We start from the raw sequence: 229,478 nt of genomic DNA, 5'->3' as shown, positions 1-229,478 counted from the left end.
AAGCTTGGCAACCACGTCCCGCGCCTTCACGCGTGCGACCTCCAGGCCAAGGGTGTGGGTGCGTTCAACGTTGATGTGCGCCATGGCGGTTCTCCTCATAAATAAGCCGCTCACTATACTTACATTGACCCTCGCCAAGACAAAGTCGGCCACCGGGATTAGAATGGCCAGCATTCTCTTTTGGTGACAGCGATATGACTGATCAGCGCAAAGGCAGCGATGCCGAACCCACCACGCACTTCGGCTTCAAAAACGTTCCGGAAAGCCAGAAAGCGGAAAAAGTCGCCGAGGTGTTCCATTCCGTCGCGGGCAAATATGACCTGATGAACGACGTTCTGTCGGGCGGCATGCACCGCCTGTGGAAGCGTTTCACCATCGAGCTGTCGGGCGTTCGCCCAGGCAATAAAGTGCTGGATATCGCCGGTGGTACGGGCGATCTGGCGCGCAAGTTCTCGCATCTGGTCGGCCCGACCGGGCAAGTGGTACTGGCCGACATCAACGCCTCGATGCTCAAGGTCGGCCGTGACCGCCTGCTGGACAAAGGCGTGGCGGGCAATATCGAATTTGTTCAAGCCGACGCTGAAAAGCTGCCGTTCCCGGACAACTACTTTGATTGCGTGACCATCGCTTTCGGCTTGCGCAATGTGACCCACAAAGAGGACGCCCTGCGTTCGATGCTGCGCGTGCTCAAGCCGGGGGGTCGTCTGCTGGTGCTGGAGTTCTCCAAACCGACCAATGCCCTGATGTCGAAGGTTTACGACGCCTATTCGTTCGCCTTTATGCCGATGGTTGGCAAACTCATCCTCAACGACCCGGAAAGCTACCGCTACCTGGCCGAATCGATCCGCATGCACCCGAATCAGGAAACCCTGAAATCGATGATGGTCGAAGCCGGTTTTGACCGCGTGACGTACCACAACATGACCTCGGGCATTGTTGCCCTGCATCGCGGCATCAAGCCCTGATGTTGCTCAGCGGCCTTCTCGCCAGCGTCGAGAGCGGTGTTAACCGTGTCTTGCGCCTGGACAGCACTGCACTGGCGCGCATGCGGCCTTTGACCGGCAAGGTCATCGCGGTCGAATGCGCGAGCCCCGCATTGCACCTGTTTATCCTGCCCAGCGATGAAGGTTTGCTGCTGGCTGCCCAATGGGCGGCCGATGCCGATTGCACCCTGCGCGCCCCGGCGTCCAGCTTGCTGCACCTGGCCTTGAGCAAAGACAAAACCGCTGTGTTACATGGCCCGCAGGTCGACCTCGAAGGCGACAGCCATGTGCTGATGGAACTGGCGGCCATCCTTCAAGATCTGGAGCTGGACTGGGAGTTCGAGCTTTCGCGCTGGATTGGCCCGGTCGCGACCGCCCTGATTGCCGGTCATGTGCGCAGCCGTGCCAACTGGTATCAACACGGGTTCGCCAGCCTGAATCAGAATCTGGCCGAATACCTGAGCGAAGAAGCCCGCACTTTGGTCGGAGAACGTGAAGCGCAAGCGCGCTTTGACGAACTGGATCAACTCAAACTCGACCTGGACCGACTCGAAGCGCGTGTTGAACGCCTTTCTCGATCCCTCAATACCAGCGATCCCGCATGAAGCTGCTTGCCATTCGTCGCCTGTTTCGCATCCAGCGCGTTGTCATTCGTTACCGACTCGATGACCTGCTATTCGCCCTGCCATTGCCCTGGTGGATGCTGTCGTTGCGCTATGTGTTGCCGTGGCGTTGGTTCCCGCGCAAAAAGCTTGAGCTGAGCCGCGGCGCTGCGTTGCGTCTGGCGTTGCAGGATCTGGGGCCGATTTTCATCAAATTCGGGCAGATCCTCTCCACCCGCCGCGATTTGCTGCCGCCCGACATCGCCGACGAGTTGATGCTGCTGCAAGACCGCGTACCGCCGTTCGACCCGCAAGTGGCGGTGAAGCTGATCGAAGAGCAGTTGGGGGCCACCATCAGCGACGTGTTCAGCCGCTTCGATATCGAACCGCTGGCCTCGGCATCCGTCGCGCAGGTTCACGCCGCCAAGCTCAAGACCGGCGAAGAAGTGGTGGTCAAGGTGGTTCGCCCGGGCCTGAAGCCGATCATCGGTTCGGATCTGGCCTGGCTGTTCATTCTGGCCAAGACCGCCGAACGCCTGAGCGCCGATGCGCGTCTGTTGCACCCGGTGGATGTGGTCAGCGATTACGAAAAGACCATTTACGACGAACTCGATCTGTTGCGCGAAGCGGCCAATGCCAGCCAGCTCAAGCGCAATTTCGACGGTTCGCCGCTGCTGTATGTACCGCAGATTTACTGGGACTGGTGCCGCCCGAAAGTCTTGGTCATGGAGCGCATTTACGGGATTCAGGTCACGGACCTGGCCGCCCTCGCTGACCAGCGCACTGACATGAAGCTGCTGGCTGAACGCGGTGTCGAGATTTTCTTCACCCAGGTGTTTCGCGACAGCTTCTTCCACGCAGACATGCACCCCGGCAATATTTTCGTCAGCACCGTGAGCCCCTGGAGTCCGCAGTACATCGCGATCGACTGCGGCATTGTCGGCAGCCTCACGCCTGAAGATCAGGACTATCTGGCGCGCAACCTGTTTGCGTTCTTCAAGCGCGACTACCGCCGTGTGGCGCAGTTGCACATTGATTCGGGCTGGGTGCCGGCGCACACCAAACTCAACGAGTTCGAAGCTGCTATCCGTACCGTGTGCGAGCCGATCTTCGAGAAGCCGCTGAAAGAGATTTCCTTTGGCCAGGTGCTGATGCGCCTGTTCCAGACCGCGCGGCGCTTCAACATGGAAGTCCAGCCGCAATTGGTATTGCTGCAAAAAACCCTGCTTAACATCGAAGGCCTCGGGCGTCAGCTTTACCCCGACCTCGACCTCTGGAGCACGGCGCAACCCTTCCTCGAGCGCTGGATGCGCGAACGCGTCAGCCCGAAAACCCTGCTGCGCAACTTGCACAGCCAGGTCGAGCAGATTCCGCACCTGGCAGGCATGACCCGCGACCTGCTCGAGCGCCTCTCGCAGCCCCATGCGAAAAACCAGAAGTTGGTCGTGACCGAGCCGCGGGACAGCTGGTTCTTGCGTTTGCTCGGGGCGGGACATTTGGCCGCAGGTGCCTTGTTGGCCTCCGTTGGCCCGCTGCACACCCTGGGCTATTGGCCGGCTGGCATCATGCTGGCCGTGGGCTTGTATCTGATCGTGCGCCGATAGCCAGCCCCAGGCGAGGCTGGCAAACTGTGCATTCGCCGGTCCGGACCATCAGGTGCGGGCCCGTTGTCGGAGTCATACATGAAAGACTGGCTGGACGAGATCAAATGGGACAACGACGGCCTGGTGCCAGCGATTGCCCAGGACCATAAAACCGGGCGCGTCTTGATGATGGCCTGGATGAACCGCGAGGCCTTGAGCCTGACTGCCGCCGAGAACCGTGCCATTTACTGGTCACGTTCGCGTGGCAAGCTGTGGCGCAAGGGCGAGGAATCGGGCCATGTGCAAAAACTGCACGAGATGCGCCTGGACTGCGACGCCGACGTCATCATCCTGATGGTCGAGCAGATCGGCGACATCGCCTGCCATACCGGACGTCAGAGCTGCTTCTACCGCGTGTACGAAAACGCCGAGTGGAAAACCGTTGATCCGGTCCTGAAAGACCCGCACGCCATTTACCAAGCAGGGCACACCCATGACTGACACCTTGAGCCGCGTTGCCCAAGTCATCGAAGCGCGCAAGAATGCCGAACCGGGCAGCTCTTACGTCGCCAGCCTGTACCACAAGGGCTTGAACAAGATTCTGGAGAAGGTCGGTGAAGAATCGGTCGAGACCATCATCGCCGCCAAGGACGCTGCCATCAGCGGCGATTGCAGCGATGTGATCTACGAAACCGCCGACTTGTGGTTCCACAGCATGATCATGCTCGCCCAACTGGGGCAGCATCCGCAGGCTGTACTCGATGAACTGGAGCGTCGCATCGGCACCTCCGGCCACGTGGAAAAAGCCTCACGGCCGTCCGCCTAACCTCTTTTGCAAAGGAACAGATCATGGGCATTTTTGACTGGAAACACTGGATCGTCATTCTGGTAGTCGTGGTACTGGTCTTCGGCACCAAAAAACTGAAAAACCTCGGCACTGATGTCGGCGAATCGATCAAGGGCTTTCGCAAGGCCATGAACGACGACGAAAAACCGGCCGAGCCTGTGGTGCCACCTGCGCAGCCAACGGCCGCGCCGCAGCCGCACACCACCTCGACCCTGAACGAGCCGCACACCATCGACGTGCAGGCCCAAAAAGTCGAAGAGCCAACCCGTAAAGACGTGTGAGCCAAAACCCATGTTCGGTATCAGCTTCAGTGAACTGCTGCTCGTCGGCCTCGTGGCCCTGCTGGTGCTCGGCCCCGAGCGCCTGCCGGGGGCCGCACGCACGGCAGGGCTGTGGGTCGGGCGCCTGAAACGCAGTTTCAACGCGATCAAACAGGAAGTTGAACGTGAAATCGGTGCCGACGAAATCCGTCGACAACTGCACAACGAACACATCCTGTCGATGGAAGAGGAAGCCAAGAAGATCATGGCCCCCCTGCAGGACGCCATGAAGCCGATCACGCCGGTCGAGCCGCCTGCGCCGCCCGCCGCCGTGCCTGCCGAACCCGCCAGCCCCGCGCCTGTGAGCCTGAGCAAAACCGCGTCCGAACCTGCGCCTGAACCGGCAGCGCCACACGACCCAACCCTGCCACCGCGAGCCCCTTAAGCGCATGAGCGACATTCCTGAAAATGACCAGCCAATGCCGCTGGTCTCGCACTTGACCGAGCTGCGCACCCGCTTGTTGCGTTGCATCGCGGCGATTTTCATCATCTTCGCCGGCTTGTTCGCCTTCACGCAGCAGATCTACACACTGGTCTCCACCCCGCTGCGTGAATACCTGCCGGTGGGCGCCACGATGATCGCCACCGACGTGGCGTCGCCCTTCCTGACGCCGCTCAAGCTGACCATGATGGTCTCGCTGTTCATTGCCATCCCGGTGATCCTGCACCAGATCTGGGGCTTCATTGCGCCCGGCCTGTACAAGCACGAAAAACGCATCGCCGTGCCGCTGCTGATCTCCAGCATCTTTCTGTTCTACGCCGGGATGGCTTTTGCCTACTTCCTGGTGTTCCCGCTGGTGTTCAAGTTCTTCGCCGCCGCCACCCCGGAAGGCGTGGCCATGATGACCGACATCAGCAGCTACCTCGATTTCGTCATGACCCTGTTCTTCGCCTTTGGCGTGGCCTTTGAAATCCCGGTGGCCGTGGTGTTGCTGGTCTGGATCGGCATTGTCGACGTCAAATACCTGCGCAAGATCCGTCCGTACGTGATCATCGGCTGTTTTGTGGTCGGTATGATCCTGACCCCGCCGGACATCTTCTCCCAGACCCTGCTGGCGATCCCGATGTGGATGCTGTTTGAAATCGGCATTCTGTTCGGCAGCCTGGTCAGCAAAAACAAACGCGGCAATGACGCAGACGAGCAACCGGCTGACCAAAACGCCCAACCGCCAGCGCCGCACGCGTGAACCTTCTGCTCCTCGAAGAGGCTGACTTCATTGCCGCCGACCGCGTGATCCTGCGTGATCGGCGCCTGACGCACATGCAGGAAGTTCACCGTGCCGCTGTCGGTGACAGCCTGCGCGTGGGTCGGATTGGCGGCTTGATGGGCAGCGCCGAGCTGGTGCGCCTGGAGCCCAAAGAGGCTGAGCTGGTGATACACAGCCTCGACCAGCCGCCACCGGCCAAACTGCCCCTGACCCTGCTGCTGGCCCTGCCGCGACCAAAAATGTTGCGCCGTGTGCTGCAAACCGTGGCCTCGATGGGCGTGCCCAAGGTGGTACTGGTGAACAGTTACCGGGTCGAAAAAAGCTTTTGGCAGACCCCGTTCCTGGAGCCTGAGGCGATTCGCGAGCAACTGATCCTCGGGCTGGAGCAGGCCCGCGACAGCGTGTTGCCTGAGATCATTATCGAAAAGCGCTTCAAACCGTTTGTCGAGGATCGCCTGCCTGCCCTGGTGCAAGGCACGCGCGGACTGGTGGGCCATCCCGGCGATTACCCGCCCTGCCCGCGCGGGCTGGATGAAGCCGTGACCCTGGCCATCGGCCCGGAAGGCGGCTGGATCCCTTACGAAATCGACCTGTTGGCCAACGCCGGGTTGCAACCGGTGCAACTGGGCGCTCGCATCTTGCGGGTCGAAACCGCCGTCACCGCCCTGCTTGCCCGTCTTTTTTGAGGCTGTAACCGCCCACAGCCTCGCGCCTCCACAGCCTCTGCAACGACAGCAGTCAAATTTTGTAATATTTTTCATTTAATACATTCTGTACATATCCCTCAAGTTCACCGCTTGAGGGCCGATAGCCAAGCTCCGCAAAAGATACTCAGTGGCCATGGACGGCTTATATCGATGTGAATCGATCAGATAAGGAGCATCACCATGAATACTTGGTTGACCACCACGCTTGGCAACATCAGCGTCCATCGCAAACTCAGCCTGGGCTTCGGCCTGGTGCTGATGCTGACGCTGTTAATCACACTCACAGGCTGGATAGGGCTGGCGTCGATCATCGATCGGAGCAACAAGCTCAGTACCATTTCCGACACCGTGGCGCTGGCCAAAGACCTGCGCATCGCCCGCGTATCCTATGATCGCGACAACGGCGTAAACGGCCCCGCCGAGGTCAACAACCTGTTGAACCGGATCGAAGACAACCTCAAGCAAGCCCGCACGCAGTTGGTCTTGTCGCAAGACCTGGCCCTGATCAATCAGGAACTACAGGCCATCGCGCAGTACACAACTATCTTCAGGCAGATCGATGAAGCCACCCAGGCCCGCGAGGTAAGCCGAACGCAACTGGGCGCCAGTGCAGACAGCGCTGTGGCCCGCATCGAAGCCATTGAGCAGGATGTGCTCAAAGGCAATGACCTGGCCCTGCTCAATCGGGTCGATCAACTGGCGCGCCACATACAAAATGCGCGCTTTCAAGTACGCGGTTACACCTACAGTGGCGCGGCCGAAACCGCGCAACCGGCGCTGGACGCGATCAACCAGGCGCAGGCCCAACTCACCCGCCTGTCGGCCACCCTGCCTGCTGAATACGCCCTCCCGTTGCAACACATCAAAGAAGCACTCACGCGCTACGGCGATACCTTTGTGCAGTTTCGCGACTCGCAAATGCTCAGCGATCAGCAACAGAGCACCCTCAAAACCCTGGGCGACAGCCTGGTGGACGTCAGCCATCAATTGGCTGACCTGCAAACCGAGAAACGCGACAGCGATGCGCAACAAGCCAAGACCGCACTGACCCTGTGCGCCACGCTGGCACTGGTGTTGGGCACATTGGCGGCCTGGCTGATTACCCGCCAAATCGTCAACCCGCTGCAACACACCCTGCGCATCGTGCAAGCCGTGGCCGCCGGCGACCTGACGCAGGATCACCCCACGCAACGCCGTGATGAACTGGGTCAGGTGCAGAACGCCATTGCCCGCATGACCGGCGAGCTGCGGGAGCTGATCGGCGGTATCTGCGACAGCGTGACCCAGATCGCCAGCGCCGCCGAACAGCTGTCCGCCGTGACCGAGCAGACCAGCGCCGGGGTCAACAGCCAAAAAGACGAGACCGATCAAGTCGCCTCTGCAATGCATGAAATGGCCGCCACCGTGCAGGAGGTGGCACGCAACGCTGAAGATGCATCGGTGGCCGCCGTCACCGCCGACCAGCAAGCGCGCGAAGGTGACACAGTCGTGGCTCAGGCCATCGAGCAGATCGAGCATCTGGCCGCCGAAGTCGAAAACTCCACTCACGCGATGACGCACCTGCGACTGGAAAGCAGCAAGATCGGCAGCGTGCTCGATGTCATCAAGTCGGTGTCACAACAAACCAATCTGCTGGCCCTCAACGCGGCCATCGAAGCGGCCCGCGCAGGCGAAGCGGGACGCGGCTTTGCCGTCGTGGCCGATGAAGTACGCAGCCTGGCGCAACGCACTCAGGCGTCCACCGAAGAAATCGAAGAGCTGATTGTCGGCCTGCAAACCGGCACTCAACGGGTCTCCGCGAGCATGGACAACAGCCGCGTGCTGACCGACAGCAGTGTCGAACTGACGCGCCGCGCCGGTGCCTCGTTGAGCACCATCACCCGCACGGTGTCGACCATTCAGGGCATGAACCAGCAAATCGCAGCCGCCGCCGAACAGCAAAGCAGTGTGGCGCAAGAAATCAATCGCAGCGTGCTCAACGTGCGCGATGTGTCCGAGCAAACGGCGTCCGCCAGCGAAGAAACCGCGGCCTCCAGCATTGAGCTGGCCAGGTTGGGCACTCACCTGCAAGCGCTGGTCGGTCGATTCAAGGTGTAACGCCTTAGCGCGAAGTTGCGTGGGCCACCCCCTGCAGCTTCGCGTTGCCCAACAGCGCCTACACGCGTGATGGCATAAAGCCTGCGATGTCCGTCACAGTCTGACCATCGGTGCTTACAGTTCTGCGCGGGCGCGCCGATGACCTGAGAACTAATAAAAGACCGCGATGCACTGGACAGCCTGCCATGGAGTCGATTCGGTCAAAAAGGAGCACCGCCATGTACCGTTGGTTGGCCCACACGCTAGGCAATATCAGTGTCAATCGTAAACTCAGCCTGGGCTTTGGCCTGATATTGCTATTGACCCTGCTGATTACCGCTACCGGCTGGAATGGCCTGGTGTCTGTGATCGATCGTGGCGACAAACTGGCGAATATCTCCAAAATCATCGCCCTGACCAAAGACTTACGCATCGCCCGTATGACTTACGAAATGGACAGGGGCGAACACGGCCCCGCCGACCTCAACGGCCGCTTGACCGAGCTGGACGAGGTGCTGGAAAAGGCCCGCCACCAACTCACACAACCTGCGGACATCGCGCTGGTGCAACAACAATTGACGGCTGTCGCTGACTATCGCCGCGCCGTCACTGAAATAACTCAAGCCAGCCAGACACGCGAGAACAGCCGCACCCAATTGGGTGCGACCGCTGACAACGCGGTGGCCAAGGTCGCGGACATCGAAAAATCTCTGCTACAAGGCGACAACCTGGCGCAGTTCAACAGCGTGATCGAACTGAGCAAATTGCTGCAACAAGCCCGTTTCCAGGTGCGAGGCTACACCTACAGCGGCAAACCCGCAGCCGAACAGCCGGCGATGGACGCCATCGACAACGCCATCAAATACGCCACTCAGCTGGCTGGCAAACTGCCCGTTGAGTACACCGTCAACTTGCAGCAAGCCAACCAATCGCTGCAAGACTACCGCGCCGCGGTTACCAGCTTTCGTGACGCGCAAATTGCCAACGCGCAGACCTTAACGCGCATGCAGGCACTGGGTAATACGCTGATCGACCTGAGTAAACAACTCTCGGGCATGCAAACTGCCAAGCGTGATATCGACAGCCAGCACGCGAAAAACCTGTTGTTCGGCTGCACCGTGCTGGCGCTGCTGCTGGGCGTCATCGCGGCGTGGAGCATCACACGCCAGATTGTGATCCCGTTGCGTCAAACCCTGATCACCGTCGAGCGCGTGGCTGGAGGCGACCTGACGCACAACTACGACACCCCGCGCCGCGATGAAATGGGCCAGTTGCAACGCGCCGTACAGCGCATGACTGTGGGCCTTCGCGAGTTGATTGGTGGCATCTGCGAGGGCGTGACGCAGATCGCCAGTGCAGCCGAAGAGCTGTCAGCCGTGACGGAGCAGACCAGCGCCGGGGTCAACAGCCAAAAGGTCGAAACTGACCAGGTGGCCACCGCGATGCATGAAATGGCCGCCACCGTGCAGGAAGTGGCGCGCAATGCCGAAGAAGCGTCCGAAGCGGCGGTCGCCGCCGACCAACAGGCGCGTGAAGGCGACAAGGTCGTGGGGGAAGCCATCGCCCAGATCGAGAAATTGGCGATGGAAGTCGGCAATTCCACCGAGGCCATGAGCCATCTCAAACGCGAAAGCGACAAAATCGGTAGCGTGCTGGACGTGATCAAGTCCGTGGCCCAGCAAACTAACTTGCTGGCGCTCAACGCAGCCATTGAAGCGGCACGGGCGGGCGAAGCGGGACGCGGCTTTGCCGTCGTGGCCGATGAAGTGCGCAGCCTGGCGCAACGTACTCAGCAATCGACTGAAGAAATCGAAGAGCTGATTGCGGGCCTGCAAAGCGGCACGTTGCAAGTGGCCAGCAGCATGGACAGCAGCCGCAGCCTGACCGACAGCAGCGTCGAGCTGACCCGTCGCGCGGGTGAGTCGCTGGGCAACATCAAACGCACGGTCTCAACCATTCAGGGGATGAACCAGCAGATCGCGGCGGCTGCCGAACAGCAAAGTGCGGTGGCTGATGAGATCAACCGCAGCGTATTGAACGTGCGCGATGTGTCAGAGCAGACCTCCGCCGCCAGTGAAGAAACGGCTGCATCGAGCATCGAATTGGCGCGGCTGGGCACGCATTTGCAAGGGTTGGTGGGACGCTTCAAAGTGTAGACAGGCCGCTGCCCTCACCCCAGCCCTCCCTCAAAGGGAGGGGGCCAAGGTGAGGGCGACGTTTACAGCACCTGCCGCAAAAACGCCTGGGCACGCAGGTCTTTGGGCGAGTTGAAGAAGTCCTCCGGAGCAGAGTCTTCAAGCAATTTGCCGTGATCAAAGAACAACACGCGGTTGGCCACTTCCCGGGCAAACCCCATTTCGTGGGTCACGCAAACCATGGTCATGCCTTCAAGCGCCAGGGTTTTCATCACGTCCAGCACTTCACCGACCATCTCCGGGTCAAGCGCGGAGGTCGGCTCGTCGAACAGCATGACCTTGGGCTCCATCGCCAGCGCGCGGGCAATGGCCACCCGTTGCTGCTGTCCACCCGAGAGGCGCGACGGATATTCATTGGCTTTCTGCCCGATACCGACCTTTTCCAGCAGGGCACGGGCCTTGGCTTCGCGCTCGGCCTTGCCCCGTTTGCGCACGACTTTCTGCGCCAGGCACAGGTTCTCAAGCACGGTCATGTGGGGGAACAAGTTGAAATGCTGGAACACCATGCCGACTTCACGACGGTAGGCGTTCACGTCCGTTTTCGGGTTGGCGAGGTCGACCCCGTCGATGCTGACCGAGCCCGAATCGAAATCTTCCAGGCCATTCAAACACCGCAAAAACGTCGACTTGCCCGACCCGGACGGGCCAATTACCACCAGCACTTCGCCCTTGGCGACCGTGGTGCTGACGTTATCCACCGCGCGAACAACCTGCCCGCGGGTGTCGAAGACTTTTACCAGTTCGCGGACTTCAATCACTTTGCGCGAGCCTCCGCTCAAGACGGCTGGCCAGGTTGGACAGCGGCAGGTTGATCAACAGGTACAGGCCCGCCACGCAGAACAAAATCTCGAACGGCGAGAACGAGGTGGTAATGACTTCGCGCCCGCTCTTGAGCAGCTCGGTAATGGCAATCACCGACACCAGCGAGGTGTCTTTGACCAGGCTGATGAACTGCCCGGCCAGCGGGGGCAGCACGCGTTTGAAGGCTTGCGGCAACACCACGTAACGCATCGACTGGGTGGCATTGAGCCCCAGCGAACGCGCCGCTTCGTTTTGCCCACGAGCAATGGACTGCACGCCCGAACGGACGATTTCAGCCACGTACGCCCCCGTGAACAACGACAGCGCGGCAATGCCGGCAAACTCGCGGGACAGGTTGAGTACGGTGCCAATGAAGAAGTAGAAGATGAAAATCTGCACCAGCAGGGGCGTGCCCCGTACCAGCTCGACGTACAGGGTCGACAGGTCGCGCAGGGTCGGGTTATTCGACAGCCTGCACAGGCCGGTGGTCAGGCCAATCATCAGGCCCAGCACCCCCGACACCAACGACAACCACACGGTGGTCCACAACCCCAGCAACAACGGGCCAGCGGCCCAGTGCCGGGTCACGCCAATCACATCGCCTTCGGCAACGTCGTCGCCTTCAGCCAGTTGCACACTGTTGTCGGCCACTGTCAGGCGTTGCTCGGTGCCATCATCGGCGCGCAACACCACTTCAGCCTGATCGCCTTTGCGCACCAGCTCGATCACGGTCGAGGTTTCAGCGGCTCGCTGAGCTTCCTCCGCCTGATAGACGAAGTACTGCGGAACTCGGTTCCAGCGCCACTCGTAGGACATCAGCGAGGTGGCGTAATACAGCGCGCCCGCCAGACCGATGAGCACCAGCACGGTCAACACGTGCCAGGGCCACTGTGCTTTTTTTTGTTTGATCACGTTGCAATATTTCCGTCGAGGTCAGCGCGGCAGACTGTGTGGGGTCGCTGCCGCAGGCTGCAATGGGCTGCGTGACAGCCCTGATAGCAGAAGGCCTTCGGGCCTTGGCGCAGCCTTGGGCAGCGACTACAGGAGACCGCGTTTATTCCATGTCTTTGAGCCAAGTGGTGTCTTTGAACCACTTGTCATGGATGCGATCGTAGGTGCCGTCTTCGTGGATCTGGTGCAGGAAGTTATTGATGAAGTTAAGGCTGTCGTAGTCGCCCTTCTTCAGACCGAAGGCCAATGGCTCGTAGGTGAACGGCTGATCGAGGAACACCAGTTTGCCGTCGCCGAACTTGTTAACGGCCACCACGTTGTAAGGCGCGTCGTAAACAAAGGCATCGGCCTTGCCGTTCACCACGTCGAGTACGCCTTCAGGCTCGTTGTCATAGCCGTGGTACTGGGCCTTGGACATCAGCTTTTTGGCGATCATTTCGCCTGTGGTGCCCAGCTTCGAGGTCAGGCGGTATTGCGGGTCGTTGAGGTCTTTGTAGCTTTTGACCTTGTCAGCCAGTTCCTTGCGGATCAGCAGGGTCTGACCGACCACGATGAACGGTTCGCTGAAGTTCAGGCGCAGGTTGCGTTCCTGGGTCAGGGTCATGCCGCTGCCGATCATGTCGAATTTGTTGGTCATCAACGCCGGGATAATGCCGTCATAGCCGGTGGAAACCAGCTCCAGCTTGACGCCCATGGACTTGGCCATGGCTTTGAGCAAGTCCACTTCGAAACCAATGATCTGGCCACGCTTATTGGTCATTTCGAACGGCATGTAGGTGGGGTCCATGCCCACCTTTAACGTGCCGCGTTTGACCGCATCATCAATCGCGCCTGCGTGGGCTGCGCTGACCGCCAGTAGTGCAGTGACACCGAACAACAGTTTCGACAGAAACTTCTTCATCATCAACTCCCCGGAACCTACTCAATAAAGGCGTTGGCCAACGGTGGGCCCGATACTCAAAGCCAACACAGCCGGGCATTCGCCCACTCGGAGACGGATGCTAACTCAGAGCAGAGAGAGCACAAAGGTTTTGCGTAAGAAAAGCGCAGCGCACGCCGGGATATGTACCCGCCATTGCTGACGAAGGGTGCGCTAACGCCTGTGGGCCTTTGTGATAACGGCTGGTGGTATCTCGCCTCGCCGGCGCCGGTGGCGACTTCAGACGCACCGTAAAAAGCCCAAAAAAAACCCCACCGAAGTGGGGTTTTGTCTGCATCAAGCGGCCGGTTGCAACGGCAACAACGGCGCGTGAGGATCAGCGGCGATCGACTCACGCCACGCGTTGAGCCAGTCTTCATGGCCTTCGTCCCACACCAACGCGTGCAAGCGTGCCAGGGCGACAGGGTCGCTCAGCAGCGCCATGCGCTCGTTGTTGTTCAGACCGCCAGGTCCGACTTTCAGGGCGTGACGCACCCGCTCGGCACGCAACCATTCAATCGGTTCGGCCTGACGGTGACGCGACGTGGCCAATGCACAGGCCAGCGCGTTCTGCTGCGGGTCCACCACTGAACGGATAAACCCGTCATGCAAAGCGTGGTAACGATTTTCGTGGGTGTATTCGGCGGTGGCCGACAACTCACGGGGCGGCGCGTATTCCTCAGGGATCAGGAACAGGCTGGCGTCACGGGACTTGAGGCCCAGCTTCACACGGCTGGAAATCACCGACACCGGGATCGACAACATCAACGAACCCACAATCGGCACCAACCACCACAGGAAGCTCGGGTTCAACCACAACACCAAGGCCGCCCAGGCTGCACCCAGCAGGGTTTGCGGCCCATGGCGACGTACCGCTTCGCTCCACGGCGTGGAGTCATCGTCACGTTGTGGCGAGTTCCACGTCGCGGCCCAGCCCAAAAATGCAGCCAGTACGAAACGGGTGTGGAAGATCATGCGCACCGGCGCCAGCAGCATGGAGAACAGCATCTCCAGCAGCATCGACAGCGTGACCTTGAACTTGCCGCCAAACTGTTTCGCGCCTTTGGCCCAGATCAGAATGATGCTCAGCAACTTGGGCAAAAACAGCAGCACGATGGTGGTCGAGAACAACGCCACGGCTTTTTCCGGGTGCCACTGCGGCCACAGCGGGTAGAGCTGACGCGGTTCCATAAAGTACTGCGGCTCCATCAGCGTGTTGACCGCCAGCAGCGCCGTCGACAGCAGCAAGAAGAAGAACCACAACGGCGCCGACAGGTAGGACATCACGCCCGTCAGGAACACGGCACGGTGAACCGGGTGCATGCCCTTGACCAGGAACAGGCGGAAGTTCATCAGGTTACCGTGGCACCAGCGACGGTCGCGCTTGAGTTCGTCCAGCAAGTTGGGCGGCAATTCTTCATAGCTGCCCGGCAAGTCGTAGGCAATCCACACGCCCCAGCCCGCACGGCGCATCAACGCCGCTTCAACGAAGTCGTGGGACAGAATCGCACCCGCGAACGCCCCTTTGCCCGGCAACGGCGCGAGGGCGCAGTGCTCGATAAAAGGCTTCATGCGGATGATGGCGTTGTGGCCCCAGTAGTGGGATTCACCCAACTGCCAGAAGTGCAGACCGGCCGTAAACAGTGGGCCGTAAACCCGCGTGGCGAACTGCTGCATGCGCGCATACAGCGTGTCCATGCCCGACGCCCGTGGCGCGGTCTGAATGATGCCCGCGTCCGGTGTGGCTTCCATCAAGCGCACCAGGCTGGTCAGGCATTCGCCGCTCATCACGCTGTCGGCGTCAAGCACCACCATGTACTTGTAATCGCCGCCCCAGCGACGGCAGAAGTCGTCGAGGTTGCCGCTTTTACGTTTCACACGGCGACGGCGACGGCGATAGAAAATCCGCCCGAAGCCTCCGGTCTCGCGGCACACATCCAGCCATGCCTGCTGTTCAGCCACGCAGATGTCCGGATCGTTACTGTCACTGAGGACGAAGAAGTCGAAACGGTCCAGGTCGCCGGTGGCAGCCACCGATTCGTACGTTGCACGCAAGCCCGCAAACACGCGGGTCACGTCTTCGTTACAGATCGGCATGACCAACGCTGTGCGAGCGTCTTGCGGGATCGGCTCATTACCGGCGCTGGCGCCCGAGATGCGGTACTTGTCGTGACCGGTCAGCAGTTCCAGAAACCCCATCAGGGCGGTCCAGAAACCCGCCGATACCCAGCAGAACAGAATCCCGAACAGAATCAGAATGCTGGTTTGCAGCGCATACGGCAGTACTTGCTGCGCGGTTTGCAGCAGCGGCTGATGGATCACTTCGTCCAGATCGACGAACGACCAGCCCTGATACGGCATGATGCCTTTCATGTACCAGCCGGCAACGATGGTCTGGCCGAGCATCAGAATCAGCAAGATGTAACGGCGGATCGAACCCACCGTGCGCCAACGCGCCTTGGGCAACACGCGTTCATCTTTGGGCGGTGCCGGCGGATTGCTGCGTCCGGTCAGGCGCCGCCAGCCACGCACCAGGATATTGGTGCGCCACGGCTCGGGCACCACTTTGGTGCGACGAATCGGCGGCGTGGCCTTGAGCATCACTCGGCCGCTGGCATCGACGCCGAGCATTTCGGCGTCTTCCAGCGCTTGCGCCGAACTGAGTTTAAGGCGCGAGCCCACCGACGCCTGAGCGGCCTCGGCGGTGCTCACGTCGTGATGGGCCGACAGGCGCTCGTGCAACGCCTCGAACGATGTGCAACTGGCCAGCTCGGCGCGCTGCTCATCGCTCAAGGGTAGGTGCGCCAGGTACTCGCTGAGCGAGACTGACTCTGCGTGAGCATTACTCATCGGCTGGCAACTGGTAGCTCCAGGTCTCGGTCAGGACTTTTTCAGTCTTGACTGGCGCTGGTGTGGCTGGGGCAGCTTCGGCCGCAGGCGCTTTGGCGTCCTTGGCTTTGTGCTGTTCTTTCTTTTCCTGAGCCTTGGCCGCCGCTTTCTCGGCCTTGGTCAGCGGGGCGGCAGGGGCCGGTTCTTCATCGGCGACCAGCGCGGCACGCAGCTCGGTGGACTTGCTCGGGTCTTTGACCTTCAAGCGCAACGTCAAACGCCAGCCCTTGGTTTCCGGGTTGTGGCGCAGGTTGTTTTCCACCAGCTCGGCGTTATCGCCCACGCTGACCTGGCTGCGCACGGCGGCGTCTGCTGGCAACTTCTCAAGCGACGGGCCTTCGAAGTCGATCAGGTAAGCCACGCTGCCGTCCGGTTGACGGATCAGGTTGGACTGCTTGACGTCACCGGTCGAGCGCAGTGTTTGCTGGGCCCAGGCGCTGTCTTTAGGGTGCAGGGCGGCTTCGTCCATCGTCCAGTGCAGGCGATAAGCGAAGTCGAAAGGCTTGAGCGGCTCAGGCTGAGTTTCCGGGCTCCAGAACGCAACGATGTTGTCGTTGGTCTCGTCAGCAGTCGGGATTTCGACCAGATCCACCGTCCCCTTGCCCCAGTCGCCTTGTGGCTCGATCCAGGCACTTGGACGCTTGTGGTAGTTGTCGTCGAGGTCTTCGTAGTGGCTGAAATCACGGCCGCGTTGCAACAGGCCAAAGCCCAGCGGATTTTCAACCGAGAAGTTGCTCACCGACAAATGTTTGGGGTTGTTCAGCGGACGCCAGATCCACTCACCGTTGCCGGCGTGAATCGCCAGGCCCGACGAATCGTGCAGTTCGCGGCGGTAGTTGAGGACTTTGGACGGCTGGTTGGCGCCGAACAGGTACATGCTGGTCAGCGGGGCGATGCCCAGCTTGCCGACTTTGTCACGCAGGAACATTTGCGCCTTGACGTCGACCACCGTGTCGACACCCGGGCGCAGCGTGAAGCGGTAAGCGCCGGTAGCACGGGGCGAATCCAGCAGGGCGAAAATCACCAGATGCTTGTCACCGGCTTTCGGACGTTCAATCCAGAACTCGGTGAAACGCGGGAATTCTTCGCCGGACGGCAAAGCGGTGTCGATGGCCAGACCACGAGCCGACAGGCCGTAGGTTTGGTCCTTACCGACAACGCGGAAATAACTGGCGCCTAGCATGGTCATGACTTCGTCCTGCTTATCGGCTTTGTTCAGCGGATAAAGGACGCGGAAGCCCGCCCAACCGAGGTTCTCGGTGGCTTTCGGGTCAAATTGCACATCACCGAAATCGAAACGACTGGCGTCGTACTTGATCTCTTCCACCTTGGTGGCGGTGACTTCGTTGATTTTCACCGGCGTGTCGAAATGCATGCCCTGGTGATAGAACGACAATTTGAAAGGCGTTTTGTCGTCAGCCCACTGCGCTTTCTCGTTGCGGAAACGAATCTTCTGGTAGTCCGCGAACTTCATGTCGCGAAATTCGTTAGGCAGATTGCTGCGCGGAGCTTGGTACTTCTGCTCGGCGAGGGTTTTAGCCTCCGCCGCCACGTCATCCAGACTGAATGCCCACAGTTGACCCGCACCGAACAAGCAAAAGAGCGCAGAGCCCGTCACCAGTGCGTTGCGTAACCGCTTGGCAGACTTTTTTGGTGCATTAAATGGACTAACAATCACGAGCAAACCTCGCCGAATACAGATGATGAAACCAACCGCCAGCGATTGAATGCCGGGTTGGCGAGCACTGTTCCGACCTTCAAAGGAATGAATGATTCCCCCAACGCGCCGGATTAGTCTCTGTGTAGCGCGCGATTATCTAGTAGCCCGCGTTACAACGCATCTAGTGACAGCAAGTATTTGTGCTTAAAAAACCCTGTTTTCTGACGAAATTACGGTTTTTCAGGGTTTTAGGTTTGTAACAAAAATGTCACGGGGCCATCATTGACCAAATGCACCTGCATATCGGCACCAAAACGGCCTGCTGCCACGTTCGGATGCAGCCGTTTTGCCTCGCTCAACAGGTGGTCAAACAACGATTCGGCCAGAGCCGGTGGCGCAGCCGTAGAGAAACTCGGCCGCAGGCCACTTTGGGTGTCGGCGGCCAGCGTGAACTGCGACACCAGCAGCAAACCGCCGCCGATATCCGCCAGTGACAGGTTCATTTTGCCTTCAGCATCGCTGAACACCCGGTAATTGAGCAGCTTGTGCAGCAGCTTCGCGGCATTGGCCCCGGTGTCGCCGGGTTCGACAGCCACCAGCACCATCAACCCTTGATCAATCGAACCGACGATCTCCCCCGCCACTTCAACCCGCGCGCCGGTCACCCGTTGTAAAAGTCCCTTCATGCTTCATCCGGTTGCAGGTTGAGCAGACGACGCGCCATCTCTTCGGTGGCCCTGACCAGTGCGTCGGTGATCCCGGGCTCAGTGGCGGAGTGGCCTGCTTCGCGAATGATCTGCAGCTCGCTGTCCGGCCAGGCCTGATGCAACGCCCATGCGTTATCCAGCGGGCAAATCACGTCATAGCGCCCATGCACGATCACGCCCGGCAAATGCGCAATCTTGGACATGTCACGGATCAGCTGGTTGGGCTCAAGGAACGCGTTATGGGTGAAGTAATGGCATTCAATGCGCGCAATCGACAACGCACGCTGGGCCTCGCAAAAGCGTTCCACCACTTGCGCATTGGGCCGCAGCGTGGCGGTGCGCCCTTCCCACGTTGACCAGGCTTTGGCGCAATGCATTTGCGCGATCTGATCATTGCCGGTCAGGCGCTTGTAGTAGGCCGTGAGCAAATCATGGCGTTCGTCTTCAGCGATAGGCGCCAGGTAGTCTTCCCAATAGTCGGGAAACAGGCGGCTGGCCCCGGCCTGGTAGAACCATTCAATTTCTTGCGGGCGGGCCAAAAAGATCCCGCGCAGAATCAGACCATGCACGCTTTCCGGGTGGCTTTGCGCGTAGGCAAGCGCCAGCGTCGAGCCCCACGAGCCACCGAACAGCACCCATTTCTCGATCCCCAGATACGAGCGGATCCGCTCCATGTCGGCGACCAGATCCCAGGTGGTGTTGTTTTCAAGGCTGGCGTGGGGGGTGGAGCGCCCACACCCGCGCTGGTCGAACGTAATGATGCGGTACTTGCTGGGGTCGAAATAGCAGCGACTGTTGGCATCACAGCCCGAGCCCGGCCCCCCGTGAATGAAGACCACCGGCAGGCCATCGGGCGAACCGCTTTCATCGACATAAAGAACATGCGGCCCATCGACAGCCAGATCGTGCCGGGCGTAGGGTTTGATCTGCGGGAACAAGGTCTGCATTGCGCGCTCCATGGGGTTGAGGTCATCCCTGTGGGGGACTTCAAAAAATGTGCCGTCTGGCATCATAAACCCGATTCGCAGGAATGAGCATGCCCTTATAGAAGCCAGGGTTGAAGAGCCACACGATGCCCTGGCCCTCACCCCTGCGCACGAGGGTCCAGCTGACGGCCTGTCACTTCAGGCACGCCCATAGCGCTCATGTCCCCACGCGATAAACCGCTCCAGCAATTGCCTGAGCACCACCTGCGTGGGCTTTGCCAGATCCTCGCGGTAATCAAACGGTTCAAACTCCTCCATATAGGTGCTCTGCGCCAACTCCAGTTGCACGGCATGAATGTTGTCCGTCGGGTTGCCGTAATGACGAGTGATATGCCCTCCCTTGAAACGGCCGTTCAGCACATGGCTGTAGGCCCGGTGTTCGGCGCAAATCCCTTGCAGCTCAGTCGCCACGTGCGGATCGCAGCTGGCGCCATTGAACGTCCCCAGGTTGAAGTCCGGCAGTTTGCCGTCAAACAGGTGCGGGATGTACGAACGGATCGAATGCGCATCAAACAGCAATGCATAGCCGAACTCGGCTTTAAGTCGCGCCAGTTCTTGCTGCAAGGTCTGGTGATAGGGCTTCCAGATCTGCTCAAGGTACGTCGCGCGCTCTGCCTTCGAAGGCGCCAACCCCTCGCGAAACAAGGGCACCCCGGTGAACAGCGTGTCCGGGAACAACCCGGTGGTCGCGCCCACGTACATCGGCGCATCGTCCTGCGGGCGGTTGAGGTCAATCACAAAACGCGAATACTCGGCCGCCAGTGTGCTGGCCCCCAACTCGCTCGCGAACGCATAGAGCCTGGGAATGTGCCAGTCCGTGTCGGGCAGGCTTTGCGCCTCGGGAATCAGCCCGGCCTTGACCTCTGGCGTCAGGCGCAGTCCCGCGTGGGGCATGCTAATCAGCAATGGCACACGGCCTTGTTTGAATGTCAGAACCTTTTCCACACGCGTTTCTCCTAAAGCACTACGTCGGCGCCGTTGCGCACGACGCGTTTATCCAGATCACCGCCCAACCAGTACGCCAGGTCCGCCGGGCGATCTATATTCCAGGCCACGAAATCCGCCACTTTGCCCGGCTCCAGCGAGCCATGGGTCTCGCCCATCCCCAACGCCGTGGCCGCGTGCAGGGTCACGCCTGCCAGCGCTTCTTCAGGCGTCATGCGAAACAGGGTGCAGGCCATATTCATCATCAAACGCAATGACAACGCAGGCGAAGTACCCGGATTGAGGTCGCTGGCGATGGCGATTTTCACACCGTGCTTGCGCAGGGCCTGCATCGGCGGCAACTGGGTCTCACGCAGGAAATAAAACGCGCCCGGCAACAGCACCGCGACAGTGCCCGCCGCCGCCATGGCCATGGCGTCTTCTTCGGTCATGAACTCCAGATGGTCCGCCGACAACGCGTGATAGCGCGCCGCAAGGCTGGAGCCGTGCAGCGACGACAGTTGCTCGGCGTGCAGCTTGACCGGCAACCCCAAGCCCTGCGCCACCTTGAACACCCGCTCCACCTGCGCCGGGGAGAACGCCAGGTATTCGCAGAAGGCATCCACGGCGTCGACCAACCCTTCGGCTGCCAGCGCGGGGAGCATTTCGTTGCAAATCAGATCGATGTAGTCGTCTGCACGGTCCTTGTACTCGGGCGGTAATGCGTGGGCCGCCAGACAGGTACTGCGCACCGTGACCGGCAGCGTGTCGCCCAGACGGCGAATCACGCGCAAGATTTTGCGCTCGCTTTCAAGGCTCAAACCGTAGCCGGATTTGATCTCGACGCTGGTCACACCATCGCGCAGTAGACACATCAAGCGCTGACGCGCGCTAGCAAACAATTCCTCCTCGCTGGCAGCACGGGTCGCACGCACGGTGCTGGCAATTCCGCCCCCGGCGGCCGCAATGTCGGCATAGCTGACGCCTTGCAGACGCTGCTCGAACTCACCGCTGCGGTTGCCGCCGAACACCGTGTGCGTGTGGCAATCGATCAGGCCCGGCGTCACCCACGCGCCTTCCAGGCCATGGGTCTGGCTGTACTCACCGTGAGGCACGTGCAGCCTCGGGCCGATCCACTCAATGAAGCCTTCACACGTCACAATGGCGGCGTCCTCGATGATCGAGTACGCACCCTCGGCCATGGTTGCGACATTGCAGTGTTGCCAAAGCGTTTTCATTCACTCACTCCGCCGTTAAACGTTGGGATCAGGACAACTCGGGCTGGGCTTTGACCACATGCCCGGCCAACGGTTTTACCCACAACCGATACGCCACGATCAGCAATACAATCCAGACGGCGCCCACAATCAATGCCGCACGGGTGTCAGGGAAGTAGCCCAGCACGCCGAAGATAAACACCATGAACACCGTGGCCGCTATCGGAGCATACGGCCAGAATGGCACCGGAAACTTGAGCTGCGCCACTTCTTCGGCCGTCATCGAGCGGCGCATGGCGATTTGCGTGACCAGAATCATCAGCCACACCCACACCGTGGCGAAGGTCGCAATCGAGGCAATGATGAGGAAGATGTCTTCCGGGATCAGGTAGTTGAGTACCACACCGGCCAGCAACGTCACGCCCATCACCAGCACGGTCATCCACGGCACGCCATGGCGCGAAATCTGTGCGAAGCCTTTTGGCGCATGGCCTTGCTGGGCCAGGCCATACATCATGCGACCCGCCCCGAAGATGTCGCTGTTGATCGCCGACACCGCCGCAGTAATCACCACGATATTGAGCAGGGTCGCCGCCGAGCTGATGCCCAGGCTGTCGAAAATTTGTACAAACGGACTGCCCTGGCTACCGATCTGCGTCCAAGGGTAAATGGCCATCAGTACAAACAGGGTCAGCACGTAGAACAGCAAGATACGCAACGGCACGGCGTTGATCGCTTTGGGGATCACACGTTGCGGGTCTTTGGCCTCACCGGCCGTGATGCCAATGATTTCAATGCCGCCGAACGCGAACATCACCACCGCAAACGAGGCAATCAACCCGCCCACGCCATTGGGCATAAAGCCGCCAAACGACCACAAATTGCTGATCCCGGTCGCGGCGGCGTCTGCACTGCCCGCGCTGCCGATGCCAAACAGCATGATGCCGAAACCGGCCAGAATCATCGCCACGATGGCGGCGACTTTGAGCAGCGACAGCCAGAATTCCATCTCGCCAAAGACTTTGACGCTGCACAGGTTCAGGCCGCCAATCAGCAGCACGATGCCCAGTACCCAGATCCAGCGCGCCACGTCGGGGAACCAGAACCCCATGTAAATGCCGAATGCCGTGATGTCGGCCAGGCACACGATGATCATTTCAAACGCGTAGGTCCAACCGAGGATGAACCCCGACATCGGGCCCAAATAGGTGCTGGCGTAATGGCCAAACGACCCGGACACCGGATCGCGCACGGCCATTTCGCCCAGTGCGCGCATGACCATGAATACGGCGGCGCCACCTATCAGGTACGCCAGCAAGACCGCGGGGCCAGCCATCTGGATGGCCGCAGCCGAACCGTAAAACAACCCCGTCCCGATCGCTGAACCCAGCGCCATGAAACGGATGTGGCGAGCCGTCAGCCCGCGCTTCAAACCTTGAGCTTGCTTGTGCATTTCGCGCGTCCTTAATTATTTTTGTCGGCGCACACCACCGCACAGAGGGCTCAAGGCCCTCTGCGGCGACGTGATTACAGGCTTGGCAGCATCCGCGCAGGCACCAGCGCGTTCAGGCAACGCGAGGCCAGCAGTTGCATGGCCGCATCGATGTCCGGGGCGAAGAAACGGTCTTTTTCATAGAACGCCACTTTTTCACGCAGCGTGGTGCGCGCAATTTCCAGCTTCGGCGAGGTTTTCAGGCCATCGCGCAAGTCGAGCCCCTGACAAGCTGCCAGCCACTCGACAGCCAATACACCGCGCACGTTTTCAGCCATTTCCCACAAGCGCTTGCCCGCAGCAGGCGCCATGGACACGTGGTCTTCCTGGTTCGCCGACGTCGGAATGCTATCGACACTGTGGGGGTGGGACAACGCTTTGTTCTCGCTGGCCAAAGCTGCGGCGGTCACTTGAGCAATCATGAAACCGGAGTTGACGCCGCCATTGCCCACCAGAAACGGCGGCAGTTGCGACATGTGTTTGTCCATCATCAGCGAGATGCGACGCTCGCTCAGCGAGCCGATTTCAGCGATGGCCAGCGCCATGTTGTCGGCTGCCATGGCCACGGGCTCGGCGTGGAAGTTACCGCCGGAAATCACGTCGCCCTGCTCGGCGAACACCAGCGGGTTATCCGACACAGCGTTGGCCTCAATACCGAGCACCTCGGCCGCCTGACGGAACTGGGTCAGGCAGGCGCCCATCACCTGTGGCTGACAACGCAGGGAGTACGGGTCCTGCACCTTGTCGCAGTGCTTGTGGGACAGCGACACTTCACTGCTGTCGCCCAGCAGGTCGCGATAAATGGCAGCAGCGTCGATTTGCCCACGCTGGCCACGCGCGGCGTGAATGCGCGGGTCGAACGGCGAGCGCGAACCCAACACCGCCTCAACAGTCAGGCCGCCACACGCCATGGCCGCGGCAAACAGGTCTTCGCCTTCAAACAAGCCGCGCAGCGCAAAGGCGGTGGACACTTGCGTGCCATTGAGCAACGCCAGGCCTTCTTTGGCGGCCAGGGTCAACGGCTCCAGACCGGCCTGTTTCAAGGCAGCACGTGCGTCGAGCCATTCACCTTTGTAGCGCGCTTTGCCTTCGCCCAGCAGCACCAGCGACATGTGCGCCAAGGGCGCCAGGTCACCCGATGCGCCGACCGAACCTTTGAGCGGAATATGCGGATAGACCTCGGCATTGATCAGCGCGATCAAGGCATTGATCACCACCCGGCGGATACCGGAGAAACCGCGGCTCAGGCTGTTGACCTTGAGCACCATGATCAGGCGCACCAGCGCATCACTGATCGGCTCACCAATCCCCGCTGCGTGGGACAACACCAACGAACGCTGAAGGTTTTCGAGGTCATCGCTGGCGATTTTGGTCGACGCCAACAGTCCGAAACCGGTGTTGATGCCGTAAGTTGTGCGGTTTTCGGCAAGAATCTGTTCAACACACGCGACACTGGCATCGATCTGCGCCGATGCACGTTCATCCAGCGTGAGGACCACTGGCTGCTGATAAATGTCTCGCAGTTGGGCAAGGCTCAGCTGGCCGGGAATCAGGTTTAACTCAAGCACGTTAATACTCCTTCACGCGTGTTGATAAATGATGTTTTTGTTGTGGGCTGAGGTGCTCGCAGGGGGACGGATCCACGCCTGCGCACGCGCGTCAGCAAAATACAGCTCAGCCGTTGATCATCGGCAGGTTCAGGCCCTGTTCGTTGGCGCAGTCGATGGCGATTTCATACCCGGCGTCGGCATGGCGCATCACGCCGGTGGCCGGGTCGTTGTGCAGCACGCGGGCGATGCGTTCGGCCGCTTCGTCGGTGCCATCACACACAATCACCATGCCCGAATGCTGCGAGAAGCCCATGCCCACGCCACCGCCGTGGTGCAGCGAAACCCAGGTCGCGCCGCTGGCGGTGTTGAGCAAAGCATTGAGCAGCGGCCAGTCGGACACCGCGTCCGAGCCATCCTGCATGGCTTCGGTTTCGCGGTTGGGGCTGGCCACGGAGCCGGAGTCCAGATGGTCGCGGCCAATCACGATCGGCGCTTTCAGCTCGCCGCTGCGCACCATTTCGTTGAACGCCAGGCCCAACTTCGCACGCTGGCCCAAGCCAACCCAGCAAATACGCGCCGGCAAACCCTGGAAGCTGATGCGCTCGCGGGCCATGTCCAGCCAGTTGTGCAGGTGTGCGTCGTCGGCGATCAGTTCTTTAACCTTGGCGTCGGTCTTGTAGATGTCCTCGGCGTCCCCCGACAGCGCGACCCAACGGAACGGGCCTACGCCACGGCAGAACAGCGGGCGGATGTAGGCCGGTACAAATCCGGGGAAGTCGAAGGCGTTTTCGACGCCGACTTCTTTGGCCATCTGACGAATGTTGTTGCCGTAGTCGAAGGTCGGGATGCCCTGTTTCTGAAAGGCGAGCATGGCTTCGACGTGTTCGCCCATCGACGCCTTGGCGGCGCTGACCACGGCCGCCGGATCGGTCACGGCGCGGTCGCGGTACTGCTCCCAGGTCCAGCCTTTGGGCAGGTAGCCGTTGAGCGGGTCGTGGGCGCTGGTCTGGTCGGTGACCATGTCCGGGCGTACACCACGGCGAACCATTTCAGGCAGCAGCTCGGCAGCATTCCCACACAGTGCAATGGAAATGGCTTTGCCTTCGGCGGTGTAGCGGGCGATCCGCGCCAGCGCGTCATCCAGATTGGTGGCCTGTTCGTCAACATACCGGGTGGCCAGACGGAAATCGATGCGGCTCTGCTGGCATTCGATGTTCAGCGAGCACGCGCCCGCCAGGGTGGCGGCCAGGGGCTGCGCACCGCCCATGCCGCCCAGACCCGCTGTCAGGACCCACTTGCCCTTGAGGCTGCCGTTGTAATGCTGGCGACCGGCTTCGACGAAGGTTTCGTACGTGCCTTGCACAATCCCCTGACTGCCGATGTAGATCCAGCTCCCGGCTGTCATCTGGCCATACATGGCCAGGCCCTTGGCATCCAGTTCGTTAAAGTGTTCCCAGGTCGCCCAGTGCGGCACCAGATTGGAGTTGGCGATCAGCACGCGCGGCGCATTGCTGTGGGTTTTGAACACGCCCACCGGCTTGCCGGATTGCACCAGCAAGGTCTCGTCGTCATTGAGGTGAGTGAGGCTTTCGACAATTTTGTCGTAGCAGTCCCAGTTGCGCGCTGCCCGGCCAATGCCGCCATACACCACCAGCTCGGTCGGGTTCTCGGCCACTTGCGGGTCGAGGTTGTTCATCAACATCCGCAGCGGGGCTTCGGTCATCCAGCTTTTAGCCGTAAGACGGGTGCCACGGGCGGCGCGGATTTCACCGTCGCGGTGACGGGTGAACTCGGCTGGCGATTTAGGGGTAGTTGAAGTCACGGGTCACTCCTCAGCGATGGGCAGACGCACACTTATGTACTTGTACATACAAGCATATGCAAGTAAGCGGCCAATCTTTGAATTTTCAACCTGAAAATGACGAGAGCCCCGCAAACATGGGCTTTGAACAACGTGAAAGGTGTCTTACAAAAAAAGAGAGAACGCAGGGAGGTGTTACGAGGGGGCGTTTTTGCGCTGTTTTGAGGCATTCGGTAACAAATCGGCCTCAGGGTCAGTGCGTAGCAGCGGCCGAGGGCTGCTACGCGATGTGGGTCAGACAGCACGTAACTCAATCACGCAGCAGCGGCCTGTTACGGTGATTTCCAGCAAACGGTCGGCATTGCTCAGTTGCAGGCAATCGTAACGACCCAAATGTTCATGGTGCGTTTGACCGACCCCCACATGCACTTGCTCGCTGGCACTGAACACCAGCACGGTAGTGGCCGAGCTGAAAAAGCGTTGTGGCGTGGTAGCCGCCAGCCATTGCAGCCGGGCGCGGTAACGATCCGGGGCATAAATCAGGTTGAAATCGCGGATCGGTCCATCCAACAGCGTGCAACTCACTGCGCTTTCACCCCTGAAGGCAAACGCATCGAACGGTAACAAGGCACGCGTGTGCGCACCGTCCACCTGCAAATTCATGCCCGCGCCTTGCAGCACGCTGATGATGCGCTGGTAGCCCTCAAACTGCGAAAAACCGCCCGACTCGCCAATGTCAGCAATCGACAGGCGCCAGCCAAAGCCTTCAAGCCCCTCGCCTGCATCACGGGTGATTTCTTCGGTGCTGCCGCCGCCGTTTTTCCACGGCATGCGCGGGTAATCAGCGGCGCGTAAAACGGTCAATGGGTTCATTTACTGAAACGTCCTTCAAGGCGATGACGGGAACCGGGATGAATCAGGCGAGCCGCCGTCACCGGCTGACGGCCCGACCAGGTACGACGACGAACCAGCAGGCAGGGCTCGCCGGGTTCGATTTGCAGCAGCTTGCACTCTTTCGGATCAGCCAGAATCGCTTCGACGACGTGTTCGCCCTCGGTCAGGGGGGCGACTTGAGACAGATAGGCGTAGGGCGTTTGCAGCGTGAAGTCCTGCTTGAGGTAATCCGGTGCCACCAGGGCATTCACAAAACGGTCCTCAATTTGCACGGGAATTCCATTCTCGTAATGCACGATCAACGAATGAAACACCTTTTGCCCTTCGCGCATGTCCAGCACCGCCGCGCGCTCGGAACCGGCGGCCTCTTCACCCAGGCTGATGACCTTGCAACTATGTGCATGGCCACGGGCGGCAATCTCGTCGGCAATGTTGTGGACTTCAAACAGTGCGGACTGGGTTTTGGGTTCGGCCACAAAGGTGCCGACCCCTTGCATGCGCACAAGCAGGCCGTCGGCGGTCATTTCACGCAGGGCGCGGTTAATGGTCATACGGCTGAAGCCCAATTGGCTGACCAGCTCACTTTCGGAGGGAACGCGATAATGCGGCGGCCAGTTACCACTCTTGATTTGCTGAGTGATCATCTGTTTGACGCGGGCGTACAGGGGCGCCGGACTTTCGCCCATTTGGGCAGCCAGCGGGTTCACGGCAGGCGGAGTCGGCACGGGCATTCCTTGTTTATGAGTAAAGACGCGTAGCTTGCCGGAGTTTACCGAGCAGGCAAACGTCTGTATATGTATATACAAATAACAAACGATAGGGTACGAAACCGATGTCCGTTTTCTTTGCCGAACGTGCGCTGTTACCCACAGGCTGGGCGACCAATGTCCGAATAGAGGTCGGCGACGATGGCCGGCTCACGTCCATCCAGCCCGATGCCCACGCACAAGGTGCCGAACGCGTGAATGGCCCGTTGTTGCCGGGCATGCCCAACCTGCATTCCCACGCGTTTCAGCGCGCCATGGCCGGTTTGGCGGAAGTGGCTGGCAACCCCAATGACAGTTTCTGGACATGGCGCGATTTGATGTATCGCCTTGTGGGAAAAATCACCCCGGAACAACTGGGGATCATCGCCCGACAGTTGTACATCGAGATGCTCAAGGCCGGTTACACCTCAGTGGCTGAATTTCACTACGTTCACCACGATCTATCCGGCAAGCCCTACGCAAATCCGGCTGAATTGGCATTAAGAATCAGCGAAGCCGCACGCTCTACGGGCATAGGTCTGACCCTTCTGCCGGTGCTTTACACACACGCCGGATTCGGTGGACAAGCCCCGAATGACGGCCAGCGGCGCTTCATCAACAGCACCGAGCATTACCTGAAAATGCAGCAACAGTTAGCGCCGCTGTTGGCCAGACAACCGGCCCAAGCCCTGGGCGTGTGCTTTCACTCATTGCGCGCCGTCACCCCGGAACAAATCCATGACGTCATGGGGGCCAGCGACACCACGTGCCCGGTACACATTCACATCGCAGAACAGCGCAAGGAAGTGGATGACTGCCTGAGCTGGAGTGGCAAGCGCCCGATTGAGTGGTTGTATGACAACGTTGAAGTCGACGCGCGCTGGTGCCTGGTGCATGCCACCCATGCCAATGCCGACGAAGTGGCACGCATGGCCACTAGCCAGGCCGTGGCAGGGCTGTGCCTGACCACCGAAGCCAATCTGGGCGATGGTATTTTCCCGGCAGTGGAGTATCTGGCACAGGGCGGGCGCTTGGGGATTGGTTCCGACAGTCATGTGTCCCTGAGTGTGGTGGAAGAACTGCGCTGGCTGGAATACGGCCAGCGCTTGCGCGATCAGCGACGCAACCGGTTACACCGCCCCGATCAGCCCATGGTCGGGCGCACGCTGTTTGACGCCGCACTGGCTGGCGGCGCGCAAGCCATGGGGCAGCCTGTTGCCGGGCTGGCGGTGGGCCAGCGCGCCGATTGGATCGTGCTGGACGGCAACGACCCGTATCTGGCCACGGCGCACGAAGATGCCATTCTCAACCGCTGGCTGTTTGCGGGCGGTGATCGTCAGGTGCGTGATGTGCTGGTCAATGGCAAGTGGGTGGTGCGCGAAGGTCGCCATGCTGACGAAATCGAAAGCAGCCACGCCTTCACCCGCGTGCTTAAAGCGCTCGTGGGGTAAGCCGCAACACTGACTTCAAACGGCTAAGGAAAGCATTCCCATAGCGGCCAAATCTCCTTCTGATGCAGGAACTGTCCGATAGTTACCTTGCGTTCTCTCCAATGAACGCAAGGATTTATCGTGACTACAGTAACTGTTTACTTCTGCGGCACCGGCTCCACCAAGTTCGACGCCACCCACGAGAACTATTGGAATGGCGAGCTGATTTCGACGCTGGCGGCCCACAGCACAGGCCGTGAGTTTGCTGAATGGATCGTCGTGGATGGGCCCGGCAGCGGCAACTTGCAGGCCGATGAAATGTTCGTGCAGAACAAGGAATACGGCATGACCGGCAGCCTGTTCGGCAAAGGCTGGGAAGAGAACGTGAAGCACGCGCTGAGCATTCTCAAAGGCAAGTGCGAATGGCAACGCGAGAAGCTCACCGAAGCGGAATATAACCGCCTCAAAGCGGCCGGAATTCCGATCGAAGACGTGACCGTGACCGGTTCGTGGATGTGGCGCAAATACGATTACGGCAACCGCAGCGTGACCCAGCAACAACTGCAAGAACAACTGATCAAAACCTTCCGCAAGGACGGCGTGATCCCGACCCGGGTCAACCTGGTGGGCTGGAGTCGCGGCGCCGTCAGCTGCCACATGCTGGCCAACGCCATGCTCAACGACAGTGAGCTGAAACATATTCCGGTCAATATTTTCGCCGTGGACCCGGTGCCGGGCCCGCTGAACTTCCAAAGCGCGCGGGTTGAGCTGGGTAAAAACGTTGAGGAATACGTGGGCTTCTTCGCTCGTGATGAACGCTCTAAAGGGTTTTCTTGCGTCGTTCCGGAAACCGCCTCCAACACGCGTGTCCACATTTACCCAATGGCCGGGCGCCATGCCACGCTAGTGGGCAACGCGGCGCCTGATGGTGACAAAGGCGACAAGGTGCTGGTCGCACCAGGGATGGTGGTGCGCCATTTCGCAGAAACCTGCCTGACCCGCTGGGGCGTGGCGCTGGATAAACGCTTGAACCTGTCCGCTGCGGATCTGGAAGCACGGCACAAGACCCTCGTCAGTGACGAAGCGAAATACGCGGCCATGCATAAGTACTCCTACACCAAGATCACCGAGTCGGAGAAGAACGAGCGTTACGCGTCACTGGGCAGCAAAGGTGTCGCGTTCAGCGCCATTAAAGGGGCGCCCTACCAGCCAGCCGCAGGGTTATCGCAAAGCCTTGCGTATAGCCCGAGCACCTACAAAGACATCCTGTGATGTGACGCGTTAAAGCCAACCCTCAGGCAGGGGGGGTTGGCTTTTTTGTGTGCCGGAGTTCGGCTCAGGCGCCTTGCACATGCAGCGCGGCCCACTCACGAACCTGCGCGTAGGGATAAAGCTCAAGGGCGGCAAACCCCGGAATGGCGCGGGCTTTGATTTTGGTAAAGATCGGCACGCTGATGCCGCACAAGAAGCGGGTCAGGCGTTCCGGCGGGGGATAACTGCCTGTGTATTCCTGATGCCTGTGGATAAACGGGCCGCACAGGCCTTCAAAGTTTTTATCCACAAGCGGCGCAAGCGCAGGCGGCTCGGGCAATTGCGCCACCTGTCCGGCGCACACCGAACAATGCCCGCAGCGTTGCGGTGCGTTGTCGTCGCCAAAATACTGCGCCAGGCGATGGCTCAAGCACGTGTCACTGGCAAACAGCGCCAACATGGCGTGAATCCGCACGATTTCGGCATTTTCATGGGCGCTGAAGTAGCGATGCAGCTCCAGGCTTAACGCATCGACGTCCACCTCGTTCACCCGCACGCTGTAGACCTCGGTCATCTGCTTGCTTTCCAGCTCGATCCAGCCTTTCTCCTGAAAATAGTCGAGCGCCTTGACCACGCGATTACGCTCGGCCTGATGCTGTTCATACAGCGCATCGAAATTCACCGTCCACCAGGTTCGGGCGCGGCTGGACGTCTGGATGATGCCCGCGACAAAGTCCCGGCGTTCGCCTTCGAACCTGGCCAATAACGCGTCGGGATCGATCAGGCACTTGAAACGGTACTCGGCGAAGTAGGCATAGCGCGGCGCAATCAGCCCACGCAGCTCCAATTGAACCAGCAGGGTTTTGAGCGGCAACTGACGGATATTGCTCTGATCGGACAAAGGCAACAGCATGAATTCCCACTGACCTTCAGCGATGGCCGCACGCAGGTCTTCCAGCACCGTGCGAATCCCCTGCAACTCGGGCGTGTCGCCATAAACGAAGTTTTCCAGCACGTTGAGGCTGTCTCGGTTGGCCAGCACCAGGCAGTCCGACGCCTGCCCGTCGCGCCCCGCCCGGCCGATCTCCTGGCTGTAATTTTCGATCGACTTGGGCAAATCAAAATGCACCACATTGCGAATGTCGCTTTTGTCGATGCCCATGCCGAAAGCAATGGTGGCGACGATGCAGTTCAACTGCCCGCCCATGAACTCACGCTGGATGCTTTCGCGCTGATCGTGGGGCAAACCGGCGTGATAGGCGCTGGCACTGATCCCGTGCTGATTCAAGTGCTGGGCGATGTGCTCGGCCGTCTTCTGCAAGGTGACGTAGACAATACTCGGTTGGCCCTGACGCTCACCCATCCACTGCACCAACCGCTGACGCTTGGCAGCGCCGGTAACAGGTTCGACCCACAGATTGAGATTGGCGCGATAAAAACCGGTGGTGACGACATCGGATTCAGCAATCGCGAACTTGGTTTGCATGTCCACAATGACCGCGGGCGTGGCGGTGGCCGTGAGCAACAACACTTGTGGGATATTGAACTGACGCTGGTAGTCCGGAAGCTTCAAATAGTCCGGACGGAAGTTATGGCCCCACTCCGAAATACAGTGCGCCTCGTCCACCACCAACAAAGAAATCGGGACTTGCTGCAGAAAATGTCGGAAGCGCTCATTTTTCAGGCGCTCGACCGAAATCATCAAAATTTTCAACTCCCCCGACTTGGCCCGCGCCATCACCGAACTGGCTTCATCGCGGCCTTGTGCCGAGTCAATACTGGCCGCCGGAATGCCGTGGCGCTGGAGAAAGGCCAGTTGATCCTGCATCAGCGCCAGCAGCGGCGAAACCACCAGCGTCAGGTGTGGCAACAGCAAAGCCGGCAACTGATAGCACAGCGACTTCCCGGAACCCGTAGGGAAAATCGCAGCCGCTGAGCGCCCAGCCAACACCGCGCTGATGGCCGCCTCTTGGCCGGGACGAAATTGTGGATAACCGAAAACCTGTTCCAGGGTGTTGTGCATTACTGTCACTCCATTGACCGTTGCAACGGCCGCCAGGCTAACGCCCGCTGCGCAACGGATCGAGAAAAGGTCAGGGGAAATTGAAAGGGAATGATACAGGGTCGAGTTCAACTGTTCGGTGTTGATCGATCAAGGCAGACCTTCAGCCGGGAATACGCCCTGCCCTGCTGTGCTGACGAATTCACCGCTCGCAACCTTTCGCAACTTCTTGCCTCGACCAGCCCCCTCAAGCGCATAAGCCCGGTCACCGTAGAGCCGCTATTGCTGTACCCATCCTTCAACTCTTGAACACCTTCCCAAGCACTGATAACGCCCTCACTTACGTCCCGGATAACAGCATTCACATAATTGGCAATCACTGCGCTGAATTTGATTTGCAAGACACTGTCAGGCAGATACGTACCGCTTGAAGTACAGCCGAAAAACATCAGATCTGTTGCCGATTTAGTCACATCATGAATGTCATATTGTGGGTCGCTCATAGTTGGACTTCCTAGGTACTGTATGAACGGGCACCGGCTTGTACGTGTGTCCACGTCATATCGCGATAACGGACAGCAATAATTTCTTGTGGCTGACCGTCTGCCATATTGATGCTGTGAGGGACATGGGCGTTCATAGAGGCAATCCGAGCGCCGGACAAACGAACCGTAAAATACTTTTCCTGACTGCCTACCGAAGACGTACGGTAAAAATCAATGGAGCATTCGATTTCTTCCCCATCATGCAATGCGCCGGCAATCAATGGCGAAGATTTGTCGATGTTCTTGGTAATGACAACTGGCTTGTGTTGCCCGCGTCCGCCAGTGACGCTCCCATCACTACCTGCCACCCTGTCATGGGAATACGCTAACACCATGATTTCATCAAAGTGACCCACTTGGCATTTGTTACCGATTGAATCTTGGCTGGAGCAGCCGGAAGAGATGAGCCCTTGTTTTTTCCAATGATTGACATGTAACCATGATGAGCCATTTTTACCCTCCCCCGAGTTGGCTAATCACTGTATGGCAGGAAGTAGCAATCGGTTGTAGGAATATCCTTAAGTTCAACCAAAGACACAAAACCGAGGTTTGCATTCCGTTCTGAAGCTTGAGCGGTTAAACGGCAGCCAATGTGAGCACGCGCAAATCGAATGCAGGCCGACGAGGCTGAAGGTAAGCTCGCCCGCAATGACGGTGAGCCGAACACTGCGCTTATGGCGAGCACGGCCATTTTCGATTGCAAGCCGATACAACTGGGTAACGGCGTTGTACTTCATCAACCTTGGGTTTACGGACACACCACATGAAACTCGCCACCGACCTCCCCGACACGCCCGTCTTGCGTGAGCTGATGCAATTGCTACACGAAGAAATCGGTCTGCCGGAGCACAAAACCGTCAGTTTGAAGACGGCGATCAATCTGGACCTGGGCTGCAATGGCCGTGACGCCCAACAGCTGATGGAGGCGCTGGAAGAGCGCTTCGGGTTGACGCTGGATGATTACGACGCCTATCGCTACTTTCAGCCCGCAGGCCATGACCCTCACCTCAAGCGCAGCGCCAAGGGCCGGGAAAGCAAAGTGCCCTTGACGATTGGCATGCTTTACGCAGCCATCGTGGCGCAACACTGGGACACCGACAGCCTTGAAGGCTGATTCGCAGGTATAAAAAAGCCGCCCTCTCAGGCGGCTTTTCGTGAATCAGCGTTCGGTGCGAAGGGTTATGCCTTCGGGCCAGCCGCCTTGATTGCATCGCTCACGTCAAACTTCTTGAAGTTTTCGGTGAACAGGCCAGCCAATGCCTTGGCGGCTTCGTCGTACGCAGCTGGGTCAGCCCAGGTGTTGCGCGGGTTGAGCAGAGCCGTGTCGACGCCCGGTACGGTTTTTGGCACGTCCAGGTTGATGATGTCCAGGTGTTCGGTTTCAGCACCGATCAGCGCGCCGCTCTGGATCGCAGCGATCACGGCACGGGTGGTCGGAATGTTGAAACGCTTGCCCACGCCGTAACCACCGCCGGTCCAGCCGGTGTTGACCAGGTAAACCTTGGAGCCGAAACCGCGGATGCGCTTGATCAGCAGCTCAGCGTATTCACCGGCAGGACGTGGGAAGAATGGCGCGCCGAAGCACGTCGAGAAGGTCGACTTGATGCCGCTGCCCGAACCCATTTCAGTCGAGCCCACCAGTGCGGTGTAGCCAGACAGGAAGTGGTAAGCCGCTTGTTCTTCGCTGAGGATCGACACCGGCGGCAATACGCCAGTCAGGTCGCAGGTCAGGAAGATCACGGCGTTAGGCTCGCCGCCCAGGTTCTTCGGAGCGCGTTTTTCGATCAGTTCACGCGGGTAAGCGGCGCGGCTGTTCTGCGTCAGGCTGTCATCCGAGTAGTCAGGCTTTTTGTTGGCATCCAGTACCACGTTTTCCAGAACGGCGCCGTGCTGGATGGCCTTCCAGATGACCGGCTCATTCTTCTCCGACAGGTCGATGCACTTGGCATAGCAACCGCCTTCGATGTTGAACACCACGCCCACGCCCCAGCCGTGTTCGTCGTCACCGATCAGGTAACGGCTTTCATCAGCCGACAACGTGGTCTTACCGGTGCCGGACAGGCCGAAGAACAGGGTCACGTCGCCGTCTTCACCCATGTTGGCGGCGCAGTGCATCGGCAGGACGTCAACGGCTGGCAACAGGAAGTTTTGAACGGAGAACAGGGCTTTTTTCATTTCGCCGGCGTAACGCATGCCTGCGATCAGGACTTTTTTGGCCGCGAAGTTGATGATTACGCAACCGTCGGAATGGGTGCCATCACGCTCAGGCACGCACTCGAAGTTCGGTGCGTTGATCACTTGCCACTCATCTTTGCCAGCCGGGTTGTACTGTTCAGGGTTGATGAACAGGCAACGGCCAAACAGGTTGTGCCAAGCGGTTTCGGTGGTCATTTTCACGGGCAGGTAGTGCGCCGGGTCAGAACCTACATGAACGTGGGAAACGAAGCGCTCGCGCTCACCGAGGTAGGCCGCAACACGGTCCCACAGTGCGTCGAACTTGTCGGCCGGGAACTTGCGGTTGATCGCGCCCCAGGCAATGGCGTCCTGAGTCGTAGGCTCTTCAACGATAAAGCGGTCAGCTGGCGAACGGCCGGTACGGTGGCCCGTTTTAACAACCAGTGCGCCATTGTCGGCAAGCTCACCTTCACCACGGTTCAGGGCTTCTTTGACCAGATCGTCGATGCTCAGATCGGTGTACACGGCGTTATTAGCTTGCGTCATGAGGTTCCCCGTCGGCCATTGGCCGATTGCGCCAAACGTTTTGTAGTAGAAAATTTTGCACTACTACCGCGAAAAAAGTGGGCCGGATTATGCCAGAAACGCCCAAAAAAAGTAGGGCCCACCTGTCAGAACCGCGTTATACCGGGCTTTGACAGGGGTTTTACCTGCGCTGAAACGTTTTAGTGGTGAGTGCCTGAAGGCGTCTCTACACCTGCGCCCGCGAACAATTGATCGACATCGGCGGCATCGAACAAGTAGCGCTCGTTGCAAAATTGGCAGTCGATTTCAATATGGCCGCCGTGCTCTTTGACCAGCGTAAGCGCATCGTCATGGCCCAGGCTGGACAACGCATTGCCGGAGCGTTCGCGCGAGCAGCTGCATTTGAATTCGATGCCATCCTTATCAAAAAGACGCACTACATCCTCGTGGAACAAGCGATGCAGAATTGTTTCGTTATCCAGCCCCAGCAGTTCTTCGACCTTGAGGGTATCGCCCAACGCATTCAGGCGGTTCCAGCTCTCGGCACGTTCTTCTTCGTCTTTGATCACTTCGGCCGGCAGTTGCTGCAAGAGCATGCCGCGCGCGCGTTTGCCATCCGCCGCGAGCCAGAAACGCGTAGGCACCTGGTGCGACATTACGAAGTAATTGGTGAAACAGGCCGACAGATCATTGCCGTCCAGGTCCACGATGCCCTGGTAGCGCTTACCGACAGTCGGGTCGATGGTCAGGGCCAGGACGCCGTTGGGCATCAGGTCGCTCAGGGTCGCGGCGGGGGTGATCTGGTCCGCGTCAAATCGGGCCAGGCCGCGAATTTCATGTTCGCTGGTGATTTCAATCATCAGCAGCGGAACCGCGCCTTCGGAACGGGCTTGCAGGCTCATCAGGCCGTCGAATTTCAGGGTGCTGACCAGCAACGCCGCGGCGGCCATCAGCTCGCCCAGCAACTGTTGAACCGGCTCAGGGTAAGCGTGCTTGGCCAGTACCTCAGCGTAGCTGTGATCCAGCGACACCAGCTCGCCGCGGGTATCGCTGTTATCGAAAATGAAGCGCTGCGTAAAGTCGGTTTTGCGTAAATCGGACATAGGAATAGGGTTCTAAATTGGTGACAAAATGTTTATGAGTCTTTATAAAGGCGCGTTTTTAGCACCTATCGAGTGCAAAGACCCAGCCAAGGGGGCATGTCATGAACAATCCCACTCTGTTCCAAACAAGGTGGAACCTCAGAGCCCTAGCGGGGTGTAATTTACTCGCTCTGGGGCTTTTGTGTTTCTGGTTATGGCCATTCGGCCAAATTCTCTGCCTGACTTTCGACGACTGGCTGTTCCATCTGCTCAATCGTCCATTGGCTGATAACCCTATATGGCTCCACATATGGGCAGTTGCAAGCCTTCGACCTTTCGATGTGGTAGTCGGGGTCATCATGCTGGCCTTGCTGATCAAAGGTAACTGGGTATTTGAGGCCACTCAGGTGCGTCGCGCGCTGTTTGGTTTTCTGGCGATCCTGTTGCTGTTGGTGGTGATCCGCGCGCTGTTTTCCAAACTCACGGCCGCGATGGGTTGGCAGCACAATAGCCCGTCGATGGTGTTTGAAGATGCCATTCACCTGAGCGACTTCTTTCCGGGCCTTGAAAAAACCTGGGAACTGAAAGACCGCTCAAGCCAGAGCTTTCCGGGCGATCACGCGTCGGTGCTGCTGATCTGGGGCATGTTCATGAGCGTGTTCAGCCGCACCATTGGCCAGAAGGTGGTGATCTGGGGCCTGACGCTGCTGTTCATGATGCCGCGACTGGTAGCTGGCGCCCATTGGGGCCAGGACGACTACATCGGCGGCTTGTTGCTGGCATTCCTGGCGTTGGGCTGGGGCTATTACACCCCGTTCGCGGCCAAGGTTTCAGGTGCGCTGATGCGCGTGACGGCACCGATTTTTTCGCTGTTGCAGCGTCTGCCGCTGGTGTCACGCATGAGCGTGGTACGCGGTTAAGCAACGCGCGTCATACACCGTTTAAACCTCCGCTCTACTCGGCGCCACTGGCATCCTGAAACTGATGCAGTTGGCGCCGTTGTTTTTTGGTCGGTTTACCGTCCGTCGTGATGCCCATTGCTCCGGATTTGCGCATGGCGGCAGCGTGTTCACGCTTGGCAATACTGTGCTCAGTTTCGGCGTACAACAATTGCGCCTCGGGCGCGCCACGACGCACGACTGACAGCGCTTTGACTTCGACCGTGCGCTCTTCCAGGCCCACGCGTATTTGCAGCTCATCGCCCAGTCGAGGCTCTTTACTCGGTTTGCAACGCTCACCGCGACAATGCACTTTGCCACTTTCAATAGCGGCCTTGGCCAGCGCCCGGGTTTTGAAAAACCGCGCCGCCCACAACCATTTGTCCAAACGGACCTTTTCATCTTCTTCTTGCTTCTGAGCCATTGGAATTCCTCTTCTTTGACAGAGTCAGAACTGTACTACCGTTTCTAATGAATAGATGAATCTGGCATCCGGCTAGAATGCCGTTCCTCTCAGCGCCTTTGGCGAGGTTATGTCCCATGACGTTTTTTCCCGATTCCCTGACGGGCGCCAAAAGCCGTTGCGACGCTTGTCGACAAGCCACGCCGCTGGGGTTCGATTTCCAATTTGCGTACCAACCGATCGTGGACTTGCGCGATCAATCGGTGTTTGCCCACGAAGCACTGGTCAGAGGGCCTGCCGGTGAAGGCGCACTGGATGTTTTACGGCAGGTAAATGACACCAATCGTTACCGCTTCGACCAGGAGTGTCGCACGCGTGCAATCAAGGGCGCGGCCGCGCTGGGCATGCAGCAACACCTGTCCATCAACTTCATGCCCAACGCGGTGTATCGGCCGGAACTGTGCATTCGCAGCACCCTGGAAGCCGCCAAAGCCCACGATTTCCCGCTCGACAAGCTGATTTTCGAAACGCTGGAAAGCGAACACATAGATAACTATCGCCATTTGACCCATATTCTGCGTGAATACCGCGAATTCGGTTTCAAGACAGCCATCGATGACTTCGGAGCAGGTTATTCGGGGCTCAATTTATTGGCGGATTTTCAACCTGACCTGATCAAGCTCGACATGGCACTCATCCGCGATGTCGATCAGGATCGTGCGCGTCAGGCTATCGTGCGCGGCGTTGTCATGATGTGTTCTGAATTGAACGTTACAGTCATAGCCGAAGGCATCGAAAGCGCTGGCGAACGGGATTTCCTGGCCGATTGTGGAATATTTCTGATGCAGGGTTACTGGTTCGCCAGACCGGCATTTCAAGCGTTGGCCGAGGTTCGACCTGCGGCCTGGATACGTTAATCGCGGTTACTCATATTGAAGACATTTGATCATCTGACCGTTGTCGGTCTGCGCGAGTGGGTGGCGCTCCCCGATTTGGGCGTCGCAGGCTTGCGCGCCAAAATCGACACCGGCGCCAGTACGTCCAGCTTGCACGCCACTGAAATCGAGCCTTTTGTGCGCGATGGTGCCGAGTGGGTGCGTTTCAACGCTCATTTGGGCACCCTGGTGCAACTGCGTCATCGCCGTTGCGAAGCCCCCCTGGTGGCGATAAAAACCATTAAAAGTTCTAACGGTCATGCGCAGGTTCGCTATGTGATCCGCACCCGCCTCGCACTGGGTGATCGGGTCTGGTCGGTGGAGTTCACCCTCGCCTGCCGCCAGTCCATGCGTTACCGTTTACTGCTCGGTTCAAAAGCCCTGATCGATGGCCAACTGGTGGTCAATCCGGGGCTCAAATACGTTCAAGACAAGCCGGTTTTCCCGGTCTCTACCCTTTCTGCCACAGGTGCTGCATGAAGATCGCTGTGCTGTCGCGTAACCCGCGTCTGTATTCCACTCGTCGCCTGGTCGAAGCCGGGACGGAACGAGGCCACGAAATGGTAGTGATCGATACCCTGCGTGCCTATATGAACATCGCCAGCCACAAGCCGCAGATCCACTACCGGGGCAAGCCGCTGGAAGGCTTCGATGCCGTGATTCCGCGCATTGGTGCCTCGGTCACGTTTTACGGCTGTGCGGTGTTGCGCCAGTTCGAAATGATGGGGGTTTTCCCGCTGAACGAATCGGTGGCCATCGCACGTTCGCGGGACAAACTGCGCTCCCTGCAATTGCTGTCGCGGCGTGGGCTGGGGTTGCCGGTGACGGGCTTTGCGCACTCGCCGGATGACATCCCCGACCTGATCGAAATGGTCAATGGCGCACCGTTGGTGATCAAGGTGCTGGAAGGCACTCAGGGCATCGGCGTTGTGCTGTGCGAAACCGCGACGGCGGCAGAATCCGTGATCGAAGCCTTCATGGGCCTCAAGCAAAACATCATGGTGCAGGAATACATCAAGGAAGCCGGCGGCGCCGATATTCGCTGCTTCGTGGTGGGTGACAAGGTGATTGCGGCGATGAAACGCCAGGCCAAGCCGGGTGAGTTCCGTTCCAACCTGCACCGTGGCGGCAGCGCCAGCCTGATCAAGATCACCCCGGAAGAACGCATGACCGCCATTCGGGCCGCCAAGGTGATGGGGTTGAGCGTGGCAGGCGTGGACATCCTGCGCTCCAATCACGGCCCGTTGGTGCTGGAGGTCAACTCCTCACCGGGTCTGGAAGGGATCGAAACCACCACGGGTAAAAACGTGGCCGGAATCATCATTGAACATCTGGAGAAAAACAGCGGGCCGAACCTGACAAGAACCAAAGGCAAAGGCTGACGCCCGCCGCCACGACCAAAAAAAACGCGAGGCTGCCTCCATCGGCAACCTCGCGTGTGGTTAGCTCAGGTCATTACACCGCGCCACGGGGCAACATCAGCCCCAATGGCAACCTGACCCGCGCTTCAAGCCCACCGCCGGAACGGTTGCGTAACTCGACATTGCCGCCATGCATCGACGCGATGCGCTTGACGATGGCCAACCCGAGCCCGGTCCCCTTTCCGCCGCGGGCACGATCGCCGCGAATGAACGGGTTGAAGATGTCTTCAAGCTCGGAAGGGTCGATGCCTGCACCACGGTCCATCACGCTGAGCACCACATACGGCGCGCTCACATCGCCTGACACATAGGCGGCCACTTCCACATCCTCACCCGCATGATGCAACGCGTTGCCGATCAGGTTGTTGAGCAAGCGCTTCATCGATACCCGGCGCAGCGGAAACGGCTGAATCGGTTGCAGGCGCAAACGCACCCGCTCTTCGTTCTGGTTGTAAGGTGCCACGACCTCACGCACCAGCTCGCACAAGTCCACCTCTTCGACCAACTCGTCGCGGCCATCGCGAATAAAGGCCAGGAACTGATCGAGGATCGCGTCCATGTCTTCGATATCGCGCACCATGTCGTCCGTCAGGTCGTTGTGGTTGCCCATCAATTCCAGCGACAAACGCAGACGCGTCAACGGCGTACGCAAATCGTGGGAAACCCCCGCCAGCATCAACTCTCGCTCGCGACCCGCTTGCTCCACGTCTTCGGCCATTTGGTTGAACGCGCTGTAAACCTCCGTCATCTCACTCGGCGTATCACTGATCGGCAACCGCACGCTGCGGCCCTGACCCAGTTGACGCGCGGCATACACCAGGCGCTTGAGCGGCTGGTTAAGTTGACTGACGAAAATCCACGCCGACGCCGTTGAGAGCAAGCCAATGGCCAAGAACCAGCCCAGCACGCTCCATATTTTTTGCCCGCGCAGCGGGTGCGGGTACAGCGGCACTTTCAGCCAGCCATCCCCCAGACTCGGCGCCCGAACCCACAAGGCGGGTGGCGAATGCACGCGCAAGCGAACCTCGGTATCAGCGCCCAGCTCGGCCTGCATCTGACGTTGGTAAGCACCGCTGTAAGGCCAATGTTGCTCACCCTCGGGCACGCCGCCACCCACCACCCGGATCAACCCGGCGGCATCGGCAATTTTTTCGCGGTTTTCCTCATCGGCCGCCCAGTAGGCACGCAGCGTAAGCGCAACGCCGTGGCTATACTGACGATCAACCAGGACATCTTCATTCATCAGCAAGTACACCAACGTCAGTGCCTTGGAGAACAGAACGACGATCAATACCAGCCAGAGGGTGCGCGAGAAGAAACTTTGGGGGAACCAGAGAGGGGTTTTCATAGATTGATGCTTTTGCAGTTTGCAGGAGCGCGTAGGGATACCCGCAGAAATGAAATTGCGGGCCACTCAGGTGTTGAACACCCTGCGTGGCCCGCTCCTACAAATGATCCATCACTTGGTGGCGTTGCCGTCCGGCACAAATACATAACCCACGCCCCAGACTGTCTGGATGTAACGCGGTTTGGACGGATCCGGCTCAATCATGCGGCGCAGGCGGGAGATCTGAACGTCGATCGAACGCTCCAGCGCATCCCATTCACGGCCACGGGCCAGATTCATCAGCTTGTCACGCGTCAACGGCTCGCGGGCATGCATGACCAGCGCTTTAAGCACCGCAAACTCACCAGTAGTCAGCATGTGAACTTCATCACCGCGTTTGAGTTCGCGGGTGGCCAGTGACAACTCGTAATCACCGAACGTGACGCTTTCGTCTTCGCTGCCCGGCGCACCCGGTACGGGCGCGGACTGGCGGCGCAACACGGCTTTGACTCGCGCCATCAGCTCATCGGGGTTGAAGGGTTTGGCCAGATAGTCGTCGGCCCCCAGTTCAAGGCCCTTGATCCGGCTCAGCTCATCGCCTTTGGCAGTGAGCATGATGATCGGCACGCCATTGTTCGCAGCGCGCAAACGGCGGCAGGCGGACAGACCGTCTTCGCCCGGCAGCATCAAGTCCAATACCACAAGGTTAAACACCTCGCGGGCCAGCAAGCGGTCCATTTGCTCGACGTTGGGGACCGCGCGCGCGCGATAGCCCTTGCTGGTGAAAAAACGTTCCAACAGGCTGCTCAGGCCCGGGTCGTCGTCCACGATAAGAATTTTTTCGCCTTCAGCAGTGTGTGCAGTGCTGCTCATTAGATGCTCCTGTGATCTCGGCGCGCATTATGGCGTAGCTGCTGTTATACGCATCGTGTGCATTGTTAGCAGATTTTTCCTTCACAGCCAGTACACAGATCATGGCGCGCGCTGCACGCAGTGCCCTGAAGACAGGAACGCTGGTTATAATGCGCCGCCTTTTGTGTCAGGCAACCTCGGATTTTCAATACGTGCGGCGCGATTATTTTTTTCAGCACGTGCCGTATTTTGCAGACTTCACGGGTCAACAGGCTGCCCTTTTGGCCCCGGTAGCGGTTTTTTTTCAAGCCGCTCAACCCGCCTCGCAAGCCTTCAAGCTCGGGCCTGCGAGCCTGCATCACAATTTGTCAGGTGGTTTTATGGACAGCATCAACAGCCGCATCGCCGAAGAACTTGGCGTGCGCCCGCAGCAGGTCGAAGCGGCCGTCGCACTTCTGGATGAAGGCTCCACCGTACCCTTCATCTCCCGTTACCGTAAGGAAGTGACCGGCAGCCTGGATGACACCCAACTTCGTCATCTGGAAGAACGCCTGCGCTACCTGCGAGAACTCGACGAACGGCGCATCAGCATCCTCGCCAGCATCGAAGAGCAAGGCAAGTTGACGCCAGAACTGGCGCGCGACATCAAACTGGCCGACACCAAAACCCGCCTTGAAGACTTGTACCTGCCCTACAAGCAAAAGCGCCGCACCAAGGGCCAGATCGCCCTTGAAGCCGGCCTCGGCGAACTGGCTGACGGCCTGTTCAATGATCCGAACCTGAACCCCGAAACTGAAGCCGCCCGTTTCGTCGACGCCGAAAAAGGCGTGGCCGACGTCAAGGCAGCCCTCGACGGCGCCAAATACATCCTCATGGAGCGTTTCGCCGAAGACGCCACCCTGCTGGACAAACTGCGCAGTTTTCTCAAGCAGGAAGCCACCCTCAGCGCTCGCGTCATCGCCGGCAAAGAAGAGGAAGGCGCCAAATTCCGCGATTACTTCGAACACGACGAGCCGCTCAAAAGCATGCCGTCGCACCGGGCGCTGGCGATTTTCCGCGGGCGCAATGAAGGCATTCTCAGCTCGTCGCTCAAAGTGGGCGAAGAATTGCCCGGCACGATGCACCCCGGCGAACTGATGATTGCCGAGCGTTTCGGCCTGCAAAACCAGAACCGTGCGGCCGACAAATGGCTGGGCGAAGTGGTGCGCTGGACGTGGAAGGTCAAGCTGTACACCCACCTTGAAACCGATCTGCTGGGTGAGCTGCGCGACGCCGCAGAAACCGAAGCCATCAACGTGTTTGCGCACAACCTGCATGACTTGCTGCTGGCCGCGCCAGCGGGCCCGCGCGCGACACTCGGCCTGGACCCGGGCCTGCGCACCGGTTGCAAAATTGCCGTGGTCGATGCCACCGGCAAACTGCTCGAACACGCCACCGTGTACCCGCACGTACCGCACAACAAGTGGGACCAAACCATCTCGATCATGGCGGCCCTGTGCGCCAAACATTCGGTCGAATTGATCGCTATCGGCAACGGCACGGCGAGCCGCGAGAGCGACAAGCTGGTCATCGACCTGATCAAAAAATACCCGGCACTGAAAGTCACCAAAGTCATGGTGTCCGAAGCCGGGGCCTCGGTGTACTCGGCGTCGGAACTGGCTGCCAAGGAATTCCCCGACCTGGACGTGTCGATCCGTGGCGCGGTCTCGATTGCCCGCCGCCTGCAAGACCCGCTCGCCGAACTGGTCAAAATCGACCCCAAATCCATCGGTGTCGGCCAATACCAGCACGACGTGTCGCAGCTCAAGCTGGCACGGGGCCTGGACGCGGTGGTGGAAGACTGCGTAAACGCCGTGGGGGTGGACGTAAACACCGCCTCGGTGGCGCTGCTGGCCCGGATCTCCGGCCTCAACGCCACACTGGCGCAAAACATCGTGAACCATCGCGATGAAAACGGTGCGTTCAAAACCCGCGCCGCGCTGAAAAAAGTCAGCCGTCTGGGTGAAAAAACCTTCGAACAGGCCGCCGGTTTCTTGCGCGTCATGAACGGCGACAACCCGCTGGACGGCTCGGCGGTTCACCCCGAAGCCTACCCGCTGGTCAAGCGCATCGCCTCCGACACCGAGCGCGACATCCGCTCGCTGATTGGCGATGCCAGTTTCCTCAAGCGTCTGGACCCTAAGCAGTTCACCGATGAAACGTTCGGCCTGCCCACCGTCACCGACATCCTGCAAGAGCTGGAAAAACCCGGCCGCGATCCGCGTCCGGAGTTCAAGACCGCCGAGTTCCAGGAAGGCGTCGAAGACCTCAAAGACTTGCAGCTGGGGATGATTCTGGAAGGCGTCGTCACCAACGTGACCAACTTTGGTGCATTCGTCGATATCGGTGTCCATCAGGACGGTCTGGTGCACATTTCGGCGCTGTCCGAGAAATTCATCAAAGACCCGCGTGAAGCCGTCAAAGCCGGTGACGTGGTCAAGGTCAAGGTGATGGAAGTCGACATCCCCCGCAAACGTGTGGGCCTGTCGATGCGCATGAGCGACACCCCCGGCGAGAAAATCGACGGGGCCCGCGGCGCACGTCCCGGCGCTTCGGGGCGCCAGCAAAATACCGCGCCGCGCAAAGAAACCGTGGCCGCGGCCCCTGCCAACAACGCCATGGCCTCGCTGTTCGCCAATGCCAAGCAGTTGAAGAAGCGCTGATGGAAATCCCCGCCGGGCTGACCCAAAGCGCGTTCAGTGAGCTGATCGGCTGTCGCGTGGTGCAACTGGATGAAGGCGCGGCCCATGTCGCCCTGAGCCTGGAGCCGCACCTGCGCAACCGTGGCGGCAAACTGCATGGCGGGGTGTTGTTCAGCCTGGTCGACATCAGCATGGGGCTGGCCTGTTCCAGCACCCATGGCTTCGATCAGCAAAGCGTCACGCTGGAATGCAAGATCAACTACATCCGGGCAGTGTCCGAAGGCGATGTGCTGTGCATCGCCAGGGTCATCCACCCCGGTCGCCGCACGCTGGTCGTCGAAGCTGACGTCTGGCAGGGCGACAAGCTGGTCGCAAAAGCGCAAGGCACCTTCGCTGTCCTGTAGCGGTTACCCGTCGATTTAGGTTAATTTCGGCACTGCATACGCGGTGCCGAAATGCGCCCGGAGCGCCCGGGGCCGATACAGGGACGGGGCTGAGCACTCCTTTTAAAAGTCAGGCGACCACGCCGGCTTCAACTTCACCCTTGTAGACCGTCCTGACCACCCCCATATTGGGGCGACTGACGCGTGAAGGAATCCAACTTGAGCCAACTTCTCAACCGCCGCCTGGCTCTGCTCAGCGAGCGCGCTAACCTCACTCTGCTGGAGCAGTGCCTGCACGGGATCGAGCGCGAATGCTTGCGCGTCACCGGCGAGGCCCGCCTGGCCCAGACGCCGCACCCCGAAGCACTGGGGTCGGCCCTGACCAACGATCAAATCACCACCGACTATTCCGAGTCGCTGCTGGAGTTCATCACCCCGGCCCTGCCCGACCCGGCAGAGACGCTGGCCAGCCTCGACAAGATCCACCGTTTTGCCTACAGCAAGCTCGGCAACGAGTACCTGTGGAGCCCTTCGATGCCGTGCCCGTTGCCGGCCGAAGCGGACATTCCAATTGCCTACTACGGCACGTCCAATATCGGACAGCTCAAGTACGTTTATCGCAAGGGCCTGGCCCTGCGTTACGGCAAAACCATGCAGTGCATTGCCGGCATTCACTACAACTTCTCGTTGCCTGAGGCCCTTTGGCCTGTGCTCAAAGCGGCAGACGGCTTTGTGGGCACCGACCGCGATTACCAGTCGAGCGCCTACATCGCGCTGATCCGTAACTTTCGCCGTTACAGCTGGCTGCTGATGTACCTGTTTGGTGCTTCGCCTGCACTGGACGCGGGTTTTCTGCGTGGCCGGGCTCACCAGCTCGAACAACTGGACCCCGACACGCTCTACCTGCCGTATGCCACCAGCCTGCGCATGAGCGACCTCGGCTACCAGAGCAACGCCCAGGCGGGCCTGACGCCGTGCTACAACGACCTCAACAGTTACACCGACAGCCTGCGCAAAGCCGTGGCAACGCCCTACGCGCCGTATGTCGAAATCGGCACGCACCAGGACGGCGAGTGGGTGCAACTGAACACCAACATCCTGCAAATCGAAAACGAGTACTACTCCAACATTCGCCCCAAGCGCGTGACCTACAGCGGCGAGCGCCCGATTCAGGCGCTCATGTCCCGTGGCGTGCAATACGTTGAAGTGCGTTTGCTGGACATCAACCCGTTCCTGCCGGTGGGCATTGACCTGCCCGAAGCCCGCTTTCTGGATGCTTTCCTGCTGTACTGCGCGCTGCAGGAAAGCCCGCAGTTCGACAGTTCGGAATGCGGCAGCTGCACCTCCAACTTCCTCAGCGTCGTCAAGGAAGGTCGCCGTCCGGGCCTGCAATTGCAGCGTGACGGTCAGCCGGTCGACATGAAGGCATGGGCAGCCGAACTGCTGGAACAGATCGCACCGTTGGCCGCGCTGCTGGACCAAAGCCACGGCGGCGATGCCCACAGCAAGGCGGTGGACGAGCAACTGGCGAAAATCAGGGACGTGTCCCTGACCCCGTCGGCCAAAGTGCTGGCCAGCATGGCCGATCACAAAGAAAGCTTCGCCCAATTCTCCCTGCGCCAAAGCATGGCCCACGCCGAATACTTCCGCAGCCAGCCACTCAGCCCTGAAGATCAGGCGGCTTTCGAAGAAAAAGCCCGCAAATCGATCAACGACCAACTAGACATTGAAGACACCGAAGAAGGTGATTTCGACCTGTTTGTGGCGTCGTATCAGGCGAGCATTTTGGCGATCAGTAACTGAGTGATGGCGGGCGGGCAGCCCGCCAGCCAACCCCCGAAGACGTTCAGGTCTCGCCGTGTCAGGGGGCGCGCACGCAAAGGTGCCGCCTCCTACACGAACTGCGGCAACGGATGGCTTCGGGGAGTTGAGTGCAGGCGTACCGTACACCGCCGCTGAAATAAACAGTGGCCGGGCCTGGAAACCCGAGTAACAATTACGCGCCTTAGCGCCATGTACCCTTCGGGGAGTTGGCGTTTTTTGTGCGTCAGTCTTCATCTTATGACGGCTGTGCGCGGGAGGTCTTCGGACCTGCCGGGTTTGCCTAATTGTCCCGGTTTCCAGCCTGCGTACAGCTGTCACCTTCGCCTGGACACGAACCTGACAGCTCTTAAACATATTAGGAGCACACTCAATGACCACCCCTTCCCCGATCAACACCCTCGGCGTCGTAACCTTCGGCCCGTGCGGCGAAAATGACCAACCTCTGTTTTGCGTTAACCCCGGTATACCTTTGCGTCAGGCGCTGGAGCACGTCTCGGCGTTGTTGTTTTGCGCCAAAAAGCTGGCCCTGGATGCCGCCCTGGAGAAAGACGGGGAACGCCATCCCTGGGCGTCGCACGACTTGTGCGACATGGGCAAGGCCGTTATTGATGATGTGTGTTTGCAGGCGTTTTAACGACGCACCGAAGCCGCCGCTCGACGCAGGTGTGCGTTGAACGGCGGCTTCAGTCGGCCGTGCAGGCGTTACAGGGCTTTTTCGAAGATTTTCGAATTGCGTTGAAAGTTGTACAACGAGGCGCGGGCTACCGGCAGGCGTTCCACACTGCTGGGCTCGAAGCCGCGCTCGCGGAACCAGTGAGCAGTGCGGGTGGTTAAGACGAACAGGGTTTTGAGCCCCAGCGCCCGCGCACGGTTTTCGATGCGTTCGAGCAGTTCGTCGCCGCGGCGGCCATGGCGGTATTCCGGGTTCACGGCCAGGCAGGCCAGTTCGCCCGCCTCGGAATCGGCAATCGGGTACAACGCCGCGCAGGCGATGATCATGCCTTCGCGCTCGACCACGCTGAATTGCTCGATTTCGCGCTCCAGCACTTCGCGGGAACGACGCACCAGAATGCCCTGCTCTTCCAGCGGGCTGATGAGGTCCAGCAAACCGCCGACGTCTTCAATCGCGGCTTCGCGGATTTTTTCGAACTGCTCCTGCGCCACCAGCGTGCCGCCGCCGTTACGGGTGAACAGCTCGGTCAGCAACGCGCCGTCTTCGGCGTAGCTGACGATATGGCTGCGGGCCACGCCGCCCCGGCAGGCCTCGGCGGCCGCTTCCAGCAGTTCAGCCTGATAATCGCTGCCCAGGCGCTTCATGTGGGCGGGCACTTGTTGCGGCCGCAGCTCGCGCACCAGACGCCCGTCTTCATCGAGCAAGCCCGGCTCGGCGCCAAACAGCAGCAATTTGTCGGCCTCCAGATCGATGGCGGCACGGGTGGCGACGTCTTCGCAGGCCAGGTTGAAGATTTCGCCAGTCGGCGAATACCCCAGCGGCGACAACAGCACGATGGAGCGCTCGTCGAGCAAGCGGTTAATGCCCTTGCGGTCCACCCGCCGCACTTCGCCGGTGTGGTGGTAGTCCACGCCATCGAGCACGCCAATCGGGCGCGCCGTCACCAGATTGCCGCTCGCCACGCGCAAGCGCGAACCCTGCATCGGTGAGGACGCCATGTCCATCGACAGCCGCGCTTCAATCGCAATGCGCAGCTGGCCCACGGCGTCGATCACGCATTCCAGCGTCGGGGCATCGGTGATGCGCATGCCTTCGTGGTAATGCGGCGTCAGCCCGCGAGCTTGCAGGCGGCTTTCGATTTGCGGACGCGAGCCATGCACCAGCACCAGCCGAACGCCCAAACTGTGCAGCAGCACCAGGTCGTGAACGATGTTGCCGAAATTGGGGTGCGCCACGCCATCGCCGGGGAGCATGACGACGAAGGTGCAATCGCGGTGGGCATTGATGTAAGGGGACGCGTGACGTAGCCAGTTAACGTAATCGGGCATAACCGGAGCCTGTAAAAAAGTGAGTCGCCTAAAAAGGGCACAAACAGCAAACGCACAACGGGCTGGTAGTTATCGTCGAAACTGACTTGGCGACACGCGTGCTCTCCTTGTGTGGACGGGTTGGACCTGCGGCGATTTACGGCGCCGGGGTCAGGCAATAGTGTTCGATCAACTGACTGAGTAGACGCACGGTCGGCTGCAAACGTGACATTTCGAGGTGTTCGCCCGGCTGATGTGCGCAGCTGATGTCACCGGGGCCGAGCACCAGCGTCTCACAGCCAAGGCGCTGAAGATAAGGCGCTTCGGTGCCAAACGCTACTGCTTCGGCACGATGCCCGGTCAGGCGCTCGGCCACGCGCACCAGTTCGCTGTCGGCCGCCTGCTCAAAGGGGGCAACGCCTGCCGCGAGCGGGGCGAAGTCAATCTGCACCTGATGGTGCTCAGCCAGTGGCTGGAGCTTGCTGCGGATGATGGCACGCAGCGCATGGGGGTCCATGCCCGGCAAGGGGCGCAGGTCGAATTCCAGCGAACACTGGCCGCAGATGCGGTTCGGGTTATCGCCCCCATGGATGCAGCCAAAGTTGAGGGTCGGCTGCGGCACGCTGAATTGCGGGTTGCGGTATTCGTGCAGCCATTGTTGGCGCAAGTCCTTGAGCGCGCTGATGACGTCGTGCATGGCCTCCAGTGCGCTGTGGCCCAGGCGTGGGTCCGAGGAATGGCCACTGCGCCCCAGAATGTCGATGCGCTCCATCATCACGCCCTTGTGCAGGCGGATCGGCTTGAGCCCCGTCGGCTCACCGATCACCGCCGCACGGCCCAGCGGGCGCCCGGCTTCAGCAAGCGCACGGGCGCCCGCCATGGAAGTTTCTTCGTCGCAAGTGGCCAGAATCAGCAAGGGTTGCCGGAACGGCTGATCCAGCAGAGGCCGGACGGCTTCGATGATTAAGGCGAAAAAGCCTTTCATGTCACAGCTGCCCAATCCGACCCAGCGGTTATCCACTTCTGTCAGTTTGAGCGGATCGGTCTGCCACAGCGCTTCGTCGTACGGCACCGTGTCGCTGTGGCCTGCCAGTACCAGTCCGCCGGGGCCGCTGCCATAACTGGCGAGCAGGTTGAATTTGCCGGGGCTGACAGGCTGGATCTCGCAGGCGAAGCCCAGATCACCCAGCCACGTGGCCAGCAGGTCGATAACCGGGCGATTGGTTTGATCCAGATGCGGTTGGGTGCAACTGACGGACGGTGCGCTGATCAAGGCAGCGAATTGCTCTTTGAGCGTGGGTAAAGGCATGCGCTGACTTCCTGTTGGCGGGGCGAGGCCCATCATAGGGCCATCTGAGCGGCAGAATAAACCCATGCGGGGCGCCGGGGCGGCGAGTCCTGTACACTGCACGGCCTTGGCAGCCACACCTTTCCCCGGCTGCGCACCGTTCCTGGATTTTCCGGCCATGCAGAAAGAAACCGAAATCAAACTCCGCGTCAGCCGCGAAACCCTCGCCGCCTTGCGCGAGCACCCTTTGCTGAAAAAGCGCAACAAAAGTGGCTGGGAAAGCCGTGAGTTGCTCAATCAATATTTCGACACCCCGGAGCGCGACCTGGCCAAGGCCAAGGTTGCCCTGCGCTTGCGCCGTGATGGCGAAGACGTGATCCAGACCCTCAAGACCCGTGGCGAAAGCGTTGCTGGCCTGTCTGTGCGCAATGAATACGACTGGCACCTGCCCAAAGCCAAACTGGACGTCAAAAAACTCGACGGCGAGTGCTGGCCCGAGGCGTTGGCCGAACTGGACAAAAAAACCCTCAAGCCCATTTTCACCACCGATTTCGTGCGCGAACGCGCCGAGATCTCGTGGGGCCGTGGCAAAGCCAAAGTGGTGATCGAAGCCGCGCTGGACGTGGGGCACGTGATTGCCGGCAAGCAGAAAGAAGAAATCTGCGAGCTGGAGCTTGAACTGCGCGAAGGCGAACCGGCTGCCTTGCTGGAACTGGCCGCCGAGCTGGCTGAAAAACTGGCCTTGATGCCGTGCGACATCAGCAAGGCTGAGCGCGGTTATCGCCTGTTCGACGCCAATAGTTATTCGGTGAGCCTGCCAGCCCCTGAGCTGACGCCGGAAACCCCGCTCGATGACGCGTTTGCCGCGCTGGCGTGGCATTTGCTGGCCAGCAGCCAGCGGTTGGCCGAGCAATACCGTTTCAATGGCCACTGGCGCCTGTTGCAAGACTGGGTGCAGCAACTGATTGACCTGCGCGCGCTGGTCAGCAGCCTGGGTCAGGCCGCGCCACGCCAATCCACCAGCACCTTGCGCGCCTCGCTCGACGCACTCCTGGAAGACTGGCGCCCGCTGGTGCAGATCGGTCAGGACGACGAAGACGTGCGCAAAGCCGCGCCCGAGCAGTTCCTTGAAGAGCTGGAAGACCCACGCTGGGGCCAGTTCTCGCTGAACACCTCGCGCTGGTTGATGGACCGCAGCTGGACCGTGGATCGCGGCACCACCCGTGGCAATCGTCAGGGCGCTGCACAACTGAGCAGCTGGCTGCCGCGTTTGCTGTCGGATGAAGCCATCGCGCTGCGTCTGAACCGTTACCAGCAGCAACCGGAAGACTTGGCAGAGCAACTGCCGCGCATCGAGCGCATTCAAGCGTGGCTGCGTTTGGCCCGTGGCGTGCTGGAGATTGCGGAAGTGGATCGCTTGTTTGGCGAGATGAACAAGCTGCAAGAGCTGGCGAATCAGCCGCTCACCGACGATGTTGAACACAACGAAGCATTGCTCGATGCCCGCAAGCATCAGGCGATCGCGGTGTATCAGAACCGCGCCTGGAAGACCTTGCTGCGCGCCTGAGCGTGAAGCAAAAGGCCCTCAGCGCTCGCTGAGGGCCTTCGGCCCTTTATTTCGTGGTCTTGGGCATGTCCGCGTCGGGCGTGCGCCAGATCAGACGTGTGGTGTCGTAGCCTTGCTGTTGAGCCTTGCTCAGCAACTCGTCACGGGTTTGCTGGTCGATGGTCGGTTTGCGCGACAGCAACCACAGGTAGCGACGGTCCGGGTTGCCTACCAGCGCCGTGCTGTAGTTGTCCCCCAGATACAGCACCCAGTAATCGCCTTTGGTCACACCCGGCAACAGTGTCGAGACCCAGTTATCAAACTCAACCCACAATTTGTCGGTCTTGCCCGGGACTTGCGGGGTGGCGGTGCCTTTGGCTTCCTGCCACTCACCGTCCTCGGTCAGGCAGCGGTTGAGCACGGCCACGTTACCGTCGGGCTTGAGGGTGTATTGCGCCTGGGACTGGGCGCAATTGCGCTGGAAGAACATCGGCAATCGCGCCTGTTCATACCAGGTGCCCTGGTAGCGCTTGAGATCGACGTTATCGACGGTTTTGGGGGCCAGTGCATCGCTGCCGGAGCTGGAACACCCGGCCAATACCAATGCAGTGCCCAGACACGCTAAAAGTCGCTTCATGGTTAACGCTCCTGTTCAGTCTTATTTCAAGCCCTGACCCGAGAACATCAGCACTTTGTCGCCTGCATATTGCACGCTGATAAAGCTGTTTTTATCGCCCCAGGTGCAGCTCGACATACCGAGTGCGCCCGAGCAGTCGGTCGGGCTGCCCAGCAGTTTCTCCACCTCGGCCTTGGGCATGCCGGCCGACAGCTTGGAGTAGTTTTCCTGATTGACCTTGCTGCAGGCCGCCAGTAATACACAGAACGACAACAACGCCAAAGAACGCAACTTCATGGAAAAGCTCCTGAATGGGAAGGTTGGCATTGCTGCCTCGGTGAGAGCTTAGAAGAGAAAAGCGCAGGGTGGTTCCCGCAGGGCACGGGTTTAGTTGCAGGCAGGACACGTTGAGGGGAGGCAATGAGGGGGTGTCGCCGCCGGGGAATGGCTAAACGTCAGAAGAACGGGGGGCGTTGGCCCCCCTTCGCAGCCTGCGGCGGCGAGTGCGCGCTTAGGCTTTGTGGTAAGCGGTGATGCGCGCGACTTCTTCTTTGGAGCCCAGGAATACCGCAACACGCTGGTGCAGGCCTTCAGGCTGGATGTCGAGGATGCGCTGGTGGCCGTCAGTGGACGCGCCGCCTGCCTGCTCCACCAGGAACGACATCGGGTTGGCTTCGTACATCAAGCGCAGCTTGCCTGGCTTGGACGGCTCACGGCTGTCACGCGGGTACATGAACACGCCACCACGGGTCAGGATGCGGTGCACGTCAGCCACCATCGCCGCCACCCAACGCATGTTGTAGTTCTTGTTCAACGGCCCTTCTTCGCCCGCCAGCAGCTCGTCGACGTAGCGCTGTACCGGGGCTTCCCAGTGGCGCTGGTTGGACATGTTGATGGCGAACTCCTGAGTGGACTCAGGAATGCTGATGTCTTCGTGGGTGAGCACGAAGCTGCCCATTTCGCGGTCCAGGGTGAACCCTTTCACGCCGTCACCCAGGGTCAGCACCAGCATGGTTTGCGGGCCGTAGATCGCATAACCGGCCGCCACTTGGGTGGAGCCCGGTTGCAGGAATGCTTTTTCGCCCAGGTCGCCGTTCTCGGCCAGGTGGCCTTCAGGGCAACGCAGCACGGAGAAAATCGTACCGACGGGCGCGTTGATGTCGATGTTGGACGAACCGTCCAGCGGGTCGAATACCAACAAGTAGGCGCCTTTCGGGTATTTGCCCGGGATCTGGTAGGCGTTGTCCATTTCTTCGGATGCCATACCGGCCAGGTGACCGCCCCATTCGTTGGCTTCGAGCAGGATTTCGTTGGAAATCACGTCGAGCTTCTTCTGGACTTCGCCTTGCACGTTTTCGGTGCCCATGCTGCCCAGAACACCACCCAGGGCGCCTTTGGACACGGCGTGGCTGATCTCTTTGCAAGCACGCGCCACCACTTCGATGAGGAAACGCAAATCAGCAGGCGTGTTGTTGCTGCGGGTCTGCTCGATCAAATAGCGACTCAGGGTAACGCGGGACATGTAAGGCTCCGAACTAGGGGGAGGGGGCAAAAAACCCGCGCAGTTTAACGCGTGTTGCCGTGCAAATCTTCTAATCAGACTCAGATCCGGCCGAGCGGGTTCAGTTGACGGCCAAAAACAGCCAAAACCCGTGGCCACCGCCCCGTGACGAGGCTGCGTGCGCTCGCAGCCTCGGGGGTTGGACAGCCGCTATAAGGCGGTTACAGCGCCTTCCAGATCTCGGTCGCGTATTCACGAATGGTGCGGTCGGAGGAGAACCACCCCATACGTGCCGTATTGAGCACCGCCGCGCGCCACCACGCGTCCGTGTCGTGCCACAGATGTTCGACGCGCATTTGCGCATCCCAATACGCGTCGAAGTCGGCGCAGACGTGAAAGCGGTCGTACTCAGTCAACGCGTCAATCAGACCGGTGTAACGCGCCGGGTCATCGTGGGAGAACACCCCGCCGCGAATCGCCTGCAAGACGTCGTTGAGTCGGTGGGACGCGGCGATCTCCGGCCCTGCGTTGAACTCGCCATTGCGCTTGCGCGCTTCGACCTGTTGCGCGGTCAGACCGAAGATAAACATGTTTTCTGCGCCCACCCGCTCGCACATTTCGACGTTGGCGCCGTCCAGCGTGCCAATGGTCAACGCCCCGTTGAGCCCGAATTTCATGTTGCTGGTGCCGGACGCCTCATACCCGGCAGTGGAGATTTGCTCGGACAAATCGGCCGCCGGGATGATGTTCTCCGCCAGGCTGACGTTGTAGTTGGGCAGGAACACCACTTTGAGCAGACCGCGCACAGTGGGGTCGTGGTTGATGGTGCGCGCAATGTCGTTGGTCAGCTTGATGATGAGTTTGGCCTGTTGATAACTGGCCGCCGCTTTGCCGGCAAAGATCTTCACCCGCGGCACCCAGCGGTTGCCCGGCTCGGCGCGTATGGCCTGATACAGCGCCACGGTGTGCAGCAGGTTCAGCAACTGGCGTTTGTACTCGTGGATGCGTTTGACCTGCACATCGAACATGGCTTCGGGGTTGACCACGATGCCCAGGCGCTCATAAATCAACGCCGCCAGGGTGCATTTGCTTTGCAGGCGCTGTTCAGCGAACTGCTTGCGGAAGTCCGCGCGCCCGGCGAACGGTTCCAGTTGAATCAGGTTGTGCTCGGGATCGTCCTGAAACTGCGGGCCCAGCGCATCGACCAACAGCGCCGTCAGCGGCGGGTTGGACTGGTAAAGCCAGCGTCGGAAGGTCACGCCGTTGGTTTTGTTGTTGATACGGTCCGGGTACAGCTTGTGCATGTGCGAGAACACGGTGCTGCGCATCAATTGCGTGTGCAGCCCTGACACGCCGTTGACGCTGTGGCACCCCAAAAACGCCAGATTGCCCATGCGCACGCGGCGGCCGTTGTCTTCCTCGATCAAGGACACGGCGCGCAGCACGTCAAAGTCATGCACGCCCTGTTCGCGCAGCGAATCGATGTGCAGCCCGTTAATCAGGTAAATGATCTGCATATGCCGGGGCAGCAAGCGCTCCATCAGCCCCACCGGCCAGGTTTCAAGCGCTTCGGGGAGCAAGGTGTGGTTGGTGTAGGCCAGGGTTTGGACCGTGACCTTCCAGGCGGCGCCCCACTCCACCTCGTGCTCATCGACCAGCAGGCGCATCAGCTCCGCGACAGCGATGGACGGATGGGTGTCATTGAGCTGAATGGCCACGTGGTCGCCGAGGTCAAGCAAGGCGAAGCCCTGATCGAGATGGCGCCGGATCAAGTCCCTCAACGACGCCGCCACGAAGAAGTATTCCTGACGCAGGCGCAGTTCCTGCCCGGCTTCATTGCTGTCCGCCGGGTACAGCACCCGCGAAATGCTTTCAGCACGCACCACTTCCGCGACCGCGCCCAAGTGGTCACCGGCATTGAAGCGTTCGAGGTGCATCTCATGCACGGCCCTGGACCGCCATAAGCGCAACGTGTTGACGCTGGCACCGCGCCAGCCCACGACCGGGGTGTCGTAAGCAATCGCACGCACGGTTTCGCCCGGCCACCAGACCTGCCGCGGATGCCCCTGTTCGTCGATTTTGGTTTCGACCGCCCCGCCGAAGCCAATGAGGTACACCACCTCCGGCCGCTCAAACTCCCATGGGTTGCCGAAGTCCAGCCAGTTTTCGGTCTGCTCCTGTTGCCAGCCGTCGACGATGCTCTGGCGGAACAACCCGTGCTCATAGCGAATACCGTAGCCGTGGGCTGCGACGCCCAGGGTGGCCATGCTTTCCATGAAACACGCCGCCAGACGGCCCAGCCCGCCATTGCCCAGCGCGGCATCGGGTTCGAGCAGGCGGATCTGCTCCAGGTCGACCCCCAGCTCGGTCAGCGCTTGGCGAGCGATATCCAGCAAGCCCAGGTTGCTGAGGCTGTCGTACAGCAAACGGCCGATCAAAAATTCCAGCGACAGGTAATACACCCGCTTTTGGCCTTTGCGGTAAATCTGCCGCGTGTTGTCCATCCAGTGCTCGACCATATGGTCGCGGGCGGCCAGCGCAATGGCCTCGAACCAGTCATGGTCGAACGCGTGTTCCGGGTCCTTGCCCACCGCGTAGGTCAGTTTGGCCAGTACGGCGGCGCGGAAGGCCGCCACTTGTGCATCACAAACAAGCGGTTCCTGGGACATCGATGCAACCTCAAGCGAGATGAAGCGATTTTAAGAACGAATGGTGTCAGCCTAGACGCTCTGACAGAAGGTGGCGGGTTGTGTTCGAGATTTTTGCGCGCGCCTGCGGCTAAAACGGGCGAGGAAATGGCGCACCGGATTGGGGCGACAAGCGGCACTGCCGGGGATTGAGCAAAAAACCGGCAAATGGTTGTTCAATTCTTGTTCAACCCCGGTATGATCGCGCGCCCTGTTACACGCTGGAATATAAGCCTGATGAAGTCCAACCTGATCGCCGCCGCGGAAATCGACCGTCTCGATACGTGGGCCAAATACACCGCGCCCATGTGCGGCTCCTGCATTTCCAGCTGCTGCACCCTGCCGGTCGAGGTCAAGGTCAAAGACTTGATCCGCATCGGGCTGGTGGATGAATTCGAACTGGGCGACCCGCCGAAGAACATCGCCAAGCGTCTGCAAAAAGAAGGGATTGTGGAACGTTTCAACCAGAAGTCGGGCATCTTCACGTTGCAGCGCATGAGCAACAACGACTGCCTGTACCTGGACCGCAAATCGCGCATGTGCACCATCTATGACAAGCGCCCCGACACCTGCCGCAACCACCCGCGCATCGGGCCGCGCCCAGGCTACTGCGCCTATATCCCCAAAGCGGTTGAGCGCAAGAACAGCAGCGTTAAATTGATGGATTTTTAAGCCGCACAGCCCCTCACCCTGGCCCTCTCCCAATGGGAGAGAACGGGGGGGATGAGGCAACAATGCCCCCAAACGACGAACATAAAAAAACGCCCCCGACCGCAAGGTCGGGGGCGTTTTTGTAACCGCTAACTAATTAACTTAGTTTTTGGCTTTTTTGGCAGCGCGGGTACGCTCGCCTTCGTCCAGGATCTTCTTACGAAGACGGATGGACTTAGGCGTCACTTCGCACAGCTCGTCGTCCTGGATGAATTCCAGAGCCTGTTCCAGGGTGAAGCGAACAGGTGGAACCAGAGCGATGGTTTCGTCTTTACCCGAAGCACGCATGTTGTCGAGCTTCTTGCCCTTGGTAGGGTTAACGCCCATGTCGGTGTCACGGCTGTTCAGGCCCACGATCTGACCGTTGTAGATCTCTTGACCGTGCTCAACGAACAGCTTGCCACGCGCCTGCAGGGTTTCCAGGGAGTAGGTCAGCGCCTTGCCTGTTTCAACCGATACCAGAACGCCGTTCTGACGGCCGGACATGTGGCCGGACTTCATCACGTCGTAACGATCGAAGATCGAGGTCAGGATGCCAGCACCGTTGGTCAGGGTCAGGAACTGGTTACGGAAACCGATCAGACCGCGAGCAGGGATGTTGTATTCCAGACGTACACGGCCCTTGCCATCCGGCACCATGTTGGTCAGGTCGCCCTTACGCAGGCCCATCTCTTCCATCACCTTGCCCTGAGATTCTTCTGGCAGGTCGATGGTGACGTTTTCGAACGGTTCGTGCTTAACGCCGTCAACCATGCGGATGATCACTTCTGGACGGCCAACGCCCATTTCGAAGCCTTCGCGACGCATGGTTTCGATCAGAACCGACAGGTGCAATTCACCACGGCCCGATACTTTGAACTTGTCAGCCGAGTCGCCTTCTTCAACGCGCAGAGCAACGTTGTACAGCAGCTCTTTGTCCAGACGTTCCTTGATGTTACGGGACGTCACGAACTTGCCTTCTTTACCGCAGAATGGCGAGTCGTTTACCTGGAAGGTCATGGAAACGGTTGGCTCGTCAACGGTCAACGGCTTCATCGCTTCAACGTTCATCGGGTCGCACAGGGTGTCGGAGATGAACAACGAGTCCATACCGCTGATACAAACGATGTCGCCGGCAGCCGCTTCTTCAACGTCTACACGGTGCAGACCGTGGTGACCCATCAGCTTCAGGATACGACCGTTGCGGCGCTTGCCGTCAGCGTCGATGGCCACAACCGGGGTGTTCGGCTTGACGCGACCACGTGCAATACGGCCAACGCCGATAATGCCCAGGAAGCTGTTGTAGTCCAGTGCCGAGATTTGCATCTGGAACGGACCGTCACGGTCAACAGACGGCGCAGGTACGTTGTCGACGATCGACTGGTACAGCGGGGTCATGTCTTCAGCCATGTCGGTGTGGTCAAGACCAGCAATACCGTTCAGGGCAGAGGCGTAAACCACTTTGAAGTCCAGCTGTTCTTCAGTAGCGCCCAAGTTGTCGAACAGATCGAAGATCTGGTCCAGAACCCAATCAGGACGCGCGCCCGGACGGTCAACCTTGTTGATAACCACGATTGGACGCAGGCCGGCTTCGAACGCCTTCTTGGTCACGAAACGGGTTTGCGGCATAGGGCCGTCTTGAGCGTCAACCAGCAGCAGAACGGAGTCAACCATCGACATTACGCGTTCTACTTCACCGCCGAAGTCGGCGTGGCCCGGGGTGTCCACGATGTTGATGTGGTAGCCGTTCCAGTTGATGGCGGTGTTTTTCGCCAGAATGGTAATACCGCGCTCTTTCTCCTGGTCGTTGGAGTCCATCACGCGCTCGTCGTTGAGCTCGCCGCGCTCCAGAGTGCCGGATTGACGCAAGAGTTTGTCTACCAGAGTGGTTTTACCGTGGTCAACGTGAGCAATGATGGCGATGTTGCGTAGATTTTCGATCACTTGTGTATCTCGATCAGAGGATTCGGTGTGCTGACAGGTCGTGGCAGCGATTAACAATAGAGTCAGGCCTTGCCGTTACAACTTGACGGCGGCGTCGGGGGGCCGGTGACGCAGGCCACAGGCATACAGCCCCGGGCTCTTAGCTCGGTCGATAAACGCGCACATTGGCATGTCCCTCACTGAGCAAATGGTGAGCATGCAGGCGACTCATCACGCCTTTGTCGCAATACAACAGGTACTGACGGGTGTCATCCAGTTCCTTGAAGCGGCTGTTCAGAGCATAGAACGGCAACGCTTGTACTTCGATGCCAGCCAGTTCCAGCGGCTGATCTTCCTGGGCATCCGGGTGACGGATGTCGAGGACGATCTGTCCCGCCAGCACTTCGCTGACCTCTTCGACTTGCAAGTCCTGGCCCAATTCATCGATGACCCGATCAATCGGCACCAGTTTGGCCCGCTCAAGCGCACGCTCAAGCACGGCCATATCAAACTGTTGTTCTTCGTACTCCACGCGCGGACGTTTGGCGTGGGTCTTGGGGTTGACCGAAATCACCCCGCAATATTCAGGCATATGTTTGGCGAAGTCGGCCGTGCCGATCTCGGTCGCCAGATCGATGATGTCCTGTTTGTGGCTGGCGATCAGCGGGCGCAAGACCAGTTTGTCGGTCACGCAGTCGATCACGGACAGGTTGGGCAGCGTCTGGCTGGACACCTGCGAGATCGCTTCGCCCGTCACCAGTGCGTCGATATCGAGCCGGTCCGCAATACGGGACGCAGCGCGCAACATCATACGCTTCAAAATGACGCCCATATGACTGTTATCGACTTTGCCGAGAATTTCGCCCAGCACTTCTTCGAACGGCACGCTGACAAACAGCACCCGCTGCGAGCTGCCGTACTTCTTCCATATATAGTGCGCGACTTCCATCACGCCCAGTTCATGGGCACGGCCGCCGAGGTTGAAGAAGCAAAAATGGCTCATCAGGCCGCGGCGCATGATCTGGTAGGCCGCGACGGTGGAGTCGAAACCACCGGACATCAGCACCAGCGTCTGTTCCAGCGCGCCCAGCGGGTAGCCGCCAATGCTGTCGTGCTGGTTGTGAATCACAAACAACCGTTGGTCGCGAATTTCGATCCGGACTTCGATTTCCGGGTTTTTCAGCGAGATTCCGGCCGCACCGCACTCACGACGCAGCTTGCTGCCCACATATTTCTCGACGTCCATCGAGGAAAAAGGGTGCTTGCCCGCGCGCTTGCAGCGCACCGAAAAGACCTTGCCGGCCAGCGAATCGCCGAAGTGCAGTTTGCACTTCTCGACGATGTCGTCGAAGTCGCCCAACGGGTACTCATCCACCTGCAGAAAATGCGCGATGCCCGGCATGCAGCTCAGGCGTTCGGTCATCTCTTTCAGGGCTTTGGGGTCGCTCACACGCGTTTGCAGCTCGATGTTGTCCCACACACCGCTCACTACCACAGCCGGGTCCAGATCGCGGAGCACGGTACGGATGTTTTTGGCCAATTGACGGACAAAACGCATCCGAACCGGGCGGCTCTTGATAGTGATCTCGGGGAAGACTTTAACGATTAGTTTCATGAAAACAGCGCGCGAGCAGCCTGCCAAAAAAGGGGGGCGCGGATTATAGCGGAAATTGCTCAAGGTTTAACCAGTTATCGTACAAACGGTTTTGGTCGCACCAAAATAGAGCAAAAGGGCAGGTTTTCGCTTCATTTGAGTGCGATAACAGGCACGAATCGGTAGGCTGCACCGCTTACCTGCCTGAGTTTGGCGCATTACACCCAAGTCAGGGCACTGGCATGCAATTTGCTCCCTTGTGAGGCAGGTTGCCTTGGCAGAGTATTCGCGCCGGCATCAAGCACATTACTAAGGGCGCACCACTACTTACCCGCCCGAAGCCACCCCGGAGGACATATGTCGAAGTCGGTTCAACTCATCAAAGATCATGACGTCAAGTGGATTGATCTGCGCTTCACGGACACCAAAGGTACTCAGCACCACGTGACCATGCCGGCCCGTGATGCGCTCGATGAAAACTTCTTCACCGACGGCAAGATGTTCGACGGCTCCTCCATCGCTGGCTGGAAAGGCATCGAAGCTTCCGACATGATCCTGCTGCCAGACGACAGCACAGCGGTCCTGGACCCGTTCACCGAGCAGCCAACGCTGATCCTGGTGTGCGACATCATCGAACCTTCGACCATGCAAGGCTATGACCGCGACCCGCGCGCGATCGCCAACCGTGCCGAGGAATACCTGAAGTCCACCGGTATCGGCGACACCGTATTCGTTGGCCCAGAGCCTGAGTTCTTCATCTTCGACGAAGTGAAATTCAAGTCCGACATCTCCGGCTCCATGTTCAAGATCTACTCCGAACAAGGTTCGTGGATGTCCGACCAGGACGTTGAAGGCGGCAACCGTGGCCACCGTCCAGGCATCAAGGGCGGCTACTTCCCGGTTCCACCGTTCGACCACGACCACGAAATCCGTACCTCCATGTGCAACGCCATGGAAGAAATGGGCCTGGTCATCGAAGTTCATCACCACGAAGTGGCAACGGCTGGCCAGAACGAAATCGGCGTGCAGTTCAACACCCTGGTGAAAAAGGCTGACGAAGTTCAGACCCTGAAGTACTGCGTACACAACGTGGCTGACGCTTACGGCCGCACCGCGACCTTCATGCCCAAACCGCTGTACGGCGACAACGGTTCAGGCATGCACGTGCACATGTCCATCTCCAAAGAAGGCAAGAACACCTTCGCTGGCGAAGGCTATGCCGGCCTGTCCGACACCGCTCTGTACTTCATCGGCGGCATCATCAAGCACGGTAAGGCCCTGAACGGCTTCACCAACCCGTCGACCAACTCCTACAAGCGTCTGGTGCCAGGCTTCGAAGCGCCGGTGATGCTGGCCTACTCGGCACGCAACCGTTCTGCCTCGATCCGTATTCCTTACGTGTCCAGCCCCAAGGCTCGCCGTATCGAAGCCCGTTTCCCGGACCCGGCAGCCAACCCATACCTGTGCTTCGCAGCACTGATGATGGCGGGTCTGGACGGTATCCAGAACAAGATCCACCCGGGCGACGCCGCCGACAAAAACCTGTACGACCTGCCGCCTGAAGAGGCGAAAGAAATCCCGCAGGTGTGCGGCAGCTTGAAAGAAGCGCTGGAAGAACTGGACAAGGGCCGTGCGTTCCTGACCAAAGGCGGCGTGTTCAGCGACGACTTCATCGACGCTTACATCGCCCTGAAAAGCGAAGAAGAAATCAAAGTACGCACCTTCGTACACCCACTGGAATACGAGCTGTACTACAGCTGCTAATCCCGTGACACCGGCGCTGGCCGCGTGAATAAAAAAACCTCCTTCGGGAGGTTTTTTTTGCTCGTTCTTACACCGATTCCAGCCCCGGCTTGCACGGCAGATCTCTCCTGACCGACAGCCAGTCCCCGCCGTTCTGCGTAGCGTGAGTCCACTCAATCACGGTTTCAAAACCACGCAAGGATTCGCTGATGGTGCGCTCACGTCTTATCCCCTCCTCCCTGTTCATCACTGCCTGCCTGAGCTTGACGGGCTGTGCGCAGACCTCAACCGCCGTACAGACCGAACAGCTCCTTAAAACCGCACACGCCTGGGAAGGGACGCGCTACGAGGCGTACCCCGAGGGGCGGCCAGAATTAAGCGTGTTGAAAATTACCATTCCCGCCAAAACCACCCTCAACTGGCACACCCACCCAATGCCCAATGCGGCGTATCTGATTTCCGGCGAACTGCTCGTAGAAACCCGCGACGGCAAACACACCCGGCTCAAGCCCGGTCAGGTGCTGCCTGAGGTGGTGAACGTGCCTCACCGCGGAACCAGCGGCAACACGCCCGTGGAACTGATCGTTTTTTACGCGGGCGCCACAGGCCTGCCGCTCTCCAAACCCGACTGAGCCAGCCATGCATAGCCTGCTGCTGCTGACCCTTGGGCTGATCGCCGTGCCCGGTGCTGCGCAACCTTACACCTACATCGACGAGGGCGGCACACCCCACTACACCGACACGCCCAGCCGCCATGTGCTCAGCGCGCCGGTGGTGCTGACACCCCTCAATCGGCTCCCGGCACGGGCAATAGCCCCGCAGACCAATCCGCAGGCGTTATTACCCGAGCGTGAAAGCCCGCCGGTGCTCTTCAGGTACACCATGCTGGAAGTCAGCGGCCTGCCCGAAGGTCAAGCCCTGAGGGCCAACAACGGGACGTTCAGCGTTCAGGTGCGGGTCGAGCCGCCGCTTCGAGCGGGGCACCGCCTCCAGTTAGTACTGGACGGCACGCCCTACGGTGTTCCCGGCCGCTCACGCGAGATAAAGCTGGATAACGTTGACCGGGGAGAACACCGCCTCGCCGCGCGCATTCTGCACGGCAACACCGAGGTGCAACGCAGTGCTGACGCGACATTTCACCTGCAACGCGCGCGCTTGCGTTAGCGCTCTTCACGCGCTGACCCGACCCTGTGCAGGCGAACTGAATGCTTTCACCAAAAATTGCACTATATTGGTGCATAGATAACCGTTTCTTGAAGCCCTGCGGTCCACTTTGGTTCGACTCGCAGCGTGAAGCCTTCGTTTTCGCCCTATAAACCACCTGTAACCCCTTATTTCTGGCGAATCGCGCTTCTTTTCGGAGCCTTGGTTTGGTTTTTGCATTTTCCTCGTCTCAGCGTGTAACCCGCGCACGTAATCCGGGATCGGCCCATGACCATCAGTGATGCCTTGCACCGACTGCTACTCGACAACCTGACCACAGCGACCCTGCTGCTCAATGCCGACTTGCGCCTTGAGTACATGAACCCCGCAGCCGAGATGCTACTGGCCATCAGCGGTCAACGCAGTCATGGGCAATTCATCAGCGAACTGTTCACCGAATCCACCGAAGCCCTGCATTCATTGCGTCAGGCCGTTGAACAGGCACACCCGTTTACCAAGCGTGAAGCCATGCTGACCTCGCTCACCGGTCAAACCCTGACCGTGGACTACGCCGTTACGCCGATCCTGAGCGCCGGCACCACGCTGCTACTGCTCGAAGTGCATCCGCGTGACCGCTTGCTGCGCATCACCAAAGAAGAAGCCCAGCTGTCCAAGCAAGAGACCAGCAAAATGCTGGTGCGCGGGCTGGCACACGAAATCAAGAATCCCTTGGGCGGTATCCGCGGGGCCGCCCAGCTACTGGCTCGCCAGTTACCGGACGAAGGCTTGCGTGACTACACCAACGTCATCATTGAAGAAGCAGACCGCCTGCGTAACCTCGTGGACCGCATGCTGGGCTCCAACAAGCTGCCGCTGCTGGCCATGACCAATGTGCACGAAGTCCTGGAACGGGTCTGCAACCTGGTCGAGGCCGAGACCCAGGGCAGCATCACCCTGGTGCGCGACTACGACCCCAGCCTGCCCGACCTGCTGATCGACCGTGAGCAAATGATTCAGGCCGTGCTCAATATCGTGCGCAATGCGATGCAGGCCATCGGCGGCCAAAACGAACTGCGGCTGGGGCGTATCACCCTGCGCACCCGCGCCATGCGCCAGTTCACCATTGGCCATATTCGCCATCGACTGGTCACCAAAATCGAAATTATCGACAACGGGCCGGGCATCCCGGCCGAGTTGCAAGACACCCTCTTCTTCCCGATGGTCAGCGGCCGCCCGGACGGTACCGGACTCGGGCTGGCCATCACCCAGAACATCATCAGTCAGCATCAGGGGTTGATCGAGTGTGAAAGCCACCCCGGCCACACGCTCTTCTCGATCTTTCTGCCACTGGAACAAGGAGCCGCATCGACATGAGCCGAAGTGAAACCGTGTGGATCGTCGACGACGACCGTTCAATCCGCTGGGTCCTGGAAAAAGCCTTGCAACAGGAAGGCATGACCACACAAAGCTTCGACAGCGCCGATGGTGTCATGAGTCGCCTGGCTCGCCAGCAACCGGACGTGATCATTTCCGATATCCGCATGCCGGGTGCCAGCGGCCTGGATTTGCTGGCCAGGATCCGCGAGCAACACCCGCGCCTGCCCGTGATCATCATGACCGCGCACTCGGACCTGGACAGCGCAGTCGCGTCCTATCAGGGCGGCGCCTTTGAGTACCTGCCCAAGCCATTTGACGTCGATGAAGCCGTGTCGCTGGTCAAGCGCGCCAATCAGCACGCGCAGGAGCAGCAAGGCTTGTCTGTGGCGCCTGCGCTGGCTCCAACGCCTGAAATCATCGGCGAAGCGCCAGCGATGCAAGAAGTGTTTCGCGCCATCGGGCGCTTGAGCCATTCCAACATCACCGTACTGATCAATGGCGAGTCGGGCACCGGCAAAGAGCTGGTCGCCCACGCCCTGCACCGCCACAGCCCGCGTGCTGCCTCGCCCTTTATTGCGCTGAACATGGCCGCCATCCCCAAAGACCTGATGGAGTCCGAGCTGTTCGGCCACGAAAAAGGCGCGTTTACCGGCGCAGCCAACTTGCGCCGCGGGCGCTTTGAGCAAGCCGACGGCGGCACCCTGTTTCTGGATGAAATCGGTGACATGCCGGCCGATACGCAAACCCGCCTGCTGCGAGTGCTGGCCGACGGCGAGTTCTACCGTGTCGGCGGGCACACACCGGTCAAGGTCGACGTGCGCATCATCGCCGCCACCCACCAGAACCTCGAAACCCTGGTGCAGGCGGGCAAGTTCCGCGAAGACTTGTTCCACCGGCTGAACGTCATCCGCATCCACATCCCGCGCCTGTCGGACCGCCGCGAAGACATCCCGACCCTGGCCCGCCACTTCCTCAGCAGCGCGGCGCAAGAGTTGTCCGTCGAGCCCAAGCTGCTCAAGGCCGAAACCGAGCAATACCTGAAAAACCTGCCATGGCCCGGCAACGTGCGCCAGTTGGAGAACACTTGCCGCTGGATCACCGTGATGGCGTCAGGCCGCGAAGTCCACATCAGCGACCTGCCCCCCGAACTGCTCAACCTGCAGCACGACGCATCGCCCGTCACCAACTGGGAGCAGGCCTTGCGCCAGTGGGCCGATCAGGCGCTGGCCCGGGGTCAGTCCAACTTGCTGGACAGCGCTGTGCCGACGTTTGAACGCATCATGATCGAGACCGCCCTCAAGCACACCGCCGGGCGCCGTCGCGACGCCGCCGTGCTGCTGGGTTGGGGACGCAACACCCTGACCCGCAAGATCAAAGAACTCGGAATGAAGATTGACGGCGACGAGGACGACGGTGAAGACACCTGATTCACCGCGCCAAAAGACCGGCCTCGCACCCTTGGCTGGCAGCATGCACCATTTGCGTGCACCGCTCTGACTCAAGGGTTTGAGGCTCACTGCGTGCCATAAACCGCGACCTGACAAAAAAGCCCCGGAATCCGGGGCTTTTGCGTCTGTGGTCATTTTTTTGTGAGCCCGTTGCAAAAACTGGCACGCACCCTGCAATAACCCTGATAACGCTTTAGGGGACCCTGGTACAGGCAGGCCAGGACTCCCCACTTTTACACCCGCGACCTTGATGCCCTGTGCATGAACGCGCACCCCGGTTTGGGGAACTCGGTACAGGCAGGCCGGACTTCCCTCTTTTATTGCTCACGCAGATTGACCTGCAAACGCCAGCGCCCGTCCTGCGGCGCACCGACCCAGTCGCCCTGCAGCGCACGGGCCGCCACCACCGTCAGCAACAACCCACCGTCGGTGCGTCGCACCCGCCAGTTCACCTCTTTACCGTTGAGCGTGAACTGACCGTTCTGCGCCTTGCCCTGGGCATCGAACAACAGACCCACCGTGCCGTCGACCATCTCCCCATGCAGCTTGGGCTCATCGCTGAACCACACCGCCAGGGCGCCCGGCAACACCTCTACGTGCTGCAATTGAACCGGCTCGGGCGTGGTCAACCGACCAATCATCATGCCCACCATTAACCCGACAATCGCCAAAGAACCCAAAACACGCGGCCAGAGTTTAGGTCGCGGGTCCTCTTCGGGAGTAGAATCGTGCCCATCTTTACGTTCGGAGCCGTGCATGTTTCACGTCATCCTTTTTCAACCAGAAATTCCGCCGAATACCGGCAACATTATCAGGCTGTGCGCCAACAGCGGCTGCCACCTGCATTTGATTGAGCCCATCGGCTTTGAGCTCGACGACAAGCGCCTGCGCCGCGCCGGGCTCGATTACCACGAGTATGCGCCGCTCAAGCGCCATGCCGATCTGGCCAGTTGCCTTGAAAGCCTGGGGCATCCGCGCCTGTTCGCCTTCACCACCAAAGGCTCAAAGCCGTTTCACGACGTTCAGTTTGCCGAGGGCGATGCCTTTATCTTCGGTCCTGAAAGCCGTGGTCTGCCGCCTGAAGTGCTCGACGCACTGGACGGCGAGCACCGCTTGCGCCTGCCGATGCGCGAAGGCTGCCGCAGCCTGAACCTGTCCAACACCGTGGCCGTCGCGGTGTATGAAGCCTGGCGTCAGTTGGGCTTCAAGTAATACAGGGCCAGCCCCATAAAAAAAGCGCCGTTACGGCGCTTTTTTTGTCACATCGGCTGTTTATTGAACAGTCGGTGTGCCTTCTTCCTGCATGCGCTGCAGCTCTTGCGCGTACAGGGCATCGAAGTTCACCGGCGACAGCATCAGGGCCGGGAACGAACCACGGGTCACCAGGCTGTCCAGGGTTTCACGGGCATAAGGGAACAAGATGTTCGGGCAGAACGCGCCCAACGTGTGGTTCATCGAGCCCGCATCAAGGTTTTTGATCAGGAAGATGCCAGCCTGTTGCACTTCAGCAATGAACGCCACTTCTTCAGCGTTTTTGACCGTGACCGACAAGGTCAGCACGACTTCGTAGAAATCACCTTCCAGCGGCTTCTGACGAGTGTTCAGATCCAGCGCAACGGTCGGTTCCCACTGCTGACGGAAGATAGCCGGGCTTTTCGGCGCTTCGAACGACAGGTCACGCACGTAGATACGCTGCAGCGAGAATTGTGGGGAAGTATCGTCTTCAGTCGCAGCGGTGTTCTGTTGGTCAGTCATCACAGATCCTTGTTGATCTTGGGGCTTATAGAGAATGAGAGTCAGACGTGCAGCAGCGCGTCCAATTTACCGGCACGCTCAAGCGCAAACAGGTCATCGCAGCCGCCAACGTGCGTGTCACCGATCCAGATTTGCGGCACGGAGGTACGGCCTGCTTTCTGGGCCATGTCGGCGCGCACCTGTGGCTTGCCATCGACCTTGATTTCCTCAAAGGCGACGCCTTTCTTTTCTAGCAGGGCCTTGGCCCGCATGCAGTAGGGGCAATAGTCGCTGGAATACACGGTGACCTTGGACATGGTTACTTCACCACAGGCAGGTTATCGGCGCGCCAGCTGGCGATGCCACCGGACAACTTGGCTGCGTTGTAACCGGCTTTCAACAGTTCACGCGCATGGGAACCGGAGTGCTGGCCTTGAGCGTCAACCAGGATCAGGGTCTTGCCCTTGTGCTTGTCCAGCTCGGCAATGCGCGCCATCAGCTTGTCTTGCGGAATATTCAGCGCCCCCACGATGTGGCCGGCAGCGAAGTCCTTGGCCGGGCGAATATCAATCACCACACCCTCGTCGCGGTTGACCAGGCCGGTCAGTTCGCCGGTGCTGATGCTACGTCCGCCACGGCTCATTTCGTGGGCAATCAACAACGCCAGCAGGATGACAAACGCGCCCACCAACAGGTAGTGAGAAGTGGCAAATGCAATCAGGTGATCAACCATCAGAAGGTTCCAGGGTCGTAAAATGTGGGCCAGTATACACAGCCGCCTTGGTCGGCCAAACCCCGCCCGGCGGTGACGCCACATGAACTTCGCTTTAAACTGCCCGTCCTCTGCAACCCTTCTTCTAAACCAGCCACGAGTGGGATCTATGACTACCACGCCTAAACCTTTGGTCCTGATCATCCTGGATGGCTTCGGTCACAGTGAAAGCCACGAATACAACGCCGTTTATTCGGCCAAGAAACCGGTGCTCGATCGTCTCTGCGCAAGCATGCCAAACGGCCTGATCTCAGGTTCAGGCATGGATGTCGGCTTGCCGGACGGGCAAATGGGCAACTCCGAGGTTGGCCACATGAACCTGGGCGCTGGCCGCGTGGTGTATCAAGACTTCACCCGTGTCACCAAATCGATCCGCGATGGCGAGTTCTTCGAAAACCCGACCCTTTGCGCGGCGGTCGACAAGGCTGTTGCCCAGGGCAAGGCCGTGCACATCATGGGCCTGCTGTCCGACGGTGGCGTGCATAGCCATCAGGACCACCTGGTGGCTATGGCCGAACTGGCGTTCAAGCGCGGCGCCGAAAAGATCTACCTGCACGCGTTCCTGGATGGCCGTGACACCCCGCCCAAAAGCGCGTCCTCTTCGATTGAGTTGCTGGACGAGGCCTTCAAAGACCTCGGCAAAGGCCGCATTGCGAGCTTGATCGGTCGCTACTTCGCCATGGACCGCGATAACCGCTGGGACCGCGTCGAGCAAGCGTACAACCTGATTGTCGATGGCAAAGGCCAGTTCAACGCCGCCACCGCCCAAGAAGGCCTGGAAGCGGCGTACGCCCGTGGCGAAAGCGACGAATTCGTCAAAGCCACCACCCTCGGCGAGCCGGTCACCGTTGAAGACGGCGATGCCGTGGTGTTCATGAACTTCCGCGCCGACCGCGCCCGCGAGCTGAGCCGCGCGTTCGTCGAAGACGACTTCACGGCGTTTGCGCGTGCCCGTCAGCCAAAACTGGCCGACTTTGTGATGCTGACCCAATACGCGGCCAGCATTCCGGCTCCGAGCGCATTCGCGCCGGGCAGCCTGGAAAACGTGCTGGGCGATTACCTGGCGAAGAACGGCAAAACCCAGCTGCGCATTGCCGAAACCGAAAAATACGCCCACGTGACCTTCTTCTTCTCCGGCGGCCGCGAAGAACCATTCCCGGGCGAAGAACGCATCCTGGTGCCCTCACCGAAAGTCGCGACCTACGACCTGCAGCCTGAAATGAGCGCGCCCGAAGTCACCGACAAAATCGTCGATGCCATTGAGCACCAGCGTTACGACGTGATCGTGGTCAACTACGCCAACGGCGACATGGTGGGCCACAGCGGCGTATTCGATGCCGCAGTCAAAGCCGTGGAATGCCTGGACACCTGCGTGGGCCGGATTGTCGAAGCGCTGGAAAAAGTCGGCGGCGAAGCCCTGATTACGGCCGACCACGGCAACGTCGAGCAGATGTCCGACGCGTGCACCGGCCAGGCGCACACGGCTCACACCTGCGAGCCGGTGCCGTTCATTTATGTCGGCAAACGCAACTTCAAGGTGCGTGAGGGCGGCGTCCTGGCCGACGTGGCACCGACCATGCTTAAGTTGCTGGGCTTGCCACAGCCAGCAGAAATGACCGGCAAATCGATCCTGGTCGACTAATGTAAACCTGTGACGCTGGCACAGGCTGCCCACAAGGACGGTGCAACGCTCAAGCAAACCGGCGTATGCACCGCCCTTCACAGCCTGCGGCAGCGACTACGGGTATTTCATCTCACGGATTTCTCATACTTAACGAGGGCGGGCATACTAGGCCGTCCCATTCCCCAGGTGTCGCCCGCCCCATGCTCCGCGCCCTTATAGCCCTGACTCTCACGTGCATGCTGCAACCGGCCTTTGCCGATGAGCGTGCGCAAACCCAACAACAGCTTGAAGCCACCCGCCAGGACATCGGCGAGCTGAAAAAACTGCTCGGCAAACTCCAGGAAGAAAAATCCGGCGTGCAGAAAGACCTGCGCAGCACCGAGACCGACATCGGCAAGCTGGAAAAACAGGTAGAGGAGCTCCAAAAAGAACTAAAAAAGAGTGAAGGCGAGCTGCTGCGCCTTGATAGTGAGAAAAAAAAACTCAACAGCGCAAAAGTTGAACAGCAACGCCTGATCGCCATTCAGGCCCGGGCCGCGTATCAGGGCGGCCGTCAGGAATACCTGAAAATGCTGCTCAACCAACAACACCCCGAAAAATTCGCCCGCACCCTCACCTATTACGACTACCTGAGCCAGGCCCGCCTGGAGCAGCTCAAAGGGTTCAATGAGACCCTGCGCCAACTGGCCAACGTCGAAGCCGACATCAACCAGCAACAGGCGCAATTGTTGACGCAAAAAAGCGACCTCGACAGCCAGCGCGCCGAACTCGACAAGGTCAAAGCCGAGCGCCAGCAAGTCCTGGCCAAGCTCAACAAGGACGTCAAAGACCGCGACCAGAAGTTGCAGGCCCGCGAGCAGGATCAGGCAGATCTGGCTAAAGTCCTCAAGACCATCGAAGAAACCCTGGCGCGTCAGGCACGCGAAGCCGAGGCCGCACGCCAGAAAGCCTTGCTGGCCCAGCAAGAAGCCGAACGTAAACGCCAGCGCGAGGCTGAATCGGTTGTGACCGACGCCCCGCGTAAACCCGTCAAATCCACACCCGGCGCACTGGTCTCCAGCGCCGGGGTTTCGTATGGCGGACCTTTTTCTCAGGCACGCGGCAAACTTCCGTGGCCCGTTGATGGTCGATTGCTTGCGCGCTTCGGTGAAAGCCGTGGCGATGATGCCCGTACCAAGTGGGATGGCGTGATGATCAGCGCAGGCGCGGGCACTCAGGTGCACGCCGTGCATGGCGGACGCGTGGTGTTTGCCGACTGGCTGCGCGGTGCGGGCCAGTTGGTCATCCTGGACCACGGTAATGGCTACTTGAGCTTGTATGGCCACAACCAGACGCTGCTCAAGTCGGCTGGAGACATCGTAAAAGCCGGGGAAGTGATTTCCACCGTGGGTAACAGCGGTGGCCAGGCCACGCCAGCGCTGTATTTTGCTATTCGTCAGCAGGGCCGCCCGAGCGACCCCGCACAATGGTGCCGCGCTCAAGGATGAGCCCATCACCTTTAATACGTAGGAGTTCGCTCAACATGCCGCACTTGTCCCGCCTCAACTCGCTGGCCCTGACAATCGCCCTGGTGATTGCTTCGCCTCTGGCCCTGGCGGCCGGGCAGACCGCCCAGCCCGCCGCCGCTGCCGCCAGTGCCAGCGCCAAGGCCCCGCTGCCGCTGGATGAGCTGCGCACCTTTGCCGAGGTCATGGACCGCATCAAAGCCGCGTACGTTGAGCCGGTGGACGACAAGACCCTGCTCGAAAACGCCATCAAAGGCATGCTCAGCAACCTTGATCCGCACTCTGCGTACCTGGGCCCTGAGGATTTCGCGGAGCTGCAAGAAAGCACCAGCGGCGAATTCGGCGGGCTGGGGATCGAAGTCGGCACCGAAGACGGCAATATCAAAATCGTGTCGCCCATCGACGACACCCCTGCCAGCAAGGCCGGGATTCAGGCAGGCGACTTTATCGTCAAGATCAATGGCCAGCCGACCCGCGGCCTGACCATGACCGAAGCCGTGGACAAGATGCGCGGCAAGGTCGGGCAAAAAATCACCCTGACCCTGGTACGCGATGGCGGCACGCCGTTTGACGTGAACCTCACCCGCGCCAACATCCAGGTCAAAAGCGTGAAAGCGCAATTGCTCGAAGACGGCTACGGCTACATCCGCATTACCCAGTTCCAGGTCAAGACCGGCGAAGAAGTCGCCGCGGCCCTCGCCAAGTTGCGCCGTGACAATGGCAACAAAAAGCTCAAGGGCATCATTCTCGACCTGCGCAACAACCCCGGCGGCGTGCTGCAATCGGCAGTCGAAGTGGTGGATCACTTCATCACCAAGGGCCTGATCGTCTACACCAAAGGGCGGATCGCCAACTCCGAACTGCGTTTCTCGGCCACCGGCAAGGACCTCAGCGAAAACGTACCGCTGGTGGTGCTGATCAACGGCGGCAGCGCCTCGGCCTCGGAAATCGTGGCAGGTGCCCTGCAAGACCAAAAACGCGGCGTGGTCATGGGCACCACCAGCTTCGGCAAAGGCTCGGTGCAAACCGTGTTGCCACTGAACAATGACCGGGCGCTGAAAATCACCACCGCGCTGTATTTCACGCCCAACGGCCGCTCGATTCAGGCCCAGGGCATCGTGCCGGACATCGAAGTCAACCGCGCCAAAATCACCCGCGAGCAAGACACCGAGTACTTCAAGGAAGCCGACCTGCAAGGTCACCTCGGCAATGGCAACGGCGGTGCGGACAAGCCGACCGGCTCTGGCGTGAAAGCCAAACCGATGCCACAGGATGACGACTTCCAGTTGAGCCAGGCGCTGAGCCTGCTCAAGGGGCTGAGCATTACGCGCGGCAATTGAGATGCGTTTTTCGCTCGTCCTCAGTCTGCTCTGCTGCCTGACCGGTGCCGCCCACGCGGCGCCGGCCAGTCATCCCGCCACCGCGCACAAGGCTTACCTGAGCCTGATCATCGATGACCTGGGGCAAAACCTGCCACGCGACCGCCGCGTGCTGGGCCTGCCCGGCCCGGTCACCACGGCGATCATGCCCGACACGCCCCACGCCGCCGAATTTGCCCGCGAAGCCTACAAGGCGGGCAAGATCGTCATCCTGCACATGCCCATGGACCCGGCCACCGGCCCGTTTGCATGGCACCCCGACTTGCCGCTCGACGAACTCGAAAAACGCCTGAACGCTGCGTTCAAGGCCGTGCCCTACACCAGTGGCATCAACAACCACATGGGCAGCCGCATGACCTCCCAACCCCAGGCCATGGCGTGGTTGATGGGCGACTTGCAGCGTCGGCACAAGTTCTTTGTCGACAGCCGCACCAGCGCGCAAACGGTCGCCGCCGCCGAGGCGCAAAAAATTGGCCTGGCGAGCGTGTCGCGGGACGTCTTTCTGGACGACGTGCGCACCGAGCAAGCCATCACCACGCAGCTTGAAACCGCGATCAAACTCGCCCGCAAGCAAGGCTCGGCGGTGATGATCGGCCACCCGTACCCACAAACACTGGCGGTACTGGAGCGCGAACTGCCCAAGCTCAAAGCCCAGGGCATCGACTGGATTGATATTCGGCAAATGATCGGCGTGCGCAGCAACAAGGCCATGGCCGGGCACGGCAAGGACGGGGTTTACCGCTAAAAGCGCGTGTCGCTGCGGGCTGAGGTGGTGGCGGGTTAAGCCGCCGCATGCCCAGAGAGCGACGACAGGCAGGGCGTGAGTTACAAATACTTCGCGCGGATTTTCTCAACCACGCCTTCGGCCCGCAGTTCATCGAGCGCGTTCTGCAATTTGGCCACCACGGCGTCAGGCACTTCTTTATTCAGCGCCAGATACAGTTCGGCCTGATGGAATCGCAACACCGTCTTGAACCCTGAAATGCCCACTTGTCGCGCCAGAAAACGCCCGGCCGGATCGCCCGTGGCCCACAGGTCGATCTTGCCCGCTTGCAGCCTTCTCGCGTTGTCCTGATCGCGCAACACAATCACGGGGTTCAGGCCTTTTTTCTGAAGGTCGAGCGCAATCACGTCTTCTTTGTAGGCGCCGATCCGGTATGGCCGGGCCTGCTCCAGCGAAGTCAGGCTGATCGGACTGTCGGCGCGGGCCAGTAACACCCAGTCATCCGGGCCGATGGGCCCGACCCATTTGAACAACGCCTCGCGCTCCGGCACACGGGCGGTGACGAACACGCCAAAGCCGGGTTTTTCCAGGGCAAGGTTGTAGATACGCTCCCAAGGGAACCGCAGGGTCATGCTGTAGGGAATGCCCGCACGGGCAAAGGTAGCGCGCAGTACATCGACGGCGATGCCTTCGAGGTTCTGGTCTTGAGCGAAGTTCTTGCCGTTTTTCGCCATGTTGTAAGGCGGAAAATTCTCAGTCAGCAACACCAGCGACGTTCGTGGAACATCCGCAGCAAACACGGCGCTGGCCAGCAACAGAGTGGCGCTGGCAACAACGGGCACTATTCGTTTCAACATACGGGCGACCTGAATCCATGGCGTGCCCAAGAGTGCCGTGGGCTCGCCATGCTTGTCCAGTAGCCTTTCGGGTTAGCGCACCACGATCCCGCGCTCAGCCATGTAGGCCTTGGCCTCGGGCACGGTGTATTCGCCAAAGTGGAAAATACTCGCCGCCAACACAGCACTGGCGTGGCCTTCAAGGATGCCATCGGCCAAATGCTGAAGGTTGCCGACGCCGCCCGAGGCGATCACCGGAATCCCCAGTGCATCACTGATGGCGCGGGTCACGCCCAGATCGAAACCGCTTTTCATGCCGTCCTGATCCATGCTGGTGAGCAGAATTTCACCCGCGCCCAGCCCTTCCATCTTCATCGCCCACTCAACGGCATCCAGCCCGGTTGGCTTGCGCCCACCGTGGGTGAAGATTTCCCAGCGCGGGGTTTCGCCCGGCAAAGACACCTTCTTGGCGTCAATCGCCACCACGATGCACTGCGAACCGAAATGCTGCGCGGCCTCGCCCACAAACTCAGGGTTGAACACGGCGGCCGTATTGATCGAGACCTTGTCTGCGCCCGCATTCAGCAGGTTGCGGATGTCCTGAATGCAGCGCACGCCACCGCCCACGGTCAGCGGGATGAACACCTGGCTGGCCATGCGCTCAACGGTGTGCAGCGTGGTGTCGCGACCATCGACGCTGGCGGTGATGTCGAGGAACGTAATTTCGTCGGCACCCTGCTCATCGTAGCGACGGGCGATTTCGACCGGATCGCCCGCATCGCGGATGTTCTCGAACTTGACGCCCTTGACGACCCGGCCGTTATCCACGTCCAGGCAAGGGATGATGCGTTTGGCTAACGCCATGACGTTCTCCTCAGGCCTTGTAGCTGTCGCAGAAGGCTTGGGCCTCGGCCACATCCAGCGTGCCTTCATAGATAGCACGACCGGTGATGGCACCCACGATGCCCGGCGCCTTGGCGTCCATCAGGGCCTTGATATCGCCCAGGTTGTGGATGCCGCCCGAAGCGATCACAGGGATGGTGGTCGCGGCCGCCAGTGCAGCGGTGTAGCTCACGTTGCAGCCCTGCATCATGCCGTCTTTGGCGATGTCGGTATAAACGATGGCCGACACGCCGTCTGCTTCAAAACGCTTGGCCAGATCGATCACTTGCACGCTGCTGACTTCTGCCCAGCCATCAGTGGCCACAAAGCCGTCTTTAGCGTCCATGCCCACGATGATCTTGCCGGGGAAGGCACGGCAGGCCTCAGCCACGAACTCAGGGTTCTTCACCGCTTTGGTGCCCAGAATCACGTAGCTCACGCCCGCCTTGACGTAGTGCTCGATGGTTTCCAGCGAGCGGATTCCGCCGCCGATCTGGATCGGCAAATGCGGATAGCGCTTGGCAATGGCCGTGACCACGTCGCCATTGACCGGCTGGCCTTCAAACGCGCCGTTCAAGTCGACCAGGTGCAAGCGGCGGCAACCACCGTCTACCCATTTGGCGGCCATGCTCACCGGGTCATCGGAGAACACCGTGGAATCTTCCATGCGGCCCTGGCGCAGACGTACACAGGCACCGTCTTTTAGATCGATAGCGGGGATAATCAGCATCTGGCAAACCTTTAAATTCGGGAGTCAACGACTCGGAAATCAGTTCTTTTCGAGCGCCCACAGGTCGCTTTCGATGCTCTCGAACCTCTCTTTGAGGTGCGCCTGCACATCGAAAATCGCGCGATTGTAGTAATGCGGCGCGATTTCGCGGGTGAACAGCTCAAGGATTTCAGCCGCCTCGAACGAACCGAGGTCCAGTTCGAAACGGTCTTCCATAAAGCGTTTGATCTTGCTGTTGGCTTCGTTCTCTTGCTCGGGGGTGAGCGTGAGAATCGGCGGCTTTGGCTTGCGCGCCATTACCAGCGCCCGTCCCAGGCCACGAAGTTTTCCAGCAACTGCAAGCCGTGGGTATGGCTTTTTTCGGGGTGGAATTGCACCGCGAAGCGCGAGCCTTCAGCCAGCGCGGCGGCAAAATCGACGCCGTAATGCCCGCCACCCACTACCTGCCGGGGGTTGCCCGCTGCGATGTAGTAGCTGTGAACAAAGTAGAAGCGCGCCAGGTCCGGGATGCTGTGCCACAGAGGGTGATCGACCTTCTGTTGCACTTCGTTCCAGCCCATGTGCGGCACTTTGAGGTGCTCGCCGTTTTCGTGCAGGTCTTTGCCAAAAAACTTCACCTGACCGGGGAACAGGCCAATGCAGTCGACCCCGCCGTTCTCTTCACTGCTGTCGAGCAAGGCTTGCATGCCGACACAAATGCCGAGGAACGGACGGTCCTGACTGACTTCGCGCACCAGCGCGTCGAAACCCAGGCGACGGATTTCCGCCATGCAGTCGCGAATCGCGCCCACACCGGGAAACACCACACGGTCGGCTTCACGGATCACGTCCGCATCGCTGGTAATCAGCACGCGACCGGCGCCGACGTGTTCCAGCGCCTTGGCGACCGAGTGCAGGTTACCCATGCCGTAATCGATGACCGCCACTGTCTGCATCAGAGCACGCCCTTGGTAGAAGGCATTTGCCCGGCCATGCGCTCATCGAGCGTAATCGCCATGCGCAGCGCGCGGCCGAACGCCTTGAATACGGTTTCGATCTGGTGGTGCGTGTTGGTGCCGCGCAGGTTGTCGATGTGCAGCGTCACGTTGGCGTGGTTCACGAAGCCCTGAAAGAACTCCTGAAACAGGTCAACGTCAAAGCCGCCAACGGTGGCGCGGGTATAGGGAATATGCATTTGCAGGCCCGGACGGCCGGAAAAGTCGATGACCACACGCGACAGCGCTTCATCCAGCGGGACATAGGCGTGGCCGTAGCGGGTCATGCCTTTTTTGTCGCCAACCGCTTGGCTGAAGGCTTTACCGAGGGTAATGCCGACGTCTTCGACGGTATGGTGATCGTCGATATGCAGGTCGCCTTTGCACTCGATGTCCAGGTCGATCAGCCCATGTCGGGCGATCTGGTCGAGCATGTGCTCAAGAAAAGGCACACCGATATCGAATCGGGCCTTACCGGTACCATCCAAGTTGATCGAGGCTTTGATCTGGGTTTCCAGAGTATCGCGCTCGACTGACGCCTTACGTTCGGCCATCACCAGCTCCGCAAAATCATTGGGCGAAAAAGGTGGCCATTATAGGCACGGGTCCGGCAAACAGAAACACGCAAGGGGATAAGTCTGACAGAGAGGGGTTCGCGCCTCAGGCACAGCGGTTGCCCGAGGCCGCGAGAGGGGCGCCACCCTTGCGGCGGCGCACGACGGGATTATTGAAACAGCACCGCCGTCTTCTGCACGGTGACCCACACGCCCCACAGCAGCGGAATCCCCACCGCCAGCCAGGCGGCCACGGTCAACGGCAAGCTGCCCGGCGCGGCTTTCCACTCCAGCGACGTCGTGGCGTCAGCGCCTTTGTCGTGCCCCAGCGCCTGCTCGGCCGCCAGTTGTGCATCGGTCATGAAGTACTTGTCATCCACCGGGCGCACCAGCAAGTTGCAGATAAAGCCCAGCACCAGCAAGCCCGCCAGAATGTACAGCGTGATGTCATACGCCGCGGCGCGTTCCACGCCGATGCTCAACTGATATTCACGCAAGTAGTTGACCAGCACCGGCCCCAGCACGCCCGCGGCTGCCCAGGCTGTCAGCAGACGACCATGGATCGCCCCCACCATCTGCGTGCCGAACAGGTCCGCCAGGTAAGCCGGAACCGTGGCAAAACCACCGCCGTACATCGACAGGATGATGCAAAACGCCGCCACGAACAGCGACACATTGCCCAGATGCCCCAGGTTGGGCACCAGCGCGTACAGCGCAAAACCCAAGGCAAAGAACACGAAATAGGTGTTTTTGCGCCCCAGGTAATCGGAGAACGAGGCCCAGAAAAAGCGCCCGCCGATGTTGAACAGACTCAACAGCCCGGTGAAGCCCGCCGCAATTGCCGCGATCTGCGCCAGTTGCGCCGCATCCAGTTGGCTGAACGACAGCTCATTGCCCAACAACTTGCCGGCAAAGACTTCCTGCAACAACGGCGAGGCCATGCCCAGAATGCCGATACCCGCCGAAACGTTCAGGCACAGCACCAGCCACACCAGCGCAAACTGCGGGGTTTTCCAGGCCACGCTGACGTGAACGTGACGCTGGGTAATCATCGCGTTCGCGGCTTTTTTCGCCGGTGGCGTCCAGCCTTCAGGCTTCCAGCCGGTAGGCGGCACCCGGTAAGCCAGCGCGCCACCGATCATGAACACAAAATAAATCGCCGCCATGACCACAAAGCTCTGCCACACGCCCACGCTGTCCGGGGTCGCAAAGTGGCCCATCAATGCCGCCGCCAGAGGCGCGCCCACCATGGCACCGCCGCCAAAACCCATGATGGCCATGCCCGTGGCCATGCCGCGCTTGTCCGGGAACCACTTGATCAGGGTCGAGACCGGCGAGATGTACCCCAGCCCCAGCCCGATACCGCCAATCACCCCCGAGCCCAGCCACATCAACCAGATCTGATGGGTATAAATGCCCAGCGCCGAAATCAGCAAACCGCCACACCAGCACAGCGCCGACACTACGCCGGCCTTGCGCGGCCCGGCATGCTCAAGCCAGCCACCCCAGACCGCGGCCGAACACCCCAGAAAGATAAAGAACAAGGTGTAGATCCAGCCGAGCATCGAGATCGGCCAGTCGCATTGCGACGAAAACACCTGTGCGATGAAACTCATGTCGGGCGCACACGCCACCGGCGCGGTAACCCCCAGCGCCTTGGACAGCGGCAGCCAGAACACAGAAAAACCATAAGCCATGCCAATGCACAAATGGATGGCCAGCGCGGCAGGTGGAACCAGCCAACGATTAAAACCGGGTGTTGCGACGATGCGTTCTTTGGACAGGAACGCCGGCTGTGAGGCAAGGCTGCCCGCAGCAATGCTGGTGCTCATTGATATTTCCCCCATGAAATAGAAGGTTCTCCAGACACGCTCATGCCCTGACTTTGGCGCCCTTAAGCGCACAGTCTTGTTATTGGCGTAAGTTCGAGGCGCGACAATGCGCCGCAGAAGGCCCGAAAAACAGGCGGAGATTACCATTTGGTCGTAGGAGAAAGATCAAACTGATGCGGTCTTTTGCGTCAAAACTGATCTTATTTTTCAGACTCAAAACTGATCAGCGGTCTAAACCGCACTTCACCGCTTTAACCCCAACGGCTTCGACTCAAGTCGCATCGGGTCACAGGCGGCTGACGCGTGGCGCTATACTCTGCGGCTAAATTTAAAACTGACCTTCACACAGACTTACAAGGATCCGCCCATGAAAGCGTTCGGCAAAATCCTGGGTCTGGTGCTTCTCGGATTGTTGCTGATCATCGTGGCTCTGGGCTTTGCCTTGAGCCATTTGTTTGATCCCAACGACTACAAAGACGAGATCCGCCAGATAGCCCGTGACAAAGCCCACATTGAGCTGACTCTCAATGGCGACATTGGCTGGAGCCTCTTCCCCTGGCTCGGCCTTGAATTGCACGACGCCAGCGTGGCCACCCTCGCCGCGCCGAACAAACCGTTCGCTGACCTGCAAATGATTGGCCTGTCCGTGCGCGTGCTGCCGCTGCTGCGCAAAGAAGTGCAAATGAGCGACGTGCGCGTTGAAGGCCTGAACCTGCGCCTGACCCGCGACACAGCCGGCCATGGCAACTGGCAAGACATCGGCCAGCCCGCACCGACCACCGCCAGCACTGAAACACCGGCTCAACCGGCAGCGCCCGCGTCGAGCGCCAAACCCGACACCGCCAGCCAGCCGATCAAACTCGACATCGACAGCCTGACCGTGAACAACGCGCGGGTTGAGTACAACGACGAACAAAACGGCAAGCAGTTCAGCGCAGAAAGCATCCAGCTGAGCACCGGCCCGATTCACGAGGCCACCAGCACCCCGGTCAAATTGACCGCGTTTCTGGGCACCAACCAGCCTGTTATGCGCGTCAAGACCGAAGTCGACGGCAAACTGCGCTTTGACCGCGTCCTCAAGCGCTACCAGTTCGAAGACATGAGAATCACTGGCGAAGCGTCGGGCGAACCGCTGCAAGGCAAAACCGTCACCTACGCCGCGCAAGGGCAAATACTGGTCGATCTGGCTGCGAACGTCGCTGAATGGAGCAGTTTGAAGATTTCCGCCAACCAGCTGCGCGCGCTGGGTGAGCTAAAAGCCCACAGCCTGGACACCACTGCGCAGATCAGCGGCGGCCTGTCGATTGCCCAGCTTGACCTGGCCAAGTTCCTCGACAGCATCGGCCACCCGTTGCCGCCCATGGCGCCGGGCAGCCTGAGCAAAGTCGAAATGGTCAGCCGCCTGTCCGGCACGCCCACCAGCGTGACCTTCGATGAGCTGAACCTGAAAGTGGACGACAGCACCTTTACCGGCCGCATCGCCGTCGAAGACTTCGCCAAACAGGCCCTGCGCATCCAGCTCAAAGGCGACACGTTTGACGCTGATCGCTACCTGCCACCCAAAACCGCAGAAGCCACCAGCGCCACCGCCGCACGCCAGGCCGAAGTGCAATCGAGCGAGGCTGGCGCACTGGCCGCTTCGGGCGACACGCCTTTGCCCGCTGCACCGACCAAAAGTGGCTGGAGCACCGCCAAGCTGATTCCGGTCACTCGCCTCAAGGCGCTGGACCTGACCGCCGACATCAGCTTCGGTCAACTGACCATCAGCAAACTGCCGATCCAGAACGCAGCCCTCAAAGCCAACAGCCAGGGCGGCCTGCTGACCCTCGAAACCCTGCGTGGCGATCTGTACAAAGGTCACTTTGCCGCCAACGGCAGCCTGGATGTGCGGCCGATGCTGCCGCTGGTGAACCTGCAAACCCGGATCAACAACGTACCCGTGGAAAAAATCCTGCAGAGCCAGGGGCAAAAACCGCCAATCAATGGCCTGCTGACCCTCGACAGCAACGTCACTGGCAGCGGCAACAGCCAGAACGCGCTGATTGAAAGCCTCAACGGCACCGCCAATTTCGTGCTCAACGACGGTGTGCTGCTCAACGCCAACCTTGAACAGCAACTGTGCCAGGGCATCGCCACCCTCAATCGCAAAACCCTGAGCGGCGCGCCCCGCGGCAAAGACACGCCCTTCAAGGCGCTCAAAGGCAGCCTGGTCTTCCACAACGGCGTGGCCAGCAACCCTGACCTGATCGTGCGCATCCCCGGCATGAGCGTCAAAGGCGATGGCGACATCGACCTGCGCGTTCTGGGCATGGATTACCGCATCGGCATCACCGTTGAAGGCGACAAGAGCGCCATGCCTGACCCGGCGTGTCAGGTCGGTAAAAACTTCGTCGGGGTCGAGCTGCCTTTGCGCTGCCGTGGCCCGCTGGAGCTGGGCGCCAAGGCCTGCCGTCTGGACAAGGAAGGCCTGGGCAAAGTCGCGGCCAAAGTGGCGGGCAACAAAATCAGCGAGAAGCTTGAAGAGAAACTCGGTGACAAAGTCAGCCCGGAACTCAAAGAGGCCCTCAAGGGGCTGTTCAAGCGATGAGAGACGAGCAGTTCGCAACTGTGGTGCTTGAGTGGTTCGATCGCCACGGCCGCCACGACCTGCCCTGGCAACAGGGCATCACCCCTTACCGGGTGTGGGTCTCGGAAATCATGTTGCAGCAAACCCAGGTCAGCACCGTGCTGAACTACTTCGACCGGTTCATGGCGTCATTGCCGACGGTCCAGGCGCTGGCCGCCGCCCCCGAAGACGAAGTGCTGCACCTGTGGACGGGGCTGGGTTACTACACCCGGGCCCGCAACCTGCAAAAAACCGCCAAGATCGTCGTCGAGCAATACGGCGGCGAATTCCCCCAGGACGTCGAAAAACTGGTGGAGCTGCCCGGCATCGGGCTGTCCACCGCAGGGGCGATTGCCAGCATCAGCATGGGCCTGCGCGCCCCTATCCTGGACGGCAACGTCAAACGCGTGCTGGCCCGCTACACCGCGCAAGAGGGGTATCCGGGCGAGCCCAAAGTGGCCAAACAGCTGTGGGCCACCGCCGAACGCTTCACCCCCCACGACCGCGTCAACGCCTACACCCAGGCGATGATGGACATGGGCGCGACACTTTGCACGCGCACCAAGCCGAGCTGCCTGCTGTGCCCGCTTGAAACCGGCTGCCAGGCGCACATGCTGGGCCTTGAGACCCGCTACCCGATCCCCAAACCGCGCAAAGCCGTGCCGCTCAAACGCACCTTGATGCCGATGCTGGCCAATGGCGAGGGCGCGATCTTGCTCTATCGCCGCCCGTCGACGGGGCTGTGGGGCGGTTTGTGGAGCTTGCCAGAACTCGACGACCTCAAGGACATCGAACACCTGGCGCTGCAACACGCACTCACGGTCGGCACGCAACAGCCCATGCCCGGCCTGACCCACACGTTCAGCCACTTCCAGCTGGCCATCGAACCCTGGCTGATCCACGTCAAGGAGTCCGGCCATCACGTGGCCGAGGCTGACTGGCTCTGGTATAACCTCGCCACCCCGCCGCGCCTGGGCCTGGCGGCGCCGGTGAAAAAACTGCTCAAGCACGCAGCCGACCTATTGAACGCAGGAGAGTCGTCATGACCCGCACCATCATGTGCCGCAAGTACAAAGAAGAATTGCCCGCGCTGGAACGCGCGCCCTTTCCGGGCGCCAAAGGTCAGGACATATTCGACCACGTCTCGGCCAAGGCCTGGGCCGACTGGCAAAAACACCAAACCCTGCTGATCAACGAAAAGCGTTTGAACATGATGAACGCCGAAGACCGCAAATACCTGCAAGGCGAGATGGACAAGTTCTTCAGCGGCGAGGAATACGCAAAAGCAGAAGGCTACGTTCCGCCAAGCGAATAAACCCCGGTTTTAAAGGGTTTGGTCTGTAAGCGACGGTAATAATTAAATATTTTTCAAAAAAGTGTTTGACGGATTATCGAAAAAGGCTTCTAATGCGCCCCGTTGCCCAGATAGCTCAGTCGGTAGAGCAGGGGATTGAAAATCCCCGTGTCGGCGGTTCGATTCCGTCTCTGGGCACCAAAATACCGAGAAACCCCCAAGGAACCATGTGTCCTTGGGGGTTTTTTATTGCCTGCGATTTTAGGGTTGCTGGACCAAGGCGCTTTAGGCGCGGGATTGAAAGCCGTCCAACTGACTTTCGGTACCAGCCCCAGCACTGAATAGTTTTAATCTGAATACAGTTTTCAGCTTGAGAGCCTCCCTCAGACACGCTGAGACGTCGGCCACGCTGCCCACCCCCGCGCAGCCCTTTCGTTTCCCCAGGCGCGCCACAGGGCCTCTAAGCACTTTACCGCCTCGCGCCCCAGACACTTGCAAGTCACGCGGTATGCGCGGCGGCAGGACGCTACAGCACATATCAAGAACCGAGAATCAAGACAAACGAGCGGCTCTCCCTCTCAAGTGAAAAGCCCAATAGCGTTGACCCTCCTTTTTAGTTCAAGCGCCTATCCGCCTGTTCGGTGGGCGGATAAATCCAAATCTGGGGTGCCTGTGGAGCGCCTTCTAACGCTAGAGTACCTAAGGTGTTGGACGGGTCAGCGGCGGGGGTCCATATCAGGGTTACGCCATCGCCCAAGTCAGCCACTTGCCGGGAGCCTTGGGCAACGAACTGCACCACGGGAATCATTTCCCAGTCGCGACGCTTCTGGGTGTTGTACCCGTACCCCTTCAAGGTGCCATCGGCCTGCTGCTCAACGTGCAGGCGAACACGCGTACGTCCTTCTTTGAGCGTCTGGAGCTGTTCTTCGGTATATAGGCTGCTGTCGCCCAAGCTGGATGGCCACAGCAATGCAACCACGCCCACCAAAAGACCCGCAGCAACACCCGTGGTGGGCCCGGACGCCACAGCGCCAGCGGTGCCAGTAGCCACACCAGCCAATAGAAGTGATCCCAGTGAAGCGGGTCGTCACCTATTGCGAATTTTCTCGCTTTCTTTCAGCACGAACTCAAAGCCGATACCTGCACCTTTCAGTAGGTCAGTAACTCGGTCTATAAAGGTTTGGCCTTGTGCTGGCAGCTCATACAAACCGTTAACTCGGATGATGGGTAGCTTGTCTTTCGCGGGCGGGTAGCTTTCCAATAACTCTGCGCTCTCAATGAACGCAACGTAGCTGTTGATCTTTTCTTGAAGCAGTAGCAGGTGTTCGCCTTGTTGCGCTTTATCACCCCACTCAAGGTGGTCAGTGATTACCAAAATTACGTTTTCAGGCTCCCACTCGGGCACCGCAATAATATCGACTACTTTTGTTTCGGTGATGGACATGTCTGCCCCCTCAGAGGCTGGGGTTGGGTCGAATGATGTCAATTCTGGTGCCTCCGGGGAAGCCGGGTTTTCCTTTACCTACAACCGTACCTGAATCCCGGCAAGCCTTGAGCAGCGCGCCACGCTTTCACCGTCTTGGTGATGCCTGATGCCGAATCATCAGCGCCGTCTTCTGGGTAGAAAATCAGGTCGGACCCGGCAGGATGCTCGCTCACTTCTTCGAAGAGAAACACCATCTTGTCTACTTCCAGCTCCGTGCCATCGTGGCTAATGATGCGCTGTAGCAGGGCTTCGAATTCGCTTTCTGTGTATTCGCTGAATGTGTTTTTCATGATGTCAGCCTGTCTTCCTTATGAATTTCAACGTGACGCTTTGGCGTGGCTACGCAGAGGTTATCAATGTCGTAAATAGCGCCCCCATGTTGAATGTGTTCGATGTGGTGTATCTCGTAACGACCGTTCCCGCCGTTGCGTTCCGCTTTCGGTGCAAACGGTGAATTGCCTTTCGCTAGCCAGCCTTGGTTGGTGGAGTTGAACTGCCTCAATAGTTCGGGATCATTGCCTATGGCAGTCCAGAGTGCAGCCCTGAAATCATCGAAACGCTTAAATGTCTGTCCCCGCAACTGATCGGCAATTCTCGTTGGTATCGGTGAGCCAAACCCTGTGCCAGCGCCAGCAAGCCAGATGCCGGATATGTCTTGTCCTTGGCCAGTGACAGCGCCTGTTGAGTGGCGAGCACCCACTACGATGTACAACGACTGCACACCAGAATCAGCCGGGAATACCAGAATGAAATCTTTGTAAGCGTCCGGGTAGAGCGGACTGACGATGATGTTATCCGCCTGTTCGGTGGGCGGATAAATCCAAATCTGGGGTGCCTGTAGAGCACCCTCTAACGCTGGAGTACCTAAGGTGTTGGACGGATCAGCGGCGGGGGTCCATATCAGGGTTACGCCATCGCCCAAGTCAGCCACTTGCCGGGAGCCTTGGGCAACGAACTGCACCACGGGAATCATTTCCCAGTCGCGGCGCTTCTGGGTGTTGTACCCGTACCCCTTCAAGGTGCCATCGGCCTGCTGCTCAACGTGCAGGCGAACACGTATACGTCCTTCTTTAAGCGTCTGGAGCTGTTCTTCTGTATATAGGCTGCTGTCGCCCAAGCTGGATGGCCACAGCAATGCAACCACGCCCGCCAAAGTACCAACAGCAACACCCGTGGTGGTCCCGGACGCCACCGCGCCAGCGGTGCCAGTAGCCACACCACCCAATAGAAGTGATCCCGGTGAAGCGGGTCGTCACCTATTGCGAATTCTCTCGTTTTCTTTCAGCACGAACTCAAAGCCGATACCTGCACCTTTCAGTAGGTCAGTGACTCGGTCTATAAAGGTTTGGCCTTGTGCTGGCAGCTCATACAAACCGTTAACTCGGATGATGGGTAGCTTGTCTTTCGCGGGCGGGTAGCTTTCCAATAACTCTGCGCTCTCAATGAAAGCAACGTAGCTGTTGATCTTTTCTTGAAGCAGTAGCAGGTGTTCGCCTTGTTGCGCTTTATCACCCCACTCAAGGTGGTCAGTGATTACCAAAATTACGTTTTCAGGCTCCCACTCGGGCACCGCAATAATATCGACTACTTTTGTTTCGGTGATGGACATGTCTGCCCCCTCAGAGGCTGGGGTTGGGTCGAATGATGTCAATTCTGGTGCCTCCGGGGAAGCCGGGTTTTCCTTTACCTACAACCGTACCTGAATCCCGGCAAGCCTTGAGCAGCGCGCCATTTTTTGAGTGTGCGCGTGATGCCTTCGGCTGAGTCGTCAGCATCGTCCTCGGGGAAAAATATCAAGTCCGAGCCTGCTGGATGTTCACAGATCGTGTTGAAGTGATGCACGAGTCTGTTCTCTTCCTCTTCGCTTGCGTCGTTCCCGATAATGCGTTGAAGCAGCTCTATGAATTCCTGTTCGGTGTAGTCGGAAACACTGTTTTTCAAAATCATTGTCTGTCTTCCTTGTGAATCGCTACGTGTCGTTTTGGCGTCATTATTGCGAGGTTGTCTACGTCGTACACCGCGCCGCCATGCTGAACGTTTTCAATATGATGGATCTCGTAGCGAGCGTTTTCACCGTTGTGCTCTGGTCTTTGAGCGAAGGGGGCTTTGCCATTTCGTAGTTTGTTTTGGTTCGTGAGCTTGAACTGGCTCAATAGCGCTGGGTCATTGCCCACGGCAGTCCAGAATGCCTTCCTGAAAGCATCGAAACTGCTAAAGCGTTTTCCGATAAGTTGACTGGCAATACTTGTGGGTACGGGCGCTCCGAGTCCAGAACTCGCCCCGGCTAACCAGAGGCCCGTCACATCTTTCCCCTGTCCTGTAACGGTACCGGGGGCAAGCCGGACATTCATCACGATGTACAGCGGCTGAATGCCAGAGTCAGCCGGGAACACAAGGATGAAGTCTTTGTACTCGGGCGGGTAGATCGGGTTGACGATGATGCTATCCGCTTTCTCAGATGGCGGATAAATCCAGATTTGTGGGGCTTGAGGTGCACCCTCTAACGCTGGAATACCTACGGTGTTGGACGGATCAGCGGCGGGGGTCCATATCAGGGTTACGCCATCGCCCAAGTCAGCCACTTGCCGGGAGCCTTGAGCAACGAACTGCACCACGGGAATCATTTCCCAGTCGCGGCGCTTCTGGGTGTTGTACCCGTACCCCTTCAAGGTGCCGTCGGCCTGCTGCTCAACGTGCAGGCGAACACGTATACGTCCCTCTTTAAGCGTCTGGAGCTGTTCTTCTGTATATAGGCTGCTGTCGCCCAAGCTTGACGGCCACAGCAATGCAACCACGCCCACCAAAAGACCCGCAGCAACACCCGTGGTGGGCCCGGACGCCACAGCGCCAGCCGTGCACAAACCCCCACAAGACACACCGCCAGCGGTGCCAGTAGCCACACCACCCAATAGAAGTGTTCCCAGCGACGAGGGTACGGAGCCGCTGATTTTCTTAAGGGGAATGTTTCCTTGTGCATCCGTTTCACGGCCACCCAGCAAGGCAAACTCGCCATATTGGCTAACCGGATCGGTGGGGATGGCTCCGCCGGGACTGATGTAGTTAATGGTCCCTTCTGGCAGCGTGCAACGCTTGGCAAAGACGCATCCGCGTGAGGCCACCACATCCGGCTTCTTGATCGAACGCCTGCGTGCGTCAGCTTCCCGCTCGTTCCGTGCATTCGCCGCCAGTGTTCTATCCCAAGCGGCCTGTGCTTGCTCTGTCGCCTCCCTATGTCGCCGGTTGCCGTCTATCCCATTACATCCCAGGGTATTGGGGAAAATGTTCTTAACCGCCATAACACCGCCTCTGCAATTTGACGATCCGTATTCACCGCCTAAGTGCAACAGGACGCTACTTCACAGGTGTTTGGCTTGTCGGTAGGAAGATTCTCAAGATTTATAAAAAGTCGTCTATCAGGCCTACCGGTTGTGGCCCGGGTTTACAGGGGTGAAGGGAGATAGAGCACGGATATCCAGCCACTTCGCTTGGCGATTGCGAAGAGATGGAGTTCAATCCCCTCCTCAGCCTCCACAGGACACACGTTCATGGCAACGCCAAAGAAACAGCACAAGCACGCGCAGCGGGCCAAGTCCAAAGCCAAACAGAATCGTATGGGCAAGCCAGCGAAAGCCTCGGCTTCGGCCCTGATCGATCATCCGTTCGATGACGTCAAAATCGACCTCAGCACTTTCGACTTCCAGGACATCAAGGAAAACGGCTTCGAGCCTGAGGATTTCGACGACCTGTTCCAGGCCATGAAAGCCGCTGAAACCCGCGGCCTGCAAGCGATGTGCAGTGTGTTCCTGCAATACCCGGTGCTGGAGCTGGTGATTTCGGAAGAAGAGGAAGAGGACGCCACCGATTTTCTGATGGGTTTGCTGATTGCCTTCCGCATGACCGTGCACGGTGACGACGAAGACGCCGCGCTGGCATGGGTCGAAACCCCGACCTTCCAGACCGCTTACGTTGAAGCCTCGCGCCTGCTGGCCGAGCGCAGCGCCCGCAACACGCTCTGACAGTCAGGCTGCGCACCGGTGCGCAGCGCCCGATTTGCCAAGTCAGTGTGCGAGGGATAAAGTCCGCAGCGTCACGGTCAATCCCGTGGCCGGGCGTAGGAACCCGATTCAAAGTTGGCGCGTAGCGCCCAAGACTGTCTTTCCGGCGTTTTTTTATGTCCGGAATAACGCTCTATGGCAGCTGTGTGCGGGCAGACTTCGGTCTGGCCGGGTGCCAACTTTCCCGGTATTCCTACCCCGCACATGGCTGCCACCCAATCCCGTAGGAAGGAACGTGGCAGCTCTTACTGAAAAGTTGGAGATCTTCATGCCGCACCTCACCACCCCGCTCGCCTTCCACGAAACCGGCCCGGCCCATCACAACCACCTGCTGTTCAGCGTGACACCCGACATCCCCGCCGTTCACGCCTTGCACAGCGCCAGCGAACTGCTGTCCGCCGCCACCCACACGCTGGACGCAGCCGCCACCGGCACGCTGTGTATCGACGCCCATCAGGCGTTCCTGCTGAGCCACGCCTTGCGCGCGGTCAAAGCCACCGTGGACGCCCTCGGGCAGGCGCCCGCCGACTGACCGCCCTCAGCCACCCAACCGAACGGCCAGCGCCGCCAGGGTGATCAGCAACACGGGCACGGTCAGCACAATGCCGACTTTGAAGTAATACCCCCAGGTGATGCGGATCCCCTTGCGCGCCAGCACGTGCAGCCACAACAACGTGGCCAGGCTGCCAATCGGTGTGATTTTCGGGCCCAGGTCGCTGCCAATCACGTTGGCGTACACCATCGCCTCCTTCACCACGCCCGTGGCGCTGCTGGCGTCGATCGACAGCGCGCCGATCAGCACCGTCGGCAAGTTGTTCATGATCGACGACAATAGCGCCGTCAGCAGCCCCGTGCCGAAGGTGGCGCCCCACACGCCATGTACGGCGAATGCGTCGAGCCAACCGGCCAGCGCCTGGGTCAGCCCGGCATTGCGCAGGCCGTAGACCACCAAATACATGCCGAGGGAGAAAATCACGATCTGCCAGGGCGCTTCCTTGAGCACCTTGCGGGTTGAAATCCGGTGCCCGCGTGCCGCGATCAACAGCAGCAAGGCGGCGCATAACGCCGAGATGGCGCTGATCGGGATGCCCAGCGGCTCCAGCGCAAAACACCCTGCCAGCAGGATCCCCAGCACCCACCAACCGGCCATGAACGTGGCGCGGTCGTGAATGGCCCTGGCGGGCGCATCCAGCTCGGCCGGGTCGTAGCGCGCCGGAATATCGCGGCGAAAGAACCACAGCAGCATGCCCAGCGTCGCCGCCACGCTCACCAGGTTGACCGGCACCATGACCGCTGCGTATTGGTTGAAGCCGATCTTGAAGAAGTCGGCCGACACGATGTTCACCAGGTTCGACACCACCAGGGGCAAACTGGCGGTGTCTGCGATGAACCCCGCGCCCATCACAAACGCCAGGGTCGCCGCAGGCGAGAAGCGCAGCGCCAGCAGCATGGCGACCACAATCGGGGTCAGGATCAGCGCCGCGCCATCATTGGCAAACAGCGCCGAGACCAGCGCGCCGAGCAGCACCATAAAGGCGAACAGCCGCTTGCCACGGCCCTGCCCCCAGCGCGCCACATGCAACGCCGCCCACGCGAAAAAACCCGCCTCATCCAGCAACAGGCTGATGATAATCAGCGCCACAAAGGTGCCGGTGGCGTTCCAGATAATCGACCACACCAAGGGAATGTCGCTCAACTGCACCACGCCAAAGGCCAGCGCCAGCACAGCCCCCATCGAGGCGCTCCACCCCACGCCCAAGCCGCGCGGCTGCCAAATGACCAACACAATCGTGAACACAAAAATAGCACTGGCTACCCACATCGAACTGTCCTCGCCGCTCAGCAGCACGGGTTGCGTAGCGGGCGGTCGCCCATGGCGCCCAGCCGTTGCACATCGCTGTGCAGCCAGGCCCGGTTGGCGTTGAGGGTGATGTCCAGCACCGCCGAGACCCACGCGGGCAAGGCCGGGTTGAGGCGGTAATACACCCACTGGCCCTGACGGCGATCCAGTAACAGCCCGCACCGGCGCAAGTGCGCCAGGTGCCGGGAGATTTTGGGCTGGCTGTCATCGAGCGCACACATCAGCTCGCACACGCACAGCTCGCCTTCCTGCGCGAGCAGCAGCGCCAGCCGCGCACGGGTGGGATCCGCCAGGGCTTTGAACACCGACGGCGGGGAAACGGTTTGAGTCATGACACAGGACCTTACAGAGGGACGCCAGAATATATGGACTTCCATATGTAACGGCAAGCCCGCCTCAGGCGCCGGGTGCGCACCCCTGCGGTTTATTGACCCGCACCGTGGACGCCGGATGCCGGGCCAGCTTGCTGGCCGGACGACGCGGGCGAGGCAGCAGTTCACCGCCGCAGTTGGGGCACAGGCCGCCCAGCTTCTGCTCCGAACACGTCGCGCAGAAGGTGCATTCGAACGAACAGATACGCGCCTGAGAGGCGTCCGGCGGCAAATCGCAATCACAGCATTCACAGTTGGGGCGCAGTTCAAGCATGGTAATTCCTCGCAGTCACGGGGCCATATCAATACGTGTTCAGGTGTACCGTCGATCCTGTGCGGTGTCATTGGGGTCGCACAAGGTGCTGTCAATCTGCCAGAATTTTGGGCTAAGACCTGTCAGATTTATTGCACTTTTTTCATGCCATGGCTTCAGAAAGTCATGAGCGCCTATTTTTTGCGCACGCAGAGAGCCCTGTTACACGGCATGCCACCAGTCCAATCTCCCCCCGCCGCGCCCAGCGTCCTGAACGATCTGCGCGCCGGTACACACACCCTGCATGTTGCGTTAGAGCAACGGCTACCGTTTTTTTCAGACACGCTCGACCTTGAGTATTACACCCGCTTGCTGAGTGCCTATTTCGGGTTTTATCAGGCATTGGAAGACCGGCTGACGCACAGCGCGTTCATTCCGTCAGGGTTTGACCTGGCGGCGCGGCTCAAGACGCCTGCGTTGGTCCAGGACCTGCGGGCGCTGGGCGTAGACCCGCACGCACTGCCCCGCTGCCAGCACCTGCCCACCGTGCGCAGCGAAGCCCAGGCACTGGGGGTTTTGTATGTGCTCGAAGGCGCCACGCTGGGCGGCAATGTGCTGCGCAAACGGGTGGCTGAGCATTTGGGCCTTGATGCCGATAACGGCGGTGCGTTCCTGTTTGTGTATGGCGAGGACACTGGCCAGCACTGGAAAGCATTTATTGAATTTCTGGGCAGTGTGCCGCTCGATGCCACAGGGCGAAGCGAAGCCGCACAGGCTGCCTGTTCAACGTTTAGCTGTTTCGAGCAATGGCTCGATCGCCAGGAGGTTTTGCTATGAATTCACTCGACACTGAGGCGTTTGAAGCCCTGCTGGTCAATTGCGCCGACGAACCGATCCGCTACCCCGGCGCCATCCAGCCCCACGGCGTGCTGGTGACCTTGTCCGAGCCCGCGCTGTGCATCGAGCAAATCAGCCACAACGTGCAGGACCTGTTCGACCTGAACCCCCATGCGCTGCTGGGCCAACCGCTGAGCATGCTCACCGGCCCGACCGCCGCGGCCGCCATTGCGCAGGCCGCCGGGTTCGCCGCGAACGTGGACGCGCCGCCGCTGGAGCTTGACATGCAAGGGGTTGCGTACGAAGGCCTGTTGCACCGCGAAAGCGGCGTGCTGGTGCTTGAGCTGGAACTCAAGCCAGACGCGTTACAAATCAAAAGCACGATGGACAAAGTGCGCAACCTGAGCCGCATGCTGCAACGCCTGCAAGCGGCCAAAACCTTGCCTGCCCTGTACGACATTTGCGTCGAGGAAATACAGGCCCTCACCGGCTACGACCGTGTGTTGATCTACCGCTTTCAGGAAGAAGGCCACGGCCAGGTGATCGCTGAAGCCTCGGCGCCGTCGATGGAGCTGTTCAACGGGATGTTCTTCCCGGCCTCCGACATCCCCGAACAGGCCCGCGAGCTGTATCGCACGCACTGGCTGCGCATCATCCCCAACGCCGATTACCAGCCGGTCGAACTGGTGCCGCGGCTGCGCCCTGACACGGGCCAAGCGCTGGACTTGAGCGGCGCGGTGTTACGCAGCGTGTCACCGATCCACTGCCAGTACATGCGCAACATGGGCGTGCTGTCGTCCATGAGCATTTCGCTGATGGACGGGGAGCGGCTGTGGGGCCTGATTAGTTGCGGGCATCGTCAGCCGCTGCACGTCCCCCACGAGCTGCGCATGGCCTGCCAGACCATCGGCCAGGTGCTGTCGCTGCAAATCAGTGCCCTGCAAACCCTGGAAATCAGCCGCCAGCGCGAAGCCAAAATGGAGGCGCTGGTGCAGCTCAACACGGCCATGGTCCACAGCCAGGAACACGTGTTTGACGGCCTGGCCGCCGAGCCTGAGCGGCTGATGTCGCTGACCGGCGCCAGCGGCGTGGCGATCCTGGAAGACAAGGTGCTGCACCGTTACGGCGAGTGCCCGCCACCCGATGAAATCCGTGCCTTGTACCAGTGGTTCAAGGCGTCGGGCGAGTCGGTGCTGTCGAGCCATCACCTGTCGACGGTCTATGCGCCCGCCGCCGCGTACAAGGACATCGCCAGCGGCCTGCTGGCCATGACCCTGCCCAAGCCGGTGGACAACGCGGTGCTGTGGTTTCGCAAAGAGGTGAAGGAAAGCATCCCGTGGAGCGGTGACCCAAAAAAGCCGCTCAATCTGGAGCCCAGCGCCACGGGCCTGCGCCTGAGCCCGCGCACGTCGTTTGAGTTGTGGAAGGTCGAAATGGACGGTATTTCCAACAAGTGGAGCCATGGCGACCTGTTCGCCGCCAATGACTTGCGCCGTTCGGCGCTGGAAAACGACCTCGCCCGTCAGGTGCTGCGCGAGCAACAGGCCGTGCGTGCCCGGGACGAGCTGGTGGCCGTGGTCTCCCACGATTTGCGCAGCCCCATGACCATCATTTCGATGCTCTGCGGCATGATGCAAAAAGCCTTCAGCAGCGACGGCCCGCACACCTCGCGTCGTATCACCTCGGCCATCGACACCATGCAGCAAGCCAGCAGCCGCATGAACGTGTTGCTGGAAGACTTGCTCGACACCTCCAAGATCGAAGCCGGGCGCTACACCATCAACCCGCAGCCGCTGGACGTGGCGCAGATCTTCGAAGAAGCGCTCTCGCTGCTGGCGCCTCTGGCGCTGGACAAGTCGGTGGAACTGACCTTCAACGCCGAGCCCGACCTGAAGATCCACGCCGACCCGGAGCGTCTGTTTCAGGTGCTGTCGAACCTGATCGGCAATGCCATCAAGTTCACCCCGGCCGATGGCAAGATCGGCGTGGCGGCCATGTCCAATGGCGATGAAATCGTGTTCAGCGTGCGCGATTCGGGCAAAGGCATTGCGCCTGAGCAGTTGCCGCACATCTTCGAACGCTACTGGACAGCCAAGGAGGGCAACGCGACCGGCACGGGACTGGGGCTCTACATTTCGCAGGGCATCATTAAGGCCCACGGCGGCCAGTTGCTGGCCGAGAGCAAGCCCGGTGAAGGCAGCGAGTTCCGCTTTACCGTGCCCAAGGTTGCCTGACAGCCCTCAGGCCTTGCCAGCTCACCTTTAACCGGTAGCGAGGCAAGGCCTGTAGGCAGGTCAGGCGAAGGCGTTGATGAACCAGGTGATCATCGGGATTGCCACAATGTCGATCAACACTGCGCCACACAACGGCACGATGATAAAGGCTTTGTACGAAAACACTTTGTAGTGGTCGCAGATCGCGCCCATGTTGGCCACTGCATTGGGCGTGGCGCCCAGCCCGTGCCCCATGAAGCCTGCGCACAGCACCGCCGCGTCATAGTTGCCGCCAAACAGGCGGAACAGCACGAAGATGCACAGCAACAGCATGATCACCACCTGCACCACCAGAATCACCAGCAACGGCATGCCGAGCTTTTCCAGTTCCCAGAATTTGAGACTCATCATGGCCATGGTCAGGAACATGCCGAGGCTGACATCGCCGAGGGTGCTGACCGCATGGTCGGGCAGCTCTACCACCTGAGTGCGGTCGTTGAAGTTGCGTAGCAGGATCGCCACGAACATGGCGCCCACGTAGCTCGGCAACACGATGCCAAGGTGCTGTTGCAGACTGCCGCCCAACCAGAAGCCCACCACCATGATCACCACGATGCAGGTCAGCAGGCGCAGCAGGGTCGGCGCGTCCAGTGCCGCAGGCGGCGTGTGGACAACCCCTTCGAAGGCTTTGAGGTCCCCGGCGTCTTCGGCTGTGACGCTCAGCGTGTTACGTTCGATCAACCAGCGCGCCAGCGGGCTGCCGAGCAAGCCGCCTGCCACCATGCCGAAGGTGGCCGCCGCCAGCGCGGCGGTGGTCGCCCCCACGGTGCCCAGGTCTTCGGCAATCGGGCCGAACGCTGCCGCCGCGCCGAACCCGCCTTCCAGCGAGACCGCCCCTGCCATGATCCCCAGCAACGGGTCGATGCCCAGCGCCTTGGCCACGCTCACGCCGACCACGTTTTGCACCAGCGCCAGCCCCCAGCACGCACCGAGGTAGATAAACAGCAACTTGCCGCCCTTGCGCAACAGCCCCAGGCTGCCGCCCAACCCGACGGTGGTAAAGAACGCCACCATCAAAGGGGTTTGCAGGCTGGTGTCGAGGGTCAGGTCGAGCAGTTGCCGATCGCGCAGCAACCAGATCAGCAAGGCAAAACCGAAGCCCCCGATCACCGGGGCGGGAACGCAGAGTTGGCGCAGCCAATAACTGCGTTTTTTCAGTTGGGCACCCAGGCCCAGCAGGAGCAGCGCGAGAGCCAGGGTGCTCAGCGCATCCAGTTGGAATGTCAGCATGGCGAATTTCTCTTTTTTTTATGATTCAACAAGCGGGTTCAGGGACGAGCGAAAAACTTAATCAATCAGGCTGGCCAGCAGCCGCGCACCAATGCGGGCGGTCCGGTGGTCCAGGTCCAGGCCGGGGTTGAGTTCGGCAATGTCGGCCATGCGCACTTTGCCGCTGGCCTTGGCGCGCCGTACCAGGTGCTCAACGATGTTCAGGTCGACCCCGTGTGCAGACGGCGCACTCACGCCCGGCGCCTGACTGGCAGGCAGCACGTCCAGACAAAGCGTGAGGTAGAGGTGGTCAACGCCACTCAAAAACTCATCCAGCGCGGCCTCCAGCGCGGGCATGTCCCAGCTGTTCATGTGCCGGTCGAGGCGGTAACGCACGTTCAGCCGCTCGGCCTGTTCGAACAGGGCTTGGGTGTTGTTCAACTGGCTAACGCCCAGGCAGCAATACGCAAACGGCATGTCGGCGCGCTGGCAGTACTCGGCGATTTGCCGGAAGGGCGTGCCGGAACTGCTTTGCTCGGCGTGGCGCAGGTCAAAGTGCGCATCAAAATTGAGAATGCCGATGCGCGGTGCAGGGGTTTGCCCGCGCAGGTAATCGGCCAGCCCGCTGAAACTGGCGAAGGCGATTTCATGCCCGCCCCCCAGCCCCAGCGGCAAATGCCCTTGGGTCAGCAGCTCAGTGACCTGCGCGGCGTAAGCGTGTTGTGCGCCTTCGAGGTCGCTGCCCACACAGGCCACGTCCCCGGCGTCATACAACGGCGCGCTGCCGTGCCAGGCCAGATTGGCCAGCGCCGAGCGCAAGGCCGGTGGCCCCAGACGCGCGCCCGTGCGGCCTTGATTGCGTTTGACGCCTTCATCACTGGCCAGACCAATGAGCGCCGCGCCCGCCGGCATACCCGGCGCCAGCGGTTTGATCCATTGATGCCAGCGAAGGGCGCCCTGCCCTTCGGCGGCGTCAATGCGGCCTGTCCACAGGGTCATGTCAGGTACAACGGTCATGCGAAAACTCCCATTACATTCAATCCAGGCGAGCGCTCAGGCGCAGCGCGACGTCCTGCGTCCAACGGATCAGGCGTTCGCTGCGTTGCTGGGCCCGAAAGGCGGGGGCCATAAGGCTGATGGCGCCTTGCAGGCGCTCGCGGCTGTCGATCAACGGGGCGCTGACGCCCCAGATGCCGTCGTCGATTTCACTGAGGCTGACGGCGTAACCCTGAGCGCGGATCTGTTCAAAACTGCGCTGGTAGTCGGCGCACGCGGGCGCGTCGACGCCCTGGCTGTGCAACAGGGCGAGGCTGTGAGCCGGATCCATGTGCGCCAGCAGCACCCGCGCCGAGGCGCCGACCAACAGCGGCTGGGCCAACCCTTTCTGGTAACAGCAGCGCAGCGGCTGCGGGCTGTCGACCAGTTCGATGCAGATCGCCTGGCCATTACTGGGCACCATCAGCGCCACGCTTTCCTGGCTCAGGTCGGCCAGCCGTTTGAGTTCGGGCTTGGCCAGCGTGACCAGAACCGCCTCGCGGTCGAATTTTTTGGCCAGTTGCAAACAGGCCGGGCCGGGCAGGTAGCGGCCCAGTCCGTTTTCTTCGGCCAGCCCCCAACGCAGCAGGGTTTTGAGGTGGCGGTAAGTGCTGCTCAGCGGCTGGCCCAATTGTGCGGACAGCTCGCGGGCGGAGATGGCCTCGCCCGATTGCCCCAGCGTGACGAGGATGTGCAGCAAGCGATCTGTTGGCGTGTTGTTGTTCATTGTCGGCCCCATGCTCTTGCTCGCATGGTGCACGGAGTTTCCCATTAGCTGAAATTGCATTCCCACAGAGTGAGAAATACCCCGCAGATAGTGATCAACGGTCATCCCGGTGGGCTTTGTTCGACGCAAAAAAAAGACCGCCATCAGTGTCGATGGCGGTCTGGGTGGCACTCAGCCGGTTGTGCCGTCCTGGCGTCAGTTGAGTACCGGTGCCCCCATTTTTTCAATGCGTCGACGACGGGCGACCAGCAGGCCCGCCGTGACCACAAAGATGCTCAGCAGGCCGGTGGCGATGATCTCGACCTGATGCGCTTCCTGAAACAGCATGACGGTCAAAATCGCCACGATGAACACGATCACCGCCCAGGTCAGGCCCGGGAACAGCCACATTTTGAACGCGATTTTTTCGCCTTCGGCGGTGCGCTTTTGGCGCATGCGCAGTTGCGACACGGCGATCACCAGATACACCAACAGGGCGATGGCGCCGGAACTGGCGAGCAGGAATTCAAACACTTGCGACGGGGCGACGTAGTTGGCGAATACCGCGAGAAACGCCGCACCGGTGGACATCATCACCGCCCAGTAAGGCGTGCCGCTGGCGTTGGTGCGTTTGGCCACCGCCGGGGCGTCGCCACGGTTGCTCAACGAGAACAGCATGCGCGACGAGGTGTAGAGCGCCGAGTTCAGGCAGCTGGTCACGGCGATCAGCACCACGATGTCCACGATCAGCTTGGCGTTCGGGATGCCCATGCGATCCAGTACGGTCTGGTACGAACCGACCTGCGCCAAGCCTGCGTCGTTCCACGGCACCAGCGCCACGACCAGGAAGATCGACACGAGGTAGAACAAGCCGATCCGCCAGATGACCGAGTTGGTGGCCTTGGTGATTTGCTTGCTGGGGTCTTTGGATTCGGCCGCCGCGATGGTGACGATTTCAGTGCCCATGAACGAGAACATGGTGGTCAGCATGGCAGCCAGTACCGCGCCCATGCCGTTGGGCATGAAGCCGACGGTGTCGACCAGATGGGAAACACCGCTGACCTGGCTGTTGGGTAACAAGCCGAAGACCGCCAGTACGCCCAAAATGATGAAGCCGATGATCGCCAGCACTTTGACCAGGGCGAACCAGAACTCGAACTCGCCGTAGTTCTTGACGCTGAACAGGTTGGTGGCGGTCAGCAATAAGGTGATGACCAGGGTAAAGACCCAGATGGCGGTGTCCGGGAACCACGCGTGCAAGATGGTAGCGGCGGCGTTGGCCTCCAGCGGAATCACCAGGACCCAGAACCACCAGTACAGCCAGCCGATGGTGAAACCGGCCCAGTGGCCAATGGCACGGTCGGCATAGGTGGAGAACGAGCCGGTATCGGGCGAGGCCACGGCCATCTCGGCCAGCATGCGCATCACCAGCACCACCAGCGTACCGGCGGCGGCGTAGGCCAGCAGCACGGCGGGGCCCGCCTGCGCAATGGCGTGACCGGAGCCCACAAACAGGCCGGCGCCGATGACACCGGCAATCGACAGCATGGTCACATGCCGTGGCTTGAGCCCTTGTTCCAGATGGTTAGAGGATTGCGTATTGCTCATTGCGACTACCTTTAATTGAAGCCATTCCGAGCACCTGCGTTGACATACGTAAAAAGTAACCAACACAGGCGTTTCGAATCCTTGACGCAATAAGTGAGCCAAAATGTGACAAAGTGCCGTTTTCCGCGGGCTGCAAAGGTGCGCAGAAAAATACACGGGCGCTTTAGCGCAAGGCTTTCGATGAATTCGTTACCGTAACACTCAGTTACACCTACCGAAAACGCACCCAGATTACCCATTTGCGCCACACAGGCCCCAAACCTGTGCGCATCTTTGACCTTTAGTAGGTTCGTGCTTCCAACGAAGGGCCAAAACTGGCACCATCGCGACCTTTTTTACGCGATACCTGTCTGGCCCGAGGGCAAAACACCGGCTTAGTTGTTGTCTACGCGACAGTCTGCTGTCGCAATGCGACCCACGACTGCCCCCAGCCTTTTTTGTACCCCTGAGACGGTTGGTGGCCTTTGCAGCCCTATGCTAGCTTGGCCTTCGCCAGGACGGCCGCCCAATAGCAGGATCGCACCCGAACACAATGAGGACCGCACATGGCTCTGGCCACGCCCGCGCTTGAAATCCGCAATTTGCACAAACGCTACGGCGAGCTTGAGGTACTCAAAGGTATCTCGCTGACCGCACGCGACGGTGACGTGATCTCGATCCTGGGTTCTTCCGGTTCCGGCAAATCGACGCTCTTGCGCTGCATCAACCTGTTAGAAAACCCCCACGAAGGCCAGATCATCGTGGCCGGGGAAGAGCTGGCGCTCAAAAAGGCCAAGAATGGCGAACTGATTGCGGCCGATGGCAAGCAAATCAACCGCATGCGCAGCGAACTGGGCTTTGTGTTTCAAAACTTTAACCTGTGGCCGCACATGAGCATCCTCGACAACATCATCGAGGCGCCACGCCGGGTGCTGGGGCAGAGCAAAGCCGAGGCCATTGAAGTGGCAGAAGCGCTGCTGGCCAAGGTCGGCATCGCTGACAAACGCCACGCCTACCCCTCCGAGCTGTCCGGCGGCCAGCAACAACGTGCCGCGATTGCGCGCACGCTGGCCATGCAGCCCAAGGTGATTCTGTTCGATGAACCGACATCGGCGCTTGACCCGGAAATGGTCCAGGAAGTACTAAGTGTGATCCGCGCACTCGCCGAAGAAGGCCGCACGATGTTGCTGGTCACCCACGAGATGGGCTTTGCCCGTCAGGTGTCCACCGAAGTCGTGTTTTTGCACCAGGGTCTGATCGAAGAGCAAGGGTCGCCTGAACAGGTTTTTGATAACCCGGTTTCAGCGCGCTGCAAACAATTCATGTCCAGCAACCGCTAACGGAGCAACACGCATGCAGAACTATAAAAAGTTTCTTCTGGCCGCTGCCGCCACGCTGGTGTTCAGTGCGAACGCTTTGGCTGTGGATAAGTACAAAGTCGGCATTGAGGGGGCTTACCCTCCGTTCAATAACAAAAACCCTAGCGGCCAGGTCGTCGGTTTCGACTACGACATCGCCATGGCCCTGTGCGCCAAGATGAAGGCCGAGTGCGAGGTGGTGACCTCGGACTGGGACGGCATCATCCCTGCACTGAATGCCAAGAAGTACGATTTCATCGTGTCGTCGCTGTCCATTACTGAAGACCGCAAACAGGCCGTTGATTTCACCGACCCGTACTACTCCAACAAACAGCAGTTCGTGGCAAAAAAGGGGGTCGAGTTCAAAACTGACATCGACTCGCTCAAAAGCAAGCAACTCGGCACCCAGCGTTCGACCCAGGCCGCCACTTGGCTGGAAGACAACGTCGGTGGTGACATCAAGCTGTACGACACCCAGGAAAACGCTTACCTCGACCTGTCTTCTGGCCGGGTAGACGGGCTGCTGGCCGACAAGTACGCGATCTATGGCTGGCTGAAAGATGACCCGGCAGGCAAAGACTACGAGTTCAAAGGCAAGCCGATCAACGAAGACGACAAAGTCGGCATTGCGCTGCGCAAAGGCGAATCCGACCTGCGCACCAAGTTGAACCTTGCCCTCAAAGAAATCAAAGAAGACGGCACCTACAAGAAGATCAACGACAAGTATTTCCCATTCAGCATTGAATGACCTGCCTGACCGGCGCGCCGCAAGGTGGCGCCGGTCCCTAGCAAAGCCTGCCTATTTATGACTATCGACTTATACGGATTCGGCCCTGCGCTTGCCGCTGGCGCGCTGATGACCGTCAAACTGGCACTCACCGCGCTGTGTCTGGGCCTGGTGCTGGGCTTGCTCGGCGCACTGGCCAAAACCTCGCCCTACAAGCCGGTTCGCTGGCTGGGCAGCACTTATTCGACACTGGTACGCGGTGTGCCAGAGCTTTTGTGGGTGTTGCTGATTTATTTCGGCAGCGTGAATGCCGTGCGCGCGCTGGGCGAGTTCCTCGGCATGCCCGACCTGACCCTCAGCGCGTTCGCGGCGGGTGTCATCGCGCTGGGCTTGTGCTTTGGCGCGTACGCCACTGAAGTGTTTCGCGGCGCCATTCTGGCCATCCCCAAAGGCCATCGCGAAGCGGGCCTGGCGCTGGGCCTGACCAAGCCACGGATTTTCACCCGGCTGGTATTGCCGCAAATGTGGCGGATCGCCCTGCCCGGTCTGGGCAACCTGTTCATGATCCTGATGAAAGACACCGCGCTGGTGTCGGTGATCGGTCTGGAAGAAATCATGCGTCAGGCACAAAACGCCGTGACCTTCGCCAAACACCCGTTCACCTTCTACATGGTGGCCGCCGTGATGTACCTGGGCCTGACCGTGCTGGCCATGGGCACCATGCATGTGCTTGAAAAACGCGCAGCGCGCGGCTTTGTGAGGAGAACGTAATGGTCTGGGAACTCTTCATCAAGTGGCTGCCCAAGCTGATTCAGGGCGCAACCCTGACCCTCGAACTGACCGCGCTGTCGGTGATCGCCGGCCTGATCGTCGCCATCCCGTTGGGCATCGCCCGTTCGTCCCGGCTGTGGTACGTGCGCTCGCTGCCGTATGCGTACATCTTTTTCTTCCGCGGCACGCCGCTGTTGATCCAGTTGTTTCTGGTGTATTACGGCCTCGGGCAATTTGAAGCGGTGCGCGACAGCGTGTTGTGGCCGTACCTGCGCAGCCCGTTCTGGTGCGCGGTCATCACCATGACCCTGCACACGGCGGCGTACATTGCCGAGATCCTGCGGGGCGCCATTCAGGCCATCCCGCCGGGTGAAATCGAAGCCGCGCGGGCGCTGGGCATGTCGCGCTTCAAGACCCTGATCCACATTGTGCTGCCGCGTGCTGCGCGCATCGGCCTGCCCGCGTACAGCAATGAAGTGATCCTGATGCTCAAGGCCAGTTCGCTGGCGAGTACCGTGACCCTGCTGGAACTGACCGGCATGACCCGCACCATCATTGCCCGCACGTACCAGACGGTGGACATGTTCCTGATTGCCGGTGTCATCTATCTGGTCATGTCGTTTGTGCTGATTCAGGGCTTCAAGCTGCTGGAGCGCTGGTTGCGCGTCGATGCCTGCCAGGGCCGATAAGGCCGACGTGTTGCGGGGAGCGTCATTGCTCACCCGCTTCCAGGCGCTGGACCGCTGGCTCAACCAGCATCAACACCTGTGGCGCCCGCGGCCATTCACGCAGTTGACTATGCCGTGGGAAGCGCAACACCCCGAACTGGCGCAGTGGTTGCGCCAGCGTTCGTTACAGGACGCCGAAGACAGCCACAACCAACCGCATCATCTGCCCGCCCCTGCACCGTTTCCGGCGCTGGCGGCGATGTCGCGTGCCTTGAGCGCCGTGTCGGCCTTGCCGACGCAAGGGTTCATGCCGGCGCTACCGCGTTTGCAAGTCGACGTGCCGGGGCGTAAATGGCAGCAGATCGACGCCTTCGCTCAGTGCCTGACGTTTCAGACCCCGCCCACTCATTGGCTGGACTGGTGCGCGGGCAAAGGCCATTTGGGGCGCCGCCTGCTCAGCTCCGGGCAGCGATTGACGTGCCTGGAATACGACCCGGCGCTGATTGAATCCGGTCAATTGCTCAGCCAGCGTCACCGCCTCAACGCCCGGCACGTGCAACAAGACGTGCTCGCAGCCGAGGCCGCCGCGCAGTTGACGGCCGACATGACCCCGGTCGCGCTGCATGCCTGTGGCGATCTGCACGTCCGGCTACTGCAACTGGCGAGCGCCGCCGGCTGTGGACAACTGGCACTCTCGCCGTGTTGTTACAACCGCATCAGCACCCCGACCTATCAGCCGTTATCCACAGCCGCCCGTGCCTCGGGCTTGTCGCTGAGCCGGGAAGACTTGAGCCTGCCCATGAGCGAGACCGTCACCGCAGGCAGCCGCGTTCGCCGCCAGCGCGATGAATCGATGACGCGGCGGTTGGGGTTTGATGTATGGCAGCGGCAGGCGCGGCAGTGTGACGACTACTTATCCACACCGTCGTTACCGAGCACGTGGCTAAACAAGCCGTTTGCGGACTATTGCGAGGACTTGGCGGCGCTGAAGCACTTATCCACAACCGGCACCGAAGACTGGGCAGCGCTGGAAGCGGCGGGGTGGCAGCGGCTGGCGCAGGTGCGCAACCTGGAACTGGTGCGCGGCTTATTCCGGCGTCCGCTGGAGCTGTGGCTGGTGCTGGATCGCGCACTGTACCTGAGTGAAAACGGCTACGACGTGCAACTGGGCGCATTCTGCGACCGTCACCTGACCCCGCGTAACCTGATGCTGCTGGCGCAGCGCTGTGGATAACTGACGCCAGCAGGGGACCTGCCTTTAGTGCTGCAAGGCCTAGGAACCGCGATAGGTCGAGAAGCCGTACGGGCTCAGCAGCAGCGGGATGTGGTAGTGCTGATCGACGTTTTTCACGTCGAAAATCACCGGAATCTCCGGGAAGAACGTGTCGCGCCCGGCCTTCTTGAAGTAGTCGCCGGTTTTGAACACCACGCGGTATTCGCCGGTTTCCAGGGCCTTTTTGGCCGGGAACAGCTCGCTGATGCGTCCTTGTTCGTTGGTCACGCCCTGCGCCAGCGGCTGCCAGTTCTCACCAACGTGTTGCTCCAGCGTCACGTTGACACCCGGCGACGGCAAGCCGTTTTCGAGGTTCAACACATGCACGCTCAATGGGTTGCCTGCGGCCAATGCCAGGCTGGACACCGCGCTGAGGCTCAAAGCGGCCATCGTCATACGTATAGATTTCATCGGTCATCCTCCAATTAATAACAATTAACGCGCAATCGTCAGGCCGACGGCTTGCGCGGCGTTGACGGCACAGGCTTCATCCTGCTCAGCCCCACCGGCACCGGCCACGCCCAGCGCCCCTACCAGCTCACTCCCGGCAAACAGCGGAACGCCGCCGCCCAACAGCAACAACTCCGGGATGGAATTGAGGTTGGACGCTTCAGGGTTGTTGCGTGCCCGCTCGGCAAACAGCCGGGTCGGGGTTTTGGTCGACAGCGCGGTATAGGCTTTGCGCTGGCTGGCCAATAAATTGTGCGGCCCGACGCTTTCAGGTCGCATGGTCACCAGTGCGTTGCCACCCCGGTCCAACACGCTAAAAGCACCGGTACAGTGCGCGAGGGTGGCATCGGCCAGTTGCCGCGCCGTGGTCAGATCCAGCTCCGCATGCCTGGGCAATGCAGGGGCGGCTTGAGCGTTGATGGCGACGATCATGGCAGCGCCTGACAGCAGGGTTTTCAGCATCATTGGGCTTGCTCCTGAATGAATGACGCCACCTTACCCGGCGCTGTTCGTCAGAACCCCGTCAGTTGGATTACAAGTTTGTAATAGGCAACACCCGCGAAGACGCCTAGCCTGTGCAGACGATTGATCGAGGTGTGCGATGCGTTTGTTAGTGGTGGAAGACGAAGCCAAGACCGCAGAGTTTCTGGCCAAGGGCCTGAAAGAATCCGGCTTTGCTGTGGATGTGGCGTTGAACGGGCTGGACGGGCGGTACTTCATTGAACAGCAGGAATACGACCTGATCATCCTGGATGTGATGCTCCCGGGGCTCAACGGCTGGCAATTGCTGCAATTGATTCGCCAGCGAGGCGCCACACCGGTGTTGTTCCTGACGGCCAAAGACGCCATCGAAGACCGCGTACGCGGCCTGGAACTGGGCGCCGACGACTACCTGCTCAAGCCCTTCGCCTTCGCAGAACTGCTGGCGCGGGTGCGCACCCTGTTGCGCCGTGGCCCGATGCGCGAAGCCGAGTCCTACACCATCGCCGACCTTGAAATCGACGTGCTGCGCCGCCGCGTCAGCCGGGGCGGCCAGCGCATCAGCCTGACCAACAAAGAGTTCGCGCTGTTGCATTTACTGGCCAGCCGACAGGGCGAAGTGCTGTCACGCACCCTGATCGCTTCGCAGGTCTGGAACCTCAACTTCGACAGCGACACCAACATGGTCGAAGTCGCCGTGCGCCGTCTGCGTTCCAAGGTCGACGACCCCTACATGCCGAAACTTATCCACACCGTGCGCGGCGTCGGTTATCAACTGGAAGCGCCCGATGAGTAAATCCATCGCCTGGCGTCTGGCGCTGGCGATTGCCTTGACCTGCGCACTGGTACTGAGCGTAATCGGGGTGTTTCTGTATCGCTCGTTGGCCTCGGAGCTGGCCCTGCGAGACGATCAGGCGCTGCTCGGACGACTTGAACAGATGCGCGCCTTGCTCCACGACAGTGACAGCCTCGAAGCCCTGCAAGCCCGCCCGCGCCTGTACCAGAACATGCTGGGCAATCAGGACAGCGTGCTGCTGGTCAACCGTCAGGATGGCGGGCAGCTCATCGCCATCAACCCGCATCAACAAGCCCTGCCCACGCTGCCACCCATCGCCAAAGACCGCGCGCCGCAACGGGCCGACATCCAGACCCGGGATGCGACCGTGCTGCTGGCGGGCATGGCGCAGGGGCCAGCCGGCGAGACCTTGAGCGTGATGGTCGGTAAACGCCTCGAAGAGCGCGAACACATCCTCGCCCGCTATCGCCTGAACCTGTACGTCGCCATCGGGCTGGGCACGCTGCTGGCCTTCGCCTTGGGCGGCCTGTTGTTGCGTCGCGGCCTGAAACCTTTGCACACACTGGCGCAGGCCATGCGCGGCATCAACCCGCGCAGCCTCGACCAGCGCATGCCTGTGGATAACGTGCCCACCGAACTCAAAGAACCTGTGCAGGCACTCAACGCCATGCTGGCGCGGCTTGAAGACAGCTTTGAGCGGCTGTCCCAATTTTCGGCCGATCTGGCCCATGAAATCCGCACCCCGCTGCACAACCTGCTGGGCAGCAACAGCCTGGCGCTGAACCAATCGCGCAGCCCGGCCGAATATCAGGACGTGCTGGCCTCGAACATCGAAGAATACGAACGCCTGAACCGCATGGCCGAAAACCTGATGTTCCTCGCCCGCGCCGAACACGGCCAGCGCCCGCTGCACCTGCACCCCGTGAACCTGCAGGACGTGGGCCAAGAGCTGTGTGATTACTTCGACGCCCTGGCCGAAGACCGTCAACTGCGCCTGGACAACCAGCTCCACGGGACGCTGACAGCGGATCTGCACTTGCTGCAACGGGCCCTGAGCAACCTGCTGGCCAATGCCGTGCGCCATGCCGAGCCGGGGTCGACGGTCAGCTTGCTACGACGAGATGAATCGGGGTACTGCTGGATCGGCGTTCACAACACCGGGCCAACGATTGATCCGCAGCACTTGAACAAATTGTTCGACCGTTTCTACCGGATCGACCCGTCGCGAGCGGAACCGGGGGACTCGGGCGGCCTGGGGTTGGCGATCGTGCGCTCGATCATGCACCTGCACGACGGCCAAGTCCGCGTCAGCAGCGACGACAGCGGAACGTTGTTTGAACTGGGGTTTGCCCACGCGTAATGCCCAAATCGGCTGATCTTTGCGAGTCATTCGACAGCCTGGAAAACCTCCACAACCCCGATGGCGCCAGCGTTGCGGCAGAGACTGTGAAAATAGTCTGATATCAGGGGTTTACAAGCCAAAACATCCCGGTATACTCGTCGCCCATAACGCCGGTATAGCTCAGTTGGTAGAGCAACTGACTTGTAATCAGTAGGTCCCGAGTTCGACTCTTGGTGCCGGCACCACACAAGGTTCCACAGACAGCTAGCAAAGTCTCTGAAACCCCCGAAAAACCCGCCTTCTGGCGGGTTTTTTCGTTTTGGCGTTCCGCCGGACTCCGCCAAAAATCTTATGGATATCAGCCGCGCTAAGGATACAGACAAGGGAAAGGTCGTTCGATAAAGGGAGCAGTACCCTTATGTCGCGTACCACTGCCCCATTCTCCGATTCGGCTTGTTGCTCAGCCAAACCCATTGACCGCGCCTACATGTTTTTCGGCGGCGACGGCCTCTCCCTTTTAGTCCAACCCAATGGCCGAAAACCGTCGCGGCTCAGGTATGCAAAGCCTGATGAAAACGAAGGACTTGTATCGTTTGGCAATTACCCAGTGGTCTGCCTTGATACATATGACCTTATGCAGTACTTGGCGCGAGGCAGGCTGTTGTTGCGGTTTTTTACGTACCTGCGAACTGCATGTCTCCCGCTGGAGCGAGTTCAGCCAGTAGCGCGCAACCTGAGAAATCCCGGACACACGGCCAGCGCCGGAGGGAATAGGCCGTTAGCCTACTCCTCATCCTGCCCACCTGCGTGCGCTTTGTACGCCTGCTTTTCATGAGTCGGCTTAGTCGGAAAAGCCAACTGAATCTGCCTGCTTTTTACCATTCCATTCAGGTACTGCTGACGGAGGGCATCTGGACTGCGCTTCACCAAATTAGCCAAAACGTTGAGCGTCAGATAGTGCCCCTTGCATAGGGTGATAATCACCTGTTGCATACGATCCTTTTGCATGCGCTCTCGCTTGCGCGGTTCCTCAGCCAGTATTTCAAGCTTTTCTCGAAATTCTGCATCAAGCCTGTCCAAAGCATCGATTAGGGGCGCGTCAATGTTATCGCTCAATACACAGCCATCATCGTTTCGCTGCATATCCAGCTCGGCCTTATGTTCGGAGCTAGTACCGTTATGTTCGGAGCTAGTACCGTTATGTTCGGAGCTGCTGGCGTAATGTTCGGAGCTCTGCACCGGACCTGCGAACACTTGCTCCGGCGTTGGCAGTTGTTCACCTGGCAGGTGATAAATCATGCCTCGTGAGCGCCCGTCAGGCACAAGGAATCCCTCGCGCACCAAACGCGCAAGCAGTTGGCTCAAGTCATGAGCATGAGTATCACAAATCTCAAGGAGACGATTATGACTGACCACCCGCTCAATCGCGGCCGTGGCCAAGATCAACCTGGCAGTGTGTTCCAAGCTCTCGAAACGAACACCAAATCGCTCTCGTAGCTGCTCCACCACCCCCTCTGGGAGCAAGTCCAACATGCGAAGCTCAAGAAGGGTTTGCTCGGGCTCGGGCTTTTCATAAAGGGCCGGCGGTCGCCAATGCTGGCTGCGCCATCCGCTGTAGATTTTTGGAACCCCAGAACCACCACGCTCGCCAAGGCCGATAAGAAGGAACATTTGGTGCATTAGCCTGTTACGGCAATCGCTGATGCCACCTTGCAACACCTGCTCAAGGGGTAAACGTAAGCCGCCTGGATTGCGAAAGCCAAACAAGTCAGGACGCTTCACGACTAACACAGAAACCCGCCCGGTATAGTCGGCATGGACCAAGGTATTAACCAAAGCCTCGCGCAAAGCCTCATGTACCGGAGTGTCATCTTGGCGCTGATCACCTTTGAGAGCGAAGGGTACTTTTAGGTCCTCAACCAACTTGCGATAAACCCGCCGGTAGAAATCAAACAGATTTCCTGACCACGTTCCATCAGGCACGAGTCTATCCACCCACCGTAGTTCTGTTTTAGCGTGGGGCCGTTCCTGATAGTCCACAAAGTAATGAGGAACACTCTCCTGGATTGAGAGCCAGCGTCCGAACATGAGTAAACCTGCCAGAGTCAGCCCTTCGACTCCGTTCGCGCGGTCCTTACGCCAACCTCCTATCTGTCGGAGAAACTCAATCCCTTGGTGCTCCAGCGCCGGATGGCCTGGCTTTATGTCGCTAAGCATCTGGCGGTAGATACGCAGACTGTCCGGGTCAATGTCCGCGAAGTCGTAATTCGGCAAAATCCGCTCATCCCGACAGTCCTCCACTTGCTCTGCGAACATGCGGCGCACATCTTCCTCAGAACAGCGCCGATCCCCCTCATGTAATCGACGATAAGTGTTACCTAGGGGCTGACCATTGAGAAATACCGGCTTCTGCTTACGTGACGCCGCCGGAATTTTCACTTCAAGTACCTGTTTTCCCTCCAGCTCTCTGACGACCACCTCCCGGTCAGTCAGCAGATTGACACTGACCTTGGCCGGATTGTTGAGGGTATTGAACAGGTCAGTACGGACTTTCTCGATATTTGATAGGCCTGCAACGCTGAACTGCCCATCCTTTTCGCGCACGCCAAGCAGTACCACCCCACCCTGAGTGTTAGCAAAAGCAGAGTAGGTCAACCAGAAATCCTTAGGCAACTCTCCCTTCCCATCCTGCCCCTGAGCGAGCTTGCATTCGAGCTCGACAGATTCAACCAGCGAGGGCAGGTCTTCAAGGGTGTGGGGATTGAGTGACATCAAAGACTTCCTAAATGATCAGCCCGCTTCACGTAGCTGCAAAAGGTCGAAGAAAAAAGATACGTGCAGGGATTGTACTCAGTCTTCTATACCAGTATGCAACTTGACGAGCGGAGACTGATCGTGGACGGGTGGAACCGATTCCCAGTGACCCATCAGCAGGAGGATGTCACTCCTCACGACTGTTTAGGCGCAGTCCATGCAATCAGTGCTGGGAAACCGGCCTAACTGCATACGAAACACCGAAAGAGGCTCACCGCAAGGTAGGCCTTTTTTGTGTGTGCTGAAAAACCCCCATCGTACGGCCTTCCCTGCCTAGCGACCCGAGGCATTCCCTGTTGCCTGCAAGCAGCCCGCTTACGGATTCGCAGCGCCCTGCCCGTCATGTCCCGTAGTGAATGATTGCCATCACTCAACAGTGTTAATTAGCCATCATCTCCTTTAAGATCGCCGCGCTTTTGTGTGTGGCGCTTGGCCATCATTCGCTTTAAAAAGCACATGCATGGAAGCGCCTGGATTATCAGCCGATGTTTAAGGAAGAATTTGTGTCCCCTGTTCTATTCCGTAAAAGCCTGCTTGCTCTCGCCATCACGACCTGTGCCCTGCCTGTTCATGCGCAAACGCTGCAACTGACCGATGCCGGCCTGACCCTCGAACGCCAGCAGTTCAGCGAAAACGTCGAAATCACCGGGTCGATGAATCACACCCAAGAGGGTGTGGACGCGCTTCATATCCTGGGTTCGGACTTCGCCAAAGACCTGGTCTTCAACGCCACGATTACTTCAAGCAATAGCTCGGGTGGCGGTATCGACATGGACAGTTGGTACAACCCCAACCCGTCGAACGGCGACGTGATGTGGGCCAACAACACGGTCGGCGGCAACCTGATCAATAAAGGCAGTGTTACTTCCCAAGGCAACGGCGCCACCGCGTGGCTGGTCGATCCTGCCGTCGTGGGTGGTGACGTGATCAACGAGGGTCTGCTGAGCGCCAAAGGTGACCCGGACGTAGGCGAGGATTACCGCGATGTTTCGCGCGCCCTGTACATTTCGGGCTCGACGCACATCAAGGGCGACGTCAAAAACACTGCCTCGGGCAAGATCATTGCTGAAGGCACCGATGCCAAAGCCTTTCAAATGGAAGGCGGCCAGCTGGACGGCCGATTCATCAACAACGGCCTGATTCAAGTGACCGGTGCCGGCAGCACCGCCGTTGATGTGACCAGCTCCGAGCGCTGGAACGGCGTGAGTAATGTCAACGACCGCGCCGATGTACGCGGGATCGAGAACAACGGCACCATCATTGCCATGGGCGAAGATGCCGAAGGCATTCGCGCCGACGGCGTCAGCTTTGCCAGCGAGCAAGCGCATATCGTTAACAACGGCCTGATTCAGACCCAAGACGCCGCCATTGTGATCGGCGGTTTTGATATCGATGGCATCAATCAGGGCGGCGCGCTGAAGGTTGTCAACAACGGCACCCTCTTGTCCCAGGACGAAGCGGTAGATGCGTCGGAAAGCGACGGCCGCGTGTACCTGACACTGGCTGACGGCAGCAAGACCACCGGCAACCTGATCGATCTGAGCATGATCGAAGTGACCGGCAACGCTGCGTTCACGGGCACCGACACCACGGCTGACGGCGCCAACATCCGCATGAAAAATAATGGCTGGGTGGATGTCGGCAGCGCCTCGTCGCCCGCGCACCTGGACCTCGGCCTGCCTCACACCACGCTGGACGGCAACCTGTACGTTGCTGGCAATTCGTCGCTGGGGCTGAACCTGAGCGCTGCCACCGATGCCCGCCGCCCAGTACTGGCGGTCAGTGGTACGGCTGAATTCGGCAAAGGTTCGCAGATCCAGCTGGCCGCCAAAGGCAATGATTTCCGTACCGATGGCACCACCTACACGCTGGTGCAAGCCAATGACCTGCAAGACAACGGGTTGACCGTCACCAGCAGTTCGTCGCTGCTGAATGTCGACAGCTACGTGGTCGAGAACAACCAGATTGTGAGCAAGGTCACTGCCAAAGGCGCGGCGGAAGTGGGCAATGTCATCGCTGACATCGGCGGCTCGCACAATGCGCAACAAGCGGGCGCCGCGTTCACCGAAGTCACTCGCCAATTGGCCATGCTGAGCCCGCAAGACCCGCTGTTCCAGCACTACGTCAACGCGTCCAATAACCCTGAAGCGCTGAAAAAGCTGGCGGAACAACTGGCGCCTGACGTGAACGGCGGCGCAACCCAAGCGGCGACCACCAGCCAGACCCTGATCAGCAACGTGACGGGCAACCGTACCGGCGGCGGACGCGGCCTGTCTTCGGGCGACACGCTCAAGGAAACCGGCGTCTGGGTGCAAACCCTGTACAGCGATGCCAACCAGGACATGCGCGATGGCGTGGCCGGGTTTAATGCGTACAGCCGCGGGATCGCGGTCGGTGCGGACGGCAAGCTCAACGATCAACTGACGCTGGGTCTGGCGTACAGCTACCTGAACACCGATGTGAATGGCAAGGCGGGCAGCAAGACTGAAGTCGACAGCCACGCATTCACGCTGTACGGCGGTTTTGAGCAAGGCAATTACTTCGTTGACGCTGCGCTGACGTACGGCATGAACGACAACGACAGCCAGCGCAACATCGGTAACACCAAAGCCAAGGCCGACTACGACAGCAACCTGTTCGGCGTGAACCTGGTGGGCGGTTACACCTACCACATCACGCCCGACCTGCTGATCGAGCCACGCATCGCTGCGCGCTACAGCCTGGTGGACATCGATGGCTACCGCGAAAAAGGTTCGTCGGCTGCCTTGAAGGTCAAGGATCAGCGCTACGAAGTGGCCGAACTGGGCGCAGGGTTCCGGGTCGCGGCCAGCTACCCGCTGGGTCAGGGCACCCTCACGCCACAGGCCAAGTTGATGGCGTTCCACGATTTTGCCGCTGACGAAGCCAGCAGCACGTCGACCTTCACCCTCGGCAACACGCCGTTCGTCACCAGCGGCGCTGGCGCTGTGCGTAACAGCTACGAAGCCGGTATCGGTGCCGATTACCGTCTGGGTGCCGTGACACTGGGCCTGAATTACGACTATGTCGGCAAATCAGGTTTCGACGCCGATACGTTCTCGGCCAAAGTGCGTTACGACTTCTGATGAAGCCTTCAGGCCCCAACCCGCGCTCGCGGGTCGGTGTCTGGCCGTGGGGCATGGCGCTGTGTATCAGCGCCCTGCTCGGCGGTTGTCAGACGCCACTTCAGGCGTTGCAGGAACAGGCTTCACGCCATCAGCAACGACTTGAAGTTATCCACACCCCACATTTCCCGCTGATGGTGGCCTTGCCTTCGTCAGCCCCCGTTTCGTCGCGCATTCGCGTGTACCTGGAAGGTGACGGCCATGCCTGGGCAACGTCGCGCCAGCCCAGCCTGGACCCCAGCCCTCACGACCTGATGATGGCTCGCCTTGCGTTCAGCGATCCCGTGCCCAGTGTGTATCTGGCCCGGCCGTGTCAGTTTGTCAGCGCCCGCGCCTGCACGCCGGTGATGTGGACGGACCGACGTTTCAGCCCCGAGGTGCTGTCGAGCCTCGATCAGGCGCTGGATCAGATCAAGGCACGGCTGGGCAATCAGGCGTTTGAGTTGGTGGGCTATTCAGGCGGCGCCGCGCTGGCATTGCTGCTGGCCAGCCAGCGCGAGGATGTTGCGCAAGTGCAGACCCTGGCCGGCAATCTCAGCCCGCGCCAGTGGGTGACGCTGCAACAGCTCAGCCCGCTGACCGGATCGCTGGACCCCCTGGACAGGCGCCAGCGCTTGACGCAGATCGTGCAGCGGCATTTTGTGGGCAGCGATGACCGCATCGTGCCGCCGCAATTGCTCGCCCGTTACCGTGACGCCTTGGGCACTGCGCGCTGTCTGCAAGCGGTTGTCGTACCCGGCGCCCGCCACGGCAGCGGCCTGGAACAGGCCTGGCGCCGGTGGCGCGATCAACCGATTACCTGCCAGCCCTGAACAGCAAAACGCCCCGACCGGTGATCCGGCTCGGGGCGTTTTTCGTTCAGCTGTTGCGCCTGTTGGTCAGGCCGACGGCATCAGAACACGTTGATCGGGTAATCAACGAAGACGCGCAGCTCGTTACCTTCTTTGTTGTACTTGTCGGCGTTGTTCGACACGCGCAACCACGAACCGCGTACACGCACGCTCAGGTCTTTGACCGGGCCGCTTTGTACAACGTACTTGGCCTGGTTGTAGATTTCGCGCTCGGTGCCACGGCCACGGTCGGAACCGTCGTCGATGTTGCTGCCGCGAACGTAAGCGATGTTGTAGGTCAGACCCGGAATGCCCACGGCGCCGAAGTCGAAGCCATAACCCGCTTGCCACGAACGTTCGTCCTTGGCGTTGAAGTCGGACCAGTAGGAGTTGGCCAGCAAGATGGTGTTGCCGCCGTCGCCCACGCCGCCCGCATTGCGATAGCCGCCGTACGGGTAGCCGATTTCACCGGTGCTTTGCTGGTACGCCAGGATCAACGAGTGAGCGCCAAATGCGTAGGTGGTCGCCAGGCTCCAGATTTTGTTGTCCTGACCGTCGACTTCCAGCACATCGCGCGCGTAATCGGAGTTGACGTGCGTGCGGTAGCCGTTGAAGTCAAACGTCAGCGACTGTTTGTCTTGCAGCGGCAGCACGTACGTCATGCCCAGGTATTGCTTGCGCAGCACGTCTTCCATGTCGGAGGCGTACAACGAGGCGGAGAAGTTGTCGGTGAACTTGTAGCTGCCGCCGAACACGTTGATGCTTTTCAGGTCGCCGCTGTCACGGGCGTCAGCGCTTTTACGCGACTCGGCAGTGAAGCGACCGACGTTGATTTCCAGACCGTCGATTTCTTTGGAGGTCAGTAAGGTGCCGGTGAAGCTTTCTGGCATCAGTCGCGAGTTGTCGTACATCAGCACCGGCAGAGCAGGCATTTGGTCGCCGTACTTGAGCACGGTGTTGGACACACGGAATTTCACCGCAGCGCCCGCTTTGGCGATGTCTTTGGCCGCTTTGCCGCTATCGCCCACCTTGAAGAAGTCGATACCGCCCGCGCCGCTGAGGTTACCCTCGCTGCCCAGACGAAGGGCGTAAATGCCGAAAGCGTCCACACCCACACCCACGGTGCCCTGGGTGAAGCCGGAGGTGAACGTGCCCAGGAAGCCTTGGCCCCACTCGGCTTTGCGGTCTACACCGTTTTTGTAGTCACGGCTGATGTAGGCGTTACGCGCCAGCACATTCAGATGGCTGTCTTCTACAAAACCTTTTGCGTCAGCTTGATCGTTAGCCATGGCCTGGGTAGCACTGAGTACGCCCAACGCGAGAAGACCTATCCGTTTGTTCAACATATTATTTTCCTTATTGCTGGATAAAGGCGCGCTGTGGGTTTCAAGCTGAAACATTGAGTGGTGGTTGCTTCACAAAAACAAAAAGGCCCGCACGAAGACGCAATGCAGGCCTTTCGAAGAGTTGGTGTATGGCTTATAGCCACAGGCGTTGGCAGGAATCCTAGCCGTCGTTACATCCGGGTGTCAATTTGATGAAACTTCTAGGGCCTTCGAATGTCGCGCGATCAATGGGGATCAACGCGTTCAGGGCTCTGCACACCCGTTCAGGCCGCAGGCTGGCGCAGGGTTGGAGGGGTCTTTGGCGCCCTCAGCGTCTTGTTGTCGCAGCCAGTGGGCAAAGGCCTGCGGCTTGCCCAGCCAGGGGCTCACATCCACGACGTGGTACTGCCCCGCCCGCTCTAGCACCAGGGTCGGGAAACCCTGCCCGCCGACATCGGCCAATAGCCGGCGACTGGCCTTGAAGTGCGCGTGCGTCACTTCGCCGTTGCACGCGTCATAAGCCGTTAGAAACGCGTCCACTTCCAGGCCCATTTCCGCCGCCACGGCCATCAGTACGTCTTCGTCTGCAATCCGGCGCCCTTCTACATAGTGGGCCGTCTGCAAACGCCCCAGCAGTTCAAGGCCGCGCCCGGCCAGTTGCTCGGCGGCCAAAATCGCAGTGGTCGGCGGCGCCGAGTCGAACACCGCGCGGGTGTCACGCAACAAACCTTCGAAATACGCGTCGCCAAACGCCTGTCCGGTGTACTCGGCAATGCGTTTGTCATGGGGCATTACATAGTCACGCAACTGTGTGGACACCGGGCGGCGATGACTGCCAGTCATCATGCCGCCGCTGTGGGCGACCACCGGCACAATCTCGCGGGCAGCGTCAATCAACGGCTTGGCGCCGTAGCACCATCCGCACAGGGGGTCGTAGATGTAATGCAAGGTTGTAGCAGCGGTCATGAACGGTCTCAAGCGAAGTGAAAATAAGGCGGCAAGCCTGGGGCTGTCTGCGTTTCATGGCAGCCGCGACGTGGCTTGCCTTGAAACGGGAACAGATCCTAGCGCCGAGACCTGCCCCGAAAAACGCTGAATGGGTGTTTAGTGTGTTTCGTGAATCGTTCAGATCGATTGTTTACTACGGGTTAATCGTTACAGCAACATTCAGACACAAACTTTCCGTTGAAGCGACTGGTAATGATAAACAGCTACTAACAAGAACCATTACCATTCGCACCCTAAAAAATAGAACCTGCCTTAACCTTCACGGAAGTTTCTCAACCATGCGTTCCCTCTGCCGCTTTACGCCCTTCACATGGGGGCTGTGTGCATGCCTGTACGTCGGATTCAGTTCCGCTGCCACCACCCTTCCCGAAACCTCGGTCAATGCCGCCGAAGCCGAACTCGATGACCCGCGGGTCAAAGAAGTCACGACCGCGACCCGTACCGCGACGCCTGCACGCTATGTGCCGCAGGCCATTGATTCGGTCAAAACCAGTCACGTGATGGTGTACGGCATCAACACGCTGGGCCAGGCCCTGAGCGGCATTCCCAACGTCAGCAGCACGGCGGACACACGCTTCGACAGCCTGCGCATTCGCGGCTTCGACGCCAGCAACGATTTCTACCTCGACGGCATTCGCGACGACAGCCAGTACGTGCGCGACTTGCACAACATTGAACGCATCGAAGTGCTCAAAGGCCCGGCCGCCGTGCTGTATGGCCGCGGCAGTCAGGGCGGGATCATCAACCGCGTCAGCAAAACCCCTCAATACGGGCGCCCGTCCAGCATTCAGGCGCAAGGGGGCACGGACGATTTGCGCAGCCTGTACGCCGACCTCAGCGCCGACCCGAGCGACACCCTCAGCCTGCGCCTGAACATGGGCAACGAAGACAAAAACAGCTTCCGCGATCACGTCAGCGGCAACCGCCAACTGTTTGCGCCGTCGATGAGCTGGCAAATCACCCCGAACCTCAATTGGTTGGTGCAGTACGAATACAGCCGCTACAACCGCACCCCGGACCGGGGCATCCCGAGCGTTGGCGGACGGCCTGCCGATGTCAGCCGTGGCACCACGTATGGCGGGCAAAACGATTTCATCGACGATAAGACCCAAAATCTGCGTTCGCGGCTCAGCTATGACGTGAACGAGAACTGGCAACTGCGCCACACCCTGGGCATTTTCAAACTCGACAGCCAGTTCGAAAACACCTACCTGACCGGCTACGACGCCAAGACCCGCAAGGTGAACCGCCAGAGCTGGCAGCAGGACATGACCACCCGCAATGTCTTCAACAATCTCGAAATCGAAGGCGTGTTTGATACGTTCGGGCTGGAACACCGCGTGCTGACCGGCCTGGAGCTGGGCAGCCAGCGCCGTGACCCCAAACTGTACAGCGCCAAGGGCGTGCCGGGCGTTGACCTGTACAACCCGGATCGCCGCCTTCGCCCGACCGGCCCGTTGGTGCTGTCCAGCGACAACCACACCGAAGTCGACAGTCAGGGCCTGTATGTCCAGGACCAGATCCGCCTCAACGATCAATGGCAGGTTCTGGCCGGTTTGCGCCATGACCGGTTTGAAGTCGACACCACCAGCAACCTGAAAAACCTCTCGGAAACCCGCAACAGTCACGGCACCAGCCCGCGCCTGGGGGTGGTCTGGACGCCGCTGGAAAACCACTCCTTCTATGCCTCGTGGACCAAAACCTTCTCCCCGGTGGGCGGCGGTTTGATCGGCATTACGCCGGGCGCCGCGGGCAACACCAACGACCTGAGCCCCGAGCTGACCAAGCAAAAAGAAATCGGCGTGAAAAGCGACTGGCTGAACGAGCGCCTGAGCACCACGCTGGCGGTTTATGAACTGGAGCTTTACAACCGTCGCACCAAAGACCCGGAAAACCCGGAAATCACATTGCTGTCGGGCTTGCAGCGTTCGCGCGGCATCGAGCTGACGGCCAGCGGCAAATTGGGCGGCAACTGGTACATGCGCGGGGGCGTCGGCGTGCAGGACGCCACCGTGGTCAAGGACAACAACGGCTTTGAAGGCAAGCGCATCAATGGTGTGGCCAAGCACAACGGCAGCTTGTTCCTGACCTGGAAACCGGAAATGGGCTGGTACGCCGAAACGGGTCTGACGTTGGTGGGGCAACGCTTTGCCGATAACCAGAACACGGTGGTATTACCGGGTTATGGCCGTTGGGATGCATTGGCGGGGTATCGGGAAAAAGACTGGGAAGTCAGCGGCGCGCTGACCAATCTCACTGACCGCGACTATTACGCGTCCGCCACCAGCGGCTCGCAAATCATGCCCGGCGAACCTCGTAGCCTGGTGGTAACCGGCAAATACAGCTTCTAACCGTTGAACCTGTCACCGTGGCGAGCAACGCGGGGTTGCCTGGGGCACCGTCTTCACGACCTCGTGCCTCGCCAACGGTGACAGTCAACCGTTCAACTCATCAATACTCCCGACAGGGCCTCCAGTTCTGCCTCGCTGAACAACCCGGCCGGGTAGCGTTCGCGAAGAAGTTGATAGGCAGACTGGCCTGGCGTGTTGCAAGGTCCTTTGCGTTTAAACCAATTGGCCAGAACGATCAGCGACTCGTGACTCACAGGTTGTGGTCGCGAACCTCGCTCGCACAATACGTTCATGACAGCGCTCTCCAGGTACTTGAGCGGCAAATGTACTCAAGGTGTGTGACAGAACATCGCCGCGAGCAGCGCGACATGCCCAGACATGGCTCCCTTTCAAGATTTTTAACAAACTCTTTTCACCCTTTTATACGCGTCATTACGGACTCACCTTTTGACCTGAAACAAAAAACCCGCCGTTCTGGCGAGCGGCGGGTTATTTATTCATCCAACAAGACGACGAAGCGTCTGGATCAAGCCTTGTGGGGGGCTGGCTGTTGTTGCGTCAGGCAGTGGATGTTGCCGCCGCCCAGCAACAATTCGCGGCCCGGCACCATCACCACTTCGTGCTGCGGGAAGAGGTCTTGCAGGATGGCCTTGGCTTGCGCATCCATCGGGTCATCAAAGCTTGGGGCGATGATGCCGCCGTTGACGATCAGGAAGTTCACGTAAGAACCGGCCAGCCGCTCCGAAGGATTGCGGTCCTGGCTGCCCACCACTTTGTCGACGCCGTCGCACTCTTCCTGGGTGGCGTGCAGCGGCCCCGGAATCGGCATTTTATGCACGACAAACGGGCGGCCTTTGGCGTCGGTGCTGGTCAACAACACCTTCATGGCCGCATGGCAGCGCACGTAGTTCGGGTCGCGCTCGTCGTCGGTCCAGGCCAGCAGCACTTCGCCGGGGCGCACGTAGCAGCAGAAGTTATCCACATGGCCGTCGGTTTCGTCGTTGAACAGACCGTCCGGCAGCCAGATGATCTTGCTCACCGCCAGGTTGGAACGCAGCACGTCTTCGATTTCTTCGCGGGACAAATGCGGGTTGCGGTTGCGATTGAGCAAGCACTCGGCCGTAGTAATCAGCGTGCCCTCGCCATCCACATGGATCGAGCCCCCTTCGAGCACGAAACGTTCGGTGTAATAACGCGGGCACCGCTCGATTTCCAGCACCTTGCTGCCCACCTGCTGGTCGCGGTTCCACGGCGCATACAGGCCGCCTTCAAAACCGCCCCATGCGTTGAAATCCCAGTTCACACCGCGGACTTCACCGTGGTCGTTGATCACGAACGTCGGGCCGCTGTCACGCACCCACGCGTCATCGCTGGACATCTCGACCACACGAATATTCGGCACATTCAGGCGGGCACGGGCATTTTCGTACTGGCCGGCAGACACGCAGACCGTCACCGGCTCGAAGCGCGCGATGGCCTTGGCCACCGCCGCGTGCGCGGCCTGCGCCGGCTTGCCACCCAAACGCCAGTTATCCGGGCGCTCGGGCCAGATCATCCAGGTTTGGGTGTGCGGCGCCCATTCGGCCGGCATGTAGAAACCGTCTGCGCGGGGCGAACTGTGCAAAAGAGTGGTCATTGAAATCAGGACTCCGAAAATCCGTCGAGGTTGGATTGAGCCAGCGCACGGCCCGCCATCAAAGAACAGTGGACGCCGCTCAGAGGCACGTCAACACGCTGCCCACTTATAGCCGACAAATATCCATTTTTAAAACGCTTTCAGAGGATGGGCAGGATTTTTTTGGTCGTTTAACCGATATATATCGATAAATACCCCTGAAAAGCTTACCCCGCCTGTCACCTGCGCCCTTGTGGCCACACCGTAGCACTTGCACCGCCCTGCACATCCCCACAAGCTATGCGCCAATTGTTTGTACACCGTCAGGGAATAAGGGATATCCACATGCGCATTTTAGTCACCGGCGGCGCCGGGTTTATTGGTTCAGCTCTGATCCGTCACCTGATCCAGAACACCGGGCACGAGGTGCTTAACCTCGACAAACTGACCTACGCCGGTAACCTTGAATCGCTGCAAAGCATCGCCACCAACACCCGCTACGAGTTCGTGCAGGCCGACATCGTCGACCAGGCGACCGTCAGCGCCGTAATCGAGCGCTTCCAGCCAGAAGCGATCATGCACCTGGCGGCTGAATCCCACGTTGACCGTTCCATCGACGGCCCTTCGGACTTCATCCAGACCAACATCGTCGGCACCTACAGCCTGCTGGAAGCCACGCGCGCTTATTGGCTCACGCTGGCAGAACCGGCGAAAAGTGCGTTCCGTTTCCACCACATTTCCACTGACGAAGTGTATGGCGACCTGCATGGCGTCGATGACCTGTTCACTGAAACCACCCCGTACGCCCCCAGCTCGCCGTACTCGGCCAGCAAAGCCGCTTCGGACCACCTGGTGCGCGCCTGGAACCGCACTTACGGCTTGCCGGTGCTGCTGACCAACTGCTCGAACAACTACGGCCCGTTCCACTTCCCGGAAAAACTGATCCCGCTTGTGATTCTTAATGCCCTGGCGGGCAAACCACTGCCGGTCTACGGCAATGGCCTGCAAGTGCGTGACTGGCTGTTCGTGGAAGACCATGCCCGCGCCCTGCTTAAAGTCGTGACCGAAGGCGTGGTGGGCGAGACCTACAACATTGGCGGCCACAACGAACAAAAGAACATCGACGTGGTGCGCGGCATCTGCGCCCTGCTTGAAGAACTGGCGCCACAGCGCCCGGCGGGCGTGGCGCAATTCGCTGACCTGATTACCTTTGTCAAAGACCGTCCGGGCCACGACCAGCGCTACGCCATCGACGCCAGTAAGATCGAACGCGAGCTGGGCTGGGTGCCGGAAGAAACCTTCGAGACCGGCCTGCGCAAAACCGTGCAGTGGTACCTGGACAACCTTGAGTGGTGCCAGCGCGTTCAGGACGGCAGTTATCAGGGCGAGCGTCTAGGCTCTACAGAACCCAAAGACCTGATTGCATGACCGTGGGCTCGCCTGAATTGAAAATACTGATTAGCGGTAAAACCGGCCAAGTGGCCATGGAACTGCAAAAACGTCTGGCTGATATGGGCGAGCTGATTGTGCTGGGACGCGATGAGCTGGACCTGAGCCAGCCCGAGCAAATACGTGCGCAGGTGCGGGCCCACGCGCCCGACCTGATCATCAACGCGGCCGCCTACACGGCCGTGGATCAGGCCGAAAGCGACGTTGATGCCGCCAATGCGATCAACGCCACTGCGCCCGGCATCTTCGCTGAAGAAGCCAAGGCACTGGGCATCCCGCTGATTCATTACTCCACCGACTACGTGTTCGATGGCAGTAAAGAAACGCCCTACACCGAAGACGACATCACCCACCCGCTGAGCGTCTACGGCCACAGTAAAGCGTTGGGCGAAAAAGCCATCGCGGCGACGGGCTGCCAGCACCTGATACTGCGCACCAGCTGGGTGTATTCCTCCCACGGTAAAAACTTCCTGCTGACCATGCAGCGCTTGCTGCAAGAAAAGCCGGAACTGCGCATCGTGGCCGACCAGATCGGCGCGCCTACGTGGGCGGGCACCATTGCCCAGAGCACGCGCGCGTTAATTGAGCGCTGGCAAACAGGCCACCCCGGCCCCTGGGGCGTTTATCACCTCACGGCCCATGGCCAAACCTCATGGTTCGGGTTTGCCCAGGCCATCGGCGAACAGCTGATTGCCTTGGGCAAGCCGTGCGCCGTGCTCGAAGCCATCCCTTCGAGCGACTACCCAACCCCCGCCAAACGCCCGCTTAATTCACGACTGGATTGCAGTCGGCTAGCGGCCGACTGGGGCGTTACTCAGCCCGACTGGCACACGGCGTTGCGCACATGCATGGCCGAGCAAGGCTAAACATCGGGCGCGGATGGCTAAAATCCGCAGGTATACTGCGCCGTACTTTTGCGGCGTAGTTTCAACATGATCAAAACCCCTCCCGTGCCTCGCAGACCCCGCTGGCGCAGCCTCGCCTTGCTGGCCCTGTGCCTGGCGCCCTTGTTGTGGCCGTTGCAGCATCTGGCCGAACGCTATTACCGCAGCGAGCTGGCCGGGCAAAATCGCCAGACCCTGGATCTCTACGTCGCCAACCTGCTGGGCACGCTGCATCGCTATGAAGTGCTGCCGCAAATCCTCGGCGAACTGCCGGCCCTGCGCGCGCTGCTGGCAGACCCGGAAAACCCGAAAATCCTCAGCCACGCCAACCAGTTACTCAATGACATCAGCACCCAGACGGGTGCCGAGGTGATGTACCTGATGGATGCCCACGGCGACACCCTCGCCGCCTCCAACTGGGACAAACAGGACAGCTTTATCGGCCGCAACTTCGCCTTTCGCCCGTATTTCAGCGAAGCGATGGACGGCAAGCTGGGGCGCTTCTTCGGGCTGGGCACCACCTCGGGCAAACGCGGGTATTTCTTTGCCGCGCCCGTGCTCGACGGTGACAAGAAAATCGGCGTGCTGGTGGTCAAGGTCGACCTCGATCACACCGAGCGCCTGTGGGGCCAGACCCCGGAACAATTGATGGTCACCGACCCCAATGGCGTGGTCATTCTGACCTCGCGCCCGGAGTGGCGGTTCAGGGCCACCCGCGAACTGTCACAGCAGGAACAGCAGTCGATCTTTGCCATCCTGCCCTACCCGACCCGCGACCCGAAGCCGCTGAACCTGAACCTCAGCAACTGGCTGGTACAAACCCAGGACATCGACGAGACCGGCTGGAGCGTCAACATCCTCGCGCCGCGCACCTTGATCGACCGCCCCGTTCGCACCGTGCTGGCCATTGGGGGCGCCACGCTGCTGGTGGTCATGCTGCTGATCGGTTTGATGATGCAACGGCGCCGACATTATCTGGAGCGTATCGCCTTTGAAGCCAAGGCCCGCCGTGAGCTGGAAATGCGCGTGGCAGAGCGCACCAGCGACCTGGAAGGATTGAACCGACGCCTGCGTGAAGAAGTGCTGGAACGCGAACATGCGCAACAAGAACTGGTGCGCGCGCAGGACGATCTGGTGCAGGCCGGCAAGCTGTCTGCGCTGGGCACCATGTCAGCGAGCATCAGTCATGAGTTGAATCAGCCTCTGGCCGCCATCCGCAGTTATGCCGAAAATGCCGAAGTCTTGCTGGACCATCAGCGCATCGACGACGCCCGCGGCAACCTCAAGCTGATCAATGAGCTGACCGGGCGCATGGCCTCGATCATCGCTCACCTGCGCGCGTTTGCGCGGCGCGATCGGCACGCGCCGGAAAGCGTCGCGCTGCAACCTGCGCTGGATGACGCGCTGGCTTTGCTGGCCAAACGCCGGCGCAGCATGGAAGTCGAGTTGATTCGCGACTTGCCTGCCGCCACGCTCTGGGTTGAAGCCGGTGAAACGCGCCTGCGCCAAGTGCTGGGCAACCTGCTGGCCAATGCCCTCGACGCGCTGACCGAAAAAGGCCCGCCGAGACGATTGTGGCTAAGCGCCGAGTCCACTCAGGAAGGCGTCACGGTGTGCATCCGCGACAACGGGCCGGGGTTCTGCATGGAGGCGCTGGGCCGCGCGGGCGAACCGTTTTACACGACCAAGACCCGCACGCAGGGGCTAGGCCTGGGGCTGGCCATTTGCGACACCCTGATTCGTGCATTTGGCGGCGAACTGCTGTTTGCCAACCACAAGGAAGGCGGCGCCTTAATCACCCTTCGACTGCGCGCTGGCGCACCGGGCGTCAGCCTGCAAGCTTCAGAGGATTCCAGGTCATGAGCTCATTCATCGACTCAAACGTACAGGTCATCCTGATCGACGATGACCCGCATCTGCGCCAGGCGCTGTATCAAACCCTGGACCTCGCTGGCCTTCACGTCCTGCCGCTGGCCGAGGCCACCGGCATTGCCGCGCGCATCGAGCGCAACTGGCCCGGCGTGGTGGTCAGCGACATCCGCATGCCCGGCATGGACGGCCTTGAGCTGTTGGCCGAACTTCACGCCCAGGACCCGGAACTGCCGGTGCTGCTGATTACCGGTCATGGTGACGTGCCCCTCGCGGTCCAAGCCATGCGCGCCGGGGCCTACGACTTTCTGGAAAAACCCTTTGCCAGCGACGCGCTGCTGGAAGGCGTGCGCCGCGCCCTGGCCTTGCGCGCGCTGGTGCTGGACAACCGCAGCCTGCGCATGGCCCTGAGCGACCGCCAGCAACTGAGCACGCGGCTGGTCGGCCTCTCGCCCCCCATGCTGAGACTGCGCGAACAGATCGGCGCATTGGCCGCCACCAAGGCCGATGTGCTGATTCTGGGTGAGACCGGCTCCGGCAAAGAAGTGGTCGCAAGGGCATTGCACGACTTGTCGAGCCGCCGCGACGGTCCGTTCGTGGCAATCAATGCCGGGGCGCTGGCCGAGTCTGTGGTGGAAAGCGAACTCTTTGGCCACGAGCCCGGCGCGTTCACCGGCGCGCAAAAGCGCCGCATCGGTAAATTCGAATTTGCCAACGGCGGCACGCTGTTTCTCGACGAAATCGAAAGCATGAGCCTCGATGTACAGGTCAAGCTGTTGCGCCTGCTGCAAGAGCGTGTCGTTGAACGCCTGGGCGGCAATCAATTGATCCCGCTGGATATCCGCGTCATCGCGGCCACCAAGGAAGACTTGCGTCAGGCCGCCGATCAGGGCCGTTTTCGTGCCGACTTGTATTACCGGCTCAACGTTGCCCCGCTGCGCATTGCCCCGTTGCGCGAGCGCGGCGAAGACGTGCTGATGCTGTTCAAGTACTTTGCCGACGAAGCCAGCGCCCGCCACGGCCTGACCCACAACGTGCTGCAACCGGCCCAGCGCAGCTTGCTGCTGCGTCACGCCTGGCCGGGCAACGTGCGTGAACTGCAAAACGTCGCGGAACGCTTTGCGCTGGGCCTTGAGCTGGCCCTGGACAATGAAACGGCCGAGGCGCCGCCATCGTCTAGCCTTGAGGGTTCGGGCAAGCTGAGCGAGCAGGTTGAGCACTTCGAAAAAAGCCTGATCATGGCCGAACTCGAACGCTCTCACAGCTCCATGCGCAGCCTGGCCGAAGCCTTAGGCGTGCCGCGCAAAACCCTGCACGACAAGCTACGCAAATACGGTTTGCAGTTCGACAGCGGCAGCCACGCCCACCCCGATGAACTTGAGTGATTTGACCAAAGAGGCCTGCATGAACCGCGACAGTCGTTACCTGGAATCCATCCTCCACCACGACATCCCGCTGACCCGCGAAATGGGCCTCAAAGTCCTCGGCTGGCATGACCGGCAACTGCGCCTGCAGTTGCCGCTGACGGCCAACATCAACCACAAGAGCACCATGTTCGGTGGCAGCTTGTACTGCGGCGCGGTGCTGGCGGGCTGGGGCTGGTTGCACTTGAGACTACGTGAAGCGGGCATCGAAGACGGGCACATCGTGATTCAGGAAGGCCACATCAGCTACCCGCTGCCGGTCACGCAGGACGCGATCGTGCTCTGCGATGCACCGGCCGAGGCGGCCTGGACCAAGTTTGTGAGCATGTACACACGCCATGGCCGGGCGCGCCTGACCCTGGAAACCCGGGTCATCAATGCGGACGGCGAAGAAGACGCCGTCCGTTTCAGCGGCCAGTATGTGTTGCACCGTTAAGGCAGCGACGAGGGTCGATCCCGGTTACGGTCGGGCGGGCGAGCTGCAGTAGCGTCTCGCGCCAAGGCGCGTTTGCCGGTAACGCCAAAAACGAATCATTGAGCAGCGATGCCCGCGCCGGGTAAGTGAACGGCTGGCCGTCCAGGTGCAGCACCACACCGCCCGCGCCTTCGAGCACACCTTGGGCGGCGGCGGTGTCCCACTGTGAAGTCGGGGCCAAACGCGGGTAGCAATCGGCCGCGCCCTCGGCCAGCAAACAAAACTTGAGCGAGCTGCCGACGCTGGTCAGGGTCAATTCACCCAAATGCTCACTCAACCCGGCCAACAGTTTCTCTTGCTCCGGGCTGGAGTGACGACGGCTGGCGACCACTGTCAGCGGCTCGCCCGCAGGCGGGGTGGTGCGTACAGTGATGGGTTCGATCGTGTCGCCATCTGCGCGCCACGCCCCCAATTCTGCGCCGCCGTAATAACAGCGGCCGCTGGTAGGCATCGACACCACGCCAAACACCACACGGCCGTGCTCGATCAAGGCGACATTGACAGTGAACTCTTCAGTGCCGGCAATGAATTCCTTGGTGCCGTCCAACGGGTCGACCAGCCACCAGCGGGACCACTCGGCACGCACGTCTTGGGCGATGTTGGCATCTTCTTCGGACAAGACAGGGATGCCCGGATCGAGTGCAGTCAGGCCGTCGAGCAGCACGTGATGGGCCGCCAGATCCGCCGCTGTCACCGGCGAATCATCGGACTTGGCGGTGACCGCCACATCAGCGCGCCAGAACGGCAAGATGGCGTCACCCGCCTGATGCACCAGTTGAATCACACCCTGAAGCAGTTGAGGGACAGGCAGGCTCACAGCGTAAATTCCCCGCGCTGGGTCAGCAGATCCCGCGCCAGATACAGCGCCGCCAAGGCACGGCCCTCGGTGAATTGCGGGTTTTGTACCAGCGTCGACAGCTCGCGCAAGTTCACTGTCTCGACCCGCATGGGCTCCGGCTCATCGCCTTCCAGACGCGACTCATACAGGTCGGTGGCCAGCACCACTTGGATTTTCTGACTCATGTAACCCGGCGACAGTGACAGCTCGGTCAGGTGCACCAACTGACGGGCGCCATAGCCCGCTTCTTCCTTCAACTCGCGCTCAGCCGCTGCGAGTACGTCTTCGCCCGGCTCGATCAACCCTTTGGGCAGCGACACTTCGTATTCGTCGGTGCCGCCACAATATTCTTCAACCAACAGGGCATGCTCGGCATCGATCATCGCCACGATCATCACCGCGCCATAACCATTGCCGCGCCCCACCAGCCGTTCATACGTGCGCTCAACGCCGTTGGAAAAGCGCAACTGCACTTCTTCAACACGAAACAATCGGCTACTGGCAACAATTTCACGGGCGAGTACGGTGGGTTTTTGGCGCATAGCGGCTCCTCAATATGAACGGGTTACTATACCCCCGCTTTTCCGATTGTCTTGGTCGGATGTTTTTCAACTGCGGGAGAAGTTTTGCATGACAGCGTTACCTTGGCGCGACATTGATACCGTTCTGCTGGACATGGACGGCACGCTGCTCGACCTGCATTACGACAACCACTTCTGGCTTGAACATTTGCCCCAACGCTACGCCGAACTGCACGGTATCAGCCGGGCCATGGCTGAACTGGAGCTGATGCCGCTGTTTGAACGCAATGCCGGCCAATTGAAATGGTATTGCCTGGATTTCTGGAGCGCCGAGCTGAAGATTCCGGTGCGCGAGTTGAAACTCGAAACCGCGGACCTGATTGCCCTGCGTCCTGATGCCGATACATTTTTAGCCGCCATCAAAAACGCCGGCAAGCGGGTGATTTTGATCACCAACGCACACCGCGATTCGCTGTCTTTGAAATTGGAACGCATCGAACTTGCGCCTTACTTCGAAAGGCTGATCAGCTCACACGACTACGGTTTCCCCAAGGAAAGCCCACAGTTCTGGGATGCCTTGCACGCTGATATCGGGTTTGATCCGGCGCGCAGCCTGTTTATCGACGACACCCTGCCGATTCTGCGCAGTGCACGGGATTTTGGCGTGAGGCATTTGCTGGCCGTAAAACAGCCCGACAGCAAAAAAGGCCCGAAAGACACCGAGGAATTTGCAGCGCTGGGGGATTACCGCAACTTGCTGGAAGGGCTTTGAGTCAGGCCCGCTGAAGTGGGTGAGGGATCACCACCGCATACCTGGGCAGCGACACACGTGCATGCACACCTGCAGTCGCTGCCGAAACCGCGAGGGTTTACTCAGGGATACGCAGTGTCTGGCCCGGGTAGATTTTGTTCGGGTCTTTGAGCATCGGTTGGTTGGCTTCAAAGATTTTTTTATACTTGTTCGCGTCGCCGTATACCGTGAGTGAGATGGCGCTGAGGGTGTCGCCCTTTTTCACCACCACAAAACGCGAAGCTGCAACCACCGGGCCGGTGACTGTGATGTGGTCTTCAACGCTGGCAACACCTTCGATATTGCCCGCCGCCAGAATGATTTTTTCTTTCTCTTCCTGCGTCGCGACCTCGCCGGTCACGATCACTTTGTCGCCCTCAACGGTGGCGGTGATGTTCGGATTGCCCAAACCTACTTTTTCTACGTGCTTCTTGAGTTCTTCCGAGGCGTTGGCTTTGCCCGGTGTCAGCAAGTCGATTACTTTTTCGCCCGCTTCCTTGATAAAGCTAAAAATACTCATCGTTCACGCTCCTAGGGTTGGAATATCCAGACACACAGCGTAGACCAACATTGGACAGGCAGGTTCCGGGGCGGGCACGTTAAAATCCCCCGACGATTTGCACGTGGAGCGAGCATGGACATCAAACAACTGAAATTCCTGATCGCCCTCGATGAAACCCGTCATTTCGGTCAGGCGGCGGCCCGCTGCCATATCACCCAACCCACGCTGTCCATGCGCCTGCGCAGCCTTGAGCAAGAGCTGGGTTTGCAATTGGTCAATCGCGGCCAGCGCTTTGAAAGCTTTACCGCGCCCGGCGAGCGCGTGCTGGCATGGGCCAGAACCGTGTTGTCCGCCTACGACGGTTTGCAGGCCGAAGCGGCTGCGTGCCGCGGCAACCTGATCGGTACGTTGCGTTTGGGCGTGGTGCCGTTGTCGAGTTTTGACCCGCTGCCGTTATTGCAACAAATGCACAAGGCGCACCCCGAACTGCGGTTTGAGTTGTCCGCACTGAGTTCCGAACAGATCCTGGAGCAATTGGCCCGCAATCAGCTGGATGTGGGCGTCTCCTACCTCGACCGGCTAGACCATGAGCGTTTCGACTCGCTCACCCTGGGCGACACCCGCATGGGGCTTTTGTACGACCAACGGCACTTCACCTTCGGTGAGCAACCGTTGAGCTGGGAAGCGCTGATCGAATTGCCGTTGGCGCTGCTCAGTGGCGGCATGCATTTTCGCCAGTCCATCGATCACAACTTCCACAGTCGCGGGCTGACCCCGCAGCCCATGCTGCAAACCGATGCGGTTCATCAACTGTTGCAGGCCGTGCATGGCGGGTTGTGTTGCGCGGTCATGCCGCTTGAAGGCGGCCTTGAAGCCCTGACTGACGACCTGCGCCTGCACCCGATTGCCGATGCGCAAACCCTCGCCACGCTGGGTTTGATCATGCGCCGCGAAGCGCCACGGTCTGCGCTGGCGGAAGCCTGCTTCGCGCTGTATCAGAAATCATCAACCGCTTCTTGATCGACGGTATCTATCAATAGATCAGCACTAGCGATTAGACGCGACACAGTGTCGCGCCTACCCTTAGTCCTGAATATTCTCTCGGTACACAGCCTTATGAACGCCAAGCGCCCCACGTGCGCGGCGCCCGCCCAAGATTCGCCCGCGCCCGCTGCCAGTCAGCACTACCACTACGTCACGCTGGACCACAGCAGCGGTGCTGAAACGGCCCTCGCCGAAGAGGTCGCCTTGGCGATTGCCTTCAATGGCATCAATCAAGCGGTGATGCTGGTGACGCCCACTGACCTTGAGGATTTCATCGTCGGTTTCAGCCTGGGCAGCGGCATCATTCAAGACCCCAGCGATATTTATGACCTCACGCTCAGCGGTGCGGGCTCGGCGCAGTATGCCCACGTCGAAATCGCCAGCCGTGCGTTCTGGAACCTCAAACAGCAACGTCGCCAACTGGCAGGCACCAGCGGCTGCGGCCTGTGCGGCGTCGAAGCCGTCGAGCAAGCGCTGCCCGAGTTGAACGTCCTGCCCGGTGCGCCCTTGCCGCCCGCGCAGTGGCTTGACGGCCTGCGCCAGCGCATCAGCGCGTTTCAACCGCTGGGCCAGCACTGCGGCGCGGTGCATGCGGCCGTTTACATGGACGCCAGCGGCCACCTGCTGATGGGCCGCGAAGACATTGGCCGACATAACGCGCTCGACAAGTTGATCGGGGCATTGGTGCGCCAACGCATCGACCTGAACGGCGGCGCGGCGATTGTCACCAGCCGTTGCAGCCTTGAACTGATTCAAAAAGTGTTGCGCGCGGGCATCCAGACCCTGATCAGCCTGTCCTCGCCTACGGGCCTGGCACTGCAATGGGCCCGCCGCCACAACCTCAACCTTATTCATCTGCCGCAAAAAAGCGCACCGCGTGTGTACAGCCCGGTGCAGGAGAACCCCGCGTGAGCACTCATCATCAAGCCGACCAAACCCCAACCCCTCGCTACAAGCCCTATAAGGGCCCGGCAGGTGGCTGGGGCGCGCTGATCAGTGTGGCGCAAGCCTGGTTGACCAGCGACAACGCCCTGAAAAACCTGCGCATGATGCTCAAGACCAACCAGAACGGCGGTTTCGACTGCCCCGGTTGTGCCTGGGGCGACTCGCCGGAAAGCGGGCTGGTCAAATTCTGCGAGAACGGCGCCAAAGCTGTTAACTGGGAAGCCACCAAGCGCCGGGTCGATGCCACGTTCTTTGCCAAACACAGCGTCAGCGCGCTGCTGGAGCAAAGCGATTACTGGCTCGAATATCAGGGCCGCCTGACCGAGCCTATGCGTTACGACGCGTCCACCGACCGCTATGTACCCATCACGTGGGATGGCGCCTTCGCGCTGGTTGCCAAGCACCTGCTGAACCTGACGAGCCCCCATCAGGCGGAGTTCTACACCTCGGGCCGCGCCAGCAACGAAGCGGCGTATCTGTATCAATTGTTCGTGCGCGCCTTCGGCACCAATAACTTCCCCGATTGCTCGAACATGTGCCACGAAGCCAGCGGCGTTGCGCTTGCGCAAAGCGTGGGGGTCGGCAAGGGCACAGTCACGTTCGATGACTTCGAACATGCCGACGCCATTTTCGTGCTTGGGCAAAACCCCGGCACTAACCACCCGCGCATGCTTGAACCCCTGCGCGAAGCCGTGAAGCGCGGCGCCCAAGTGGTGTGCGTCAACCCGCTCAAAGAGCGCGGCCTGGAACGCTTCCAGCACCCACAACACCCGCTGGAAATGCTCACCAACGGTGACCGCCCGACCAACACCGCTTACCTGCGCCCGGCACTGGGCGGCGACATGGCGCTGTTGCGGGGCATGGCCAAGTTCCTGCTGCAATGGGAACGCGGCGCTCAGGCGGCTGGGGAGCCGGCGGTCTTCGACCACGCGTTCTTGAATGAACACACCGCCGGCGTGCTGGACTACATCGCCAGCCTGGATGACACCCCGTGGGACGCTCTGGTCGAGCAATCGGGCCTGACGCTGGCAGACATCGAACGTGCCGCGCGCATGTACCTCAAAGGCAAGAACGTCATCATGTGCTGGGCCATGGGCATCACCCAGCATCGCCACTCGGTGCAGACCATTCAGGAAATCGCCAACCTGATGCTGTTACGCGGCAACATTGGCCGTCCCGGTGCGGGTCTGTGCCCGGTGCGCGGCCACAGTAACGTGCAAGGCGACCGCACCATGGGCATTAACGAGCGCCCGCCCGTGGCATTCCTCGATGCACTGGAGCGTCGTTTCCAATTCAATGTGCCGCGTGAAAACGGGCACAACGTGGTGGAAGCCATCCACGCCATGCTTGAAGGGCGCGCCAAGGTCTTTATCGGACTGGGCGGCAATTTTGCCCAGGCCACGCCCGACAGCCCGCGTACGGCCCAGGCCCTGCGCAATTGCGACCTGACCGTGCAAATCAGCACCAAGCTCAACCGCAGCCATTTGATGCACGGCAAGGAAGCGCTGATCCTGCCTTGCCTTGGCCGAACTGACATCGACATTCAGGCGCAAGGCCCGCAAGCGGTCACGGTGGAAGACTCGTTCAGCATGGTTCACGCCTCTAATGGCCAGTTGCAGCCCTTGTCGAATCAAATGCGTTCGGAACCGGCGATCATTGCCGGCATCGCAGCGGCAACCTTGGGAAGGCACCCGATTGACTGGAACGGGGTCATCGAAGATTACAGCCGCATTCGCGAGCTGATCGCTGACACCATCCAAGGCTTCAAAGACTTCAATACCCGCGTACAACACCCCGGCGGGTTCTATCTGGGTAACGCCGCAGGTGCCCGCCAGTGGAATACACCTGCGGGTCGCGCCACCTTCAAACCCAACGTGCTGCCACGGGATCTGGTCGACGAACGCACACGTGCGACAGGCCGCCTGCCGGACCTGATCCTGCAATCCATGCGTTCGCACGATCAGTACAACACCACCATTTACGGGCTGGATGACCGCTATCGCGGGGTAAAGGGCCAACGCAACGTGCTGTTTGTGAATGAGGCCGACATTATTCGACTGGGCTTCAAGCCGGGGCAATTGGTAGACATTGTTTCTATTTGGGATGACGAACACGAGCGCCGGGTTAAAAATTTCACCTTGCTGGCATTTGATATCCCGGCAGGGCAAGCGGCCGCCTACTACCCCGAAGTCAACCCATTGGTGCCACTGGAAAGCACCGGGGATGGCAGCCACACCCCGACATCCAAGTTCGTGGCCATCTGCCTTGAGGCCGCCACGCCGTCGAAACTGATCATGGCCAAAGCGAGCTGACGCACAACGCCTGGAATCTCTGAAGCCACCGCGTCACCGAACGCCATAAAAACCCGCCAAGTGTCCCATTGCGATTCGAGGACAACCTTGGCGGCGGTGACGCGGGGGTGGGCAGGTAGGCGTTGGTGCCCGCATCAAACGGTTAGCTGCCTGGTGGTTATGGCGGGGGCTGTTCCCCCCTCACATACGCCAAGACGTCTGCAAGCGCTTCGCGACAGCATCGGTATGCTTTTTATAACAAAACGCCCCAGACCCGCGAGGCCCAGGGCGGTAAAGATGTCAAAGACTCAGTATCCCGATAGTCGCAAGGCTGCGCCGCTTAAGTGAACAGCATTGCATCTTCGGATGGTTTTTATGTGTGGCGACCTTGCTAATCAGCTTCTACCGTCATATCAAAATCTCCGTAAAAGTTAACATAACGAATGCTTGAATAGATCACAGAGTCGATACTCTTTATGAATGGCTTAATCGTTACCTCTTTATTGACAGGCCTGTACTCAAACTGAGGCAGGGTGTAAAGATGCTCATCAATATTTAACACCAATGACTGGACATGAGTGGCGATGCCTTTGAAAACCTCAACGTGCACAAGGTCTTCGAGCACGGGAATTAAATGACCGTACAGATCAGCAGCTCCGTTGTAGCCATGGAGTTCAAAATCAGGAAAGTAGGTCTCTGAATATTTTATTTTCACACTGTTTTCGGCAACCACATAGAGCTGCAGATGAATATCCAGAGGACGTTTAAATTCTATCCACCATTCAGGATCAGGCAGAACAGGAATATCAGCCCTCACCCGTCCACTCATCGTTATGAGCAGGGCAACAATATCGCCACCTAACTCCATCGAAAAATGATCAAGTTTAATGGTAGCGCCTTGCTGAGAAAAGCTTTTCTCTAAAGGGTTCCAAAACTCCTTATCCAAATAATCTTTTATTTTTGATTGAGTTATATGAGCGATAAACGTGTTTTCATTCAAATTGCTTTGCGCTAACGCTACCGGGGATTGTTCTGTGTTATCGGCGGGCAAGTCTGTGGCTGTTGGAAAAAAATTAATGCGCAAAATTTGCTCTGTTGGAATGTTTGGCGGGGTAGGCCACTTGACCAAATCGACATTGGCAATTTCCGGGAGAAATGGAGGAGGCACGATACGTATATTAAATAGGTTCAGATATTTTTGTATATATTGCTGGAAATTAGCTTTGTTGCGCTTAAGGATGGCATCGACGAACGGGTCATGCGGTGTAAGTACGATAGCCGAATCCTCTCCGAGCTGTAATGCAAATTGGTCCTCCTCTTTAACAAAGTCAATACGGGCACTGTAGGACGCCTGAATGTAGGGAGGGAGCAGGCCGTTGTGTTGTACGAAGATTACCATCGTGAACTTTAATGTGTCGATGTAGCCAGGGACGATCGTGGGGGCTGAGCTAAGCATCCACGTGATGGTCATCCCGAGTTCGTCATCTTCATATACTCCCCAAAGCTCATCAATGAGTAAATCGACGTATTGAGTGATTTTTAGATTAATGAAGGTATACGGTATGGTGAGTGCGAAATGTGCATTAGGGTTATGGTTGATACGTGCCGATGCAACGTTGGCCACCGCTCTCAAGTCGCCGAGTGCCAGGCGTGCATACTGGGTAGCCACCTGCGACAATCCCGCTAAGGATGCATCCGTCGACAGATGAATGTTCAGCTCATTGACGAACGTCTGGAGCTTGTCTTCACGATTAAGAATTTGTTTAATGACGCTTACAAAAATAGATTCTAATTCGATATCAATCGCGAGGTTTTCGTTGGTGACTTCGGGGTTAAACGAAATGGCCGTAAATTCAACCTGTGCCGTGTCCAACTGCTCCTCAACTTCAAGTATGGCGTTAAAGACCCCTTGCACATCGTTGACACTTTTAATCGTTAAAGCCAGTGTTCCTTCCGGCATTAAGTTACCGTCAATTCTAATAATCAGCCTGCCTGAACCAACAATTTCCGCAGGCACATCAGTTGGGCGGTCATACCCTGCCTGAGTGTTAGGGTGCTTGGCCTTGAAGCTGACCCGATTGCCGTCAACAATAATTTCAGGCTTGTTATTTGCGTCGAATCTTACTTGTGTATTGCTCAGACCTTTTAATACTATATCTGCGTAGACCACTTCAATCTTCGATTCGAGGATATCAAACGATCCCATGTCGATTCGTTCGATCACGAGAGGGTCAAGTGATTGCTTATCCGGGTCGTGCAATAAATTTGAAATATAGAAGTCGGAGGTCGGAGTGAGCAGGAGGTTTTTTAATGCTTGAACCAGCTGATTATTTAGCATGACACTCTCCCTAATTTAGTTTGTTTTGTAAGACTGTGCGCACTAAGCGTGTAAAGTTGGCAGACAGCTCGTTCTTTTGTTTTGCCAATGCCTCCATCAAGTGAGTTTTAATCGTGGTGTGGACCTGTTCTTTATCCAGCACTTTTTTGATGATTTGTTCTAAATAAGTGTCACGCGGCTCTAACGTAACCGTCATCTCCACCAAGCCTGTCTCCCATAAAAAAACAACTTCACTGACGATAATCTCAAGGTCGCTGACATTATTTCCGCCCAGCGCCAAATCAAGCTGCATGTGACTTTCAAGTAATGAGGCGGTGACAAGACCTTTGAGCGGCAGAGGCTCTATACCCTGTTGAACCAATGAGAAATGGCTTTGCATGGTTAAAGGTGGTGCTGGCGGTAAGGCCGCGCTGCCTTCGGGTAACACACCAAAATCTATAACCATGGCAATATCGGGTGATGTCAGAACACTGGTATCCAGTGGTATGAAGGCATTGGAAAGCCCAGTTAGGCTAAGGTTATTGAGTTGTATGTCGGTGTAGTCGAGCCCGCTCTGTTCTTGATCTGGAATCACTATGTGAGGGTTCGTATAAGGTTCCAATACCGGGTCTGAACTATTACGCAATAACAACGGTAAATACCAGTCATTGCCCGGCTCATTGAGTGCAACACGCAAACGATCGAAAAAATATACATCTAACGGTGTTGCGCCTTGCTGGTGATCACTGTCATCAGGCAAGCCTTGTGCGGGTAATACGCCAAATAGCCCATCCAGGCTAGCGTTCAGGTGTTCTGTAAGTTCAGCACTGATAGAAACAAGGTTGTCAGGTTTATTGAGCATGCTCGCAACGGTGTCGAGCATGCTCACTTGGCCGTCCGCTGCATTGAGCGCCATTTTGATATACATGATTAATGCGTCTTCATCCTCAAGACCATCTTCCAGTGTCAAATCGTCAAATGTCAGCTTGGGACGCTCACCTGTCATAGCGTCCAGGGACAAATTTCTCAGTGTGACTAAGGCTGAACGCGGCTCTGCGCTATCGACAGTCTCTAGCGTTAACGGTGCGTTCAGTACACAGTTACTAAATACCGCAGTGAAGGCACCTGTGCCTGTAATAGATTCCTTGCGACCTTCTTCGGTATCGGTGGGTTCGACCCACAACGCCTGAGTGATTCGATACCTGCCTTTAAGGGTCAGTGGCGGCATTTCCAGACCTTGGGTCGGATCCGGGTAATGGTTTGGCACGAACTTAGCCTGGATGTCATAGCCTTGCGTTACGGGCTGTGAGCTAGCCTGCTCAACCCATATATTTTGCAAACCGACCAGACTCACGTCACTCAACAACAACGCCGGATTCGGTAGGTCGGGGTCAACAATTGCATATCTACTGTTAAAGATGCTCCAGCTATTGGCAAATAGACCGGCTATGTAGTCGCCATGTTCGCCATTTAAAAACCCCAAATCCTGCTCCTTTGAACGGATAGGTAGCAGAGGGTTGCCGCCCTCGTCGCTCATTTCAGTCAGGAGACGTGGTAACCAAAGTTTGGTATTAGCGGGATCGTTCAGCCGTGGTTGTAAGGAATCAAGGATAAAACTCATTAACGTGCTCATGGAAAAGGGCCTCCTTTACCATTATTAAAGTTGCCCGTTTAAAGGACGATTGACGACATACAGGGCCAGGTCTTCCAGTGCTGAGCGATAGGCTGATAGAGGAAAGCCTTGAAGATAAAAGAGGGCTTGTTGCGCTTCGCGTTGCGCTTGTGTGTACGCCACGTCAATGGCTCCACATTCACGTAGCCCGTCGATGGCCTGCTCCAGCGCGTCACCACTTAACTGAACGTCGCCTCTGAGTGCTTGGCCGATAGCGTGCTCAGGCCCCAGTCGCTGTAACCCAAAAAGAACGGGTAAAGACAGCCGGCCTTGGACAAGATCAACGCCGCGCTCTTTTCCCGCAGTACCCTCGTGCTCTACAAGATCGAGCACGTCATCCATGATCTGGAACGCTCGTCCCAATGAGCGGCCAAAAAAGCCCGCCCGTCGAGCATCGCGCAAGCGTCCACCTGCCAGCTCAACGCCTGCATGGCAAGCCAAGCGAAACAATTCGGCGGTTTTTCGGTCGATGGTTTTGTAGTAGCGGGCAAGCGCTGCATCAATATCCGCGGGCAAACTGCGATCCAGTTCATCCAGTTCACCGCGGCAAATATCGAACGCCGTATCGAGCACCAGGCGCACAAGGCCCATATCTCTATCGGTCTCAACCGTGTGCGCAAACCCGCGTAACGCTTGTACAAACTGCAGGTCGCCCACCAGCAAGGCCGTTTTGATGCCACGGGCTGCCGAAACCGATGGCAGCCCGCGGCGCAACGCTGCTTCATCAACAATGTCATCGTGGATCAAGGTCGCCACATGCAGCATTTCCAGTGACGCTGCCCCTTTATGAACTTTTGGATTTAACGGGCTGGCACCGGCGATCATCCGTGCCGCCAACAGCATCACGACTGGGCGAATTTTTTTTCCGCCGGTAAACATCTGGCGCTCAATGTTCGTCAGATAGGGCGACTGGTCCTGAAGTGCCTGATCAATCTCCTGACGAAACAGTGCAAGATCGTCGCTGAGCAGCGTTTCACTGATCATGGTGAAAGGCGACTCGCCAGGTACTGGAGGAGGGCAAGCAAGGGAGCAAAAAGAGAGGTTTGGCATCACCCTTCCCGCCTGGCCAGTGCGCGCAGGTAACGAGTCAACTGCGAGCTGATGCGGTCAATCAGTAGCCCGCGAATAAAGCACGTATTGGCGTCGAAGGCAGGGCCTGTGCACAGTAGCAGTTCCGGAATTCTTAAGGTCGTGGCCCTGAGTTTGACGGTCAGCACACCGTCTGGCTGCTCAGTCAGCACATAATCAAACTCACTCTGTGCCAGATTGACTTCAAAGTTGGCGCTGCTGACTTCGATACGTTGTTTAGGGTCGCGTTGGCGGACTCCCGCTTGGTAAATTGCTTTCAGTCGCTGATGTGTTTCAGGGTCCATGACATAACCGTTTCTAGCGAAAAAGTCGATGTCATGGTCAGTTACAGTCTCTTGAGTAACGATTTTGCTAAACGCTGAATGCAGGGCCAACGTTTTGGCATTCGGGCCTTCAACCCGTGAGCGCCGAGAAGCATTGTTAACGGTGGCATAAACCTGTGAACGCGTCAGCCCAACCGTCTCGGAGTCTGTATTACCGGTCTCGGTTTCAATCATATCTTTAAATGTTAAGGCCGCTATCCCGGCTTCTTCAAAGCCTCCACCCATACACGCAAAATATAAATAAAGGCTCTGCGCAAAAGAAGTAGAGTTGTAGCTGGCGTTTTTACTACCAAAACCACGATCAGCGGGGTTGATCACACTTCCATTCTTTAAGGCCGCAGACGTATAGATGCCCATTTCTTCTGTGGCACCATCTTCTTCCCAGTGCTTGCGGAGTTGTTCGTTTTGGGTGAATACATCATGATAAGCATCGTTGTGCTCGTTATAACGACCCACTAACTCACGGCCATTGGCCGTTTCATTTAAATTGGCGCGCTCTTGCTCAAGCTGCACAAATCGGAAATAGCGCTCCTCAGTCCATTCTGGGGGGACTTCGCCGTTGGTACTGGGCAAACGGCCCAAGAGGCCGCCTGTGTCCATCGTAACCCGCGGATTCTCGAGGCAGAACAATTCGTAACGGCCTTTAAGTGCCGCTGGATTCAGCGTGACTTTAAGTTGACGCTTGTCGAATCCCGACTCAACAGATGCCAGACTCACAGGCGTCACCGAAAGTTCGTTTAACGACAACAGCAATTCTCCACCTATCTGACTTCCGGGAAGGTCGATATGTTGACGTAATGAATAAGGGCCGCACTCGCTAATTGAAAAAAAAGGTGGCAGAACCCCGTCAAGCGAATCGGTGCTGTGGGGGGAAGTGATAGATGAAACAAAGTGATCAAGGAGCATTAGACGATCTCCTTGTTAAGGCCGGCTGGAGCCGCTGTAACGGTCAGCTTAGGCAATATCTTAAAAACGTCTTCACCGTCTACGTCATGACTGCCTGTGCTGAGTGAGTCGAGCGACAGTTGCATGTTGTTAAATGGAATACTTTCGACTTTCATGACTTCGAATTTATTTGAACCTATTAGTTCCTCCAGGGCACCGGCATTATCATTCACTATTTTTTCTGCGATGGGCTCTAGTATTGTCGACATAATGGCTTCCATTCCACCGCCGCGCGGAGTCAGTTCAAACTCCACATCCGGCAATTCCCCTACGACCGCATTGATACTGCCGCCCTCAAAAACAATGCTCACCGCCATCCATACCGGCGTATTGTGAAACGCAACATCGTAATATAACTTCATAACGGTCTCCGTCACACACACACAGACAAGTAGTTAAACTATGTTCAGAAATAACCCCAGAGGGCGAAAGCGCATCCCTGAGGGGTTAGCATAAAAAGCGCCTCGTCCGTTAATGTAAGTTCAGCGTCTACGCTCATGTCGGCAGTGCCCTTTACAACTAAAGGTGAGACGGTATCCAATGCCAGGCTGGGGAGTGCTTTCACTGTGTAAGACCAATCTGCAAGACTATTAAAAACGCCTGTCTCTTCTTTAATAAATTCGCCGTTGGACGCGAATGCAGCCGTCAATGCACTATTGAAAACGTCTCGACTCAACAGGATAAAAGCCGGATCTTGCGCGATAGTAAGACTGGTAATATCCAAAGGGCTCTGATTGCTCTTCAACGTCGCTGCACCCAACAGGTATTTCTCTTTCAAGATAACCTGCAAGGGATTGAACTCCAACCCGCGGAGATCAATCTCCGGGAGTTTAATCACAGACAGTGCCTGTTCGGCCATATCGAAGATAACCGGCAGAACTAGAAGATTGAAGATCTGTTTATCCATATCCTGAAATCCACTTTGATCGATCCTGAGCGCGACCAACGTGATTTTTATCGCTGAATTTGAAAAATCCAGCGTTGCATAGGCGATTACATTGTGTGCCGTGCCAGATTGCAGTTCAGTGTCTTTAATTCCCCATTTGACATCAATAACAGGAATAGTTAACTGCAACATTGGGTCGCTGGGAACCGGGCGATTGGCTTCTTCATTAGTCTGGCCGTCTTTTCCTAGAGCAATAGCCCACGCACTGTCGACAGGGGTACCGAACACAAACTCAGGGGCTTGCGTAACATGCCATTCAAAAACCAGGGTCAACCCCATCTCCTCGATTTCTTCGCTGCCTTTGAATAGGCTATCACCGTCTGATGCGACATTATAATATTCGCTTAAATAACGATTTATTTCGGATGAAGATAACCCAATCGCCAAGTCGAAATTACTCATTGCTTGCCTCGTCCACGGTTAGGCATATCCATTCTGGATGTTGGATATAGTGTTTGGCTGCATACAGTGGTGCATGCTTCGGAATGTCGATGCGCTTATTGTTTTTTAGTTTTCGTTTCTCGCAACTGAAAACTAACGCTTAAAGACAATAATCTGCCCAACCCTATGGCTGCACCACATTTCGAGCCTTTTTTCAGGACAAGTCTAATAAAAGAAGTCTTGCAAAAAAGACAGGCTCAAATTAGTCGTTTTATTTATCAAAAGTCCCATTTCACTCAATGCGTCCTGAAGCATCCTCGACCTTTTTTATAAATAGCGCTACTGTCAGAAATGACAGTATGCGAAAGGATCATGTCCTTTGAATTTGCGCGATTGGATCAAGCCCATCAGCGCCGCTGACCCCTGACCGCTGCGCAGCGAACCTGCAAAGTGGCAGTTCTTACGTCCAGGCATGCAAGACATCCATTAGGGTTATGTGCATGCAATTGATTTCGCGTGCTCACTTTGTGCACGTCCACCAAACGTTGTTTTAGGTGTACGGTCCCGGAATGAAAGAGTGCGGATAGCACGGGGGTAAGTCAGTGGCAGTATTCTTGAAGGACTGTGGGTGGCGTCCAGATGAGGAGCACCCCGTTAAGTTCGGCTTCCAATGCAGTCTTGTTCGCGTTCCATTTCACCTGCACGGTGCGTACTGAGTCATCACCTGACGCGCCGGTGTGAATGCCGTAAATCTGCGTGACCCCTTCGGCATCACGTCGGAACTGAAAGCGTACCCGTGTTGTGGCCTTGCTCATGCTGCGCAATTGTTTGTCAGTGTGGAATGTGCCGTCACTCGCAACACGGGCCAGTCCGGGATCCGCACCGATGGCCACTGCCATGACCTCTGACGCGGAAGGCAAAAGCATGGAAGCCGGTTCGGTGGCGGTTCTTGCATCGGTGCAGCACCCGTTTTCAGCCACGCAGGATGTGGCGAAGACCAAATCAGTGCGTGGCTTGGGAGATGGCCACTCATCTTTTGAGCGATACACCGGCTCTGGCAGAGGCAGTTTTTGCCAAGCTGCCCAAGAGGCACCACCGTTTGGACGTTTCGGTTTCCAGAGGGGCTCGAAAAAAGAGTCGTCGTTACCTTCCTTCTTCATGCGAATTGCCTGTCAAATCATCTGAAGCAGGAAGGCTGCAGTCGAATCTGAGGCTTGGTCAGTTCGACCTCGTAACCGTGTGTGTCTATAAGTGAAGTGCAACACGGAGATTTAGCGTGCAATGACCGAGCGCGCGCTGTCGTCCCCCTACCCTCGCCTGAGCCCACATGACGCGATGCTTTTGTTTTAGACACAAAAAAGGCCGCTTTCCTGAGAAAGCGGCCTGTCCGAACTAATGCTCAGACCGTGCAAAATCCATTAAGTTCCCTTATAAAAACAATAACTTAGTAAATTGTGTACAACTCGTGTTACTGGTCGGATTTTGATTGTAACCAACCGCGTACAGCCTCAGGATCGCGCCGTCATCCCTTTGAGGCTTACTTATGAAGCTCACCTCGATTCTCTTGTTGTCCCTTGGCCTGGTCAGTGGCGTAGCCTCGGCCGGTGGCACCACCGAGGCCGGTGTAGGCGGCGCATTAGGCGGGGTTCTTGGCGCCGTGGTTGGACAACAACTCGGCGGCTCGACCGGATCGGCCATTGGCGCAGGCGTAGGCGGCGCGGCCGGTAGTGCCGTGGGTGCGGACAAACGCAGCCGTGGCGAAGCGGCCATCGGTGGCGCCCTGGGCGCAGCGGGCGGTAACGTCTTGGGCCGCAGCATGGGCGGCAGCACGGGCGGCCTGGTCGGCGCAGCCGCTGGCGGCGGCGCAGGCGGCGCGTTGGGCAACTACATGGGTAACAAAAGCGACGCCGATGATCGCGATTACCGTGATCGTGGCAATCGTCGCTACTACCGCGACGATCACCCAGGCCGGGGCCATGCTTACGGCCATCGCAAGAAGAACAAGCATCGTCATCATTGATGACACCCAAACGGGAGCCCACACAGGCTCCCGTTTTTGTTTGTCGGCAAGCCGTCTTCCGCCCCTAAATTGTTTCAATGCATTACGCCCGCCCCTTTCGCGTCAATCATGCAACCTGCATGACCCAGCAAAATACTCAGACTTCTAACCCATTGTTAAACATTGGTTTTTTATAAATCCGGTGTTGGCACACCCCCTGCAATCTCTTGAATGAAGGCTGCACTTCTCACCATTTCAGGAGCACAACAATAATGATCGGGACTACAGAACACTATCCCGCTGCCCTGCAAGACAGCTCTGGCCACTCCGGTGTGTCTTGGGCCGCGATCTTTGCAGGTGCCGCCGCTGCCGCTGCACTTTCCCTCTTGCTGCTGATGTTGGGCGCAGGCTTGGGCTTTTCAGCCGTATCGCCGTGGTCAGGCGAGGGCGTAGGTGCCAAAGGATTGGGCATCACCGCCATCATCTGGCTGGCCGTGACACAAATTATTGCCTCGGGCATGGGCGGCTATCTGGCCGGTCGTCTGCGGGTCAAATGGGCCAACATGCATGGCGATGAAGTGTATTTCCGCGACACCGCCCATGGTTTCCTGGCGTGGGCAGTGGCCACACTGGTGACCGCTACCTTGGTTGCCGGCTCGGTCAGCAGTGTGATTGGCAGCGGCGTACAAGCCGGTGCGAACGTCGCATCGGGTGCAGCCACCGCCATGAGCAGTGCAGCCGGTAGCGCTGCGGGCAACCACGCCAACAACGGTGCGGGCAACAGCTCGGATTATTTCATCGACACGCTGTTTCGCGATGATCGCGGCACCGCCGTCAGCGAAGACGCCGCACACGGCATCGTGACGCGCATTTTCGTCCGCAGCCTGGGCAATGATGGCCAACTGAGTGCTGACGACCGTACCTACCTGGCACAAATCGTCGCTCAGCGTACCAACCTGACTCAGCCTGAAGCCGAGCAACGGGTTGACCAAGTCTACGCCAAGGCCCATCAGGCCATTGAAGAGGCCAAAGTCAAAGCTAAAGAAGCGGCTGACACGGCTGCCAAAGTCGCTGCCTGGACCACCCTGTGGATGTTCATCACCCTGCTGATCGGTGCGTTCTTCGCCAGCCTGTGTGCCACGTTCGGCGGTCGCCGTCGCGACGCAGTGACTTACATCGACCACACCACGACCACCACGGTTGTCCGTTAATTCAGGAGAATAAAAATGCGCTCATTACTGCTGTTTTTCCTCGGTATCCCGATCCCGATCATCATCCTGATTGCGCTGTTTGTTCACTGACAGCACACCAACGGCCTTCCTTGTGAAGGTCGTTTTTTTGCGCGCTACACCGGCAGGCACGTGGTCGATTTGATTTCAGACAGCGCCACAATCGAGTTCACTTCCTGAATGCCCGGCACCAACGACAGTTGCTCGAAGAAGAAACGCTCATAAGCCTCGATGTCCGAGGTCACGATCCGCAACAAAAAATCCACCGATCCCATCAGCACGTAGCACTCCAGCACCTGCGGGAACCCTCGGATCGCATCCGTGAATTGGGTAAAGTTGGAGCGTCCGTGGGCATTGAGTTTTACCTCAGCAAAGATCTGCGTATTCAGGCCCACCTTCTTGCGATCCAGCAAGGTCACCTGCCCCCGAATGATGCCTTCCTCTTTCATGCGCTGAATCCGGCGCCAGCAGGGGGACTGCGACAAGCCCACTTTTTCTGCGATCTGTGCGCTGGACAGTGAAGCGTCTTCTTGCAGAAGGGCCAAAATCCTGCGGTCGTAAGCGTCCAGTTCACCTTGCATAAATATTCCCGATTATTAGCTCATTAGGAATTGATCAAGTCTTAATTGATCAAATTCCGATCATCATAGATAAATAATTTCCGACAATGCATGTGAATATTTCTCCAGCCGAAATCAGGAGTCATTGCATGCCACATCTTGAAGCCGTACCCACCGCGACACGCGCCGATGTCTGGGCCGTAAACACTGCCCCCTGCACAGTGCGTTATCAGATTGTGGCGGAGGCTGAAGCCGATGTGCTGTGCCGCGCACTGAACCTGTTTGCCTTGCAGCAGTTGATTCCCCAGCAGGTAGAGGTCATGCGCGAAGACGATGTATTACGCATAGACATCGTCAGCGATGAGCAAAGCTGGCACCGCGCCCAGGTGATCGGCGAAAAACTGCGCAACCTGGTGAGTGTCTGTGAACTGGTGATGCATCAGGTGACGTGCAGCCCGTCCCGCCTGCTAAAGCGCTCGCAATAGCTGGTATTGATTGGCAGTCGCCACAGCCCGGTGCGCGGCTAGGCTTGGGTATTCAAGGCCAGACAAGGACCTGTCTGCGCTTGTGCATTGCCAAGGAGTCTTCATGCACGCCCATCCTGCCGCCGATCGCCCGCTTGACCTTGAACAGCTGCTGCCGGGTCTTATTGCTCAAGGGTTAATCGCCCAGCCACTGGCCGATCAGGTGTTGACGCGTTATCGCACCTCCAGCCTGGACCCCGTCCACCCGCTGGTGTTTCTGGCGGCGCAGCAATTACCCGACCTGACGCGCCCCGGCAAAACCCTCACGCTTGAGCACCTCACGGCTTGGCTTGCGCAACAATGCGGGCAGCCCTACGTGCGCCTCGATCCCTTGAAAATCGATGCCGCCAGCGTCACGGGGCTCATGTCCAGCGCGTTCGCGCAGCGTCATCAAATTCTTGCGATTGCAGCCGATCAACACGCGATCACCGTTGCCAGTGCGCAACCCAATGTGAGGGGGTGGGAGGCCGATTTGCGCCAGGCCCTCAATCGCCCCATCAAGCGGGTTTTTGCCAACCCCCTTGAGATTGCCCGACTCGGAACGGAACTGTTCCGTTTGGCCAAATCCGTCACAGGGGCTGCACTGACGGATCAAAAAAACACCCACTTGCCCAACCTTGAGCAGTTGATAAACCTTGGCGCGGGCAATCAGGAACCCGATGCCAACGATGCCCATATCATCCATATCGTTGACTGGTTGTTTCAGCACGCGTTCGAACAGCGGGCCAGCGATATCCATATCGAACCCCGGCGCCAGCAAGGGGCCGTGCGCTTGCGCATTGATGGCATGCTGCACAGCGTTTATCACTTTCCGCCGCAGGTCACGACCGCAGTGGTCAGCCGCCTGAAAAGCCTGGGCCGCATGAATGTCGCTGAAAAACGCAAACCTCAAGACGGCCGCATCAAAACCAAAACACCGGCAGGGGCCGAGGTGGAGCTGCGTCTGGCCACCCTGCCCACCGCCTTTGGCGAAAAAATGGTGCTGCGCATTTTCGACCCCCACGTTTTACTCAAGGGTTTTGACCAACTCGGCTTCAGCGTTGAAGACATGCAGCGCTGGGACCGTATGACCCGTCAGCCCAACGGCATTATTTTGATCACAGGCCCAACGGGATCGGGCAAAACCAGCACGTTGTACGCAACGCTCAAGCAATTGGCCTCACCGCAGATCAACTTGTGCACGCTGGAAGATCCAATTGAAATGATTGAGCCTGCCTTCAACCAGACACAGGTGCAGCCCAACATAGATTTAACCTTTGCCAACGGGGTGCGTGCGCTCATGCGCCAAGACCCGGACATCATCATGCTCGGTGAAATACGTGACCTGGAAACCGCTGAAATGGCGATTCAAGCCGCACTGACCGGGCACTTGGTGTTGTCGACGTTGCACACCAACGATGCACCCGGCGCCATTAACCGTTTACAGGAACTCGGGGTGGCGCCCTATTTGATCAAAGCAACCTTGCTGGGCGTGATGGCCCAGCGATTGATACGAATCTTATGCCCGGACTGCAAAAGCGAACACCGCGTGTCACCCGATGACTGGCACAACTTCGCACCCGGCAGCCCGGCGCCCTCCAGCGTTTTTGCCGCCACAGGCTGTGATCACTGTCGGGAGACTGGCTACAACGGCCGAGCTGGCATTTACGAGATCATGTTGATGACTGACACGCTCACAGCATTGATTAGCCATGACACCGATATCAACGCCCTGCGCAGAGCGGCCTGTGAAGAAGGCATGCGCCAATTAAGACTGGCGGCGGCGCACAAAGTAACGACGGGCGTTACTTCCATGGATGAAGCCTTACGCGTCATTACCGCTTAGTTGAATTATTTTGAATAATATTTAACCGATTAAGGCGTGCGTTCGAGGGATACAATTTTTTCCGGATTTATCTCGAGTCACCTCAAACAAGGAATGGTTATGGAATTCAACTATGTTGTTTTGCTCTTTGTCGTATTGGCGCTGTCTTTGCTTTTTATGGGGTTCAAAGTTGTGCCTCAAGGCTATGAGTGGACAGTAGAGCGCTTCGGGCGTTACACCAATACGCTTAAACCCGGCCTGAACATCATTATTCCCGTCATGGATAGCATCGGGCGCAAGCTCAATGTTATGGAAAGTGTGCTGGATATCCCGCCACAAGAGGTCATTACGTCCGACAACGCTACGGTACAGATAGATGCCGTATGTTTTTTCCAGGTCGTTAATACCGCCCAGGCGGCCTATGAGGTCAACAACCTCGAACATGCCATTCGCAACCTTCTACAAACCAACATTCGCACGGTGCTTGGCTCAATGGAGCTGGATGCCATGCTCAGCCAGCGTGACGGTATCAATGAAAAACTGCTGCGCACGGTAGATGAAGCAACAGCGCCATGGGGGATCAAAATCACCCGAATCGAGATCAAAGACATCAGCCCGCCTGCGGATTTGATGGCCGCCATGTCAGGCCAAATGAAAGCCGAACGCATCAAGAGGGCGCAAATCCTGGAAGCCGAAGGCTTGCGAGCCTCTGCGATTTTGACGGCTGAAGGTAAAAAACAAGCCCAGATTCTCGAAGCCGAAGGCGGTCGGCAGGCAGCATTTCTTGCCTCTGAAGCCCGTGAACGCCAGGCGGAAGCAGAAGCGCGCGCGACCCAAGTGGTTTCCGAGGCCATTGCAACCGGCAACGTGCAGGCTATCAATTACTTTGTGGCGCAAAAATACGTTGATGCCTTGGGCAAAATCGCGTCTGCCGACAACAGCAAAGTGATCCTCATGCCACTGGAGGCCAGCCAAGTGATCGGAGCAGTGGGTGGAATCGGCGAAATAGTCAGAGCCTCATTCGATAAAACGAAGGGCTAAGACATGTTGGAACTCCTGCAAAACCTCAACCACTGGAACTGGCTGGCTCTGGCAGCAGTGCTACTGATCTTGGAGGTGTTCGGTACAGGCGGGTATTTGCTGTGGGCCGGGCTTGCCGCTGCTCTTGTGGCCGGGTTGAAGTTTTTGATACCCGAGCTGGCCTGGACGCTGCAATTGCCGCTGTTTGGCGTACTGGCCATCCTGACGGCGGTGTACTGGTGGAAACGCCAGCGCACTTCGCCCGCCTTGAGCGATCAACCTTTCCTCAACCGCAGGGGGCATGAACTCATCGGCCGCACATTCCTCGTTCAACAAGCCATTGTGGATGGACGAGGGAAAATCAAAGCGGGCGACAGTGTATGGATGGCCGAAGGGCCTGACGCCGAGGTGGGCACGGCCGTGCGGGTGGTCGCTCAGAATGGGGTCGTGCTCACAGTAGAAATTGTGACGTAAGGTTACGGAACTCTCTAACACTGACTAGAATCAAAGTTGGTAGTTCATTTATCCGGAGTTTCCCATCATGCGTCTCAAATATGCTGTTGCCGCTGCCGCTTTGTTGACCCTTCCTGTTGGCTCAGCGATGGCCGACAGCTTCTGGCGCAACGTCCTGTCGTCCGGTGCGACCACGGGTTCCACCTACCTGACGTTCAAAAAAGACCGTAAGGTCATCGCCGCACAAGATGACGCAGGCAGTTTTGTGGCCAGCAACGGCGAGATCCGTGGGCCATACCTGGAGTCGGCCATGCAGGAGGTTCGCGCGCAGAACCCGAACCTGAAAGTGAGTGACATGGACTTGGCCAACGCGATTCTGGCAAAAAACGCGACCGCTGAATAAAACCGGCCTGTCGCCTCTGACGTGCCGGCTCACTCGTCTGGCGGTGAAGCGTTGCCCTTCTTCACCGCCAGACGTTTGGTACACCCTCAGTGGCAAACTCTGATGGGTGTTTATAGAGTGCTCATCGACGCCATCGGAAATGTTGTTTGGGTGTGAGTATCCAGAGGGAATGAGTCAGCACCGCTGACCTTAACTTTCAAAAGCCGATTTTCAAGGCGTATTACACGTGAGATGAAAGAGGTGCTCATCGTCACTTAAACGCCTACCTGTTAATCCCTCGATGTCAGTGAGTTGGATAATGCACAACACCGTCAAACACTGTTAATCCGACAACATAGTTAGACTGTAAGAAAATTCCCCGAATGTACTGCCATATGATCGCTATGCCTCAACATCCCTGCATAACTTCAAGCCTGTTGGAAGGGCCTGACCTAAGATTTTTAAAATCTGCGCGGCCTGTTCACTGCTTAATAGCCATCCACCTTCTGCCATTGCGTTAAGACTTTTATGGCCGAGCGCTTAAACAATTGATCGTTAAAAAGTGGTTGATATCACGTTAAACACTTAATCAAATCATCGTCAGTAGGGTCAGGTATAAAACCACTGATACTCAGGCACATAAGCATTTCTGTATGACTGCTGTTTGATCGATTTTCCGTTTTATACACCCGTGGGGGCGCCATGCTCACCTACGTGTTTACCTTGCTTGTCGCAGACCTCAACGGCTCCATGCTGGTTGATAGTCCCCTTCATAACGCGCTTCATTCAGCCTTCATACAGAAATTTCACCTGATGTGATCCATGCTCTGGGTATGATTTGGGCCATGTGCTATTGCTCTATGGTCTCTCATTACTCATTCACATCGGACGTCACGCCTTTATGAGCTCGCTGCCCTTCTTGCCGTTTTCCAAACCAACCATCGATGAAGCCACCATTGCTGCCGTGGGCGACGTGTTGCGCTCGGGCTGGATCACCAGCGGGCCAAAGGTTCAGGCATTCGAGGCGCAATTGTCCGAGTACGTGGGCGGTCGCCCGGTGCGCACGTTCAACTCCGGCACGTGCACCATGGAAATCGCCCTGCGCATCGCAGGGATCGGTGCAGGTGACGAAGTCATCACGACGCCGATCTCATGGGTCGCGACTGCCAATGTGATTCTCGAGGTCGGCGCTACGCCGGTGTTTGCCGATATTGATCCGATCACCCGCAATATTGACCTGAAGAAAGCCGAAGCCGCGATTACGCCACGCACCAAAGCCATCATTGCGGTTTACCTCTCCGGCCTGCCGGTGGACATGGACGCCCTGTACGCTCTGGCCAAAAAACATAACCTGCGCGTGGTCGAAGACGCCGCTCAGGCCCTAGGCGCGAGCTGGAACGGGCAGCGCATCGGCGCACGCGGGGATTTCGTGTCGTTCAGTTTCCAGGCCAACAAGAACATCACCTCGTCCGAGGGCGGGTGTTTGGTGCTCAATAACGAAGAAGAAGCGCGGCTGGCTGAGAAATACCGCCTGCAAGGCGTCACCCGTACCGGATTCGATGGCCTGGATGTCGACGTTCTGGGCGGCAAGTTCAACATGACTGACATTGCGGCTGCCATCGGTCTCGGGCAGTTCGCCCATATCGAGACGATTACCGCGCACCGCCGTGAATTGGCCAGGCATTATTTCGAGTGTTTCGGCCCTGGCTTTGAAGCCGAATACGGCGCGCAATTGCCTGTGGCTGATTTCAGCACTACCAATTGGCACTTGTTCCAGCTAGTGCTGCCTGAGCGCAAGGACGGCCAACCGGCACGGGCTACGTTCATGAAAGATATGCAGGCATTGGGCGTGGGCGTGGGCTATCACTACCCGCCCATTCACTTGCTGAGCCTGTATCGCGCGCAAGGTTTCAAAGAAGGGATGTTCCCCGTCGCAGAACGCGTAGGGCGGCTGATTGTGTCATTGCCGATGTTCACGGCGATGACCAAAGCCGATGTGGAGCGGTCGGTTAAAGCCGTCAAGGCCGTGTTGCAGAACGCGTAACCGATTTCGCTGCCGGTAGAGAGGTCTGCCGGCAGCGACCGCCCCGCCGTGGCTTACTCGCCAATGGCGGCTTTGTAGCCAGCGGCATCCAGCAGTTTGTCCAGCTCAGCGGTGTTGCTTGGCTTGAGTTTGAAGATCCAGCTCGCGTAAGGATCGCTGTTCAGGCTTTCAGGGCTGTCGGCCAGCGTCTCATTGACCGCGATCACTTCACCGGACACTGGCGCATAGATGTCCGAGGCGGCTTTTACCGACTCCACGACGCCTGCAGTGTCGCCTGCGGCAAACACTTTGCCCACTTCGGCCAACTCAACGAACACCACATCCCCCAACGCTTCCTGAGCGTGATCACTGATACCCACAGTGACAGTGCCGTCCGCTTCCAGACGGGCCCACTCGTGACTTTCGGCAAAGCGCAGCTCAGCGGGGATATTGCTCATATTCAGTGTCCTCAATAAGAAATGTCAGCCGCTTGCACACAGCGCAAGCCTGCCGGTAAACGTTAGATCAAGGCTTTGCCTAGACGTACAAACGTGGGTTTGACCACGCGAACCGGGTACCACTTGCCGCGAATTTCGACTTCAGCACGGTCACCCGTGGCGATCGGAACGCGGGCCAAGGCAATCGATTTGCTTAGCGTAGGAGAGAAACTACCACTGGTTATCTCTCCTTCGCCAACACCAGCAATACGAACAACCTGATGAGCCCGTAGGACGCCTCGCTCTTCGAGCACCAAACCCACCAGTTTCAGCGGCACGCCCCCTGCTTTTTCGGCTTCCAGCGCTTCGCGTCCGATGAACAGGCGCGAAGCCGGTTCCCAGGCGATGGTCCATTCCATGTTGGCGCAAAGGGGCGAGACCGACAGGTGAATGTCTTGACCATAGAGGTTAAGACCCGCCTCCAGGCGCAACGTGTCACGCGCACCGAGGCCGATTGGAGAGATACCTGCACCGACCAGATCGTTGAAGAACGCTGGCGCCTGATCGGCGGGGAGCACTATTTCCAGCCCGTCTTCGCCGGTATAACCGGTGCGGGCAATGAACCAGTCCCCTGCGTCCAGTCCTTCGAAGGGTTTGAGCTGGTGAATCACATCGCTGCGGGCCTGGCTCACCAGTTCAGCGACCTTATGCCGGGCCTGTGGGCCTTGAATCGCCAGCAGCGCCAGCTCCGGGCGTTCCTGCAACTGCACGTCAAAACCGCGGGACTGGGCCGTCATCCACGCCAGGTCCTGATCGCGGGTCGCTGCGTTGACCACTAAGCGGTAACCGTCGGCCCTGAGGTAAACGATCATGTCGTCGACCACGCCACCCTTTTCATTGAGCATGGCGCTGTAGAGCGCACGGCCAGGGGTGTGAAGACGCTCGACATCGTTGGCCAATAAATGCTGAAGCCATTCCTTGGCCTGCACGCCGCCGACGTCAATCACGGTCATGTGCGAGACATCAAACACTCCACAGTCCCGACGCACTTCGTGGTGTTCCTCCACCTGCGAGCCGTAATGCAAAGGCATGTCCCAACCGCCAAAATCGACCATCTTCGCGCCGAGGGCGAGATGCAGGTCATACAAAGGCGTACGCTGTCCCATGGGTTCCTCCTTCCGGGATTGGCGAAGGTGCGGACAGGCGTGCAAAGTGTTTCAAGCTAGTTAAGTTAGCTTTCTTACACTGCGCAGGGAACCTGGCCTGATTGACAGACCGCACCGAATGCCGCGCATTGTAGCCGCATGCCGGAGCACTGACACCTAGCCGATTCGATGGGCCGAGCGGCGAATCAACCCGATGACCGGCAACAGTCCCACCAGTACCAGCGTCAGGGCGGGCAGTGAAGCACGGGCCCATTCGCCTTCACTGGTCATTTCGAAGATGCGCACGGCCAGTGTGTCCCAGCCGAAGGGCCGCATTAGAAGGGTTGCGGGCATTTCCTTGAGCACGTCGACAAACACCAGCAGCGCCGCACTCAATGTCCCCGGCAACAACAACGGCAGATACACTTTGAAAAACAGTCGCGGGCCACTCACGCCCAAGCTGCGTGCAGCTTCGGGCAACGACGGACGAATGCGCGCCAGGCTGTTTTCGAGCGGGCCATAAGCGACGGCGATAAAGCGCACCAGATACGCCAGTAACAAGGCTGAAAGGCTGCCCAGCAGCAAGGGCTTGCCCGCGCCGCCCAGCCAGCCGGAAACCGGAATGACCAGTTCGCGATCCAGATAACTGAAGGCCAACATGATCGACACCGCCAATACCGAACCGGGTAGCGCGTAGCCCAGGTTAGCCAGGCTCACCCCGGCACGGATGGTCGGTGTCGGCGCCTGACGCCGGGCAAACGCCAGCACCAGAGCCACACAGACCGTGATAAGCGCCGCCATGCCGCCCAAGTACAAGGTGTGCAATATCAGGCCCGTGTAACGCTCATCGAGGTCAAAGCGCCCACGTTGCCAAAACCACACCACCAGTTGCAGCATCGGGATCACAAACGCACACGCAAACACCAGCGCGCACCACCCGCTGGCCAACCAGGCTTTAGGCCCGGTGAGGTGATAGAGGGCCTTACCGCGCGGACGCTCGTTACTGGCACGGCTGGCGCCCCGGGCGCGGCGTTCGCCATAGAGCACGATCATCACCACCAGTAACAGCAGGCTGGCCAGTTGCGCGGCGGTTGAGAGACTGAAAAAGCCGTACCAGGTTTTGTAGATCGCCGTGGTGAACGTGTCGAAATTGAACACCGACACGGCCCCGAAATCAGCCAGCGTCTCCATCAGCGCCAACGCCACCCCGGCGCCGATGGCCGGGCGCGCCATGGGTAAGGCCACGCGCCAGAACGCCTGCCACGGGCTTTGCCCCAGCACCCGCGCCGCCTCCATCAACCCTTTGCCCTGCGCCAAAAATGCAGTGCGCGCCAGCAAATAGACATACGGGTAGAACACCAGAATCAGCACGATGATCACGCCACCGGTGGAGCGCACGCGAGGCAAACGCAGCCCCGTGCCGAACCATTCGCGCAGCAGCGTTTGAACCGGTCCGGCGAAGTCCAGCAAGCCGACGAACACAAACGCCAGCACGTAGGCCGGGATCGCGAACGGCAACATCAGCGCCCAGTCGAGCCAGCGTCTGCCCGGGAATTCGCACAAGCTGGTCAACCACGCAAGGCTGACGCCCAGCAGGGTGACGCCGATCCCGACCCCGATGATCAGCGTCAGCGTGTTGCCCAGCAGACGCGGCATTTGTGTGTCCCACAGGTGGTTCCAGATCTGGCTGTCCACACTTTGCCAGGACAACAGCAAAACGCTCAGGGGCAAAAGCACCAGGGCAGCGATGCTAAAAACCAGCGGATACCAGCGACGTTGGGCGGGATGTGCCACAAAAGACTCTCGGAAGGAGGGAAGGACCAGCGATTGTATGTTGCGTTGTTACACGATGTGGAGGGGGAAGGCTGCGCGCGGCCCGAATAGAGACCGCGCGCCTTCGAACAGACCGCCCGTCAGCGCCCTCTGCGCGAGGGTGAGGGTTGGCTTTAGACCGGGTTTAATTCCAGCCCGCGCGGTCCATCATGCGGATGGCTTCAGCCTGGCGTTTACCAGCCACTTCGACTGGCAAGGCGTCTGCCTTGAACTCACCCCAACTGGCCACTTCGGCAGAAGGCGGAACGCTCGGGTTAGCCGGGAACTCCTGATTGGTGCCTGCAAAGATCGACTGCGCCTGCGGCGTGGTCATCCACTCGACCAGCGCCTTGGCGGCTTGCGGGTGCGGAGCGTATTGGGTCAAACCAATACCCGACAGGTTGACGTGTACACCGCGATCAGCCTGATTGGGCCAAAACAACTTCACGGCCAGGTCGGGCTTCTGCTTGTGCAGGCGGCCGTAGTAGTAGGTATTGACGATGCCCACGTCGCACTGACCGGCGTTGATTGCCTCCAGCACCGCGATGTCATCCGAGAACACATCAGTGGACAGGTTGTTCACCCAGCCTTTGAGGATCTCTTCGGTTTTGTCGGCACCGTTCACTTCGATCATGGTGGCGGTCAGCGACTGGTTGTACACCTTTTTGGCGGTGCGCAGGCACAGGCGGCCTTCCCACTCTTTATTGGCCAGCGCTTCGTAGGTGGACAGCTCTTCAGGTTTGACCCGGTCCGTGGAGTAGGCGATGGTCCGCGCACGCAAGCTCAGGCCCGTCCATGCGTGGGAAGAAGAGCGGTATTGCGGCGGGATGTTTTTATCGATCACTTCGGACGTGAACGGCTGCAGGATGCCCATTTGCTCGGCTTGCCACAGGTTGCCCGCGTCCACGGTCAACAACAGGTCGGCAGTCGCATTTTGGCCCTCTGCCTTGATGCGCTGCATCAGCGGCGCTTCCTTGTCCGTGATGAACTTGACCTTGACCCCGGTTTTCGCGGTGTAGGCGTCAAATACCGGCTTGATCAGTTCGTCGATGCGCGAGGAATACACCACCACTTCGTCGGCAGCGTAGACGCTGCTCGCAAAAACGCTCAGGGCCAGGGCAGTCAGTAGACGCTTGGGTGCCAACATGGGGGGCGGTCTCTCTAGATGCGAATCGGGCGTAAATGGTAGTGAATCACATTTGCCAGCTCAACCTAACTCGCCCCCGAGGCGTTACCAGATGTTGCAAAGACCGGGACAGGCTCCGATCAGGGCTTGGCCAGCGGCGGCAGATCCCCGGTCAACCCCAGCGCCTGACGCACGAACACCGCTTTGGCCTCGGGCATTTGGTTGACCCACTTCAGGCCGCTGTTGCGCAGCAAGCGCGCGGTGAGCGAATCCGCCTGAAACAGTCGCTGAAAGCCTTCCATCGCCGCCATCAACGCCAGGTTGTGCGGCATACGACGACGCTCGAAACGGCTTAGTACTTTGATGTCGGCCAGACGTTCGCCGCGGTCAACCGCGTGCAACAACACGTGGGCCAACACCGCCGCATCAAGGAAACCGAGGTTGACGCCCTGCCCGGCCAACGGGTGGATGGTGTGGGCGGCATCACCGATCAGTGCCAACCCTTCGGCGACATAGCGTTTGGCGTGACGTTGGCGCAAAGGCACACAGACCCTCGGGTCTGCGCTCAGTACCGGCCCGAGGCGCCCTTCGAACGCCCGCTCAAGCTCACGGCAGAAACCGTCGTCATCCAGCGCCATCAAACGTTGGGCTTCTTCAGGCGTGGTGGACCAGACAATCGAGCACCAGTCCTGCTGGCCATCGCGCTCCAAAGGCAAAAATGCCAAGGGCCCGTGGTCAGTGAATCGCTGCCAGGCGGTTTGCTGATGCGGCTGGGCGCAGTGAACGCTGGTGACAATGGCGTGATGCATGTAGTCCCATTCGCGGGTCTCACAGCCCGTGAGGCGGCGCACCGCCGAGTGGGCACCATCGGCTGCGATCACCAGCGGCGCGCGCAAGGTGCGACCGTCCGCCAGCGTCAGCAGCCACTCGTCCCCTGAGCGGCGCATCTGTTCCAGCCGCGCATTGGCCAGCAATTCGATGTCGCTGCCCTGCAAACACTCCAGCAGCGCATCCTGCACCACACGGTTTTCTACGATATGACCCAGCACGTCGGCGTGCACGCTGGCCGCCGAGAAATGGATCTGGCCTGTCCCGCTGCCGTCCCACACGTGCATGTGCGAATAGGGGCTGACGCGGCGCCGGACGATACCGTCCCACGCACCCAGGCGTTGCAGGATGCGCTGGCTGGCGGCCGACAAGGCGCTGACCCGAGGCTCGAAGACGTCGTCGGTACTGAACGGTTTGACGCTCAGCGGGCCGCCATCGAGCAGCAGGATTTTCAAGCCGCTGTCCTTGAGCGCCAGCGCCAAGGCACTTCCGACCATTCCGGCCCCAACAATCAGCAGATCTGCGCGCATTTCCATGCTTTAAGCCTGTGTCGTGAGCGGCAAGCGCCGCACGTGAAAAAAGGATCGACAAGGGGCGCGAACGCCCCCGGCCATCATCAACTGTCTGCGCGGGTGCCCAGGCCCATGGCCTGACGGGCAAACCAGCGTTTGGCTGGAGGCAGCAGATCAAGCCCCAGCAAGCCCAGGTTGCGGCCGAACGACACCAGCGTCTGATCGCTACCAAACAACCGCGTCACCTGGTCTGAAAAACCAATGGTCAATTGCTGGTCGAGTTTTTGCCGCTGTTGATAACTCAACAACGTGGCCAGATCGCCGGGGTGTTTGTCGCTCGCCAACAACGCGTCGGCCAAAGCCTGGGCATCGCGCAGCGACAGGTTAAAACCCTGACCGGCAATGGGATGCAGGCTGTGGGCGGCATTCCCCAACACAGTCAGGTGCGGGCGTACTTGCTCTTGCGCCTCGATCAGCGTCAGCGGATACAAATGCCGCGCCCCGACTTGCTTGAGGGTGCCCAGGCGATAGCCGAACACGCCCTGCAATTCACTGAGGAAGCTGCGCTCATCCAGCGCGGCCAAACGCTCGGCGTCCATCCCCAAGCGGGTCCACACCAACGCGCAACGGTTTTCCGGCAGCGGCAGCAAGGCCATCGGGCCTTCGTCGGTGAAACGCTCAAAGGCCATCCCGCCGTGGGCTTCACTCGGGGTGATGTTGGCGATCAGCGCACTTTGGTCATAAGGACGCTTGCTGACATGAATCCCCAACTGCTCGCGCAAGCCCGAACGCCCGCCATCGGCCAGCACGGCGAGGTCGCAGTCAAGCGTGGTTTCATCGTTGAGGGTCAGGCGATAGCCGTCTTCAAGCGGCTGCAGGTGGATAACTTCAGCGGGGCAGCGCCAGGTAATGACGTCAGGGTCCAGGTTTTTCCACAGGCACTGGCCCAGCCAGGCGTTTTCGACCACGTACCCCAGCGCTGGCACGCCTTCTTCAATGGCGGACAAGCGTGCGGTCGAAAAACGCCCGCGGTCGGACACGTGAATGTCCTTGATCGGTTCGGCGCGGGTGGCGATGGACTGCCACAGCCCCAGTCGCTCATAGATCTGCCGGGCGCCATAGCTCAAGGCCGAAGAACGCGCGTCGTAGCTGGGCTGGTAGCTATTGCCGGGAGCGAAGGGTTCGATCAGGACGATTTTCCAGCCCCGCGCCTTGGCGCCAGCCTGCAACGCCAGCGCAAGGCTCGCACCCACCAGCCCGCCGCCAATGATGGCCAGATTGACCCGACTCATGCTGCGTTCACCTTGGCCGCAGCCATCAAGGCCTCGATATCGGCCACCGTTTTCGGCACATCGCCGGTCAAAATCTCACAACCGTTTTTGGTGACCACTACGTCATCCTCGATCCGCACACCGATGCCGCGCCATTTTTTGGCGACGGTTTGATTGTTAGGGCTGATGTAGATGCCGGGCTCAACGGTGAGGGTCATGCCGACTTCCAGCACGCGCCACTCACCCCCGACCTTGTACTCACCCACGTCATGCACATCCAGCCCCAGCCAATGACCGGCGCGGTGCATGTAGAACGCTTTATAGGCTTGGCTGGCGATCAGCTCGTCGACTTCGCCCTGCAATAACCCCAGCGCCACCAGCCCCGCCGTTATCACGTGAACAGTCGCCTCGTGGGCCTGATTCCAGTGTTTGTTCGGCGCGATTTCAGCGAACGCGGCTTCTTGCGACGCCAGCACCAGGTCATAAATTGCTTTTTGCTCGGGCGAAAAGATCCCGTTGACCGGAAAGGTGCGGCTGATATCGCTGGCATAACAGTCGATCTCGCAACCCGCATCGATCAGCACCAGATCGCCGTCCTTGAGCAGGGCGTCGTTCTCTTGGTAGTGAAGGATGCAGCTGTTGTCACCCGAAGCGACAATCGAGCCATACGCTGGCATTTTTGCCCCGCTTTTACGGAATTCATAATCCAGCTCGGCTTCCAGACTGTATTCATGCAAGCCCGGACGGCTGACTTGCATGGCACGGATATGAGCACGGGCCGAAATCTGCGCCGCGTGGCGCATGACTTTGATTTCTGCCGCCGATTTATACAGGCGCATGTCATGCAGCAGATGATCCAGGGCAACAAACTCGTTGGGCGGCTGAGCGCCGAGGCTGGCCTTGGAGCGGATGGTGTTGATCCACTCCATCAAATGGCGATCGAATTGCGGGTTGCTGCCCATCGCTGAGTACACCCGGTCGCGGCCTTCAATCAGCCCCGGCAGGATGTCGTCGATGTCGGTAATGGGGAATGCATCGTGCGCACCGAAATCGCGCATGGCGCCTTCCTGCCCGGCCCGCAAACCGTCCCACAGCTCGCGCTCAGGGTTGCGTTCGCGGCAAAACAGCACGAATTCGCCATGAGCCCGGCCGGGGATCAACACGATCACCGCTTCAGGCTCGGGGAAACCGCTCAAATACTGGAAGTTACTTTCCTGGCGGTAGACGTGCTCGACGTCACGGTTGCGGATCGCCACGGGGGCCGCGGGCAATATCGCGATACTGTTGGATTCCATCTGCGCCATGAGCGCCTTGCGGCGGCGTGCGTATTCCGATTTCGGGATATGGATCATGGGCAGACGGGTTTCCTCTTGGTGATCGATCAGTGCAACGAAGGCTTGGCGGCCGCTGACGCTTCAGGCTTTTTTGTTTCGGTGAACAGCAACAGCGGCGCAACGCGCAAGTATTCCATCACTTCCATGTAGTCGCTTTCACCGTCTTCAGATTCTTCCAGCGCGTCCTGCACCTGTGCGATGGCCGCCAGGTCTTGCAGCACTTCCTTGCCTTCGATGCTCAACGCGTTATCACGGTAGTTAAGGCCGAAACCGGCCAGAAAACCCTGGCACCACTCACCCAGTGCAGTGGCGCGATCAGGCAGTGGCGCGTCGTCTGTTGGCAGCAACAGCACGACGGTCATGTCGTCACTGGTCAGTTCGCCCTTGACCATCTCTTGCAAACCGATCAAGGCATTGCGTACGTTGTCACTGATTTCATTTTCGCTCTGGAACAGCTCTGTGGCATCGGCCAGCCAGTTGTCAGGTTCAAAGCCGGCACCGGCCGCACTGCGACCCAGCAACAGGCCGTGCAACTCGGCAGGCGATACGTTAATGCCGCTGGTGCTCAGCAGGGCGGCAAAGGCTTGGTACGGGGAGTTCTGAATAGGCATGGTCAGCTAGGCGCCAAGCGGCGCTATGTCTAGAATGGAGGCCTTGTATCCTAGCATCGGCAGACGAGCCAGACCATCGAGGCGTCAACTGCCCTGATCGTCACCCTCCATCAGAAAATACACAGTAGGACACAATGGAAGACACCGACCTGCATGAACTGATGGCTAGACTCGAACGCTTGATTAGCCGGGTCGAGCAACTTAAAAGTCAAAACGGACTCTTACTAGCTCAGGAAAAGACTTGGCGCGAGGAACGCGCGCACCTCATTGAAAAAAACGAAATCGCCCGACACAAGGTGGAATCGATGATTTCGCGCCTCAAAGCCCTGGAGCAAGACTCATGAGTTCAAGCAATAGCGTCACCGTGCATATCCTCGATAAAGAATATTCGATCATGTGCCCCCAGGAAGAACGGACCAACCTGGTGAGCGCCGCCCGTTACCTGGACGGCAAAATGCGCGAAATCCGCAGCAGCGGCAAAGTCATTGGCGCCGACCGCATCGCCGTCATGGCCGCGCTCAATATCACTCACGATCTGCTGCACAAGCAGGAGGTCGCCGAAGTTCAGACCAGCAGCTCCACCCGCGAACAAGTGCGAGACCTGCTGGAACGCGTGGATCTGGTGCTTGCCACTGATCCGAACGAACGTCAAAGCTGATTCAAAAGGTTTCTTTGGGGTATACTCGCGCCACTCCCTGGAGTATTCGCCAGTTAGCGATGTCCCTGAGCCGATTCGCACTACCCTGGAGCTTGCACGTTGGACCGGTGTGCATGTCCGCTAGACGGAAAGCCTTAAGGTCTACTGCAACTTCCACCTTGAACTTTCGGGTTCAAGGGCCAAGCCGACAGCGGTACGTCGGGGAGCCTGATTTTTCCAGTGCAATGCCAGCCCTCTGCTGGCATTGGCTTTCTCGGTGTCGACCTTGAACAGCACGCCACCTACCCGCCCGCAACTTCGCCGACAACTGCGCAATGCCCGCCGCGAACTGTCGCCCTGCGCGCAACGTCTGGCCGCCCGCGGCCTGTACCGGCAACTGGCGCAACATCCTTTGTTTCGCCGCGCCAAACACCTCTCGCTATATCTGCCCACCGACGGTGAGATCGATCCGCGCCTGCTGCTGCGCGAAGCGCAACGCCGGGGCAAGATCACCTACCTGCCGGTACTCAGCGCGTGGCCGCGGACCAAAATGGTGTTTCAACGCATCGCCCCTGGCGAGAAGCTGATCCCCAACCGCTTCCGTATTCTGGAGCCACGCATCAACCCCGCACGCCAACGCAAGGTCTGGACACTCGACCTGGTGTTGCTGCCATTGGTGGGGTTCGATGCGAAGGGTGGAAGGCTGGGCATGGGCGGCGGGTTTTACGACCGCAGCCTGGCGTATCTGGGACGCCGACAGAGCTGGCGCAAACCGACACTGTTAGGCCTGGCCCACGAATGCCAAAAGGTCGAAAGCCTGACACAAGCCAGTTGGGACGTACCGTTACAAGGCACGGTGTCAGACAAACAGTGGTACGTCGCCCACACATCGCCAAGGCATCACGTTGAGTGCGATGCCTGAAACGCGTTAACGCAAGAAAGTTTAGCGTTTGAAAGGTTGTACTTGCTGTTGAGCCAGTTCAATCGGCGCGTCGGTCGAGTTGGACCACAAACTTTGCGCATACCCCGTCGTCACTACGCCCAAACCGAACAAAAAAGCCAAAACCCACAGTACATCCGGTTTGCGTTTCATCGATTGCCCCCCTTCAGGCAAATCAACACGATGACAGCAACGGTTTTTTTATAGGCCGTGCAGCAGCGTCAAGCTTAAAATCCCGGCATTCTGCGACAACCCGTAACGACACGCAAACGATGGCGTCAACCGGCTGTCGGTTTATCAAAATGTTTCAAGAAAGATGATTCACATCATGTTTCAGGAGAAGAAAAATGGCCCATTGGTTGATGAAATCCGAGCCTGACGAGTTCTCGATCAAGGACTTACAGAAAGTCGGTGAGGCGCGCTGGGACGGCGTTCGTAACTACCAGGCACGTAATTTCATGCGTGCCATGGCGGTGGGCGATGCGTTCTTTTTCTACCATTCGAGTTGCCCGCAACCCGGCATTGCCGGGATTGGCCGCATCGTCGAAGCGGCCTACCCCGACCCCACCGCGCTCGACCCCGACAGCCCTTACTACGACCCCAAAGCCAGTGCCGAGAAAAACCCGTGGAGTGCGTTGCAAGTAGCTCACGTGCACACATTTCCTCAGGTGATCAAGCTCGACTACCTCAAACAACAGGCGGCGCTGGCCGAGATGCCCCTGGTTCAAAAAGGCAGCCGCCTTTCAGTCATGCCCGTCACAGACGAACAATGGGCGACGGTGCTGGGGCTGCTCTGACGGGTAGCCACGCCCTGCAGGCTCAGGCGTGCGCCTGCAAACGGGCAAATCACTTCGGCAACCTCGCTCAATAGCGTCTAGGCTTTGACCTTCCTTTGATTGGCATCAAACCGCCCCGGCAGTGAGACCGTCAAACTAGAGCGCTCTGTGAGACAGGATGTTGGCATGTCGAAGAACAACCGTGTATCCCATTATTTCGTTATTCCGTTGGTGATCCTGCTGGTGGCGGCAGGCGGGTTCGGTTACTGGAAATCCCAGCATGACCGACTCCCCGAAGGCATCAGCATGGGCAACGGCCGACTTGAATCCACTGAAGTCCAGATCGCCGCCAAAATCCCCGGTCGCCTTGCGCAAGTGCTGGTCGACGAGGGCGATCGCGTGACCAAGGGTCAACTGCTGGCACGCATGGACACCCGCACCCTCGAAGCCTCGCGCAATCAGGCCGAGGCCGAAGTGCTGCGAGCCCGGCAAACCCTGGCCGCCAACGAGGCCAACGTACAACTGCGCCAAAGCGAAAAACTGCTCGCCAGCCAGGAACTCAAACGCTTCCGCCAACTGGCCCAGCGCGGCTTTGCCAGCGGCCAGCAACTCGATCAGCAACAAGCACGTTTTGACACCAGCAATGCTGCCGTGGTCGCCGCGCAGGCTCAGGTCGCCGCTGCCAAGGCCGCGATCCATTCCAGCGAAGCGCAAGTGGCACAGCTCACCAGCGAGATTGACGACAGCAGCCTGCGGGCGCCCATCGACGGTGTCATCCAGCTGCGCCTTGCCGAGCCCGGCGAAGTGCTGGGCTCGGGCGGACGCGTGTTCATGATGATCGACCCCAGCGACCAGTACATGAACCTGTATTTACCCGCTTCAGTGGTCGGCAAACTGACCGTCGGCGCGCAAGCGCGCATCCTGCTCGACGCCCTGCCCGACACGCCACTGCCCGCAAAAATCAGCTTCGTGGCCGCCAAATCGCAGTTCACCCCCAAGGAGGTCGAAACCCGCGACGAGCGTCAAAAACTGGTGTTCCGCGTCAAACTTCGTCTCACCGACCCGAGCGCCGTGCCTCAGGCTAAACCCGGAATGCCCGGCGCCGGGTATGTGCGCACTGCCGACGTGGACTGGCCGGCCAATCTGCAATGAGCAACCTGGCGCTCAACGCCAGTGGCATCTGCCACCGGTACGGTAAACAGCAGGCGCTGCTCGACATCACCTTCAGCTTGCCTAAAGGCACGCGCTGCGGGCTGATTGGCCCGGATGGCGCGGGCAAGTCGAGCTTGCTGGGGCTGATTGCCGGGGTCAAAAAGCTCCAGCAAGGCAGCCTTGAGGTGCTCGGCGGGCCGATTGACGATCGCCGCCATCGCAACACGCTTTACCCGTTGATTGCCTTTATGCCCCAAGGGCTTGGCGGCAACCTGTACCCGGAGTTGTCGATCAGCGAAAACATTCGCTTTTTCGGCACGTTGTTCGGCCTGTCCAAAGACGACTGCGAACAACGCATGGCCAACTTGCTCAAGGCCACGGACCTGGAGCGATTTGCCGAACGACCCGCGGGCAAGTTGTCCGGCGGTATGAAGCAAAAGCTCGGGCTGTGTTGCGCGCTGATTCACGAGCCCGACCTGTTGATCCTTGACGAACCGACCACCGGCGTCGACCCGCTGTCCCGTCGGCGCTTTTGGGAACTGGTCGACGACGTACGCAGCCAGCGCCCGCAACTGACATTGCTGGTTGCCACGGCCTACATGGAAGAAGCGGAACAGTTCGAGCACTGCCTGATGCTCGACCGCGGCGCATTGATTGCGACCGGGCTCACGCAGGAACTGGCGGCGGTCGCATCCACCGGCAAACTGGACGAAGCGTTTACCCACTATCAGGGCGATACCGGCCACAGCAACGAGCCGCTGGTGATTGCGCCACGGGTCAGCGACAACAGCGATATCGCCATCGAAGCCCATGACCTGACCCTCAAATTCGGCGACTTTACCGCCGTGAACAACGTCAGCTTCGCTATCGGACGCGGTGAAATCTTCGGGTTTCTGGGCTCCAACGGTTGTGGCAAGACCACCACCATGAAAGTGCTGACCGGGTTGATGCCCGCCACCGAAGGCAGCGCCAAACTGCTCGGTAATCCGGTGGATGCCAAAGACCTGGCCACACGCAAACGCGTGGGCTTCATGTCCCAGAGTTTCTCGCTGTATGGCGAGTTGAGCGTGCGGCAAAACCTGGTCTTGCACGCCCAGTTGTTCGACTTGCCCAAAGAAGACAGCCGCGCGCGGATTGAAGAGCTGATCGAGCGTTTTGATCTGGCTGATATTGCCGAGCAACAGTCCGGCGAGTTGCCACTGGGGTTGCGTCAACGTCTGTCGCTGGCCGTGGCGGTATTGCATCGCCCCGAAGTCCTGATCCTTGATGAGCCCACCTCGGGGGTTGACCCGGCCGCGCGCGACGACTTCTGGCGACTGCTGATCGAACTGTCGCGCGATCAGGGCGTGACGATTTTCTTGTCCACCCACTTCATGAACGAAGCCCAGCGCTGCGACCGTATTTCGTTGATGCACGCCGGCAAAGTACTGGCCTGCGACACCCCCGATGCGTTGCAGCAGCAGTTTCACGGCGAGACGCTGGAAGCCGCATTCGTCACGTGCCTGGAGCAGGCGCAAAACGAGCAGGAGAGTAGCGCGGTGCCCGCGCCCGACGCCGCTGCGGCGGTGGTCAATGCGCCACCACCGCCCAGCAAAAGCGGCTTCAGCCTGACCCGGCTGATAGCCGTCGCCAGCCGCGAATCCAAAGAGCTGCTACGCGATAAAGTCCGCATGGCGTTCGCCTTGCTGGGCGCGCTGTTCATGATGGTGATTTTTGGCTACGGCATTTCACTGGACGTGGAAAACCTGGCGTTCGCCGTCTACGACCAGGACCAAAGCCCGCAAAGCCGCGCGTATCTGGAGGCCTTCCGCAGCTCGCGTTACTTCGAAGAACACGCGCCCATCTACAGTGCAGAAGAACTGCACAAGCGTCTGCAACGTTCAGAAATCAAAATCGCACTGGAAATCCCGCCGGGTTTTGGCCGCGACCTGTACGCAGGGCGCCAGCCCACCGTCGCCGCCTGGCTGGATGGCGGCATGCCATTCCGTGCAGAAACCAGCCGTAACTATGTTGAATCCGTGCACCAGGCCAACCTTGAACAACTGGCCGCGCTGAGCAGTCTGGCGCAAAACAAACAAGGTGGCGCCAAGCTCGAAACCCGTTTTCGCTACAACCAGGACGTGGTCAGCGTGAATGCCATCGGCCCGGGCGTGATGGCGCTGATTCTCGCCTTTATCCCGGCCATGCTGACGGCGCTGGGGATCGTGCGGGAAAAAGAGCTGGGGTCCATCACCAACTTCTACGCCACGCCCCTGACCCGGCTTGAATTCTTGCTGGGCAAACAGGTGCCGTACCTGGTGGTGAGTCTGGTCAATCTGGCGCTGCTGGTGGCGATGAACCGCTGGCTGTTCGGCGTGCCGTTCAAAGGCAGCGCACTGACGCTGGCGCTCGGCGGGCTGCTGTACGTGTTGTCGACCACCAGCATGGGGCTGTTGATTTCAGCGTTCACCCGCACCCAGATCGCGGCAATTCTCGGCACCATGATCATCACCAGCCTGCCGACGATCCAATTCTCCGGGCTGATCGTGCCGCGCTCGTCACTGGACGGCTCTGCGGCGCTGATGGGCATGCTGTTCCCTGCCGGGCACTTTCTCGATATTGCGGTCGGTACGTTTACCAAAGCCCTGGATTTGCGCCAGCTGTGGCCGCAATGCCTGGCGTTGCTGGGCTTCTTCGTCGCCTTTACCGGCCTGAGTCTCATCATGCTCAAGAAGCAGGAGGTTTGATGCACCAGCTCTCGCACATCCTGCGCCTGGGGATCAAAGAACTCACAAGCCTGCGCCATGACAGCGTTCTGCTGCTGTTTTTGTTCTACGCCTTCACGGTAGCGATTTACATGCCGGCGGCGGGGTCAATTATTGGCGTGCATAACGCCAGCGTCGCGATTGTCGATGAAGACCACAGCGCCTTGTCACGCAAACTCAGCGAATCGTTGCTGCCGCCAGAATTCCAAACCCCGCAAGCGTTGCCTTACGATCAGCTGGATGCGTCCATGGATGGCGGCCAATACACCTTCGTCATCAACGTACCGGCCAACTTTCAGGCGGACCTGCTGGCCGGGCGTGAACCGGGTCTGCAGGTCAACGTGGATGCCACGGCGATGAGTCAGGCGTTTATGGGCGCGGGCTACATTGGGCGCATCTTTCAACGTGAGCTGCTCAATTACACCGGCCAGGCCGACGCTGCCGCGAACACGCCAGTACGGATCAGCGGCCGTGCGCTGTTCAACCCGAACCTTGAGGGCGGCTGGTTTTTGGCGGTGATTCAGATCGTCAACAACATCACCATTTTGGCCATTGTGCTGACCGGCACCGCGCTGTTGCGCGAGCGAGAACACGGCACCCTCGATCACTTGCTGGTGCTACCGCTGACAGCGCTGGAAATCATGCTGGCAAAAATCTGGAGCAACATGCTGGTCGTGGTGCTCTGCACCTGGGTGTCGCTGGAGGTCATCGTCAAATGGGCGCTGGGCGTGCCGCTGGCCGGATCACTGGCGTTGTTTCTGGGGGTGACGGCGCTTTACCTGTTTGCCAGTACCGCCCTGGGGATTTTCCTCGCCACCCTCGCCCGCTCAACACCGCAGTTCGGCTTGCTGGCCATCCCGGTCATCATCCCGATGCTGTTGCTCTCGGGTGGCAGCACGCCGCTGGACAGCATGCCTGAATGGTTGCAGTGGGTGATGCAGTGCTCGCCCTCAACCCACTTCGTGAGTTTGAGCGCAGCGATTCTGTTCAGAGGAGCCGGAGTGGACGTGGTGTGGCCCGACTTACTGGCACTGGCGACCATCGGGCTGCTGTTTTTCGCGATTGCCCTGGCGCGGTTTCGCAAGAGCCTGGCGTCGTAACGTTCGTGCAGGGCATGAACGACTGACACCGGTTTTGTTCGCGACGCGATGGGTGCGAACAAAACCACTGCCAGACGAGCGCTGGGCCAGGCTTACTGAACGATCAAGTTATTGAACAGCAGATCATCAACCTGCGGCTTGCCGGTCTCGTCGTTCAGAACCTGCTGGATCTGCTTCAGCGCTTCCTGGCGCAGCTTCTCTTTATTCTCGACATTGCCCAGGGTTTCGCTGGTCTGCTGAGTGAACAGACCCACCAATTGGTTGCGAATCAACGGATCGTTTGCCTTCACGGCCTTGGCCGCTTCGTCGCCCGTGACGCGCAACGCGATATCGGCCTTGTAGACCTTGAGCTTCGGGCTGCCATCCAGACCGTAATTGCCTACAAACGGCGGGCTCAGGCTGATGTAGCTGACCTTGGCCTCGCCTTCTTTCGCTTCTTCGGCTACCGCTGCCATCGGCAAGGACAGGGCCAGCATCATCAAGATCCACGCTTTCACAATTCGCTCCTTTTTACGGTTGGGGGCAAGCATACGGGTCGTTTGGCCCTGGCCCAAGGGGTATAACTAATTGACGGACATCACCCAGATGGGCTGTTGACATCACTCTTTATGTTATCGGCCGAAATGGGAAAAGCCATAGCACGCTATAAAAACATAATTAAAAACCCATCAAATACAATACATATGTACCCCACTCTTTGCTGAAAGCGCGCGTACGTTTGTCCTCCACACAATAGGAGACAATGTATGAGTGACCCTGACTGGGTACCCGGTAAAACACTGGAGATTGGCGTAACACAAATAAGGGCTTATGAAATAGAACCCACATTTTTAAACTCATTAGGCCGAGGCGATGGCGCCGCGAATCGTTTAGGCCCTCCACCTACAGGACAATTCGGCAGCATAAACACATGGGGGCCTACCACCGGACCGCGCCGTGGAGAAGGTCAAGGAAAAACGATACGAGATCTCCCGGCGCTATCCGCATCTCAAGTGTTTTTTGAAGAGACTGCGGTAATGGCAGACCAAGTAGAGCGCGAGTACGCTGCCCTTGCCCACACACTTTCAGACCACATTAAAAATGAACTGGATGCCGCCAAAGCGCACGTTAAAAAATTACAACTTCCTTCAGCGCTTGAAGACACCAAAAACTTTCAAATGATCGTACTGAGCCTCATCGAACAGAAAATCATTAACTACCAACAGCTGACGCATGCTGCGTTTTCTTTATATGACCAAAATCCTTTTTATTTGATGAAGGAACTGTCTTCGAAACGAGTACAAGAAGCCCTGACTGCCACCACCCGTGATGCACGCGCCACCTTTTACGAAGCCTACCAATCAATAGAATATGCCTACAAAGCAGCACACGAACTAAAACTGCACAGCGGCGCTATTGAGCTACTGAGCAAAGATCTGCCCGAACTGGCTATCCGCCAGGCCAGTCTCGAGCAAGAAAACGCAACCTTTGACACTGACGTGATCACTCTACTCAATAACAGAACCCGCGTTATTAATAGCGAGCTCAACATACACTTTCAACAGCTCGCTTATTTTCTCCAGGAGGCAATCACCACTCGCACATCTTCTTTGAACAACCTGTCTCACCACACATCCTCAACCATTATCTATCCACTATTAATAAACTTATCATTCAGCACAACGCCTCTGTTCGCCCTTTTCAAAAAAAGAATCGACAGATCACCTCGCCTTTGAGCAAACCCGAACTAGAAGCGTTAAGTAATCTTGTCAACTTACAAACCACTAAAGTCATTGGTAAAGCATGGGCCGATTACCACAAAGCTTTACTGCATACTGAGTCTGTGCGTCATCTAACAAAGATGGCGAACGCCCTTACAGCCTTGCGCGATCGGGCCAACCGTATCGAGGAAAACCAACATGAGTTCAGCGCCAGGCTGATTGCTCAGCAACAGGCAGCCCAACGCCACGCAGAACAACTGGCTCGCGAAGCCGATTTTGATGCTGCCAATACCTTTTCGGCTTCCGCAAGTATTGCCACCACTCGCCCCCTGATATTGGGTTATGGGCCACGTATCGGGTTAAGTGAATGGGCGAGCGAAGCCTTGCAGACGGCCATTCAAAGAGCCGTCGTGCGCGTGCTGTCCACCCCTTCAATCGCTTCTGCAATTGCGATTGCAGCCTATTCATCGACACTAGGCGACGGCGAGCTTAAAGGCGCAAGTATTCCGCTCTATTACCTGATTGACCCCGTCCCTAATGATTGGCAGGTGATGAGCGGTCAAACAGCAATTTTGCCAACACGCTTAGGTATTGAAAATCGTAATAACAAAACGACGCTCTATATCGCTTCAACTGCTGAGGGTACGCCGTCACCCCATGTAAAAGTCATGCCCGCACGGTGGGATACTCAAAAAAAATATTACTGGGCCACTCTTGCAGATACAGCACGCACCACTTTAACGTGGTCACCCAGCTCGGCACCAGGAGGTGAAGTTTCACTCTCACCGGGCTTACCTATTGAACAACCTGTTTTGACGGTGTATACCGGGGATGTACTTTCCCCCATAGACCCTACTCTTGAAATCTACCCCGCAGTTGATGATGTAGATTTCAGAGACTACATTATTTGGTTTCCGCAAGACTCAGGCTTACCACCTGTTTATGTGATGCTCAAAAGCCCACGCGATGAACCGGGGGTTGTGACAGGGGTCGGATCGGTTGTTACAGGGCTATGGTTAAATGAAACAACACGTGGTAGAGGAGCCCCTATTCCTGCGTCTATTGCTGACCAACTACGCGACAAAAATTTTGACAGCTTTGATAAATTCAGATCTGCTTTTTGGGCGTTAGTGGGCCGCAACGGAGAGCTATTAATACAATTTTCACCGGGCAACCGAGGGTTAATTAAACGCGGGTTCGCACCAAAAGCTCTCGAAGATGATTGGGCCAGAGGGAGGACAACATTCGAGCTGCATCATGTGCATGAAATACAGAATGGTGGTGATGTATACAACCTTGATAATTTAATGATTGTTACCCCAAAAGCACATATTAACTACCACGAAGCGAGCAAACCATGACATTTAAAAACTCTATCACTGACTACACTGAATCTGAGTTTCTAGCATTGGTAAGAGCAATATTTTCACAAAATGATAACCCAACAGAAGCAACTCTTGATTCATTAATCGCTCATTACGTAGCTATTGTCGAGCGCCCCAACAGGGCAGATCTTATTTATCATTGCACAGAAGAAAACTACACCCCTGAAATTGTTACTCGAATCATAAAAGACTGGTATGCCGAAAACGGTAAATCTTGTTTTAAACCAGGTTAACCATGCGACAGCTAAGTTTTAAATAGTGGGAAACAGAGAGTAAGGCTTGCCAACTTCTAATAAAAAATTAAGACTAAATATAAAAACCACACAGCGCATGAACTCATTGAGTCATTCACCAAAATAGGGGACATTATCTTCATCCCCAAAGAAGAGAACAGCATCCTAATTGAACATTTTCAAGCCATTACCCCCCCCCGGAAGGCCTTGGTTTGACTCTGTGCATCGAAGCAGGGATTGCCAAGGATCCCCAGAACCTCATACGAATAGTGAACGAATGGCGACTGCCTCAAGGAAAACCGGGCTCAAAATCCTTTTGACAAATGTTGATGCCGTCTCTTCAACGGCATCAACCTGCTTGGGGTTGTCACCCTCAAGCGGCCAGCTCGAAAACCGCCACTCACGAATGACATCAAGGGTGGCGCTCGAAAACGCCGGATGAGCGCTGTAACGAATGTTCGGATCAACCACCGAACCCTGCGCGCTCACCATAAAGTGCGCCCGGACTACGCCGCTCATACCCATGCGTTGCAACTCAATGGGGTATTGAGGCTTCACCTGGTAGATGAGCGATGGCACAAACGTATCCGCACCCGCGCTTAAGCACATGAGTAACCCGACCAACAACACAAAACACTTCATTGCCAAGCCCCACATTTGCTGATGCGCCAGGTCCACGCATAAGCGGTCAATAATAAAAATGTGTAGCTAATTCTTGCAGGTCATAGGCTCCGAACCTCTCGTGGGAGGCTTCCGATCAAACCGCTCGCACTGCGCTTATAAACATCAGAACAGCGGCTTAATCTGCCGGCTTCAGGGCATTTCCCACATTTGAAACCTGTATTGGGCAGCGGGTTGTTTTACACCTGTGCGACATGTTCATAAGTGAACATGTCATGTGGGTTGTTTCCGTTCGTTTCAGTTGAGAAGGCCTGTCATTTTCGGTAACGAAAATGTAACGTTCGGGCCCGCCGATATAACAAGAAATTTGGAGCTCTTGAATGTTTGCTTTTTTCCGACCTGCCGCTCATCAGGCACCGCTGCCTGCTGAAAAAATAGACAGCACATATCGACGCCTGCGATGGCAGATTTTCGCCGGTATCTTTTTTGGTTACGCAGGCTACTACCTGCTGCGTAAAAACTTCTCGCTGGCCATGCCGTACTTGATTGACGAGGGATATACCCGGGGTCAGTTGGGTGTAGCGATGTCTGCAATCGCCATTGCTTATGGCTTGTCGAAGTTCCTCATGGGCCTGGTGTCCGACCGCTCCAACCCGAGGTTCTTCCTGCCGTTTGGCCTGATGATTTCAGCGGCCGTCATGTTCATTTTCGGTTTCGCGCCCTGGGCCACGTCCAGCGTGACCATGATGTTCATTCTGTTGTTCATCAACGGATGGGCGCAGGGCATGGGCTGGCCGCCCAGTGGCCGGACCATGGTGCACTGGTGGTCGCAGAAAGAACGCGGCGGCGTGGTGTCTGTGTGGAACGTGGCCCACAACGTGGGTGGCGGCTTGATCGGCCCATTGTTCTTGCTGGGCATGGCGTGGTTCAACGACTGGCACGCCGCGTTCTACGTACCCGCCACCGTTGCGCTGCTGGTCGCACTGTTTGCGTTTATCACCATGCGCGACACGCCTCAATCCGTGGGTTTACCGCCGATTGAGGCGTACAAAAACGATTACCCGGCCGGTTACGACGCCAGCCACGAAGACGAATTCAGCGCCAAAGAGATTTTCGTCAAATACGTGCTGCGCAACAAAATGCTGTGGTATATCGCCCTGGCCAACGTCTTCGTCTACCTGCTGCGCTACGGGGTTCTGGACTGGGCACCGACCTACCTCAAAGAAGCCAAGCACTTCACCGTGGACACCACGTCGTGGGCGTACTTCTTCTATGAATGGGCAGGTATTCCGGGGACGCTGCTGTGCGGCTGGATGTCGGACAAAATCTTCCGCGGCAACCGCGGGCTGACCGGGATCGTGTTCATGTCACTGGTGACAGTCGCGACGCTGGTGTACTGGCTCAACCCGCCGGGTAACCCGACCGTCGACATGATCGCGCTGTTCTCCATTGGCTTCCTGATTTACGGGCCAGTGATGCTGATCGGTTTGCAGGCGCTGGAACTGGCACCCAAAAAAGCCGCAGGTACGGCGGCCGGCTTCACGGGGCTGTTCGGTTACCTGGGCGGTTCGGTGGCGGCCAGCGCGGCCATGGGCTATCTGGTTGACCACTTCGGCTGGGATGGCGGCTTCGTACTGTTGATCAGTGCGTGCCTGCTGGCGATCGCGTTCATGATCCCCACCCTGCGCCACAAGAAAACAGCCAGCGAAGCGCGTAACGCTTAAGGCTTGATTGATCCACAGCGCTTGAGCCGCGCCTCCAGATGACGGTCTGGCATGGCGTGGCTGCGCAGGGCGTTTACGGTCTGCTCCACATAGTCGCGGGTGGTGCCGTAACGCCCGCAGGCGTTGGCCAGCACCTGGCCCAATACGTCATCTGGCAGATTGCCCGCATAGCTGGGCAGGTGCCGCTCCAGCACAAACCCCAACGCTTGTACCTGCGAACCGTCTTCAAGCCGGCAGGTCAGCCAGTGCGGCCGATAAGACGGCACGGGCATCTCCCGCAGCCACAAGGCATAGAGGGCAGCGTCGAGGTTCTCTTCCGGTAGCCGATAGGCAAAGCCGCTGCATGAGCCACCCCGGTCCAGTCCGAACACCAAACCCGGCAATTGCGGGGTACCACGATGTTCGTGTGACCACAGGTACAGCCCGCGGTGATAGCCATGCACCCGACCGCGCACACGTTCAACCGCTGAACACTCCGGGCGCCAGATCAGTGAGCCATAGGCGAACAACCACACCGGTCCGCCTTTATGGCGCGCCATGGTGCCGTGCAGCGAGCTGCGCAATTGTTCAGGGGTCAACGGCGCCCCGAGATCAAGTCGCGGCGGGTAAGCGGGGGTCAAGCAGGTTGATTCAATGACAGTCATAACGAATGGGTACAGGCCTTGCGCACTTGCAGGATGTCCACAACATAACGTGCTGAATCTTATAGCACTGAATGCGAAATGACGCGCTTGGCCTGACATATGGCCACTGGGTCATGCAAACAACGCGATGCCAAACCGTCGGGCGTCGACTTGTTCCGGTCACGTTCAGGTTAACGCTCACCCACCTCTTTATAGTGGCCCGCCACTGGCGCACGCCAAACTGCCGACAGAGGCCCACCCATGAAGAAATCCGGAATCTGTGGCGTGTTGATGTTGGTCAACGCCAGCGCCGCGATGGCGCACGATGAAGCGCAACAGCAGGATCGAGATTTTTGGTATGCACAGACCAGCGTTTACACCCGGCATTTTTCGCCCGACCCCGAGCACAACAACCATCAGGACCTGATCGGACTCGAATACCACCACCGCTCAAACTGGCTGGCGGGTGCGGCGACCTTTCGCAACTCGTTCAGGCAACGTTCTTACTACGCATACGGCGGCAAGCGCTTCGACAGCGAGTCTTATCCCCTGTACTTGAAGCTGACGGGCGGGTTGCTGGAGGGCTACCACGGGAAGTATCAGGACAAAATCCCGCTCAATCGTTTTGGCGTGGCGCCGGTGATCATCCCGTCCGTGGGCGTTCATTACGGCCCGATGGCCAGCGAGCTGGTATTGCTCGGCTTCAACGCCGCCATGGTGACCACGGGGTTACGTTTTTAATCCTGGCAGGCGTGAACTCAAGGCGTGCGCGGGCACCCGCCGGTGCAGCCACTGTCGCGGCGCGGGGCTGCGACAGGCTGCACACGATGCATCAGGGCCGTGGGCTGTACGCAAAGACGTCGGCGCGCATCTGGTGGGCGTCCATGCCTGCGGCGACCAACGCGTCCAGGGTGCCGTACACCATGGCCGGGGACCCGCTTGCATACACGTAGACAGCACTCAGGTCGTGGATGTCTTCGCACACGGCTTCGTGCAACAACCCACAACGACCTTCCCATCCGCACAGGTCACTGACCACCTTGTGCAAGTGCAAATTCGGAATGCTCTGCCACGCGTCCCACTCTTCCAGGGTGTAGAAGTCTTCAGGACGACGAACGCCCCAGTACAAATGCACCGGATGCGGGAATCCTTTCTCCCGGCAATGCTCGATCAGGCTGTGCATTTGCGCCATGCCGGTGCCCGCGGCGATCAACACCAGCGGGCCGTCGGGCAATTGGGACAAGTGCGTATCACCGAACGGCATTTCAACCCGGATCATTGCGTTGCGTTGCAGTTGCTCGATCAGGCGGCGGGCGCTGTCTTCGCGCACTAACACATGCAGTTCGAGGTCGCGCCCGGCGTGTGGGGCGCTGGCCAGCGAGAAGGCGGATTTTTCACCGCTCTCACGCTCCAGCATCACGTATTGGCCCGCGTAATAGCGAGGTGGCTTGCCCGCAGGCGCACGCAGACGCACGCGCCACACATCGCCGCCCATTTCGCTGCATTCGGTCAACTGACAGACCACGCTGCGCACCGGCAACTCTCCCAAGGCAAGCACACCGTCCCACAACACGACGCAGTCTTCCTGCGGCTGCGCCAGGCACGTGTAGATCTCGCCATGGTCACGCGTTTCGCCCGCCTGCTGGACGCGTCCTTCAACCAGCAAGGCGGCGCACACATGGCAATTACCGTTGCGACAGCTTTGCGGGCATTCATAGCCCAGGCGCTGCGCCGCATTCAGAATCGGCTCGCCGGGCAAGGTGTCCAACACCGCGCCTGACGGCTGCAAGGTAACTCGCATCAATCTATTCCCAATTGGTTCCAGATGTCATCGACACGGCGGGTCACTGCTTCGTCCTTGACGATGACCCGCCCCCATTCGCGCGTGGTCTCGCCCGGCCATTTGTTGGTCGCATCGAGCCCCATCTTCGAACCCAGACCGGACACCGGCGAGGCGAAATCGAGGTAGTCGATCGGCGTGTTGTCGATCATCACCGTATCGCGCTTGGGGTCCATGCGCGTGGTAATGGCCCAGATCACGTCGTTCCAGTCGCGGGCGTTGATGTCGTCATCGGTCACGATCACGAACTTGGTGTACATGAACTGGCGCAAAAATGACCACACGCCGAGCATGACCCGCTTGGCGTGCCCAGGGTACGACTTCTTCATGGTCACGATGGCCATGCGATACGAGCAGCCTTCAGGCGGCAGGTAGAAGTCGGTGATTTCCGGGAACTGCTTTTGCAGGATCGGTACAAACACTTCGTTGAGCGCCACGCCCAAAATCGCAGGCTCATCCGGTGGACGGCCGGTGTAGGTGCTGTGGTAAATCGGCTTGATCCGATGGGTAATGCGTTCAACGGTGAAGACCGGGAAGCTGTCCACTTCGTTGTAGTAACCGGTGTGGTCGCCGTACGGTCCTTCCGGTGCCATTTCACCCGGATGAATCACGCCTTCAAGGATGATTTCCGCCGTGGCAGGCACTTGCAGATCGTTGCCGCGGCACTTCACCAGTTCGGTGCGGTTGCCGCGCAACAGACCGGCAAACGCGTATTCGGACAGGCTGTCAGGCACTGGTGTCACGGCACCCAAGATGGTCGCGGGGTCAGCGCCGAGCGCCACGGAAACAGGGAATGGCTGACCGGGGTGTTTTTCGCACCACTCGCGGTAATCCAGCGCACCGCCCCGGTGGCTCAGCCAGCGCATGATGACTTTGTTACGGCCTATCACTTGCTGCCGGTAGATGCCGAGGTTCTGGCGATCCTTGTTCGGGCCCTTGGTAACGGTCAGGCCCCAGGTAATCAGCGGCGCCACATCGCCCGGCCAGCAGTGCTGCACCGGCAACATGGCCAAATCGACATCGTCGCCTTCAATCACGACTTCCTGGCACACCGCGTCTTTAACGACTTTCGGGGCCATGGAAATAATCTTGCGGAAGATCGGCAGTTTCGACCACGCGTCCTTCAGACCTTTCGGCGGCTCTGGCTCCTTGAGGAACGCCAGCAGTTTGCCAATTTCACGCAATTCGCTGACAGACTCAGCCCCCATGCCCATGGCCACGCGCTCTGGCGTGCCGAACAGGTTACCGAGTACCGGGATCGTGTGGCCGGTCGGGTTTTCGAACAGCAACGCCGGGCCTTTGGCGCGCAGCGTGCGGTCACAGATTTCGGTCATCTCCAGCACTGGAGAGACGGGAATCTGGATGCGTTTCAACTCTCCGCGCTGCTCTAGCTGCTGCACGAAATCCCGAAGATCCTTGAATTTCATTGACGTTGGCACCCTCAAAATAGGCGTACATCCTACCTGCAATGCCGCCCGCTGGCAGCTTATCGCTGCTGGGCGGGCGGATTTGAACTCACTTCACGCCCAGCGCCCTGGCGCCTGCCACCTCTTGGAACAGCGGAGCGAGCACAGGAAGCAGTAAGCGGGCACCGATCTCGGACAGGTGGTTGTCATCGGTATACAACGAATGGCCCTCCTGTTCGGCCCGGCACAGGCCCGTGTCATCACACAGTTGCGGCGTAGGGTCCAACACCTTGACGCCGGGGTCGTTGGCAGCGAGTTGAGCGAACAGTTGGTTGATAAACGCCTTCTGCTTGAGGTGCTCGGCCAGGGCAAAACCGGTGCCCGAGGTCGGCTGATGCAACATCGCCAGCCGACTCAAGCGATACGGGGGGTTAAACGGTTGCAACGGGGCTTCTTTCATCAGCCACACCCGGTGGCCGGCCCTGCGCAGCTCATCAATGCGCGTGCGCAACCCGTCTGCCAGACGCTGCTCAGCGATGGCCCGGTCATAGTGGCCGTCCGCCACCTTGAGCGCATGGCCCTTGTCGCCCTTGGCGTCGCCGTCGAGGTACAGGCTCCAACGTGCCACCAGCATTACGTCGCCGACCGGTTCGGCATTGAGCGTCTGTTCCACGCGCCGATTGTAGTGGGCACACCGCTGGCCATGTTCTAGCCCTTGCAGCGGCAAACAGCCGGCCGAACTGGCCAACATGACATTGACCCCGTACTGCCGGGCGCTTGCGTCCAGCGCCGGAATCAACGCCGTGGCATGACTGTCGCCCCACACCAACAACTGCGCTGGCGCATCGGGCGTGCCGTAGCGGCAAAACGGGGTGTCTGCCGGGCTTTTATCATCGGTGATGCAGGCCATCAGTTCGGCCCGCCATTTGCTGGCGTTGGCGTATTGCAATGCCTGCTCTGACAAACGGGACGGCAAGCCATCCGTCCAGCGCAGCGCTTGCCCCGCCAGCCCCAACACCACAATGCCTAGCGCTGCGGCGGTCAGAATCTGACGACGCCCGGCCAGCCATCGACGTTCACGGAACGGGGTTTCAACGAATCGCCAGGATAAATAGCCAAGGATCAACGTCAGCGCGATCAGCGCAGCGGTCAACACGGGGCCGAAGTCATCCACACTGGCATAACTGCCAAACACGAACACCGGCCAGTGCCACAAGTACCAGGAATAAGAAATCAGACCCAGCCCGACCATCACGCGGGTGCTCAATACCTGACCGACCCACGTGCGGTGATGCTCGTTGGCCCAGATCAGGGCCACCACGCCCACTACAGGCAACAGCGCTGCGGCACCGGGGAAAGGGGTGCTTTTGTCATAGCCGAAGACTGCCACCAGTATCAGCGCCAACCCCAACAGGCTGAAGCACTGCGCTGCAGCTGGCGTCAGACGTTTCTTGGGTTCAGGCGCGATGGCCAGCATGGCGCCGGCCAATAGCTCCCATGCGCGCATCGGCAGCAGGAAAAACGCTTTCTCCGGGTGATGCGCCACAGCCCAGACGCTCAAGCCAAATGAAATCAGTAACAGGCTGAAAAAGGCCATGCGCCAGTGCCTGAAACGGCTGGAAAGCAACGTCAGTATTAGCGGGAAGACGATGTAGAACTGCTCTTCAACCGCCAATGACCACGTGTGAAGTAACGGTTTCAGATCGCTGGCGGCGTCGAAGTAGCCTTCCTGGCGCATAAACAACAGGTTGGACGCGAACATCACTTGGTAGCGCACCGAGCGCCCCAGCTCTTCGTAGTCCTTGGGCGCCATCAGGAACCAGCCCGCCACCAATACCGCCATCAGCAAGACGAACAAGGCGGGCAAGATCCGTCGCGCGCGACGTGCCCAGAACTCGACGAAGCTGAAACGTCCGGCTTCACGCTGACGCCAGATGATTGAAGTGATCAGATAACCGGAAATGACGAAGAACACATCGACGCCCACAAAGCCGCCGGAAAAACCGGGTACACCAAAGTGAAACAGCACGACAGCAATCACGGCGACTGCACGCAGGCCATCAATATCCCTGCGATAAACAAGAGAACTCATAACGCTCGAAACTCGCTAATACATTGTTTTTGTTGACCTGAGTTAAGCACAAACCTCCCTTTTTTATGTTTAAAAAAAATGGCGCCCTCCAGGGGCGCCATTTTTTGAGTCGAGAAACCGTATTACTTGCGTTTCATCGACAGGAAGAACTCGTCGTTGGTCTTGGTCTGTTTCAGCTTATCGATCAAGAACTCAATGGCGGCCACTTCGTCCATCGGGTGCAACAGCTTGCGCAGGATCCACATGCGTTGCAGCTCGTCGTCCGCGGTCAGCAACTCTTCACGGCGTGTGCCGGAGCGGTTGATGTTGATCGCAGGGAAGACGCGCTTTTCAGCGATCTTGCGGTCCAGAGGCAGCTCCATGTTGCCGGTGCCTTTGAACTCTTCGTAGATCACTTCATCCATCTTCGAGCCGGTTTCAACCAGCGCGGTGGCGATGATGGTCAGCGATCCGCCTTCTTCGATGTTACGTGCCGCACCGAAGAAACGCTTTGGCTTCTCAAGGGCGTGGGCATCAACACCACCGGTCAAGACCTTGCCGGAGCTCGGGATCACGGTGTTGTAGGCGCGGGCCAGACGGGTGATGGAGTCAAGCAGGATCACCACGTCCTTTTTGTGCTCAACCAGACGCTTGGCCTTCTCGATCACCATTTCAGCCACTTGCACGTGACGGGTTGGCGGTTCGTCGAAGGTCGACGCAACCACTTCGCCGCGTACGGTGCGCTGCATTTCGGTCACTTCTTCAGGACGCTCGTCGATCAACAGAACGATCAAGTGAACTTCAGGGTTGTTACGCGAAATGTTCGACGCGATGTTCTGCAGCATGAGGGTCTTGCCCGCTTTTGGCGGAGCAACGATCAGACCGCGCTGACCTTTACCGATTGGCGCGCAGAGGTCGATCACACGACCGGTCAGGTCTTCGGTGGAACCGTTACCGATTTCCATCTTCATGCGAACGTTCGGGAACAGCGGGGTCAGGTTCTCGAAGAGAATCTTGTTTTTCGCGTTCTCAGGACGATCGTAGTTGATCGTGTCGACCTTCAGCAGGGCGAAGTACCGCTCGCCTTCTTTTGGCGGGCGGATTTTACCGACGATGGTGTCGCCGGTGCGCAGGTTGAAGCGACGGATCTGGCTGGGCGAGACGTAAATATCGTCAGGGCCGGCAAGATAGGAAGCGTCAGCAGAGCGCAGGAAGCCGAAGCCGTCCTGGAGGATCTCCAGCACGCCATCACCGGAGATTTCCTCGCCGCTTTTCGCGTGCTTTTTCAGCAGGGAGAAAATCACGTCCTGCTTGCGCGAACGGGCCATATTTTCTATGCCCATTTGTTCGGCCAATTCGAGCAGTTCGGTAATCGGCTTTTGCTTGAGTTCAGTCAGGTTCATATAGGAATGACGTAATCATTTATGGAGGGGGGAAATTAAGCTTTTGGCTTAATGAGGCCGCGCCGCAGAGAAGGCGACAGGATCGCGTACTAATTCGATAAGGGGTGCGTCGGCGACGGCTTGCAGGGGGCAGTGGAGAAACCAGTGCGGGGCCGAATGTAACACTTGCTTTTCATAGCGTCTAGTCCTTGAGCCATGAAAAAGCCCCGCATTTAGCAGGGCTTTTATCGACACTTAAATGTTGGCGTCGAGGAATGCAGCCAATTGCGACTTCGACAGCGCACCCACCTTGGTGGCTTCGACATTGCCGTTCTTGAACAGCATCAACGTCGGAATACCACGTACGCCATGCTTGGCCGGGGTTTCCTGGTTTTCATCAATGTTCAGCTTGGCAACAGTCAGCTTGCCTTTGTACGTCTCAGCGATCTCGTCCAGAACTGGCGCGATCATTTTGCAAGGGCCACACCATTCAGCCCAGTAGTCGACCAGTACGGCGCCTTCAGCCTTGAGAACATCGGCCTCAAAGCTAGCGTCGGTGACGTGTTTAATAAGATCGCTGCTCATGGAAGTCTCCGTGGTGGTAAGCAAAAACGTAGCACATCATAGCCGTCATCACTGCGTTCAGGAAGCTGACGCTTGATTGACTATAACTATAGTCAGCCATGAGCCGGCGTATGCAGAAGGTTTTAAGGCAGGGGCTGCCGTTCAGCCGGTCAGATTACAGCTGACGTGCACTGAGAAAAAAACTTTGATCCCTATCAAGCCATCCGACATCACGCGTTGGCGCGAGCCTGTGATCGTGGCACGATGGCGACGTTATCGACCGAGACCCCTCAACCATGCCCCAATCCCAAGCCAAGAATCCATCCCTGATCGCCGCCATTGATCTGGGTTCTAACAGCTTTCACATGGTGGTGGCCAAGGCTCAGAACGGTGAAATCCGTATTCTTGAACGTCTTGGTGAAAAGGTGCAGTTAGCTGCCGGCATCGACGAAGAACGCAAACTCAACGAAGAATCCATGCAGCGCGGGCTCGATTGCCTGAAGCGTTTTGCCCAACTGATCAACGGTATGCCGCTGGGCGCCGTGCGCATCGTCGGCACCAACGCCTTGCGTGAAGCCCGCAACCGCAACGAATTCATCGTGCGCGCCGAAGAAATTCTCGGGCACACCGTTGAAGTCATTTCCGGACGGGAAGAGGCGCGCCTCATTTATCTGGGCGTTTCACACACCCTCGCGGACACGCCGGGCAAGCGCCTGGTGGCAGACATCGGCGGCGGCAGCACTGAATTCATCATCGGCCAACGCTTTGAGCCCCTGCTGCGTGAAAGCCTGCAAATGGGTTGCGTCAGTTATACCCAGCGGTATTTCCGCGACGGCAAGATCACCCCGGCACGTTATGCACAGGCTTACACCGCAGCGCGCCTGGAGATCATGAGCATCGAGCACGCCCTGCACCGACTGGGCTGGGATGAAGCCATTGGCTCGTCAGGCACCATTCGCGCCATTGGCCTGGCCCTCAAGGCGGGCGGTCACGGTAATGGCGAGGTCAACGCCGAAGGCCTGAGCTGGCTCAAGCGCAAACTCTTCAAACTGGGCGAAGTCGACAAGATCGACTTTGAAGGCATCAAGCCGGATCGCCGGACCATCTTCCCCGCTGGCCTGGCGATTCTGGAAGCCATCTTCGACGCCCTTGAATTGCAGCGCATGGATCATTGCGACGGCGCGCTGCGCGAAGGCGTGCTGTACGACCTGCTGGGCCGTCACCATCATGAAGACGTGCGCGAGCGCACACTCAGCTCCTTGATGGACCGTTACCATGTCGATCGCGAACAGGCCGCACGGGTCGAACGCAAAGCACTGCGCGCCTTCGATCAAGTGGCCAAATCATGGGACCTGAAAGACGGCGTGTGGCGTGAACTGCTGAGCTGGGCGGCGAAGGTGCACGAAGTCGGCCTCGACATCGCCCACTATCACTTCCACAAGCACGGCGCCTACCTGATCGAGCACTCCGATCTGGCCGGTTTCTCACGCGAAGATCAGCAAATGCTCGCGCTGCTGGTTCGCGGGCACCGCCGCAACATCCCTAAAGACAAGTTTGCTGAGTTCGGGGCTGACGGCATCAAGCTGATTCGCCTGTGCGTCTTGTTGCGCTTTGCGATTCTGTATCACCACATTCGTGGCGACCAACAGGCGTCCCAAGTCAAACTGCGCGCCGATGGCGATCACCTTGAGGTGATATTCCCCGAGGGCTGGCTGGAACAGAACCCGCTGACCCAGGCCGACTTTGAGCAAGAAGCTCAATGGCTGACCCGGGTCGGGATTGTGCTAACGGTGTCCTGAGACTGCGATGGGTGGCTGACGCAACTTGCGCCAGCCACCGGCAGGCTTATACCGACGGGCCGGTACTGACGCTCAATACCGGCAGGCTCAAGCGCTCCAGCAACGTAGCCTGGGCACTGCGCGGGTTTTGGTTGCCGGTTGGCGTGTTGCGGATATAACGGCCGTCCGACTGCAAGCTCCAGCTATGCGTGTTGTCTGTCAGGTAGCACTCGAGCTCTTTCTTGACCCGCAAAATCAACTTTTTGCCTTCAATCGGGAAGCACGTTTCAACGCGCTTATCGAGGTTACGCTCCATCCAGTCGGCACTCGACAAGAACATCTGCTCTTCCCCGCCGTTAAGGAAGTAGAACACCCGCGTGTGCTCCAGAAAGCGGCCGATGATCGAGCGCACGTGAATGTTATGCGACACGCCGGGGATGCCCGGGCGCAGGCAGCACATCCCGCGCACGACCAGGTCAATCCGCACCCCGGACTGGCTGGCCTTGTACAACGCTCGAATGATCTTGGGATCGGTCAGTGAGTTGAACTTGGCGATGATGTGCGCAGGTTTACCTTCCAGGGCGAACTGGGTTTCCCGGGCAATCATGTCCAGCATGCCCTTCTTCAATGTGAACGGTGCATGCAGCAGCTTCTTCATGCGCAAGGTTTTGCCCATGCCGATCAATTGGCTGAACAGCTTGCCGACGTCTTCGCACAGCGCGTCATCCGAGGTCAGCAAGCTGTAGTCGGTGTACAGACGGGCGTTACCGGCGTGGTAGTTGCCCGTGCCCAAGTGCGCATAGCGCACGATTTCGCCCGCCTCACGACGCAGAATCAGCATCATCTTGGCGTGGGTCTTGAACCCCACCACCCCGTAGATCACTACTGCGCCCGCAGCTTGCAGACGGCTGGCCAGTTGCAGGTTGGACTCTTCGTCAAAACGCGCACGCAGCTCCACCACCGCCGTCACTTCCTTGCCGTTACGCGCCGCATCCACCAACGCATCCACGATCTCGGAGTTGGCACCGCTGCGGTATAAGGTCTGGCGCACGGCCAAGACATGCGGGTCCTTGGCGGCCTGGCGCAGCAAGTCGACGACCGGGGTAAACGACTCAAACGGGTGCAGCAGCAAAATGTCCTGCTTGCTGACCACGCTGAAAATGTTCTCGCTGTTCTGCAACAGCTTCGGGATGGCCGGCGTAAACGGCGTGTATTGCAGCTCGGGGTGGCTGTCCAGGCTGGTGATGCTGAACAGGCGCGTCAGGTTCACCGGGCCATTGACCGTGTACAGCTCGGTTTCGTGCAGGTTGAATTGCTTGAGCAAGTAGTCGGACAGGTGCTTAGGGCACGTGTCGGCCACTTCCAGACGCACCGCATCCCCGTAACGACGCGAGAACAACTCGCCACGCAACGCGCGGGCCAAGTCTTCGACATCTTCGGTGTCGACCGCCAGATCGGCGTTGCGGGTCAGTCGGAATTGATAGCAGCCTTTTACTTTCATGCCCTGGAACAAGTCATCGGCATGGGCGTGAATCATTGACGACAGGAACACATAGTTGTCGCCCGGCCCGCCAACGTCTTCCGGCACTTTAATCACACGCGGCAACAAACGCGGGGCTGGAATGATCGCCAGACCCGAGTCGCGGCCGAAGGCATCAATGCCTTCCAGCTCCACGATGAAGTTGAGGCTTTTGTTGACCAACAACGGGAACGGATGCGTCGGGTCCAGACCAATGGGGGTGATGATCGGTGCAATTTCATCGCGGAAGAACTTGCGTACCCACGCCTTGATTTTGGTGTTCCAGTGACGCCGACGAATGAAGCGCACCTGATGCTTTTCAAGCTCGGGCAGCAGAATGTCGTTGAGAATCGCGTACTGGCGATCAACATGGCCATGCACCAGCTCACTGATGCGTGCCAGCGCCTGATGCGGCTGCAAACCGTCCGCACCGGCCTGCTCGCGGGCGAAGGTAATTTGCTTCTTCAGGCCCGCCACCCGGATCTCAAAGAACTCGTCGAGGTTGCTGGAAAAGATCAGCAGAAACTTCAGCCGCTCCAGCAACGGGTAGGACTCATCCAGCGCCTGCTCCAGCACGCGAATGTTGAACTGCAATTGCGACAACTCACGATGGATATACAGGCTGCTGTCATCCAGACCCGGAATGGTAATCACCGGGTGCGCCGCGCCATGGCTCTCGACCGGGGCTTGCGCTTGCGGCTCGGGCTGGATTTCGGGGGCCTGCTCAACAATCGGTTGAGGTTCGGTGGCAACGAGTTCTGTCTGTCCTTCGGTATTCATTGATTGTTCCTGATAAGAGCGGGTTTGACTCTCGTAACAGTTAAGCGGCGCGGCCAGTCAAATTGACAGCCAGAATGCCACCAACGCCTGCGGGATTAAACCGCTCAGAGGCGCTTTATGCGGGCTGAGGCCTGGTTAGAGGGTGTTTTAGTCAAATTGTTCTGAGTCTGCGTTGCATCACCACCACCCGACCGTCATCCACTGCGACTTTAGTAGAGCCTTCGGTGCGTAGGGGCACATCGCTTGCGACTGCAAAAACCCCCGATACAACCTCGGCCTGCACGCGCGCGACCTTTATAACGGCGCGCCATGAACACCAGATGACAACGCGCATGATGTAAGTCAAAACCATGTGCATTGTAGGATTTGTTCACGACCAGACACATTTCGATACTTTCATACACGCGCTTGAAGGCGTAGGCTGCGCGTTCATTTCGCCAGCATCCAGACAATGCTCCAACAATTTCTTCAAGAATTCGGCTACTTCGCCCTGTTTCTAGGGACGTTCTTTGAAGGTGAGACCATTCTGGTACTCGCAGGCTTCTTGGCGTTCCGCGGATACATGGACCTCAAACTGGTGATGCTCGTGGCGTTCCTCGGCAGTTATGCCGGCGATCAGCTGTGGTACTTCATGGGGCGCAAGCACGGCCGCAAACTGTTGGCGCGCAAGCCGCGCTGGCAACTGATGGGCGACAAGGCGCTAGAGCACATTCGCAAGCATCCGGACATCTGGGTCCTGAGCTTCCGTTTTGTGTATGGCCTGCGCACCGTCATGCCGGTGGCGATTGGCCTGTCCGGGTATCCGCCGGGCCGCTATTTGCTGCTCAACGGCATTGGTGCCGCCATCTGGGCCATCGCCCTGGCCACCGCCGCCTACCACTTTGGCGCCGTGCTGGAAGGCTTGCTCGGCAGCGTTAAAAAGTACGAATTGTGGGTGTTGGGTGCGCTGCTGGTACTGGGCGTCTGCCTGTGGATCCGCCGTCGCTTCAAGAATGCGCGCATCGCCCGACAGACCGCGCAGGAAGAAAAAAACAAAGCCGCCGACGCCAACACCCCGCCCGTCGAGTAATACCGCGTGTGCGCCCGCACTCGCACCTCCCGAGGCGCTGCCCATGACAGCGCCTGCGTTCTCTCTTCTAAACTGAACACTGACGCTTGAAAGCGATCCATTAGTCATGCATTCAGCGACGTGCGCCCGACTTGTCCGCTCTGGCATCTGATGCCAAATCAGGCGACATTAACGCCACGTATCACGTTTTGAGGAGAACCCATATGACCCAGAAAAAAGTTGCCGTGATTCTGTCGGGCTGCGGCGTCTACGACGGTGCCGAGATCCACGAGAGCGTCATCACCCTGCTGCGCCTCGATCAGCGTGGCGCCCAGGCGCAATGCTTTGCGCCCAATATCGCGCAAATGCATGTCATCAATCATCTGACCGGCGAAGAGATGCCTGAGTCGCGCAACGTGCTGGTTGAGTCTGCGCGCATCGCCCGTGGCGAGGTCAAGGATATTCGCGAGGCGAACGTTGAGGACTTCGACGCATTGATCGTACCCGGCGGATTTGGCGCCGCGAAAAATCTGTCTGATTTCGCTGTTAAAGGCGCTGAATGTACCGTGCAGCCTGATGTGCTAGCACTGGCCGAAGCCTTTGCCGAAGCGAGCAAACCCGTGGGGTTGATGTGCATCTCACCGGCCATGGCCGCCAAAATTTATGGCCCTGGCGTGATCTGCACCATTGGCAATGACGCGGACACGGCCACCGTCGTGAACAAAATGGGCGCCACTCACCAAGAGTGCGAGGTCAGCGATATCGTCGAAGACAAGGCCCGTAAATTGGTGAGCACCCCGGCCTACATGCTGGCGCAATCCATCAGCGAAGCGGCTTCAGGCATCAACAAGATGGTTGACCGGGTGCTGGAACTGACTCACGAAAACGATTAATCAGGCGCGCGTCAGGCGCGTCAATAGACGGTCCAGCGCATTGGCGAACGCCTGTTTCTCGCGTTCGCCATACGCACCCTGCCCGCCGCTCACCTGACCTTGCTCGCGCAGGTCCGTAAACAGGTTCCGCACCGCCAACCGCTCGCCCATGTTGTGGGCATCGAACGGTTTGCCGCGCGGATCGAGTGCGGCCACGCCCTTCTTCACCAACCGGTCCGCCAACGGCACGTCGCTGCAAATCACCAGCTCACCGGGCACCGCGTGCTCAACCAGATAATCGTCGGCAGCGTCCGGGCCGCTGGGCACCACAATCAGTTTGACCAACGCATAGGTCGGCTTGACCTGGCTCTGCCCGGCCACCAGCACCACTTCAAACTGACGCTTTAAAGCGAACTTGATGACTTGATCCTTCGCAGCCTTGGGGCAGGCGTCGGCGTCGATCCAGACCCGCATGGGCAAACTCTCCTGTTAATGAGGTGTCGTCGCTGCCGCGCAGCGACGACACCTGTGAGCATGGCAAGGCGTGAACGTCAGGCAGGTAGTCTGCGCTTTTCGGCCAGTTTGCTGCGCCCGTAAAGCACGATGATCGCCAGCAGTGCAATGGCCTGAGCGCCCAGCGAGTACGCATCCGCATGAATGCCCAGCCAGTCGAATTCGAAGAACGGAACAGGACGCGTGCCGAAAATCCCGGCCTCTTGCAGCGCTTTCACACCATGCCCCGCGAACACGACCGACAACGCGCACAGCAATGCCGCGTTGATACCGAAGAACAACGCCAACGGCAACTTGGCCGAACCGCGCAGGATGATCCATGCCAGGCCAATCAACAGCACCAGGGCCGTCGCGCCGCCTGCCAGCACTGCGTTGTGCCCGGCCGGACCTGCTTGCAGCCACAGGGTCTCGTAAAACAGGATCACCTCAAACAGCTCGCGGTACACCGAGAAGAAGGCCAGGATCGCGAAACCGAAGCGCCCGCCACCGCTGACAAGACTGCTTTTGATGTAGTCCTGCCATGCCGCAGCATGTCGGCGGTCATGCATCCACACCCCGAGCCACAGCACCATGACGCTGGCAAACAACGCCGTACAGCCTTCGAGCAGTTCGCGCTGCGCGCCGCTGACGTCAATCACATACGCCGCCAACGCCCACGTTGCCAGACCCGCCAGCAGTGCCAGCCCCCAGCCGATGTTGACGCTGCGAACGGCCGACTGCTGCCCGGTATTGCGCAAGAATGCGAGGATTGCCGCCAGCACCAGAATGGCTTCCAGGCCTTCACGTAGCAGGATCAACAAGCCCGAAATGTAGCTCAGCGACCAACTCAAGCCATCGCTGCCCAGCAAACCGGCTGACTCCTTGAGCAACACTTTGGCCGCCTCGAGCCGCTGCTCAACCTGCTCGACGGGCAAGCCGTCCTGCAGCGATTGACGGTACGCCATGAGGGCTTTTTCAGTGTTTTTCCGCACGTTGCTGTCGACGTTATCGAGCGAGCTTTCCACCAGCTCGAAGCCTTCCAGATAGGCGGCCACTGACAGGTCATACGCTTGTTCACGATCGCCTGCGCGATACGCCGCGAGGCTTTTGTCGAGCGTGGCACCGGTGTAATCGAGCAACTGGCCAGGCCCGCGCACAACCTGCGGCGGCTGCGCGCGCTGCGCACGGAACGTTGCCGCCGCCTGCGGGCCATCAGCGGCCAGGACTTCATTCGGCGTTTGACGGGCGAGATCGGCCAGGTTGTAGGTTTTGTCTGCTTTGGCTGCGCCCGGGTCGGCACTCAGGCCCGCGATGTAGGTGGCCAGGTCCCAGCGCTGACGTTCGTCGAGCTGGTCGGCAAATGAAGGCATGTCCGTGCCTTCGACACCCAGTCCCAGCGTGTTGTAAATCGCGTAGAGACTCAGGCGATCAAGCCGTTCGGCGTCGCGCAGGTTGGCAGGCAGCGGCGTCATGCCCACTCCCGCCGGGCCGTCCCCGGCACCCGTTTCGCCATGGCACACCGAGCAATGCTGTGCATACAGCGGCGCCCCACGGGCGGGGTCCGGCGTAATGACCGGCGCCTGGCTGACCTCATAGGCCACGGCCAGTTTGGCCCCCAATTGACGGGCTTCACGGGCCACAGCCGCCCCGTCCTCGCGCTGTTCAATAGCGGTTTGCAACGCATTCACGCCCTGCGCCAGCTCAGCACGCTCAGGACGTTCAGGCAAATCGGCAATCAGCCCCTTGAGAACGGCCAGAAACTCCAGTTGCTCGCGGTATTCGGTCTCGTCGATGACCTTTCCCTGGTCGACCGTGGGCGGGTAATCCGCGCCAATGTAATCAATGAGATGAAGTGCCTGCGAGGCACCTTCCGGGGAGTTGGCAGACACAACAAAGCTGCACAACGCGAGCATGGGCAGCATCAGCCATGCCAAGAAACGCGAGCGGGCGGTCATGGGGAAATCCGGGTGGAAATGAGAAGTAACACATTGTTCACTTCCCTTCCCAATCTCTCAAGGGCTTTACGTCGTAGCGCGGTGCAACGTCGCCAGAAAACCCGCTGCGCCCACAAATAGCCCGGCAAATGTGCGATTCAGGCGGCGCTGTTGTTTAGGGGTGCGTAACAGGCGCAGCACCTTGGATGCCAACCCGGTGTAACCCGCCATCACGATCAGATCGACACAGATCATGGTCGTGCCGAGGATCAAATATTGAGACAGCAAGGGCGCATGCGGATCAACAAACTGCGGCAACACCGCCAGCATGAAGACCAATGCCTTGGGGTTGCTGACATTCACCAGAAAGCCGCGAAACACCAGCGCCAGGGGCTTGCCGATGGGGCGAACGGCGGCGTTGTCGCTGAGGTCAGCGGGCAAGGCACGCCATTGTTTGACCGCAAGGTAGATGAGGTACGCCACGCCGAACCACTTGATGGCGTAGAAGGCCGTAGAGGAGGCCGCAAGGATTGCACCGACCCCGGCAGCCACAATGGCGATTTGCAGGGCCAGCCCCAGTTGCAGGCCGATGGCATTCCAGTAACCGCGCCAGAAACCGTATTGCAGGCCGCATGACATTGAAGCAATGGCACCCGCGCCAGGCGACAGGCTGATGACCCAGGACGCCGCAAAAAAAGCCAACCACGTTTCCAGCGACATCACGCACCTCCCGGACAAAATCAGTAACAAGTCCTTAAAGCTAATGCGCGGGCTGAAATTTAACCACTGGTTTTTGCTGCAAAGCCTGTGGGAACGCAGACTGTTTAGACGTCACCTTCGCGCCAGCGACGAACAGAACGCTGGAAGAACAGACTGTTGGGCACTTGCACCATGCTGCTGCCACTGCCCGCTTCTGCGGGTTCGATCAGGGTGGTGTAGAGCAAGTTGATTGCCACCACACGGCCTTTGACGCCCGGCTTGTCCAGCGTGTCGAGCAACTCGACCACATCGCCAATCCGGAACGGCCCGACGGTAAAAATCAGCACGGCACACAAGAGGTTGGACAGCACGCTCCACATCGCGAAGAAGGCGATGGCCGCCACTGCGACGAACCCCGAGAGTGCCGTCCACAACACCGTGGCTGACACACCCAGACGCTCCAGCACGAAGATGACCGCGCTGCCCATGATGAACCAGCGCAGGCCGCCGCGCAGGGGCATCAGTAACTGCGGCGGCAGCGGGTAGCGTTCCCCCAACCGCGTGAGGAAGCGCGCAATGACGCGCTGCAGGAAATAGCCCGCCAACAGGATCAGCAGAATCTGGACGCCAATCCACAGCGGCGCAATCAACTCGGCCGGTAAAGGCAGGCCCAATGACTCCATCAGGACAAGGCCTCAAGCTCTGCCTGAAGGGTTTCCAGCACTTCCAGCGCTTCCATCCAGCGTTCTTCCAACTGACCTTCCAGCACTTTGAGCCGGGCCTGCTCGGCCAGCAGCTCCCGAAGCTCGTCCTTGCGGGCGGCTTCGTAAACGGCACTGTCGCCAAGGCTGACTTCGATGCTGGCCAGTTTTTCGTTGACCTTGCCCAACTCGCTCTCAAGCTTGTCAGCTTCGCGCTTATGGGGGGCCAACTGCTGGCGCAGTGCAGCGGCGGCCTGGCGCTGAGCCTTTTTGTCAGTCTTGTCCGGATTGACCGGCGTATTGCTGACAGGGGCGTTGCGCAAACGGTAATCGGCCAACCAACGTGCATAGTCCTCAAGGTCGCCGTCGAACTCTTGCACCTTGCCGTCGGCCACCAGTAGAAACTCGTCCGTGGTGCTTTTGAGCAAATGCCGATCGTGAGACACCACCAGTACCGCACCGCTGAACTCTTGCAAGGCCATGGTCAGCGCCAGACGCATTTCGAGATCAAGGTGGTTGGTCGGTTCGTCGAGCAGCAACAGGTTAGGACGACCCCACGCAATCAACGCCAGCGCAAGACGGGCCTTTTCGCCGCCCGAAAAATTCAGCACAGGCTCATCAATGCGCGCACCACGGAAGTCGAAACCACCGAGGAAGTCGCGCAGGGTTTGTTCACGTTCAGTCGGCGCCAGTCGTTGCAGGTGCAGCAGCGGGCTGGCTTTGGCGTCCAGCGAATCGAGCTGGTGCTGGGCAAAGTAGCCTACGACCAGATTCTCGCCACGGGCCAACCGGCCAGCCAGCGGCGCCAGCTCGCCCGCGAGGTTTTTGATCAACGTCGATTTGCCCGCCCCGTTGGGGCCCAGCAAACCGATGCGGGCGCCCGGCACCAATTGCAGTTTGACCTTCTCCAGAATGGTTTTGTCGCCATACCCCAAACGGGCATCGGACAAATCCAGCAGCGGGCTGGAGAGCTTCACGGCTTCACGGAACACGAAGTCGAACGGCGAATCGACATGGGCCGCGCTCAGTTCTTCCATGCGCTCAAGTGCCTTGATCCGGCTTTGTGCCTGACGTGCCTTGGTGGCTTGAGCCTTGAAACGGGCGATGTAGCTTTCCATGTGCGCACGTTGCGCCTGTTGCTTCTCGTAAGCCTGCTGTTGCTGGGCCAGACGTTCGGCACGGGCGCGCTCGAAGGCTGAGTAACCGCCGCGGTAAAGCGTGATTTTGCGCTGTTCGACGTGGGCAATGTTGTCCACCACGGCATCGAGAAAATCTCGGTCGTGGGAAATCAGCAGCAAGGTGCCTGGGTAACTCTTGAGGAAGTCTTCAAGCCACAGAATGGCATCAAGGTCCAAGTGGTTGGTCGGTTCATCGAGCAACAACAAGTCTGACGGGCACATCAGGGCTTGCGCCAGGTTCAGACGCATCCGCCAGCCACCGGAAAAGTCAGCGACCGGGCGATCCATTTGTTCGTTGGTGAACCCCAGACCGGCGAGCATTTTGCGCGCTCGTGCGTCGGCGGTATAACCGTCGGCGCTGTCCAGTTCGGCATGCAGACGTGCCTGAGCCGGGCCGTCTTCTGCCAACTCGGCCTTGGCCAGATCAGCTTGCACCTGGCGCAGACGCTGGTCGCCATCGAGCACGTAATCGATCGCAATGCGGTCGAGGGTGTCGATTTCTTGCCGCATGTGGGCAATCCGCCAGTCGGCGGGGAGCAGACAATCACCCGAATCGGGGGTCAACTCACCCAGCAGCAAGGCGAACAACGTAGATTTACCGGCGCCGTTGGCGCCGACCAGACCGGCTTTGTGGCCGGCGTGCAGCGTCAGCTCGGCGTCTTCTAGCAGACGTTGCGGGCCACGCTGTAAAGTCAGGTTCTGAAGTCGGATCATAATGGCGGCGGAGTCTACCAGCTTCCCTCTCAACTGGCGCTAATTGCACGATGCACACTGACCTGTGGAACTACTGTTTACACCTCTACGCGCGGCCCGGCGTCGAGCACGCTTGCCTTGAGCTGCAACACCGGGGGATGGATGTGTGCCTGCTGCTGTGCGCGGCATGGTTGCAAACGCGCGGCGTGACCTGCGATGAGGGCCGACTGACACAGCTTCAGGATTGCGCCGGGCCTTGGCAGCGCGACGTCATACAGCCTTTGCGCCACTTACGGAGGCAATGGCGTGAAGCGGCTGCGCACGATGAGACGCTCGCCACTTTACGCATGCAGGTTAAAACGTTGGAGTTAGAGGCCGAGCGCACATTGCTGTTGCGGTTGGAGTCATTGACTCGCCAGTGGCTGCCAGGCCAATGCGCACAGACGTGCGACTGGCTGCAGGAACTGGCCCGCGCTGCTGGCCAACCCGATTGCGACACGCTGCAGGCGCTGCGTGCCGCAATCAAGCACGCTTAAGAAGCGTTGGTTGGCGTAACCGCGGGGGTAGTGGCCGGTGTTTGAGCGGGCGTTGCGGCGGGCGCAGAGGCCTGGGTTGCAGCAGGTGCTGCGGCAGGCTTGGCGGCTGTGGCCGGTTTGGTGGCCGCAGGCTTTCTGGCAGCCGGCTTTGCAGCTGGTTTGGCGACTGCAGGTTTTGCAGCGGGCTTGACGGCCGGTTTTGCGGCGGCAGGTTTGGGGGCTGCGGGCTTGGCGACAGCGGGTTTAACGGCAGGCTTCGCCGCGGGTTTGGCAGCCGCTCGGGTGGCTGGCTTGGCAGCGGCTTTTACCGGCGCTTTAGCCGCAGGTTTGGCAGCGGCGGGTTTTGCTGCGGCTGTTTTCGCAGCAGGCTTGGCGATCGGGGCTTTGGCGGCCACAGGTTTGGCAGCGCGTGCAGGGGCCGGCTTTTGTGCCGCCGCTTTCACCGCAGGTTTCGCAGCCGCTTTTACAGGCGCCTTGGCAGGGGCTTTAGTGGCGGTTTTCGCGGGCGCTTTGGCAGCGGACTTCTTGGCATTGGCAGGCTTGGCTTCGCGGGTGGTCAATGCTTTAGCGACAGCTTCTTTGACCCGACCTACACCTTGAGCGAGCTTCAGGCTTTCTTGAGCGTCGCGCTTGAGTTGCAGGATGTAATCACGAGTTTCCGTTTGACGCTCTTTCAGGGCATCGAGCAGTTGCTCAAGCTCTTTAACAGCAGACTTGGCTTTGGACTGAGCCTTGGACTTGCCGGAATTAGCCGCGTCTTGCAGTTTGGCGCGAGACTTGTGCAGTTTTTCCTGAGCTTTGCCGCGCTGTTTTTCAAGCTTTGCGAGCAGTTTCTCAGCATCAGCCAACGCTTGGGAGCAAGCGTTTTCCAAATGCTCAAGCAAGCTGCCTGAGAGCTGTTGGAGCAGGTGCAACGGGGTATTAACGGGCTTCTTTTTGGCCGACATGGTTTACCTCCTGGCTGAAGTGAGTGCGGCTCATACTAGACCTCTGCAAGAACCGCCGCTAGATCATGTTGACACTAACGACAGCTATGCGTTGCATGGCGTCGCGAAAGTTGTGCTGGATCAAGGTTTGATCAAGCCCAGTCCTTAATTGCGCGGTGCTTTTACCGGCTCAACACACCTGATTGTGCCGAGCAAATAAATCACGATACCCAGCAACACGGCTGGCATAATCCCCGGCACTTTTGGCCGGAGAGTGACCATGGCTCGCTATCTTTTTTGGACTTTTTTATGCCTTGCTCCGCTGGCCCACGCAGCGCCGGCAACACCACCCGATGCCGCCCATGACCTGGCTTACAGCCTGGGCGCCAGCCTGGGAGAACGCTTGCGCGAAGAGGTGCCTGACTTACAGCTCAATGCGTTGATTGAAGGGTTGCGCGCGGCTTATCAGGGCAAGCCGTTGGCCCTCAGCGATGCTCGCATCGAGCAAGTGTTGACGGAGCATCAGGCGCACATCGATGCAGCCTTCGCGCAGCCAGAAAGCGAGCGAGCGCTCTCGGCCGAACACGATTTTTTGGTAAAGGAAAAAGCGCAGCCACATACCCGTGAACTGGCGGATGGCATTCTTCTGACAGAACTCAAACCCGGCACAGGTGCAAAGCCTGATGCCCAAGGGTGGGTCAACGTGAATTACGCAGGACGGCTGCCCGATGGCACGGTGTTTGATCAAAGCACGCAGCCACAGTGGTTTCGCCTGGACAGTGTCATAGCGGGATGGCGCAGCGCGTTGACTCAAATGCCCGTCGGAGCGAAGTGGCGACTGGTCATACCGTCCAGTCAGGCTTATGGCGCTGACGGCGCCGGAGATTTGATCGCGCCGTACACACCGCTGGTGTTTGAAATCGAATTGCTCGACACCAAAAAGTAAAGCTCATCATCGCCTTCGATTGCAGGAGCGCAGGCGCTCCTGCAACGTGCACACCGGGGCGGCGTATCAGGCTTGAATGGCTTCAGCGTTGGGCGTGACGATTTGTTTGTGAGCGTTATGCAGCACTTCGATCAGGCAGTCTTCCAACTCGAAGCGCTCATGGAGCAAGGCACCCAGCTCCTTGAATTTGGCGGCCAGCTTTTCGCAATTAGGACGATGATCCTTGCCGTCACAACGGTCATTGAAGTCCAGAGCGACTTGAGTGATCTTTTCTATGCGCGGATACAGTTGACTGGCCAGTATAAGCCCGCGCTTATCATCAAATGCTTTCGCTTCTTCATCGAGCTGATCGTAAATCTCGAAGTGGCCCGCCGACACGTAGTCGACCAACACCTGGCAAAACTCTTTTTGGGTTTTACGCTTGGGATTCGAGGACTGATGCTCAACCTTGACGGCTTCGTAAGCCCTCACAAGTTCGCCGCGCTCATGCAGCCAGTTATCAATCAGCTTGTGGACGCCATTGAAACGTTCCTGAGCATTCTTGCAACTCTCTAGCATGGTGATCTCTCTTCCCTTATGGGCTCATGCCACCCAGCGTTGGCCGGGCCTGTCTGAACCCAAAAGTGCGCTAGAGCGCAACGGCATTGGGCGGCATATTCCAGTAATGCGTGCGGGCCAGATTATGCCCGCACGGTGACTGCTTCAAGGTACGCACGAGAGAAAATTCATACAAGCGTTTAATAGACCCTGCTACGCCGGGTCGCAGGGGTGGCTGTGTTTACGGGAAATCAGCGTGCGAATGATCTGCGTAAGGCTGAGCAGGCACAGGCCGGTGAATGCCAGCAAACTGAGCTCGGGGATGCTGAGGCCGAAGACCGTCCAGCTCACGTGAACGCACTCCTCGCTTCCTCTGAACAGCGCGGAAAGGGCAGCTTTCAAGGAAAAGTTGTGCAACATGCAAATGAAGTCGGGTTGGCAAAACATCAGTTGCTCAGGTGGCACCCGCAGTAATACCACTTGGCGCACCGCGCTCATCGCCCCTGCGAACCCTAGTACCAACGACACAATCGAATAATGCATTACTCGCTTGGGGCGGGAGGCATGCGCATAGGCGATCAAATTCACGATACAAAAGGCCAATAGAAAAAATCGCTGCACCCAACATAACGAACACGGTTTAAGACCGGGCCCGTACTCCAGATACAAGGAGACGCTCAGCACAGTCGAACTGGCCAAAAACATCAGGAGAAATATGAAACGTGAGCCGGCCAAAAACATGGCTTTTCCGTAACAAAATAGACAGGTAATTACGGTAGTGGAAAGCCGCTGGCCCTTTCAAGGTGGGGCTCAGGGGAAGCGTCCTTAAGGCTGTAAGGATTAACCGACAGGCTCTGAAAGATAGTTTGTTACATCTCGTAGGAATTTTACTTTCCGCAAATTTAATACGAGATTTCTTTAAAAAGGGCCGACTTATACTTGCGCACAAGTCGGACCATTCTTAAATACTACGTGCGGTCGCCGGTAGCGGTAGCGCTAGCAAACGCTCATCCAGAAGATTCAAACCTTCTTGAAACAGTTGATTGCTGCGATCGGTTTCGCCCAGTTGAGCCAAAAGCCTGGCGAGCTCGGCGCATGCTTCAGGGTTACGCTGAAGTTTCAGGCTGTTCTCCAGGTAATCACGGGCCTTGCCCCACAAACTGTTTTGTAAACACAAGCGACCCAGGGTCAACAGCAGGCTCGGATCTGCCGGATGAGCCTTGAGCCAGCCTTCAGCCGTTTGCAGTTGTTTGACGGGATCCTTGCCGCGCAATAGACCATACAGACGCACCAGATGGCTGTCGTAACTGCGTTTCAAAGCACCGCGCAACACTTCTTCGGCCTCACCTTGAGCCCCCAGTTGTCGCAATTGCTCTGCATACGCCAGCACCAGCGCCGGCTCCTGACGCTGGGCCGAGGTCAATTGCTGCCACGCACGCTGCAACGATTGCAGGGCCGCTTCGCCTTCCGTCTCGCGTTGTGCTGCCAAATTGAGGTTTTGCCCCCACGCCCGGCTTTCCAGCTCGGCAAGTTCTTTGGCGGGCAAAACTTTGTCTTTGCGCAGTTCCGGCAACAGGCGGATCAAGGCTGTCCAATCGCCACGCTGTTGGTGCAGACGCTGTAACTGACGCAGCACCTGCACGTTATGCGGATGACGCTCGTGCATGGCTTGAAGGGTGTTCAGTGCGCCATCGGTGTCGGCGCGGTCTACCTGCAACTGCGCATGGCTCAAGGCAATCGCAAGCTCTGCCTGTGGCTGACGCTGCAACGCACGCTCAAGCAGTTTGTCGCTCTCTTCGTAATGACCCAGCTCGTTGGCCGCCCGCGCTGCGCCCAAGTAAAACAACAGCGGCTGGCGCTCCGCTTCGGCCGCACGTGCCAAATGCTTTTGCGCACTGGCCCAGCGTCCTTCGGCAAGGTCCATCTGGCCCTGTTCGATCGCTATTTGCACACGACGGCTGCGGTTGCGGCGCGACCAGGGATTAACCAGCCCGGTTGAGGCGGTCACTAGTTCGACCAGCAGCTTGATACCCCAGATCAGTAGCCACAGCACAACGATCAGCGCCAGCGTGGCCCACACACTGGACTCATAACGAAAACTTTTATAAGCGATCAGCACGTAGCCCGCGTCTTCGGCGATTGCCAGGCCGATGCAGGCCGCGGCTGCGATCAACAGAAACACAATCACATAAAGGCGTTTCATGGGCTGGTCTCCTGAGCCGGGTTGCCCGCAGCCTGACCCGGTTCATCGGCACTGACGTGGCGACGCTCAAGGTAAGCCTGCACCGCACTCAACGTGCCAGACAGGTCCGGAGTTTTGACGGTGACCGGTTGTTTGCTCAGCTCAACCACTTGCTCCAGCAGCTTCTGACTTTGCGGGTTGTCCTGGTTGAAGTTGCCTTTAAGCACCTCTTCAGCCTGCGCCAAAGCCTGGGTGTACACCGGCGCCTGACCATTGAGCGCCGCCCATTGCGCCTGCTCCAGTGCAAGGCTCAAGGCCAGACGCACTTGCGTCAGGCTTTGCCCTGCCAGCAGGGGCCGGACGTTTTTATCCGCGTTGAAATCAATACGAATGTAATGGGAGATTTCGTCCCACCACTGCGCCCATCGGCTGGCGCCATCCCCGTCTGCTGTCAGGCCAAGCAATGAGTCGCCCTGGTCCTGATAAGCCGGGGCCAACGCATTGAGCTGGGCGACTTGATCGCGCAAGGCCGCCAGTCGCAGGAACAGGCCGGTACGGTCTGGCTGTTCGACACTGCGCAAGGCCGCGAGGCTTTTGGCCAATTGTTCCCGCGCAGCAAACGAGCCCGGGTCATTCTGTTCACGCAAAATGGCATCTGCACCTTCCACCAGCGCCTGCGCACTGGTGATGTCTTGCAGTGCCGAGAGGCGCAGGCTGGCCAGGCGCAACAAGTGCTCGGCTTCGGCCAGACGCCAATCCTTGCGGCTTGCGCCCAGCACGGTTTCAAGGCGCTGATTCAAACGCTGCTGGTCACCCTGCAACTGCACGACCAACTGGCGCTGATCATCCAGTTGGCTGGCCGAAGGCAATTGATTCAGGCGCGTCAGCAGCTTTTGCTCACCTTGTTTGATGGACAGGGTTTGCGCACCCAGGGCTTGCACTTCGCTCAGCTGTTGCGCCGTGTCCGTTTGTAGATGACGGACCTGCCACACGCCCCAACCGCCCACCGCAACACCGGCAGCACCGAGCAACAAGGCGACGATCGCCAGGCCATTGCCCCGGCGCTCAGGCTTGACGACAGGCTTTTCAGCCTGCGTTTGCGGCGCGGGCTGCACAGGTTCTTTAGTCAAGATTGTTTCGCTCACGTATCCATCCTTTGCATTAGAGGGCAGGTACGGGATGCTCCCGTAACGCCGCCAGCAAAGCCGCGGCACTGGCGCCACGACAATCCACAACATGTTGGGCCCCGGCGCTACGCGCCATCTCAGCCACGCGGGGGCTTGGAACAAACAACGGTAACGCGGACAGTCGGGACCAGGCATCGCCAGCCAACTGCCGTAAATGTTCGAATCCTTGTCCACTGCTGACCACCAGCGCGTTCAGGCGTTCCACTTGAACGCGCTGGCTCAGCGTATGCGGCGGGTAGGACGGCAATTCACGCGCATAGAGCTCAAGGTAGTCGACCTCTGCCCCCAACTGGCGCAAATGGTCGGCCAATCGCTCGCGCCCGCCCTGCCCGCGCATGATTAAAACCTTGCGCCCGGCGCCTTCAACAGCCTGTTTGAACGCCGGCAAGGCCAGCAAGGCCTCACTGTCATCTGCCGATTGAGGGTAGCTAACATCCAGCCCGTAGTCGGCGAGAATCTGCGCGGTGGCCGCCCCGACACTGAACCACTTCTGCCGGGGCGACGGCGGCCCGTATTGATTGACCAGTGCCAGCCCCAAGCGTGCAGCGGGTTTACTGACGACAATGACCGCGCAGTAACGATCCAGCCCGGCGACCCGTGCGCGCTGCGCGTCGCTTAACGCCAGCGGCCGGATCGCCAACAACGGCAAACTGCTGCTGAACACCCCAGCAGTCGCCAACTCGGCCGCCAGTGCCGCCGAGTCCTCGGTTGGCCGGGTCAGCAACACGCGCCAGCCTGTCACTCGTGACCTGCCTCACCATAAACGGCTTTAAGGATGTCGCCCGCGCCCTGGGCCAACAACGCCTCAGCGACCTGTTCACCCAGCGCCTGAGCAGCGCTGCGAGGCGCCCTGGCATCCGCGCTCAACAGGGTCCCGCCGCTCGGCTCGCCCACCAGACCTCGCAACCATAGCTGCTCGCCTTCAAGCACGGCGTAGCACGCAATCGGAACCTGACACCCGCCATTGAGGTGTTTGTTCAAGGCACGTTCGGCCGTAACACGCACGGCCGTGTCGGCGTGATGCAAGGGCGCGAGCAACGCATGAATTTCGGTGTCGGCGCTGCGGCATTCGATGCCTACAGCCCCTTGGCCACCGGCGGGCAGGCTGTCTTCGATGCTGATGGCGGATGTGATGCGCGCTTCAAAACCGAGACGGATCAGACCGGCTGCAGCCAGGATGATGGCGTCGTATTCGCCCGCGTCGAGCTTGGCCAGACGGGTATTGACGTTGCCGCGCAGGAAGCGGATTTCGAGATCCGGACGACGGGTCAACAATTGGGCCTGACGACGCAGGCTTGAAGTACCGACCACGCTGCCCTTGGGCAAGGCGTCAAGGCTGGTGTAGGTGTTGGAAACAAAAGCGTCACGTGGGTCTTCACGCTCACAGATGCAAAACAGACCGAGGCCTTCAGGGAAGTCCATCGGTACATCTTTCATCGAGTGAACGGCAATGTCGGCTTCGTTTTCAAGCAAGGCTGTTTCCAGCTCTTTGACGAACAGGCCCTTGCCGCCGATTTTTGACAGCGGCGAGTCCAGCAGCTTGTCACCACGGCTGACCATGGGCACCAGCGTCACCACCAGACCAGGGTGGGCCTGCTCCAGACGGGCTTTAACGAATTCGGCCTGCCACAGAGCCAGGGCGCTTTTACGGGTAGCGATGCGGATTTCGCGAGAGGACATGGATCAATCCGTACTGAAAAGATACGGCGGATAATAACAGCTCAGCCAAATGAGCTTTGACTTGTATCAGAGGTCAGCGGCCTCCCTGGCCGAAAACGGGGCGCACGCGCCCTTTTTGGCGCGTGCTACAGCTGCTGCATCATTTTGCGAACACCCGCCACATGGCGACGGCTGACAATCAACGCATCACCGTTGAGCCCTTTGAGGAACAACTGAAAGTGCCCCAGCGGCGTACGCTGCAGACGCTCGATCCGATTACGCGCCACCAGCGCATTGCGGTGGATACGCACAAAGCGTTCGCCAAACTCGTCTTCCAACGCCTTGAGCGGTTCATCGAGCAGGACTTCACCGCCTTCATGGCGCAAGGTCACGTATTTGTGGTCGGCAATAAAGTAGATCACCTGGTCGATGGGGATCAGCTCGATGCCTTTGCGGGTACGGGCGCTGATGTGGCTGCGGGGGCCACTGCCCGACTGCGCTGCAGGCCTTGTAAGCGCGGCCAATTGAATGCGGTTGGGCCGATGCGCCTCTTTGAGGGCGGCGCTCAGGTCCTGGGCATTCACAGGTTTGAGCACATAGCTGACGCCGCTGTCTTTGAGGGCTTGCTCGGGGAACTCGTCTGGCGCCACGCAGAACACCACCGATGGCGGCAGTTCGCGCTCGCACAATTTCGCAGCCACTTGCAGCCCGTCCAGGCCCGGCATGCGGATGTCGAGTAACACGACGTCCGGTTTCAGGCTCTCGATCAGGCTTAACGCCTCTTCGCCATCAGTGGCGCCGGGTTCCAGCAATGTGTAGCCCTCAAGCGAGCCGAGCAGTTGGCTCAAGTGCTCGCGGGCCAGGGTTTCGTCATCAACGATCAGGACATTCATATAGCGCTGTATTCCTGCGTGAGTCTCGCACAAGGATAGCGTAGACAGGTGAAGTGACGGCTGTCACGGCGATCGATGCTAAGACTAGCGCGAAGGCCAAAAAGTGCCGCAAACCGCACAGCAATATTCACCTGTGTCTGTTGCTCGTTTTAATTGCGGATCCGTCGAAGCACCAGCAAACATCTGTAACGACTTATCCATACGACCAACTGTAGACGGTTGCCAAGCCGAAGGCGCCCAATCGATACAATTCGTTTCGGTATTTTTTTATACCTCAGTTCGGACTAAAACCAACCGACCTGCGTCAACGCCTTGAACGGCAACCCTGTTATGATTCGCGGTAACTTTTTGTGTAACTCCCCTCAGCCGATTACGAGCGAATCCATGAGCACCGACAAGACCAATCAGTCCTGGGGCGGCCGCTTCAGTGAACCCGTCGACGCCTTCGTTGCGCGCTTCACCGCCTCCGTCACCTTCGACCAGCGCCTTTATCGTCACGACATCATGGGCTCCGTGGCCCACGCCACCATGCTGGCCAAGGTCGGTGTGCTGACCGATGCCGAACGCGACAGCATCATCGATGGCTTGAAGACCATCCAGAGCGAAATTGAAGCCGGTACGTTTGACTGGCGCATTGATCTGGAAGACGTGCACATGAACATCGAGGCGCGTCTGACCGACCGCATCGGCGTGACCGGCAAAAAACTGCACACCGGCCGTAGCCGTAACGATCAGGTCGCGACGGATATCCGCTTGTGGCTGCGCGATGAAATCGACCTCATCCTGGCTGAAATCACCCGTTTGCAAAAAGGGCTGTTGGAGCAGGCCGAACGCGAAGCCGAGACCATCATGCCCGGCTTCACCCACCTGCAAACCGCTCAGCCCGTGACATTCGGTCACCACATGCTGGCGTGGTTTGAAATGCTCAGCCGCGACTACGAGCGCCTTGTGGACTGCCGCAAGCGCACCAACCGCATGCCGCTGGGCAGCGCCGCGCTGGCGGGCACCACGTACCCGATCGATCGCGAATTCACCGCACAATTGCTGGGCTTCGACGCCGTGGGTGGCAACTCGCTGGACAACGTGTCGGATCGCGATTTCGCCATCGAGTTCTGCGCTGCCGCCAGCATCGCGATGATGCACTTGTCGCGCTTCTCCGAAGAGTTGGTGCTGTGGACCAGCGCGCAGTTCCAGTTCATTGACCTGCCTGACCGCTTCTGCACCGGCAGCTCGATCATGCCGCAAAAGAAAAACCCTGACGTGCCCGAGCTGGTTCGTGGCAAAAGCGGCCGTGTGTTCGGCGCCCTGATGGGCCTGCTGACCTTGATGAAGGGCCAGCCGCTGGCCTACAACAAGGACAATCAGGAAGACAAAGAGCCGTTATTCGATGCCGCCGACACCCTGCGCGATTCGCTGCGGGCGTTTGCCGACATGATCCCGGCGATCAAACCCAAGCACGCCATCATGCGCGAAGCCGCACTGCGCGGGTTCTCCACGGCGACCGACCTGGCGGACTACCTGGTACGCCGCGGCCTGCCGTTCCGCGACTGCCACGAAATCGTGGGCCACGCCGTGAAGTACGGGGTTGAAACAGGCAAGGACCTGGCTGAGATGAGCCTCGAAGAACTGCGTCAGTTCAGTGACCAGATCGACGATGACGTGTTTGCAGTGCTGACCCTGGAAGGCTCGGTGAATGCGCGTAACCACATCGGCGGCACTGCCCCGGCACAGGTCAAGGCAGCGGTTACTCGCGGCAAAGCCTTGCTGGCCAACCGCTGATACCTGGAGTCGCTGTCGAGACACGAGGCGGTGATCGGGCGCCGCCCTATCAACTGGCCTCATGCCACTCGCCAGCGACTTCGTCGGGCGCCCAAGGCGTCCGATTATTTCTTGCTACTGATCCACGCCAAAAATTGCGGCATGGCCGCGTCTTTGTCGGCTGCGATCTTCTGTGCGTGCGGGGTTTGCTCAAGCTGCTTGAGTAATGCTTTGGCCGCAGGCCATTCGGCCAGCAAATCCAGTTCAAACACTTTCTGCCCGACAGCACACGCCAGACTCACGCTGTAGAGGAAGAAAATATCCGCCACGGTGAACGTTTCGCCTGCCACATACGGGGCGAATTTGCCGTGCCTGCCCAGAGACGAAATGCCCTGAATCAGCTCGGCCTTGGCTTTATCCTTGATCACGTCCGGCACGCTCATGCCAAAGAACGCCTCGGGGTAACAGGCGCGGGCAGGCAACTCGATATACAGCTCGATTTCCTTGGCCAGCGCCAGCACCTGCGCACGCTCGAACGGATCGACCGGCAACAGACGGGTGCCCGGCTGGGTGTCCTCAATGTATTGAAGGATCACGCTGGTTTCGTTGACGAACCCTTGCTCAACACCCAGCACAGGCACTTTGCCACGTGGGCTGATGGCCAGCGCTTCAGGGGTTTGCGCGGCAAAAAAAGGCACTTCCTCGAAGGGCACGCCTTTTTCCAGCAGCGCCATTTTGACCATGTTGTAGTAGTTGCTGACGGCAAATCCATAAAGCTTGAGCATTGCGAAGCCTCCAGGCCAGGTTGGGGTGGGCAGCGCTTGTTATAGAGCTTCGCCACCGGACTGGCTAGCAGCATCATTGTGCTGAATGCAGTTAAACTGCGGCCTTTACTTAAGGAGCCTGCCCATGAGCGAGCCAACAGACATCGATAACGACGAAGAAGCGTTCGCCGAAAACACCCTGATCGAGGCCATCGAGAACCAGATCGAGGCCGACAATCCACCTGCTGCCAAAGCCACGTTCAACAAGCTGACGCTAGTGGGTTATGAGCGCGATGAGATTTTGAACATGATGGCCCACGTGCTGGCGGTGGAAATTGACGCGATCCTCGAAGAAGACCGCGCCTTCAACACCGAGTGGTACGAAGCCGCGTTACGCGCTCTGCCAGAGCTGCCACCCGAGAAGAACTGAGCCCGCGCTCAGGGGCGAATCGTCGGCGCCCGCTGCCAATCCAGATCACGGGCGGGCACCGGGCGGCCAAACCAGTAACCCTGCCCCAAGTCGCAATGGTGGTCGAGCAGGAACTGCGCCTGTTCGACATACTCGATGCCTTCAGCATGCACTTGCATGCCCATGCTCTGAGCCAACGCGATGACGGCGCGCGCAATCGCCACATCGTCATCGTCACCGGGTAGGCCGGCGACAAATCCCTGGTCGATTTTTAGCTTTTGCACGGGCAAACGCTTGAGGCGTAACAGCGAAGAGAATCCAGTGCCGAAGTCATCAATCGCCAGCCGCAAGCCCAGCTCACGCAGACGATGCATCTGCTCGAGCGCCACCTCCGAATTGTCCATAACCGCACTTTCGGTCACTTCCAGCTCCAGCAACGCCGGGTTCAGACCGGTGTCGGCCAATACCGTGGACACCAACTGATACAGCTCGGGCCGTGCAAACAGACGGCTGGAAATGTTCACAGCGACAAACGACAAATCCACGCCCGCCGCTTGCCATTGGCACATTTGCCAGCATGCTTGTTCAAGCACCCACGCATCAATCTCGGCAATCAGCCCCGTGCGCTCGGCAATCGGGATAAATTCGCCTGGTGCCACCAGACCGCGCTGCGGATGCTGCCAGCGCACCAGCGCCTCCACGCCCACCATGCGGCTGGTGGTCAGATCGTGGACCGGCTGGAAATACACCCGCAGCTCTTGCTGCTCCAGGGCACGCCGCAAATCACTGGCCACTTCGATGCGGTATTGCGCGTGAGCGGTCAGCTCTTCGGTGTACAACGCGTAGCCTTCGCGGCCTGCACTTTTGGCCTTGAACAGCGCCGAGTCGGCATTGCGCAGCAGTTGTTCGGCATTCAGGGCGTCATTGGGGTACAAGCTGATGCCCACGCTGGCGCTGATAAACAGCTGGTGGGTTTCTAGGATGAACGCGCCCTTCATGACTTCGAGCACTTGCTGAGCAAAGCCGGCAGCCTGCGCAACTTGGGTGCAGTTTTCCACCAGCACGGCGAATTCATCGCCGCCCAGGCGAGCCACGGTAAAGCCTTTGCCAAACACCGCCGTCAGGCGCTCGCCAACCGCCTTGAGCAACAGATCGCCCACGTTGTGGCCCATGCTGTCGTTGATGATTTTGAAATGGTCGAGGTCGATCATCAGCAGCGCGCAACCCGACTTGTGACGCTGTGCGTAAGCCAACGCCTGCTCGGCACGGTCAGTAAACAGCAGGCGGTTGGGCAAGTCGGTCAGCGGGTCGTGATGCGCCAGACGCATCAACTCGCTCTGGGTATTTTTGATCGCGGAAATATCGGAAAACACGGCAACGTAATGCGTGATCTGATCTTTATTGTCGCGAACAGCCCGAATCGTCTGCCATTGAGGGTAAATCTCACCACTTTTGCGTCGATTCCAGATTTCACCGTGCCATTCGCCGGTTTTTTCCAGCGATTCGAACACAGCCTGATAAAATTCCGGCCCATGATGCCCCGACTTGAACATATTGGGCCGTTGACCCAGCACTTCCTCGGGCGCATAACCGGTGATTTTTACCAAGGCCGGGTTCACGTGCACGATGACTCCGTTGTGGTCGCTGACCAGCACCCCTTCCCGGGTACAGTCGAACACCACCGCAGCCTGACGCAGACGCTCTTGATCCAGACGCTGGCGGCGCAAGCGAGCGCCCATGCCCAGAAAACTGAACAACCGGGCACGCGCAAGGAATATCAGTCCCGCACTGACACCCACCCACACGTAGCTATTTACCCGCTGCCAGCGTGCCAGTTGGGCTGAATCATCAAGAAAACTGTTCAATAAGTGATCAGTGAGAAACAGCCATAAAACCGACAACAGCCCGTATAACAGGGCTGCACGCATGGCATCACGATAAGAAACCGACATAAGACAGTTAAAACGCCTACAAAAAAAGGGGAATTATAGTGTAAGAAACATCCGGCGACTGTTATCTGAAAGGCCGACTGGTTTTATCTGCCTGCATAGTGATAATGCGTGTTGCAGTTTTTTTCATCTTCCCGAGGGCCAAACAGCCTATGTGGTACAACGGTTTACTTGACCTGTCAGCCTGGCAACTGGTGGCAGTCACTCTGTTGATGACCCACGTGACCATTATCGGTGTCACGGTTTATCTCCATCGCTACTCAGCTCACCGCTCCCTGGAGCTCAATGGTGGCCTGAAACACTTCTTCCGCTTCTGGCTGTGGCTCACCACCGCACAGAACACCCGCGAGTGGACAGCCATCCACCGCAAGCACCACGCCAAATGCGAAACCGCCGATGACCCGCATAGCCCGGTCATCAAAGGGTTATCGACCGTTCTGCGCAAAGGTGCAGAACTTTATCGCGAAGAAGCGCAAAACCCCGAAACCCTGCGCATCTATGGCAAGAACTGCCCCGAAGACTGGATTGAGCGCAATCTGTACTCGCGCTACAAATTGTTGGGCGTTGCGATCATGCTCGCTATCGACCTGCTGCTGTTCGGCGCCATCGGCCTGACCATCTGGGCGATCCAGATGATGTGGATTCCAGTCTGGGCCGCCGGTGTGGTGAACGGTCTGGGCCACGCGGTGGGTTATCGCAACTTCGAATGCCGCGACGCGGCGACCAACCTGGTGCCGTGGGGCATCATCATTGGTGGCGAAGAGCTGCATAACAATCACCACACCTACCCGAACTCGGCCAAGATGTCGGTGAAAAAGTGGGAGTTCGACCTCGGCTGGGCGTGGATCAAAGTGTTCAGCTTTTTACGCCTGGCCAAAGTGCAGCGTGTTGCGCCCATCGCCCACCGGGTCGAGGGCAAAGGCAGCCTGGACATGGACACGGCCATGGCCATTCTGAACAACCGTTTCCAGATCATGGCGCAGTACCGCAAGCTGGTCATCGCACCGCTGGTTCAGCAAGAGCTGGCCAAGGTCGATCATTCGGTACGTCATCAGTTCCGCCGCGCCAAGCGCTTGCTGTCGCGCGAAACCAGCTTGCTGGAAGACCGTCATCACCAACGTATCGAGACGCTGCTGGAGCACAGCCAGTCGCTGAAAGTGATTTACGAGAAGCGTCTGGCCTTGCAACAGATCTGGGTCAAGACCAGCTCCAACGGGCACGACATGCTGGCGGCGATCAAAGAGTGGGTTCACGAAGCCGAAGCCAGCGGGATTCAATCGCTGCGGGATTTCGCCAAGCAATTGAAAACCTACTCGCTGCGCCCCGCAGCGGTCTGATCGGGAACGCGTCACTGCTGCTTGCGGTAGCAGTGATGCGCACTCAAGCCTTTTTGACCAAACGCTCCAGCTCCGGCACGCCGACTTTCAACAGGCGTGCCGTTTTGCTTTTTGCCACCGCGTCCACCCCTTCTTCAGGCTGCAAACTGGCCACCTGCCCCGCCAGATTCATCAGCAACGCCTCCCGCGAATACACCCCGCCACCCAAGTGATAGATCGCTGCGATCAGCTCACGCAGTTCCAGTGGCAAGCGCCAGCGCGTGCGCAATGCTGAACCATAGGCCGCGCCGAACTCCGCCAGCGATTCGTCAATGGCTTGCGTGTCCAGCGCGCCGCCAGCCTGTAGCCACTCTTGCAGACAGCGCAACAGCGCCAGATCACCCAGACGGTGCAATAACCCGGCGCAATAACAGCGCTCCTGATCCAGGCTCAACATGCGCGCCAGCGTGCGCCCGTATTCAGCCGTGTGCAGCGACGCGTTCCAGTAATGTTCCGCGTAATCGGCCAGGCAAGGATCGCTGAGGCGAGCGCTGCGCTTGAGGATCAACCCGAGCATCAGGTTCATGCTTTGTGCGGGCCCGAGGCGCTGCAACGCCTGCGCCAGCGTCTGCACCGGACTGGCCCGATGCTGGGCCGCGCTGTTGGCGGCCGCAATCAGCACCGCCGTGATTTGCGGATCGGTGCGTACTTCTTGCTCAAGCAGTTTGAGGTCCAGGCCACCCGGATTGAGGCTGCGTTTGACCGCCAGTTGCACGTCGGCCAGCAAAGGTGCGCCATCCGATGAGGCACGCCGGTGTTCCAGAAACCGTTTGAGGGTCATACCGGGGGTCAGCGCCGGAACATCACACGCCACCTCTTGCCCCGCACTCAGCAGCAGGCCTTGCAGGCGCTGTGTCAGGCCGGGCATGTCCAGCGGCTTGGTCAGGTAAGCCGTGGGCGCCAGTGGCAGGGCTTCACGCACGCTGGCACTGTCGTTGCGATTACTGAGCAAGATAAACGGCAACACGGGGCTGCGCCGACGCTGGCGCACATGCCGCAACAGCTCGAGGCCACTGACGCCAGAGAGATCCCAGTCGGCAATGACCAGGTCGTAGCGGGTGTCACCCAACAGCGCGATCGCCTCCTGACCTTCGCCACAGACATCCAGTCGCGCATCGCAACGCACACTCAGGACCACTTGTTTGAGCAGATCCCGAGACCACGGGTCGGTCTCGGCAATCAGCACGCTCGGCGCAGTGGATACATCAACAGCAGTCATGATTACGCTCCGGCAAATGTCCATGCACCTTAGTCAATGCCACGCGTCGGATACAGGCAAAAAGCCTTATTTGCGCTGTACAGACGCAAAAAAACCGCCGAAGCGGTTTTTTTGTGTCACAGGTCACATCTCAGACGCCGGGGCTCACGCCAGTTCAGCGAAGCACTCTTCGATGATGGCCAGGCCTTTGTCCAGTTGCTCGTCAGGCGATGTCAGCGGCACCAGCACCCGCAAGACGTTGCCGTAAGGACCGCACGACAGCAGGATCAGACCTTTCTCACGCGCTTTGGCGACTACTTGCGCCACAGCCGCTGCGTTTGGTTTGTGGGAGTCGCCGCCTTCGAACAGCTCGACCGCGATCATGGCGCCCAACGCACGCACATCACCGATGACCGGGTACTTGGCCTGAATCGCCTTCAGACCGGTGACCAGACGCTCGCCCACTGCTTTGCAGCGGTCCAGCAAGTGCTCTTCTTCAAACACTTCCAGCACGGCCAACGCGGCCGCACAGGCAATCGGGCTACCAGCATACGTGCCACCCAGACCACCCGGTGCGATAGCGTCCATCAGTTCAGCCTTGCCGCACACACCGGCCAACGGGAAGCCGCCTGCGATGGATTTGGCGAACGTGGTCAAGTCGGCGGTGACGCCCATCTGCTCCATGGCGAAGAACGTACCGGTACGGCCTGCGCCGGTCTGTACTTCGTCCGCGATCAACAGGATGCCGTGCTTGTCGCACAACTCACGCAGGCGCGCCATGAACGCTTTCGGCGCCACGTAAAAACCACCTTCGCCCTGTACCGGCTCGATGATGATGGCGGCGATGTCTTTTGGCTCGGCGTCGTTTTTGAAGATGCGCTCGATGCTGGCAATGGAGTCATCAACGCTGATGCCATGCAGTTCGCACGGGTACAGCGCGCGGAAGATACCGCCCGGCATCAGGCCCATGCCTGCCGAGTAAGGCACGACTTTACCGGTCAGGCCCAACGTCATCATGGTGCGACCGTGGTACGCGCCAGTGAAGGCAATTACACCCGCACGGCCCGTGGCGGCACGGGCGATTTTCACGGCGTTTTCCACGGCTTCAGAACCGGTGGTGACCAGCAGGGTTTTCTTGTCGAAGTTGCCCGGCACCTTGGCGTTGATTTTCTCGCACAGCTCAACGTAGGGCTCATAGGCCAACACCTGGAAGCAGGTGTGGGTCAGTTTGGTCAATTGCGCTTGAACGGCGGCAACGATTTTCGGGTGCAGGTGGCCGGTGTTGAGTACGGCAATACCGCCTGCGAAGTCGATGAATTCACGGCCTTCAACGTCAGTGACGGTAGCGTTCTTCGCAGATTCGGCGAAGATCGGGTGAATCTGGCCAACACCGCGCGGGACAGCGGCTTCACGGCGTTTCATCAGGGATGCGTTGGTCTTGTTGCTCATGGGTGTCCTCATTCGCCGCTCATCAAACGGCGTGGTTCAAGGCTGACGCGCCGGGCAGACAACCAGGCCAGCATGCGATGATCGACTGGCATGGCGCTCCCGGCCACAGGAATTAACACGTTGAAACGCAGAAGAAGCATCGCTCTCGTGCCCCCTCTGCTGAACCACCCGCCGGGTTAGATGCCCAGGCAGAGATATTTGATTTCCAGGTAGTCTTCGATGCCGTATTTGGAGCCTTCACGGCCCAGACCCGACGCCTTGATACCCCCAAACGGGGCGACTTCATTGGAGATCAGACCCGTGTTCACACCGACCATGCCGTATTCCAAGGCTTCTGCTACACGGAATACACGGCTCAGGTCGCGTGCATAGAAGTAGGACGCCAGACCGAACTCGGTGTCGTTGGCCATCGCGATCACTTCGGCTTCGTCTTTGAAGCGGAACAACGGCGCCAGCGGACCGAAGGTCTCTTCCTTCGCCACAGCGGCATTTTTCGGCACGTTAACCAGAATAGTCGGCTCGAAGAAGCTGCCTTCCAGGCTGTTACCACCGGTCAGCAGGGTGGCGCCTTTGCTCACGGCGTCTGCAATGTGCTCTTTGACTTTGGCCACGGCCTTGTCATCGATCAGCGGACCGGTGGTGGTGCCCTCTTCCAGACCGTTGCCGATCTTCAGCTTGCCCACAGCCGCTTTGAGTTTTTCAGCAAACGCGTCGTACACCGAATCCTGAATGTACAGACGGTTGGCACAGACGCAGGTCTGACCGTTGTTGCGGTATTTGGAAATAATCGCGCCTTCGACGGCCTTATCCAGGTCCGCGTCATCGAACACGATAAAGGGCGCGTTGCCACCCAGCTCCAGCGACACTTTTTTGATGTCCTTGGCGCATTCAGCCATCAACTGGCGACCAATTTCAGTCGAGCCGGTGAAGGACAATTTGCGCACGATCGGGTTGCTGGTCAGCTCGCCGCCGATGTCGCCAGCGCTGCCGGTGACCACGCTCAACACGCCCTTTGGAATGCCTGCACGGTGCGCCAGCTCAACCAGTGCCAACGCGGAAAAAGGCGTTTGCGAAGCCGGTTTGATGACCATGGTGCAACCGGCCGCCAACGCGGGGCCTGCTTTACGGGTGATCATGGCCGCCGGGAAGTTCCACGGCGTGATGGCCGCTGTCACGCCAATGGGTTGCTTGATCACGATCAGGCGCTTGTCGGGCTGGTGGCCCGGGATGACGTCGCCATAAATGCGCTTGGCTTCTTCAGCGAACCACTCGATGAAGGACGCGGCGTATACGATCTCGCCCTTGGCTTCGGCCAGCGGTTTGCCTTGCTCCATCGTCATCAGGCGACCCAGGTCATCCTGGTGCTCGATCAGCAGCTCGAACCAGCGGCGCAGTTTGGTGGCACGCTCTTTGGCGGTCAGGGCACGCCAGGCGGGCAACGCTTTGTCGGCAGCTTCAATGGCGCGGCGGGTTTCCGCAGCACCCATTTTTGGCACAGTGCCGAGAATTTCGCCGGTGGCCGGGTTGTTAACATTGATCGTCTGGCCGCCGTCGGCGTCTACCCAAGCCCCGTCGATGTAGGCTTGCTGGCGGAACAACTGTGCGTCTTTGAGCTGCATGTGGGCTTTCCTTAACAGCACCGCGCGGGCGCGGAGCAAATTATTGAGTGTAGAAAGGCGCCAAAGGTGGCTGCCGTCAGGAAGTCATTCACTGCCAAAGTGTTCAAAAAACGCACAACACACACGGCGTGCGGTTTAGCACTCAGACAAGAGCGTTTGAAATCTCAAACGAATCCTAGGAGCAAAGGGGGTAAAGGACAATAGGCTGTTCGAAAAAAAGAACAAGCGGCGTTCCTCTCCCTTTTCTCACACGGCCGTCATTAATAGCCCATATCGGCTTGAGAAACACCCGCTCAATCAGCGGCATGGACGGGTGACACGCAGATGAGTATCATGGCGCCCGCGCTGCACCAGTAGCTCAGCTGGATAGAGTACTGCCCTCCGAAGGCAGGGGTCGTGGGTTCGAATCCCGCCTGGTGCACCATCCTCTTTCCCTTGCTCAAGGGAACCGCTTTACCCCTCCGTTGTTATTGACTCTCCCGCACGCCATCGCTTGAGCATTGCCGCGCCTGAATTTGCACCCGGACGTGCAGGTAGAAGGGCGGGTGTACTCCATTCTGGCGCCCTCCCTTTCAGGGACTTGCCCGCAGGGACGTTGCGCTGGGGCGAGCAATCATGAATGATACGACTTCTCATTCACGCCCTTGCCCGCTTGAGTCTCTGTGATGCCCTCGCCTTCCCCTTCCCGCTTGCTGGCCAGTTTTCAGGAGCATTACGACGATCTATTGTCGTTCCTGACACGCCGCCTGCGAGATCGCCACCGGGCGGCGGACGTGGCACAGGAAACGTGGATTAAATTGGCGAAGATCGATCCTCACTCGATCACGGTGTTGAATGATCGGCACTTTATTTTCAAAGTCGCGGGCAATCTGGCCATTGATGCGTTGCGGATCGATCAGCGCCAGACCCGCAATTTGAGCGCCGAGCCGCCCTCGGTTGAACTGGTCGATCCGGGCCTGCCGCCTGAAGGGCTGCTGCTGGCCAAGGAACGCATCGGGATTCTCGACCAGGCGTTACAGCAGTTATCGCCCAACGCCCGGCAAGCACTGCTTATGAGCCGCATCGACGGGATGACACAAGCCCAGATCGCCGCCGAGCTGGGCGTGTCGCCAAGTATGGTGGCAAAATACATCGGCCAGGCGTTGCGCCACTGCCGTGACTGGCTCAAACACAACCATGCCTGAGCCCGCCGCAATGCCTCCTTGCCCCTCCACTGACGACCTCGACGATCAGGCCATTGACTGGCTAACCCGGTTGCACTCGGGTGACGCCACGGCCCGAGAGCGACTGGCGTATGCACAGTGGCAACACCTGAGCCCGGCGCACAAAGCAGCGGCCCAAGAGGCCGAAGCGCTGTGGGCAGACATCGGCTTGACCCCTACGGCCCACACGCACGTCGACCCACCTCGCCCACGCCGCAAGGCTGCACGCTGGGCCAGCGGACTGGCGGCCGGGCTGGTGCTGGCGATATTCGGTTACAGCGCGGCCGAGGGCGTGCCGGGCTGGTTCGACACCCATCACACCGGCGTTGGCCAGCGCCAGCAATGGGTGTTGAGCGATGGCTCGCGGGTCACGCTCAACAGCGCCAGCGCGATCACGGTTGATTTCAATGAACATCGGCGCACGCTCTCACTGCGCAAGGGCGAAGCCCTGATTGAAGTGGCTGAAGATCCGTCGCGGCCTTTTATCGTCGAGGCCGGCGCCGATCGGGTGCAAGCCAAGAGCGCCACGTTCAGCGTGCGCCGCGACCCGGATCAAACACGGGTGCTGGTGGCCACCGGCGCGGCACAGGTCGAGCATCAGGCCCAAACCCTGGAGCTGCGATCCAATCAGTTAGCGGTTTACCGGGCCGGACAGACGCTGGCCGAGCGCGATCAGGTGGACGCCCATGCGCTCACGGCCTGGCATCGCGGCAAACTGATCTTCAACCGCAAACCGTTGCAAGAAGTGCTGGCCGAGCTGGAGCGCTATCAATACGGGCACATCATCGTTCCCGATGCCGGGCTCGGCGCACTGCAAATCAGCGGTGTGTTCGACCTCAACGACCCGCACAACCTGCTGCATACCCTGGAGCAGCGTTACGGCCTGAACATCACCTATTTGCCGTTTGTGGCGTGGGTGCGCTGAAAATAATTCTTCGCGGGCACTGCAAGATCCACTCGGGCATATCGTCGTAGTAAGACTGAGAGCGAAATACGTTCTCATTTGCGACATAAAAACCCGAAGAAGGATTGCAAAAGCGATGGTCGAGCACGTCAAAAAGCCGCGTGACGCACAACGAAAAGAACAGCGACTGCGTCAGGTGTTGATCGCCACCACTGTGCTCGCCAGCCTGGGCGGCACCGTGCAGGCCACGGCTCAGGCAGCGACGACGCAGGCCGCAGCCGTCAGCACACGTCAGGTCACTGTCAGCGTCCCGGCCCAAGACCTCGACCAGGCCCTGACCCAATTCGCCGATCAGGCCGACTTGCACCTGCTGTTCACGTCTGCGGAAGTCGCCGGTCTGCACAGCCCGGCGCTGCAAGGCCAGATGAGTGTCGAGCAGGCGTTGCAGACCTTGCTGGCGGGCAGCGGCCTGAACTGGCAGTTCAGCGACGCACGCACGGTGATTCTGCGCAAGCCCCAAGCGCCTGCCCAAAGCCTGCAACTCAAGGCACTGGAAGTCAGCGTGGGCGCTCGCACCAGCACCGCGATCAGCGAAATTCCGGGCACCGTGTGGGTGGTCGATCACGTGCAGTTGCAAGAGCAACTCGACACTGGCGTCACCCTGAAGGAGGCCATCGGCAAGCTGGTGCCGGGGCTGGATCTGGCCCCCGAAGGGCGCAGTAACTACGGTCAAAACATGCGCGGGCGTAACGTGCTGGTGATGATCGACGGTGTCAGCCAGAACAGCTCGCGCGGGTTGTCGCGACAGTTCGACAGCATCTCGCCGTTCAACGTGGAGCGGGTCGAAGTGTTGTCCGGCGCCAGCGCGCTGTACGGCGGCGGTGCCACGGGCGGGATCATCAATATCGTGACCAAAAAAGGCACACCCGGCCCGGCTCAATTCGAGACCGAACTGTCGGCCACCAGCGGCTTCAACAACAGCGACGACCTGTCCAGCCGCATCTCGCAATCGGTGAGCGGCGGCACGGAGCGCATCTATGGTCGGCTGGGGATTTCAGGCGAGCAGAACGAGGCCTTTTACGATGGCAAAGGCGATCAGGTGTTTATCGACAACACCCAGACCGACCTGCAGTACAACCGCACCCTCGACCTGATGGGCAGCCTCGCGATCAAGCTCGACGAGGAGCAAGACCTCGACCTGTTGGCGCAGTATTACGACTCGGGCAACCACGGCAACGTGGGAATTTACTTCCCCAACCTGCATGACAAAGCGCCGTCCAACCTGGACGATGCCCAGATCCGCAGCGGCTACGACACCGACCTTGAGCCGCGCTCCAAACGCCTGCTGTTCAACGCCAACTACCATCACAGCGACGTACTTGGGCAAGACTTCTACCTACAGGGTTCGTACCGAAAGGAAGACAACAACTTCTTCCCGTTTCCTTACTACAACACCGGCAAACCCCAAGGCTCAAAAGGCGTTTACTTCGCCGCCTCGCAGCAAAACTTTGAAGTCACCAGCCTCAAGGCGCTATTCGCCAAACAGTGGGACAGCCTGAAGCTGACGTATGGCGTGGACCTGGATCGCGAGCGCTTCAACGCCGAACAAAGCGTATTTGATTCGGCCATGTCCTCGCAAAGCGGCGGCCTTGATCTGGTCACCCAGAGCAAAGCCCCGCGCTATCCCAGTTATCGCGTGGACGGGCAGTCGGTGTATGCGCAGCTGGATTGGAAACTCACCGACGCCCTGACCGTGTCGGGCGGCGCGCGGCGCCAGCAAATGGACGTGGATGTGGGCGTGTTCAAAAACGTCCCGGGAGGCAGCAACGACTACGCGGTCAATCTGTTCAACCTGGGCACCATCTACGATTTCCAAAACGGCCATCAGACCTGGATCAACTACAGCGAAGGCTTCGATCTGCCGGATCCGGCCAAGTACTACGGCAAGCCGGGGCTGAGCGTTAAAGACAACCCGCTGGCCGGGATCAAAAGCCGCCAGGTGGAGACCGGCTGGCGTTTCGCGGACGTGGATTGGGATGCGCAGGCCGCGATTTACTACATCTGGTCGGACAAAGTCATCACCACAGACGCCGCCACGCTGACGATTGATGTCACGGACAAGAAGAGCCGCGACTTCGGCTTCGAAGGCGCGTTGACCCGTCACTTCAGCGACGGTTGGGAGGTGGGTGGCACCTTGCACATGGTGCGTTCGGAGGAAGAAGACGCCAACGGCGACTGGATGAAGCGCGATGCGCGTTACGCATCATTGTCCAAGTCCACCGCGTTCGTGGGCTGGCACGGGGATGGACGTAACGTACGCCTGCAAGGCAACCATGCGTTCACCCTCAAGGACGATTCCGACCACAAAATCAGCGGGTACACCACGTTCGATTTAATGGGCAGCCAAGAGACCGAATTTGGCACCTTCAGCGCCGGTATCCAGAACCTGCTCGACAAGGAATACAGCACCGTGTGGGGCCAGCGTGCCGCGCTGTTCTACTCACCCACCTACGGACCTGAATACTTGTACGACTACCAGGGCCGCGGCCGGACCTACAGCCTGACGTGGTCATTGGCGTACTGACGCTCGCGCTACCTGTCAGCGGCGACAGATTTTTCTGTTGCCGCTGACAGGTATGAGTCGCTAAGCCGCGAGCCGCCGGTTCATTACTGAATCGGCGCGTTGAAGCGCTGAGTCATTTGGGTAATGAAGTCTTCAAGGCTCATTTTCTGGCCGTTGAAATCCACTTGCCCTGCTGCATAGTCAAGCGACGCGACAATGTTGTTGCCTTCCACTTTTGCCAGACCGGTGCCCACAGCGATGTTGCCGACCATGTCGCTGGTCATCGTGCCAACCTGCGCCAGGGTCTGCGGGTCGGTTTGGCCTTCCAGTTGCGCCTGAACACCGGCGAGGTCGGCAATCATCGGCTTGGACAGCTGCAACTTGGCAACCAGCGAGGTCAGCAGTTGCTTGGTGATTTCCACGGGCGGCTGGTCAAGGGCCGCAGGCTGAGCCAGTGCCATCGCAAGGTTAAACTCGCTTTCGCCATGTGGCGTTTTCACGGCCAATTTCTCGACGGCCATCTGTGGCTTACCCGCCAGCAAGGTATCCAGACTGGTTTGCAGTTGAACTTGCTCAGCCGGGGTCAGCTCACTCGCGGGCAGGGCGCCGTCCGGTTTTGGCTGAAACTTGGTCTGGTAAATCTGCAACATCGATTGCATCGCCGGGATGTCCAGGCTGCTGGCGCTCAAGACCAGTTGCGCACTCCCCACCGGGGTGTTGTTGAGCGAGACATCGCCGACTTGGTAGTCCAGGCGGCCCGACAGCAGTTTGCCGTTGGCGGAAGTGGAACCGGTGTATTCGAAGTTATTGACCTTGAGCAGCGACTGACGAATGCCAAAGGTGATTCTGCTTTCACTCAAACCCAAGAAGTTCTGGCCAAGGAAGAAGCCAAATTCGCTTTTGTCCAGGTCACTGGCCACGGTCAGCCCGTTGAGCTCAATCAGCAACGGCGGCTTGTTCAGCGACACGGCGTGCAGCTTGAAGTGATCCATGTAGCCTTTGCCTTTGAGGTTTTGGCCGTCGGCATCGGCCGTTCCTTCCATGGTCATGCCCGAGAAGCTGAGGCTGGAGTTTTCGTCCAGTGCGACCTCAAGGGGCAGAAACTCCATGCGGCCTTCGACCGAGCGGTTGTAACTCAGTGTGACCTGACCCTGAAGCGGGGATTGATCTTTGGCGGCAGCAAACCATTTTTCAGTGAAGGGCGTTTTTTCCAACGCGTACGTGGTGGTCGCCATGACCGGCATCCACTTAAAGGTCTTGAGGCGCGACCACGGCAACGGGCCATGCTCGATGTCAGCCACAAACAGCAACTCGACAGGCTCGGCATCCGGCCTGGCGGAGTCATCTTCAACCTTTACGCGGTAGTGAGCAGTGCTGCTGTAGAGGTGGCGGTCAAGCGAGACCAGCTCGACTGAACCGTGGGTGGGCGTGCCTTGCAACTGAGACGCCAGTTCCTTGTTGGCCTCCTGAATCGACGTTTGCAACACGCCTTCCAGTTTGGTTCCGGTGTACCACGCGCCTGCGGTATTCAGAGCACCTGCAATAACAACAATCCCTACTAACACGCCTAATGGTTTATTCATCAGTTGACCCGTTCAATGTCCGTTGTGTTGAAAGTAAAAGCGGTCTTTGCCAAGCCCGTCATGGGCCGAAAAGTGGCAGCAGGGTATCACTGGCAACTGGCCACACGCTTCTTTCGGACATTTTCAGTCACGTAAATTCAGGCTGAACGGGCCATGAGGCGCTCTATTTCGTCCAGGCGGTGATCGAAATTTTTGAGGATGGCGCTCCAGGTGTACACCAAGACTTCCAGGTCATGGTCGACGCAGATTTCGCCCACAGAATTCACAGAAGAATCGGAGTAATCCAGCTGATACCGCTCTCGGGCCATGGCAGCGGCCACGTCAGCTAACTCACGCGCGTTATCGAGCCATTGACGCTCTTCGCTGGGCAAAGCTTTATCGAGTTGCAGGCATTGGGATTTAAGGGCATCCAGGCTTTTTTCGAGGGGCGTGCCGGTCAGCTCGCCCATGAACGCCTCAAACGTGCGTCCTGGCTGCCAGTAGCTACCCCAGAAGTAGCGATCGAAGACTGTTTCAACGCGGCGTAACGCGATTTTGGTGTCCCAGATCAGAACCCGGGTCTGACCGGCTTCAACCTGACGTTTCTTGATTTGCCGGGTTTGCAGCAACGCCCAGGCCACCACTGCAATGGCCAATACCGCAATCAGCGCGCTGGCGCTGTCGAGGAAGAACAACGCTGTGTCGATTTGGTGCGCCAGCATGATGCCGTAGAAGTACGTCGCTGACAGCAGCACCACCGCGACGACCGCACACCAGAAACCGGGAGCATAAGGGTTTTTCATTATTAGAATCCCCATCGAGCCATTTTGCGCGATGGGGAGGGGCTAAACGTGTCTCGACGCCCTGAGCCATCGTTTTGATACCGACCTCTCAGAGCATAGCAACGCCCTCAGGGTTTCGCGTGGGTCGCCGCTTGCGTTCGTCCGCTTTCCCAGCCGCCACCGAGGGCCAGAAACAAGTCGATCTGGCTCATGGCAACCTGGGTGTTGGCCGCGGACAATTGCGCGCGCATATCCGTGTAAACACGGGTCGCTTGCAGGTCCGCCAGGAACGATTCGCGCCCCGCCTGAAAGAATTGGTGAGTTTGATCGGCGGCAGTCCTGGCTGATGCTTCGGCCTCGGCCAAGGCATCGCGGCGCTGCAGCAACGCGGTGTATTGCACCAGGCTGGTCTGGGTTTCGCGGATTGCGTTCAGCACCACGCCGTCGAATTTGGCCAGGGCGCCTTGGGTGGCCGCTTCGGCTTCACGGATACGCGCACGCGAGCCGTTGGTAGGAATCGTCCAGCTCAACAACGGGCCAAAGCCCCAGCGATTGGTTGGCGCTGTGCCAAGGTTGTCGATGATGCCGACCGTGCCAATGCTCGCGCCGATGCTGATGTCGGGGTACAGGGCGCCTGTGGCCACACCGATCTGGGCGGTGGCTGCTGCCAGATGCCGCTCGGCCTGACGCACATCGGGACGGCGCTTGAGCAACGCAGCCCCGTCACCCACCGGCAGCAACTGCGCGATCTGCGGCAACTCGGCACACGTGGCAACGCCCGAGGGCAGTTGATCCAGCGGCTTGGCCAGCAACATCGACAGCCGAAACAGCCCGGACTGGCGCAAGGCTTCGTAGCGAGGCAGTTCGGCGCGCAACGATTTGAATTGCGTTTCAGAGCGTGTGACCTGGGTTTCGTCGCCGCGCCCTGCGTCGCGCAGTTGCTGAGTCAGTCGTGTACTTTGCGCCTGCAACTGGAGTGACTGTTCGGCAATGTGGTGCTCTTCGTTGGCCGCGCACACTTGGGTGTACGCCCGCACCACGTCTGCCACCAGGGTAATGCGAGCGGTGTCAGCCGCGGCCTGGGTGGCGTCGGCATTGGCCTGCGCCGCCTCGATACCGCGCTGCAAAGTGCCCCATAAATCGAACTGATACGACGTGCTGATGCCAAGGTCGCCGACGTTGGCCACCGGCACCTTATCGGCCAGCAGGAACGCTTCGCCCGACTCCTGCAAACGCTGGGCACCCGCCTTGGCCGAACCGCTCCAGCCGCCCGCTGATTGCGCTTGCTCAACCTGAGCCCGTGCCCGTGACAGATTAGCCGCCGCAACCCGCAAATCTGTGTTGGAGGCGAGCGCCTGACGCACCAGCTCGTTGAGTTTCGGGTCCTGATAGAGCTTCCACCAATCGGCAGGCACGGGAGCCGATATCACGTTGGTCCCCTCGCCCGCGAATTCGCCTTGTACATCGGGACGCTGCAACGCGGCGTCTTTGGGCAGGTGATAATCCGGCCCCACCAGTTGGCAGCCGGCCAGCAACAACCCCAGCCCCACGGCCGCCAGGTGAAGGGGTTTCATGGCGCGTTCTCCTGCGCAGGCAGCGTTTGAGGTGTGTCTTCGATAATCGACACCGTGGCCGTGCGCCCGGCGATCATGCGGAAGTCTTCCGGTACTTCGTCGAACACAATGCGCACCGGAATCCGTTGCGCCAGCCGTACCCAGCTGAATGCCGGGTTGACGTTTGGCAGCAGGTTCTGGCCGCTGCTGCGGTCCCGGTCTTCAATACCGGCGACGATGCTTTCGACATGCCCGCGCAGACGCGCGTTGTCGCCAATCACGCGAATGTCCACGCGCTGACCCACGTGAATGCCATCGAGCTTGGTTTCCTCGAAATAGCCGTCGATGTGGAAGGAGCTGCTGTCGACAATCGACAACACCGGGCGCCCGGCCGTGACGAACTCGTTGACGCGCGGCGCCCGATCATTGACGTAACCGTCCACCGGGCTACGCACGACGGTGCGGTCAAGGTTGAGCTGAGCGCTGTCCACCGCCACTTGGGCCTCGGTGAGCGCGGCCTGGGCACGCATTTCGCGGGACTGGCTTTCTTCCAGTTGTTCGCGGGCGACCAGATTGCCCAAGCCTTTGTTACGACGACTTTCACGCTGGGCCTGCGCCAGGGTTTCCTTGCGATCAGCCAGGGTGGCTTGGGCCTGGCGCAAGGCCAGCTTGAAACGTTCCTGGTCGATCACAAACAAGACCTGATCGCGGGTAACCGGCTGGTTGTCACGCACCTCGACCTGTTTGATCAGGCCCGAGACATCGGGCGCAATTTGCACGATGTCGGCACGGATGTGACCGTCCCGCGTCCACGGCGCAAACATGTAGTACATGGTCATGCGCCAGACCACGACGCAGGCAAACGCCACCACCAGCAAGGTGAGAACGACGCGGCCCAGGGTCAATAACGGTTTTTTCATGTCATCAAATATCGACTTAACGAATCCACAACGCCGAGAAGCAGAGCGTAGAGACCGACGTTGAACAAAGCCCGGTGCCAGACCAGGCGGTAAAAGTGCACACGCGTCAGAACCGCGTGTACCACCAAAAACAGTAAATAAGTGATGCCCATCAACACCAGAAAGGTGGGCAGGAACACCCCGCTGATATCCACATCACCGATCATAGCGGTGCTCCATCAATGCCTTGCACGTGGGGCTGGGGCAGGTCGTCGTTGTCGACGATGAATTCAACGCCGGGCAACAGTGCCAGCCGCAGACCGCTGAGCGCGTGCAACAAGTGAACCCGGGCATCGCCTTCGTCCTGCAAGTCGTTGGCATTGAGCGCGCGGCGCGTGCGGTCCATGGTCATCTGCAACCCAGCAGGCACGGGTAGGCGCTCACCCGCCTTCAGGCAGCTGCGAAAATAATCGCCCACGTCACTGACCACTTGGCGCAGCAGCAGTTGCGGGCCGCCGGTCACACGCGGTGCATACGCGAGCAAGTCCAGCAGATTAAGCGCGACGCGCAACTCGCGGACTGCAATGCCGGTGTCTTGCCCGGTCATGGCCAGACGCGGCAAATGCTGCATCAGGCGATCGAGCATTTGCGCCCCCATGCGCCGGTGTTCGGCCAGCGTCGCGGGTTTGGTGAGCCGCACAATGTCACGCCAGCTGAAACGGGTCAGACGCTTGGCCGCCAGTTCAGCGCCGAATGGCCGTGCGATCAAGGTCCAGACAAACGCGAACAATAAGCCGATCGGGCCGGCAAGGTTGGCGTTCATGAACACCATGAAGTCAGCATCGTAGGCGCCTTGAATGCTGATGAAGGACGCGGTGTTCACAATCGTCAATAACGTGCCCAGGTAAAACCGAGGCTGCACGGTGAGCGTACCGACACAGATAAAGGGCACCGCGAACGCCAGTACCAGCATGGGGAAATCATGCAGGTTGGGCAGGATCACAAACAGATACAAACTGGCAAACAGTACCGACAGCGAGGTCCAGAAAAAGAAGCGGTAGATTTGCGGGGCCGGGTCGTCCATTGCAGCAAAGAAACTGCAAGCGACGGCGGCCAGAATCACGGCACTCGCCCCGTCCGTCCAGCCCAGCAAAATCCACAACACACAAGCCACCACAATGGCGGTCACGGTCGAAAACGCCGAATAGAGCATCAGGCCGCGGTCCAGAAACGGCGTCAGGCGACCTAGCCGCCAGTGCCGATACACCGCCCGCCATACGTCTTGATTGCCCGTCGTAATAGCGTGCTGCAAACTTTTGCAGTCTTGCCAGAGATCGATCCACTCACCCAAGCGGTACAACACGTTGGACAACAGCAACTGACGCCGGTCATCCAGGGCCGCCGCGCTCGGTTGCAAGGCCTCAAGTTCGTGGCGCAGGGCCTTCCACTGCTCAATCGGTGCGCCTTCGCGGGTGCTTTCAAGCCATTGCTGCGCGCGGTCCAGCAAGGGCGTGACTTTCTCAACCAGCTCGGGCGTGCGCCGCTCTAGGGCGTACAGCGCGTCATCCAGCGCGTCCACCACGGGCAGCAGGTGGATCATGCGCCCGCGCAATTCTTTGGTGTTGCGCACGGTTTGCGGGTGCGCGCCTTCGTGAGGTAATTGGCCGATCATCAGCTCAAGGGTGTTGAACGTGGCCACCATCGACGAACGCAGTCCGCTGGCCTTGTTGGGTTCTACGTCACGGGCCAGAAAGTGTTTGCTGTAATTGGCCGCATCACCAAACCACTTGCCCGCCGCATCAATGAACACGGGGGTCAGGCGACGTGGCCAGAACATGCTGCCCACGACGGCGGCACAGACGATACCAAGCATGATTTCTTCGGTACGCGAAATGGCAATGTCGAAAACGTTGAGCGGGTTATCCACAATCGGCAGCGCGATCATCGGCATCGTGTAGCCCGCCAACATGAACACGTAGCTGTTGGCGGTGCGCAAGTGCAGCGACAGGAACAACAGAATGCCGGTCCAGAGCGCAATCACCAGCACCAGCAAAAACGGAGTCTGCACAAACAAGGGCACAAAGAATACGGCCGCCGACGCGCCCAGCAAGGTGCCAAGCGCGCGATACACCGCCTTGGAGCTGGTAGGGCCTACGAAAGGACTGGAAACGATGTAAACCGTTGCCATCGCCCAATACGGACGCGGCATCTCCATGAGCAGGGCAATGTACAGCGCGATCATCGACGCCGCGAATGTGCGTACGCCGTAAAACCAGTCGCGGGCAGGCGGCATGCTGCTGAAAAAGCCGTTCAAGAGGCGGCTCCATCAGGCAGTTGACCCGCCGCTTCGAATGCTTTGATCACCCGCAACGCGGCTTCTTGATCGGCGACTGAAACGTCCGCCAGCGCCGCGCGGCGCAATTGAACCAACTGCGCCTCGATCGACTGCGCAAGGGCGCGGCCGGCGTCTGTCAGGCTCAAGGTTTTAGCGCGACGGTCACTGGCGTCTTCGCAACGACGTACATAGCCGTCTTTGCACAACTGATCGAGCAAGCGCACCAAGGACGGGCTTTCCATGCCGGCAGCGTGGGCCACGGTAACCTGGCGCACGCCCTCGCCCAAGCGGCCGATAATCAGCAGCGGCATGGCGCAGGCTTCGGAGATCCCGTAGTTGACCAGCGTGGTCTGGCACACACGACGCCAATGACGGGTCGCGACCACCATGCCAGTGCTGATGCTCATTTGTAGTGAATCAAGGGTGTCAGACAAAAGAAGTGTCACATAATGTTAGTTTGCTAACTATTAATATTGCGCGGCGAGTGGATTTCAGTCAAGAGTGTTTCAAATTAATTCTTAGAGAAAGGTCGATGACGACGTCTTGAAAAGGCAAATGATCCATACGCCGGCATTCGGTTGTGAGACCGCTCAAATATAGTCGACCCTGGGTGTCGTCAATGATCACGTCTTGAACCTTCGTCGCACCCAATAGCCGTCCTAGTAGAGCCAAAAAACGCACGGCTGCGAGCAGCAAAATGTCCCCTACGAAGCAAACCGGCTAACAGGTTGTGGGAAGGTTCTTAGACGCGTATCAGATACTCGCTTACATCGTTGCTACTGAATACGCCCATCCTTCACCTGTTCAAGACTAAGACGGCATAGCGGGCAGCTGTAATCCTCGCAGGTGTAGGCCACAAACTGCGTAAAAAGCCGTATTGCTTCCGGTCATAGTAGGTTCAGTCACGTTAGACTTGTTATTACAAGGTTTGACAAGGATTTGGTCTGTACCTACTTTAAATTGGATCCAAATAAGTACGCTGAATGTCAACCGCAGGTGCGCGAACGTGGCCGTCAAACATAATCCTTTAAGCAGTATTGAAGTCCATGGCCCTGTTGCAGCTCATCAAGCTCGCGCGGTAATCGAAGAATCCTTGCGCAACGCTATCCTCGATGGACGCCTGCCGTGCGGGACGGCGATTCGCCAAGAGGCGCTGGCGGCCCTGTTTGGTGTGAGTCGCATGCCGGTGCGCGAGGCATTGCGCCAACTTGAATCCCAAGGGCTATTGCATGTCGTGCAGTACAAAGGTGCCGTGGTAGCGCCTTTGATTGAAGACAACTCGCTGGAGTCCTACGAGTTGCGCTTGTTGTTGGAGGCCGAGGCATTGCGTCAGTCTGTGCCGTTACTGGATGAGCAGGACCTGGCATCCGCATCGGGTTTTATCGAAGCGATGGAAGCCGAAACTGACATGAGTAAAGTCGGCACATTGAATCGGCTCTTTCATCAGGCGCTCTATAACAAGGCACCCAATAAGAAGCTGCTGGCCTTGGTGAGCGCAGGGCTGATTGAAGAAGAGCGCTTTCTTCGCTTTAACCTTGAGCAAATGAACCTCGGCTCGTTGGCTCAAGACGATCACCGCACGCTTTTGCGTCTCGCCCGGGCCAAAGAAGTCGACGCCTGTGTGGCAGAGCTGGGCCTGCATTTGCAGCGGGCGGTCAACGCCATCACACACTATCTGGACCGCCGAAAAACAAAACAGCCCTGACGTTTGAAACGACAGGGCTGTGGGTAAATCATAGACAGCGTGTAGGTCAGATTTTGAAACTGTCGACCAATTGTTTCAGTCGGCTCGCTTGCTGCGACAGTGCATCACAGTCCTTGAGCGTTTCATTGAGATTGACCACGCCTTGCTGGTTCAACAAGTTGATCTGGTTGATATCAACGTTGAGGGTTTCAACCACGGCGGTTTGTTCTTCAGTGGCAGCGGCCACCGACTGGTTCATGCCGTCGATCTCTTCAATACGCTGAGTGACGCTGATCAAGCGGGCGCCCGCCTGGTTGGCCACTTCCACGCTTTCCTCACTGGAAACCTGACTGGCATTCATCGTGGTCACCGCTTCTCGCGAGCCCACTTGCAGCGAAGTGATCATTTTGTGGATTTCTTCTGCCGACTCCTGAGTGCGGTGTGCCAGATTGCGCACTTCATCGGCCACCACAGCAAATCCGCGACCCGCTTCTCCTGCACGTGCCGCCTCGATCGCCGCGTTGAGGGCGAGCAAGTTGGTTTGCTGGGAGATGCCTTTGATCACGTCCAGGATATGTCCGATGTTGTCGGTGCTGGCGTTCAAGGTTTCAATCTGGGCGCAGGACATGCTGATCTTTTGCGACAACTCGGTCATGGCCTGAATGGTTTGCTCAACCACTTGGCGGCCATCATCGGCCTGTTCGCTTGCACCGCTGGCATGTTGCGAAGCATCAGCCGCGTTACGGGCGATTTCCTGTGTGGCGGCACCCAGTTCGTTGATTGCGGCAGCTACGCTGTTGGTGCGTGCGCTCTGCTCGTCAGAACCGATGATCGAAGCATTCGACGATGCCATCACCCGCTGGGACAAATCATGAACCTGACGTGTCGCAGAGGACACTTCCGAGATCGACGCGTGAATACGCTCTACGAACTGGTTGAAAGAGCTGGCCAGCAGGCCAAATTCATCTTTGCTTTCGATTACCAGACGACGAGTCAAGTCACCTTCGCCCTGAGCGATGTCCTGCATGGCTCGGCCCATGGTGGTCAGAGGGCGCATCAGGAACTGAATCAGCAGGCTAAGCAATACGGCAATCACAGCCACGGCGATGAACATTGCGATGAATGCGGAGGTACGGAATTTGGAAAGCGGAGCGTATGCTTTTTCCTTGTCTAGCGACTGACCGATATACCAGTCTGCAGGTAGACCGGTTACCGGCGTGAAGGAAATAATCCGCTCGTGACCATTCAGGCTCACTTCCTGAATACCTTTTTCAATGCGCAACGAGCTGGATGGGTAGATGTCTTTCAGGTTTTTCATCACCTGATCTTTTTCCGGACTGACGATGACCTGGCCGTCGCCGCTCACCAGAAACGCGTAGCCCAAGCCACCTGAATCCACCGAGTTGATAATTTTGACCAAGCTGTCGAGGCTCAGGTCGCCCCCTACCACGCCGAGTAATTCGCCGTTGCTTTTGACAGGCATGGCGATGGTCACGATCAAGCCGCCTACCGCTGCCTTGTAGGGCGGCGTCAGCATTGTCTTACCGGCACTGACGCCTTGTTTGTACCAAGGACGTTCACGTGGGTCGTAATCGTCCGGCATTTTGGCGTCAGGACGTTGTGTGAACACGCCGTTGGCTTGGCCCACATAGGTGAACTGAAAATTCGACGTTAATGCAGGCTGATCCACCAAGCCGGGCAAATCCGCTTGCTTGCCTTGGTGCGCGACGTTTTGTGCGAGGCTTTCGAGTACCAGGATACGACCACTCAGCCAATTCTGAACGCTGCTGGCAGTCAGGTTGCCAGCTTGCTGCACTGACGACTCGATGTTTTGCTTGATGGTATTTCGCTCCAGGTAGTCGTTGTACAGAGTGAACAACGCAAACGCCAGAACCACGACGCCTGAAGCGGCCAGAAGGATTTTATGGCTGAACTTGAGATTCATTTCATGGGACTTCTTATGCCGAGAGTGGGGATGCGTACGGGTGCAACATTCCGTGTAACAGCGCAGGCAGCCTTTCTATCCGGCAGCTCTACTAAGCACGCATTGCTCAACAGGCTGTCGGCACCATTCCCGGAAAACTTAGCCATTTGTGATGGCATTTTGTTTAATCCGACGAAAGTCGATTGCAGGGCGTTTAGGCCGGGGGTTTGAGGAAGATCAGATGGAGGAGAAGGAAGCAGGTTTAGCGGCGTTTGTGGCGTAGAAAAAACAAAACCCCTGTCTGCGTGAGCAGACAGGGGTTTCGGAATTCAATCTTGACGATGACCTACTCTCACATGGGGAAACCCCACACTACCATCGGCGATGCATCGTTTCACTGCTGAGTTCGGGATGGGATCAGGTGGTTCCAATGCTCTATGGTCGTCAAGAAATTCTGTGACAGATCCGTTAGTGATTAACGTGTCTGTGAAAACTTGGTACTTCTATAAAAACAAAATCCCTGTCTGCGTGAGCAGACAGGGATTTTGGAATTTAATCTTGACGATGACCTACTCTCACATGGGGAAACCCCACACTACCATCGGCGATGCATCGTTTCACTGCTGAGTTCGGGATGGGATCAGGTGGTTCCAATGCTCTATGGTCGTCAAGAAATTCGGTAGCCGGTGCGTTTACCTTGCGGTCAACGTTCCAGCGAATGGGTATGTAATAGAGTTGGTGTTTTGTGAGGTGCAAACTTTCGGTTTGTATCGTCTTCACACACCGCAATCTGGCCTTTCGACGCAAATTGCTTGGGTGTTATATGGTCAAGCCTCACGGGCAATTAGTATTGGTTAGCTCAACGCCTCACAGCGCTT

General features: G+C 58.9%; 210 protein-coding genes, 3 tRNA genes, 2 rRNA genes, 1 other RNA gene and 7 pseudogenes (1 of these 223 running past the window's edge). 100 read left to right on the top strand and 123 right to left on the bottom strand.

Annotated elements, in window-relative coordinates; all coding sequences use genetic code 11:
- On the bottom strand, positions 1–84 hold the 5' end (the start) of the coding sequence (locus tag V6F78_RS10760) for a polyhydroxyalkanoic acid system family protein (RefSeq protein WP_047272977.1). The gene continues 192 nt to the left of window position 1, outside the view; the window shows 84 of its 276 coding nt (coding positions 1–84); its start codon is at positions 82–84; the stop codon falls past the left edge of the window.
- 110 nt (positions 85–194) lie between these two features.
- Between V6F78_RS10760 and ubiE the strand changes: the two genes are divergently transcribed.
- The 13 genes and pseudogenes from ubiE to V6F78_RS22415 all read left to right on the top strand — a co-directional run bounded on the left by ubiE (position 195) and on the right by V6F78_RS22415 (position 10,482).
- Complete coding sequence (gene ubiE, locus V6F78_RS10755; RefSeq protein WP_019825250.1) at positions 195–965, top strand: bifunctional demethylmenaquinone methyltransferase/2-methoxy-6-polyprenyl-1,4-benzoquinol methylase UbiE; 771 nt, start codon at positions 195–197, stop codon at positions 963–965.
- A complete protein-coding gene (locus V6F78_RS10750) occupies positions 965–1,588 on the top strand; it encodes a ubiquinone biosynthesis accessory factor UbiJ (protein ID WP_047291442.1) in 624 nt (207 codons plus the stop codon). Before ubiE ends, V6F78_RS10750 begins: the two co-directional genes overlap by 1 nt.
- Complete coding sequence (gene ubiB / locus V6F78_RS10745) at positions 1,585–3,189, top strand: ubiquinone biosynthesis regulatory protein kinase UbiB (RefSeq protein ID WP_047272974.1); 1,605 nt, start codon at positions 1,585–1,587, stop codon at positions 3,187–3,189. Before V6F78_RS10750 ends, ubiB begins: the two co-directional genes overlap by 4 nt.
- 78 nt (positions 3,190–3,267) lie before the next feature.
- Positions 3,268–3,669, top strand: coding sequence for a phosphoribosyl-AMP cyclohydrolase (gene hisI / locus V6F78_RS10740; protein ID WP_047272973.1), 402 nt, complete (start codon positions 3,268–3,270; stop codon positions 3,667–3,669).
- Positions 3,662–3,994, top strand: coding sequence for a phosphoribosyl-ATP diphosphatase (locus V6F78_RS10735; protein WP_047272972.1), 333 nt, complete (start codon positions 3,662–3,664; stop codon positions 3,992–3,994). The genes hisI and V6F78_RS10735 overlap by 8 nt, the downstream gene beginning before the upstream one ends.
- Before the next feature lie 23 nt (positions 3,995–4,017).
- Positions 4,018–4,296, top strand: a complete 279-nt coding sequence (locus V6F78_RS10730) for a twin-arginine translocase TatA/TatE family subunit (protein ID WP_019825245.1) — start codon at positions 4,018–4,020, stop codon at positions 4,294–4,296.
- Positions 4,297–4,306: 10 nt separating this feature from the next.
- Entirely contained in the window at positions 4,307–4,720 is a 414-nt protein-coding gene (tatB, locus tag V6F78_RS10725; protein ID WP_047291437.1) for a Sec-independent protein translocase protein TatB, read from the top strand.
- A 4-nt stretch (positions 4,721–4,724) separates the two neighbouring features.
- Entirely contained in the window at positions 4,725–5,522 is a 798-nt protein-coding gene (tatC, locus tag V6F78_RS10720; RefSeq protein WP_047274887.1) for a twin-arginine translocase subunit TatC, read from the top strand.
- Entirely contained in the window at positions 5,519–6,229 is a 711-nt protein-coding gene (locus tag V6F78_RS10715) for a 16S rRNA (uracil(1498)-N(3))-methyltransferase (RefSeq protein WP_047272969.1), read from the top strand. Before tatC ends, V6F78_RS10715 begins: the two co-directional genes overlap by 4 nt.
- Positions 6,230–6,430: 201 nt before the next feature.
- A pseudogene (locus V6F78_RS22430) lies at positions 6,431–7,492 on the top strand (methyl-accepting chemotaxis protein); the annotation flags it as partial.
- The gene (locus V6F78_RS22425; protein ID WP_420916743.1) at positions 7,484–8,347 is read left to right on the top strand and encodes a methyl-accepting chemotaxis protein; all 864 of its coding nucleotides are present in this window, start codon (positions 7,484–7,486) and stop codon (positions 8,345–8,347) included. The pseudogene V6F78_RS22430 and the gene V6F78_RS22425, both read left to right, overlap by 9 nt.
- Positions 8,348–8,532: 185 nt before the next feature.
- Positions 8,533–9,624 (top strand): annotated as a pseudogene (locus V6F78_RS22420) (methyl-accepting chemotaxis protein); the annotation flags it as partial.
- Positions 9,619–10,482: a methyl-accepting chemotaxis protein gene (locus V6F78_RS22415; RefSeq protein WP_371264469.1), complete on the top strand. Its 864-nt coding sequence runs from the start codon at positions 9,619–9,621 to the stop codon at positions 10,480–10,482. The pseudogene V6F78_RS22420 and the gene V6F78_RS22415, both read left to right, overlap by 6 nt.
- Before the next feature lie 62 nt (positions 10,483–10,544).
- Here V6F78_RS22415 and V6F78_RS10700 read toward each other — a convergent pair whose 3' ends face one another.
- The 14 genes from V6F78_RS10700 to hutC form a co-directional block, all read right to left on the bottom strand.
- Positions 10,545–11,279, bottom strand: a complete 735-nt coding sequence (locus tag V6F78_RS10700; RefSeq protein WP_047274878.1) for an amino acid ABC transporter ATP-binding protein — start codon at positions 11,277–11,279, stop codon at positions 10,545–10,547.
- Positions 11,272–12,231, bottom strand: a complete 960-nt coding sequence (locus V6F78_RS10695; protein ID WP_371058216.1) for an amino acid ABC transporter permease — start codon at positions 12,229–12,231, stop codon at positions 11,272–11,274. Before V6F78_RS10695 ends, V6F78_RS10700 begins: the two co-directional genes overlap by 8 nt.
- Before the next feature lie 145 nt (positions 12,232–12,376).
- On the bottom strand, positions 12,377–13,174 hold the full coding sequence (locus V6F78_RS10690; RefSeq protein ID WP_332727163.1) for a transporter substrate-binding domain-containing protein: 798 nt from the start codon (positions 13,172–13,174) through the stop codon (positions 12,377–12,379).
- A gap of 315 nt (positions 13,175–13,489) precedes the next feature.
- Positions 13,490–16,042 carry a glucans biosynthesis glucosyltransferase MdoH gene (gene mdoH, locus V6F78_RS10685; RefSeq protein ID WP_070412467.1) on the bottom strand — a complete coding sequence of 851 codons (2,553 nt, stop codon included), beginning with the start codon at positions 16,040–16,042 and terminating at the stop codon, positions 13,490–13,492.
- Positions 16,035–17,702 (bottom strand): glucan biosynthesis protein G, encoded by a 1,668-nt coding sequence (locus V6F78_RS10680; RefSeq protein WP_169839898.1) that lies wholly within the window; start codon positions 17,700–17,702, stop codon positions 16,035–16,037. The genes mdoH and V6F78_RS10680 overlap by 8 nt, the downstream gene beginning before the upstream one ends.
- 287 nt (positions 17,703–17,989) lie before the next feature.
- The gene (dtd, locus tag V6F78_RS10675; RefSeq protein WP_314397940.1) at positions 17,990–18,427 is read right to left on the bottom strand and encodes a D-aminoacyl-tRNA deacylase; all 438 of its coding nucleotides are present in this window, start codon (positions 18,425–18,427) and stop codon (positions 17,990–17,992) included.
- A complete protein-coding gene (gene pip / locus V6F78_RS10670) occupies positions 18,424–19,395 on the bottom strand; it encodes a prolyl aminopeptidase (protein ID WP_047291426.1) in 972 nt (323 codons plus the stop codon). The genes dtd and pip overlap by 4 nt, the downstream gene beginning before the upstream one ends.
- A gap of 177 nt (positions 19,396–19,572) precedes the next feature.
- Positions 19,573–20,379: an N-formylglutamate deformylase gene (gene hutG, locus V6F78_RS10665; protein WP_047291423.1), complete on the bottom strand. Its 807-nt coding sequence runs from the start codon at positions 20,377–20,379 to the stop codon at positions 19,573–19,575.
- 11 nt (positions 20,380–20,390) lie between these two features.
- A complete protein-coding gene (hutI, locus tag V6F78_RS10660; RefSeq protein WP_047272958.1) occupies positions 20,391–21,596 on the bottom strand; it encodes an imidazolonepropionase in 1,206 nt (401 codons plus the stop codon).
- Between the two features lie 28 nt (positions 21,597–21,624).
- On the bottom strand, positions 21,625–23,028 hold the full coding sequence (locus V6F78_RS10655; RefSeq protein ID WP_048377655.1) for an amino acid permease: 1,404 nt from the start codon (positions 23,026–23,028) through the stop codon (positions 21,625–21,627).
- Positions 23,029–23,102: 74 nt separating this feature from the next.
- Complete coding sequence (hutH, locus tag V6F78_RS10650) at positions 23,103–24,635, bottom strand: histidine ammonia-lyase (RefSeq protein ID WP_047274865.1); 1,533 nt, start codon at positions 24,633–24,635, stop codon at positions 23,103–23,105.
- A 106-nt stretch (positions 24,636–24,741) separates the two neighbouring features.
- Positions 24,742–26,439 carry a urocanate hydratase gene (gene hutU / locus V6F78_RS10645; RefSeq protein WP_332727157.1) on the bottom strand — a complete coding sequence of 566 codons (1,698 nt, stop codon included), beginning with the start codon at positions 26,437–26,439 and terminating at the stop codon, positions 24,742–24,744.
- A gap of 273 nt (positions 26,440–26,712) precedes the next feature.
- On the bottom strand, positions 26,713–27,291 hold the full coding sequence (locus tag V6F78_RS10640; RefSeq protein WP_332727156.1) for a HutD/Ves family protein: 579 nt from the start codon (positions 27,289–27,291) through the stop codon (positions 26,713–26,715).
- Positions 27,288–28,043: a histidine utilization repressor gene (gene hutC / locus V6F78_RS10635; protein WP_169836452.1), complete on the bottom strand. Its 756-nt coding sequence runs from the start codon at positions 28,041–28,043 to the stop codon at positions 27,288–27,290. Before hutC ends, V6F78_RS10640 begins: the two co-directional genes overlap by 4 nt.
- 101 nt (positions 28,044–28,144) lie before the next feature.
- On the opposite strand from hutC, the gene V6F78_RS10630 reads away from it, so the two are divergent.
- Together V6F78_RS10630 and V6F78_RS10625 are read left to right on the top strand one after the other, a co-directional pair.
- Positions 28,145–29,509 (top strand): formimidoylglutamate deiminase, encoded by a 1,365-nt coding sequence (locus V6F78_RS10630; RefSeq protein ID WP_047291224.1) that lies wholly within the window; start codon positions 28,145–28,147, stop codon positions 29,507–29,509.
- Between the two features lie 120 nt (positions 29,510–29,629).
- Positions 29,630–30,760, top strand: coding sequence for a hypothetical protein (locus tag V6F78_RS10625; RefSeq protein ID WP_047291223.1), 1,131 nt, complete (start codon positions 29,630–29,632; stop codon positions 30,758–30,760).
- Between the two features lie 64 nt (positions 30,761–30,824).
- Here V6F78_RS10625 and V6F78_RS10620 read toward each other — a convergent pair whose 3' ends face one another.
- The 3 genes from V6F78_RS10620 to tssD all read right to left on the bottom strand — a co-directional run bounded on the left by V6F78_RS10620 (position 30,825) and on the right by tssD (position 33,660).
- Positions 30,825–32,762: a RecQ family ATP-dependent DNA helicase gene (locus V6F78_RS10620; protein WP_169839175.1), complete on the bottom strand. Its 1,938-nt coding sequence runs from the start codon at positions 32,760–32,762 to the stop codon at positions 30,825–30,827.
- A 107-nt stretch (positions 32,763–32,869) separates the two neighbouring features.
- Positions 32,870–33,244, bottom strand: a complete 375-nt coding sequence (locus tag V6F78_RS10615) for a hypothetical protein (RefSeq protein ID WP_094991171.1) — start codon at positions 33,242–33,244, stop codon at positions 32,870–32,872.
- Positions 33,245–33,255: 11 nt separating this feature from the next.
- Positions 33,256–33,660 carry a type VI secretion system tube protein TssD gene (gene tssD / locus V6F78_RS10610; protein WP_332727359.1) on the bottom strand — a complete coding sequence of 135 codons (405 nt, stop codon included), beginning with the start codon at positions 33,658–33,660 and terminating at the stop codon, positions 33,256–33,258.
- 389 nt (positions 33,661–34,049) lie between these two features.
- On the opposite strand from tssD, the gene V6F78_RS10605 reads away from it, so the two are divergent.
- A complete protein-coding gene (locus V6F78_RS10605; RefSeq protein WP_047291218.1) occupies positions 34,050–34,400 on the top strand; it encodes a DUF1493 family protein in 351 nt (116 codons plus the stop codon).
- A gap of 65 nt (positions 34,401–34,465) precedes the next feature.
- Here the strand turns inward: V6F78_RS10605 and V6F78_RS10600 are convergent, their stop codons facing one another.
- Together V6F78_RS10600 and hslO are read right to left on the bottom strand one after the other, a co-directional pair.
- Positions 34,466–36,007: a phosphoenolpyruvate carboxykinase gene (locus V6F78_RS10600; protein ID WP_047291216.1), complete on the bottom strand. Its 1,542-nt coding sequence runs from the start codon at positions 36,005–36,007 to the stop codon at positions 34,466–34,468.
- Between the two features lie 179 nt (positions 36,008–36,186).
- Complete coding sequence (gene hslO / locus V6F78_RS10595; protein ID WP_047291215.1) at positions 36,187–37,089, bottom strand: Hsp33 family molecular chaperone HslO; 903 nt, start codon at positions 37,087–37,089, stop codon at positions 36,187–36,189.
- Between the two features lie 101 nt (positions 37,090–37,190).
- On the opposite strand from hslO, the gene V6F78_RS10590 reads away from it, so the two are divergent.
- Entirely contained in the window at positions 37,191–37,988 is a 798-nt protein-coding gene (locus V6F78_RS10590) for a phosphatase PAP2 family protein (RefSeq protein WP_047291213.1), read from the top strand.
- A gap of 34 nt (positions 37,989–38,022) precedes the next feature.
- Here V6F78_RS10590 and V6F78_RS10585 read toward each other — a convergent pair whose 3' ends face one another.
- The gene (locus V6F78_RS10585) at positions 38,023–38,430 is read right to left on the bottom strand and encodes an RNA-binding S4 domain-containing protein (protein WP_047291211.1); all 408 of its coding nucleotides are present in this window, start codon (positions 38,428–38,430) and stop codon (positions 38,023–38,025) included.
- Between the two features lie 116 nt (positions 38,431–38,546).
- On the opposite strand from V6F78_RS10585, the gene rimA reads away from it, so the two are divergent.
- The 3 genes from rimA to rimK are packed head-to-tail and all read left to right on the top strand — an operon-like array spanning position 38,547 to position 40,726.
- Positions 38,547–39,326 carry a S6 modification regulatory phosphodiesterase RimA gene (gene rimA, locus V6F78_RS10580; protein ID WP_047272931.1) on the top strand — a complete coding sequence of 260 codons (780 nt, stop codon included), beginning with the start codon at positions 38,547–38,549 and terminating at the stop codon, positions 39,324–39,326.
- Positions 39,327–39,341: 15 nt separating this feature from the next.
- Positions 39,342–39,824 carry a retropepsin-like aspartic endopeptidase RimB gene (rimB, locus tag V6F78_RS10575; RefSeq protein ID WP_047291210.1) on the top strand — a complete coding sequence of 161 codons (483 nt, stop codon included), beginning with the start codon at positions 39,342–39,344 and terminating at the stop codon, positions 39,822–39,824.
- On the top strand, positions 39,821–40,726 hold the full coding sequence (gene rimK, locus V6F78_RS10570; protein WP_047272929.1) for a 30S ribosomal protein S6--L-glutamate ligase: 906 nt from the start codon (positions 39,821–39,823) through the stop codon (positions 40,724–40,726). The genes rimB and rimK overlap by 4 nt, the downstream gene beginning before the upstream one ends.
- A 73-nt stretch (positions 40,727–40,799) precedes the next feature.
- On the opposite strand, the gene V6F78_RS10565 is transcribed toward rimK, so the two are convergent.
- Together V6F78_RS10565 and ompR are read right to left on the bottom strand one after the other, a co-directional pair.
- Entirely contained in the window at positions 40,800–42,113 is a 1,314-nt protein-coding gene (locus tag V6F78_RS10565) for an ATP-binding protein (RefSeq protein ID WP_047272928.1), read from the bottom strand.
- 111 nt (positions 42,114–42,224) lie between these two features.
- Positions 42,225–42,965 carry an osmolarity response regulator transcription factor OmpR gene (gene ompR, locus V6F78_RS10560; RefSeq protein ID WP_203305778.1) on the bottom strand — a complete coding sequence of 247 codons (741 nt, stop codon included), beginning with the start codon at positions 42,963–42,965 and terminating at the stop codon, positions 42,225–42,227.
- A 359-nt stretch (positions 42,966–43,324) separates the two neighbouring features.
- On the opposite strand from ompR, the gene V6F78_RS10555 reads away from it, so the two are divergent.
- The 4 genes from V6F78_RS10555 to V6F78_RS10540 all read left to right on the top strand — a co-directional run bounded on the left by V6F78_RS10555 (position 43,325) and on the right by V6F78_RS10540 (position 48,466).
- Positions 43,325–45,646, top strand: coding sequence for a Tex family protein (locus tag V6F78_RS10555; protein WP_048376997.1), 2,322 nt, complete (start codon positions 43,325–43,327; stop codon positions 45,644–45,646).
- Positions 45,646–46,029: a PaaI family thioesterase gene (locus V6F78_RS10550; protein WP_047281748.1), complete on the top strand. Its 384-nt coding sequence runs from the start codon at positions 45,646–45,648 to the stop codon at positions 46,027–46,029. The genes V6F78_RS10555 and V6F78_RS10550 overlap by 1 nt, the downstream gene beginning before the upstream one ends.
- Positions 46,030–46,227: 198 nt before the next feature.
- A complete protein-coding gene (gene gshA / locus V6F78_RS10545; protein ID WP_169839177.1) occupies positions 46,228–47,811 on the top strand; it encodes a glutamate--cysteine ligase in 1,584 nt (527 codons plus the stop codon).
- 391 nt (positions 47,812–48,202) lie between these two features.
- Positions 48,203–48,466, top strand: coding sequence for a DUF3077 domain-containing protein (locus tag V6F78_RS10540; RefSeq protein ID WP_332727148.1), 264 nt, complete (start codon positions 48,203–48,205; stop codon positions 48,464–48,466).
- Between the two features lie 68 nt (positions 48,467–48,534).
- Here V6F78_RS10540 and argA read toward each other — a convergent pair whose 3' ends face one another.
- Positions 48,535–49,833 (bottom strand): amino-acid N-acetyltransferase, encoded by a 1,299-nt coding sequence (gene argA / locus V6F78_RS10535; protein WP_047291200.1) that lies wholly within the window; start codon positions 49,831–49,833, stop codon positions 48,535–48,537.
- A gap of 136 nt (positions 49,834–49,969) precedes the next feature.
- Positions 49,970–51,121, bottom strand: coding sequence for an acetylornithine deacetylase (gene argE, locus V6F78_RS10530; protein WP_094991169.1), 1,152 nt, complete (start codon positions 51,119–51,121; stop codon positions 49,970–49,972).
- A 157-nt stretch (positions 51,122–51,278) separates the two neighbouring features.
- On the opposite strand from argE, the gene V6F78_RS10525 reads away from it, so the two are divergent.
- Positions 51,279–52,667: a CYTH domain-containing protein gene (locus V6F78_RS10525; RefSeq protein WP_047272921.1), complete on the top strand. Its 1,389-nt coding sequence runs from the start codon at positions 51,279–51,281 to the stop codon at positions 52,665–52,667.
- Positions 52,668–52,713: 46 nt separating this feature from the next.
- Here the strand turns inward: V6F78_RS10525 and V6F78_RS10520 are convergent, their stop codons facing one another.
- From V6F78_RS10520 to V6F78_RS10505, 4 genes are all read right to left on the bottom strand, one after another.
- On the bottom strand, positions 52,714–53,283 hold the full coding sequence (locus V6F78_RS10520; protein WP_047272920.1) for a lipocalin family protein: 570 nt from the start codon (positions 53,281–53,283) through the stop codon (positions 52,714–52,716).
- A gap of 21 nt (positions 53,284–53,304) precedes the next feature.
- The gene (locus V6F78_RS10515) at positions 53,305–53,559 is read right to left on the bottom strand and encodes a lipoprotein (protein ID WP_047272919.1); all 255 of its coding nucleotides are present in this window, start codon (positions 53,557–53,559) and stop codon (positions 53,305–53,307) included.
- Positions 53,560–53,773: 214 nt separating this feature from the next.
- The gene (locus tag V6F78_RS10510) at positions 53,774–54,784 is read right to left on the bottom strand and encodes a class 1 fructose-bisphosphatase (RefSeq protein WP_047272918.1); all 1,011 of its coding nucleotides are present in this window, start codon (positions 54,782–54,784) and stop codon (positions 53,774–53,776) included.
- A gap of 200 nt (positions 54,785–54,984) precedes the next feature.
- Positions 54,985–57,432, bottom strand: a complete 2,448-nt coding sequence (locus V6F78_RS10505; protein WP_047291196.1) for a glycogen/starch/alpha-glucan phosphorylase — start codon at positions 57,430–57,432, stop codon at positions 54,985–54,987.
- 252 nt (positions 57,433–57,684) lie between these two features.
- Between V6F78_RS10505 and V6F78_RS10500 the strand changes: the two genes are divergently transcribed.
- Positions 57,685–58,122, top strand: a complete 438-nt coding sequence (locus tag V6F78_RS10500; RefSeq protein ID WP_047281788.1) for a YkgJ family cysteine cluster protein — start codon at positions 57,685–57,687, stop codon at positions 58,120–58,122.
- Positions 58,123–58,263: 141 nt separating this feature from the next.
- Here the strand turns inward: V6F78_RS10500 and typA are convergent, their stop codons facing one another.
- Together typA and thiI are read right to left on the bottom strand one after the other, a co-directional pair.
- Positions 58,264–60,084 carry a translational GTPase TypA gene (typA, locus tag V6F78_RS10495; RefSeq protein ID WP_047291195.1) on the bottom strand — a complete coding sequence of 607 codons (1,821 nt, stop codon included), beginning with the start codon at positions 60,082–60,084 and terminating at the stop codon, positions 58,264–58,266.
- A 139-nt stretch (positions 60,085–60,223) separates the two neighbouring features.
- Positions 60,224–61,678, bottom strand: a complete 1,455-nt coding sequence (gene thiI / locus V6F78_RS10490) for a tRNA uracil 4-sulfurtransferase ThiI (RefSeq protein ID WP_047279755.1) — start codon at positions 61,676–61,678, stop codon at positions 60,224–60,226.
- 336 nt (positions 61,679–62,014) lie between these two features.
- Between thiI and glnA the strand changes: the two genes are divergently transcribed.
- From glnA to ntrC, 5 genes are all read left to right on the top strand, one after another.
- Positions 62,015–63,421: a glutamate--ammonia ligase gene (gene glnA / locus V6F78_RS10485; protein ID WP_047272914.1), complete on the top strand. Its 1,407-nt coding sequence runs from the start codon at positions 62,015–62,017 to the stop codon at positions 63,419–63,421.
- Positions 63,422–63,609: 188 nt separating this feature from the next.
- Complete coding sequence (locus V6F78_RS10480; RefSeq protein ID WP_186348182.1) at positions 63,610–64,032, top strand: cupin domain-containing protein; 423 nt, start codon at positions 63,610–63,612, stop codon at positions 64,030–64,032.
- A 7-nt stretch (positions 64,033–64,039) separates the two neighbouring features.
- Positions 64,040–64,564: a DUF4124 domain-containing protein gene (locus V6F78_RS10475; protein ID WP_047291193.1), complete on the top strand. Its 525-nt coding sequence runs from the start codon at positions 64,040–64,042 to the stop codon at positions 64,562–64,564.
- 267 nt (positions 64,565–64,831) lie between these two features.
- The gene (glnL, locus tag V6F78_RS10470) at positions 64,832–65,917 is read left to right on the top strand and encodes a nitrogen regulation protein NR(II) (protein WP_047272912.1); all 1,086 of its coding nucleotides are present in this window, start codon (positions 64,832–64,834) and stop codon (positions 65,915–65,917) included.
- Positions 65,914–67,347 (top strand): nitrogen regulation protein NR(I), encoded by a 1,434-nt coding sequence (ntrC, locus tag V6F78_RS10465; protein WP_047272911.1) that lies wholly within the window; start codon positions 65,914–65,916, stop codon positions 67,345–67,347. The genes glnL and ntrC overlap by 4 nt, the downstream gene beginning before the upstream one ends.
- Before the next feature lie 338 nt (positions 67,348–67,685).
- Here the strand turns inward: ntrC and V6F78_RS10460 are convergent, their stop codons facing one another.
- Entirely contained in the window at positions 67,686–68,126 is a 441-nt protein-coding gene (locus tag V6F78_RS10460) for a hypothetical protein (protein ID WP_047272910.1), read from the bottom strand.
- Between V6F78_RS10460 and trmL the strand changes: the two genes are divergently transcribed.
- Positions 68,125–68,580, top strand: a complete 456-nt coding sequence (gene trmL, locus V6F78_RS10455; protein ID WP_019824836.1) for a tRNA (uridine(34)/cytosine(34)/5-carboxymethylaminomethyluridine(34)-2'-O)-methyltransferase TrmL — start codon at positions 68,125–68,127, stop codon at positions 68,578–68,580. The two genes, V6F78_RS10460 and trmL, sit on opposite strands and share 2 nt — an antisense overlap.
- Before the next feature lie 60 nt (positions 68,581–68,640).
- On the opposite strand, the gene secB is transcribed toward trmL, so the two are convergent.
- Genes secB through V6F78_RS10440 form a run of 3 tightly spaced genes read right to left on the bottom strand, consistent with a single transcriptional unit; the run spans position 68,641 to position 69,835 of the window.
- Positions 68,641–69,123: a protein-export chaperone SecB gene (gene secB / locus V6F78_RS10450; protein WP_047272909.1), complete on the bottom strand. Its 483-nt coding sequence runs from the start codon at positions 69,121–69,123 to the stop codon at positions 68,641–68,643.
- Between the two features lie 41 nt (positions 69,124–69,164).
- Entirely contained in the window at positions 69,165–69,419 is a 255-nt protein-coding gene (gene grxC, locus V6F78_RS10445; RefSeq protein ID WP_047272908.1) for a glutaredoxin 3, read from the bottom strand.
- A gap of 2 nt (positions 69,420–69,421) precedes the next feature.
- A complete protein-coding gene (locus V6F78_RS10440; RefSeq protein WP_047272907.1) occupies positions 69,422–69,835 on the bottom strand; it encodes a rhodanese-like domain-containing protein in 414 nt (137 codons plus the stop codon).
- 148 nt (positions 69,836–69,983) lie between these two features.
- Here V6F78_RS10440 and gpmI point away from each other — a divergent pair, with 148 nt between their 5' ends.
- From gpmI to V6F78_RS10420, 4 genes are all read left to right on the top strand, one after another.
- A complete protein-coding gene (gene gpmI, locus V6F78_RS10435) occupies positions 69,984–71,516 on the top strand; it encodes a 2,3-bisphosphoglycerate-independent phosphoglycerate mutase (RefSeq protein WP_047291190.1) in 1,533 nt (510 codons plus the stop codon).
- 182 nt (positions 71,517–71,698) lie between these two features.
- On the top strand, positions 71,699–72,985 hold the full coding sequence (locus V6F78_RS10430; protein WP_047272905.1) for a murein hydrolase activator EnvC family protein: 1,287 nt from the start codon (positions 71,699–71,701) through the stop codon (positions 72,983–72,985).
- A gap of 35 nt (positions 72,986–73,020) precedes the next feature.
- Positions 73,021–74,343, top strand: a complete 1,323-nt coding sequence (locus V6F78_RS10425; protein WP_094991166.1) for a S41 family peptidase — start codon at positions 73,021–73,023, stop codon at positions 74,341–74,343.
- A 1-nt stretch (position 74,344) separates the two neighbouring features.
- Positions 74,345–75,127, top strand: a complete 783-nt coding sequence (locus V6F78_RS10420; protein WP_047281912.1) for a divergent polysaccharide deacetylase family protein — start codon at positions 74,345–74,347, stop codon at positions 75,125–75,127.
- An 80-nt stretch (positions 75,128–75,207) separates the two neighbouring features.
- Here V6F78_RS10420 and V6F78_RS10415 read toward each other — a convergent pair whose 3' ends face one another.
- The 7 genes from V6F78_RS10415 to V6F78_RS10385 form a co-directional block, all read right to left on the bottom strand.
- Positions 75,208–75,963 (bottom strand): substrate-binding periplasmic protein, encoded by a 756-nt coding sequence (locus tag V6F78_RS10415; protein WP_047272902.1) that lies wholly within the window; start codon positions 75,961–75,963, stop codon positions 75,208–75,210.
- Positions 75,964–76,035: 72 nt separating this feature from the next.
- Positions 76,036–76,806: an imidazole glycerol phosphate synthase subunit HisF gene (hisF, locus tag V6F78_RS10410; protein WP_003438568.1), complete on the bottom strand. Its 771-nt coding sequence runs from the start codon at positions 76,804–76,806 to the stop codon at positions 76,036–76,038.
- Positions 76,807–76,816: 10 nt separating this feature from the next.
- Complete coding sequence (hisA, locus tag V6F78_RS10405) at positions 76,817–77,554, bottom strand: 1-(5-phosphoribosyl)-5-[(5-phosphoribosylamino)methylideneamino]imidazole-4-carboxamide isomerase (protein ID WP_047279760.1); 738 nt, start codon at positions 77,552–77,554, stop codon at positions 76,817–76,819.
- A 39-nt stretch (positions 77,555–77,593) separates the two neighbouring features.
- Complete coding sequence (locus V6F78_RS10400) at positions 77,594–77,851, bottom strand: DUF2164 domain-containing protein (protein WP_047279761.1); 258 nt, start codon at positions 77,849–77,851, stop codon at positions 77,594–77,596.
- A complete protein-coding gene (hisH, locus tag V6F78_RS10395) occupies positions 77,851–78,489 on the bottom strand; it encodes an imidazole glycerol phosphate synthase subunit HisH (protein ID WP_047272899.1) in 639 nt (212 codons plus the stop codon). Before hisH ends, V6F78_RS10400 begins: the two co-directional genes overlap by 1 nt.
- The gene (gene hisB / locus V6F78_RS10390; RefSeq protein WP_047272898.1) at positions 78,489–79,082 is read right to left on the bottom strand and encodes an imidazoleglycerol-phosphate dehydratase HisB; all 594 of its coding nucleotides are present in this window, start codon (positions 79,080–79,082) and stop codon (positions 78,489–78,491) included. Before hisB ends, hisH begins: the two co-directional genes overlap by 1 nt.
- A gap of 170 nt (positions 79,083–79,252) precedes the next feature.
- The gene (locus tag V6F78_RS10385) at positions 79,253–80,914 is read right to left on the bottom strand and encodes an OFA family MFS transporter (protein ID WP_332727138.1); all 1,662 of its coding nucleotides are present in this window, start codon (positions 80,912–80,914) and stop codon (positions 79,253–79,255) included.
- A gap of 367 nt (positions 80,915–81,281) precedes the next feature.
- Here V6F78_RS10385 and V6F78_RS10380 point away from each other — a divergent pair, with 367 nt between their 5' ends.
- From V6F78_RS10380 to V6F78_RS10365, 4 genes are all read left to right on the top strand, one after another.
- The gene (locus V6F78_RS10380; RefSeq protein ID WP_047291186.1) at positions 81,282–83,501 is read left to right on the top strand and encodes an AsmA family protein; all 2,220 of its coding nucleotides are present in this window, start codon (positions 81,282–81,284) and stop codon (positions 83,499–83,501) included.
- Positions 83,498–84,565, top strand: coding sequence for an A/G-specific adenine glycosylase (mutY, locus tag V6F78_RS10375; protein WP_047291184.1), 1,068 nt, complete (start codon positions 83,498–83,500; stop codon positions 84,563–84,565). Before V6F78_RS10380 ends, mutY begins: the two co-directional genes overlap by 4 nt.
- On the top strand, positions 84,562–84,834 hold the full coding sequence (locus V6F78_RS10370; protein WP_047272894.1) for an oxidative damage protection protein: 273 nt from the start codon (positions 84,562–84,564) through the stop codon (positions 84,832–84,834). The genes mutY and V6F78_RS10370 overlap by 4 nt, the downstream gene beginning before the upstream one ends.
- 104 nt (positions 84,835–84,938) lie before the next feature.
- A tRNA-Phe gene (locus V6F78_RS10365) sits at positions 84,939–85,014 on the top strand.
- Positions 85,015–85,441: 427 nt separating this feature from the next.
- Here the strand turns inward: V6F78_RS10365 and V6F78_RS10360 are convergent.
- The 7 genes and pseudogenes from V6F78_RS10360 to V6F78_RS10330 all read right to left on the bottom strand — a co-directional run.
- Positions 85,442–85,897 (bottom strand): annotated as a pseudogene (locus tag V6F78_RS10360) (S-type pyocin domain-containing protein); the annotation flags it as partial.
- A 3-nt stretch (positions 85,898–85,900) separates the two neighbouring features.
- Positions 85,901–86,257: a DUF6572 domain-containing protein gene (locus V6F78_RS10355; RefSeq protein ID WP_047291710.1), complete on the bottom strand. Its 357-nt coding sequence runs from the start codon at positions 86,255–86,257 to the stop codon at positions 85,901–85,903.
- Between the two features lie 74 nt (positions 86,258–86,331).
- On the bottom strand, positions 86,332–86,589 hold the full coding sequence (locus tag V6F78_RS10350; protein WP_047291712.1) for a bacteriocin immunity protein: 258 nt from the start codon (positions 86,587–86,589) through the stop codon (positions 86,332–86,334).
- Positions 86,586–87,515: an S-type pyocin domain-containing protein gene (locus V6F78_RS10345; RefSeq protein ID WP_332727357.1), complete on the bottom strand. Its 930-nt coding sequence runs from the start codon at positions 87,513–87,515 to the stop codon at positions 86,586–86,588. Before V6F78_RS10345 ends, V6F78_RS10350 begins: the two co-directional genes overlap by 4 nt.
- 36 nt (positions 87,516–87,551) lie before the next feature.
- Positions 87,552–87,908 carry a DUF6572 domain-containing protein gene (locus V6F78_RS10340; protein ID WP_169839184.1) on the bottom strand — a complete coding sequence of 119 codons (357 nt, stop codon included), beginning with the start codon at positions 87,906–87,908 and terminating at the stop codon, positions 87,552–87,554.
- Positions 87,909–87,982: 74 nt separating this feature from the next.
- On the bottom strand, positions 87,983–88,246 hold the full coding sequence (locus tag V6F78_RS10335) for a bacteriocin immunity protein (RefSeq protein WP_047279765.1): 264 nt from the start codon (positions 88,244–88,246) through the stop codon (positions 87,983–87,985).
- Complete coding sequence (locus V6F78_RS10330; protein ID WP_332727135.1) at positions 88,243–89,595, bottom strand: S-type pyocin domain-containing protein; 1,353 nt, start codon at positions 89,593–89,595, stop codon at positions 88,243–88,245. Before V6F78_RS10330 ends, V6F78_RS10335 begins: the two co-directional genes overlap by 4 nt.
- Positions 89,596–89,844: 249 nt before the next feature.
- On the opposite strand from V6F78_RS10330, the gene V6F78_RS10325 reads away from it, so the two are divergent.
- Together V6F78_RS10325 and V6F78_RS10320 are read left to right on the top strand one after the other, a co-directional pair.
- Positions 89,845–90,315, top strand: a complete 471-nt coding sequence (locus V6F78_RS10325; RefSeq protein ID WP_047291714.1) for a hypothetical protein — start codon at positions 89,845–89,847, stop codon at positions 90,313–90,315.
- A 274-nt stretch (positions 90,316–90,589) separates the two neighbouring features.
- On the top strand, positions 90,590–90,886 hold the full coding sequence (locus V6F78_RS10320; protein WP_254658286.1) for a DUF3077 domain-containing protein: 297 nt from the start codon (positions 90,590–90,592) through the stop codon (positions 90,884–90,886).
- 6 nt (positions 90,887–90,892) lie between these two features.
- Here the strand turns inward: V6F78_RS10320 and V6F78_RS10315 are convergent, their stop codons facing one another.
- The 3 genes from V6F78_RS10315 to V6F78_RS10305 form a co-directional block, all read right to left on the bottom strand.
- Positions 90,893–92,176 carry an arsenic transporter gene (locus tag V6F78_RS10315; RefSeq protein WP_332727133.1) on the bottom strand — a complete coding sequence of 428 codons (1,284 nt, stop codon included), beginning with the start codon at positions 92,174–92,176 and terminating at the stop codon, positions 90,893–90,895.
- Between the two features lie 17 nt (positions 92,177–92,193).
- Entirely contained in the window at positions 92,194–92,547 is a 354-nt protein-coding gene (locus V6F78_RS10310; protein ID WP_047279767.1) for a metalloregulator ArsR/SmtB family transcription factor, read from the bottom strand.
- Positions 92,548–92,611: 64 nt separating this feature from the next.
- Positions 92,612–92,860, bottom strand: a complete 249-nt coding sequence (locus V6F78_RS10305; RefSeq protein ID WP_047272888.1) for a DUF1272 domain-containing protein — start codon at positions 92,858–92,860, stop codon at positions 92,612–92,614.
- Positions 92,861–93,070: 210 nt separating this feature from the next.
- On the opposite strand from V6F78_RS10305, the gene V6F78_RS10300 reads away from it, so the two are divergent.
- Positions 93,071–93,676, top strand: a complete 606-nt coding sequence (locus tag V6F78_RS10300; RefSeq protein ID WP_070411532.1) for a biliverdin-producing heme oxygenase — start codon at positions 93,071–93,073, stop codon at positions 93,674–93,676.
- Positions 93,673–95,910, top strand: a complete 2,238-nt coding sequence (locus V6F78_RS10295) for an ATP-binding protein (protein WP_332727131.1) — start codon at positions 93,673–93,675, stop codon at positions 95,908–95,910. Before V6F78_RS10300 ends, V6F78_RS10295 begins: the two co-directional genes overlap by 4 nt.
- A 60-nt stretch (positions 95,911–95,970) precedes the next feature.
- Here V6F78_RS10295 and gltS read toward each other — a convergent pair whose 3' ends face one another.
- From gltS to gabP, 4 genes are all read right to left on the bottom strand, one after another.
- Positions 95,971–97,179 (bottom strand): sodium/glutamate symporter, encoded by a 1,209-nt coding sequence (gene gltS / locus V6F78_RS10290; RefSeq protein WP_047291719.1) that lies wholly within the window; start codon positions 97,177–97,179, stop codon positions 95,971–95,973.
- 57 nt (positions 97,180–97,236) lie between these two features.
- Positions 97,237–98,175, bottom strand: coding sequence for a formimidoylglutamase (hutG, locus tag V6F78_RS10285; RefSeq protein WP_047272885.1), 939 nt, complete (start codon positions 98,173–98,175; stop codon positions 97,237–97,239).
- A gap of 19 nt (positions 98,176–98,194) precedes the next feature.
- Positions 98,195–98,920, bottom strand: a complete 726-nt coding sequence (locus V6F78_RS10280; RefSeq protein ID WP_332727130.1) for an IclR family transcriptional regulator — start codon at positions 98,918–98,920, stop codon at positions 98,195–98,197.
- A 195-nt stretch (positions 98,921–99,115) separates the two neighbouring features.
- The gene (gene gabP, locus V6F78_RS10275; RefSeq protein WP_047272883.1) at positions 99,116–100,507 is read right to left on the bottom strand and encodes a GABA permease; all 1,392 of its coding nucleotides are present in this window, start codon (positions 100,505–100,507) and stop codon (positions 99,116–99,118) included.
- Positions 100,508–101,052: 545 nt separating this feature from the next.
- Here gabP and V6F78_RS10270 point away from each other — a divergent pair.
- From V6F78_RS10270 to V6F78_RS10250, 5 genes are read left to right on the top strand one after another with little or no spacing between them, the layout of a single operon-like run.
- Positions 101,053–101,826 (top strand): ABC transporter ATP-binding protein, encoded by a 774-nt coding sequence (locus V6F78_RS10270; RefSeq protein ID WP_047291721.1) that lies wholly within the window; start codon positions 101,053–101,055, stop codon positions 101,824–101,826.
- 13 nt (positions 101,827–101,839) lie between these two features.
- Positions 101,840–102,592, top strand: a complete 753-nt coding sequence (locus V6F78_RS10265; protein ID WP_047291722.1) for a transporter substrate-binding domain-containing protein — start codon at positions 101,840–101,842, stop codon at positions 102,590–102,592.
- A 57-nt stretch (positions 102,593–102,649) separates the two neighbouring features.
- Positions 102,650–103,342, top strand: a complete 693-nt coding sequence (locus tag V6F78_RS10260; RefSeq protein WP_047281905.1) for an ABC transporter permease — start codon at positions 102,650–102,652, stop codon at positions 103,340–103,342.
- Positions 103,342–104,031 (top strand): ABC transporter permease, encoded by a 690-nt coding sequence (locus V6F78_RS10255; protein ID WP_047272879.1) that lies wholly within the window; start codon positions 103,342–103,344, stop codon positions 104,029–104,031. Before V6F78_RS10260 ends, V6F78_RS10255 begins: the two co-directional genes overlap by 1 nt.
- The gene (locus V6F78_RS10250; RefSeq protein ID WP_332727128.1) at positions 104,012–105,244 is read left to right on the top strand and encodes a methyltransferase; all 1,233 of its coding nucleotides are present in this window, start codon (positions 104,012–104,014) and stop codon (positions 105,242–105,244) included. Before V6F78_RS10255 ends, V6F78_RS10250 begins: the two co-directional genes overlap by 20 nt.
- A gap of 39 nt (positions 105,245–105,283) precedes the next feature.
- Here the strand turns inward: V6F78_RS10250 and uraH are convergent, their stop codons facing one another.
- Positions 105,284–105,694 (bottom strand): hydroxyisourate hydrolase, encoded by a 411-nt coding sequence (gene uraH / locus V6F78_RS10245; RefSeq protein WP_047291726.1) that lies wholly within the window; start codon positions 105,692–105,694, stop codon positions 105,284–105,286.
- A 24-nt stretch (positions 105,695–105,718) separates the two neighbouring features.
- Complete coding sequence (locus tag V6F78_RS10240) at positions 105,719–106,198, bottom strand: GlcG/HbpS family heme-binding protein (protein WP_048376979.1); 480 nt, start codon at positions 106,196–106,198, stop codon at positions 105,719–105,721.
- 136 nt (positions 106,199–106,334) lie between these two features.
- On the opposite strand from V6F78_RS10240, the gene V6F78_RS10235 reads away from it, so the two are divergent.
- The 4 genes and pseudogenes from V6F78_RS10235 to V6F78_RS10220 all read left to right on the top strand — a co-directional run.
- Positions 106,335–107,009 carry a heavy metal response regulator transcription factor gene (locus tag V6F78_RS10235; protein WP_047291729.1) on the top strand — a complete coding sequence of 225 codons (675 nt, stop codon included), beginning with the start codon at positions 106,335–106,337 and terminating at the stop codon, positions 107,007–107,009.
- The gene (locus V6F78_RS10230; RefSeq protein WP_070415259.1) at positions 107,002–108,369 is read left to right on the top strand and encodes a heavy metal sensor histidine kinase; all 1,368 of its coding nucleotides are present in this window, start codon (positions 107,002–107,004) and stop codon (positions 108,367–108,369) included. Before V6F78_RS10235 ends, V6F78_RS10230 begins: the two co-directional genes overlap by 8 nt.
- 151 nt (positions 108,370–108,520) lie before the next feature.
- A tRNA-Thr gene (locus V6F78_RS10225) sits at positions 108,521–108,596 on the top strand.
- A 173-nt stretch (positions 108,597–108,769) separates the two neighbouring features.
- Positions 108,770–108,970: pseudogene (locus V6F78_RS10220) on the top strand (tyrosine-type recombinase/integrase); the annotation flags it as partial.
- A 164-nt stretch (positions 108,971–109,134) separates the two neighbouring features.
- Here the strand turns inward: V6F78_RS10220 and V6F78_RS10215 are convergent.
- Positions 109,135–111,123: an RNA-binding domain-containing protein gene (locus V6F78_RS10215; RefSeq protein ID WP_314397921.1), complete on the bottom strand. Its 1,989-nt coding sequence runs from the start codon at positions 111,121–111,123 to the stop codon at positions 109,135–109,137.
- A gap of 545 nt (positions 111,124–111,668) precedes the next feature.
- Here V6F78_RS10215 and V6F78_RS10210 point away from each other — a divergent pair.
- Entirely contained in the window at positions 111,669–114,269 is a 2,601-nt protein-coding gene (locus tag V6F78_RS10210) for an autotransporter family protein (RefSeq protein ID WP_332727122.1), read from the top strand.
- Positions 114,269–115,120, top strand: a complete 852-nt coding sequence (locus V6F78_RS10205) for an alpha/beta hydrolase family protein (protein WP_047279777.1) — start codon at positions 114,269–114,271, stop codon at positions 115,118–115,120. The genes V6F78_RS10210 and V6F78_RS10205 overlap by 1 nt, the downstream gene beginning before the upstream one ends.
- Before the next feature lie 80 nt (positions 115,121–115,200).
- Here the strand turns inward: V6F78_RS10205 and V6F78_RS10200 are convergent, their stop codons facing one another.
- Complete coding sequence (locus V6F78_RS10200; RefSeq protein WP_047272864.1) at positions 115,201–116,484, bottom strand: OprD family porin; 1,284 nt, start codon at positions 116,482–116,484, stop codon at positions 115,201–115,203.
- A 243-nt stretch (positions 116,485–116,727) separates the two neighbouring features.
- Complete coding sequence (locus V6F78_RS10195) at positions 116,728–117,429, bottom strand: DsbA family protein (RefSeq protein WP_047291733.1); 702 nt, start codon at positions 117,427–117,429, stop codon at positions 116,728–116,730.
- A gap of 320 nt (positions 117,430–117,749) precedes the next feature.
- Here V6F78_RS10195 and V6F78_RS10190 point away from each other — a divergent pair, with 320 nt between their 5' ends.
- Positions 117,750–119,822, top strand: coding sequence for a TonB-dependent receptor (locus V6F78_RS10190; protein WP_332727120.1), 2,073 nt, complete (start codon positions 117,750–117,752; stop codon positions 119,820–119,822).
- A gap of 92 nt (positions 119,823–119,914) precedes the next feature.
- Here V6F78_RS10190 and V6F78_RS10185 read toward each other — a convergent pair whose 3' ends face one another.
- Both V6F78_RS10185 and aguA read right to left on the bottom strand, forming a co-directional pair.
- On the bottom strand, positions 119,915–120,115 hold the full coding sequence (locus tag V6F78_RS10185; protein WP_047272861.1) for a hypothetical protein: 201 nt from the start codon (positions 120,113–120,115) through the stop codon (positions 119,915–119,917).
- Between the two features lie 233 nt (positions 120,116–120,348).
- Positions 120,349–121,458 carry an agmatine deiminase gene (gene aguA / locus V6F78_RS10180; RefSeq protein ID WP_047272860.1) on the bottom strand — a complete coding sequence of 370 codons (1,110 nt, stop codon included), beginning with the start codon at positions 121,456–121,458 and terminating at the stop codon, positions 120,349–120,351.
- Positions 121,459–121,782: 324 nt separating this feature from the next.
- Between aguA and rfbB the strand changes: the two genes are divergently transcribed.
- The 5 genes from rfbB to V6F78_RS10155 all read left to right on the top strand — a co-directional run bounded on the left by rfbB (position 121,783) and on the right by V6F78_RS10155 (position 127,499).
- Entirely contained in the window at positions 121,783–122,865 is a 1,083-nt protein-coding gene (gene rfbB, locus V6F78_RS10175; RefSeq protein ID WP_047291735.1) for a dTDP-glucose 4,6-dehydratase, read from the top strand.
- Positions 122,862–123,752: a dTDP-4-dehydrorhamnose reductase gene (gene rfbD / locus V6F78_RS10170; protein WP_186348147.1), complete on the top strand. Its 891-nt coding sequence runs from the start codon at positions 122,862–122,864 to the stop codon at positions 123,750–123,752. Before rfbB ends, rfbD begins: the two co-directional genes overlap by 4 nt.
- 66 nt (positions 123,753–123,818) lie before the next feature.
- Entirely contained in the window at positions 123,819–125,633 is a 1,815-nt protein-coding gene (locus V6F78_RS10165) for a sensor histidine kinase (RefSeq protein WP_094990849.1), read from the top strand.
- Positions 125,630–127,024 (top strand): sigma-54-dependent transcriptional regulator, encoded by a 1,395-nt coding sequence (locus V6F78_RS10160; protein ID WP_047291739.1) that lies wholly within the window; start codon positions 125,630–125,632, stop codon positions 127,022–127,024. The genes V6F78_RS10165 and V6F78_RS10160 overlap by 4 nt, the downstream gene beginning before the upstream one ends.
- A 19-nt stretch (positions 127,025–127,043) precedes the next feature.
- Positions 127,044–127,499 (top strand): thioesterase domain-containing protein, encoded by a 456-nt coding sequence (locus V6F78_RS10155; protein WP_047272856.1) that lies wholly within the window; start codon positions 127,044–127,046, stop codon positions 127,497–127,499.
- Here V6F78_RS10155 and cysQ read toward each other — a convergent pair.
- Positions 127,471–128,355 carry a 3'(2'),5'-bisphosphate nucleotidase CysQ gene (gene cysQ, locus V6F78_RS10150; protein WP_094990850.1) on the bottom strand — a complete coding sequence of 295 codons (885 nt, stop codon included), beginning with the start codon at positions 128,353–128,355 and terminating at the stop codon, positions 127,471–127,473. The two genes, V6F78_RS10155 and cysQ, sit on opposite strands and share 29 nt — an antisense overlap.
- Positions 128,352–128,918 (bottom strand): ADP compounds hydrolase NudE, encoded by a 567-nt coding sequence (gene nudE / locus V6F78_RS10145; RefSeq protein WP_047272854.1) that lies wholly within the window; start codon positions 128,916–128,918, stop codon positions 128,352–128,354. Before nudE ends, cysQ begins: the two co-directional genes overlap by 4 nt.
- A gap of 88 nt (positions 128,919–129,006) precedes the next feature.
- On the opposite strand from nudE, the gene yrfG reads away from it, so the two are divergent.
- On the top strand, positions 129,007–129,669 hold the full coding sequence (yrfG, locus tag V6F78_RS10140) for a GMP/IMP nucleotidase (RefSeq protein ID WP_047291743.1): 663 nt from the start codon (positions 129,007–129,009) through the stop codon (positions 129,667–129,669).
- Positions 129,670–129,766: 97 nt separating this feature from the next.
- Here the strand turns inward: yrfG and lysM are convergent, their stop codons facing one another.
- On the bottom strand, positions 129,767–130,207 hold the full coding sequence (gene lysM, locus V6F78_RS10135) for a peptidoglycan-binding protein LysM (RefSeq protein ID WP_047291744.1): 441 nt from the start codon (positions 130,205–130,207) through the stop codon (positions 129,767–129,769).
- Positions 130,208–130,321: 114 nt separating this feature from the next.
- Here lysM and V6F78_RS10130 point away from each other — a divergent pair, with 114 nt between their 5' ends.
- The 4 genes and pseudogenes from V6F78_RS10130 to V6F78_RS10115 all read left to right on the top strand — a co-directional run.
- The gene (locus V6F78_RS10130; RefSeq protein WP_332727112.1) at positions 130,322–131,209 is read left to right on the top strand and encodes a LysR family transcriptional regulator; all 888 of its coding nucleotides are present in this window, start codon (positions 130,322–130,324) and stop codon (positions 131,207–131,209) included.
- A gap of 96 nt (positions 131,210–131,305) precedes the next feature.
- Entirely contained in the window at positions 131,306–132,145 is an 840-nt protein-coding gene (gene fdhD / locus V6F78_RS10125) for a formate dehydrogenase accessory sulfurtransferase FdhD (protein WP_047291748.1), read from the top strand.
- Positions 132,142–134,490, top strand: coding sequence for an FdhF/YdeP family oxidoreductase (locus V6F78_RS10120; protein ID WP_047291750.1), 2,349 nt, complete (start codon positions 132,142–132,144; stop codon positions 134,488–134,490). The genes fdhD and V6F78_RS10120 overlap by 4 nt, the downstream gene beginning before the upstream one ends.
- A gap of 141 nt (positions 134,491–134,631) precedes the next feature.
- Positions 134,632–134,817, top strand: a pseudogene (locus V6F78_RS10115) (IS4 family transposase); the annotation flags it as partial.
- Positions 134,818–134,860: 43 nt separating this feature from the next.
- On the opposite strand, the gene V6F78_RS10110 reads toward V6F78_RS10115, so the two are convergent.
- The 7 genes from V6F78_RS10110 to V6F78_RS10080 all read right to left on the bottom strand — a co-directional run bounded on the left by V6F78_RS10110 (position 134,861) and on the right by V6F78_RS10080 (position 143,302).
- Positions 134,861–136,807: a hypothetical protein gene (locus V6F78_RS10110; RefSeq protein WP_332727109.1), complete on the bottom strand. Its 1,947-nt coding sequence runs from the start codon at positions 136,805–136,807 to the stop codon at positions 134,861–134,863.
- A 10-nt stretch (positions 136,808–136,817) separates the two neighbouring features.
- Entirely contained in the window at positions 136,818–138,419 is a 1,602-nt protein-coding gene (locus tag V6F78_RS10105; RefSeq protein WP_095008079.1) for a hypothetical protein, read from the bottom strand.
- 24 nt (positions 138,420–138,443) lie between these two features.
- On the bottom strand, positions 138,444–139,442 hold the full coding sequence (locus tag V6F78_RS10100; RefSeq protein ID WP_070414616.1) for a polyprenyl synthetase family protein: 999 nt from the start codon (positions 139,440–139,442) through the stop codon (positions 138,444–138,446).
- A gap of 65 nt (positions 139,443–139,507) precedes the next feature.
- Entirely contained in the window at positions 139,508–140,776 is a 1,269-nt protein-coding gene (locus tag V6F78_RS10095) for a hypothetical protein (RefSeq protein WP_332727106.1), read from the bottom strand.
- Positions 140,776–141,177, bottom strand: a complete 402-nt coding sequence (locus tag V6F78_RS10090) for a hypothetical protein (protein ID WP_047291760.1) — start codon at positions 141,175–141,177, stop codon at positions 140,776–140,778. Before V6F78_RS10090 ends, V6F78_RS10095 begins: the two co-directional genes overlap by 1 nt.
- A gap of 44 nt (positions 141,178–141,221) precedes the next feature.
- Entirely contained in the window at positions 141,222–142,163 is a 942-nt protein-coding gene (locus V6F78_RS10085; RefSeq protein WP_094990858.1) for a hypothetical protein, read from the bottom strand.
- Between the two features lie 578 nt (positions 142,164–142,741).
- Entirely contained in the window at positions 142,742–143,302 is a 561-nt protein-coding gene (locus V6F78_RS10080) for an S-type pyocin domain-containing protein (protein ID WP_332727104.1), read from the bottom strand.
- Positions 143,303–143,685: 383 nt separating this feature from the next.
- On the opposite strand from V6F78_RS10080, the gene V6F78_RS10075 reads away from it, so the two are divergent.
- Both V6F78_RS10075 and V6F78_RS10070 read left to right on the top strand, forming a co-directional pair.
- On the top strand, positions 143,686–144,162 hold the full coding sequence (locus tag V6F78_RS10075; RefSeq protein ID WP_047272847.1) for a glycine zipper domain-containing protein: 477 nt from the start codon (positions 143,686–143,688) through the stop codon (positions 144,160–144,162).
- 251 nt (positions 144,163–144,413) lie between these two features.
- A complete protein-coding gene (locus tag V6F78_RS10070) occupies positions 144,414–145,352 on the top strand; it encodes a hypothetical protein (RefSeq protein ID WP_047279789.1) in 939 nt (312 codons plus the stop codon).
- Between the two features lie 134 nt (positions 145,353–145,486).
- On the opposite strand, the gene V6F78_RS10065 is transcribed toward V6F78_RS10070, so the two are convergent.
- Complete coding sequence (locus V6F78_RS10065) at positions 145,487–145,951, bottom strand: Lrp/AsnC family transcriptional regulator (RefSeq protein ID WP_169839196.1); 465 nt, start codon at positions 145,949–145,951, stop codon at positions 145,487–145,489.
- Positions 145,952–146,079: 128 nt separating this feature from the next.
- Here V6F78_RS10065 and V6F78_RS10060 point away from each other — a divergent pair, with 128 nt between their 5' ends.
- The 5 genes from V6F78_RS10060 (at position 146,080) to V6F78_RS10040 (ending at position 150,134) form a co-directional block, all read left to right on the top strand.
- Positions 146,080–146,415, top strand: a complete 336-nt coding sequence (locus V6F78_RS10060) for a hypothetical protein (protein WP_047291769.1) — start codon at positions 146,080–146,082, stop codon at positions 146,413–146,415.
- Positions 146,416–146,518: 103 nt separating this feature from the next.
- Positions 146,519–148,279, top strand: a complete 1,761-nt coding sequence (locus V6F78_RS10055) for a GspE/PulE family protein (protein ID WP_047291771.1) — start codon at positions 146,519–146,521, stop codon at positions 148,277–148,279.
- A gap of 99 nt (positions 148,280–148,378) precedes the next feature.
- Positions 148,379–149,299 (top strand): SPFH domain-containing protein, encoded by a 921-nt coding sequence (locus V6F78_RS10050; RefSeq protein ID WP_314401090.1) that lies wholly within the window; start codon positions 148,379–148,381, stop codon positions 149,297–149,299.
- Positions 149,300–149,302: 3 nt separating this feature from the next.
- Positions 149,303–149,752, top strand: a complete 450-nt coding sequence (locus V6F78_RS10045; protein WP_169839197.1) for an NfeD family protein — start codon at positions 149,303–149,305, stop codon at positions 149,750–149,752.
- Positions 149,753–149,819: 67 nt separating this feature from the next.
- Positions 149,820–150,134 carry a DUF2388 domain-containing protein gene (locus V6F78_RS10040; RefSeq protein WP_047272840.1) on the top strand — a complete coding sequence of 105 codons (315 nt, stop codon included), beginning with the start codon at positions 149,820–149,822 and terminating at the stop codon, positions 150,132–150,134.
- Positions 150,135–150,515: 381 nt separating this feature from the next.
- Here the strand turns inward: V6F78_RS10040 and V6F78_RS10035 are convergent, their stop codons facing one another.
- Positions 150,516–150,626 carry a pyocin S6 family toxin immunity protein gene (locus tag V6F78_RS10035; protein WP_254658290.1) on the bottom strand — a complete coding sequence of 37 codons (111 nt, stop codon included), beginning with the start codon at positions 150,624–150,626 and terminating at the stop codon, positions 150,516–150,518.
- A 388-nt stretch (positions 150,627–151,014) separates the two neighbouring features.
- Here V6F78_RS10035 and V6F78_RS10030 point away from each other — a divergent pair, with 388 nt between their 5' ends.
- Positions 151,015–152,157 (top strand): DegT/DnrJ/EryC1/StrS family aminotransferase, encoded by a 1,143-nt coding sequence (locus tag V6F78_RS10030; RefSeq protein ID WP_047291772.1) that lies wholly within the window; start codon positions 151,015–151,017, stop codon positions 152,155–152,157.
- A gap of 53 nt (positions 152,158–152,210) precedes the next feature.
- On the opposite strand, the gene gcvH is transcribed toward V6F78_RS10030, so the two are convergent.
- From gcvH to V6F78_RS09990, 8 genes are all read right to left on the bottom strand, one after another.
- The gene (gene gcvH / locus V6F78_RS10025; RefSeq protein ID WP_047291774.1) at positions 152,211–152,594 is read right to left on the bottom strand and encodes a glycine cleavage system protein GcvH; all 384 of its coding nucleotides are present in this window, start codon (positions 152,592–152,594) and stop codon (positions 152,211–152,213) included.
- 62 nt (positions 152,595–152,656) lie between these two features.
- Positions 152,657–153,739 carry a glycine cleavage system aminomethyltransferase GcvT gene (gcvT, locus tag V6F78_RS10020; RefSeq protein ID WP_047279794.1) on the bottom strand — a complete coding sequence of 361 codons (1,083 nt, stop codon included), beginning with the start codon at positions 153,737–153,739 and terminating at the stop codon, positions 152,657–152,659.
- Positions 153,740–153,895: 156 nt separating this feature from the next.
- Complete coding sequence (locus tag V6F78_RS10015) at positions 153,896–155,512, bottom strand: ABC transporter permease (protein WP_047272836.1); 1,617 nt, start codon at positions 155,510–155,512, stop codon at positions 153,896–153,898.
- Positions 155,513–155,675: 163 nt separating this feature from the next.
- Positions 155,676–156,677: an extracellular solute-binding protein gene (locus V6F78_RS10010; RefSeq protein WP_047272835.1), complete on the bottom strand. Its 1,002-nt coding sequence runs from the start codon at positions 156,675–156,677 to the stop codon at positions 155,676–155,678.
- A gap of 119 nt (positions 156,678–156,796) precedes the next feature.
- On the bottom strand, positions 156,797–158,014 hold the full coding sequence (locus V6F78_RS10005) for a 2-octaprenyl-3-methyl-6-methoxy-1,4-benzoquinol hydroxylase (protein ID WP_169835847.1): 1,218 nt from the start codon (positions 158,012–158,014) through the stop codon (positions 156,797–156,799).
- Between the two features lie 86 nt (positions 158,015–158,100).
- Positions 158,101–159,288, bottom strand: a complete 1,188-nt coding sequence (gene ubiH / locus V6F78_RS10000) for a 2-octaprenyl-6-methoxyphenyl hydroxylase (protein ID WP_047272833.1) — start codon at positions 159,286–159,288, stop codon at positions 158,101–158,103.
- Positions 159,285–160,619 (bottom strand): Xaa-Pro aminopeptidase, encoded by a 1,335-nt coding sequence (gene pepP / locus V6F78_RS09995; protein WP_332727100.1) that lies wholly within the window; start codon positions 160,617–160,619, stop codon positions 159,285–159,287. The genes ubiH and pepP overlap by 4 nt, the downstream gene beginning before the upstream one ends.
- Positions 160,620–160,648: 29 nt before the next feature.
- Positions 160,649–161,212, bottom strand: coding sequence for a YecA/YgfB family protein (locus V6F78_RS09990; RefSeq protein ID WP_047291779.1), 564 nt, complete (start codon positions 161,210–161,212; stop codon positions 160,649–160,651).
- 134 nt (positions 161,213–161,346) lie between these two features.
- Here V6F78_RS09990 and V6F78_RS09985 point away from each other — a divergent pair, with 134 nt between their 5' ends.
- The 4 genes from V6F78_RS09985 (at position 161,347) to V6F78_RS09970 (ending at position 162,771) form a co-directional block, all read left to right on the top strand.
- Positions 161,347–161,556 carry a TIGR02449 family protein gene (locus V6F78_RS09985; RefSeq protein ID WP_047272830.1) on the top strand — a complete coding sequence of 70 codons (210 nt, stop codon included), beginning with the start codon at positions 161,347–161,349 and terminating at the stop codon, positions 161,554–161,556.
- Positions 161,553–161,870: a cell division protein ZapA gene (locus V6F78_RS09980; protein WP_047279798.1), complete on the top strand. Its 318-nt coding sequence runs from the start codon at positions 161,553–161,555 to the stop codon at positions 161,868–161,870. The genes V6F78_RS09985 and V6F78_RS09980 overlap by 4 nt, the downstream gene beginning before the upstream one ends.
- 31 nt (positions 161,871–161,901) lie before the next feature.
- Positions 161,902–162,079: non-coding RNA, 6S RNA (gene ssrS / locus V6F78_RS09975), on the top strand.
- 56 nt (positions 162,080–162,135) lie between these two features.
- Positions 162,136–162,771, top strand: coding sequence for a 5-formyltetrahydrofolate cyclo-ligase (locus V6F78_RS09970; RefSeq protein WP_047291988.1), 636 nt, complete (start codon positions 162,136–162,138; stop codon positions 162,769–162,771).
- A 21-nt stretch (positions 162,772–162,792) separates the two neighbouring features.
- Here V6F78_RS09970 and V6F78_RS09965 read toward each other — a convergent pair whose 3' ends face one another.
- Positions 162,793–162,942: a hypothetical protein gene (locus V6F78_RS09965; RefSeq protein WP_088500203.1), complete on the bottom strand. Its 150-nt coding sequence runs from the start codon at positions 162,940–162,942 to the stop codon at positions 162,793–162,795.
- Positions 162,943–163,136: 194 nt separating this feature from the next.
- Between V6F78_RS09965 and V6F78_RS09960 the strand changes: the two genes are divergently transcribed.
- The 4 genes from V6F78_RS09960 to V6F78_RS09945 all read left to right on the top strand — a co-directional run bounded on the left by V6F78_RS09960 (position 163,137) and on the right by V6F78_RS09945 (position 168,561).
- Positions 163,137–163,586, top strand: a complete 450-nt coding sequence (locus V6F78_RS09960; protein WP_047291781.1) for an EVE domain-containing protein — start codon at positions 163,137–163,139, stop codon at positions 163,584–163,586.
- 165 nt (positions 163,587–163,751) lie between these two features.
- Positions 163,752–164,717 (top strand): HlyD family secretion protein, encoded by a 966-nt coding sequence (locus V6F78_RS09955; protein ID WP_047291783.1) that lies wholly within the window; start codon positions 163,752–163,754, stop codon positions 164,715–164,717.
- Positions 164,714–167,443, top strand: a complete 2,730-nt coding sequence (rbbA, locus tag V6F78_RS09950; RefSeq protein ID WP_332727096.1) for a ribosome-associated ATPase/putative transporter RbbA — start codon at positions 164,714–164,716, stop codon at positions 167,441–167,443. Before V6F78_RS09955 ends, rbbA begins: the two co-directional genes overlap by 4 nt.
- Entirely contained in the window at positions 167,443–168,561 is a 1,119-nt protein-coding gene (locus tag V6F78_RS09945) for an ABC transporter permease (RefSeq protein WP_047291787.1), read from the top strand. The genes rbbA and V6F78_RS09945 overlap by 1 nt, the downstream gene beginning before the upstream one ends.
- Before the next feature lie 92 nt (positions 168,562–168,653).
- Here the strand turns inward: V6F78_RS09945 and V6F78_RS09940 are convergent, their stop codons facing one another.
- Entirely contained in the window at positions 168,654–169,058 is a 405-nt protein-coding gene (locus V6F78_RS09940; RefSeq protein ID WP_047291789.1) for a flagellar basal body-associated protein FliL, read from the bottom strand.
- A gap of 249 nt (positions 169,059–169,307) precedes the next feature.
- Between V6F78_RS09940 and V6F78_RS09935 the strand changes: the two genes are divergently transcribed.
- From V6F78_RS09935 to V6F78_RS09925, 3 genes are read left to right on the top strand one after another with little or no spacing between them, the layout of a single operon-like run.
- Positions 169,308–170,276 carry a hypothetical protein gene (locus V6F78_RS09935; protein WP_139048371.1) on the top strand — a complete coding sequence of 323 codons (969 nt, stop codon included), beginning with the start codon at positions 169,308–169,310 and terminating at the stop codon, positions 170,274–170,276.
- On the top strand, positions 170,273–171,622 hold the full coding sequence (locus tag V6F78_RS09930; RefSeq protein WP_332727093.1) for an S-type pyocin domain-containing protein: 1,350 nt from the start codon (positions 170,273–170,275) through the stop codon (positions 171,620–171,622). The genes V6F78_RS09935 and V6F78_RS09930 overlap by 4 nt, the downstream gene beginning before the upstream one ends.
- Entirely contained in the window at positions 171,619–171,879 is a 261-nt protein-coding gene (locus V6F78_RS09925) for a bacteriocin immunity protein (protein WP_080963730.1), read from the top strand. The genes V6F78_RS09930 and V6F78_RS09925 overlap by 4 nt, the downstream gene beginning before the upstream one ends.
- A 258-nt stretch (positions 171,880–172,137) precedes the next feature.
- Here V6F78_RS09925 and V6F78_RS09920 read toward each other — a convergent pair whose 3' ends face one another.
- The gene (locus V6F78_RS09920) at positions 172,138–172,557 is read right to left on the bottom strand and encodes a TonB family protein (RefSeq protein WP_139048362.1); all 420 of its coding nucleotides are present in this window, start codon (positions 172,555–172,557) and stop codon (positions 172,138–172,140) included.
- A 323-nt stretch (positions 172,558–172,880) separates the two neighbouring features.
- Between V6F78_RS09920 and glpT the strand changes: the two genes are divergently transcribed.
- Positions 172,881–174,224, top strand: a complete 1,344-nt coding sequence (glpT, locus tag V6F78_RS09915) for a glycerol-3-phosphate transporter (protein ID WP_047272823.1) — start codon at positions 172,881–172,883, stop codon at positions 174,222–174,224.
- Here glpT and V6F78_RS09910 read toward each other — a convergent pair.
- Positions 174,221–174,868 (bottom strand): gamma-glutamylcyclotransferase, encoded by a 648-nt coding sequence (locus V6F78_RS09910; RefSeq protein ID WP_047272822.1) that lies wholly within the window; start codon positions 174,866–174,868, stop codon positions 174,221–174,223. The genes glpT and V6F78_RS09910 overlap by 4 nt on opposite strands.
- Positions 174,869–175,108: 240 nt before the next feature.
- Here V6F78_RS09910 and V6F78_RS09905 point away from each other — a divergent pair, with 240 nt between their 5' ends.
- Entirely contained in the window at positions 175,109–175,588 is a 480-nt protein-coding gene (locus V6F78_RS09905) for a sn-glycerol-3-phosphate transporter (protein ID WP_169838104.1), read from the top strand.
- Positions 175,589–175,679: 91 nt separating this feature from the next.
- Here V6F78_RS09905 and V6F78_RS09900 read toward each other — a convergent pair whose 3' ends face one another.
- From V6F78_RS09900 to trxA, 5 genes are all read right to left on the bottom strand, one after another.
- On the bottom strand, positions 175,680–176,648 hold the full coding sequence (locus V6F78_RS09900; protein WP_169859179.1) for a CDP-6-deoxy-delta-3,4-glucoseen reductase: 969 nt from the start codon (positions 176,646–176,648) through the stop codon (positions 175,680–175,682).
- Complete coding sequence (gene ubiD, locus V6F78_RS09895; protein WP_047272820.1) at positions 176,648–178,114, bottom strand: 4-hydroxy-3-polyprenylbenzoate decarboxylase; 1,467 nt, start codon at positions 178,112–178,114, stop codon at positions 176,648–176,650. Before ubiD ends, V6F78_RS09900 begins: the two co-directional genes overlap by 1 nt.
- Positions 178,115–178,202: 88 nt before the next feature.
- Complete coding sequence (locus tag V6F78_RS09890; RefSeq protein WP_332727088.1) at positions 178,203–180,185, bottom strand: acyltransferase family protein; 1,983 nt, start codon at positions 180,183–180,185, stop codon at positions 178,203–178,205.
- A 122-nt stretch (positions 180,186–180,307) separates the two neighbouring features.
- Complete coding sequence (rho, locus tag V6F78_RS09885) at positions 180,308–181,567, bottom strand: transcription termination factor Rho (protein WP_047291176.1); 1,260 nt, start codon at positions 181,565–181,567, stop codon at positions 180,308–180,310.
- 234 nt (positions 181,568–181,801) lie between these two features.
- Positions 181,802–182,131: a thioredoxin TrxA gene (gene trxA, locus V6F78_RS09880; RefSeq protein WP_016783018.1), complete on the bottom strand. Its 330-nt coding sequence runs from the start codon at positions 182,129–182,131 to the stop codon at positions 181,802–181,804.
- Positions 182,132–182,406: 275 nt separating this feature from the next.
- On the opposite strand from trxA, the gene ppx reads away from it, so the two are divergent.
- Positions 182,407–183,909, top strand: coding sequence for an exopolyphosphatase (ppx, locus tag V6F78_RS09875; RefSeq protein WP_047291175.1), 1,503 nt, complete (start codon positions 182,407–182,409; stop codon positions 183,907–183,909).
- Between the two features lie 46 nt (positions 183,910–183,955).
- On the opposite strand, the gene ppk1 is transcribed toward ppx, so the two are convergent.
- The gene (gene ppk1, locus V6F78_RS09870) at positions 183,956–186,187 is read right to left on the bottom strand and encodes a polyphosphate kinase 1 (RefSeq protein WP_332727086.1); all 2,232 of its coding nucleotides are present in this window, start codon (positions 186,185–186,187) and stop codon (positions 183,956–183,958) included.
- Between the two features lie 451 nt (positions 186,188–186,638).
- Between ppk1 and V6F78_RS09865 the strand changes: the two genes are divergently transcribed.
- Positions 186,639–187,256: a DedA family protein gene (locus tag V6F78_RS09865; protein WP_047291172.1), complete on the top strand. Its 618-nt coding sequence runs from the start codon at positions 186,639–186,641 to the stop codon at positions 187,254–187,256.
- A 203-nt stretch (positions 187,257–187,459) separates the two neighbouring features.
- Complete coding sequence (gene elbB / locus V6F78_RS09860) at positions 187,460–188,128, top strand: isoprenoid biosynthesis glyoxalase ElbB (protein ID WP_332727084.1); 669 nt, start codon at positions 187,460–187,462, stop codon at positions 188,126–188,128.
- Here elbB and V6F78_RS09855 read toward each other — a convergent pair whose 3' ends face one another.
- From V6F78_RS09855 to V6F78_RS09835, 5 genes are all read right to left on the bottom strand, one after another.
- Positions 188,129–188,581: a YaiI/YqxD family protein gene (locus tag V6F78_RS09855; protein ID WP_047272813.1), complete on the bottom strand. Its 453-nt coding sequence runs from the start codon at positions 188,579–188,581 to the stop codon at positions 188,129–188,131.
- Positions 188,582–188,658: 77 nt separating this feature from the next.
- Positions 188,659–190,554, bottom strand: a complete 1,896-nt coding sequence (locus tag V6F78_RS09850) for a cytochrome c/FTR1 family iron permease (RefSeq protein WP_332727083.1) — start codon at positions 190,552–190,554, stop codon at positions 188,659–188,661.
- Between the two features lie 66 nt (positions 190,555–190,620).
- The gene (locus V6F78_RS09845) at positions 190,621–191,253 is read right to left on the bottom strand and encodes a LysE family transporter (RefSeq protein WP_047279809.1); all 633 of its coding nucleotides are present in this window, start codon (positions 191,251–191,253) and stop codon (positions 190,621–190,623) included.
- Positions 191,254–191,357: 104 nt separating this feature from the next.
- Complete coding sequence (locus tag V6F78_RS09840; RefSeq protein WP_047272810.1) at positions 191,358–191,915, bottom strand: mechanosensitive ion channel family protein; 558 nt, start codon at positions 191,913–191,915, stop codon at positions 191,358–191,360.
- A complete protein-coding gene (locus tag V6F78_RS09835) occupies positions 191,915–193,825 on the bottom strand; it encodes an ATP-binding cassette domain-containing protein (protein WP_070414602.1) in 1,911 nt (636 codons plus the stop codon). The genes V6F78_RS09840 and V6F78_RS09835 overlap by 1 nt, the downstream gene beginning before the upstream one ends.
- A 50-nt stretch (positions 193,826–193,875) precedes the next feature.
- Between V6F78_RS09835 and V6F78_RS09830 the strand changes: the two genes are divergently transcribed.
- A complete protein-coding gene (locus V6F78_RS09830; RefSeq protein ID WP_203305732.1) occupies positions 193,876–194,340 on the top strand; it encodes a TIGR02444 family protein in 465 nt (154 codons plus the stop codon).
- Here the strand turns inward: V6F78_RS09830 and V6F78_RS09825 are convergent.
- Positions 194,337–195,287 (bottom strand): AlgP family protein, encoded by a 951-nt coding sequence (locus V6F78_RS09825; RefSeq protein WP_094990870.1) that lies wholly within the window; start codon positions 195,285–195,287, stop codon positions 194,337–194,339. The two genes, V6F78_RS09830 and V6F78_RS09825, sit on opposite strands and share 4 nt — an antisense overlap.
- A gap of 259 nt (positions 195,288–195,546) precedes the next feature.
- Between V6F78_RS09825 and V6F78_RS09820 the strand changes: the two genes are divergently transcribed.
- Complete coding sequence (locus V6F78_RS09820; RefSeq protein ID WP_047291162.1) at positions 195,547–196,212, top strand: FKBP-type peptidyl-prolyl cis-trans isomerase; 666 nt, start codon at positions 195,547–195,549, stop codon at positions 196,210–196,212.
- 66 nt (positions 196,213–196,278) lie between these two features.
- Here the strand turns inward: V6F78_RS09820 and rsd are convergent, their stop codons facing one another.
- The 8 genes and pseudogenes from rsd to V6F78_RS09780 form a co-directional block, all read right to left on the bottom strand.
- Positions 196,279–196,770 carry a sigma D regulator gene (rsd, locus tag V6F78_RS09815; RefSeq protein ID WP_169839206.1) on the bottom strand — a complete coding sequence of 164 codons (492 nt, stop codon included), beginning with the start codon at positions 196,768–196,770 and terminating at the stop codon, positions 196,279–196,281.
- A 192-nt stretch (positions 196,771–196,962) separates the two neighbouring features.
- Positions 196,963–197,454, bottom strand: a complete 492-nt coding sequence (locus V6F78_RS09810) for a disulfide bond formation protein B (protein ID WP_254658276.1) — start codon at positions 197,452–197,454, stop codon at positions 196,963–196,965.
- 256 nt (positions 197,455–197,710) lie between these two features.
- Entirely contained in the window at positions 197,711–198,952 is a 1,242-nt protein-coding gene (locus V6F78_RS09805; protein WP_047291157.1) for a heme biosynthesis protein HemY, read from the bottom strand.
- Positions 198,949–200,076 (bottom strand): uroporphyrinogen-III C-methyltransferase, encoded by a 1,128-nt coding sequence (locus tag V6F78_RS09800; protein ID WP_070414595.1) that lies wholly within the window; start codon positions 200,074–200,076, stop codon positions 198,949–198,951. The genes V6F78_RS09805 and V6F78_RS09800 overlap by 4 nt, the downstream gene beginning before the upstream one ends.
- 16 nt (positions 200,077–200,092) lie before the next feature.
- Positions 200,093–200,860: a uroporphyrinogen-III synthase gene (locus V6F78_RS09795; protein WP_047279817.1), complete on the bottom strand. Its 768-nt coding sequence runs from the start codon at positions 200,858–200,860 to the stop codon at positions 200,093–200,095.
- The gene (gene hemC / locus V6F78_RS09790) at positions 200,857–201,798 is read right to left on the bottom strand and encodes a hydroxymethylbilane synthase (protein WP_314400508.1); all 942 of its coding nucleotides are present in this window, start codon (positions 201,796–201,798) and stop codon (positions 200,857–200,859) included. Before hemC ends, V6F78_RS09795 begins: the two co-directional genes overlap by 4 nt.
- A 125-nt stretch (positions 201,799–201,923) precedes the next feature.
- Complete coding sequence (locus V6F78_RS09785) at positions 201,924–202,670, bottom strand: LytR/AlgR family response regulator transcription factor (RefSeq protein WP_047272798.1); 747 nt, start codon at positions 202,668–202,670, stop codon at positions 201,924–201,926.
- Positions 202,667–202,813, bottom strand: a pseudogene (locus tag V6F78_RS09780) (sensor histidine kinase); the annotation flags it as partial. The pseudogene V6F78_RS09780 and the gene V6F78_RS09785, both read right to left, overlap by 4 nt.
- A 241-nt stretch (positions 202,814–203,054) precedes the next feature.
- On the opposite strand from V6F78_RS09780, the gene argH reads away from it, so the two are divergent.
- Positions 203,055–204,449: an argininosuccinate lyase gene (argH, locus tag V6F78_RS09775; RefSeq protein WP_047291153.1), complete on the top strand. Its 1,395-nt coding sequence runs from the start codon at positions 203,055–203,057 to the stop codon at positions 204,447–204,449.
- A 104-nt stretch (positions 204,450–204,553) separates the two neighbouring features.
- On the opposite strand, the gene V6F78_RS09770 is transcribed toward argH, so the two are convergent.
- Positions 204,554–205,213: a glutathione S-transferase family protein gene (locus V6F78_RS09770; protein ID WP_047291152.1), complete on the bottom strand. Its 660-nt coding sequence runs from the start codon at positions 205,211–205,213 to the stop codon at positions 204,554–204,556.
- Positions 205,214–205,337: 124 nt separating this feature from the next.
- Between V6F78_RS09770 and V6F78_RS09765 the strand changes: the two genes are divergently transcribed.
- Positions 205,338–205,622, top strand: coding sequence for a hypothetical protein (locus V6F78_RS09765; protein ID WP_048376856.1), 285 nt, complete (start codon positions 205,338–205,340; stop codon positions 205,620–205,622).
- An 8-nt stretch (positions 205,623–205,630) separates the two neighbouring features.
- Here V6F78_RS09765 and dibA read toward each other — a convergent pair whose 3' ends face one another.
- A complete protein-coding gene (gene dibA / locus V6F78_RS09760) occupies positions 205,631–207,553 on the bottom strand; it encodes a phosphodiesterase DibA (protein WP_332727077.1) in 1,923 nt (640 codons plus the stop codon).
- A gap of 149 nt (positions 207,554–207,702) precedes the next feature.
- Here dibA and desA point away from each other — a divergent pair, with 149 nt between their 5' ends.
- Positions 207,703–208,887, top strand: coding sequence for a delta-9 fatty acid desaturase DesA (desA, locus tag V6F78_RS09755; protein WP_047272793.1), 1,185 nt, complete (start codon positions 207,703–207,705; stop codon positions 208,885–208,887).
- Positions 208,888–208,930: 43 nt separating this feature from the next.
- Here the strand turns inward: desA and V6F78_RS09750 are convergent, their stop codons facing one another.
- From V6F78_RS09750 to gabD, 4 genes are all read right to left on the bottom strand, one after another.
- A complete protein-coding gene (locus V6F78_RS09750) occupies positions 208,931–210,145 on the bottom strand; it encodes a response regulator (RefSeq protein ID WP_047291150.1) in 1,215 nt (404 codons plus the stop codon).
- A 144-nt stretch (positions 210,146–210,289) separates the two neighbouring features.
- Positions 210,290–211,573, bottom strand: coding sequence for a 4-aminobutyrate--2-oxoglutarate transaminase (gene gabT, locus V6F78_RS09745; RefSeq protein WP_047279823.1), 1,284 nt, complete (start codon positions 211,571–211,573; stop codon positions 210,290–210,292).
- Between the two features lie 8 nt (positions 211,574–211,581).
- Entirely contained in the window at positions 211,582–211,713 is a 132-nt protein-coding gene (locus tag V6F78_RS09740; RefSeq protein ID WP_255164129.1) for a hypothetical protein, read from the bottom strand.
- Positions 211,714–211,749: 36 nt separating this feature from the next.
- The gene (gene gabD, locus V6F78_RS09735) at positions 211,750–213,192 is read right to left on the bottom strand and encodes an NADP-dependent succinate-semialdehyde dehydrogenase (RefSeq protein WP_047279824.1); all 1,443 of its coding nucleotides are present in this window, start codon (positions 213,190–213,192) and stop codon (positions 211,750–211,752) included.
- 347 nt (positions 213,193–213,539) lie between these two features.
- On the opposite strand from gabD, the gene V6F78_RS09730 reads away from it, so the two are divergent.
- The 4 genes and pseudogenes from V6F78_RS09730 (at position 213,540) to V6F78_RS09715 (ending at position 217,882) form a co-directional block, all read left to right on the top strand.
- Positions 213,540–213,616: transfer RNA gene (locus V6F78_RS09730), tRNA-Arg, on the top strand.
- Positions 213,617–213,857: 241 nt separating this feature from the next.
- A pseudogene (locus V6F78_RS09725) lies at positions 213,858–214,361 on the top strand (RNA polymerase sigma factor); the annotation flags it as partial.
- A gap of 25 nt (positions 214,362–214,386) precedes the next feature.
- Positions 214,387–215,319 (top strand): FecR family protein, encoded by a 933-nt coding sequence (locus V6F78_RS09720; RefSeq protein WP_169839222.1) that lies wholly within the window; start codon positions 214,387–214,389, stop codon positions 215,317–215,319.
- Between the two features lie 115 nt (positions 215,320–215,434).
- Positions 215,435–217,882, top strand: coding sequence for a TonB-dependent receptor (locus V6F78_RS09715; RefSeq protein ID WP_332727072.1), 2,448 nt, complete (start codon positions 215,435–215,437; stop codon positions 217,880–217,882).
- An 83-nt stretch (positions 217,883–217,965) separates the two neighbouring features.
- Here the strand turns inward: V6F78_RS09715 and V6F78_RS09710 are convergent, their stop codons facing one another.
- The 7 genes from V6F78_RS09710 to V6F78_RS09680 form a co-directional block, all read right to left on the bottom strand.
- Positions 217,966–219,444: a YdgA family protein gene (locus tag V6F78_RS09710; RefSeq protein WP_169839224.1), complete on the bottom strand. Its 1,479-nt coding sequence runs from the start codon at positions 219,442–219,444 to the stop codon at positions 217,966–217,968.
- Between the two features lie 137 nt (positions 219,445–219,581).
- The gene (locus V6F78_RS09705) at positions 219,582–220,226 is read right to left on the bottom strand and encodes an NADH:ubiquinone oxidoreductase subunit N (RefSeq protein ID WP_047272786.1); all 645 of its coding nucleotides are present in this window, start codon (positions 220,224–220,226) and stop codon (positions 219,582–219,584) included.
- 107 nt (positions 220,227–220,333) lie between these two features.
- Positions 220,334–221,779, bottom strand: coding sequence for an efflux transporter outer membrane subunit (locus V6F78_RS09700; RefSeq protein ID WP_169859189.1), 1,446 nt, complete (start codon positions 221,777–221,779; stop codon positions 220,334–220,336).
- Positions 221,776–222,678 carry an efflux RND transporter periplasmic adaptor subunit gene (locus V6F78_RS09695; protein ID WP_094990876.1) on the bottom strand — a complete coding sequence of 301 codons (903 nt, stop codon included), beginning with the start codon at positions 222,676–222,678 and terminating at the stop codon, positions 221,776–221,778. Before V6F78_RS09695 ends, V6F78_RS09700 begins: the two co-directional genes overlap by 4 nt.
- Entirely contained in the window at positions 222,675–222,884 is a 210-nt protein-coding gene (locus tag V6F78_RS09690; RefSeq protein WP_047272783.1) for a DUF1656 domain-containing protein, read from the bottom strand. The genes V6F78_RS09695 and V6F78_RS09690 overlap by 4 nt, the downstream gene beginning before the upstream one ends.
- Positions 222,881–224,971, bottom strand: a complete 2,091-nt coding sequence (locus tag V6F78_RS09685) for an FUSC family protein (protein ID WP_047291139.1) — start codon at positions 224,969–224,971, stop codon at positions 222,881–222,883. Before V6F78_RS09685 ends, V6F78_RS09690 begins: the two co-directional genes overlap by 4 nt.
- Positions 224,968–225,399: a MarR family winged helix-turn-helix transcriptional regulator gene (locus V6F78_RS09680; RefSeq protein WP_047272781.1), complete on the bottom strand. Its 432-nt coding sequence runs from the start codon at positions 225,397–225,399 to the stop codon at positions 224,968–224,970. The genes V6F78_RS09685 and V6F78_RS09680 overlap by 4 nt, the downstream gene beginning before the upstream one ends.
- A gap of 599 nt (positions 225,400–225,998) precedes the next feature.
- Between V6F78_RS09680 and V6F78_RS09675 the strand changes: the two genes are divergently transcribed.
- On the top strand, positions 225,999–226,697 hold the full coding sequence (locus tag V6F78_RS09675; protein WP_332727067.1) for a GntR family transcriptional regulator: 699 nt from the start codon (positions 225,999–226,001) through the stop codon (positions 226,695–226,697).
- Between the two features lie 46 nt (positions 226,698–226,743).
- On the opposite strand, the gene V6F78_RS09670 is transcribed toward V6F78_RS09675, so the two are convergent.
- From V6F78_RS09670 to rrf (V6F78_RS09660), 3 genes are all read right to left on the bottom strand, one after another.
- Positions 226,744–228,621, bottom strand: a complete 1,878-nt coding sequence (locus V6F78_RS09670) for a methyl-accepting chemotaxis protein (RefSeq protein WP_314401040.1) — start codon at positions 228,619–228,621, stop codon at positions 226,744–226,746.
- A 312-nt stretch (positions 228,622–228,933) separates the two neighbouring features.
- A 5S ribosomal RNA gene (gene rrf / locus V6F78_RS09665) occupies positions 228,934–229,049 on the bottom strand.
- A gap of 107 nt (positions 229,050–229,156) precedes the next feature.
- Positions 229,157–229,272, bottom strand: a 5S ribosomal RNA gene (gene rrf, locus V6F78_RS09660).
- Positions 229,273–229,478: the final 206 nt, after the last annotated feature.

Source organism: Pseudomonas sp. ESBL9 (assembly GCF_036668715.1).
Classification (GTDB): domain Bacteria; phylum Pseudomonadota; class Gammaproteobacteria; order Pseudomonadales; family Pseudomonadaceae; genus Aquipseudomonas; species Aquipseudomonas lundensis.
Note: the sequence above shows the minus strand (reverse complement) of the source record. Positions and strands in the feature narration are given on the sequence as shown.

Coding starts and splice junctions, on each gene's coding strand:
- ubiE (WP_019825250.1), top strand. CDS start 195: ATGACTGATCAGCGCAAAGGCAGCGATGCCGAACCCACCACGCACTTC.
- V6F78_RS10750 (WP_047291442.1), top strand. CDS start 965: ATGTTGCTCAGCGGCCTTCTCGCCAGCGTCGAGAGCGGTGTTAACCGT.
- ubiB (WP_047272974.1), top strand. CDS start 1,585: ATGAAGCTGCTTGCCATTCGTCGCCTGTTTCGCATCCAGCGCGTTGTC.
- hisI (WP_047272973.1), top strand. CDS start 3,268: ATGAAAGACTGGCTGGACGAGATCAAATGGGACAACGACGGCCTGGTG.
- V6F78_RS10735 (WP_047272972.1), top strand. CDS start 3,662: ATGACTGACACCTTGAGCCGCGTTGCCCAAGTCATCGAAGCGCGCAAG.
- V6F78_RS10730 (WP_019825245.1), top strand. CDS start 4,018: ATGGGCATTTTTGACTGGAAACACTGGATCGTCATTCTGGTAGTCGTG.
- tatB (WP_047291437.1), top strand. CDS start 4,307: ATGTTCGGTATCAGCTTCAGTGAACTGCTGCTCGTCGGCCTCGTGGCC.
- tatC (WP_047274887.1), top strand. CDS start 4,725: ATGAGCGACATTCCTGAAAATGACCAGCCAATGCCGCTGGTCTCGCAC.
- V6F78_RS22425 (WP_420916743.1), top strand. CDS start 7,484: ATGACCGGCGAGCTGCGGGAGCTGATCGGCGGTATCTGCGACAGCGTG.
- V6F78_RS22415 (WP_371264469.1), top strand. CDS start 9,619: ATGACTGTGGGCCTTCGCGAGTTGATTGGTGGCATCTGCGAGGGCGTG.
- V6F78_RS10690 (WP_332727163.1), bottom strand. CDS start 13,174: ATGAAGAAGTTTCTGTCGAAACTGTTGTTCGGTGTCACTGCACTACTG.
- mdoH (WP_070412467.1), bottom strand. CDS start 16,042: ATGAGTAATGCTCACGCAGAGTCAGTCTCGCTCAGCGAGTACCTGGCG.
- dtd (WP_314397940.1), bottom strand. CDS start 18,427: ATGAAGGGACTTTTACAACGGGTGACCGGCGCGCGGGTTGAAGTGGCG.
- pip (WP_047291426.1), bottom strand. CDS start 19,395: ATGCAGACCTTGTTCCCGCAGATCAAACCCTACGCCCGGCACGATCTG.
- hutI (WP_047272958.1), bottom strand. CDS start 21,596: ATGAAAACGCTTTGGCAACACTGCAATGTCGCAACCATGGCCGAGGGT.
- V6F78_RS10655 (WP_048377655.1), bottom strand. CDS start 23,028: ATGCACAAGCAAGCTCAAGGTTTGAAGCGCGGGCTGACGGCTCGCCAC.
- V6F78_RS10640 (WP_332727156.1), bottom strand. CDS start 27,291: ATGAACCCATTGACCGTTTTACGCGCCGCTGATTACCCGCGCATGCCG.
- hutC (WP_169836452.1), bottom strand. CDS start 28,043: ATGCCCGTGCCGACTCCGCCTGCCGTGAACCCGCTGGCTGCCCAAATG.
- V6F78_RS10630 (WP_047291224.1), top strand. CDS start 28,145: ATGTCCGTTTTCTTTGCCGAACGTGCGCTGTTACCCACAGGCTGGGCG.
- V6F78_RS10620 (WP_169839175.1), bottom strand. CDS start 32,762: ATGCACAACACCCTGGAACAGGTTTTCGGTTATCCACAATTTCGTCCC.
- V6F78_RS10615 (WP_094991171.1), bottom strand. CDS start 33,244: ATGAGCGACCCACAATATGACATTCATGATGTGACTAAATCGGCAACA.
- V6F78_RS10605 (WP_047291218.1), top strand. CDS start 34,050: ATGAAACTCGCCACCGACCTCCCCGACACGCCCGTCTTGCGTGAGCTG.
- V6F78_RS10600 (WP_047291216.1), bottom strand. CDS start 36,007: ATGACGCAAGCTAATAACGCCGTGTACACCGATCTGAGCATCGACGAT.
- hslO (WP_047291215.1), bottom strand. CDS start 37,089: ATGTCCGATTTACGCAAAACCGACTTTACGCAGCGCTTCATTTTCGAT.
- V6F78_RS10590 (WP_047291213.1), top strand. CDS start 37,191: ATGAACAATCCCACTCTGTTCCAAACAAGGTGGAACCTCAGAGCCCTA.
- V6F78_RS10585 (WP_047291211.1), bottom strand. CDS start 38,430: ATGGCTCAGAAGCAAGAAGAAGATGAAAAGGTCCGTTTGGACAAATGG.
- rimA (WP_047272931.1), top strand. CDS start 38,547: ATGACGTTTTTTCCCGATTCCCTGACGGGCGCCAAAAGCCGTTGCGAC.
- rimK (WP_047272929.1), top strand. CDS start 39,821: ATGAAGATCGCTGTGCTGTCGCGTAACCCGCGTCTGTATTCCACTCGT.
- V6F78_RS10565 (WP_047272928.1), bottom strand. CDS start 42,113: ATGAAAACCCCTCTCTGGTTCCCCCAAAGTTTCTTCTCGCGCACCCTC.
- ompR (WP_203305778.1), bottom strand. CDS start 42,965: ATGAGCAGCACTGCACACACTGCTGAAGGCGAAAAAATTCTTATCGTG.
- V6F78_RS10555 (WP_048376997.1), top strand. CDS start 43,325: ATGGACAGCATCAACAGCCGCATCGCCGAAGAACTTGGCGTGCGCCCG.
- V6F78_RS10550 (WP_047281748.1), top strand. CDS start 45,646: ATGGAAATCCCCGCCGGGCTGACCCAAAGCGCGTTCAGTGAGCTGATC.
- V6F78_RS10540 (WP_332727148.1), top strand. CDS start 48,203: ATGACCACCCCTTCCCCGATCAACACCCTCGGCGTCGTAACCTTCGGC.
- argA (WP_047291200.1), bottom strand. CDS start 49,833: ATGCCCGATTACGTTAACTGGCTACGTCACGCGTCCCCTTACATCAAT.
- argE (WP_094991169.1), bottom strand. CDS start 51,121: ATGCCTTTACCCACGCTCAAAGAGCAATTCGCTGCCTTGATCAGCGCA.
- V6F78_RS10525 (WP_047272921.1), top strand. CDS start 51,279: ATGCAGAAAGAAACCGAAATCAAACTCCGCGTCAGCCGCGAAACCCTC.
- V6F78_RS10520 (WP_047272920.1), bottom strand. CDS start 53,283: ATGAAGCGACTTTTAGCGTGTCTGGGCACTGCATTGGTATTGGCCGGG.
- V6F78_RS10515 (WP_047272919.1), bottom strand. CDS start 53,559: ATGAAGTTGCGTTCTTTGGCGTTGTTGTCGTTCTGTGTATTACTGGCG.
- V6F78_RS10510 (WP_047272918.1), bottom strand. CDS start 54,784: ATGTCCCGCGTTACCCTGAGTCGCTATTTGATCGAGCAGACCCGCAGC.
- V6F78_RS10505 (WP_047291196.1), bottom strand. CDS start 57,432: ATGTCCCAGGAACCGCTTGTTTGTGATGCACAAGTGGCGGCCTTCCGC.
- thiI (WP_047279755.1), bottom strand. CDS start 61,678: ATGAAACTAATCGTTAAAGTCTTCCCCGAGATCACTATCAAGAGCCGC.
- glnA (WP_047272914.1), top strand. CDS start 62,015: ATGTCGAAGTCGGTTCAACTCATCAAAGATCATGACGTCAAGTGGATT.
- V6F78_RS10480 (WP_186348182.1), top strand. CDS start 63,610: ATGGTGCGCTCACGTCTTATCCCCTCCTCCCTGTTCATCACTGCCTGC.
- V6F78_RS10475 (WP_047291193.1), top strand. CDS start 64,040: ATGCATAGCCTGCTGCTGCTGACCCTTGGGCTGATCGCCGTGCCCGGT.
- glnL (WP_047272912.1), top strand. CDS start 64,832: ATGACCATCAGTGATGCCTTGCACCGACTGCTACTCGACAACCTGACC.
- ntrC (WP_047272911.1), top strand. CDS start 65,914: ATGAGCCGAAGTGAAACCGTGTGGATCGTCGACGACGACCGTTCAATC.
- trmL (WP_019824836.1), top strand. CDS start 68,125: ATGTTTCACGTCATCCTTTTTCAACCAGAAATTCCGCCGAATACCGGC.
- V6F78_RS10460 (WP_047272910.1), bottom strand. CDS start 68,126: ATGCACGGCTCCGAACGTAAAGATGGGCACGATTCTACTCCCGAAGAG.
- secB (WP_047272909.1), bottom strand. CDS start 69,123: ATGACTGACCAACAGAACACCGCTGCGACTGAAGACGATACTTCCCCA.
- grxC (WP_047272908.1), bottom strand. CDS start 69,419: ATGTCCAAGGTCACCGTGTATTCCAGCGACTATTGCCCCTACTGCATG.
- V6F78_RS10440 (WP_047272907.1), bottom strand. CDS start 69,835: ATGGTTGATCACCTGATTGCATTTGCCACTTCTCACTACCTGTTGGTG.
- gpmI (WP_047291190.1), top strand. CDS start 69,984: ATGACTACCACGCCTAAACCTTTGGTCCTGATCATCCTGGATGGCTTC.
- V6F78_RS10430 (WP_047272905.1), top strand. CDS start 71,699: ATGCTCCGCGCCCTTATAGCCCTGACTCTCACGTGCATGCTGCAACCG.
- V6F78_RS10425 (WP_094991166.1), top strand. CDS start 73,021: ATGCCGCACTTGTCCCGCCTCAACTCGCTGGCCCTGACAATCGCCCTG.
- V6F78_RS10420 (WP_047281912.1), top strand. CDS start 74,345: ATGCGTTTTTCGCTCGTCCTCAGTCTGCTCTGCTGCCTGACCGGTGCC.
- V6F78_RS10415 (WP_047272902.1), bottom strand. CDS start 75,963: ATGTTGAAACGAATAGTGCCCGTTGTTGCCAGCGCCACTCTGTTGCTG.
- hisF (WP_003438568.1), bottom strand. CDS start 76,806: ATGGCGTTAGCCAAACGCATCATCCCTTGCCTGGACGTGGATAACGGC.
- hisA (WP_047279760.1), bottom strand. CDS start 77,554: ATGCTGATTATCCCCGCTATCGATCTAAAAGACGGTGCCTGTGTACGT.
- V6F78_RS10400 (WP_047279761.1), bottom strand. CDS start 77,851: ATGGCGCGCAAGCCAAAGCCGCCGATTCTCACGCTCACCCCCGAGCAA.
- hisH (WP_047272899.1), bottom strand. CDS start 78,489: ATGCAGACAGTGGCGGTCATCGATTACGGCATGGGTAACCTGCACTCG.
- hisB (WP_047272898.1), bottom strand. CDS start 79,082: ATGGCCGAACGTAAGGCGTCAGTCGAGCGCGATACTCTGGAAACCCAG.
- V6F78_RS10385 (WP_332727138.1), bottom strand. CDS start 80,914: ATGAGCACCAGCATTGCTGCGGGCAGCCTTGCCTCACAGCCGGCGTTC.
- V6F78_RS10380 (WP_047291186.1), top strand. CDS start 81,282: ATGAAAGCGTTCGGCAAAATCCTGGGTCTGGTGCTTCTCGGATTGTTG.
- mutY (WP_047291184.1), top strand. CDS start 83,498: ATGAGAGACGAGCAGTTCGCAACTGTGGTGCTTGAGTGGTTCGATCGC.
- V6F78_RS10370 (WP_047272894.1), top strand. CDS start 84,562: ATGACCCGCACCATCATGTGCCGCAAGTACAAAGAAGAATTGCCCGCG.
- V6F78_RS10355 (WP_047291710.1), bottom strand. CDS start 86,257: ATGTCCATCACCGAAACAAAAGTAGTCGATATTATTGCGGTGCCCGAG.
- V6F78_RS10350 (WP_047291712.1), bottom strand. CDS start 86,589: ATGAAAAACACATTCAGCGAATACACAGAAAGCGAATTCGAAGCCCTG.
- V6F78_RS10340 (WP_169839184.1), bottom strand. CDS start 87,908: ATGTCCATCACCGAAACAAAAGTAGTCGATATTATTGCGGTGCCCGAG.
- V6F78_RS10335 (WP_047279765.1), bottom strand. CDS start 88,246: ATGATTTTGAAAAACAGTGTTTCCGACTACACCGAACAGGAATTCATA.
- V6F78_RS10330 (WP_332727135.1), bottom strand. CDS start 89,595: ATGGCGGTTAAGAACATTTTCCCCAATACCCTGGGATGTAATGGGATA.
- V6F78_RS10325 (WP_047291714.1), top strand. CDS start 89,845: ATGGCAACGCCAAAGAAACAGCACAAGCACGCGCAGCGGGCCAAGTCC.
- V6F78_RS10315 (WP_332727133.1), bottom strand. CDS start 92,176: ATGTGGGTAGCCAGTGCTATTTTTGTGTTCACGATTGTGTTGGTCATT.
- V6F78_RS10310 (WP_047279767.1), bottom strand. CDS start 92,547: ATGACTCAAACCGTTTCCCCGCCGTCGGTGTTCAAAGCCCTGGCGGAT.
- V6F78_RS10305 (WP_047272888.1), bottom strand. CDS start 92,860: ATGCTTGAACTGCGCCCCAACTGTGAATGCTGTGATTGCGATTTGCCG.
- V6F78_RS10300 (WP_070411532.1), top strand. CDS start 93,071: ATGCCACCAGTCCAATCTCCCCCCGCCGCGCCCAGCGTCCTGAACGAT.
- V6F78_RS10295 (WP_332727131.1), top strand. CDS start 93,673: ATGAATTCACTCGACACTGAGGCGTTTGAAGCCCTGCTGGTCAATTGC.
- gltS (WP_047291719.1), bottom strand. CDS start 97,179: ATGCTGACATTCCAACTGGATGCGCTGAGCACCCTGGCTCTCGCGCTG.
- hutG (WP_047272885.1), bottom strand. CDS start 98,175: ATGACCGTTGTACCTGACATGACCCTGTGGACAGGCCGCATTGACGCC.
- V6F78_RS10280 (WP_332727130.1), bottom strand. CDS start 98,920: ATGAACAACAACACGCCAACAGATCGCTTGCTGCACATCCTCGTCACG.
- gabP (WP_047272883.1), bottom strand. CDS start 100,507: ATGAGCAATACGCAATCCTCTAACCATCTGGAACAAGGGCTCAAGCCA.
- V6F78_RS10270 (WP_047291721.1), top strand. CDS start 101,053: ATGGCTCTGGCCACGCCCGCGCTTGAAATCCGCAATTTGCACAAACGC.
- V6F78_RS10265 (WP_047291722.1), top strand. CDS start 101,840: ATGCAGAACTATAAAAAGTTTCTTCTGGCCGCTGCCGCCACGCTGGTG.
- V6F78_RS10260 (WP_047281905.1), top strand. CDS start 102,650: ATGACTATCGACTTATACGGATTCGGCCCTGCGCTTGCCGCTGGCGCG.
- V6F78_RS10255 (WP_047272879.1), top strand. CDS start 103,342: ATGGTCTGGGAACTCTTCATCAAGTGGCTGCCCAAGCTGATTCAGGGC.
- V6F78_RS10250 (WP_332727128.1), top strand. CDS start 104,012: ATGCCTGCCAGGGCCGATAAGGCCGACGTGTTGCGGGGAGCGTCATTG.
- uraH (WP_047291726.1), bottom strand. CDS start 105,694: ATGAAATCTATACGTATGACGATGGCCGCTTTGAGCCTCAGCGCGGTG.
- V6F78_RS10240 (WP_048376979.1), bottom strand. CDS start 106,198: ATGATGCTGAAAACCCTGCTGTCAGGCGCTGCCATGATCGTCGCCATC.
- V6F78_RS10235 (WP_047291729.1), top strand. CDS start 106,335: ATGCGTTTGTTAGTGGTGGAAGACGAAGCCAAGACCGCAGAGTTTCTG.
- V6F78_RS10230 (WP_070415259.1), top strand. CDS start 107,002: ATGAGTAAATCCATCGCCTGGCGTCTGGCGCTGGCGATTGCCTTGACC.
- V6F78_RS10215 (WP_314397921.1), bottom strand. CDS start 111,123: ATGTCACTCAATCCCCACACCCTTGAAGACCTGCCCTCGCTGGTTGAA.
- V6F78_RS10205 (WP_047279777.1), top strand. CDS start 114,269: ATGAAGCCTTCAGGCCCCAACCCGCGCTCGCGGGTCGGTGTCTGGCCG.
- V6F78_RS10200 (WP_047272864.1), bottom strand. CDS start 116,484: ATGTTGAACAAACGGATAGGTCTTCTCGCGTTGGGCGTACTCAGTGCT.
- V6F78_RS10195 (WP_047291733.1), bottom strand. CDS start 117,429: ATGACCGCTGCTACAACCTTGCATTACATCTACGACCCCCTGTGCGGA.
- V6F78_RS10190 (WP_332727120.1), top strand. CDS start 117,750: ATGCGTTCCCTCTGCCGCTTTACGCCCTTCACATGGGGGCTGTGTGCA.
- V6F78_RS10185 (WP_047272861.1), bottom strand. CDS start 120,115: ATGAACGTATTGTGCGAGCGAGGTTCGCGACCACAACCTGTGAGTCAC.
- aguA (WP_047272860.1), bottom strand. CDS start 121,458: ATGACCACTCTTTTGCACAGTTCGCCCCGCGCAGACGGTTTCTACATG.
- rfbB (WP_047291735.1), top strand. CDS start 121,783: ATGCGCATTTTAGTCACCGGCGGCGCCGGGTTTATTGGTTCAGCTCTG.
- rfbD (WP_186348147.1), top strand. CDS start 122,862: ATGACCGTGGGCTCGCCTGAATTGAAAATACTGATTAGCGGTAAAACC.
- V6F78_RS10165 (WP_094990849.1), top strand. CDS start 123,819: ATGATCAAAACCCCTCCCGTGCCTCGCAGACCCCGCTGGCGCAGCCTC.
- V6F78_RS10160 (WP_047291739.1), top strand. CDS start 125,630: ATGAGCTCATTCATCGACTCAAACGTACAGGTCATCCTGATCGACGAT.
- V6F78_RS10155 (WP_047272856.1), top strand. CDS start 127,044: ATGAACCGCGACAGTCGTTACCTGGAATCCATCCTCCACCACGACATC.
- nudE (WP_047272854.1), bottom strand. CDS start 128,918: ATGCGCCAAAAACCCACCGTACTCGCCCGTGAAATTGTTGCCAGTAGC.
- yrfG (WP_047291743.1), top strand. CDS start 129,007: ATGACAGCGTTACCTTGGCGCGACATTGATACCGTTCTGCTGGACATG.
- lysM (WP_047291744.1), bottom strand. CDS start 130,207: ATGAGTATTTTTAGCTTTATCAAGGAAGCGGGCGAAAAAGTAATCGAC.
- V6F78_RS10130 (WP_332727112.1), top strand. CDS start 130,322: ATGGACATCAAACAACTGAAATTCCTGATCGCCCTCGATGAAACCCGT.
- fdhD (WP_047291748.1), top strand. CDS start 131,306: ATGAACGCCAAGCGCCCCACGTGCGCGGCGCCCGCCCAAGATTCGCCC.
- V6F78_RS10110 (WP_332727109.1), bottom strand. CDS start 136,807: ATGCTAAATAATCAGCTGGTTCAAGCATTAAAAAACCTCCTGCTCACT.
- V6F78_RS10105 (WP_095008079.1), bottom strand. CDS start 138,419: ATGAGCACGTTAATGAGTTTTATCCTTGATTCCTTACAACCACGGCTG.
- V6F78_RS10100 (WP_070414616.1), bottom strand. CDS start 139,442: ATGATCAGTGAAACGCTGCTCAGCGACGATCTTGCACTGTTTCGTCAG.
- V6F78_RS10095 (WP_332727106.1), bottom strand. CDS start 140,776: ATGCTCCTTGATCACTTTGTTTCATCTATCACTTCCCCCCACAGCACC.
- V6F78_RS10090 (WP_047291760.1), bottom strand. CDS start 141,177: ATGAAGTTATATTACGATGTTGCGTTTCACAATACGCCGGTATGGATG.
- V6F78_RS10085 (WP_094990858.1), bottom strand. CDS start 142,163: ATGAGTAATTTCGACTTGGCGATTGGGTTATCTTCATCCGAAATAAAT.
- V6F78_RS10080 (WP_332727104.1), bottom strand. CDS start 143,302: ATGAAGAAGGAAGGTAACGACGACTCTTTTTTCGAGCCCCTCTGGAAA.
- V6F78_RS10075 (WP_047272847.1), top strand. CDS start 143,686: ATGAAGCTCACCTCGATTCTCTTGTTGTCCCTTGGCCTGGTCAGTGGC.
- V6F78_RS10070 (WP_047279789.1), top strand. CDS start 144,414: ATGATCGGGACTACAGAACACTATCCCGCTGCCCTGCAAGACAGCTCT.
- V6F78_RS10065 (WP_169839196.1), bottom strand. CDS start 145,951: ATGCAAGGTGAACTGGACGCTTACGACCGCAGGATTTTGGCCCTTCTG.
- V6F78_RS10060 (WP_047291769.1), top strand. CDS start 146,080: ATGCCACATCTTGAAGCCGTACCCACCGCGACACGCGCCGATGTCTGG.
- V6F78_RS10055 (WP_047291771.1), top strand. CDS start 146,519: ATGCACGCCCATCCTGCCGCCGATCGCCCGCTTGACCTTGAACAGCTG.
- V6F78_RS10050 (WP_314401090.1), top strand. CDS start 148,379: ATGGAATTCAACTATGTTGTTTTGCTCTTTGTCGTATTGGCGCTGTCT.
- V6F78_RS10045 (WP_169839197.1), top strand. CDS start 149,303: ATGTTGGAACTCCTGCAAAACCTCAACCACTGGAACTGGCTGGCTCTG.
- V6F78_RS10040 (WP_047272840.1), top strand. CDS start 149,820: ATGCGTCTCAAATATGCTGTTGCCGCTGCCGCTTTGTTGACCCTTCCT.
- V6F78_RS10035 (WP_254658290.1), bottom strand. CDS start 150,626: ATGGCAGAAGGTGGATGGCTATTAAGCAGTGAACAGGCCGCGCAGATT.
- V6F78_RS10030 (WP_047291772.1), top strand. CDS start 151,015: ATGAGCTCGCTGCCCTTCTTGCCGTTTTCCAAACCAACCATCGATGAA.
- gcvH (WP_047291774.1), bottom strand. CDS start 152,594: ATGAGCAATATCCCCGCTGAGCTGCGCTTTGCCGAAAGTCACGAGTGG.
- gcvT (WP_047279794.1), bottom strand. CDS start 153,739: ATGGGACAGCGTACGCCTTTGTATGACCTGCATCTCGCCCTCGGCGCG.
- V6F78_RS10010 (WP_047272835.1), bottom strand. CDS start 156,677: ATGTTGGCACCCAAGCGTCTACTGACTGCCCTGGCCCTGAGCGTTTTT.
- V6F78_RS10005 (WP_169835847.1), bottom strand. CDS start 158,014: ATGCGCGCAGATCTGCTGATTGTTGGGGCCGGAATGGTCGGAAGTGCC.
- ubiH (WP_047272833.1), bottom strand. CDS start 159,288: ATGAGTCGGGTCAATCTGGCCATCATTGGCGGCGGGCTGGTGGGTGCG.
- pepP (WP_332727100.1), bottom strand. CDS start 160,619: ATGATCCATATCCCGAAATCGGAATACGCACGCCGCCGCAAGGCGCTC.
- V6F78_RS09990 (WP_047291779.1), bottom strand. CDS start 161,212: ATGCCTATTCAGAACTCCCCGTACCAAGCCTTTGCCGCCCTGCTGAGC.
- V6F78_RS09985 (WP_047272830.1), top strand. CDS start 161,347: ATGGAAGACACCGACCTGCATGAACTGATGGCTAGACTCGAACGCTTG.
- V6F78_RS09980 (WP_047279798.1), top strand. CDS start 161,553: ATGAGTTCAAGCAATAGCGTCACCGTGCATATCCTCGATAAAGAATAT.
- V6F78_RS09965 (WP_088500203.1), bottom strand. CDS start 162,942: ATGAAACGCAAACCGGATGTACTGTGGGTTTTGGCTTTTTTGTTCGGT.
- V6F78_RS09960 (WP_047291781.1), top strand. CDS start 163,137: ATGGCCCATTGGTTGATGAAATCCGAGCCTGACGAGTTCTCGATCAAG.
- V6F78_RS09955 (WP_047291783.1), top strand. CDS start 163,752: ATGTCGAAGAACAACCGTGTATCCCATTATTTCGTTATTCCGTTGGTG.
- rbbA (WP_332727096.1), top strand. CDS start 164,714: ATGAGCAACCTGGCGCTCAACGCCAGTGGCATCTGCCACCGGTACGGT.
- V6F78_RS09945 (WP_047291787.1), top strand. CDS start 167,443: ATGCACCAGCTCTCGCACATCCTGCGCCTGGGGATCAAAGAACTCACA.
- V6F78_RS09935 (WP_139048371.1), top strand. CDS start 169,308: ATGAGTGACCCTGACTGGGTACCCGGTAAAACACTGGAGATTGGCGTA.
- V6F78_RS09925 (WP_080963730.1), top strand. CDS start 171,619: ATGACATTTAAAAACTCTATCACTGACTACACTGAATCTGAGTTTCTA.
- glpT (WP_047272823.1), top strand. CDS start 172,881: ATGTTTGCTTTTTTCCGACCTGCCGCTCATCAGGCACCGCTGCCTGCT.
- V6F78_RS09910 (WP_047272822.1), bottom strand. CDS start 174,868: ATGACTGTCATTGAATCAACCTGCTTGACCCCCGCTTACCCGCCGCGA.
- V6F78_RS09905 (WP_169838104.1), top strand. CDS start 175,109: ATGAAGAAATCCGGAATCTGTGGCGTGTTGATGTTGGTCAACGCCAGC.
- V6F78_RS09900 (WP_169859179.1), bottom strand. CDS start 176,648: ATGCGAGTTACCTTGCAGCCGTCAGGCGCGGTGTTGGACACCTTGCCC.
- ubiD (WP_047272820.1), bottom strand. CDS start 178,114: ATGAAATTCAAGGATCTTCGGGATTTCGTGCAGCAGCTAGAGCAGCGC.
- V6F78_RS09890 (WP_332727088.1), bottom strand. CDS start 180,185: ATGAGTTCTCTTGTTTATCGCAGGGATATTGATGGCCTGCGTGCAGTC.
- rho (WP_047291176.1), bottom strand. CDS start 181,567: ATGAACCTGACTGAACTCAAGCAAAAGCCGATTACCGAACTGCTCGAA.
- trxA (WP_016783018.1), bottom strand. CDS start 182,131: ATGAGCAGCGATCTTATTAAACACGTCACCGACGCTAGCTTTGAGGCC.
- ppx (WP_047291175.1), top strand. CDS start 182,407: ATGCCCCAATCCCAAGCCAAGAATCCATCCCTGATCGCCGCCATTGAT.
- ppk1 (WP_332727086.1), bottom strand. CDS start 186,187: ATGAATACCGAAGGACAGACAGAACTCGTTGCCACCGAACCTCAACCG.
- V6F78_RS09865 (WP_047291172.1), top strand. CDS start 186,639: ATGCTCCAACAATTTCTTCAAGAATTCGGCTACTTCGCCCTGTTTCTA.
- elbB (WP_332727084.1), top strand. CDS start 187,460: ATGACCCAGAAAAAAGTTGCCGTGATTCTGTCGGGCTGCGGCGTCTAC.
- V6F78_RS09855 (WP_047272813.1), bottom strand. CDS start 188,581: ATGCGGGTCTGGATCGACGCCGACGCCTGCCCCAAGGCTGCGAAGGAT.
- V6F78_RS09850 (WP_332727083.1), bottom strand. CDS start 190,554: ATGACCGCCCGCTCGCGTTTCTTGGCATGGCTGATGCTGCCCATGCTC.
- V6F78_RS09845 (WP_047279809.1), bottom strand. CDS start 191,253: ATGTCGCTGGAAACGTGGTTGGCTTTTTTTGCGGCGTCCTGGGTCATC.
- V6F78_RS09840 (WP_047272810.1), bottom strand. CDS start 191,915: ATGGAGTCATTGGGCCTGCCTTTACCGGCCGAGTTGATTGCGCCGCTG.
- V6F78_RS09835 (WP_070414602.1), bottom strand. CDS start 193,825: ATGATCCGACTTCAGAACCTGACTTTACAGCGTGGCCCGCAACGTCTG.
- V6F78_RS09830 (WP_203305732.1), top strand. CDS start 193,876: ATGCACACTGACCTGTGGAACTACTGTTTACACCTCTACGCGCGGCCC.
- V6F78_RS09825 (WP_094990870.1), bottom strand. CDS start 195,287: ATGTCGGCCAAAAAGAAGCCCGTTAATACCCCGTTGCACCTGCTCCAA.
- V6F78_RS09820 (WP_047291162.1), top strand. CDS start 195,547: ATGGCTCGCTATCTTTTTTGGACTTTTTTATGCCTTGCTCCGCTGGCC.
- rsd (WP_169839206.1), bottom strand. CDS start 196,770: ATGCTAGAGAGTTGCAAGAATGCTCAGGAACGTTTCAATGGCGTCCAC.
- V6F78_RS09810 (WP_254658276.1), bottom strand. CDS start 197,454: ATGTTTTTGGCCAGTTCGACTGTGCTGAGCGTCTCCTTGTATCTGGAG.
- V6F78_RS09805 (WP_047291157.1), bottom strand. CDS start 198,952: ATGAAACGCCTTTATGTGATTGTGTTTCTGTTGATCGCAGCCGCGGCC.
- hemC (WP_314400508.1), bottom strand. CDS start 201,798: ATGTCCTCTCGCGAAATCCGCATCGCTACCCGTAAAAGCGCCCTGGCT.
- V6F78_RS09785 (WP_047272798.1), bottom strand. CDS start 202,670: ATGAATGTCCTGATCGTTGATGACGAAACCCTGGCCCGCGAGCACTTG.
- argH (WP_047291153.1), top strand. CDS start 203,055: ATGAGCACCGACAAGACCAATCAGTCCTGGGGCGGCCGCTTCAGTGAA.
- V6F78_RS09770 (WP_047291152.1), bottom strand. CDS start 205,213: ATGCTCAAGCTTTATGGATTTGCCGTCAGCAACTACTACAACATGGTC.
- V6F78_RS09765 (WP_048376856.1), top strand. CDS start 205,338: ATGAGCGAGCCAACAGACATCGATAACGACGAAGAAGCGTTCGCCGAA.
- dibA (WP_332727077.1), bottom strand. CDS start 207,553: ATGTCGGTTTCTTATCGTGATGCCATGCGTGCAGCCCTGTTATACGGG.
- desA (WP_047272793.1), top strand. CDS start 207,703: ATGTGGTACAACGGTTTACTTGACCTGTCAGCCTGGCAACTGGTGGCA.
- V6F78_RS09750 (WP_047291150.1), bottom strand. CDS start 210,145: ATGACTGCTGTTGATGTATCCACTGCGCCGAGCGTGCTGATTGCCGAG.
- gabT (WP_047279823.1), bottom strand. CDS start 211,573: ATGAGCAACAAGACCAACGCATCCCTGATGAAACGCCGTGAAGCCGCT.
- V6F78_RS09740 (WP_255164129.1), bottom strand. CDS start 211,713: ATGCTTCTTCTGCGTTTCAACGTGTTAATTCCTGTGGCCGGGAGCGCC.
- gabD (WP_047279824.1), bottom strand. CDS start 213,192: ATGCAGCTCAAAGACGCACAGTTGTTCCGCCAGCAAGCCTACATCGAC.
- V6F78_RS09720 (WP_169839222.1), top strand. CDS start 214,387: ATGCCTCCTTGCCCCTCCACTGACGACCTCGACGATCAGGCCATTGAC.
- V6F78_RS09715 (WP_332727072.1), top strand. CDS start 215,435: ATGGTCGAGCACGTCAAAAAGCCGCGTGACGCACAACGAAAAGAACAG.
- V6F78_RS09710 (WP_169839224.1), bottom strand. CDS start 219,444: ATGAATAAACCATTAGGCGTGTTAGTAGGGATTGTTGTTATTGCAGGT.
- V6F78_RS09705 (WP_047272786.1), bottom strand. CDS start 220,226: ATGAAAAACCCTTATGCTCCCGGTTTCTGGTGTGCGGTCGTCGCGGTG.
- V6F78_RS09700 (WP_169859189.1), bottom strand. CDS start 221,779: ATGAAACCCCTTCACCTGGCGGCCGTGGGGCTGGGGTTGTTGCTGGCC.
- V6F78_RS09695 (WP_094990876.1), bottom strand. CDS start 222,678: ATGAAAAAACCGTTATTGACCCTGGGCCGCGTCGTTCTCACCTTGCTG.
- V6F78_RS09690 (WP_047272783.1), bottom strand. CDS start 222,884: ATGATCGGTGATGTGGATATCAGCGGGGTGTTCCTGCCCACCTTTCTG.
- V6F78_RS09680 (WP_047272781.1), bottom strand. CDS start 225,399: ATGAGCATCAGCACTGGCATGGTGGTCGCGACCCGTCATTGGCGTCGT.
- V6F78_RS09670 (WP_314401040.1), bottom strand. CDS start 228,621: ATGAATCTCAAGTTCAGCCATAAAATCCTTCTGGCCGCTTCAGGCGTC.